Origin of the sequence: Pelagibius sp. (genome assembly GCF_965249265.1) — a bacterium.
Lineage (GTDB): Bacteria > Pseudomonadota > Alphaproteobacteria > Kiloniellales > Kiloniellaceae > Pelagibius.
Genome location: NZ_OZ252224.1, coordinates 669,886 through 896,442 on the forward strand (window position 1 = coordinate 669,886; position 226,557 = coordinate 896,442).

General features: G+C 64.1%; 204 protein-coding genes, 3 tRNA genes, 2 other RNA genes, 2 pseudogenes and 2 riboswitches (1 of these 213 only partly in view). Of the genes and pseudogenes, 111 read left to right on the plus strand and 100 right to left on the minus strand.

Translation table 11 applies throughout. The features are described from left to right. Both ACP146_RS03320 and ACP146_RS03325 read right to left on the minus strand, forming a co-directional pair. A protein-coding gene (locus tag ACP146_RS03320; protein ID WP_422365348.1) for an MlaA family lipoprotein crosses the window boundary here: on the minus strand, positions 1 to 289 show its start. It extends 665 nt beyond the left edge of the window; only the first 289 of its 954 coding nucleotides appear in the window; it begins with the start codon at positions 287 to 289; the stop codon falls past the left edge of the window. A 323-nt stretch (positions 290 to 612) separates the two neighbouring features. Further along, positions 613 to 1,587, minus strand: coding sequence for a hypothetical protein (locus ACP146_RS03325; protein ID WP_422365349.1), 975 nt, complete (start codon positions 1,585 to 1,587; stop codon positions 613 to 615). A 205-nt stretch (positions 1,588 to 1,792) separates the two neighbouring features. On the opposite strand from ACP146_RS03325, the gene ACP146_RS03330 reads away from it, so the two are divergent. Next, complete coding sequence (locus ACP146_RS03330) at positions 1,793 to 2,293, plus strand: thioesterase family protein (RefSeq protein ID WP_422365350.1); 501 nt, start codon at positions 1,793 to 1,795, stop codon at positions 2,291 to 2,293. A gap of 75 nt (positions 2,294 to 2,368) precedes the next feature. Further along, positions 2,369 to 2,872 carry a pentapeptide repeat-containing protein gene (locus tag ACP146_RS03335; protein ID WP_422365351.1) on the plus strand — a complete coding sequence of 168 codons (504 nt, stop codon included), beginning with the start codon at positions 2,369 to 2,371 and terminating at the stop codon, positions 2,870 to 2,872. 12 nt (positions 2,873 to 2,884) lie between these two features. Here the strand turns inward: ACP146_RS03335 and ACP146_RS03340 are convergent, their stop codons facing one another. Further along, entirely contained in the window at positions 2,885 to 3,550 is a 666-nt protein-coding gene (locus ACP146_RS03340; RefSeq protein WP_422365352.1) for a hypothetical protein, read from the minus strand. 311 nt (positions 3,551 to 3,861) lie between these two features. Between ACP146_RS03340 and ACP146_RS03345 the strand changes: the two genes are divergently transcribed. Then, positions 3,862 to 5,667, plus strand: coding sequence for a chloride channel protein (locus tag ACP146_RS03345; RefSeq protein ID WP_422365353.1), 1,806 nt, complete (start codon positions 3,862 to 3,864; stop codon positions 5,665 to 5,667). Positions 5,668 to 5,737: 70 nt separating this feature from the next. On the opposite strand, the gene ACP146_RS03350 is transcribed toward ACP146_RS03345, so the two are convergent. From ACP146_RS03350 to ACP146_RS03360, 3 genes are all read right to left on the minus strand, one after another. Beyond that, complete coding sequence (locus ACP146_RS03350) at positions 5,738 to 6,505, minus strand: hypothetical protein (protein WP_422365354.1); 768 nt, start codon at positions 6,503 to 6,505, stop codon at positions 5,738 to 5,740. Positions 6,506 to 6,758: 253 nt separating this feature from the next. Next, positions 6,759 to 7,528, minus strand: a protein-coding gene (locus ACP146_RS03355) for an IS5 family transposase (protein ID WP_422365355.1) whose coding sequence is annotated in 2 segments (ribosomal slippage) — positions 6,759 to 7,207 and positions 7,207 to 7,528 — 771 coding nt in all. Because the reading frame shifts where the segments join, the coding sequence is not laid out codon by codon here. 79 nt (positions 7,529 to 7,607) lie between these two features. Further along, positions 7,608 to 8,501 (minus strand): LysR family transcriptional regulator, encoded by an 894-nt coding sequence (locus tag ACP146_RS03360; RefSeq protein WP_422365356.1) that lies wholly within the window; start codon positions 8,499 to 8,501, stop codon positions 7,608 to 7,610. A gap of 225 nt (positions 8,502 to 8,726) precedes the next feature. On the opposite strand from ACP146_RS03360, the gene ACP146_RS03365 reads away from it, so the two are divergent. Then, positions 8,727 to 8,942, plus strand: a complete 216-nt coding sequence (locus ACP146_RS03365; protein WP_422365357.1) for a helix-turn-helix domain-containing protein — start codon at positions 8,727 to 8,729, stop codon at positions 8,940 to 8,942. A gap of 56 nt (positions 8,943 to 8,998) precedes the next feature. Here the strand turns inward: ACP146_RS03365 and ACP146_RS03370 are convergent, their stop codons facing one another. Continuing rightward, positions 8,999 to 9,697 carry a winged helix-turn-helix transcriptional regulator gene (locus ACP146_RS03370; RefSeq protein WP_422365358.1) on the minus strand — a complete coding sequence of 233 codons (699 nt, stop codon included), beginning with the start codon at positions 9,695 to 9,697 and terminating at the stop codon, positions 8,999 to 9,001. 184 nt (positions 9,698 to 9,881) lie between these two features. Between ACP146_RS03370 and ACP146_RS03375 the strand changes: the two genes are divergently transcribed. From ACP146_RS03375 to ACP146_RS03385, 3 genes are all read left to right on the plus strand, one after another. Beyond that, on the plus strand, positions 9,882 to 10,712 hold the full coding sequence (locus tag ACP146_RS03375; protein ID WP_422365359.1) for a class I SAM-dependent methyltransferase: 831 nt from the start codon (positions 9,882 to 9,884) through the stop codon (positions 10,710 to 10,712). A gap of 340 nt (positions 10,713 to 11,052) precedes the next feature. Further along, positions 11,053 to 11,937 (plus strand): helix-turn-helix domain-containing protein, encoded by an 885-nt coding sequence (locus ACP146_RS03380; protein WP_425032181.1) that lies wholly within the window; start codon positions 11,053 to 11,055, stop codon positions 11,935 to 11,937. Between the two features lie 54 nt (positions 11,938 to 11,991). Beyond that, positions 11,992 to 12,744, plus strand: a complete 753-nt coding sequence (locus ACP146_RS03385) for a hypothetical protein (protein ID WP_422365361.1) — start codon at positions 11,992 to 11,994, stop codon at positions 12,742 to 12,744. Between the two features lie 300 nt (positions 12,745 to 13,044). Here ACP146_RS03385 and ACP146_RS03390 read toward each other — a convergent pair whose 3' ends face one another. Together ACP146_RS03390 and ACP146_RS03395 are read right to left on the minus strand one after the other, a co-directional pair. After that, positions 13,045 to 14,058: a S1C family serine protease gene (locus ACP146_RS03390; RefSeq protein ID WP_422365362.1), complete on the minus strand. Its 1,014-nt coding sequence runs from the start codon at positions 14,056 to 14,058 to the stop codon at positions 13,045 to 13,047. A 129-nt stretch (positions 14,059 to 14,187) separates the two neighbouring features. Beyond that, positions 14,188 to 15,327, minus strand: a complete 1,140-nt coding sequence (locus tag ACP146_RS03395) for a succinylglutamate desuccinylase/aspartoacylase family protein (RefSeq protein WP_422365363.1) — start codon at positions 15,325 to 15,327, stop codon at positions 14,188 to 14,190. A gap of 175 nt (positions 15,328 to 15,502) precedes the next feature. Between ACP146_RS03395 and ACP146_RS03400 the strand changes: the two genes are divergently transcribed. Together ACP146_RS03400 and ACP146_RS03405 are read left to right on the plus strand one after the other, a co-directional pair. Continuing rightward, complete coding sequence (locus ACP146_RS03400) at positions 15,503 to 17,791, plus strand: ATP-dependent helicase (protein ID WP_422365364.1); 2,289 nt, start codon at positions 15,503 to 15,505, stop codon at positions 17,789 to 17,791. Between the two features lie 25 nt (positions 17,792 to 17,816). After that, on the plus strand, positions 17,817 to 18,686 hold the full coding sequence (locus tag ACP146_RS03405) for a 50S ribosomal protein L11 methyltransferase (protein ID WP_422365365.1): 870 nt from the start codon (positions 17,817 to 17,819) through the stop codon (positions 18,684 to 18,686). Positions 18,687 to 18,817: 131 nt separating this feature from the next. Here ACP146_RS03405 and ACP146_RS03410 read toward each other — a convergent pair whose 3' ends face one another. Then, positions 18,818 to 19,468 (minus strand): DUF1127 domain-containing protein, encoded by a 651-nt coding sequence (locus ACP146_RS03410; RefSeq protein ID WP_422365366.1) that lies wholly within the window; start codon positions 19,466 to 19,468, stop codon positions 18,818 to 18,820. A 206-nt stretch (positions 19,469 to 19,674) separates the two neighbouring features. Between ACP146_RS03410 and ACP146_RS03415 the strand changes: the two genes are divergently transcribed. Further along, positions 19,675 to 21,537 carry an aminopeptidase P family protein gene (locus ACP146_RS03415; RefSeq protein ID WP_422365367.1) on the plus strand — a complete coding sequence of 621 codons (1,863 nt, stop codon included), beginning with the start codon at positions 19,675 to 19,677 and terminating at the stop codon, positions 21,535 to 21,537. Between the two features lie 100 nt (positions 21,538 to 21,637). Here ACP146_RS03415 and ACP146_RS03420 read toward each other — a convergent pair whose 3' ends face one another. Further along, the gene (locus tag ACP146_RS03420; protein WP_422365368.1) at positions 21,638 to 21,904 is read right to left on the minus strand and encodes a hypothetical protein; all 267 of its coding nucleotides are present in this window, start codon (positions 21,902 to 21,904) and stop codon (positions 21,638 to 21,640) included. Between the two features lie 504 nt (positions 21,905 to 22,408). Between ACP146_RS03420 and ACP146_RS03425 the strand changes: the two genes are divergently transcribed. Both ACP146_RS03425 and ACP146_RS03430 read left to right on the plus strand, forming a co-directional pair. After that, the gene (locus ACP146_RS03425; RefSeq protein WP_422365369.1) at positions 22,409 to 22,867 is read left to right on the plus strand and encodes a (2Fe-2S)-binding protein; all 459 of its coding nucleotides are present in this window, start codon (positions 22,409 to 22,411) and stop codon (positions 22,865 to 22,867) included. 4 nt (positions 22,868 to 22,871) lie between these two features. Continuing rightward, complete coding sequence (locus tag ACP146_RS03430; RefSeq protein WP_422365370.1) at positions 22,872 to 25,106, plus strand: molybdopterin cofactor-binding domain-containing protein; 2,235 nt, start codon at positions 22,872 to 22,874, stop codon at positions 25,104 to 25,106. 93 nt (positions 25,107 to 25,199) lie between these two features. Here the strand turns inward: ACP146_RS03430 and ACP146_RS03435 are convergent, their stop codons facing one another. Further along, the gene (locus ACP146_RS03435; RefSeq protein ID WP_422365371.1) at positions 25,200 to 25,739 is read right to left on the minus strand and encodes a hypothetical protein; all 540 of its coding nucleotides are present in this window, start codon (positions 25,737 to 25,739) and stop codon (positions 25,200 to 25,202) included. Between the two features lie 203 nt (positions 25,740 to 25,942). Between ACP146_RS03435 and ACP146_RS03440 the strand changes: the two genes are divergently transcribed. From ACP146_RS03440 to ACP146_RS03455, 4 genes are all read left to right on the plus strand, one after another. Next, a complete protein-coding gene (locus ACP146_RS03440; protein WP_422365372.1) occupies positions 25,943 to 26,701 on the plus strand; it encodes an SDR family NAD(P)-dependent oxidoreductase in 759 nt (252 codons plus the stop codon). A gap of 66 nt (positions 26,702 to 26,767) precedes the next feature. After that, positions 26,768 to 27,397 (plus strand): VOC family protein, encoded by a 630-nt coding sequence (locus ACP146_RS03445; RefSeq protein WP_422365373.1) that lies wholly within the window; start codon positions 26,768 to 26,770, stop codon positions 27,395 to 27,397. A 119-nt stretch (positions 27,398 to 27,516) separates the two neighbouring features. Continuing rightward, complete coding sequence (locus tag ACP146_RS03450) at positions 27,517 to 28,113, plus strand: SRPBCC family protein (RefSeq protein WP_422365374.1); 597 nt, start codon at positions 27,517 to 27,519, stop codon at positions 28,111 to 28,113. Positions 28,114 to 28,267: 154 nt separating this feature from the next. Continuing rightward, positions 28,268 to 28,597 (plus strand): putative quinol monooxygenase, encoded by a 330-nt coding sequence (locus ACP146_RS03455; protein WP_422365375.1) that lies wholly within the window; start codon positions 28,268 to 28,270, stop codon positions 28,595 to 28,597. Between the two features lie 29 nt (positions 28,598 to 28,626). Here the strand turns inward: ACP146_RS03455 and ligA are convergent, their stop codons facing one another. From ligA to rnpB, 21 genes and pseudogenes are all read right to left on the minus strand, one after another. Next, positions 28,627 to 30,753 (minus strand): NAD-dependent DNA ligase LigA, encoded by a 2,127-nt coding sequence (ligA, locus tag ACP146_RS03460; protein WP_422365376.1) that lies wholly within the window; start codon positions 30,751 to 30,753, stop codon positions 28,627 to 28,629. A 15-nt stretch (positions 30,754 to 30,768) separates the two neighbouring features. Continuing rightward, positions 30,769 to 32,439 (minus strand): DNA repair protein RecN, encoded by a 1,671-nt coding sequence (gene recN / locus ACP146_RS03465; protein WP_422365377.1) that lies wholly within the window; start codon positions 32,437 to 32,439, stop codon positions 30,769 to 30,771. 65 nt (positions 32,440 to 32,504) lie between these two features. Beyond that, positions 32,505 to 33,332, minus strand: coding sequence for an outer membrane protein assembly factor BamD (locus ACP146_RS03470; protein WP_422365378.1), 828 nt, complete (start codon positions 33,330 to 33,332; stop codon positions 32,505 to 32,507). A 273-nt stretch (positions 33,333 to 33,605) separates the two neighbouring features. Continuing rightward, positions 33,606 to 34,525, minus strand: a pseudogene (gene lpxC / locus ACP146_RS03475) (UDP-3-O-acyl-N-acetylglucosamine deacetylase). Between the two features lie 385 nt (positions 34,526 to 34,910). Further along, complete coding sequence (gene ftsZ, locus ACP146_RS03480) at positions 34,911 to 36,839, minus strand: cell division protein FtsZ (RefSeq protein ID WP_422365379.1); 1,929 nt, start codon at positions 36,837 to 36,839, stop codon at positions 34,911 to 34,913. A 126-nt stretch (positions 36,840 to 36,965) separates the two neighbouring features. Beyond that, a complete protein-coding gene (gene ftsA, locus ACP146_RS03485; protein WP_422365380.1) occupies positions 36,966 to 38,231 on the minus strand; it encodes a cell division protein FtsA in 1,266 nt (421 codons plus the stop codon). A gap of 46 nt (positions 38,232 to 38,277) precedes the next feature. Next, positions 38,278 to 39,174: a cell division protein FtsQ/DivIB gene (locus ACP146_RS03490; RefSeq protein ID WP_422365381.1), complete on the minus strand. Its 897-nt coding sequence runs from the start codon at positions 39,172 to 39,174 to the stop codon at positions 38,278 to 38,280. Further along, positions 39,162 to 40,094, minus strand: a complete 933-nt coding sequence (locus ACP146_RS03495) for a D-alanine--D-alanine ligase (RefSeq protein WP_422365382.1) — start codon at positions 40,092 to 40,094, stop codon at positions 39,162 to 39,164. Before ACP146_RS03495 ends, ACP146_RS03490 begins: the two co-directional genes overlap by 13 nt. Beyond that, on the minus strand, positions 40,087 to 41,031 hold the full coding sequence (murB, locus tag ACP146_RS03500) for a UDP-N-acetylmuramate dehydrogenase (RefSeq protein ID WP_422365383.1): 945 nt from the start codon (positions 41,029 to 41,031) through the stop codon (positions 40,087 to 40,089). The genes ACP146_RS03495 and murB overlap by 8 nt, the downstream gene beginning before the upstream one ends. Next, positions 41,028 to 42,464 carry a UDP-N-acetylmuramate--L-alanine ligase gene (gene murC, locus ACP146_RS03505; RefSeq protein WP_422365384.1) on the minus strand — a complete coding sequence of 479 codons (1,437 nt, stop codon included), beginning with the start codon at positions 42,462 to 42,464 and terminating at the stop codon, positions 41,028 to 41,030. Before murC ends, murB begins: the two co-directional genes overlap by 4 nt. Next, entirely contained in the window at positions 42,461 to 43,624 is a 1,164-nt protein-coding gene (gene murG, locus ACP146_RS03510) for an undecaprenyldiphospho-muramoylpentapeptide beta-N-acetylglucosaminyltransferase (RefSeq protein ID WP_422365385.1), read from the minus strand. The genes murC and murG overlap by 4 nt, the downstream gene beginning before the upstream one ends. Continuing rightward, on the minus strand, positions 43,621 to 44,745 hold the full coding sequence (ftsW, locus tag ACP146_RS03515) for a putative lipid II flippase FtsW (RefSeq protein WP_422365386.1): 1,125 nt from the start codon (positions 44,743 to 44,745) through the stop codon (positions 43,621 to 43,623). The genes murG and ftsW overlap by 4 nt, the downstream gene beginning before the upstream one ends. Beyond that, entirely contained in the window at positions 44,742 to 46,160 is a 1,419-nt protein-coding gene (gene murD / locus ACP146_RS03520; RefSeq protein WP_422365387.1) for a UDP-N-acetylmuramoyl-L-alanine--D-glutamate ligase, read from the minus strand. The genes ftsW and murD overlap by 4 nt, the downstream gene beginning before the upstream one ends. A 13-nt stretch (positions 46,161 to 46,173) precedes the next feature. Next, entirely contained in the window at positions 46,174 to 47,262 is a 1,089-nt protein-coding gene (gene mraY, locus ACP146_RS03525) for a phospho-N-acetylmuramoyl-pentapeptide-transferase (protein ID WP_422365388.1), read from the minus strand. A gap of 13 nt (positions 47,263 to 47,275) precedes the next feature. Beyond that, positions 47,276 to 48,703: a UDP-N-acetylmuramoylalanyl-D-glutamyl-2,6-diaminopimelate--D-alanyl-D-alanine ligase gene (locus tag ACP146_RS03530; RefSeq protein WP_422365389.1), complete on the minus strand. Its 1,428-nt coding sequence runs from the start codon at positions 48,701 to 48,703 to the stop codon at positions 47,276 to 47,278. Continuing rightward, on the minus strand, positions 48,700 to 50,151 hold the full coding sequence (locus ACP146_RS03535) for a UDP-N-acetylmuramoyl-L-alanyl-D-glutamate--2,6-diaminopimelate ligase (RefSeq protein ID WP_422365390.1): 1,452 nt from the start codon (positions 50,149 to 50,151) through the stop codon (positions 48,700 to 48,702). The genes ACP146_RS03530 and ACP146_RS03535 overlap by 4 nt, the downstream gene beginning before the upstream one ends. Before the next feature lie 25 nt (positions 50,152 to 50,176). Beyond that, positions 50,177 to 51,958 carry a peptidoglycan D,D-transpeptidase FtsI family protein gene (locus ACP146_RS03540; protein WP_422365391.1) on the minus strand — a complete coding sequence of 594 codons (1,782 nt, stop codon included), beginning with the start codon at positions 51,956 to 51,958 and terminating at the stop codon, positions 50,177 to 50,179. Next, positions 51,955 to 52,341 (minus strand): cell division protein FtsL, encoded by a 387-nt coding sequence (gene ftsL, locus ACP146_RS03545; RefSeq protein WP_422365392.1) that lies wholly within the window; start codon positions 52,339 to 52,341, stop codon positions 51,955 to 51,957. Before ftsL ends, ACP146_RS03540 begins: the two co-directional genes overlap by 4 nt. Then, the gene (gene rsmH / locus ACP146_RS03550) at positions 52,338 to 53,390 is read right to left on the minus strand and encodes a 16S rRNA (cytosine(1402)-N(4))-methyltransferase RsmH (RefSeq protein ID WP_422365393.1); all 1,053 of its coding nucleotides are present in this window, start codon (positions 53,388 to 53,390) and stop codon (positions 52,338 to 52,340) included. Before rsmH ends, ftsL begins: the two co-directional genes overlap by 4 nt. After that, positions 53,387 to 53,848 carry a division/cell wall cluster transcriptional repressor MraZ gene (mraZ, locus tag ACP146_RS03555; RefSeq protein WP_422365394.1) on the minus strand — a complete coding sequence of 154 codons (462 nt, stop codon included), beginning with the start codon at positions 53,846 to 53,848 and terminating at the stop codon, positions 53,387 to 53,389. The genes rsmH and mraZ overlap by 4 nt, the downstream gene beginning before the upstream one ends. Positions 53,849 to 54,299: 451 nt before the next feature. Further along, an RNA gene (rnpB, locus tag ACP146_RS03560) (RNase P RNA component class A) lies at positions 54,300 to 54,695 on the minus strand. Positions 54,696 to 54,955: 260 nt separating this feature from the next. Here rnpB and ACP146_RS03565 point away from each other — a divergent pair. Continuing rightward, positions 54,956 to 57,049 (plus strand): family 16 glycosylhydrolase, encoded by a 2,094-nt coding sequence (locus ACP146_RS03565; RefSeq protein ID WP_422365395.1) that lies wholly within the window; start codon positions 54,956 to 54,958, stop codon positions 57,047 to 57,049. A gap of 257 nt (positions 57,050 to 57,306) precedes the next feature. After that, complete coding sequence (locus ACP146_RS03570) at positions 57,307 to 59,424, plus strand: family 16 glycosylhydrolase (RefSeq protein WP_422365396.1); 2,118 nt, start codon at positions 57,307 to 57,309, stop codon at positions 59,422 to 59,424. 1 nt (position 59,425) lies between these two features. Here the strand turns inward: ACP146_RS03570 and ACP146_RS03575 are convergent, their stop codons facing one another. The 6 genes from ACP146_RS03575 to ACP146_RS03600 all read right to left on the minus strand — a co-directional run bounded on the left by ACP146_RS03575 (position 59,426) and on the right by ACP146_RS03600 (position 65,138). After that, positions 59,426 to 60,139: an N-acetylmuramoyl-L-alanine amidase gene (locus ACP146_RS03575; protein WP_422365397.1), complete on the minus strand. Its 714-nt coding sequence runs from the start codon at positions 60,137 to 60,139 to the stop codon at positions 59,426 to 59,428. 48 nt (positions 60,140 to 60,187) lie between these two features. Further along, positions 60,188 to 60,751 carry a cysteine hydrolase family protein gene (locus tag ACP146_RS03580; RefSeq protein WP_422365398.1) on the minus strand — a complete coding sequence of 188 codons (564 nt, stop codon included), beginning with the start codon at positions 60,749 to 60,751 and terminating at the stop codon, positions 60,188 to 60,190. A gap of 34 nt (positions 60,752 to 60,785) precedes the next feature. Further along, positions 60,786 to 61,694: a DMT family transporter gene (locus ACP146_RS03585; RefSeq protein ID WP_422365399.1), complete on the minus strand. Its 909-nt coding sequence runs from the start codon at positions 61,692 to 61,694 to the stop codon at positions 60,786 to 60,788. Further along, positions 61,691 to 63,526 (minus strand): ATP-binding cassette domain-containing protein, encoded by a 1,836-nt coding sequence (locus ACP146_RS03590; protein WP_422365400.1) that lies wholly within the window; start codon positions 63,524 to 63,526, stop codon positions 61,691 to 61,693. The genes ACP146_RS03585 and ACP146_RS03590 overlap by 4 nt, the downstream gene beginning before the upstream one ends. A 2-nt stretch (positions 63,527 to 63,528) precedes the next feature. Further along, positions 63,529 to 64,263 (minus strand): TerB family tellurite resistance protein, encoded by a 735-nt coding sequence (locus tag ACP146_RS03595; protein ID WP_422365401.1) that lies wholly within the window; start codon positions 64,261 to 64,263, stop codon positions 63,529 to 63,531. A gap of 110 nt (positions 64,264 to 64,373) precedes the next feature. After that, positions 64,374 to 65,138, minus strand: coding sequence for a DUF3750 domain-containing protein (locus ACP146_RS03600; RefSeq protein WP_422365402.1), 765 nt, complete (start codon positions 65,136 to 65,138; stop codon positions 64,374 to 64,376). 216 nt (positions 65,139 to 65,354) lie between these two features. On the opposite strand from ACP146_RS03600, the gene ACP146_RS03605 reads away from it, so the two are divergent. Together ACP146_RS03605 and ACP146_RS03610 are read left to right on the plus strand one after the other, a co-directional pair. Then, positions 65,355 to 66,746, plus strand: coding sequence for a methyl-accepting chemotaxis protein (locus ACP146_RS03605; protein ID WP_422365403.1), 1,392 nt, complete (start codon positions 65,355 to 65,357; stop codon positions 66,744 to 66,746). A gap of 85 nt (positions 66,747 to 66,831) precedes the next feature. Continuing rightward, positions 66,832 to 67,431 (plus strand): glutathione S-transferase N-terminal domain-containing protein, encoded by a 600-nt coding sequence (locus ACP146_RS03610; protein ID WP_422365404.1) that lies wholly within the window; start codon positions 66,832 to 66,834, stop codon positions 67,429 to 67,431. 120 nt (positions 67,432 to 67,551) lie between these two features. Here the strand turns inward: ACP146_RS03610 and ACP146_RS03615 are convergent, their stop codons facing one another. Then, positions 67,552 to 68,469 carry a DMT family transporter gene (locus tag ACP146_RS03615; protein ID WP_422365405.1) on the minus strand — a complete coding sequence of 306 codons (918 nt, stop codon included), beginning with the start codon at positions 68,467 to 68,469 and terminating at the stop codon, positions 67,552 to 67,554. Between the two features lie 133 nt (positions 68,470 to 68,602). Between ACP146_RS03615 and ACP146_RS03620 the strand changes: the two genes are divergently transcribed. After that, the gene (locus tag ACP146_RS03620) at positions 68,603 to 69,070 is read left to right on the plus strand and encodes an Lrp/AsnC family transcriptional regulator (RefSeq protein WP_422365406.1); all 468 of its coding nucleotides are present in this window, start codon (positions 68,603 to 68,605) and stop codon (positions 69,068 to 69,070) included. A 36-nt stretch (positions 69,071 to 69,106) separates the two neighbouring features. After that, entirely contained in the window at positions 69,107 to 69,394 is a 288-nt protein-coding gene (locus ACP146_RS03625; RefSeq protein WP_422365407.1) for a hypothetical protein, read from the plus strand. A 22-nt stretch (positions 69,395 to 69,416) separates the two neighbouring features. On the opposite strand, the gene ACP146_RS03630 is transcribed toward ACP146_RS03625, so the two are convergent. The 3 genes from ACP146_RS03630 to ACP146_RS03640 all read right to left on the minus strand — a co-directional run bounded on the left by ACP146_RS03630 (position 69,417) and on the right by ACP146_RS03640 (position 70,897). Continuing rightward, positions 69,417 to 69,848, minus strand: a complete 432-nt coding sequence (locus tag ACP146_RS03630) for a hypothetical protein (protein ID WP_422365408.1) — start codon at positions 69,846 to 69,848, stop codon at positions 69,417 to 69,419. Between the two features lie 72 nt (positions 69,849 to 69,920). After that, positions 69,921 to 70,349 carry a hypothetical protein gene (locus tag ACP146_RS03635; protein WP_422365409.1) on the minus strand — a complete coding sequence of 143 codons (429 nt, stop codon included), beginning with the start codon at positions 70,347 to 70,349 and terminating at the stop codon, positions 69,921 to 69,923. Positions 70,350 to 70,468: 119 nt separating this feature from the next. Beyond that, the gene (locus ACP146_RS03640; RefSeq protein WP_422365410.1) at positions 70,469 to 70,897 is read right to left on the minus strand and encodes a hypothetical protein; all 429 of its coding nucleotides are present in this window, start codon (positions 70,895 to 70,897) and stop codon (positions 70,469 to 70,471) included. Between the two features lie 184 nt (positions 70,898 to 71,081). Here ACP146_RS03640 and ACP146_RS03645 point away from each other — a divergent pair, with 184 nt between their 5' ends. Further along, positions 71,082 to 74,738, plus strand: coding sequence for a hydantoinase B/oxoprolinase family protein (locus tag ACP146_RS03645; protein ID WP_422365411.1), 3,657 nt, complete (start codon positions 71,082 to 71,084; stop codon positions 74,736 to 74,738). Continuing rightward, positions 74,735 to 75,280 (plus strand): winged helix DNA-binding protein, encoded by a 546-nt coding sequence (locus ACP146_RS03650; protein WP_422365412.1) that lies wholly within the window; start codon positions 74,735 to 74,737, stop codon positions 75,278 to 75,280. Before ACP146_RS03645 ends, ACP146_RS03650 begins: the two co-directional genes overlap by 4 nt. On the opposite strand, the gene ACP146_RS03655 is transcribed toward ACP146_RS03650, so the two are convergent. Beyond that, positions 75,277 to 76,476 carry an MFS transporter gene (locus ACP146_RS03655; protein WP_422365413.1) on the minus strand — a complete coding sequence of 400 codons (1,200 nt, stop codon included), beginning with the start codon at positions 76,474 to 76,476 and terminating at the stop codon, positions 75,277 to 75,279. The genes ACP146_RS03650 and ACP146_RS03655 overlap by 4 nt on opposite strands. Positions 76,477 to 76,777: 301 nt before the next feature. Between ACP146_RS03655 and ACP146_RS03660 the strand changes: the two genes are divergently transcribed. Then, on the plus strand, positions 76,778 to 77,317 hold the full coding sequence (locus tag ACP146_RS03660; RefSeq protein WP_422365414.1) for a GNAT family N-acetyltransferase: 540 nt from the start codon (positions 76,778 to 76,780) through the stop codon (positions 77,315 to 77,317). 55 nt (positions 77,318 to 77,372) lie between these two features. Here the strand turns inward: ACP146_RS03660 and ACP146_RS03665 are convergent, their stop codons facing one another. Further along, on the minus strand, positions 77,373 to 78,557 hold the full coding sequence (locus tag ACP146_RS03665; RefSeq protein ID WP_422365415.1) for an MFS transporter: 1,185 nt from the start codon (positions 78,555 to 78,557) through the stop codon (positions 77,373 to 77,375). A gap of 198 nt (positions 78,558 to 78,755) precedes the next feature. On the opposite strand from ACP146_RS03665, the gene ACP146_RS03670 reads away from it, so the two are divergent. The 6 genes from ACP146_RS03670 (at position 78,756) to ACP146_RS03695 (ending at position 87,024) form a co-directional block, all read left to right on the plus strand. Next, positions 78,756 to 79,499, plus strand: a complete 744-nt coding sequence (locus tag ACP146_RS03670) for an aspartate/glutamate racemase family protein (RefSeq protein ID WP_422365416.1) — start codon at positions 78,756 to 78,758, stop codon at positions 79,497 to 79,499. Between the two features lie 154 nt (positions 79,500 to 79,653). After that, entirely contained in the window at positions 79,654 to 80,655 is a 1,002-nt protein-coding gene (locus ACP146_RS03675) for a TRAP transporter substrate-binding protein (RefSeq protein ID WP_422365417.1), read from the plus strand. A gap of 116 nt (positions 80,656 to 80,771) precedes the next feature. After that, positions 80,772 to 81,308 carry a TRAP transporter small permease gene (locus tag ACP146_RS03680; protein ID WP_422365418.1) on the plus strand — a complete coding sequence of 179 codons (537 nt, stop codon included), beginning with the start codon at positions 80,772 to 80,774 and terminating at the stop codon, positions 81,306 to 81,308. A 13-nt stretch (positions 81,309 to 81,321) separates the two neighbouring features. Then, complete coding sequence (locus tag ACP146_RS03685) at positions 81,322 to 82,629, plus strand: TRAP transporter large permease (protein WP_422365419.1); 1,308 nt, start codon at positions 81,322 to 81,324, stop codon at positions 82,627 to 82,629. 128 nt (positions 82,630 to 82,757) lie between these two features. After that, the gene (locus tag ACP146_RS03690) at positions 82,758 to 84,173 is read left to right on the plus strand and encodes an FAD-binding oxidoreductase (RefSeq protein ID WP_422365420.1); all 1,416 of its coding nucleotides are present in this window, start codon (positions 82,758 to 82,760) and stop codon (positions 84,171 to 84,173) included. 58 nt (positions 84,174 to 84,231) lie between these two features. Then, positions 84,232 to 87,024, plus strand: a complete 2,793-nt coding sequence (locus tag ACP146_RS03695) for a cation-translocating P-type ATPase (RefSeq protein ID WP_422365421.1) — start codon at positions 84,232 to 84,234, stop codon at positions 87,022 to 87,024. Positions 87,025 to 87,030: 6 nt separating this feature from the next. Here the strand turns inward: ACP146_RS03695 and ACP146_RS03700 are convergent, their stop codons facing one another. Further along, entirely contained in the window at positions 87,031 to 87,186 is a 156-nt protein-coding gene (locus ACP146_RS03700; protein ID WP_422365422.1) for a hypothetical protein, read from the minus strand. A 271-nt stretch (positions 87,187 to 87,457) separates the two neighbouring features. On the opposite strand from ACP146_RS03700, the gene ACP146_RS03705 reads away from it, so the two are divergent. Next, positions 87,458 to 90,937 (plus strand): AsmA family protein, encoded by a 3,480-nt coding sequence (locus ACP146_RS03705; protein WP_422365423.1) that lies wholly within the window; start codon positions 87,458 to 87,460, stop codon positions 90,935 to 90,937. 63 nt (positions 90,938 to 91,000) lie between these two features. Here ACP146_RS03705 and ACP146_RS03710 read toward each other — a convergent pair whose 3' ends face one another. Genes ACP146_RS03710 through fumC form a run of 3 tightly spaced genes read right to left on the minus strand, consistent with a single transcriptional unit; the run spans position 91,001 to position 93,261 of the window. Then, positions 91,001 to 91,510 (minus strand): DUF2867 domain-containing protein, encoded by a 510-nt coding sequence (locus tag ACP146_RS03710; protein WP_422365424.1) that lies wholly within the window; start codon positions 91,508 to 91,510, stop codon positions 91,001 to 91,003. Between the two features lie 25 nt (positions 91,511 to 91,535). Next, positions 91,536 to 91,814 carry a ribbon-helix-helix domain-containing protein gene (locus ACP146_RS03715; RefSeq protein WP_422365425.1) on the minus strand — a complete coding sequence of 93 codons (279 nt, stop codon included), beginning with the start codon at positions 91,812 to 91,814 and terminating at the stop codon, positions 91,536 to 91,538. Positions 91,815 to 91,860: 46 nt separating this feature from the next. Further along, complete coding sequence (gene fumC, locus ACP146_RS03720; RefSeq protein WP_422365426.1) at positions 91,861 to 93,261, minus strand: class II fumarate hydratase; 1,401 nt, start codon at positions 93,259 to 93,261, stop codon at positions 91,861 to 91,863. 367 nt (positions 93,262 to 93,628) lie between these two features. On the opposite strand from fumC, the gene ACP146_RS03725 reads away from it, so the two are divergent. Continuing rightward, entirely contained in the window at positions 93,629 to 95,128 is a 1,500-nt protein-coding gene (locus ACP146_RS03725) for a methyl-accepting chemotaxis protein (protein ID WP_422365427.1), read from the plus strand. 192 nt (positions 95,129 to 95,320) lie between these two features. On the opposite strand, the gene ACP146_RS03730 is transcribed toward ACP146_RS03725, so the two are convergent. Further along, the gene (locus ACP146_RS03730; protein ID WP_422365428.1) at positions 95,321 to 96,031 is read right to left on the minus strand and encodes a helix-turn-helix transcriptional regulator; all 711 of its coding nucleotides are present in this window, start codon (positions 96,029 to 96,031) and stop codon (positions 95,321 to 95,323) included. Between the two features lie 170 nt (positions 96,032 to 96,201). Here ACP146_RS03730 and ACP146_RS03735 point away from each other — a divergent pair, with 170 nt between their 5' ends. Next, positions 96,202 to 96,684 (plus strand): VOC family protein, encoded by a 483-nt coding sequence (locus tag ACP146_RS03735; protein ID WP_422365429.1) that lies wholly within the window; start codon positions 96,202 to 96,204, stop codon positions 96,682 to 96,684. Positions 96,685 to 96,689: 5 nt separating this feature from the next. Next, positions 96,690 to 97,133 (plus strand): VOC family protein, encoded by a 444-nt coding sequence (locus ACP146_RS03740; RefSeq protein WP_422365430.1) that lies wholly within the window; start codon positions 96,690 to 96,692, stop codon positions 97,131 to 97,133. Positions 97,134 to 97,178: 45 nt separating this feature from the next. Here ACP146_RS03740 and ACP146_RS03745 read toward each other — a convergent pair whose 3' ends face one another. Next, positions 97,179 to 97,832 (minus strand): alpha/beta fold hydrolase, encoded by a 654-nt coding sequence (locus ACP146_RS03745; RefSeq protein ID WP_422365431.1) that lies wholly within the window; start codon positions 97,830 to 97,832, stop codon positions 97,179 to 97,181. A gap of 97 nt (positions 97,833 to 97,929) precedes the next feature. After that, positions 97,930 to 98,466 (minus strand): winged helix-turn-helix transcriptional regulator, encoded by a 537-nt coding sequence (locus tag ACP146_RS03750; RefSeq protein WP_422365432.1) that lies wholly within the window; start codon positions 98,464 to 98,466, stop codon positions 97,930 to 97,932. Positions 98,467 to 98,506: 40 nt separating this feature from the next. Between ACP146_RS03750 and ACP146_RS03755 the strand changes: the two genes are divergently transcribed. After that, positions 98,507 to 98,878, plus strand: a complete 372-nt coding sequence (locus tag ACP146_RS03755) for a VOC family protein (RefSeq protein ID WP_422365433.1) — start codon at positions 98,507 to 98,509, stop codon at positions 98,876 to 98,878. Positions 98,879 to 99,112: 234 nt separating this feature from the next. Beyond that, positions 99,113 to 99,319 carry a hypothetical protein gene (locus tag ACP146_RS03760; protein WP_422365434.1) on the plus strand — a complete coding sequence of 69 codons (207 nt, stop codon included), beginning with the start codon at positions 99,113 to 99,115 and terminating at the stop codon, positions 99,317 to 99,319. Between the two features lie 62 nt (positions 99,320 to 99,381). On the opposite strand, the gene ACP146_RS03765 is transcribed toward ACP146_RS03760, so the two are convergent. Together ACP146_RS03765 and ssrA are read right to left on the minus strand one after the other, a co-directional pair. Next, a complete protein-coding gene (locus ACP146_RS03765) occupies positions 99,382 to 99,930 on the minus strand; it encodes an SspB family protein (RefSeq protein WP_422365435.1) in 549 nt (182 codons plus the stop codon). A 195-nt stretch (positions 99,931 to 100,125) separates the two neighbouring features. Continuing rightward, positions 100,126 to 100,501: a transfer-messenger RNA gene (gene ssrA, locus ACP146_RS03770) on the minus strand. A gap of 212 nt (positions 100,502 to 100,713) precedes the next feature. Here ssrA and ACP146_RS03775 point away from each other — a divergent pair. Both ACP146_RS03775 and ACP146_RS03780 read left to right on the plus strand, forming a co-directional pair. Further along, positions 100,714 to 101,508, plus strand: a complete 795-nt coding sequence (locus ACP146_RS03775; protein ID WP_422369614.1) for a thymidylate synthase — start codon at positions 100,714 to 100,716, stop codon at positions 101,506 to 101,508. Further along, positions 101,505 to 102,089: a dihydrofolate reductase gene (locus tag ACP146_RS03780; RefSeq protein ID WP_422365436.1), complete on the plus strand. Its 585-nt coding sequence runs from the start codon at positions 101,505 to 101,507 to the stop codon at positions 102,087 to 102,089. The genes ACP146_RS03775 and ACP146_RS03780 overlap by 4 nt, the downstream gene beginning before the upstream one ends. A gap of 34 nt (positions 102,090 to 102,123) precedes the next feature. Here ACP146_RS03780 and ACP146_RS03785 read toward each other — a convergent pair whose 3' ends face one another. Then, entirely contained in the window at positions 102,124 to 102,789 is a 666-nt protein-coding gene (locus ACP146_RS03785) for a class I SAM-dependent methyltransferase (RefSeq protein ID WP_422365437.1), read from the minus strand. A 173-nt stretch (positions 102,790 to 102,962) separates the two neighbouring features. On the opposite strand from ACP146_RS03785, the gene ACP146_RS03790 reads away from it, so the two are divergent. Then, complete coding sequence (locus tag ACP146_RS03790) at positions 102,963 to 103,382, plus strand: SRPBCC family protein (RefSeq protein ID WP_422365438.1); 420 nt, start codon at positions 102,963 to 102,965, stop codon at positions 103,380 to 103,382. Positions 103,383 to 103,520: 138 nt separating this feature from the next. On the opposite strand, the gene ACP146_RS03795 is transcribed toward ACP146_RS03790, so the two are convergent. Beyond that, positions 103,521 to 103,997: a YHS domain-containing (seleno)protein gene (locus ACP146_RS03795; RefSeq protein ID WP_422369615.1), complete on the minus strand. Its 477-nt coding sequence runs from the start codon at positions 103,995 to 103,997 to the stop codon at positions 103,521 to 103,523. Positions 103,998 to 104,164: 167 nt separating this feature from the next. Beyond that, positions 104,165 to 105,322, minus strand: coding sequence for an iron-sulfur cluster carrier protein ApbC (gene apbC / locus ACP146_RS03800; RefSeq protein WP_422365439.1), 1,158 nt, complete (start codon positions 105,320 to 105,322; stop codon positions 104,165 to 104,167). 195 nt (positions 105,323 to 105,517) lie between these two features. Here apbC and hflK point away from each other — a divergent pair, with 195 nt between their 5' ends. From hflK to ACP146_RS03820, 4 genes are all read left to right on the plus strand, one after another. Beyond that, a complete protein-coding gene (gene hflK, locus ACP146_RS03805; RefSeq protein ID WP_422365440.1) occupies positions 105,518 to 106,663 on the plus strand; it encodes an FtsH protease activity modulator HflK in 1,146 nt (381 codons plus the stop codon). An 11-nt stretch (positions 106,664 to 106,674) separates the two neighbouring features. Then, entirely contained in the window at positions 106,675 to 107,556 is an 882-nt protein-coding gene (gene hflC / locus ACP146_RS03810; RefSeq protein WP_422365441.1) for a protease modulator HflC, read from the plus strand. Between the two features lie 154 nt (positions 107,557 to 107,710). Beyond that, positions 107,711 to 107,896, plus strand: a complete 186-nt coding sequence (locus ACP146_RS03815) for a DUF2065 domain-containing protein (RefSeq protein ID WP_422365442.1) — start codon at positions 107,711 to 107,713, stop codon at positions 107,894 to 107,896. A 293-nt stretch (positions 107,897 to 108,189) separates the two neighbouring features. Continuing rightward, entirely contained in the window at positions 108,190 to 109,689 is a 1,500-nt protein-coding gene (locus ACP146_RS03820) for a DegQ family serine endoprotease (protein ID WP_422365443.1), read from the plus strand. A 59-nt stretch (positions 109,690 to 109,748) separates the two neighbouring features. On the opposite strand, the gene serB is transcribed toward ACP146_RS03820, so the two are convergent. Next, positions 109,749 to 110,669, minus strand: coding sequence for a phosphoserine phosphatase SerB (gene serB / locus ACP146_RS03825; RefSeq protein WP_422365444.1), 921 nt, complete (start codon positions 110,667 to 110,669; stop codon positions 109,749 to 109,751). A 65-nt stretch (positions 110,670 to 110,734) separates the two neighbouring features. Between serB and miaA the strand changes: the two genes are divergently transcribed. The 7 genes from miaA to ACP146_RS03860 all read left to right on the plus strand — a co-directional run bounded on the left by miaA (position 110,735) and on the right by ACP146_RS03860 (position 118,663). Then, positions 110,735 to 111,718, plus strand: a complete 984-nt coding sequence (gene miaA, locus ACP146_RS03830) for a tRNA (adenosine(37)-N6)-dimethylallyltransferase MiaA (protein ID WP_422365445.1) — start codon at positions 110,735 to 110,737, stop codon at positions 111,716 to 111,718. A 189-nt stretch (positions 111,719 to 111,907) separates the two neighbouring features. After that, entirely contained in the window at positions 111,908 to 113,689 is a 1,782-nt protein-coding gene (locus ACP146_RS03835) for an acetolactate synthase 3 large subunit (RefSeq protein WP_422365446.1), read from the plus strand. 71 nt (positions 113,690 to 113,760) lie between these two features. Beyond that, on the plus strand, positions 113,761 to 114,276 hold the full coding sequence (gene ilvN / locus ACP146_RS03840) for an acetolactate synthase small subunit (RefSeq protein WP_422365447.1): 516 nt from the start codon (positions 113,761 to 113,763) through the stop codon (positions 114,274 to 114,276). Between the two features lie 160 nt (positions 114,277 to 114,436). Beyond that, complete coding sequence (locus tag ACP146_RS03845) at positions 114,437 to 115,249, plus strand: class II glutamine amidotransferase (protein ID WP_422365448.1); 813 nt, start codon at positions 114,437 to 114,439, stop codon at positions 115,247 to 115,249. Positions 115,250 to 115,400: 151 nt separating this feature from the next. Continuing rightward, the gene (gene ilvC / locus ACP146_RS03850; RefSeq protein ID WP_422365449.1) at positions 115,401 to 116,420 is read left to right on the plus strand and encodes a ketol-acid reductoisomerase; all 1,020 of its coding nucleotides are present in this window, start codon (positions 115,401 to 115,403) and stop codon (positions 116,418 to 116,420) included. A gap of 326 nt (positions 116,421 to 116,746) precedes the next feature. Then, positions 116,747 to 117,340 carry a GNAT family N-acetyltransferase gene (locus tag ACP146_RS03855; RefSeq protein WP_422365450.1) on the plus strand — a complete coding sequence of 198 codons (594 nt, stop codon included), beginning with the start codon at positions 116,747 to 116,749 and terminating at the stop codon, positions 117,338 to 117,340. A gap of 186 nt (positions 117,341 to 117,526) precedes the next feature. Then, complete coding sequence (locus ACP146_RS03860) at positions 117,527 to 118,663, plus strand: alpha-D-ribose 1-methylphosphonate 5-triphosphate diphosphatase (RefSeq protein WP_422365451.1); 1,137 nt, start codon at positions 117,527 to 117,529, stop codon at positions 118,661 to 118,663. A 194-nt stretch (positions 118,664 to 118,857) separates the two neighbouring features. On the opposite strand, the gene ACP146_RS03865 is transcribed toward ACP146_RS03860, so the two are convergent. Then, positions 118,858 to 119,670: an aspartate dehydrogenase gene (locus ACP146_RS03865; RefSeq protein WP_422365452.1), complete on the minus strand. Its 813-nt coding sequence runs from the start codon at positions 119,668 to 119,670 to the stop codon at positions 118,858 to 118,860. Positions 119,671 to 119,933: 263 nt separating this feature from the next. Between ACP146_RS03865 and ACP146_RS03870 the strand changes: the two genes are divergently transcribed. The 10 genes from ACP146_RS03870 to ACP146_RS03915 all read left to right on the plus strand — a co-directional run bounded on the left by ACP146_RS03870 (position 119,934) and on the right by ACP146_RS03915 (position 132,758). After that, entirely contained in the window at positions 119,934 to 120,917 is a 984-nt protein-coding gene (locus tag ACP146_RS03870; protein ID WP_422365453.1) for a Bug family tripartite tricarboxylate transporter substrate binding protein, read from the plus strand. Positions 120,918 to 121,021: 104 nt separating this feature from the next. Continuing rightward, the gene (locus ACP146_RS03875) at positions 121,022 to 121,537 is read left to right on the plus strand and encodes a tripartite tricarboxylate transporter TctB family protein (protein WP_422365454.1); all 516 of its coding nucleotides are present in this window, start codon (positions 121,022 to 121,024) and stop codon (positions 121,535 to 121,537) included. Positions 121,538 to 121,598: 61 nt separating this feature from the next. Next, complete coding sequence (locus ACP146_RS03880; protein ID WP_422365455.1) at positions 121,599 to 123,254, plus strand: tripartite tricarboxylate transporter permease; 1,656 nt, start codon at positions 121,599 to 121,601, stop codon at positions 123,252 to 123,254. Between the two features lie 663 nt (positions 123,255 to 123,917). Further along, positions 123,918 to 124,958, plus strand: coding sequence for a rod shape-determining protein (locus ACP146_RS03885; protein ID WP_167223262.1), 1,041 nt, complete (start codon positions 123,918 to 123,920; stop codon positions 124,956 to 124,958). A 141-nt stretch (positions 124,959 to 125,099) separates the two neighbouring features. Further along, the gene (gene mreC / locus ACP146_RS03890; RefSeq protein WP_422365456.1) at positions 125,100 to 126,038 is read left to right on the plus strand and encodes a rod shape-determining protein MreC; all 939 of its coding nucleotides are present in this window, start codon (positions 125,100 to 125,102) and stop codon (positions 126,036 to 126,038) included. A gap of 8 nt (positions 126,039 to 126,046) precedes the next feature. Next, positions 126,047 to 126,544, plus strand: coding sequence for a rod shape-determining protein MreD (gene mreD, locus ACP146_RS03895; RefSeq protein ID WP_422365457.1), 498 nt, complete (start codon positions 126,047 to 126,049; stop codon positions 126,542 to 126,544). Between the two features lie 14 nt (positions 126,545 to 126,558). After that, positions 126,559 to 128,451 carry a penicillin-binding protein 2 gene (gene mrdA / locus ACP146_RS03900; protein ID WP_422365458.1) on the plus strand — a complete coding sequence of 631 codons (1,893 nt, stop codon included), beginning with the start codon at positions 126,559 to 126,561 and terminating at the stop codon, positions 128,449 to 128,451. A gap of 5 nt (positions 128,452 to 128,456) precedes the next feature. Beyond that, on the plus strand, positions 128,457 to 129,611 hold the full coding sequence (gene rodA / locus ACP146_RS03905) for a rod shape-determining protein RodA (RefSeq protein ID WP_422365459.1): 1,155 nt from the start codon (positions 128,457 to 128,459) through the stop codon (positions 129,609 to 129,611). Positions 129,612 to 129,935: 324 nt separating this feature from the next. After that, positions 129,936 to 130,011, plus strand: a tRNA-Lys gene (locus tag ACP146_RS03910). 122 nt (positions 130,012 to 130,133) lie between these two features. Further along, positions 130,134 to 132,758, plus strand: coding sequence for a cation:proton antiporter (locus tag ACP146_RS03915; protein WP_422365460.1), 2,625 nt, complete (start codon positions 130,134 to 130,136; stop codon positions 132,756 to 132,758). Positions 132,759 to 132,776: 18 nt separating this feature from the next. Here ACP146_RS03915 and ACP146_RS03920 read toward each other — a convergent pair whose 3' ends face one another. Next, on the minus strand, positions 132,777 to 133,787 hold the full coding sequence (locus tag ACP146_RS03920) for a hypothetical protein (protein WP_422365461.1): 1,011 nt from the start codon (positions 133,785 to 133,787) through the stop codon (positions 132,777 to 132,779). Positions 133,788 to 134,076: 289 nt separating this feature from the next. Here ACP146_RS03920 and ACP146_RS03925 point away from each other — a divergent pair, with 289 nt between their 5' ends. From ACP146_RS03925 to ACP146_RS03960, 8 genes are all read left to right on the plus strand, one after another. Then, positions 134,077 to 134,724 (plus strand): GNAT family N-acetyltransferase, encoded by a 648-nt coding sequence (locus tag ACP146_RS03925; RefSeq protein WP_422365462.1) that lies wholly within the window; start codon positions 134,077 to 134,079, stop codon positions 134,722 to 134,724. 17 nt (positions 134,725 to 134,741) lie between these two features. Then, a riboswitch (TPP riboswitch) is annotated at positions 134,742 to 134,847 on the plus strand. Positions 134,848 to 134,914: 67 nt separating this feature from the next. Beyond that, positions 134,915 to 135,598, plus strand: coding sequence for a thiamine phosphate synthase (gene thiE / locus ACP146_RS03930; protein WP_422365463.1), 684 nt, complete (start codon positions 134,915 to 134,917; stop codon positions 135,596 to 135,598). Then, a complete protein-coding gene (gene thiD / locus ACP146_RS03935) occupies positions 135,595 to 136,425 on the plus strand; it encodes a bifunctional hydroxymethylpyrimidine kinase/phosphomethylpyrimidine kinase (RefSeq protein ID WP_422365464.1) in 831 nt (276 codons plus the stop codon). Before thiE ends, thiD begins: the two co-directional genes overlap by 4 nt. Next, complete coding sequence (locus ACP146_RS03940; protein ID WP_422365465.1) at positions 136,412 to 137,497, plus strand: TRAP transporter substrate-binding protein; 1,086 nt, start codon at positions 136,412 to 136,414, stop codon at positions 137,495 to 137,497. The genes thiD and ACP146_RS03940 overlap by 14 nt, the downstream gene beginning before the upstream one ends. Before the next feature lie 10 nt (positions 137,498 to 137,507). Next, positions 137,508 to 138,266 carry an ABC transporter ATP-binding protein gene (locus ACP146_RS03945; RefSeq protein WP_422365466.1) on the plus strand — a complete coding sequence of 253 codons (759 nt, stop codon included), beginning with the start codon at positions 137,508 to 137,510 and terminating at the stop codon, positions 138,264 to 138,266. Beyond that, a complete protein-coding gene (locus ACP146_RS03950) occupies positions 138,263 to 139,054 on the plus strand; it encodes an ABC transporter permease (RefSeq protein WP_422365467.1) in 792 nt (263 codons plus the stop codon). Before ACP146_RS03945 ends, ACP146_RS03950 begins: the two co-directional genes overlap by 4 nt. Beyond that, the gene (locus ACP146_RS03955; protein WP_422365468.1) at positions 139,054 to 140,004 is read left to right on the plus strand and encodes an ABC transporter substrate-binding protein; all 951 of its coding nucleotides are present in this window, start codon (positions 139,054 to 139,056) and stop codon (positions 140,002 to 140,004) included. Before ACP146_RS03950 ends, ACP146_RS03955 begins: the two co-directional genes overlap by 1 nt. Before the next feature lie 144 nt (positions 140,005 to 140,148). Continuing rightward, a complete protein-coding gene (locus ACP146_RS03960; protein WP_422365469.1) occupies positions 140,149 to 140,670 on the plus strand; it encodes a hypothetical protein in 522 nt (173 codons plus the stop codon). A gap of 6 nt (positions 140,671 to 140,676) precedes the next feature. Here the strand turns inward: ACP146_RS03960 and ACP146_RS03965 are convergent, their stop codons facing one another. Continuing rightward, positions 140,677 to 141,414 carry a GntR family transcriptional regulator gene (locus tag ACP146_RS03965; protein ID WP_422365470.1) on the minus strand — a complete coding sequence of 246 codons (738 nt, stop codon included), beginning with the start codon at positions 141,412 to 141,414 and terminating at the stop codon, positions 140,677 to 140,679. 303 nt (positions 141,415 to 141,717) lie between these two features. Here ACP146_RS03965 and ACP146_RS03970 point away from each other — a divergent pair, with 303 nt between their 5' ends. The 6 genes from ACP146_RS03970 to araD1 all read left to right on the plus strand — a co-directional run bounded on the left by ACP146_RS03970 (position 141,718) and on the right by araD1 (position 147,847). After that, entirely contained in the window at positions 141,718 to 142,722 is a 1,005-nt protein-coding gene (locus ACP146_RS03970; protein WP_422365471.1) for a TRAP transporter substrate-binding protein, read from the plus strand. An 80-nt stretch (positions 142,723 to 142,802) separates the two neighbouring features. Further along, positions 142,803 to 143,360 carry a TRAP transporter small permease gene (locus tag ACP146_RS03975; protein ID WP_422365472.1) on the plus strand — a complete coding sequence of 186 codons (558 nt, stop codon included), beginning with the start codon at positions 142,803 to 142,805 and terminating at the stop codon, positions 143,358 to 143,360. Next, complete coding sequence (locus ACP146_RS03980) at positions 143,357 to 144,640, plus strand: TRAP transporter large permease (protein ID WP_422365473.1); 1,284 nt, start codon at positions 143,357 to 143,359, stop codon at positions 144,638 to 144,640. Before ACP146_RS03975 ends, ACP146_RS03980 begins: the two co-directional genes overlap by 4 nt. 8 nt (positions 144,641 to 144,648) lie before the next feature. Further along, on the plus strand, positions 144,649 to 145,656 hold the full coding sequence (locus ACP146_RS03985) for a PdxA family dehydrogenase (RefSeq protein ID WP_422365474.1): 1,008 nt from the start codon (positions 144,649 to 144,651) through the stop codon (positions 145,654 to 145,656). Between the two features lie 11 nt (positions 145,657 to 145,667). After that, positions 145,668 to 146,837: an L-rhamnonate dehydratase gene (locus ACP146_RS03990; protein ID WP_422365475.1), complete on the plus strand. Its 1,170-nt coding sequence runs from the start codon at positions 145,668 to 145,670 to the stop codon at positions 146,835 to 146,837. An 11-nt stretch (positions 146,838 to 146,848) separates the two neighbouring features. Further along, on the plus strand, positions 146,849 to 147,847 hold the full coding sequence (gene araD1, locus ACP146_RS03995; protein ID WP_422365476.1) for an AraD1 family protein: 999 nt from the start codon (positions 146,849 to 146,851) through the stop codon (positions 147,845 to 147,847). 125 nt (positions 147,848 to 147,972) lie between these two features. Here the strand turns inward: araD1 and ACP146_RS04000 are convergent, their stop codons facing one another. From ACP146_RS04000 to ACP146_RS04015, 4 genes are all read right to left on the minus strand, one after another. Next, positions 147,973 to 149,553: a trimethylamine methyltransferase family protein gene (locus ACP146_RS04000; protein ID WP_422365477.1), complete on the minus strand. Its 1,581-nt coding sequence runs from the start codon at positions 149,551 to 149,553 to the stop codon at positions 147,973 to 147,975. A 188-nt stretch (positions 149,554 to 149,741) separates the two neighbouring features. Further along, positions 149,742 to 150,152, minus strand: a complete 411-nt coding sequence (locus ACP146_RS04005) for a tetratricopeptide repeat protein (RefSeq protein WP_422365478.1) — start codon at positions 150,150 to 150,152, stop codon at positions 149,742 to 149,744. A gap of 115 nt (positions 150,153 to 150,267) precedes the next feature. After that, positions 150,268 to 151,752 carry an AMP nucleosidase gene (locus tag ACP146_RS04010; RefSeq protein WP_422365479.1) on the minus strand — a complete coding sequence of 495 codons (1,485 nt, stop codon included), beginning with the start codon at positions 151,750 to 151,752 and terminating at the stop codon, positions 150,268 to 150,270. A gap of 60 nt (positions 151,753 to 151,812) precedes the next feature. Continuing rightward, positions 151,813 to 152,721 carry a sulfotransferase domain-containing protein gene (locus ACP146_RS04015; RefSeq protein WP_422365480.1) on the minus strand — a complete coding sequence of 303 codons (909 nt, stop codon included), beginning with the start codon at positions 152,719 to 152,721 and terminating at the stop codon, positions 151,813 to 151,815. A gap of 319 nt (positions 152,722 to 153,040) precedes the next feature. On the opposite strand from ACP146_RS04015, the gene ACP146_RS04020 reads away from it, so the two are divergent. Beyond that, on the plus strand, positions 153,041 to 153,943 hold the full coding sequence (locus ACP146_RS04020) for an Fpg/Nei family DNA glycosylase (protein ID WP_422365481.1): 903 nt from the start codon (positions 153,041 to 153,043) through the stop codon (positions 153,941 to 153,943). Positions 153,944 to 154,061: 118 nt separating this feature from the next. Here ACP146_RS04020 and ACP146_RS04025 read toward each other — a convergent pair whose 3' ends face one another. The 3 genes from ACP146_RS04025 to ACP146_RS04035 form a co-directional block, all read right to left on the minus strand. Beyond that, entirely contained in the window at positions 154,062 to 155,174 is a 1,113-nt protein-coding gene (locus ACP146_RS04025) for a hypothetical protein (protein WP_422365482.1), read from the minus strand. Between the two features lie 32 nt (positions 155,175 to 155,206). Then, a complete protein-coding gene (locus ACP146_RS04030; protein WP_422365483.1) occupies positions 155,207 to 156,775 on the minus strand; it encodes an MBOAT family O-acyltransferase in 1,569 nt (522 codons plus the stop codon). 317 nt (positions 156,776 to 157,092) lie between these two features. After that, the gene (locus tag ACP146_RS04035) at positions 157,093 to 159,801 is read right to left on the minus strand and encodes a PAS-domain containing protein (RefSeq protein ID WP_422365484.1); all 2,709 of its coding nucleotides are present in this window, start codon (positions 159,799 to 159,801) and stop codon (positions 157,093 to 157,095) included. Positions 159,802 to 160,210: 409 nt separating this feature from the next. Between ACP146_RS04035 and ACP146_RS04040 the strand changes: the two genes are divergently transcribed. The 4 genes from ACP146_RS04040 to ACP146_RS04055 all read left to right on the plus strand — a co-directional run bounded on the left by ACP146_RS04040 (position 160,211) and on the right by ACP146_RS04055 (position 165,547). After that, a complete protein-coding gene (locus ACP146_RS04040) occupies positions 160,211 to 162,205 on the plus strand; it encodes a PhoX family protein (RefSeq protein ID WP_422365485.1) in 1,995 nt (664 codons plus the stop codon). A 97-nt stretch (positions 162,206 to 162,302) separates the two neighbouring features. Further along, positions 162,303 to 162,632, plus strand: a complete 330-nt coding sequence (locus ACP146_RS04045; RefSeq protein WP_422365486.1) for a cupin domain-containing protein — start codon at positions 162,303 to 162,305, stop codon at positions 162,630 to 162,632. Positions 162,633 to 162,782: 150 nt separating this feature from the next. Further along, the gene (locus ACP146_RS04050) at positions 162,783 to 164,435 is read left to right on the plus strand and encodes a tetratricopeptide repeat protein (RefSeq protein ID WP_422365487.1); all 1,653 of its coding nucleotides are present in this window, start codon (positions 162,783 to 162,785) and stop codon (positions 164,433 to 164,435) included. Between the two features lie 542 nt (positions 164,436 to 164,977). Continuing rightward, entirely contained in the window at positions 164,978 to 165,547 is a 570-nt protein-coding gene (locus tag ACP146_RS04055; protein ID WP_422365488.1) for a GNAT family N-acetyltransferase, read from the plus strand. 265 nt (positions 165,548 to 165,812) lie between these two features. On the opposite strand, the gene rpsU is transcribed toward ACP146_RS04055, so the two are convergent. After that, positions 165,813 to 166,016 carry a 30S ribosomal protein S21 gene (gene rpsU / locus ACP146_RS04060; protein WP_167223142.1) on the minus strand — a complete coding sequence of 68 codons (204 nt, stop codon included), beginning with the start codon at positions 166,014 to 166,016 and terminating at the stop codon, positions 165,813 to 165,815. Between the two features lie 397 nt (positions 166,017 to 166,413). Between rpsU and ACP146_RS04065 the strand changes: the two genes are divergently transcribed. From ACP146_RS04065 to ACP146_RS04095, 7 genes are all read left to right on the plus strand, one after another. Beyond that, positions 166,414 to 167,064, plus strand: a complete 651-nt coding sequence (locus tag ACP146_RS04065; protein WP_422365489.1) for a peptide deformylase — start codon at positions 166,414 to 166,416, stop codon at positions 167,062 to 167,064. Then, the gene (locus ACP146_RS04070; RefSeq protein ID WP_422365490.1) at positions 167,057 to 167,737 is read left to right on the plus strand and encodes a COQ9 family protein; all 681 of its coding nucleotides are present in this window, start codon (positions 167,057 to 167,059) and stop codon (positions 167,735 to 167,737) included. Before ACP146_RS04065 ends, ACP146_RS04070 begins: the two co-directional genes overlap by 8 nt. Positions 167,738 to 167,956: 219 nt before the next feature. After that, positions 167,957 to 168,787, plus strand: a complete 831-nt coding sequence (locus ACP146_RS04075) for a MurR/RpiR family transcriptional regulator (protein WP_422369616.1) — start codon at positions 167,957 to 167,959, stop codon at positions 168,785 to 168,787. Between the two features lie 23 nt (positions 168,788 to 168,810). Beyond that, positions 168,811 to 169,932 carry an ABC transporter substrate-binding protein gene (locus tag ACP146_RS04080; protein ID WP_422365491.1) on the plus strand — a complete coding sequence of 374 codons (1,122 nt, stop codon included), beginning with the start codon at positions 168,811 to 168,813 and terminating at the stop codon, positions 169,930 to 169,932. A gap of 132 nt (positions 169,933 to 170,064) precedes the next feature. Continuing rightward, positions 170,065 to 171,747: an ABC transporter permease gene (locus ACP146_RS04085; protein WP_422365492.1), complete on the plus strand. Its 1,683-nt coding sequence runs from the start codon at positions 170,065 to 170,067 to the stop codon at positions 171,745 to 171,747. 15 nt (positions 171,748 to 171,762) lie between these two features. Further along, complete coding sequence (locus ACP146_RS04090) at positions 171,763 to 172,884, plus strand: ABC transporter ATP-binding protein (RefSeq protein WP_422365493.1); 1,122 nt, start codon at positions 171,763 to 171,765, stop codon at positions 172,882 to 172,884. Further along, positions 172,881 to 173,492, plus strand: a complete 612-nt coding sequence (locus tag ACP146_RS04095) for a histidine phosphatase family protein (protein ID WP_422365494.1) — start codon at positions 172,881 to 172,883, stop codon at positions 173,490 to 173,492. Before ACP146_RS04090 ends, ACP146_RS04095 begins: the two co-directional genes overlap by 4 nt. Before the next feature lie 150 nt (positions 173,493 to 173,642). Here the strand turns inward: ACP146_RS04095 and ACP146_RS04100 are convergent, their stop codons facing one another. After that, complete coding sequence (locus tag ACP146_RS04100; protein WP_422365495.1) at positions 173,643 to 174,737, minus strand: 5-(carboxyamino)imidazole ribonucleotide synthase; 1,095 nt, start codon at positions 174,735 to 174,737, stop codon at positions 173,643 to 173,645. A gap of 22 nt (positions 174,738 to 174,759) precedes the next feature. Next, positions 174,760 to 175,257 (minus strand): 5-(carboxyamino)imidazole ribonucleotide mutase, encoded by a 498-nt coding sequence (gene purE, locus ACP146_RS04105; protein ID WP_422365496.1) that lies wholly within the window; start codon positions 175,255 to 175,257, stop codon positions 174,760 to 174,762. A gap of 267 nt (positions 175,258 to 175,524) precedes the next feature. Between purE and ACP146_RS04110 the strand changes: the two genes are divergently transcribed. Further along, positions 175,525 to 176,259 (plus strand): GGDEF domain-containing protein, encoded by a 735-nt coding sequence (locus tag ACP146_RS04110; protein ID WP_422365497.1) that lies wholly within the window; start codon positions 175,525 to 175,527, stop codon positions 176,257 to 176,259. 80 nt (positions 176,260 to 176,339) lie between these two features. Here the strand turns inward: ACP146_RS04110 and ACP146_RS04115 are convergent, their stop codons facing one another. Beyond that, positions 176,340 to 176,522, minus strand: a complete 183-nt coding sequence (locus ACP146_RS04115; RefSeq protein WP_422365498.1) for a YdcH family protein — start codon at positions 176,520 to 176,522, stop codon at positions 176,340 to 176,342. A gap of 234 nt (positions 176,523 to 176,756) precedes the next feature. Between ACP146_RS04115 and ACP146_RS04120 the strand changes: the two genes are divergently transcribed. The 3 genes from ACP146_RS04120 (at position 176,757) to ACP146_RS04130 (ending at position 179,045) form a co-directional block, all read left to right on the plus strand. Beyond that, on the plus strand, positions 176,757 to 177,851 hold the full coding sequence (locus ACP146_RS04120; protein ID WP_422365499.1) for an ATP-dependent 6-phosphofructokinase: 1,095 nt from the start codon (positions 176,757 to 176,759) through the stop codon (positions 177,849 to 177,851). Continuing rightward, complete coding sequence (locus ACP146_RS04125) at positions 177,848 to 178,417, plus strand: TIGR02444 family protein (RefSeq protein WP_422365500.1); 570 nt, start codon at positions 177,848 to 177,850, stop codon at positions 178,415 to 178,417. The genes ACP146_RS04120 and ACP146_RS04125 overlap by 4 nt, the downstream gene beginning before the upstream one ends. 76 nt (positions 178,418 to 178,493) lie before the next feature. Continuing rightward, positions 178,494 to 179,045 (plus strand): tetratricopeptide repeat protein, encoded by a 552-nt coding sequence (locus ACP146_RS04130; RefSeq protein WP_422365501.1) that lies wholly within the window; start codon positions 178,494 to 178,496, stop codon positions 179,043 to 179,045. A 29-nt stretch (positions 179,046 to 179,074) separates the two neighbouring features. Here ACP146_RS04130 and ACP146_RS04135 read toward each other — a convergent pair whose 3' ends face one another. From ACP146_RS04135 to ACP146_RS04145, 3 genes are all read right to left on the minus strand, one after another. Next, entirely contained in the window at positions 179,075 to 179,362 is a 288-nt protein-coding gene (locus tag ACP146_RS04135) for a YciI family protein (protein ID WP_422365502.1), read from the minus strand. A gap of 174 nt (positions 179,363 to 179,536) precedes the next feature. Continuing rightward, positions 179,537 to 179,926: a MarR family winged helix-turn-helix transcriptional regulator gene (locus tag ACP146_RS04140; RefSeq protein ID WP_422365503.1), complete on the minus strand. Its 390-nt coding sequence runs from the start codon at positions 179,924 to 179,926 to the stop codon at positions 179,537 to 179,539. A 165-nt stretch (positions 179,927 to 180,091) separates the two neighbouring features. After that, complete coding sequence (locus ACP146_RS04145) at positions 180,092 to 180,688, minus strand: UbiX family flavin prenyltransferase (RefSeq protein WP_422365504.1); 597 nt, start codon at positions 180,686 to 180,688, stop codon at positions 180,092 to 180,094. Positions 180,689 to 180,779: 91 nt separating this feature from the next. On the opposite strand from ACP146_RS04145, the gene ACP146_RS04150 reads away from it, so the two are divergent. After that, on the plus strand, positions 180,780 to 180,950 hold the full coding sequence (locus ACP146_RS04150; protein WP_422365505.1) for a YdcH family protein: 171 nt from the start codon (positions 180,780 to 180,782) through the stop codon (positions 180,948 to 180,950). Between the two features lie 253 nt (positions 180,951 to 181,203). On the opposite strand, the gene ACP146_RS04155 is transcribed toward ACP146_RS04150, so the two are convergent. From ACP146_RS04155 to ACP146_RS04190, 8 genes and pseudogenes are all read right to left on the minus strand, one after another. Next, on the minus strand, positions 181,204 to 181,578 hold the full coding sequence (locus ACP146_RS04155) for a GtrA family protein (protein ID WP_422365506.1): 375 nt from the start codon (positions 181,576 to 181,578) through the stop codon (positions 181,204 to 181,206). Positions 181,579 to 181,590: 12 nt separating this feature from the next. Further along, positions 181,591 to 181,782 (minus strand): hypothetical protein, encoded by a 192-nt coding sequence (locus ACP146_RS04160; protein ID WP_422365507.1) that lies wholly within the window; start codon positions 181,780 to 181,782, stop codon positions 181,591 to 181,593. A 10-nt stretch (positions 181,783 to 181,792) separates the two neighbouring features. Then, entirely contained in the window at positions 181,793 to 183,433 is a 1,641-nt protein-coding gene (locus tag ACP146_RS04165; protein WP_422365508.1) for a glycosyltransferase family 39 protein, read from the minus strand. Continuing rightward, entirely contained in the window at positions 183,433 to 184,485 is a 1,053-nt protein-coding gene (locus ACP146_RS04170; RefSeq protein ID WP_422365509.1) for a glycosyltransferase family 2 protein, read from the minus strand. Before ACP146_RS04170 ends, ACP146_RS04165 begins: the two co-directional genes overlap by 1 nt. A gap of 287 nt (positions 184,486 to 184,772) precedes the next feature. After that, positions 184,773 to 185,221: pseudogene (locus ACP146_RS04175) on the minus strand (AMP-binding enzyme); the annotation flags it as partial. Between the two features lie 144 nt (positions 185,222 to 185,365). Continuing rightward, on the minus strand, positions 185,366 to 185,758 hold the full coding sequence (locus tag ACP146_RS04180) for a hypothetical protein (RefSeq protein ID WP_425032219.1): 393 nt from the start codon (positions 185,756 to 185,758) through the stop codon (positions 185,366 to 185,368). A 29-nt stretch (positions 185,759 to 185,787) separates the two neighbouring features. Beyond that, on the minus strand, positions 185,788 to 186,027 hold the full coding sequence (locus ACP146_RS04185; protein WP_425032221.1) for a hypothetical protein: 240 nt from the start codon (positions 186,025 to 186,027) through the stop codon (positions 185,788 to 185,790). Positions 186,028 to 186,235: 208 nt separating this feature from the next. Further along, positions 186,236 to 187,882 carry an acyl-CoA synthetase gene (locus tag ACP146_RS04190; RefSeq protein ID WP_422365511.1) on the minus strand — a complete coding sequence of 549 codons (1,647 nt, stop codon included), beginning with the start codon at positions 187,880 to 187,882 and terminating at the stop codon, positions 186,236 to 186,238. 548 nt (positions 187,883 to 188,430) lie between these two features. Between ACP146_RS04190 and ACP146_RS04195 the strand changes: the two genes are divergently transcribed. Together ACP146_RS04195 and ACP146_RS04200 are read left to right on the plus strand one after the other, a co-directional pair. Next, positions 188,431 to 188,496, plus strand: a tRNA-Gln gene (locus ACP146_RS04195). After that, positions 188,497 to 188,571: transfer RNA gene (locus tag ACP146_RS04200), tRNA-OTHER, on the plus strand. Positions 188,572 to 188,576: 5 nt separating this feature from the next. Here ACP146_RS04200 and ACP146_RS04205 read toward each other — a convergent pair. Continuing rightward, the gene (locus ACP146_RS04205; protein WP_422365512.1) at positions 188,577 to 188,762 is read right to left on the minus strand and encodes a hypothetical protein; all 186 of its coding nucleotides are present in this window, start codon (positions 188,760 to 188,762) and stop codon (positions 188,577 to 188,579) included. A gap of 260 nt (positions 188,763 to 189,022) precedes the next feature. Between ACP146_RS04205 and ACP146_RS04210 the strand changes: the two genes are divergently transcribed. Then, positions 189,023 to 190,174 carry a slipin family protein gene (locus ACP146_RS04210; RefSeq protein ID WP_422365513.1) on the plus strand — a complete coding sequence of 384 codons (1,152 nt, stop codon included), beginning with the start codon at positions 189,023 to 189,025 and terminating at the stop codon, positions 190,172 to 190,174. 70 nt (positions 190,175 to 190,244) lie between these two features. Here ACP146_RS04210 and ACP146_RS04215 read toward each other — a convergent pair whose 3' ends face one another. From ACP146_RS04215 to ACP146_RS04225, 3 genes are all read right to left on the minus strand, one after another. Next, entirely contained in the window at positions 190,245 to 190,706 is a 462-nt protein-coding gene (locus ACP146_RS04215) for a GNAT family N-acetyltransferase (protein ID WP_422365514.1), read from the minus strand. A gap of 201 nt (positions 190,707 to 190,907) precedes the next feature. Next, positions 190,908 to 192,263, minus strand: coding sequence for an IS4 family transposase (locus ACP146_RS04220; RefSeq protein ID WP_422364713.1), 1,356 nt, complete (start codon positions 192,261 to 192,263; stop codon positions 190,908 to 190,910). 169 nt (positions 192,264 to 192,432) lie between these two features. Then, a complete protein-coding gene (locus ACP146_RS04225; protein WP_422365515.1) occupies positions 192,433 to 193,152 on the minus strand; it encodes a hypothetical protein in 720 nt (239 codons plus the stop codon). 262 nt (positions 193,153 to 193,414) lie between these two features. Here ACP146_RS04225 and ACP146_RS04230 point away from each other — a divergent pair, with 262 nt between their 5' ends. Both ACP146_RS04230 and ACP146_RS04235 read left to right on the plus strand, forming a co-directional pair. Continuing rightward, positions 193,415 to 195,307 (plus strand): propionyl-CoA synthetase, encoded by a 1,893-nt coding sequence (locus ACP146_RS04230; protein WP_422365516.1) that lies wholly within the window; start codon positions 193,415 to 193,417, stop codon positions 195,305 to 195,307. Positions 195,308 to 195,505: 198 nt separating this feature from the next. Continuing rightward, a complete protein-coding gene (locus tag ACP146_RS04235; RefSeq protein ID WP_422365517.1) occupies positions 195,506 to 196,297 on the plus strand; it encodes an SDR family NAD(P)-dependent oxidoreductase in 792 nt (263 codons plus the stop codon). A 309-nt stretch (positions 196,298 to 196,606) separates the two neighbouring features. Here ACP146_RS04235 and ACP146_RS04240 read toward each other — a convergent pair whose 3' ends face one another. Beyond that, positions 196,607 to 198,169: a peroxidase family protein gene (locus ACP146_RS04240; protein ID WP_422365518.1), complete on the minus strand. Its 1,563-nt coding sequence runs from the start codon at positions 198,167 to 198,169 to the stop codon at positions 196,607 to 196,609. Between the two features lie 188 nt (positions 198,170 to 198,357). Beyond that, on the minus strand, positions 198,358 to 199,254 hold the full coding sequence (locus tag ACP146_RS04245; protein ID WP_422365519.1) for a LysR family transcriptional regulator: 897 nt from the start codon (positions 199,252 to 199,254) through the stop codon (positions 198,358 to 198,360). 103 nt (positions 199,255 to 199,357) lie between these two features. Here ACP146_RS04245 and ACP146_RS04250 point away from each other — a divergent pair, with 103 nt between their 5' ends. Further along, positions 199,358 to 200,425 carry an alpha/beta fold hydrolase gene (locus tag ACP146_RS04250; RefSeq protein ID WP_422365520.1) on the plus strand — a complete coding sequence of 356 codons (1,068 nt, stop codon included), beginning with the start codon at positions 199,358 to 199,360 and terminating at the stop codon, positions 200,423 to 200,425. A 43-nt stretch (positions 200,426 to 200,468) separates the two neighbouring features. Here ACP146_RS04250 and ACP146_RS04255 read toward each other — a convergent pair whose 3' ends face one another. Next, entirely contained in the window at positions 200,469 to 201,314 is an 846-nt protein-coding gene (locus ACP146_RS04255) for a hydroxypyruvate isomerase family protein (RefSeq protein WP_422365521.1), read from the minus strand. Positions 201,315 to 201,356: 42 nt separating this feature from the next. Continuing rightward, complete coding sequence (locus ACP146_RS04260; protein ID WP_422365522.1) at positions 201,357 to 202,130, minus strand: aldo/keto reductase; 774 nt, start codon at positions 202,128 to 202,130, stop codon at positions 201,357 to 201,359. A gap of 111 nt (positions 202,131 to 202,241) precedes the next feature. Between ACP146_RS04260 and ACP146_RS04265 the strand changes: the two genes are divergently transcribed. Then, positions 202,242 to 203,156 carry a LysR family transcriptional regulator gene (locus tag ACP146_RS04265; RefSeq protein WP_422365523.1) on the plus strand — a complete coding sequence of 305 codons (915 nt, stop codon included), beginning with the start codon at positions 202,242 to 202,244 and terminating at the stop codon, positions 203,154 to 203,156. Between the two features lie 16 nt (positions 203,157 to 203,172). Here ACP146_RS04265 and ACP146_RS04270 read toward each other — a convergent pair whose 3' ends face one another. From ACP146_RS04270 to ACP146_RS04285, 4 genes are all read right to left on the minus strand, one after another. Next, positions 203,173 to 203,436 carry a hypothetical protein gene (locus ACP146_RS04270; protein ID WP_422365524.1) on the minus strand — a complete coding sequence of 88 codons (264 nt, stop codon included), beginning with the start codon at positions 203,434 to 203,436 and terminating at the stop codon, positions 203,173 to 203,175. A gap of 197 nt (positions 203,437 to 203,633) precedes the next feature. Then, positions 203,634 to 204,569 (minus strand): DUF5996 family protein, encoded by a 936-nt coding sequence (locus ACP146_RS04275; protein WP_422365525.1) that lies wholly within the window; start codon positions 204,567 to 204,569, stop codon positions 203,634 to 203,636. 136 nt (positions 204,570 to 204,705) lie between these two features. Beyond that, positions 204,706 to 205,350 (minus strand): DUF1013 domain-containing protein, encoded by a 645-nt coding sequence (locus ACP146_RS04280; RefSeq protein ID WP_422365526.1) that lies wholly within the window; start codon positions 205,348 to 205,350, stop codon positions 204,706 to 204,708. A 259-nt stretch (positions 205,351 to 205,609) separates the two neighbouring features. Then, on the minus strand, positions 205,610 to 206,623 hold the full coding sequence (locus ACP146_RS04285; protein WP_422365527.1) for an NAD(P)H-quinone oxidoreductase: 1,014 nt from the start codon (positions 206,621 to 206,623) through the stop codon (positions 205,610 to 205,612). Positions 206,624 to 206,821: 198 nt separating this feature from the next. On the opposite strand from ACP146_RS04285, the gene ACP146_RS04290 reads away from it, so the two are divergent. From ACP146_RS04290 to ACP146_RS04300, 3 genes are read left to right on the plus strand one after another with little or no spacing between them, the layout of a single operon-like run. Beyond that, positions 206,822 to 207,004: a DUF1192 domain-containing protein gene (locus tag ACP146_RS04290; RefSeq protein ID WP_422365528.1), complete on the plus strand. Its 183-nt coding sequence runs from the start codon at positions 206,822 to 206,824 to the stop codon at positions 207,002 to 207,004. 11 nt (positions 207,005 to 207,015) lie between these two features. Next, positions 207,016 to 208,893: a sensor histidine kinase gene (locus ACP146_RS04295; protein WP_422365529.1), complete on the plus strand. Its 1,878-nt coding sequence runs from the start codon at positions 207,016 to 207,018 to the stop codon at positions 208,891 to 208,893. Next, a complete protein-coding gene (locus ACP146_RS04300; protein ID WP_422365530.1) occupies positions 208,890 to 210,263 on the plus strand; it encodes a sigma-54-dependent transcriptional regulator in 1,374 nt (457 codons plus the stop codon). The genes ACP146_RS04295 and ACP146_RS04300 overlap by 4 nt, the downstream gene beginning before the upstream one ends. 6 nt (positions 210,264 to 210,269) lie before the next feature. On the opposite strand, the gene ACP146_RS04305 is transcribed toward ACP146_RS04300, so the two are convergent. Continuing rightward, the gene (locus ACP146_RS04305) at positions 210,270 to 210,731 is read right to left on the minus strand and encodes an Lrp/AsnC family transcriptional regulator (RefSeq protein ID WP_422365531.1); all 462 of its coding nucleotides are present in this window, start codon (positions 210,729 to 210,731) and stop codon (positions 210,270 to 210,272) included. 114 nt (positions 210,732 to 210,845) lie between these two features. Here ACP146_RS04305 and rocF point away from each other — a divergent pair, with 114 nt between their 5' ends. The 7 genes from rocF to ACP146_RS04340 all read left to right on the plus strand — a co-directional run bounded on the left by rocF (position 210,846) and on the right by ACP146_RS04340 (position 221,261). Continuing rightward, on the plus strand, positions 210,846 to 211,775 hold the full coding sequence (rocF, locus tag ACP146_RS04310) for an arginase (protein ID WP_422365532.1): 930 nt from the start codon (positions 210,846 to 210,848) through the stop codon (positions 211,773 to 211,775). 10 nt (positions 211,776 to 211,785) lie between these two features. Continuing rightward, entirely contained in the window at positions 211,786 to 212,841 is a 1,056-nt protein-coding gene (locus ACP146_RS04315; RefSeq protein WP_422365533.1) for an ornithine cyclodeaminase, read from the plus strand. A gap of 75 nt (positions 212,842 to 212,916) precedes the next feature. Continuing rightward, positions 212,917 to 214,350 carry a Na+/H+ antiporter NhaC gene (gene nhaC, locus ACP146_RS04320; protein WP_422365534.1) on the plus strand — a complete coding sequence of 478 codons (1,434 nt, stop codon included), beginning with the start codon at positions 212,917 to 212,919 and terminating at the stop codon, positions 214,348 to 214,350. Between the two features lie 161 nt (positions 214,351 to 214,511). Continuing rightward, the gene (locus ACP146_RS04325) at positions 214,512 to 215,918 is read left to right on the plus strand and encodes a phenylacetate--CoA ligase family protein (protein ID WP_422365535.1); all 1,407 of its coding nucleotides are present in this window, start codon (positions 214,512 to 214,514) and stop codon (positions 215,916 to 215,918) included. A 288-nt stretch (positions 215,919 to 216,206) separates the two neighbouring features. Further along, positions 216,207 to 217,298 carry a 3-deoxy-7-phosphoheptulonate synthase gene (locus ACP146_RS04330; RefSeq protein ID WP_422365536.1) on the plus strand — a complete coding sequence of 364 codons (1,092 nt, stop codon included), beginning with the start codon at positions 216,207 to 216,209 and terminating at the stop codon, positions 217,296 to 217,298. 601 nt (positions 217,299 to 217,899) lie between these two features. Continuing rightward, complete coding sequence (locus ACP146_RS04335; protein WP_422365537.1) at positions 217,900 to 218,880, plus strand: TAXI family TRAP transporter solute-binding subunit; 981 nt, start codon at positions 217,900 to 217,902, stop codon at positions 218,878 to 218,880. Between the two features lie 143 nt (positions 218,881 to 219,023). After that, positions 219,024 to 221,261: a TRAP transporter permease gene (locus ACP146_RS04340; RefSeq protein WP_422365538.1), complete on the plus strand. Its 2,238-nt coding sequence runs from the start codon at positions 219,024 to 219,026 to the stop codon at positions 221,259 to 221,261. 104 nt (positions 221,262 to 221,365) lie between these two features. Here the strand turns inward: ACP146_RS04340 and ACP146_RS04345 are convergent, their stop codons facing one another. Both ACP146_RS04345 and ACP146_RS04350 read right to left on the minus strand, forming a co-directional pair. Next, entirely contained in the window at positions 221,366 to 222,049 is a 684-nt protein-coding gene (locus ACP146_RS04345) for an energy-coupling factor ABC transporter permease (protein ID WP_422365539.1), read from the minus strand. Between the two features lie 49 nt (positions 222,050 to 222,098). Continuing rightward, positions 222,099 to 222,311, minus strand: a riboswitch (cobalamin riboswitch). Positions 222,312 to 222,390: 79 nt separating this feature from the next. Next, the gene (locus ACP146_RS04350; RefSeq protein WP_422365540.1) at positions 222,391 to 222,606 is read right to left on the minus strand and encodes a hypothetical protein; all 216 of its coding nucleotides are present in this window, start codon (positions 222,604 to 222,606) and stop codon (positions 222,391 to 222,393) included. Positions 222,607 to 222,695: 89 nt separating this feature from the next. On the opposite strand from ACP146_RS04350, the gene ACP146_RS04355 reads away from it, so the two are divergent. Together ACP146_RS04355 and ACP146_RS04360 are read left to right on the plus strand one after the other, a co-directional pair. Continuing rightward, positions 222,696 to 223,640, plus strand: a complete 945-nt coding sequence (locus tag ACP146_RS04355) for an AEC family transporter (protein WP_422365541.1) — start codon at positions 222,696 to 222,698, stop codon at positions 223,638 to 223,640. 217 nt (positions 223,641 to 223,857) lie between these two features. Next, positions 223,858 to 224,805 (plus strand): IS630 family transposase, encoded by a 948-nt coding sequence (locus ACP146_RS04360; RefSeq protein WP_422365542.1) that lies wholly within the window; start codon positions 223,858 to 223,860, stop codon positions 224,803 to 224,805. A 6-nt stretch (positions 224,806 to 224,811) separates the two neighbouring features. On the opposite strand, the gene ACP146_RS04365 is transcribed toward ACP146_RS04360, so the two are convergent. Together ACP146_RS04365 and ACP146_RS04370 are read right to left on the minus strand one after the other, a co-directional pair. Continuing rightward, positions 224,812 to 225,309, minus strand: coding sequence for a hypothetical protein (locus tag ACP146_RS04365; protein ID WP_422365543.1), 498 nt, complete (start codon positions 225,307 to 225,309; stop codon positions 224,812 to 224,814). A gap of 27 nt (positions 225,310 to 225,336) precedes the next feature. Continuing rightward, positions 225,337 to 225,735, minus strand: a complete 399-nt coding sequence (locus tag ACP146_RS04370) for a DUF6152 family protein (protein ID WP_422365544.1) — start codon at positions 225,733 to 225,735, stop codon at positions 225,337 to 225,339. Positions 225,736 to 226,557: the final 822 nt, after the last annotated feature.

Here is a 226,557-nt window from a genome sequence, read left to right on the forward strand (position 1 = left end):
AGGCGAAGAACATGCGGTTGGGAATTTCCAGGGGATCGTTGTCGCCCTCCTCGGCCCCGAAATCATCGCTCTCGCTCTGCGCCCATTCGTCTGAGCCGCTCTGCGCCAGCTGCTCCGCCCGGGGGTCGGCGCCGGTTTGAAGCGCGTCGGTGCTGGCAGACGCTGGCAGGGTTCCGGAGCCCGCCGTGGAATCCACCTCGACGGGGGCTGTTGCACAGGCCCCCAAGGCGATCGTAACGGCAAGACTGGCTAGAAAGGGTCGCAGACGCTGCGGAACAGAAGAAATCACCTTACCCCCGGCAAAAAACCAAACGCGAAAATGGAACTTTTCAAGCAGATACGAAGCGGCATCCTGTTGATCCCGTATCCAAGACCATTGGAACAACGCGATTCTATCAGGCCTCGAACGTATCCGGCTGCAAAATACGATTCCCGGCGAACGTGACAAATGTACGTTAACGAATCCTTATGGAACCGCGGCCCTGACCACCTTCAAAACCTTTGTTTCCCCTATCATAGAGTGGTGGCAATGACTAGGGGCCTGCGTCGGCGGTCTGTCGTCGCTTTGCATCACTGTTGCAGAAATGCCGCATCACCCCTAAGCGTTTCTGCCTAACCGCTTCTGATAGAGCGACTTTCCGGTTCTTCCGGCTGTCGGACCAGGCGGCGGTAGATCGGCAGCAGGACGGCCGGCAGCATGTACATCGGCAACTGCGCAACCGCAAAGTAGAGCACGACATCAAGGTCGGTTCCGGCCGGAAAAGCGGCGAGCAGCAAGCCCATGTTGCAATTGCCCGATACCAGACCAACCGTCAGGGCGCGACGGCGCCCGAGCCAGAAGAAGACCAGGGCGCCGGCAAGTTGCAGCGCCGGGTTGGCGATAAAAGCTGTCAACAGCCAAAGCCCGACCTTTGCGGGCTGGGTCAGCAGCGTCGCCGTCACCCCGTCCATGATGGCGACGGCGAAGATCAGCATGACCACCACCACGCTGCCGTCAATGTGCGCGGCCACCCTCGGCAGGCGTTCGCGGCCGATGATCCGTCTGATGACGAAGGCCAGCAGGAACGATGCAGCGACAATGACAGACAGCCGAAGCATGAAGTCGATGACTCCGATGTCCAGTTCCAGGCCTAAAAGGGCCAAAGCCAGCGGCGGCACGGTGAAGGGTGTCAGCAGGGTGGCCGCCAGGGCCACCACCAGGGCCAGGGCGCCGTCGAGCCCCAGGATGATCGCAATGGGGGCGGCGCTGAGGATCGGCGGGGCCGCCGCCATCAGGACCAGTGCCGTCATCAGACTGGTCGGAAGGGCATCGAAAACCGACAGTCCGGCCATTAGACCGGCCATCAACAGCGGCGAGCCGATCAGCAGCCAGGCGGTCACCAGGGTCGTCACCCATGGCCGCCGGGCGTGTGCCAGCAAGACCTGCCAGTCCACGCGGACCAGCGTGGCGGTCAGCAGTACCGCCACCGCCGGTGCCAGCAGGGGGCGGGCCAGCGAGGCCAGGTCGGGCAGGGCGAGACCCAGAAACACCCCGATGAAGAGGACCCAGGTTGCGTGTCCGCCCAGGAAAGCAAGCAGTCGGTTCATGTGGCCGGTTCGATCGCTGACAGAGCGGCCCGACGGGCCGCGGCAAGCGACGCTAGCCGCTTTGTGCCCCCGGGCCAATGCTCTATCTTGTGGCCGGCTGGCGGCCGGGAGGGTCGGCGGCACCGGCCAGTGGACGACATCTCCGGATGCTGGCAGCGCCGGAACTGGTATTGGTTTGGTCTTTGGGGCAGGGACAATCGAGACGATGGCCGAGACGATGATCGAGACGCCGTTCGACCGGCACCGTGCCGTGGTTTTGCCGGAATGGATCGACTACAACGGGCATATGAATGTCGCTTACTATCTGTTGGCCTTCGACAGGGCGACCGATGATTTCCTCAACTATCTGGGGCTTGACGATGCGCATCGCGAAGCCAGCGGCGGCTCCACCTTTGCCGGCGATATTCACCTGACCTATCAGCGTGAGGTCAGGGAAGGCGCTGCTTTGCGAATCACCACCCGGCTGCTTGGTTTTGACGACAAACGGATCAGGTTTTTCAACAGTATGTTTCATGCCGAAGAAGGCTTCCTGGCGGCGACCATGGAAAGCCTCAGTCTCTATGTCGACCTGAATCATCGCCGTGTGGCGATCATGCCTCAGCGAGTTCAGGAGAGGTTGGCAGCGGTGCTGGCCGCGCACTCTGTCCTGCCGCTGCCGTCGGAAGTCGGGCGGGTCATTGCAAAGCCGGCCCTGGCCAGCCAGTGAGGGACACGGGTGATTGATGAAAAGCAGGCAGATTTCCGTTGCCCTGAGGGGCCTGTGATGGTGATCCTATGGCCCATGAAATTCATTCGCACGACGATACTCACCTTCCTTTTCATTCTCCTCGGTCCGGTTTCCATGGCCCTGGCGGCCTGCACCGACCCGCCGTCGCCGGAGGTCAATTGGCGGCGTTGCGTGTTTGACCGGCTGAACTTTGATTCGGTCGATCTGACGGCAGCTCAACTGCGCGATGTCAGTTTCTTCAGGGCGTCCTTAAATAAGACGATCCTGGATGACGTCGACGCCTTTCGCGCCAAGTTCGTCAATGCTGAGCTTGTCGAGGCGAGCCTTGTCGGCGCCAATCTCCAGGAGGCCGACTTCACCAAGGCGGACCTTAGCAATGCGAACCTGACCGATGCCGACCTGCGCCGGGCGCGGCTTTTTCGCGTCAACCTGCGCGGTGCTGATCTTTCCGGCGCGAGGCTGCAAGGGGCGGACCTCACCCAGGCGGATCTCAGCGGTGCCACCTGGATCGACGGGGAAAGGGTTTGTGCCGAAGGCTCTGAAGGTCGCTGCAACTAGAGTGGATCTTGGTCAGTTGGCCGGCAGACTGCGCCCGAGCACCAGATCGAAGTGCCCCAAAGGCGGCCGGTCGTCCGCCTGCTGGACGAAGGCAACGGTTACGGAGCGGCGGGCCGCCGGATCCCGGATTGCGTTGTAGAGAAAGTCACGGGCGTTTTGTGGATGCTCGGCCAGATACATCTGGGTGGTCAGGCGTTCGACCCCCGGGCCGGAAACTGCAAAATGGATATGCGGCGCGCGGCCGGGATAGCTGACCGGCCGGATCGTCGTAAAGCGGTAGCGGCCATCTTCGCCGAGCAGCATGCGTCCATAGCCCTGAAAATTCGGATCGGCCCGGCCCCCGCGGTCCCGCGGGTGGTGGTAGTAGCCGAAGGCGTCGCACTGCCAGATTTCAACCCTGGCGCCGGCCAGCGCCCGGCCGCTGTCGTCGGTGACTCTGCCGGCGACTTGAACAATCCGCCCCGCCGCACGCTTTGCCCGACCCGCCACCCGGGTCAGATCCCGGTCGGCATCGGCGGGCAGCCGGCTTGGGTAGAATGGACCCGGTGTCTGTCGGGGGGTAAGGGGCGGCCCGTCGGCCGCGCGGCTTCCGGCGATCCCGAACCCAAGCGTTCCGATACCCAAAGCGAGCGAGGCATTCAGCAGACCGCGTCGTGAGATAGGGTGCTTCTGTCTCATCTGTTCTCTCCTGAGCTCGTTCCATGACCGTTCCCGCCGGGGGTTACGGCTCGCTTACGATCTGGGTATCCTGAATTCGGGTTGAAGGGAATTCAGGGCATGGCGGGGCCTCGAGGCATTCACGTCTTTGCGAGGCCTCCGGCTTCTGTGTCAGGTTAACACTCCTGATCCTTCCCGTCGGCCAAAGTGCGGCGATTGGTAGTCTTCATGCCGGCAATGGAATTGTTGAACAGACTGAAGAGCCCTTTGGCGCTGTTGGGCGCAGCGGACGGTGTTCATGGCGACCCAGACCGTCCGGCGGGGCCCCGGCGATGAAGCCGCGCCGCATTCTGCGTCGGCACATCGTCATTCCCCTGCGGCGCTTTGGGCGCAACGATCAGGTTGTGCTCTCGGTTCTTGCGGTGGTGATAGGGGCCGCCGCCGCCGGCGCAGCCATCGCTTTCCGCGATGCCATTGCAGGCGTCCAGTGGCTGTCTTACGGATTTTCCAGCGAGCAGGTGGCCACGGAGATCCGCGCGCTGGCGTGGTGGCATGTCGTCATCGTTCCCACTCTCGGCGGCCTGCTCATCGGGTTGTTCGTGCGCTTTGCCCTGCCGGGCGGAAAGCCGCAGGGCGTCCCCCATGTCATGGAGGCTTCCGCCCTGCGCGACGGGCGCATGTCCCTGACCATCGGTATTCGCGCCGCCATTGCCAGCGCGGCTTCGATCGGCTTCGGCGCCTCCGTCGGCCGTGAAGGTCCGGTGGTTCATCTCGGGGCCTCTCTCGGCTCCTGGGTTGCCAAGCGGTTGCATCTCGGCCGGGTGTTGGCGCGCACCCTGCTGGGCTGTGGTGTGGCGGCGGGGGTGGCGGCGTCTTTCAATGCGCCGATTGCCGGAACGTTTTTCGCGCTGGAGGTCGTGGTGGGGCATTACGCCCTTTCGGCCTTTGCCCCCATCGTTATCGCCTCCGTGACCGGCACCTTGATCAGCCGGGCGCACTATGGGGACTTCCCTGCCTTCATTCTGCCGGAGACCTGGTCGATCGTGTCGTTCTGGGAGTTTCCGGCCTTCGCCCTGCTGGGCCTGGTCTCGGCGGTTGCGGCGATCCTCTTCATGCGCTCGATCACCTTTACCGAGGATGTGGTCGGCAAGCTGCCGCTGCCCTCCTGGTCGACGCCGGCTTTTGGCGGACTGCTGCTCGGCTTGATTGCCCTGGCCTTCCCCGAGGTGCTGGGGGTCGGCTACGAGGCGACCGATGCGGCCCTCTCGGATCTCTATCCCCTCTGGCTGCTGCTCGCCCTCATCGTCGCCAAGACGGCGGCGACGGCGATCTGCCTGGGCAGCGGCTTTGCCGGTGGTGTCTTCTCGCCTTCCCTGTTCATCGGCGCGATGGTCGGCGGCGCCTTTGGCATCCTCGCGACCCAGACCTTTCCCGAGCTCTCCTCCGGGCATGGCGCCTATACCATTATCGGCATGGGCGCGGTAACGGGCGCCGTTCTGGGCGCGCCGATCTCGACCATTCTGATGATCTTCGAAATGACCAACGACTATGAGCTGACCATTGCGGTCATGCTGGCCACGGTGATCGCCTCGGTGGTCACCCAGCAGATCCACGGCCGCTCGTTTTTCCTGGCGCAGCTTGAGCGGCGCGGTGTTTCTCTGCGCGGCGGCCACCAGGCCGGCCTGATGCGACGCATTAAGATATCCTCGGTCATGGACGACCGCTTCTCTTCGGTCTCGCCGCTCACGCCCATCGCCGAAGTCCGTTTGAAGTTGCAGTCTGCGCCCTGGGGTGAGCTTTTCGTCCTCGACGCCGATAATGCGCTCTGCGGGATCATCACCTATGCAGACCTGCATGAAGCAGCCTTCGACACCAGCCATGATTCCGAAATAAACGCGGCCGATGTGGCCCGGGCGGTCCCGGCTGTCCTTCAGCTCAGTGACCATCTGGAGGCGGCGGTACAGGTCTACAACCTGACGGGTGAGCCCCATGTGCCCGTGGTCGCCGACAAGAAATCGATGGTGATGCGGGGGCTGGCCCATGAGCACTCGGTCATGCTCGCCTATCAGCGCGCCCTCGATACGGCGCGCGCTGAAGAGCGCGGCGAGGCGACCTCGCGGGGACAGCGTCGGCGCTGAGCCAAGGGCCCGGCCTGAACCCCCGCGGCCGGCAGGCGGGACCCTTCCGGTGCCCCTGTTCGGGGCACGATCAGGCGGCGACGGCCACCCGATCGCTGAGCGCTGCACGCGGGCTGCTTTTCTTCTCAAGCTTTTCGTAAAGCGACAGCGGTGAGAAGCGCATGACATGCTGTATGTCTTCACGGCTCATCCACACCAGCCACTCTTCGAAAGGCTCAGGGCTGTCCGCCTGGTGCCAGAGGATGCCGCCAGGCGCCAGATGCATGTAGCCTTCGCGGGCGGCCAGGCCTTTGCAGGCCGCCAGCGGATGCACCAGGCCGAACATGAAGTCCGGCGACCATTCCAGCAGGGCAAGCGCGAGCGCGAGGCGCGGCAGGGTCGAGGTCATGCCGCTCCCCCGCAGGCCGTTGTTCCCGCCCTTCAGCCAGAGTTCGCCGTGATAGCAGACATCACCGGTGATAAAGCGGGAAGCCGGCGCCATGCCAAAGCTTGACTGGTCGGCATCGACGCCGACGCCGGGCGGCATGTAGGCGACGCGCCGCTGGTGAAGGTGCTCGGCAAGGCTGCAACCGCTTAGATCGTTCAGGCGAACGGATTGTGTATGGACGACGTCACCTTTGCTGTTGCTGCCCTTTATCCAAAAGGCGTTCTTTTCACCGAGATCGGAAACCGCCGGATCGAAGATCGGCGACAACGGTGGCCTGTCCGTCTGTTTCTGGCGCAGATCGCGGAATTCATCGAAATCGCAACTGACTTCAAGCCGCACCGCATTGCGTTCTGCGACCTCATTGATGGCGCCGATGAACTGGACCTCGGAAAAAAGACGATCTGCCGGCATGACGGACACTCCTTTGCCTTCGTTTACGACTGGGGCAAAGGTAGCGGTATTTTCGGCCCTAGAGCAGTTCCGGGTTTGATGGAATCACGCGCGCGAACCATCCAGCCCGGCAAATCTGCTCTAACCATCTGATTTTCAGAAGATTCACATATTGTCCAAACCACGAGTGATTTCGACAAATATGATCCGCTCCAGGGTTGGAAGCCGGGCGATGACCCAGATCGTTTAACTGTATCGTTGTGCCCGGAGGGGACTAGGTAGCGGACTCATAAGCTTCGCACCAGATTCTGACAGCGGCGATTTTGATGAAGGCGAGGAAGGCATGTGATGTCTTGTCGTATCGGGTTGCGATGCGCCGGAAGGATTTCTTGATACGGCCGATGAAGCGCTCGACCTTGTTGCGTTGACGATAGAGTTCCCGGTCGAATGGGATCGGTATCTTGCGGTCGGATTTGGAGGGGATCACCGCTTCCGCTCCCTTCTCCCAGATCAGGTTTCGAATGTGGTTGGCGTCGTATGCCTTGTCGGCCAGAACAGCCTGTCCGGGTTGCAAGTCCCCCAGCAGAAGCGGCGCCACCGGCCCGTCATGGGCCTGTCCCGGCGTCAGGTGGACCTTCAACGGTAGCCCCCATTCATTGACCAGAACGTGGATTTTTGTGGTCAGACCGCCACGTGAACGACCCATGCATCGTCGGGGATCGTTTTTTTGAGCGTGGCCCCGGCGTGATGCACGCGCACCGACGTGCCGTCGATCATCACCACATCGCCGTTGTGAGCATCCACCACCGCGTCCATGACCCGGTCCCAGACGCCGGCCCGGGTCCAGCGGCGGAAGCGGTTGTACACAGTGGTATAGGGGCCGTAGCGCCCGGGCAGGTCGCGCCACGGACAGCCGGTGCGCAACACGTAGAAGATGCCATTCAGAACCTGCCGGTCATCGCGCCGCTGCACACCCCTCACCTTGTTCGGCAGAATCGGTTGGATGAACCGCCATTCCAGCTCCGTAAGATCATAGCGTGACATGCTCTCCTCCGAACGCCAAACCAGACCATCACAGAATCACAAACCGCTGATCTTGAAAATAGATTTATGAGTGCACTACCTAGATCTCGTATTCCATGAGAAGTTCGTCGTCCATGACCGGCAGCTTTTCGAGGTCGAGGCCCGAGATCGAGATACGGTTGGTGCGGGCCACAAAGAGACTGAGCGCCGGCTCGCCGTCTGGGAAAACACAGCCCAGCAACAGGCGCTGGAAGCGCACAGGAATTGCGGGGCCTTGGTGCGCGCGGGGTATCTGGCCGCAGATGTGATCGAGCCGGGCGCCGCCGTCCTCGAATACCTTCGGATAGGCTTGTGACATGAAGTTGTCGAAATCCGTGCCCACCGGATCCTCCTGGGAGAAACGGCCGATCGCGCTTTTGGCCCACTCCCAGCCAAGCCAGGTGGCATAGGACGACTTCTCGCCGATCTCGACGCAGAGCCAGCCGTCCTCGCGTTTGCGATAGACTAGGCGGTAGGGCTTTATCTCCGCCATGACCGGGTGTTCGAGCTGGAGTTCCGATCGGCTCCAGGCATCGAAACTGCGGCGCAGCAGCGCCGGCCCATCCACCCAGAGACGGCTCAGGTGATGCTGTTGTGCATGAAAGGAATAGCCGTCGGCCCCCTGATAGGCGATGCGGTCGAGGGCACTGTGGCTGCGCGTGCGGATGCTTCTGTTCGCCAGCCAGTTCTCGGCGAGGGCCAGAATCTGCTCTGCTTCCAGCCTGTGCTGCTCGCCGGCTTCGGTCAGGTAGTAACGCCGGTTGCGAAGTTCGAGAAGCCGGATGCCTCTCATCTCCTCCAGGCTCTTGATGTGCCGGCGGACGGTTTGGCGGGTAACGCCCAGCACTTCGACGGTCTCCGACAGGTTCAGAGTGCGCGCTAAAGTGGTAAAGGACTTGAGAATGTCGAACAGCGTCGACGGATGGCGATCATCGGTTGCGGGAGGATGAGACAAAGGATTCAATTTTTTGTTTTGTAGATCCAAAACGGATTCGAACTCGCCGTTGAGCGGCCCGGCGGCGCCGGCCTCTAGGGAACAAATATGTTCCATACTTGGTCAAGAATCAACGGATTAAGCAAATTAATGCTCCTCTATGGGTGTGTTGTTATCAAATTGATTCAGCCCAGAGTTTTATCAAACTGCGTCTCCTGACAAATCAAATCCTGGAATGGAGAGGGCGTGGGCTTGAGTCTGGATGGGCATGGTGTGGGAAAGCAGATCAGCGAAGCGCGCCTGGAAAGAAATCTAAGTCGGGACGAGGTGGGTATCATGCTCGGGATCAGCGCGGAGCAGGTGAAAATCTTCGAAGAAGATCAGGAAACCATGCCCGCCGGACTGCTGTACCGGCTGGCCGAGATCTTCGACCTCCCGGTTACCGCGTTTTTCAAGCACTAGACCGGAGGATGTTTTTGGTGGAACCACTGCGTGGTTGCGCTAAAGCATGACCCGCTCTAGGCGACCTGCTTTTTGACCCCGGCGATACTGCTGAGGCCCAGCCATTTCAACATATTCTTCTCCAGCACCCTGTCGCCGGTGACCGTCATGCGGTCCTCGCCAACGGCCTTGGCCGGCGTGTCGAGCCCCATCCAGATCGCTGTCATGGTGCGCAGGTCGGTGTGGATATAGAGATCGACGTTGAAGCCGGGTTCGACCATGCAGAGGTCGGCCCCCTCCTGCGGGTCCACGACCATCCACCAGTTACGCTCTGCGGGGCGGCACTCCGGGTAAATGAACTGGATGACATTGCGCCGCGCCGGCAGTTCCGATATCCGGATACTCCGGCGCATGTCCCACATCAGCAGGCCGGCGTCCAGCTTCTCCAACTGCGGCTGGGTTTCGGTCCAGCGCTGTCCCCAGACCCCCATGGCTTCCACGATCGGTCCCAGCTCTTTGCCGGCGGGGGTCAGGTGATACTCCATCACGCCGGGCTCGCCCGCGACGGGTACCCTCTTCACGACGCCGTTTTCTTCCAGCTCTTTCAGGCGTTTCGACAGCAGCGCCGGGGACATTCGCGGCATCCCGCGCCGTAGATCGTTGAAACGTGTCGTGCCGGCCACCAGCTCGCGCACCAGCACCATCGTCCAGCGCGTACAGAGAACTTCCGCAGCCATGGAAACCGGGCAGAATTGTTGATAGCTGCCGCTGGTCATTGGGCTCTCTCCCTATCTGCGGCTTATTCCGGCCCCGATCTTAGCCCCGTATCCAGTTCAGAATCTATACCGGGCCGATTCAGTTCCTGAACTAGTGCAGGCCCTGCGCCTTGTGTCATCACCCTGCCGCCGCGAGCGATCCCGGTTCGGCTTTGGCCACGGGATCCGGAAAAGGAACGGAAGTATGTCTACTGCCTTGAAACAGAATGAAACCCTGCCTGCCCTCCAAGCGATCAAGGAGAAGCAGCGGGCGACCTGGGCCTCCGGCGACTATGCCGTCGTGGGCACGACGTTGCAGATCGTCGGTGAGCAGCTCTGCGAGACCATCAACCTGCGTCCCGGCGCCAGAGTTCTGGATGTGGCCGCCGGAAACGGCAATGCCACCCTGGCCGCGGCGCGCCGATTCTGCCAGGTAACCTCCACCGACTATGTCGAAACCCTTCTGAACAAGGGGCGCGACCGGGCCGCGGCGGAGCATCTGGATATCACCTTTGAAGTTGCCGATGTCGAAGCTTTGCCCTTCGAGGATGCTGCCTTCGATGTGGTGCTCTCGACCTACGGCGTGATGTTCACGCCGGATCAGGCCAAGGCTGCCTCGGAGATGCTCCGTGTGTGCCGTTCCGGCGGCCAGATCGGCCTCGCCAACTGGACACCGGAGGGTTTCATCGGCCAGGTCTTCAAGACCATCGGCAAGCACCTGCCACCGCCTGCCGGTGTGAAGTCGCCGGCGCTCTGGGGAACCGAGGCCGCTCTGCGGGAACTGTTTGGTTCGGCGGCGGTTTCCATCGATCTGACGCCGCGTCTGTTTAACTTCCGCTATCTCTCACCGGATCACTTCATGGAGGTCTTCCGGACCTACTATGGGCCGATACACAAAGCCTTTCTGGCTCTGGGCGATGCCGGCGGTGCGCTCGACAGCGACCTGCGCGCTCTGCTGGACCGTTTTAATGTCGCCACAGACGGCACTCTGATCGTCCCATCGGAATATGCCGAGGTCGTTATTCGAAAAGCCTGAGGCAAGAAGCAAGAAATCGCTTCGATTGCACCCACCTGGACCGAATCGGTTTGCCCCGGTCCAGGTGGGCAAGCCCCCTTTGTCACCCGATTTCCGCTGTTTTTCGGGGTTTTCGGCAGATGGCATCTTCCTGCGGGGCCGCCCCCTGAGGCCCCGGCCCTTAAGGGAAGCTTCCTTACGCATAATGGCGAGAGTTCGCCTGATCGTTGCAGGCGGCGTCAAGCATCCGTAACATCCGCGGCTGAAACCGATTGATAAGAAACAACCGGTCGGACCGCCGGCTGCCGTAACGGGATTCGGCGGGCCAAACGGCCGGGTTTGCAGGGAAGACGCCAGTCCTATGTCCACGGTGCCAAGCCGAACCATCCTGTTTGAGATGCTTCGCTCCTACATCGCCTTGGCCCGAACCCTCAATATGTCGGAGGCGGTCGGCCTGCTGGGCAGCACGCGGCAGACCATCCGGCGGCATATCGACATCCTCGAAGAAACCAGGGGCGAGAAGCTTTTCGAGGTGAGAGACCGGCAATACCAGCTCACCAAAGCCGGGTCCCGATCACTCAGGGAGGCGGAAGCCATTATTGCCCGGGGCGAGTCGTGGCTCACCGGCAACGCAGAGGACTTTGACGGCCGGGTTCTGGTGAATGACGAAGGCGACCCGATTTTCTGTGCGCAGAAGCACCGTCTGAGCCGACTCTGGGTCGACCCGTCGCCGCTCCTGCAACACGGGTTCCAGTCCTGGGCGGATTCCAGCACCTTGCTCGAATCGCCGGCGCTGGCCTCGATCCGTCCTTATCTGGTCATCTATCGACGGCATGGGGATGCCTGGCTCTGCGTCGAAATCGGCGAAAAGTCGTCCTACAGTTCCTGGTTCGGTTGGACCTGGGCGAAAAGCAGCGTCGGCTGCTTCATGGTCGAGACGCCCGCCGGCACATCCTATGCCCGTTTCATCTCGCAGGCCTATGAGGAGGTCTATGAGGGCTACTCTGTCCGCCTCGACCATATCCACACGCAGATGCCGAGGGCCAAGGATGGACCGCTGCTGCCCGTCAGCTTTCAGAGACTGCTGCTTGGCTGCACCTTTCCCGACGGCGAGTTCGCTTTGACGGTTCTTGTCGACCGAACCTACAATCTAAGCATTTCGGGTATTGATGAGGCGCAGATCAGGACCATGCCGGAGGCCCTTTTGATGGCCTTTGATCCAGCGGACCTGGAAACGCAAGAATAACCAAACCTCTCCAGCTTATGCTCCTGCGCTTCTTTAGAAGCATAGGAGCAAAAAATGATCACCAAAGAGACCTTTCTGGGATGCTGTTTCGTCTCCACCATCGTGGAATTGGTGGCTTCGCGCGGTGTTGCCTTGGAAGTTGGCTCGGATTTCTCGGTTTTCGAGAAAGCCTTGAAAACGCAGCCGGAGCGTAACGTTCTTGCGCCGAAGTTCGATCCGCGGACAAACGATCTTGGTGAAGGAACGGCATTCTGGATTCTTGGCAGGGATCCTTACGGTGAAGTCGTCCATACCCAGGCCGTGCAGATGATCGACTTGGAAGGTTCGACCTTGGCATCGTATCTGGAAAAGCGATTCTGCGATTTCGTGCCGGCGGGCCATCGGATCGATGCGGAGCGATCCCGCTATTGTCCGGCACCGGGTTCGCGCGCCATTGCGGGCAGGGTTTGCTATCACGGTGAACTCTGGCTCAAGGGAGGCCCCGGCGGGTACCGGGGCGCGGGGATGACAGCCGTGCTGGCCCGCTTGGCGATGGTGCTGGCTCTCATGAGGTGGTCGCCGGACTATGTTTTTGGCTTCATGTTCCCGCTCGCCGCCTGTCGCGGGCTGGCGGCCCGCGAAGGTTACATGCACACCGAACCAGGCAGCATCTACTGGGCGGTGCCGCAGCGTGCGGAAGCCTTGGAAGAATGGGCTGTCTGGATGAGTCGGGAGGATATCCGCCACATTCTGCAGATCCCGCCGGACAACCTTTTTGCACTGCTGGAAGAAGGCCGGCTGCAAGCCAGAAGCGACAAGGCGGCCTGACCGCAAGAAGCCTGGGACCACTGGGGGTAACCGGATATCAGTCCGGTTTCTTCCCCCGGGATCTCCGGATGGCGGAAGCGATCTGCGGGGAGGGGCCGCTAAGGCGAAGCGGTCCCACTTGTTTCAGGCGCGGTACTTTGGTGCGCCCAGACAGCACTAGGCTCTAGATCGGATCATGTTTTGACGGAACCACTTTGTGGCTGCGCCAAAACATGTGAATCCGATCGCCATCAAAGAGTTAGAGTAGACTCACCGGGTTGGATGGATCGCTAACGCGATTCCATCAAACCCGGATCTGCTCTAGTAGGTCGGATTAAGCTTCAGATAGTCGTAGCGGTCGCCCGACTTCACCGAGACTTCGCGAAAGCCGTTGGCGCCCTTCAGCAAGGTCAGAGGTACCTCGATGCCGGCGTCGCCCAGCGCCCAGATCTTGCGATAGAACTCCGACAGGCTGGCGACCGGCTCGCCGCCGACGGCAACGACAATGTCGCCTTCCTGGATACCGGCGGAAGCGGCGGGCCCATCGGGGGATACGCGGTTGATGAAGACGTGGCCGCGCAGTTCCTGGGTGAAGAGGCCCAGCCAAGGCTTTGCCGGCCCGGCGGAGCGGCCCTGGCTTTTCAGGTCGGCGATGATCGGTTTCAGCAGGGAAATCGGCACGAACATGTTGCCGGGGAAGGTCTCGCCGGGCCCGCGCGCGTCGCCGACGATCAGGGAACCGATGCCGAGCAGGCGGCCGTCGGAGCCGATCAGGGCGGCGCCGCCGAAGCTGCGATAGGGTGGGGCGGTGAAGATCGCATTGGGCAGCAGGTATTCCCAATAGCCGGCAAACTCCCGCCTTGAGACGACCACGGCGCCGCTCGGCCCGTCCGGTCCGGCTACCAGCACCTGGGTTTCGGCCGGCAGGGTGTCGGAGTCGCCAAGCTCGATGGGGGCCACGTTCAAGGGCGTTGCCGGGCGCAGCAGGCCGAAGCCGGTGTCGTAGTCGTAGGCGACGATCTCCGCCGGCACCGTCTTGCCGTCCTGCAACTGAACCTCGGCCTGAACCGCTTCGAGGATCAGGTAGCCGATGGTGAGAACCAGGCCGTCGGCGCCGATAACAACCCCGCCGCCTTCACGTTCTGTGCCCAGGGTACCGGCGGTCCGCGCCGAAGGCGGCACCTCCGCCCTTACGCCGACGACCGCGCCCAGGGGATTACCCTGGGCAGTTGCCTCCTTTACCGGCAGCGCAATGACCGTAAGCAAACAAAGGAGACCAACCGTCAAGGCGGTGAGGGAGCGAGCCCTCACGGAATTCCGCATGCCTTCGATCATGCCACATTCCTTTCTCTTGCCGCGTTTCCCTTGTTTCACCAAGAGTAGCATTTTTTAGAAGCTAGCGCGCCGGTTGGTGTTGTCCAGCCGGGCCTGCCGACGCTTCTTCTCCTAGATAAGGCTCCGGTCCTAGTCCTCCAAGAGGTAGCCGTCCTGGCGGTGCGGCAGGGGCGTTTTGCCCACGACCTTGGCAATGGCCAGGCCCGGGCGCACGTAGCGGTGCAGACGGCGGGAAAGGACGATGCCGCTGGCCTGGCTGACAACCGCTGTGCGGGCCTTGTCCGGCTCCGCCGCGGGATCGACGATCCAGGCGAGGGTATCGCCGGCCTCGACCCGGTCGCCGAGCTGTACCGCATAGGCGAGAACCCCGCCGCAGGGCGCGCGTACCGAATCCGTCGCATCCAGACTGGTTGCTTCGCAGAGCGGTCTCGGCGGTGGCGGCGGATCGCCGGCGATCACGCCGAAGCGCTGGAGCGAGTGAAACAGCGCCTGGGCATCGCCCGATGCCAGCTTGTCGTTGACGTCTGAGGTGCCGCGCAGCTCGACCGTGGCCGCAAGACAGGCCGCCGGGATGGGATGCTGGGGGTAGCGTGCCGCCAGGCGGGTCCAGGGCGTCGAGAAGGTTTCGTCAAAGGAGTTGCCGCCGGAATCGTCGGCCAGCAGGACCGCGTGGCAGCCGAGGTCGGCGGCAAAGTCCGCCGCCTGGGGCCAGTGTGCGGGGATCAGGAAGAGATGCATCAAGGCTTCGTCATCGCAGTGCAGGTCCCAAACCAGATCCGCATCCACCGCCATGCCGGCGAGTGCCAGCCGCAGGGCATGCATTTCACTGGCCGGTTCCTGCGCCGCCAGATGGGCGACCAGGGCCTGACGAATCGCCGCGACGTTTGCGGCTTCGTCGTCGCCCAGCTTGTCGGCCAGCCTCTCGGCGATGGGCGTGAAGAGGTCCGGCCAGTTGCGGTTGAAGTTGCCGGCCCCGCCGGCTTCATAGCGGCCCAGGTGAATGCCGTTGCCGAACTGGGAAAGCCCGATCGGGTTGGCATAGGGCACCAGGATGATCTCGCCTTGAATGTCACCGCGGTCCTCCGCCGCCGCCAGCAGCCGGTGGAGATGATGCTGGACCAGCAGGCCCGGAGTCTCGTCGGCATGGAGGGAGGCCTGCAGATAGGCCTTGGGCCGCGCGCCGGGCGATCCGAAGCGGTGCACTGTCAGTTGCCGGCTGGTTCCGGGGGTGGCTGTCAGAAGGGGCAGGGTTTCGGTCCGCCGGGACATAAAGGGATTCCTTTTAAAGCTACGGCTTTTGGGCATGAAAGGCGGCGCGCGCCTGAGGGTCAAGGCTGTGCTGCCAAGGGGGGCTGCCAGGGGGCTGTCAGTTTGTCGGCAGTTTATCCCCAGTAGAAAGGCTTCCGGGCGTGAGCCCCGGGCTGGCTTGCGCTATAAATGGGCTATGTCAGATCTTTCCGCGGCCGCGACTCCGGCCCATGCCTATCCCTATCTCGATGCCCTGAACGAGGGCCAGCGCACGGCTGTCGAGGCGCTGGACGGCCCGGTGCTGGTGCTGGCCGGCGCCGGTACCGGCAAGACCCGCGTGCTCACCACCCGCCTGGGCCACCTGCTGATGACCGGGCGGGCGCGCTCGCCGGGTGAGTTGCTCGCCGTCACCTTCACCAACAAGGCGGCGCGGGAGATGAAGGACCGCGTGGCGGCCCTGCTGGATCGGCCCTCGGTGGAGGGCTGGTGGCTGGGCACCTTCCATGCCATCGCCGTGCGCATTCTGCGGCGTAATCCGGAGGCCGTGGGCCTGCGCAGCAACTTCACCATTCTCGACACCGACGATCAGATCCGTCTGGTGAAACAGATCCTGCAGTCGGAGCATGTCGATGAGAAAAAATGGCCGGCCCGGGCGCTGCTGTCGATTTTCGAGCGCTGGAAGGACCGCGGCCTGACGCCGGAGAAAGTCTCGGCGGGGGAGGCCGGCGACTTCGCCCGCGGCCGTGCGGTGGAACTCTATACGGCTTATCAGGAGCGCTTGCGGACTCTGAATGCCTGCGACTTCGGCGATCTGCTGCTGCACAACCTGACGCTCTTCCAGAACGAGCCCGAGGTCCTGGCCGACTACCACCGGCGCTTCCGCTATATCCTGGTGGACGAGTATCAGGACACCAACGTGGCGCAGTATCTCTGGCTGCGCCTACTGGCCCAGGGCCACAAGAACATCTGCTGCGTCGGCGATGACGACCAGTCGATCTACGGCTGGCGCGGCGCGGAGGTCGGCAACATTCTGCGTTTCGAGGAGGATTTCCCCGGCGCCAAGGTGATCCGGCTGGAGCGCAACTACCGCTCCACCGGCCGTATCCTGGCGGCTGCCTCCGGCCTTATTTCCCACAACGAAGGACGCCTCGGAAAAACGCTTTGGACCGAGGACGGCGAGGGCGAGAAGCTGCGCCTGCGCGGCCTCTGGGACGGCGAGGCCGAAGCCCGTTTCGTCGGCGAAGAGATCGAAGCGATGCAAGCGCGGGAGAAGGATCTCGATCTCAAGCAGATCGCCATATTGGTGCGCACCGGCGCCCAGACCCGCGAGTTCGAAGAACGCTTCATCACCCTCGGCCTGCCCTATCGGGTTGTCGGCGGGCCGCGTTTTTACGAGCGCATGGAGATCCGCGATGCCCTTGCCTATCTGCGGGTGATCCATTCGCCGGACGACGATCTTGCTTTCGAGCGGATCATGAACAAGCCCAAGCGCGGCCTGGGCAACGCCACCCTGCAACTGCTCTACCAGACCGCCCGCGCCGGCAACGTGCCCCTGACCCTGGCGGTGCGCCGTCTTGTCGAGACCGACGAACTGCGCCCCGCCGCGCGCCGCGCCCTGGGCAACCTGCTGCGCGACTTTGACCGCTGGCGCGATATGGTCGAGACCACGCCGCATCCCGAACTGGCCGAGATCGTGCTGGAGGAATCCGGCTACATCGAGATGTGGATGAACGACAAGTCGCTGGAAGCGCCGGGGCGGCTGGAAAACCTCAAGGAGTTCGTGAACGCCCTCGGCGAGTTCGAAAATCTCGCGGGTTTTCTCGAGCACGTCTCCCTGGTGATGGAGGCCTTGTCCCAGGAAGGCCAGGACGTGGTCACCATCATGACCCTCCATGCCGCCAAGGGTTTGGAGTTCGATACGGTCTTCCTGCCGGGCTGGGAGGAGGGGCTGTTCCCCAACCAGCGGGCCCTGGACGAGACCGGCCGGCGCGGCCTGGAAGAGGAGCGGCGACTGGCTTACGTCGGCCTGACGCGGGCACGCAAGCAGGTCATCATCTCCTTCGCCGCCAACCGGCGCATGCACGGCTCCTGGGCCGCGGCGATCCCCTCGCGCTTTGTCGACGAGTTGCCGCCGGAGCATGTCGCGCAGGAAAGCGATCATGGGGTCTACGGGGCGGCGGCTTCGGCTTTTGGCAACATGGGTGGCGGCATGAGCGAGTGGAGCGAAGCGCGGGTCAGCCCCGGCCTCGCCCGCGCCAAGGCGCGCCGCGAAAAGGAGTCCGCGCCCTTCATCGACGTCACCCCGACGCGGATCGAGACCATCGCCAGCGGCGCCTTTCAGCGCGGCGACCGGGTGTTTCATCAGAAGTTCGGCTACGGCTCCATTGCCTCGGTCGAGGGGGAACGCCTCAACATCCGCTTCGACAAGGCCGGCGACAAAAAGGTCATCGCCAGCTTCGTCGTCCCCGCCGATCAGGCCGGCTGAACAGTTCTTTCCTGGAGAAGCAGCTTTGACGGCAACCTATTGCCTCACCCTGGCCCTGCCGGAACCTGCGCTCGCGGCTTTCGAAGCGGTCTTCGAACCCCTGGGCGGTGCGCTGGTTACCGGCGGCAAGGATGCCGATGGGTTGATACCCTGGCAGCTCTATCTCGGCGAGGCACCGGAGGAGGCGGAGCTGGACCGCCTGCTGGCGCTGGCTGCCGAGGTTGCCGGGATCGAAACGCTGCGGCACGACCTGGAGCGCTTGCCTGAAGTCGACTGGGTGGCCGAGAGTCAGCGTTCCCTGCCGGCCATAACGGCGGGCCGTTTTCGCATCCGCGGTTCCCATATCGCGGAGCCGGCGCCCTGGAGCGCCATCGATCTGCTGATCGATGCCAATGCTGCCTTCGGCACGGGAAGGCATGAGACGACGCGGGGCTGTCTCCTGGCGATGCAGGACCTCGCCAAGCGCCGCGCCGTGACGGAGGTTCTGGATATGGGCTGTGGCTCCGGGGTTCTGGCCATGGCCGCGGCCCGGCTCTGGCCCTGCCGGGTGCTGGGGGTCGACAACGATGCCCCCTCCCTGGCGGTGACCCGTGAGAACCTCCGCAACAACGGGGTCGGCGACCGGGTGAAAGTCATGTTGAGCGATGGTTTTCGCCGCGCGGAAATCGCCGCCCAGGGCCCCTATGACCTGATCCTGGCGAACATCCTGGCCGAGCCGCTGTGCGGCATGGCGCGGGATCTGCGCCGCCATCTGGCGCCCGGCGGCACGGTCGTTCTTTCAGGCCTGCTGGTGAGCCAGGAGCGTTCGGTAATCGCCCGCTACCGCAGCGCCGGCCTGCCGCTCAGCCGGCGTTATCGTCTGGAGGATTGGTCGACCCTGGTGCTGGGCGGGTAGGATTTCTCGGTCCCGGCCTGCATCCTCAAAAAGCAAATGGCGGCGCCCACCGAGCCAAAGCCCGATAGAACGCCGCCATTTTTCGCCTTCCTGGCGAGTATTGCTTAGGGTCGCCCCGCAGCAGTCGCCAATCAGGCGGCCGAGGGATGCCCCAGGTTTTCGTTTGCGGCATAAGGCCGCTGGAACGCCGTCCGTCCGATGGTCGCGGGACGCAGGGCCTCATGGGAAGCCACAGGCGGTACGTCCACGGCCGCAGAGGCAGCCACCTCGGTGGCGGCCGCACGGGTGCTCGGCTGACCGTTGGTCAGGTCTGCGGCCACCCTGCGGATATCGGCACGCTCAAGGCCGATATCCTGCAGCATCCGGTCGCTGATGGCCGAAAGTGCGCGGATGGTCTTGCGGCGGCGGTATTCAAGGACCGTCCGCTCGGCCAGAACATGCCAAACCGAGCGGTGCGAGGCCTGCGGTGCAGTCGCCTGCGCTGCTGTCGCGACAAGCTGGCTGCGGTTGAGGCCGATATCGGCCAGCATGCCGTCGCTCAGGCGCGAGAGCTCATTCAGCGTCCGGCGGCGTTGCATGGCACGCCCGAGGGCGGAGAAAAGGGCGGTCAGCCCCGACCAGCGGGCCACGGCAGCAAAACCGCGGTTGAGATGATCGGCGACGAACTGGGCCCTCAGGCGGCGGGCGGTTTGAACGGCATTCAAAACGTCAACTGATTGAGGGTCCCACCGCACGCCGGCGCCGCTTCGAGCGGCATCGTGAAGATCGTTTAGGCGGGTCATTGTTTTCACTCCAGATTAACCAAAAACGCTTCTAAGGCCTTGCCAAGCGGCTCAGAAGCAATGACTTTTCATTGATAGAGATACGCGCTGAACGGCGAGATCGAAGCCGGTTTTTTTGCACTGCAGCATTGCATCGGCTGCATAAGCCGAAATGGAATAACCGGTCGCCCAGGCCGGTAAACTGGGACCGGGAAGGATAAGCATCGATGAGCAGCCCAAATTCCCTGCATACCTCAGGCACAGAGCATGTTGCGGCCGGGGCCGGAGCGGTGGCGCCGCATGCTGAACGGCTGGCGGCCCTGCGCGCGGCCCTCGCCGAGCGGGGGGTTGAAGGCTTCCTTGTTCCCCGGGCCGATGAGCATCAGGGGGAGTATGTGCCGGCCTCCGCCCAGCGTCTCGAATGGCTGACCGGCTTCAGCGGCTCGGCGGGTATGGCCGCTGTGCTGCCGGCTACGGCGGCGGTTTTCATCGACGGGCGCTATACGCTCCAGGTCCGCAACGAGGTCGATACGGATCTCTTCACCCCGCGCCACCTGAGCGAGGAACCGCTGTCGGACTGGCTGGCCGAGACGATGGAGTCAGGACAGCGCCTGGGCTACGACCCCTGGCTTCACACCGAGGACCAGGTGCGCCGCCTGGAGAAAACCCTGGCCGGTTTTGGCGGGGAACTGGTTGCCCTGGCTGACAATCCCCTGGATGCCGTCTGGCGCGATCGGCCGGCTGCACCCCAGGCAATCATCGAAGCCCACGACCTGCGCTACGCCGGCCAGGAAAGCGCCGAGAAGCGCGAGACCCTGGGCCGGGGATTGCAAAAAGACGGCGTGGCCGCGGCAGTGATCACCCTGCCGGACTCCATCGCCTGGCTGCTGAATGTGCGGGGCGGTGATGTCGAACGCTCGCCCCTGCCGCTGTCCTTTGCGGTGCTCCATGCAGACGGCGGTGTCGAGTGGTTTGTCGAGGCGGCAAAGCTGAGCGACGGCCTCAGCCGCCATCTCGGCAACGCGGTTTCCATCGAACAGCCGGGGCGTCTGGGTGATGCCCTCGACCGTCTCGGCCGGCAGGGTGTCAAGGTCCAGGCCGACCCGGCAACGGCGGCCCGTTGGGTCTTCGAGCGTCTGCGCGCCGCCGGGGCCGAGATCGTGCCGGGGGCAGACCCCTGCCAGTTGCCCAAGGCTTGCAAGAACGCGGTGGAGTTGGCCGGCACCCGCGCGGCCCACGGCCGCGACGGGGCCGCCCTGTCACGCTTTCTGCATTGGCTTGACCAACAGATGGCGCAGGGCGCTGTCGTGACCGAGCTGGCAGCGGCAGACCGCCTGCAGGATTTCCGTGCGGCGACGGGGGAACTGCGGGATCTTTCCTTCGATACCATCGCCGGCTCCGGCCCCAACGGGGCCATCGTGCATTACCGGGTGAGCGAGGAAAGCGACAGGACGCTTGAGCCCGGTGGGCTGTTTCTCTGCGATTCGGGCGGGCAGTATCCGGACGGCACCACTGACGTCACCCGTACCGTTGCCCTTGGCGAACCGAGCCAGGAGATGCGCCAGCGTTTCACCTTGGTTCTGAAGGGGCACATTGCCCTCGGCGCGGCGCGCTTTCCGCCCGGTACCTCCGGCAGTCAGCTCGACAGCCTGGCGCGCTATGCACTTTGGCAAAAGGGTCTCGACTACGACCACGGCACCGGCCACGGCGTGGGCAGCTACCTGAATGTTCACGAAGGTCCGCAGCGCATTTCCAAGCTGCCGAATTCGGTGGCACTGCGCCCGGGCATGATCGTTTCCAACGAGCCCGGCTACTACAAGACCGGTGCCTACGGCATCAGGATCGAGAATCTGGTTGCCGTTACCGAGTCGCCCCGCCAGGCAGGCGAGGAACGGGAGATGCTGGCCTTTGAGACCCTGACCCTGGCGCCCATCGACCGGCGTCTGGTCGATCCGCAACTCCTGACGGCCGAGGAGGCCGACTGGCTGGATCGCTATCATGCACGGGTCAGGGCGGAGATCGGGCCGCAACTGGAAGGGGAGTCCAAGGCCTGGCTGGAAGCGGCGACAGCGCCGCTTCAAAAAGGCTGAGCTCCAGAGCAGATCCGGATCTGCTCCAACTGTTTAATGGCGATCGGATTCACATGTTTTGTCGCAACCACGAAGCGGTTCCGTCAAAACATGATCCGATCTAGAGCTCCTCGCCGGCGGTCTCGAACAGGGCTTTCATATAGGAATGCTGAATGTCCTGGATGTGGCGGGCGATGTCGGCCAGATCCTGGCCGATCCGCTCGGCCATCTGCAGATCTTCGCTGATATAGAGGTCGGTGGGCTCGGCCCAGCGCTGGGTCATATGGATCAGCGCGCGGTAGGCGGCTTTTTCGTGCGCGTGATCCCCCCGGCCCAGTTCCTGAACCTGTTCGAGAATGAATTCGAGACTGTTATCGGCCGTCAGCATAGTTCTGCCTGCTCCCACGTTTCGTGAGGAGAAACTACGCGCTCCCGGTAAATAGACTGTTTAGGTTTCTGGAAAAATGTCGCCAATCCAGCGGGTTTCGGCGCAATGCCGATTTTTTTGAAAAAAACGCGATCCGGATGATCCGATCCGGATCCCGGGGCGTAAGAGCAAATACACCCATTTGATTGCTGTGACTTTAGCCCCGCCAAACTCTGGCGGGGCTTCTTTTTTGTGCCCTGAAGCCGTGTTGTCCGATGCCGCCCTGATTGATCAATCTGCCGCAGATTCGCTTTTTGCGCGGATTCTGGCGATTTGGAGTGCGAAATCCCAGAAAGCTTCACATCGGCCTGCCTTGCCCGGCGGATCAACGTTCCTAGATAGTAAACTATCAAGTCTACTACCGGGGGTTCAGGGCCCCCTTCGAAGCCGGCAGATCGACAAACACGTCCGGCAATCATCGGCGCTCAGGCAAGCGCCTCAACTCTCAGATCTGGAGCCGCAGGAATGGTGAAACTGCTGATCAATGGGGAGGAGCGCCAACTGGACGCTGCTCCCGATACCCCTTTGCTATGGGCTATTCGCGACGAGCTGGGCATGACCGGGACCAAGTTCGGTTGCGGCATGGCGCTTTGCGGCGCCTGCACGGTGCATGTCGACGGCATACCGACCCGGTCCTGTGTGACCGCAGTCGAGGACGTCGAAGGAAGCGCGGTGACGACGATTGAGGCTGTGTCCGGGAAAGCGGCAGAAGCCGTTCAGACCGCCTGGGAAAAGCTCGACGTGGTGCAGTGCGGTTACTGCCAGTCGGGACAGGTGATGTCGGCGGTGGCGCTGCTGAGCGAGAACAGCAAGCCCACGGATGAGGACATCGACGCGGCGATGAGCGGCAACGTGTGCCGCTGCGCCACCTATGTGCGCATCCGTGCCGCTATCCATGAAGCCGCCAAGATGATGGAGACCTGACATCATGCTCGCAGGACTCAAAGACAAGACAATGGTCGCAGCGGAGTCTCCGGCGGAAACCCCGCGCACCAACCGCCGTCAGTTTCTGAAGGCCAGCGCCGCCGTCGGCGCGGGCCTGGTGATCGGCGTGGTGTTGCCGCAGGCCGGTAGCAAGATCGCCAGGGCAGCCGCCCCCACGGGCGCTGCGGCGCCGGTAAATCCCAACGCCTTTGTGCGCATTGCGCCGGACAACAGTGTGACGGTGCTGATCAAGCACATCGAATTCGGCCAGGGCACCTATACCGGCCTCTCGACCCTGGTCGCCGAGGAACTGGATGCCGATTGGTCGCAGATGCGCGCCGAACATGCGCCGGCCGATGCCACGCTTTACAACAACCTTCACTGGGGCTCGGTTCAGGGCACCGGCGGCAGTTCCAGCATCGCGAATGCCTACACGCAGATGCGCCAGGCCGGCGCGGGCGCCCGCGCCCTGCTGGTCATGGCGGCCGCCGATCTCTGGGGCGTTCCGGCGGGCGAGATCACGGTCTCCAAGGGCATTGTTTCTCATGCCGGCTCAAACCGCAGCGCGCCCTTCGGTGAGTTGGCGGAACGGGCCGCGCAGATGGAGGCCCCGGCGGAGGTCGCTTTGAAGGACCCCGCCGACTTTATCTTGATCGGTAAAGACGTTCCCCGGCTGGATTCCCGCGCCAAGACCCGCGGCGAGGCGATCTATACGATCGATAAGACCCTGCCGGGCATGCTGACGGCAGTGATGGCCCGGCCGCCGGTTTTCGGCGCGACCCTGACGTCTTTCGACGACACGGCGGCAAGAGCCGTGCCCGGGGTGACAGACGTAGTTGCGGTGCCCCAGGGCGTCGCGGTTCTGGCTGAAGGCTATTGGGCCGCCAAGAACGGCCGGGATGCGCTGGAGATCGTCTGGGACGAAACCACCGGCGAGACCCGCGGCTCTGCGGAGATCATGGCCGAGTACAAGGCCCTTGCCGACCAGCCGGGCGATACGGCGCGCAATGACGGCGCTGTGGAAGAGGCGCTGGCGTCTGCCGACAAGGTTCTGGAAGCCGACTATGAGTTTCCCTTCCTCGCCCATGCGCCGATGGAGCCGCTCGATTGTGTCGTCCAGCTCGGCCCGGATTCCTGCGATGTCTGGACCGGATCGCAGATCCAAACGGTTGATCACGGCGCAGCCACGGCGATCAGCGGCTTGAAGCCGGAGCAGGTGCGCGTTCACACGCTCTTGGCCGGCGGCAGTTTCGGTCGCCGGGCGACGCCCAACGCCGACATGGTTTCCGAAGCGGTCAGCGTCGCCAAGGCGATCGATGGGCGCGCGCCTGTGAAGGTGATCTGGACCCGGGAGGACGACATTCAGGGCGGCAAGTACCGGCCGATGTATTTTCAGCGGCTGCGCGCCGGACTGGATGCCGAGGGCAATCTCGTCGCCTGGCATCATCGCATCGTTGGCCAGTCGATCGTCCGCAACACGCCCTTTGCCGGTGCCCTGATCCAGAACGGCATCGACAAGACCTCGGTGGAGGGGGCCGACAACCTGCCCTATGCGATCCCCAACATGGCGGTCGACCTGCACACCACGGATGTGAACGTGCCGGTGCTGTGGTGGCGTGCGGTGGGCAGCACCCACACCGCCTATTCGACCGAGGCCTTCATCGACGAACTGGCCGAGGCTGCCGGGCGTGATCCGGTGGAGTTCCGCATGGCCATGCTGAAGGACCATCCGCGTCATGCGGCGGTGCTGAAACTGGCGACGGAAAAGGCCGGCTGGGGCGGTCCGCTGCCCGAGGGCCGTTCGCGCGGCGTTGCCGTCCATGAATCCTTCAACTCCTATGTCGCCCAGGTGGCCGAGATTTCGATCACCGACAGCGGGGAGATCAAGGTCGAGAAGGTGGTCTGCGCCGTCGACTGCGGCCTGGCGGTGAATCCCGATGTGGTGAAGGCGCAGATGGAGGGCGGCATCGGCTACGGGCTGGGCGCCATCCTGCATGACGCCATCACCCTGGATGGCGGACGCGTGGAGCAGTCGAACTTCCACGACTACGTTCCGCTGCGCATCAACGAGATGCCGGAGGTGGAGGTGCACATCGTGCCTTCGGCCGAGGCGCCCACCGGTGTCGGCGAACCCGGCACGCCGCCGGTCGGCCCGGCGGTCGCCAACGCGGTCTATGCTGCAACCGGCCGGCGTATCCGTCAGTTGCCCATGGCATTGCATGGCCTGACCGGCGCCTGATCCAGGCACAGTAGAACAGCAAACCCCTCTCCGGCATCCAGCCGGGGAGGGGTTTTTCTTTGGCCCACTGCTGGCAGCAGACGCTGATTGCATTCAAGAAATGCAGTTCGAAACCGGCAGCACCGCCACCGCGTTGCGGTCGAACTGCGCCTGGATCGGCGGGAGCGCGGCGCCGTCGAAGGCAATAGCGACTGCCGCGCCCTTGATTTCCGATCCGGCGACCTGGGTCTGGCCCAGCGGGCTGAGTGTCAGGGTGTCGTCGACGTCGATGGTAAAGGCGACCCCTTCGCGCGGCAGAAGATCGCGCAGGATCAAGGCGATCGAGCGGCCACCATCCTGCACCGATGGCAGGTCGCGCAGAAGGGCCGCGCCCTGTACGACCTCCAAGGGCTGATAGACCTGGACCCCCGGGCCCTCAGCCGCCGTATCGAAGATCAGACCACCGGCAGAGGCGGTCAGATCCAGGGTCAGGGTCATCGGGCCCAGCGGGCAGCCGCCGGTGTTGCGGATTTCGAAGCGGTCTTTTGGCGCCCCTTCCTGAAAGAGTACCCGCACCTCCGCCCGGGCGGAGGTGGTAGCGATGGCGAAACCGGCAGCCGCCAGCATTGTCAGAAAGACCGAGGCTTTGACCACCGAACCTGCCCTCCCTTGTTGGCCTGAATGCCGACGGTACGATGACACCAACTGCGCGATTCACCAAGCGTGCGATCGCGCTGGCCATGCAACGCCCGCCGGCGCAGCCTGCCTTCCGGTTGCAGCGGCGGCAGCGCCTTTCTCCTATACCTTTCTCCGGTTATTGTGCATGGCCGCGCTTTGTTTCAGAACAGGATCGACCGATGACCGATAGCTTCGCCCGTTACCCCAGCCTTGCCGGAAAGACCGTCTTTGTGACCGGCGGCGCTTCGGGCATCGGCGCGGAGATCGTCAGCGCCTTTGCCGCCCAGGGGTCGCGGGTCGGCTTCATCGACCTGGACCAGAAGGGGTCGGCTGCCTTGACCGGGAAGCTCGGCGGCGAGGTGGCTTTTGAGATCTGCGACCTGCGCGACATCGATGCCCTGCGGGCCGCCTTTGGCAGGCTGAAGGCCAAGCTGGGGCCGGCGAATGTGTTGGTGAACAACGCCGCGCGCGACGACCGCCATGACTGGCGTGAAACCACGGCCGAATACTTCGACGACCGCATCGCCACCAACCTGCGCCACCAGTTCTTCGCCATCCAGGCGGTGGCGCCGGACATGATCGATGCCGGCGGCGGGTCCATCATCAACATGGGCTCCAATTCCTGGTGGGAGGCCGGGGGCGGTTTCCCGGCCTATGCCACCGCGAAGTCGGCAGTGCACGGTCTGACCCGCACCATGGCCCGCGATCTGGGCGACCACCGCATCCGTGTGAACACGGTGGTGCCCGGCTGGATCATGACCGAGCGCCAGAAGGACCTCTGGGTGACGCCGGAGGCCATCGAAAAACACCGCGACCGCCAATGCCTGCCCGATCTGATTGAGCCGGTCTACGTCGCCCGCATGGTGGTCTTCCTCGCTTCAGACGATGCCGCCATGTGTACCGCCAACAACTACATGGTGGAAGCAGGCTCGATCTGACGTCCGAACAGCCGTTTCTTTCGACGCCGTCATCAAAGTCATCGCTGATCCGACCGGGGAGATTCCATGCCGCCCAGGCTTGCTTTCGATCACATCGCCGTTTCCGCAGCGAGCCTGGAGGCGGGCGTTGCCCATGTCCGCGCGTGTCTTGGTGTCGAGGTGCCGCCGGGTGGGGCGCATCCGAAGATGGGCACCCACAATCATCTGATGCGCCTGGGCGAGAACGAGTTCCTGGAGATCATTGCCGTCGATCCCGCAGCAGCGGCGCCGAAGCACCCGCGGTGGTTTGCCTTGGACCGCAACCGCACAGCGCCGCCGCGGCTCGCCACCTGGGTGCTGCGCACAAATGACATCGATGCCGCGCTGGCGGCGGCGCAGCCGAGCCTCGGTCCGGCGACCGAGTTGACTCGGGGGAACCTGCACTGGCGAATCTCCGTGCCCGATGACGGCGCCATGCCCTTCGAGGGCGCACACCCGACCTTTCTGGAGTGGCCGCCGGGCCCGCTGCCCGGCGCCGCGATGCCTGACCTCGGTTGTCGTCTCGTGGGGATTAGCGTCCACCACCCCAATGCCGGTGAGATCGCCGAGCGTCTCGCCCCGTTCTTCGCCGACGACCGGGTCACCTTTGTGCCAGATGACGAGATCCGCCTCACTGCCGAATTCGAGACGCCAAACGGTCCTCGCCGTCTGAGCTGAGATTGAGGGCCTGCGAACGACCAGGCGCAATCATCAACCGGCTGCTTCAGGAAGACTTGTCCAGGCGAAAAGCGACGCAATATTAGTTGGTGCCGCGACGATGAGGAAGGAGTGGCACAATGGTCCCGGAAAGTTCGGAAAACCCGGAAAACCCGGAAAGCGCAGAAGGCTCGGCTGGTTGGGCGACGCAGGCACGCCAGCGTGTCACGGAGAATCCAAAGCTTGAGGTCATGGCACGGAAGTCATTTGTCCTGGACTACCCCGTGGAGGACGTCTGGCAGGTGATCGACGATCCGCTGCACTGGCAGGCGGACGCCTTCCACAATGAGATTGTCGACATGCACGACGCCGGCGGTGTCGGCACCTACTTCGAGATGCTGCACACCAACCACCCGATCATACCCTGGCCTATGCCCGATCAGCGTTTCGTCGGTGTGGTCATGGACTGGGAACCGCTCAGACGCCAATCCGTTGCGGAATTGAACATCGACAGCAGCGCCGGCTCGAAGCGCACGCCGGACCACAAGCAACTGATCGAGTTGGAGCCGATGGGCCCCGCGCGCACGCAGCTCACCTACACGGTCGCCACCATCCGGATGGAAGGCATCAGCGAGGTGACGCGGTTCTTCTTCCGCCCCTGGGCGCGGTTTCAGTTGCGCCGCGCGATCGGCAAGAAGCTCTCCCATATACGCAAGGACCTTGGCCGGTCCATCTGACCAGCATGCGCGCTCCGCTGAGATAAACCGAAGCCAGTCGGCCCCATTCCTTCCGTGGGCGGATTCCATACTTCGTCCATAAGCGAAGCGAAACTCGTCGTTTGATTGAGTTGCCCGAGCTAAACTGCCGGCTCAGGACTATGGAGAGATATCCGTGCGGGAAAGCAGCTTCACACCAAGTGATCTGAATGACGGTTTCGTTGTCGCCATCAATATCGAATCGGAAGAAGGCGAGGGAGAGGCCGTTGCCGCGATCCTGGAGGGTTTGATTGCGCCGACAATGGCCGAACCTGGGGTCAAACTCTTTCTGCCATATCGTTCGCCGACGAACCCTTTGCAGTTCTTTCTGTTTGAGCTCTACAGAAATGAGCAAGCTTGGGCAGATCACCAGGAGACAGATCATTTCAAGAAAGCCATCAAAGAACTGCTGCCGCGCTCCGCCAAACGCGAGCGGGTTCCCTTCGTGCCTTATACGTCCTTGTAGAAAATACACCAGCGCTAACCGAGCGGATTTCACCCGATCAGGTTCTGCCATTCCTCTTCGCTGAGCATGGTAAGGCCGAGCGCTTCGGCCTTTTTGGCTTTGGATCCGGCGTCGGCGCCGATCACGACGTAGTCGGTCTTCTTGGAGACCGAGCCCGCAACCTTGGCGCCGAGGGACTCGGCCTTCGCCTTGGCCTCGCTGCGGGTCATGGTCTGAAGGCTGCCCGTGAAGACGACGGTTTTGCCGGCGACCGGGGAGTCGCTGGTGGCCGGTGCCGCCACCGCCTCGATAGTGAGTTCGCCTGCAAGGTCGTTGAGAACCGCCAGATTGTGATCTTCGCCGAAGAAACCGACCAGATCGTCGGCCATGGACATGCCGATGCCCTCGATGTTGCAAAGCTCGGCATAGGTCTCGCCGACTTCCTCGGGCTTGCGCGCTTCCGCTGCGGCGGCGCGTTCCTTCTCTGCGGCGATCATAGCGGTGCGCAGCCCGGCGAAGTCGCCATAGCTGCGGGCGAGGAGCTTGGCCGTCGCCTCGCCGATCTGGCGGATGCCGAGAGCATAGACGAAGCGGTCGAGGCCGATGCGGCGCCTGTCCTCGATGGCCTGTAGCAGGTTGGCAACGGACTGCTCGGCCCAGCGCTCACGCTCCAGGATCGCTTCGCGGTGGTCCCTGAGGCGGAAGATGTCGGCTGGGGCCTTGATCAGTCCGGCATCCCAGAATTCCTGGATGTTCTCCACGCCCAGTCCTTCGATGTCGAAGGCGTTGCGGCTGACGAAGTGCATTAGCTGTCGTACTTGCTGGTGCGGACACTCCAGGCCGCCGCTGCAGCGCGCCACAACCTCGCCCTTGGGCCGCACCACCGGGGTTGCCAGCGGGCAGGGGCAGGTGGTCGGAAAGACATAGGGCTTGCTGTTCTTGGGCCGCTTGGCGAGCACCGCAGAGACCACCTGGGGGATGACATCACCGGCACGCTGGATGATCACGTGATCGCCTTCGCGCACGTCCTTGCGGGCGATTTCGTCCTCGTTGTGCAGCGTGGCCCGGGCGACGACCACGCCGCCGACGGAGATCGGCTCCAGGTTGGCGACCGGGGTGAGGGCGCCGGTACGCCCGACCTGGATGGTGATGGCATTCAGTTTGGTTTCGGCGCGCTCGGCAGGAAACTTGTGGGCGATGGCCCAGCGCGGCGCCCGGCTGACGAAGCCCAGGCGTTCCTGCAGGTCGAGGCGGTTCACCTTGTAGACGACGCCGTCGATTTCAAAGGGCAGCTCGGCCCGCTCGGCCATGATCTTTTCGTAGTAAGCCAACAGGTCGTCGCGCCCGCTGCAGAGGGCGGAAGGCTCGTTGAGGGAAAAGCCCCAGCTTTGCAGCCGGTCGCGGGCTTCCGTTACGGTTGCGCCCAAGGGGGCGGATACCTGGCCCCAGGCATAGCCGAAGAAATGCAGGGGCCGTTCAGCGGTGATCTTGGGGTCGAGCTGGCGCAGGGAACCGGCGGCGGCATTGCGGGGGTTGGCAAAAACCTTCGCGCCGGCCTCTTCCTGGCGCTTGTTCAAGGCGGCGAAGTCGTGGCGCGACATGTAAACCTCGCCACGCACCTCCAGCACTTCGGGCCAGCCTTTGCCTTTCAGCTTTTGCGGCAGGTCGGCGATGGTGCGCACGTTGGCGGTGATCTCCTCGCCCGTGGTGCCGTCACCGCGGGTCGCGCCCTGAACCAGCTCGCCGTCCTCGTAGCGCAGGGCGCAGGAGAGGCCGTCGATCTTCGGCTCCGCCATCACCTCCAGGGCTTCGCCGTCATCGAGGCCCAGGAAACGTCTGATCCGGGCCAGAAACTCTTCGACATCTTCCGGTGCAAAGGCGTTGCCCAGCGACAGCATGGGAATGCTGTGCTGGACCTTGCCGAAACCGGCCGCCGGTGCGGCGCCGACCTTCAGGCTGGGGCTGTCGGCGCGCTGCAGCTCGGGGAAGCGGGCCTCGATGGCCTCGTTACGTTGCCGCAAGGCGTCGTAGTCGGCGTCGCTGATCATCGGCGCATCCTGCTCGTGATAGAGCCGGTCGTGCTGAGCGATGAGGGCGGCGAGGCGGGCCAGTTCGGCGGCAGCCTCATCGGCGGAGAGGTTTTCGACGGCCTTGGCGGCGCGGGCGGCTTTGCTCATGGGGTCGCTTTGATCCTAGGCCGTGCCGATCAGGCGGTCGGCGGCGGCGCGGGCTTCATCGGTGATTTCGGCGCCGGAGAGCATGCGGGCGATCTCCTCGCGCCGGTCGCCTTCGCCCAGGTGATTAACGCGGGTGGCGATCTGCTTGCCGGCGGGCTCCTTGTGAACCTGCCAGTGCTGGGCGCCGCGGGCGGCGACCTGGGGGCTGTGGGTGACGACCAGGACCTGGCGGTCGCCGGCGAGACGCTCCAGCCGTTCGCCGACGGCATGGGCGGTCGCCCCGCCGACGCCGCTGTCGACCTCGTCAAAGACAAGGCTGCGCTCCGGATTGATGCTGGCCAGCACCACCTTCAAGGCCAGGAGAAAACGCGCCAGCTCGCCGCCTGAGGCGATCTTGCCCAGGGGCCCGGGCGCCGAGCCGGGGTTGGTGGCGACCTCAAAGGCGATGCGGTCGAGGCCCCGGGCCGACCAGTCGGCTTCCTCCAGCCGTTCGATGCGGCTGCGAAAGACGGCGCGCTCCAGCTTCAGCGGCGGCAGTTCGGCGGCCACGGCCTTGTCGAGCTTTCTTGCGGTCTTTTGCCGTGCCGCCGACAGCGCCTCGCCGGCTGCCAGATAATCGCGCCGCGCCTTGGCGGCCTGTTCCGCCAGAGCGGTGAGTTCGGCCTCGCCGCCGTCGATGGCGCCCAGGCGGGCCGCCAGGTCGTCGCGCAGCCCGGCCAGTTCGTCCGGCGCGCAGTGATGCTTGCGGGCCATGTCCTGCAGCGCGAAGTAACGGTCCTCTACCGCCTCCAGGCTATCGGCCTCAAGTTCTACGTCGCTGGCGAAGGCGTTCAACTGGGCCTGTGCCTCTTCGCATTCCAGTAAAGCGCGCTCCACCGCCTCAGTCGCCGGGTTCAAGGCGTCGCCGGCGGTTTCGGCGATGCGGGCGAGGGCGCGCTGACTGCGGGCCAGAGCCGCTGCGGCGCCACGCTCCTCGTCGCTCAGCTCCTGGCCGGCGGCGTTGATGCCTTCGATCAGTTTTTCACGGTGCATCAGCCGGTTGCGCTTCTCGGTCAGGGCCGCTTCTTCGCCCGGCTGCGGGTCGAGGTTGTCGAGCTCCTCCACCGCGTGACGCAGAAAGGCTTCGTCGCGCTGCGCCTCTTCCAGGCGTTTTGCCGCCGCCTCGCGGGCCGTCAGGGTGGCGCGCCAGTCCTGCCAGAGCGCGGCGACCTTCGCCGCCTTGTTCCCCGCTTTGCCATAGGCATCCAGCAGGCTTCGGTGGGTGGCGGGATCCATCAGCCCGCGCTGGTCGAACTGGCCCTGAATCTCCATCAGGCTGTCGGCGAGGCGGCGTAGCAGGCCGGCGGAGGCGGGCTGGTCGTTCACATAGGCGCGGCTGCGCCCGTCGGCGGCCAGCACCCGGCGCAGGATCAGGAAGGAGTCCTCGGCGTCCATGTCCTGCTCGCGCAGGATCGCCCAGGCCGGATGACCGGAGGCGACATCGAAACCGGCGGTGACGCTGGCCTGCTCGGCGCCCGGGCGCAGCAGGCGGGCATCGCCGCGATTGCCGAGGGCAAAGCCGAGGGAGTCGAGCAGGATCGACTTGCCCGCGCCGGTTTCGCCGGTCAGGACACCCAGGCCCCGGTCGAACTTAAGGTCCAGTTTTTCGATGAGGACGATGTTGCGGATCGACAGGCTGACCAGCATTCAGGCGTTCCGGAGCGCAGCCGGCTCCCCTCTCAGCCGTTCGATCTCCCGGGACGCCCGGAGCCTCAGAAGATGCTGGAGATCCAGGACTCCTCGCTTTCCTCCGGGCTCAGGTTTTCGCCGGTCAGCAGGGCGTAACTGTCGATGTACCAATCGCTGCCCGGAAAGTTGTGGCCCAGTACCGCCGCCGTCGCCTTTGCTTCTTCGAGAACGCCGATGGCCATATAGGATTCCACCAGGCGGTGCAGCGCTTCGGGGACATGCGTGGTGGTCTGATAGCGCGTGATCACCGTGCGAAAGCGGTTGATCGCCGCCAGGTATTCGCTGCGGTCCTGATAGAAGCGCCCGATCGTCATGTGCTTGCCGGCCAGATGATCCAGCGCCAGGTCGATTTTCAGCTCCGCATCGCGGGTATACTTGCTGTCCGGGAAGCGGCGGGCCAGTTCCTCCAGGGCGTTCAGCGCCTCTGTCGTCATCTTCTGGTCCCGGCCGACGTCGGAAATCTGTTCGTAGTAGGAAATGGCCTTCAGATAGTAGGCATAGCTGACATCGGGGCTGCCCGGGTGCAGCTCGATGAAACGGTCGAGGGCGTTGATCGCCTCGTCGTAGCGGTTCTCCTGATAGAAGGCGTAGGCGGCCATGAGCTGTGCCTTCGAGGCCCACTCGGAGTAAGGGTGCTGGCGCTCCACCTCGTCGAAGAGACGCGCGGCCTCCTCGTATTCTCCGATCTGCAGGGCATCAAGGGCGCCGTTATAGAGCTCCTCGACCGGGCGTTCGACATAAACCGGCGCTTCGTCCGAGCTGCAGGCGGCTGCCGCAAAGGCGATCAGAAAGACGGCGGCAAGACGGCCCAGCGGGTGAAAGGCTCGGGCACTGCTTTTTTCTGCGATCATGGCTCTCTGCGCGTCCTGCGCGCACCCCGAAGAAATCGACTTCGTCCCAAGCGATCCGGTCCGGCCGGACCATCTTCGGACATCAGCCAGACTATAGGTCCAAGAGCCGGTCGTCTCAAGCGGCCTCATGTTCGCGAGGCGGTGCAATTACGGGCCGAATTGAGGCCGGGGACCACCCCGGGAACGAAGACCGGCCCGGTATCAACGATACCGGGCCGGTCCCTGGCCCCTAGAGGCCCCTCTCCAAAAGGTTTTGTGCCGGTCAGGCCTTTATCAGGCTCGGGCGGCGACCGCCCGTTCCGGCTGAATCTGGGCTGCAACCGCAGCGTTGCCGAGCGTCAGATCGGTCCATTCCCAGGCGTCCGCATCGGCGAAGAGCGCGTTCAACAGGCGCAGGGTCAGGGCGTGGCCCGCCCGATCGCCCTGGAAGTGCCCGATGATCGGTCCGCCGGCGAGATAAAGATCGCCGATCGAATCCAGCACCTTGTGGCGCACGAACTCGTTGCTGTAGCGCAGACCCTCTTCGTTCATGATCTCCATGCCGTTGACACGATCGCGTTTTCGAGGGAACCGCCCCTGGCCAGGCCCATGGCGCGCATCTTTTCGACGTCCTGGACCAAGCCGAAGGTCCTGGCCCGCGAAACGTCGCGCTTGAAGGCACTTTCCGTTACCTCGGTGAACCATTCCTGATGCCCGATCAGGGTATCGCCGAAGTCGATCTCGAAGCCGACCGTGTAGCCGGCGCCCGGCGACAGGCTGGCCGTGCGATGCGGCTCAGAAACCGAGGTTTCGCTGAGGATTCGGATGGCCCGTCGCGGGCTGTCCTGAACCGTCACACCGGCGCATTCGATCAGGAAGACAAAGGGCGCGGCGCTGCCGTCCATGATCGGCACTTCCGGGCCGTTCACTTCGATGACCGCGTTGTCGATGCCGCAGCCGCTGAGGGCGGACATCAGATGTTCGATGGTGGCGATCTGATTGCCCCGGCCATCGACCAGGGTGGTGCAGAGCGGCGTCTCGATGGCGTTTTCCCACAGCGCCTGGATCTCGCTGCCGCCGTCCGCATCGGTGCGGCGGAAGACGATCCCGCTGTTCGCTTCCGCCGGGTGCAGGGCCATACTCACCTTGGCACCGGAATGCAGCGCCACGCCCGAGCAGTGGATGGAATTCTTCAACGTCTGCTGGCGGACGATATTTGCTGCCGAAGCGCGATCACTTGCCATATTGGTTATCTCAGTCCTCAGGTTCATCTACCTACTTGATCCCGATCCGCCGCTGTTTCTTCGAACCCGGGCCCGGCAAACGGGCAATTTTCTTTCCGGGCCGCGAGCGGTCAGCTCGGGCAAAGCCACGATTTTTGGCTGATTTCTGCGGTGTTGGGCCCTCTCGACCCGCTTCCGCGACAGCCTTTCCCTTTGTTTGGATTCCCCCAGGAATCGACCTATAGAAAAACAATTAGGGGGACTATAAGAAGTCCCCCTCAAGTGCTCAAATCACTCTTTGTTACAGTATGTTACCGCGTTGCACCTTACTTCGTGCCTTCTTCACGGGCGGTCTCTTGAAGTAATTCGCTCAGTTTCAGTTGGCCTGACGGCGCAGGAAAGCCGGGATATCCAGCAAATCCTCCTCCGCCTGGCTCTGTCCGATCCGCTCCGCCGGGTCGAGACCCGCAAGGTGCGGCTGCGCGGCTTCGGCGCCCGGTGCCGCTTGGGCTGCTGCCGGGATCTCACGCTGTGCCGGGGCCGTGGTGCTGGCCCGGGCCGGCATGGGCCGCGGCTGCGGCATCGGCTGCGGACTGGGCTGAGACACGGCCCCGGTCTCGCTGGCCCGGGTCTCGCTGGCCCGGGCCCCGCTGTCACCGCCCTGGGTGGCCGCCTGCAAGGCCCTGGCCGCGCCGCCGGTGACCTTGGCGAAGAGGCTCTGACCGCTGCGCTTGGGCGCCGCGGCTTCTGCCTTCTGTGCGGGAGCCGGTGCGGGGGTCGGGGTCGGCTGGTCCATCCGCGGATAGCGGGTGGTCTGCCGGGGTTCGGCCGGCTCGGCAACCGCGTTACTGCTGTTCGGAGTCTGTTCCGGAGCCGGATCAGGGGTCCGTACCGCATTGGCGATGGCGGCCTCCGCGAAGGGGTCGGGCTCGGCGTGGATGATCTGTTGATCGTCCGCCGCCGTCCCCGGCATCATCGGCGGCGGGGCGATGAAGCTGTCCGCCTCCGTCCGCGCGTGAACCTCGGCCTTCTCCTCTTCCACGGAAACCCTGGCGGGCAACGCAGAGGGTTCCGGCTCGGGCTGAGCCAGAGCGGTCTGACCCAGGGTCATTGGTGCCGAAGTCATGGGTGCCGTCTGCTCGACAGCGGCCGAACTGCCGCCCGCCTGAGCCGACGGGATGCCGGCAAAGAGGCCCGGATTCGGGTTGCTGACGGCCGCAGAGGCAACCGCCGGGGTCACGCCGCCCGCATCGCCACCGCCGGGCGCGTCCTGAACCGTCGCCGGCTTCTGACCGCCGACCACGCTGAGGGTGATGGGCTTGGGCCGGGTCTGGGCATCGACGTCGATGCCGGTTGCCACGACGGAAACCCGCATGCGCCCTTCCATCGACTGGTCGAAGGTGGAGCCGAAGATGATGTTGGCTTCCGGATCGACCTCGTCGCGGATGCGGTTGGCCGCCTCGTCGACCTCGAAGAGGGTGAGGTCCATGCCGCCGGTGATGTTGATGAGCACGCCGCGGGCGCCCTTCATCGACACATCGTCGAGCAGCGGGTTGGAGATCGCCGCCTCGGCCGCCCCGATGGCCCGGTTCTCGCCCTCGGCTTCGCCGGTGCCCATCATCGCCTTGCCCATCTCGGACATGACCGCGCGGATGTCGGCGAAGTCGAGGTTGATCATGCCCGGGTTGACCATCAGGTCGGTGACCCCGCGCACGCCGGAGTTCAACACATCGTCGGCCATCTTGAAGGCGTCTGCGAAGGTCGTCTTCTCGTTGGCGACGCGGAACAGGTTCTGGTTCGGGATGATGATCAGGGTATCGACGTACTGGGTCAGCTCGTTGATGCCGGATTCTGCGAGGCGCATGCGATGCACGCCCTCGAAGTGGAAAGGCTTGGTCACCACGCCGACCGTCAGGATGCCCGCCTCGCGGGCGGCCCTGGCGATCACCGGGCCGGCCCCGGTGCCGGTGCCACCGCCCATGCCGGCGGTGATAAAGCACATGTGCTGGCCTTCCAGGTCGGTCAAGATCTCATCCAGCGCTTCCTCGGCCGCGGCGCGGCCGATGTCCGGGCGCGAACCGGCGCCCAGGCCCTGGGTGATGTTGCGGCCAAGCTGGATACGCCTTTCGCAGAGCGACTGGCTGAGGGCCTGGGAGTCCGTGTTGCAAATCAGGAACTCGACACCCTCCAGATTGGTCTGGATCATGTTGTTGACGGCATTGCCGCCTGCTCCGCCCACGCCGATCACTGTGATCCGCGGAGACAGGTCTGGTGTGGTCGAAGGTACGTTCAGGTTAAGGGTCATGTCTGCCTCCAGTCGCCCTAGACTTCAGAATACTTCCGGGAAAAGTCCCCGGACATTCGTTGGCCGGCCTTGCCGGTAGTCATTGCTCCGATCCGGCCGGAACGTCCGCATTGCTGTGCTCTAAACTTAAAAATGTTCACGAAACCAATGCCCCAGGCGGCCGATCAGGCCGCCCATCTCCTGTGCCTCCAAGGAGGCTTCCGCCGGCATCGCGGCATCCGCGGTGACGGCGTAATTCAAAAGGCCCGCGCAGGTCGCATAGGCGGGGCCCGAGGTGGCTTCCGCCAGGCCCTGCACGGCGACCGGCCGGCCGATGCGTACCTGCTTGTCGAGCACCGTCGAGGCCAGCTCGCGGGTACCCGGCAGTTGGCAGGCGCCGCCGGTCAGGACGACGCGGCGTCCGGCGATTTTGTCGAAACCGCTCAGCTCCAGGCGTGAGCGCACCAGCTCCAGCGTCTCTTCGAGACGCGGCTGGATGATGCCGACCAGAAGCGAGCGCGGAATCTGCTGCGAATGGGCGCTGTCCTCCTCGCCCACCTGGGGCACGTCGATCAGCTCGTTCTCGTCGGTCGGCACGGCGATGACGTGGCCGTAGAGGGTTTTCATCCGTTCGGAATGGGCCAGCGGCGTCGAAAGGCCGCGGGCGATGTCGCTGGTGACATGGTTGCCGCCGACCGGGATGACGTCGGTGAAGATCACGTTGTTTTCGTAGAACACCGCGATGGTGGTGGTGCCGCCGCCCATATCGATCACGGTGACGCCCAGCTCGCGTTCGTCTTCGACCAGGCAGGCGAGACCGGCGGCGTAGGGGGAAACCGCGAAAGCCACCGGATCGAGGTGGCAGCGCTGGATGCAGGTGGCGACGTTGCGCACCGCGCCGGCGGCGGCGGTGATGATGTGCATGTGCACGCCGAGGTGTTCGCCGTACATGCCGCGCGGGTCGCGGATGCCGCGGCTGCCGTCGATGGAATAGCCGGTGGGAATGGAATGGATCATCTGCCGGCCCTGGTCGTCGCGCTGGCGGGCCACCTGGGTCTGGTGACCGTGCTCGACGGCGCGGCGCAGATCGGCTTCGCCGACCTCGTGACCGTGCAGCGCAACCTCGACCCCGACGGTGGTCGAGGCCGGATAGCCGCCGGAAAGATTGACCACCACGCGGTCGATGGTCTCGCCGGCCATCTGCTCGGCGGCATGGACGGCGTTCAGGACCGACGCCTCGGCCAAATCCATATCGACGATCGCACCGCTTTTGATACCGCGGCTGATCTGCTGTCCGATGCCGATCACCCGGGGGGCGCCCCCTTCGTCGGCGCGCGCGATGAAGCAGCAGACTTTGCTGCTGCCGATATCCAATGCCGCGACGATGCCGCCTTTCACCAAGCCCTTCCTCATGCTGCGCTCTGCGCTCCCTTGTCTGTCAGCAGTGGGATACGACTGCTCATGTGTTCTCACCGTCTTCATTGGCGCCGTTCGGCCCGATTTCGCGGTCGGTGCGCACCACCAGGCGATCCGGCAGGCGCAGGTCAATCACCACGACGTCGCGCGACAGCAGACCCTGCTGGCGTTCGATCTTGGCCAGTTGTGCCCAGGCTGCCTCGGCGTCATCGGCGGGCAGGCGCACGTCGATGCGCCCTTCGATCTCGATGTTCCAGCGGCGTCCGGCGACGCGCACCGCGGCGGTGACCCGTTCCTTCAATTCCGGTTCGCTGTTGACCACGGCGATCAGCCCGGCGGCATGGGCGGCGGCGTCAGGGCCGACGACCAGCGGCAGATGGGCGAAGCGGCGTGGCTCGATGTCAGGGATCACCTGGCCCAGGTGGTCGATGACGCGGACCGCGCCGTTTTGCTGCCAAAGGGCCAGGGGCGCACGCTCCTGCAGGCGGATATAGATGGTGTCCGGCAACTGCCGCTCGACGCTGGCCTGGCGCACCCAGGGCAGGGCCTCGAGTGTCTGTTTGGCCGCTTGGGGGTCGACGCCGAGGATCGGCAGGCCGCGGGCCAGGCCCAACTGGCTGAGGATCAAAGACCCCTCGGTGCGGTTGCGCCCCTCGACCAGAACCTCTTCGATCCGCAGGCCCATGTCGGCGGAACCGTTCAGGGCAGCGACCTGCAGCGCCTCCACCTGACGTCCGAACCAGCCGTCCTGCCACAGCCAGCCGACGCCGGCGACTGCGGCCAGACCGGCGGTAACCGGCACCGCGCGCCGGACCAGGCGCCAATTGATCCCGGCCGGCTTGCGCCGTGAACCGGTCTTCCGGCGCTTGGCCGTGCCGCGCTTGGCGCCGCTTTTCTTGCGGGTCTTGGTGGAGCGGCTAAAGGGGTTCAGGAATCGCATGCGGCGTTCTCCACCATCCAGGCACAGAGTTCTGAAAGAGACAGCCCGGCGTGGCGGGCCTGTTCGGGGACGAGGCTGTTCGAGGTCATGCCCGGCTGGGTATTGGTTTCCAGGTAATAGAGTGCGCCCGGTTGTTTCTCGGTATCGTCGTACCGGAAGTCGGAGCGGCTGACCCCGCGGCAACCGAGGGCCTGGTGCGCCGCGAGCGAGGCATCCAGGGCCTGCGCATAGATGCTTTCCGGCACCTCGGCAGGGATTACGTGGACGGCGGCCACCTGACTGTCGTCGGAGTACTTGGCGTCGTAGTCGTAGAAGCCGTCGCCGAGGGGCTTGATCTCGGTCACCGCCAGGGCGCGGTCGCCCATTACGCTGACCGTCAATTCGCGTCCGGGGATAAACGGTTCGACCAACAGTTCCTGGTCGGGCTGCCAGCCGATCACGGCGATGGGCGGCTGGTTGTCGCCTTCGCGGACGATCCGGACCCCGACGCTGGAGCCTTCGCGCGGCGGCTTCACCACATAGGGGCGCGGCATCGGATCGCCGCGCTCCAGCTCCTCGGCCTTGATGATAAGGCCGTTCGGGCTGGTGACGCCGGCCGCGGCCACCACGTTCTTGGCCATGACCTTGTCCATGGCGAGGGCGGAGGCCAGCACGCCGGAGTGGGTGTAGGGGATCTGCAGCAGTTCCAGCAGACCTTGAACGCAGCCGTCTTCGCCCCAGCGCCCATGCAGGGCGTTGAAGATCGCGTCGGGGGCGGGTTCCAGGGCGGCGACCAGGGCCGCCATGTCGCGGGAGACGTCGATTTCGCTGACACGGTACTTCGCCTCGCGCAGGGCAGCGGCGCAGGCGGCGCCGGAATTCAGCGACACTTCACGCTCCGCGGAAACCCCGCCCATCAGAACGGCGACGCTTTTAGCCATTGGCGCCTCCCGTTTCCGGGGTGACGCCGAGACGGCGGATTTCCCATTCCAGCATGACGCCGCTGTTGTCCTTCACCCGGCGGCGGACTTCTTCGCCGAGGGCTTCCAAATCGGCGGCGGTCGCGTTGCCGGTGTTGATCAGGAAGTTGCAGTGTTTTTCCGAGACCATGGCGCCGCCGACCTTCAGGCCGCGGCAGCCGGCCGCATCGATCAACTCCCAGGCCTTGTGCCCTTCGGGGTTCTTGAAGGTGCTGCCGCCGGTGCGGGTCTTCAGCGGCTGGCTGGCGGCGCGTTGATTCTGAATCTCGTGCATCCGCGCTTCGATAAGGGCCGCATCGCCGGGTTCGCCATGCAGGCGCGCGCCGAGACAGATCCAGTCCGCCGGCAGGGCTGAGCGGCGGTATTCGAAGCCCATGTCCTCCAGGCTCAGGCGATGCACCTTTCCGGCGGTGTCGGCGGCTTCGGCCCAGACCAGAACGTCCTTGATCTCCTTGCCGTAGGCGCCGGCGTTCATGCGCAGAGCGCCGCCGATGGTGCCCGGCACGCCGGAGAGAAATTCCAGTCCGGCAATGCCGAACAGCTTGGCGGAGGTGGCGACGTTGATGTCGAGGGCCGCCGCGCCGCAAAGCACATCGCCCTCCACCGCTTCGATGTCGGCGAAGCCGCGGCCGAGGCGGATGACAACGCCCGGCAGGCCGCCGTCGCGGATCAGAACGTTGGAAGCGACGCCGAGCACGGTGACCGGCACGTCGGCGGGTTTGCCGGCGAGGAAGGTCAGCAGGTCTTCGCGGTCGGCGGGGCGGAACATGACCTCCGCCGGGCCGCCGACGCGGAACCAGGTGATACCGCCCAGCGGCGCCTGCTCGGTGAGACGCCCGCGCACGGTCGGCAGGCGGGAAATGAGGGGATTGTCCTGCATCGCTGCCATGGCGGTCATCGTCCCCCTCCGGCTGGAGAAGACCCGTCCTGCAGGGCCTGCAGTTCCGCCGGCAGGGCGTTGGCCCAGGCGGTGATGTTGCCGGCGCCGAGGCAGACGACGAGGTCGCCGGGCGCAGCCAGCTCCTGGATCATGCTCGGCAGGGCCTCGGCGGATTCCAGCGCCAAAGGCTGGCGGTGGCCCCGGGCGCGCAGTCCCTCGACGAGGCCGTCGCGGTCGGCGCCCGGAATCGGCTGCTCGCCTGCCGCGTAAACGTCTGCGACGATCACCGTGTCGGCATCGTTGAAGCAGCTGCAGAACTGTTCGAAGAGGTCGGCCAGGCGGCTGTAGCGGTGCGGCTGCACCACGGCGATCACCTTGCCCTCGGCGGCCTGGCGCGCGGCGGCCAGAACGGCGGTGATCTCCACCGGGTGGTGGCCGTAGTCGTCGATCACGGTGATGCCGCCGGCCTCGCCCGTACGGGTGAAGCGCCGCTTCACGCCGCCGAAGCCCGACAGCGCCTGGCGGATGTTCGGCTCCTCCAAGCCCATCTCCCGCGCGACGGTGATGGCGGCGAGAGCGTTCATGGCATTGTGCTGACCCAGCATCGGCAGGTGCATGGCCTCGATGCGGGTTACGTCATCGCCGCCGCGGTCGGTGACCACGATGTCGAAGGTCAGACCGCCGTTCTCGACGCGGATCTCCTCGGCGCGGTAGTCGGCCTGTGGGCTCACGCCGTAGGTGATGATGCGGCGGTCCTCGATCCGCCCGATCAAGGACTGCACCGAAGGATGGTCGATGCAGAGCACGGCGAAGCCGTAGAACGGGATGTTCTCGACGAAGACCTCGAAGGCCTGATGCAGCGCTTCCTCGCTGCCGTAGAAATCCATGTGTTCCGGGTCGATGTTGGTGACCACGGCGATGGTCGCCGGCAGTTTTGTGAAGGACCCGTCGCTCTCGTCGGCTTCGACCACCATCCAGTCGCCGTCGCCCAGGCGCGCGTTGGTGCCGTAGGCGTTGATGATGCCGCCGTTGATCACCGTCGGGTCGAGGCCGGCGCCGTCGAGCAGCGTGGCGACCATGGAGGTGGTGGTGGTCTTGCCGTGGGTGCCGCCGACGGCGATCGACCACTTCAGGCGCATCAGTTCGCCCAGCATCTCGGCGCGGCGCACGATGGGAATGAAACGCTGGCGCGCGGCGTCGACCTCGGGGTTGCCGGTCTTGATGGCCGAGGAGATGACCACCACCTGGGCGTCGCCCAGGTTTTCGGCGCGGTGGCCGACGAAGATCTCGACCCCCATCTTGCGCAGGCGCTGGACATTGGCGTTGTCCGACATGTCGCTGCCCTGGACCTGATAGCCCAGGTTGGCCAGTACCTCGGCAATGCCGCTCATGCCGATGCCGCCGATGCCGACGAAGTGGATGGTGCCGAGGTTCAAGGGAAGGCCTCTCATGCCGCGGCCTCCTTCTTTGTATCCGGAGCACCGGTCAGGCGTTCGCCGTTGCCGTCGTCGAGACTGCAGACCAGATCGGCCAGATCGCTGGCGGCGTTCAGATGCGCGGCAGCGCGGGCGCAGGAGGCGGCGCGGGTGAGCAGGGCCGGTGAGGACAGCAGCGAGGCCAGGCGGTCGCAGAGGCTCTCGGCATCGAGGCCGGATTGAGGCATCAGCCAGCCGCCGCCGACCTCAACCAGGGCCTGGGCGTTGCCGGTCTGATGATCGTCGGTGGCCGAGGGGAGGGGGACCATGACCGCGGGCCGTCCGGCGGCCGCCAGCTCGGCGACAGTCGAGGCGCCGGCCCGGCTGATCACCAGATGGGCGGCGGCCAGTCGCTCCGGGACATCGTCGAAGAAGGGCGCCAGATCGTGGGTCACGCCGCAGCCGTCGTAGAGCGCTGCCACCGCGTCGACCGCCTGTCCGGGAACCTGCTGATTGACCACCAGGCGCCGCCGCAGGTCTTCCGGCAGCCGCGCAATCGCGGCCGGGACCACATCGTTGAACACCTTCGCGCCCTGGCTGCCGCCGACGACGAGCAAGCGCAGTTTGTCGTTCTCGCCGGGCACGGCGTAGGGACGGTTACCGCTGGCGGCAATGGCCGGGCGGACCGGGTTGCCGGTAATGCGCAGCTTCGCGCGGTCGCTATCGGAGATTCCCTCGACGCGGTCGAAGGAGGTGGCGATGACGGCAGCGCGCGACGCCAGCAGCCGGTTGGCGCGGCCGATGATGGAGTTCTGTTCATGCAGCACGACCCTGAGGCCGCGATGGGCGCCGGCAAGCACAGAGGGAACCGAGGGATAGCCGCCGAACCCGACGACGACCTCGGCGCCGGCGCGCTTCAGATGGCCGCGCGCCTGGAGATAGCCGAGCGCCAATTGCACGGCGGACTTAAGCTTCTTGCCGATGCCGGCGCCGGCCATGGCGCCGGCGGGAATGCGGTAGGTTTCGACCTGCGGCAGGTCGGGGCCGAAGCCGCCGCCGCGCCGATCGGTGATCAACATCACCTCGACGCCGCGCGCCAGCAGTTCGCGCGCCAGGGCCTGGGCCGGGAACATGTGGCCGCCGGTGCCGCCGGCCGCCAGGGCGACCTTGCGGGGAAATCTGGCTGCCGCGGTCATGTGCCGGCCTCCCCACCGACCCGCCGCCGGGTCAGCGCCAGAAGCATGCCCATACCCAGTGCCAGAGCCATCAGCGAAGAGCCGCCGTAGCTGAGGAAGGGCAGGGTCATGCCCTTGGTCGGCATGAGGTGCAGGGTGGAGGCCATGTTGATGAAGGCCTGCAGGCCGAACTGCACCAGCAGGCCGCTGGCCGCCAGCAGCACGAAGAGCGAGTTTTCCTGCAGCAGGCGGGCAAAGCCGCGCAAGACGACGAAGGCAAAGAGTGCGAGAATCAAAAGGCAGGCGATCAGGCCCATCTCCTCGCCGGCGACGGCGAAGATGAAATCGGAATGGGCATCGGGCAGTTGCGCTTTCACGGTGCCTTCGCCGGGGCCGCGGCCCAGCAGACCGCCGTTCATGAAGGCTTCGATGGAACGATTGATCTGATAGCGGTCGCCGGCGGCCGGATCGAAGAAACTGTCGACCCGGGCCGAGACATGGGGCAGGGCGAAGTAGGCGGTGACCAGTCCGGCGGCGCCGACCACGGCGAGCACGGCGATCCAGGCCAAGGGCAGCCCGGCGAGGAAGACCTGGGTGCCCCAGATCGCGGTCAGCAGCACGGCCTGGCCGACATCGGGCTGCAGCAGCAGCAAAGCGACCATCATCAGCCAAAGCGCGACGGCGATCTTGGCGCCCGGCACGCCGGTTTCTTCCTGGCGCAGAGAAAACATCCAGGCGGCCACCACGGCGAAGCAGGGCTTGGCGAATTCCGAGGGCTGGAGGGAGAAGCCGGCGAGATTGATCCAGCGCGTGGCGCCCTTGATTTCAGGCCCGAACAGCAACGTGAGAACCAAAAGGGCGATAGAGCCCAGCAGGCCGACACAGGCGATGCGGCGGACCCAGCGCGGCGTCGCCAGGGACATGGCGACCAACAGTGCCGCGGCAAAGGGCAGCAAGACGATCTGACGGCTGGCGAGCTGGAAGGACTTAAGGCCGATGCGCTCGGCGGCGGCGGGGGAGGCCGCCAGCATCAACACGGCGCCGAAGCCCATGAGGGCGATCAGCGACAGCAGGGTCCAGCGGTCCACGGTCCACCACCAGCGGCCCAGCAGGCTGGTATCGGTGCGCGCGAAACTCGTCATGACGCCCCCGCAGTGCTGAGCGCGCCGGCATCGATCTCGCCGCGCTCGCCGGGCAGGGCCGTGACGAGGTCGCGGAAGGCATCGCCGCGGATCTCGAAGTTGCGGTACTGATCGAAGGAGGCACAGGCCGGTGAGAGCAGGACGACGGCGCCGGGATGGCGCTTCGCCTCGGCCGCCGCGGCGGGTACCGCCTCTTCCAGGCGGCCGGACAGCGTTACCGGCATCTTGTCCTGCAGCACCGCCGCAAAGTCCGTGGCGGCCTCGCCGATCAGGAAAGCATGGACGATGCGGCCGAAGAAGGGCTCCAGTCCGCCAAGGCCGCCTTCCTTGGCCTGCCCCCCGGCGATCCAGATGATCTTGTCGTAGCAGGCCAGAGCTTTGGCGGCGGCATCGCCGTTGGTGGCTTTTGAGTCGTTTATGAAAGCAGTGTCGTCGATCACCGCCAGAATCTCCTGGCGGTGCGGCAACCCGGGGAAAGAGCGCAGGCAGGCGGCGATGACCGGGGCATCGACACCGATTGCCCGACAGGCGGCATAGGCCGCTGCGGCATTCTGCCAGTTGTGGGTGCCCGGCAGGCTGGCGACCTCTTTCAGGTCGAGCGCGGGTACCTGCTGGCCGTCCAGATCGTCGATCAGGACGCCGTTCTGTACATAGACGCCGCCGGGTACGATGCGCTCACCGGAAACCGGGATCACCTCCTGCTCGTCGGCGGCCTTCAACTCGTTGAAGATCGCGGCGCAGGTTTCGTCATCGACACCGATCACCGCAGAGCGCGGCTTGGTCTGGCGGTGAAAGATCGAACGCTTGGCGTTCACATAGCCTTCGAAGCCGCCGTGACGCTCCAAGTGATCGGGGCTGATGTTCAGCAGCACCGCAACGTCGAAGGTGATGGAGAGGGTCAGCTCCAACTGGTAGGACGACATCTCCAGGACGTAGACACCCTCCAGATCCAGCGCCTCCAGCGTCAGCACCGGTGTGCCCAGGTTGCCGCCGATGGCGACGGCGCGGCCGGCGAGTTCCAGGATGTGGCCGGTCAGCGCCGTGGTGGTGGATTTGCCGTTGGTGCCGGTGATGCCGAGGTAGCGGGCGTTGCGCTGGGCCCGGCCGAGCAGCTCGATATCGCCGATGATCTCGCAGCCGTGCCGGCGCGCCAGCTCGGCCACCGGGTGCGGTTCGGGATGCGTGTGGGGAATGCCGGGCGACAGCAACAGGCTGGTCAGTTCCTGCCAGTTGGCCTGGTGCAGATCGACCAGGGGAATCTCGGCCTCGCGCGCCTTGGCACGCTGGTCTTCGCTGTCGTCCCAGGCCCAAACCTCCGCACCGGCGGCCTGGAGCGCCTTGGCGGCAGCCAGGCCGGACTTGCCGAGGCCGAGTACGGCAACGGGCAAACCGGCGAAGAAGGAAAGGTCGATCATGATCGCAGCGGCCTCACCTCAGCTTCAGGGTGGAAAGGCCGATCAGCGCCAGGATGGAGGCAATGATCCAGAAACGGATGACGATGGTCGGCTCGGCCCAGCCCTTCTTTTCGAAGTGATGGTGCAGCGGGGCCATGCGGAAGACCCGCTTGCCGGTCAGCTTGAAGGAAGCGACCTGCACCATGACCGAAACCGTTTCCAAGACGAAAAGTCCGCCGATGATGGCCAGCACCAGTTCGTGCTTGGTGACCACGGCGATGGAGCCCAGTGCGCCGCCGCAGGAAAGCGACCCGGTGTCGCCCATGAAGACCATGGCCGGCGGAGCGTTGAACCAGAGGAAGCCCAGGCTGGCGCCGACCAGCGCGCCGCAGAAGACGGCCAACTCGCCGGTGCCGGGGACGTAGTGCACTTCCAGGTAATTAGCGAAGAAAGAGTTGCCGACGAGGTAGGCGATGAAGGCGAAGCAACCGGCGGCGATCATCACCGGCACGATGGCGAGGCCGTCCAGGCCGTCGGTCAGGTTCACGGCATTGGAGGCGCCGACCATGACCAGTACGGCAAAGGGAATGAAGAAGATCCAGAGATTGATCAGCAGATCCTTGAAGAACGGCACCGCGAGGTGGAGATCCATCTCCGGCGGTGCGATGTAGGAGATCCACATGGCGACCGCGGTGGCGATCACAAACTGGATCAGCAGTTTCAATCGGCCGGGCAGGCCGTCGCTCGACCGCTTGGTCAGCTTCATGTAGTCGTCGATGAAGCCGACGGCGCCGAAGCCGACGGTGACGATCAGAACGCACCAGACATAGCGGTTGGTCAGATCCGCCCAAAGCAGGGTGGAGATGGTGATGGCGATGAGAATCAGGAAGCCCCCCATGGTCGGGGTGCCCTTCTTGGTCAGCAAGTGCCCTTCCGGCCCGTCTTCGCGGATCGGCTGTCCTTCGCCCTGCTTCGAGCGCAGCCAGGCGATGACCCGCGGCCCCAAGAGGAAGCAGATGATCAGCGCCGTGATTACCGCACCGCCGCTGCGGAAGGTGAGGTAGCGGAACAGGTTGAAGACGATGTGTTCGTCGGCGAGGGGGACCAGAAGGTTATAGAGCACGCTATGCTGTCTCCTACTGCCCGTTCGCCGCGTGGGGCTGATCCTGATCGAGCGTCATCAGGGCGTCGATCACCAGGGCCATGCGCGAACCCAGCGAACCCTTCACCAAGACGCTGTCACCGGGCTTGACGGCTTGAACCACGGCGCCGGCAAGCGCCTTTGAATCTTCGGCATGCGCCCCGCGCAGCGCTTTCGGCAGGGCCTCGTGCAGGGCCGCCATGTCGGGGCCGCAGGTGAACACCAGATCGATGCCGTTTTCCTGCAGCGGGGCGGCAAGACTGGCGTGCATCTCCGCCGACTGGTCACCGAGTTCCAGCATGTCGCCGAGCACGGCGATGCGCCGCCCATTCTCGCCGAGGCTGGATCGGCCCAGCACTTCGAGAGAAGCGCGCATGGAGGTCGGATTGGCGTTGTAGCTGTCGTCGATCAGCTTGAAGCTGCCGCCTTGGGTTTCGATGCTGTGGCGCTCGCCGCGTCCCTTGAGAGGGCGCAGGTTGGCAAGCTGTGCCGCGGCGGCGGTCATGTCCGCACCGGCAGCGCCGATGGCGGCCAGGACCGCGAGAGAGTTCATGACCCAATGGGCGCCCGGCATGGCGATGCAGTAATCCAGCTCGACGCCGCGGATCACGGCTTTGACGCCGCTGCAGGTGGCATGGAGCGATTCCTCGATCAGCCGCGCATCGGCCTCCTCGTGGCGCCCGAAGGTGATGATCCGGCTGAGCCCGGCGGCCTCGGCCTTGTCGCGCAGGTGATGAAACAGCGCGTTGTCGCGATTGAGAACGGCGCAGCCGTTGGCGTCCATGCCTTCGAAGATCTCGGCCTTGGCGTCGGCGATGCCGGTGATCGAGTCGAAGTTGCCGAGGTGGGCCGGTTCGATGTTCGTGATGATCGATACATGGGGGCGCACCAGGGCGGTCAGCTCGCTGATTTCGCCGGCATGGTTCATGCCCAGCTCAAAGATGCCGTAGTCCGCGTCGCGCTGCATCCTTGCGAGGCTGAGCGGCACGCCCCAGTGGTTGTTGAAACTGCCGACGCTGGCGGAGGTGAGGCCTTGCGGCTCCAGGCAGAGGCGCAGAGCCTCTTTGGTGCCGGTCTTGCCGACCGAGCCGGTCACCGCGATCAGACGGGCATGGCTGCGTTCGCGCGCCGCGGTGCCGAGGCGCCAGAGCGCGGCGAAGCTGTCATCGACGATGATCAGCGGATCGCTCTCGTCGATGCCGTCGGCGCGGCGGTGAACCATGGCCGCAGCGGCCCCGGCTTTGATGGCTTTGCCGGCGTAGTCGTGGCCGTCGAAACTCGGGCCTTTCAGGGCGACGAAGAGATCGCCGGTCTCCAGCGTCCGGGAATCGATGGAGACTCCCGTCGCTGCCCAGTCTCCGGTCAGGCGGCCGCCGGTTGCTTGGGCGACTTCCTCGGCGGTCCAGAGGGCGGGGCCGGTCATGCGCGCTGCCCTCCAGCTTCCAGAATGGCGGTTCGGGCGACGTCCCTATCGTCGAACGGCAAGACTTGTCCCCCAACAATCTGGCCAGTCTCATGGCCCTTGCCGGCGATGACCAGGACATCGCCCGAACCCAGCGCGGCCACCGCGGTGGCAATGGCCGCCCCCCGATCGCCGATCTCTTCCGCGCCCGGCGCTGCCGCCAGCATCGCCTGGCGGATCGTCGCCGGGTTTTCGCTGCGCGGGTTGTCGTCGGTGATGAAGGCCTTGTCGGCCAGGCGCACGGAAATCTCACCCATCTGCGGCCGCTTGCCGCGGTCGCGGTCACCGCCGCAGCCGACCACGACGCTGAGCTGGCCTCGGGTGTGGGGGCGTACCGCCTTCAGCACCGTCTCCAGCGCATCCGGTGTATGGGCATAGTCGACGTAGACGTGTCCGCCGGCGGCGGTTTCGCCCACCAATTCCAAACGGCCCGGCACGCCGCCCAGCTTGTTCAGAGTCGCTGCGGCTTCTTCAGGCGCGACCCCACCGGCAATCACCAGGCCAAGGGCAGCCAGAACGTTTTCGGCCTGAAAGGCGCCGACGACACCCAGGGAAACCGAAATGTCTTTGCCGAGCAGACGCAGTTTCAGGTCTTGGCCGGTCGCCGTCGGCAGCTGCTCCAGCAGTTGCAGGTCGCTGGCGGCGCGGCCATAGGTGAGAAGCGTCACGCCGCGGGCGCGGCAGGCCTCGGCCACCTGAATCCCCGCCCGATCGTCGATGTTCACCACGGCGGTACCGTCGGCCTGCAGCAGCTCGGTGAAGAGCCGCAGCTTGGCGGCCAGGTAGGCCTCCATGGTGCCGTGGTAGTCGAGATGGTCGCGGGTGAGGTTGGTGAAGGCAGCGGCGCTGACCCGGATCCCGTCAAGCCGATACTGGTCCAGTCCATGGCTTGAGGCTTCCAGCACAACATGATCAACGCGATCACGGGCCAGCGACGCAAGGCAGCGGTGCAGTTCCACCGGATCGGGCGTTGTCAGCGAGGCCGGCGCGTCGGGACGCGGCGGCTGCAGGCCGAGGGTGCCCAGGCTGGCCGCGTCGCGGCCCAGGGCTTGCCAGATCTGAATGGTGAAGCTTGCGACCGAAGTCTTGCCATTGGTGCCGGTGACGGTGACGGCCGTCGCCGGCTGGCGTTCGAAAAAGCGGGCGGCGAGCAGCGCCAGGCGCCGCCGCGGGTTGGGGTCGGTGATCAGGGCGACGCTCTTTGCCGCCGCGGGCAGTTCGGTGCCCTCCGGCGCCAGGACCGCCGCCGCACCCTGGGCCAGGGCCTGAGGAATGAAGTCGCGGCCGTCGACGCGGCTGCCCGGCAAGGCGGCAAAGAGATAGCCCTCGGCGACCTGCCGGCTGTCCGCCGTCAGACCGCTGATCTCCATCTCTGCCAAGGCCTCTGCAGGTGCCGCTTGCGGCTGCATTCCATTCCCTTCCGTTGCGAGCAGATCAGTTAGACGCAAGCTGGCGTCCTTCCGCGCGCTCTTCGATATCGACCAGAAGCTGTTCGACCATCGCGTCGCCGTTGTCGCGCGGCGCGATGCCGACGAGGGGGGCGACGCGGGTAACGATGTTGTTGACCGCCGGCGCGGCAACCCAGCCGCCGGTGGCATAACCGAAGGTCTCCTTGGTCGGCTTCGGCTCGTCGATGGTGACGAAGACGACGTAGCGCGGCTTGTCCATCGGGAAGCCGGCCACGAAAGAGGAGATGCGGGCGTTGCGGGCATAGCGGCGCCCGGCAAGCTTGTCCGCGGTGCCGGTCTTGCCGCCGACGAGGTAACCCTCGGCATTGGCCTTGCGGCCGGAGCCCTTGATGACGACCAGGCGCATCAATTTGCGGATAGTCTCCGACGTCGCTTCAGAGATGATCCTCGGCCCCTTGGCCACCTTGGCCGGATCCCGCCGCAACAGGGTCGGGCGCACTTCCGTGCCGCCGTTCACCAGACCGGCGACGGCGCCGGTCAACTGCAGCGGCGAAACCGCCAGGCCGTAGCCATAGGAAATCGTCATGGTGTTGATCTCGCGCCAGGGCGAGGGGATCAACGGCTGGGCGACCTCCGCCAGCTCGACGCTGGCCGGCTGCAACAGTCCGAGACGCTTCAAAAAGGTCTTCTGCGCCGGGGTGCCGGCGTCCATGGCCATATGAACCGTGCCGATGTTGCTGGAGTAGATGAAGATCTCCGGAATCGTCAGCCAACGGTTCTTGGGCTTGAAGTCCCTGATGGTGAAGCGCGAGATACGGATCGGTTTGCGCGTATCGTAGCCGTCGCGCAGGGTGACGACGCCTTCGTTGAGCGCCATGGCCGTGGTGAAGATCTTGAAGATCGAGCCCATCTCGTAGGTGCCCAGGCTGGCGCGGTTGAAGCGTGCCTCGGTGGGAGCGGCGGCAGGCTTGGCCGGGTCGTAGCTGGGCAGGGAGGTCATGGCGACGATCTCGCCGGTGTTGGCATCCATCACCACGCCGGCGCCGCCGATGGCGCTGAAGGTCTCTATCGATTTCGCCAGCTCCTCGGCGAGGATGTGCTGGATGCGGATGTCGAGGCTGAGCTGCAGCGGCTTGGCCGAAGCGCGCAGCACGTCATCAAAGGACTGTTCGATGCCGGCCAGGCCCTGGTTGTCGACGCCGGTGAAGCCGACGACATGGGGCGTCAGGGCGCCGTGCGGATAAAAGCGCCGGTGCTCGCGCTGGAAATAGAGACCGGGGATACCCAGGCGGTTCACCGCATACTGCTGGCGCGGCGTCAGGTTGCGCTGCAGCCAGACAAAGGAGCGCTCGCTGCCCAGTTTGGCGCCGAGCTGGGCCGGGCTGACATCGGGCAGCACCTCGGAAAGACGCAGGGCGGCACCCTCGGGGTCGCGCACATGCCGTGGATTGGCGTAAAGCGAAGCCGTCGGCAGGGTGGTGGCCAGGACGATGCCGTTGCGGTCAACAATATCGGCGCGCCCGGTCTCCAGCCCGCCGGAGGAAAGGTTGCGCGCGATCGACGGTTCGTGCCGGTCGGTCATCAGGCCGAAGTCGACGAGGCGCCAGCCGATCAGGCTGAAAGCCAGGGCGAAACTGACGGCGGCAACCAGCAGACGGGTGCGGCCGGTCTCCAGAGTCTGTCGGGCGGTGCCTTCAAGACGCAGTTCCACCGGGCGGCCGCCCTGCAAATCGAAGCTGGGCAGCTCGGCGGCCGTCGCCGGCGGTAACGGCTTGGTCTGGGAGCGGACGAGATAGCGACGGATCATCGGTCGATGGCTCCCGTTGCGGCGGCGGGGGCCGCGACCAGGGTAGCCGGCCCCTTGGCAGCGCTGCCGTCGCCGTCTTCCTCACCCTCTTCACCCGGCAGTGTCTCACCGGGAAGGGGCAGCTCGGCAAAGTCGATGATCCGCTCGGCCGGGATCGGCGCCAGGTTCAGGTGCCGTTCGGCCAGGGCGGCGATGCGCGCCGGGTTGTTCAGGTAGCTCCATTCGGCTTCCAGCACGTGAATGGCCTCCTGATCGCGCAGGATCTCGCGGTGCACCGATTTGATGTCGTGCTCCAACTCCAACACTTCCTGTTTGATCTGAAACAGCGTCAGGGCGGTCGCAGAGCCGGCGAGGATCCAGCAGAAGATGACGAAGCGCCTCATGACCGACCTGCCTGGCTGGCACGCTTACCGGGTGCGGGGGTGTCGTTGCGCTCGGCGGCGCGCAGATGGGCGGAGCGCGCGCGCGGGTTGTCGCGGCATTCGGCTTCGCCGGCGCTTCGGCTGCCGCGAAACAACGGCCGGAAAGTTGCGGCGGCTGCGCCGTCATCCTGGACCGGCGGCAAGTGGCGGGAGCGCGCGGCCCCTTCGCCGCTGCGGGCGCGCAGAAACTGCTTTACCTGCCGGTCTTCCAGAGAGTGAAAGGAAACCACGGCGAGGCGTCCGCCGGGGCCCAGCAACTGCTCGGCCGCTTCCAGGCCGCGCTCCAGTTCGCCCAGCTCGTCATTTACATGAATGCGCAGGGCCTGAAAGGTGCGGGTTGCCGGATCGATGGCCTTGGCGCCACGCTTGGCCGTCTGTTTCACCGCGCCGCGCACCAGGTCCGCCAGTTCGCCGGTGCGGGTGATCGGCTTTTCGGCGCGCGCCGTCACGATGGCCCGGGCCACCTGGCGCGAGCGGCGCTCCTCGCCGTAGCGGTATATAATGTCGGCCAGCTCAGCTTCCGGCAGGTTGTTCACCACCTCGGCGGCGCTGGGCCGGCCGGCGGCTTTGTCGTCGTCCGGCCCCTCCATGCGCATGTCCAGGGGGCCGTCGAAACGGAAGGAGAAGCCGCGCTCGGCCTCGTCTATCTGCATCGAGGAGACGCCGAGATCCAGGGCGATGCCGTCCAGCGGGCTGTCCAGGCGATCGGCCAGCAGCGCCTTCATGTCGCCGAAACAGCCCTCGATCATGTGCAGGCGGCCGGGATAGTCCTCGGCCAGTTTGCGGCCGCGGGCCACGGCGCTGCGGTCCCGGTCGATGCCCCAGACCGTGCAGTCGGCGGCATCGAGGATGGCGCGGCTGTAGCCGCCGGCACCGAAGGTGCCGTCAACGTAAATGGCGCCGTCGCGCGGCGCCAGGGCTTCCAACACTTCGGCGAGCAGGACCGGCTTGTGCGCCCCGCCGCTTGCCCCGCCGGCTGCCCCACCCTTCATCGGGGTTTCCGCATTCATCGCCCACCTCCGCCGCCGGCCGGAATGGTCAGCCTTTGGGAGCGGGCGCGGCTGCGCGCTTCCGCCTTGTGACGCTCCAGGGCGTCGGGGTGCCAGATCTGAAAGAGTTGTCCCATGCCGACAAAAGCGGCCTTGTCGGTGATGCCGGCATGGTCGCGAAAGCCCTGGGGCAGCATGATGCGCCCGGTGCCGTCGAAGGGAAGCTGCTGGGAATCCGAGAAAATCGTGGTCGCCAGGTCGTCGTGGGTTTCGGAGAAGAGATCGATCTCTGACACCCGGGCGATCATCTGCTCCATGAAATCCATGCCGCAGCCTTCGATCGCATCGGCGCGATGCGAACGGAAAGCGACGATGCCGTTAAACGACAGGCCGGCGAGTGTCTGGCGGAACACAGCGGGGACGGAAACCCGGCCCTTCTGATCCACCTTGTTCTCGAAGGTGCCAATAAAGACTGCCACCTCGTTCCCCCGCGGCTCCTTTCCCGCCGTTGTTCAGGCCGCCCTGGCCGGATCGTTTCGCTCGTTTCGCAGGGGACCATCCGCTTCCGGAGGGTCCCGGCCCCACGATCTGGCAAAAATTGCCGTAGTTTATCCCCAATATGGGATCGTTTGGGATATCATGGGATTTTATGGGTGTCAATGCCAACACAAGTAATTCCCTGGGGTTAACAACAGCTTAAAGCCCATGAGTAAGGGCTTTTTTGTGTAGTTGTGGCAGCCCTTGTGGGTGTCGTCTGAAAAGCCACAAGTAAGAGTGACGAGAAATTGTGGCAGCACTTTGTTCGATCTTTGTTCTTATTGGGCTCTGTTCTCGGCTTTGGGACACTGTTTCAGAGCCCTGTCGCGCCTGTCCGGGCGACAGAAAGCGTCCAGGGTGCTTGGGATTTTTACTGTAAAAACAAAGAGATAATAAGCCAGACGGTCTGTAAGCCGGGTTCTGTCCCGCGGGTTGCCCCGCATGGATGGCCATTCATCTGGGGCCCTCGTTGCCGAAGGCCTCGCGCGATCGACCCGGACGGCGGCGCGAAAACCCGCCCGGCCCCACCCCGAAAGGCTGGCCCGGCCGTCCCTACTTGATCTTGCTCCGGGTGGGGTTTGCCCTGCCGCCCCCGTTGCCGGGGGCGCGGTGCGCTCTTACCGCACCCTTTCACCCTTACCTGTCCAAAGACCGGCGGTTTGCTTTCTGTGGCACTTTCCCTGGGGTCGCCCCCGCCGGGCGTTACCCGGCACCCTGTCTCCGTGGAGCCCGGACTTTCCTCCCCCGCCGCTGCGGAACAGCGGCAAAGGCGGCCATCCGACCGTCTGGCCCCCCACAGCTAGGCTTTGCCGACGCCTGGGTCAACCGCCGCGGTCTGCTGCCCGTGACAAAGTTGTGGGCTTAAGCGCTGGGTAAGCCTTCGCGGGAAAGATTGGCGAAACGGCAATCCCCGATTGCGGTGCCTGTCTTTCCAATGAAGCGGCAGGTATCGCAGGCCCCGTCGGCGGACATCAGGATGATGTGCGTCTCAGCCGGAGTGAAAGGGGAGGGCGCGTTGCGACACGAGACACGCAGGATAGCGAGATTCGATGAGCACCATCTTCAATGCCAGGGGCATTCCCCTTTCCTATAGCGCCAGTTCCATCAACCACCGCACGGCAAGCGCCGGGACACCCGAACTTCACGGTACGGCAACCCACGACAGCCTCTGGGGCCAGTCCGCGATGACGGTCGCCATGTACGGCGGCGCCGGCGACGACATCTATCATCTCTACTCCGGCCGGAACCGGGCCTTTGAGTCCGAAGACGAAGGTATCGATACGGTCGATACCTGGATGAGCTACCGGCTGTCCGAGGAAATCGAAAATCTCATCGTGACCGGCAACAACCGCTTTGCCTTCGGCAATGCCACGGACAACATCATCACCGGCGGCTCGGGCCGGCAGACCCTGGATGGGCGTGGCGGCGACGATGTGCTGAAGGGCGGTGGCGGTGCCGATGTCTTCGCCGTCACCCTGGGCAACGGCAGCGATCTGATCCTCGATTTCAGCGCCGATGATGTCCTGCGTCTCACCGGCTACGAGATCAATTCTTTTGATGCTTTGCTGGAAAGGACCAGCCAGTCCGATGGCGACGTTTGGATCGAACTCGGCGGTGGCGAGTTCCTCGTGCTCGCCGACACCAGCGTCGACCGGCTCAACGCCGAACAGTTTCAGCTCGGTCTCGATCTCTCGGACTTTGCGCTGAGCTTTGCCGATGAATTCGACAGCCTCGATCTTTGGGACGGGCAGAACGGCACCTGGGATACGAACTACTGGTGGGGCGCACCCAACGGCAGCACCCTGCCGAACAACAACGAATTGCAGTGGTACATCGACCATGACTACGGGCCGACCGCCTCCGTAAATCCCTTCAGCATTGCGGACGGCGTGCTGACCATCACTGCGGCGCAGACACCGCAGGCGATCAGGCCGGAGATCAACGACTTTCACTACAGCTCCGGCATGCTGACCAGCTATGAGAGCTTCGCCCAGACCTACGGCTACTTCGAGATCCGCGCCGACATGCCGGAGGGCCAGGGGCTCTGGCCGTCTTTCTGGCTGATCCCGGCCGACGGTTCCTGGCCGCCGGAGCTGGACGTCATCGAGCTGCGCGGCCAGAACCCCAACGACCTGATTCTCACCGCCCACAGCGAAGCCAGCGGCGATCACACCATCGACGACCGTGTCGCCCATGTTGCCGACGTCGGCGGCTTTCATACCTACGGTGTGCTCTGGGGGCCGGAGGAAATCGTCTGGTACTACGACGGCACCGAGGTCGGCCGCACGGCAACGCCCGCGGACATGCACGAACCGATGTATATGATCGCCAACCTTGCGGTCGGCGGCATCGCCGGTGCGCCAGCCGACAACCTGGCGACGCCCGGCGAAATGAAGATCGATTACATCCGGGCCTATGCCCTCGACGACGCCCCGCCGCCGGGTGACCGGATCGTGCTCGGCGGCAAGGGTGACGACAACCTGACCGGCGGTGCCGGCGACGATCATCTGCGCGGCAAGGGCGGTGACGATTTGCTGCGCGGCCTTGGCGGCGACGACCGGCTTGTCGGTGGCGCCGGTCTCGACACGCTGGACGGCGGCGCCGGCAACGACACGGTGGACTACGCCAACGCGCCGGTTGCCTGGCATATCGATCTGGCCGCCGGGACCGCCGTCTATGGCACGCGGGTCGAGACCCTCATTTCCATCGAGAACGCGGTCAGCGGTCATGGCAACGACACCCTGGCCGGCGACGGCGGTGACAACGCCCTCTTAGGCGGCAAGGGGCGCGACCGGCTTATGGGCCGCGCCGGTGACGACAGCCTGACCGGCGGCAGCGGCGCCGACACCTTCGTCTTCGGTGGGCTCGATCAAGCCGGCGGCGCAGGCCACGACCGCATTCTCGACTTCCAGAAAGGGTCGGACATCCTCTCGTTCCACGACCTGATCGATGCAGACGGCGACGGCGATATCGACCTGGATGACCTCGGCGCCGCGATCACCGATGTCACCGACGGCGGCGGCAAGGTCTTCGTCTCCTTCGACAACGGGTCCTCGCTGACTTTCCTCGGTGCGGGCACGGGCGCAATCGCCTCGATTAGCGATCTCGTCGAGGATGCGGCCAGCCAGATCCTCGTCTCCTGATGTCTCTGTGACACCAATGGGGCGGCGTTAAGGAAGCGGTAACCTTTAGGAGAAATTTGAGACAAGCGGCGCCCTTGGGTTGCTGTGTCAGGGCGTTCCAGGCAGAACGGGCGGCACAACAACGCCGCTGCTTGTTTTGGGAGAATCAGGCAGCAAGAAAGGCAGACAGGAGCAGTCGGAAATCTCGGCCCGAACAGCGGGCGGAAGAACTAGGGAAGACATGTTGCAACAGACGATACGCAGGATAGCGAAACGCGATGAGCACAGTCTTGAATGCCAGAGGCATCCCTCTTTCCTACAGTGCGGCAGCGACCGAGAACTTTACGGCGACGAGCGGCCAGCCTGAACTGCGCGGTACCACCGGCAACGACAACATGTGGGGCGAGGCGGATGTAAACGTCTCCCTCTACGGCGGCGCCGGTGACGACGTCTATTATCTCTACTCCGGGATCAACCGCGCTTTCGAGAGCGACAACCAGGGAATCGATTCCGTCGAAACCTGGATGAGTTACACCCTGCCGAAGAACATCGAGAATCTGGAAGTGACCGGTGCGGACCGCGCGGCTTTCGGCAACGCCCTCGACAACATCATCATCGGTGGTGACGGACAGCAGACTCTCGACGGCCGCGGCGGCGACGATGTCCTGCGCGGCGGGGACGGCGGCGATATCTTCGTCGTCGACCAGGGCAACGGCAGCGACCTTATCCTCGACTTCAGTTCTGAAGACACCTTGCGGCTGACCGGCTACGATTTCAGTTCCTTCAGCGAACTGCGCGGCAGGATGGTGCAGCGCGATGACGATCTTCAGATCAATCTCGGCGGCGGCGAGATCCTGGTGCTCGCCGACACCACCGCAGCCGATCTCAGCAGCGGCCAGTTTCAACTCGGCCTCAACTTTTCGGATCTCTCGCTGACCTTCAAGGACGACTTCGACAGCCTCGACCTCTGGGACGGCAGCAGCGGCACCTGGGATACGAACTATTGGTGGGGGGCTGAGAACGGCTCCACCCTGGAAGGCAACAACGAGCTGCAGTGGTACATCGACCGCGACTACGGGCCGACCCGGAGCGTCAATCCCTTCAGCATCGACGACGGCGTACTGACCATCACGGCGCGCCCGGCGCCGGCGGCCATCCGTCCGGAGATCGAGGGCTATCAATACACCTCCGGCATGCTCACCAGCTATGAGAGCTTTGCGCAGACCTACGGCTACTTCGAGATCCGGGCCGACATGCCCGAGGGGCAGGGGCTCTGGCCGACCTTCTGGCTGCTGCCGGCGGACGGTGCTTGGCCGCCGGAGCTGGATGTCATCGAAACGCGTGGGCAGAATCCCAACGACCTGATCCTGACCGCGCACAGCAACGCCACCGGCAGCCATGTTATCGACGACCGTGTGGCCAGGGTTGACGATACCAGCGGTTTTCATGACTACGGCGTACTCTGGGGCCCGGACGCGATCGTCTGGTACTTCGACGGTGTCGAGGTTGCCCGCACCCAGACGCCGGACGACATGCATCAGCCGATGTATATGCTGTTCAATCTGGCGGTCGGCGGCATTGCCGGGGCACCGGCGAACGGTCTGTCGACACCGGGCGAGATGAAGGTCGACCATGTCCGGGCCTATGCGCTGGACGACGTGGTGGCACCGCCGGTGCGCGATCTCTCCGGCAACGACACTTTGGTTGGCGGGCTGGAGGCGGACACCCTGGCCGGCGGCGCCGGTGACGACGCGCTGCACGGCCTGGCCGGCAACGACCGCCTGCTGGGCCAGGCCGGTGACGACCTGCTTTGCGGCGGCGCCGGGCGCGACACCCTGAACGGCGGCGGCGGCAACGACACGGCGGACTACAGCAACGCACCGGTCGATTGGCGGATCGACCTGACCGACGGCAAGGCGCATCAGGGTACCCAGAGCGAGGATCTGGTTTCCATCGAGAACGCGGTGGCCGGCAACGGCAATGACACGCTGGTCGGCGACGCCGGCGGCAACGTGCTCGTCGGAGGGCGCGGCAATGATCGCCTCGCCGGGCGGGACGGCGACGACAGCCTGACCGGTGGCAGCGGCCGCGACACCTTCGTGTTCCGGAAAATGGATCAGTCCGGCGGCGACGGCGACGACCGGATCACCGACTTTCAGAAGTGGGGGGACGTGCTGTCCTTCACCGATCTGATCGATTCTGATTCAGACTCGGATATCGACCTGAAGGATTTGAACGCGGCGATCAGCGATGTCACCGACAGCGGCAGCGGCGGCGATGTCGTCGTCGCTTTCGACAACGGCGCTTCGCTGACTCTCGTGGGCAGCGGTACGGGCAGAGTCGACTCGATTACCGATCTGGTGGACGACGCCGCCAGCCAGATCCAGGTTTCATGAGTCAGCCGGAGGCATTTTCTTTCAGCAGCGCCAAGAGTGCCGACAGCCGTTGCCGGGTTTCCGTGTCGGCCTCGCCGGTGATCGCTGCCGGGCGATAGCGGCGCTGGAAAGCACGGATCACCGCCGCCGGATCCTTATCGATAAAACCGTAACCGACTTCGGTGAGGGCGGCGCGGACCGCATCGGCTGGCAAGATGTCATCGGCGGGCGCGTCGGGCGCCGGCCAGAGTCCGATTCCCTCTGCCGCCAGCCCCGGCCAGTCGAAGAGTTCGCCGGGATCTTCCTTGCGCAGGGGGGCGACGTCGGAATGCCCAAGGACCCGCGCTGCCGGGATCGCATGGCGGGCAAGAATGCCCTGCGCCAGGGCGGTGACCGAGGCCATCTGTGCGGCGGGGAAGGGGCGGTAGCCGAACTCATGGCCCGGATTGACAATCTCGATGCCGAGGGAGCGGGCATTGATGTCCTGAGCGCCCTGCCAGGAGGCGACACCGGCGTGCCAGGCGCGGCGGTCTTCGCCGACAAGCCGGAAGACCCGCCCGTCCTCTTCAACGCAGTAATGGGCGCTGACCTTGGCCGCGGGGTCGCACATCCGCGCCAGCGCCGCCTCACCGCTCTCCATGCCCGTATAATGCAGCAGCAGGATATCCACGGCCTGCCCCGCCGGGCGGGCATCGTGATTGGGCGAGAGGCGTTTTTGAATTTGCAGGCCGGTCATGAGCGACTCTGATACAGGAAAGACCGGAGTCTAGCCCAGGACTCTGTATCAATCGAGGGCGGCAATCACCGCAGCACTGTTCACCACCCGGCCGAACTCGGTGTTGAGGGTGGTGAGGTGGGCCAGATGTATGTGCTCGGCGCTGACGGCCTCACCCTCGGGGCCTTTTTGGTCGAAGGCCACACAGGCATCGCCGACCACCAGGACGTCGAAACCCAGGTTGGCGCCGACCCTGGCGGTGGTGGAGACGCATTGATCGCTGGTGAGGCCGAAGAGGACGATCTGTTCAATGCCCTGGCCGCGGAGATCGGCTTCCAGGGTCGTGCCGATGAAGGCGGCATTCACGGTCTTCTCGATCAGGGCTTCCCCGTCCTGTGGTTCGAAGCCCGGCTTGAAGGCATTGCCCGGCCGATCCGGGCGCAGCGTGGAGTCGGGTTCGACGGAGTTGTGCTTCACGTTGATCACCGGGCGGCCTGCCGCGCGCCAGGCGGCCAGGAGGGCGAGGCCGCGCTGTTCCATATCCCGGTTGTTGCGCCGGCCCCAGACGGGATCGTCGAAGGCTTGTTGGACGTCGATGGGTATCAGGACGGACTTGCTTGAAAGCATAGACATCTTAGCTTTCTTCTCTGGTTGTCGTAATTCGAATTCAGACCCGTCCGGCCTCGGGCGCTGTTGCCTTCGGGCGGCGCAGGATGATGATGGCGACACCGCCGACCGTCAGCAGACCGCCCAGGATCAGATTGAGGGTCAGGCTCTCGCCCAGGAAGACGATGCCAGACAGCACCCCGAAGACCGGGATCAGCAGCATGGACGGCATGATCTGATTCATCTGATAGCGGCGCAGCAGCCAGTACCAGGCGCCGTAGCCGATGACCACCACCGCCACCGCCTGATAGACGATGGCGAAGTAGGCCCAGAAGCTTGCAGCCTGCAAGGTTGCCCATTGGCCGTCCTCCAGCAGCATCGAGGCCAGGGCGAGCTGCGGCGTGGCAAAAACGCCAATCCAGGCATTGAGGGTGAAGCCGTCGATGGGGCCGAGCCGTTTGATCTGCACATTGGCGACCGACCACATGCAGGCGGCGAAGATGACGAAGGCAAGGGCCAGGTACTGGCCGTTCAGGCGCGGTTCCCCGGCGATGATGGCGACCCCGGCAAAGGCCAGCAGCATGGCGAGGCCGCGCCGCCAGCCGAGTTTGTCATTGAAGAAAAATGCGGCAAGCAGCGCCGCAAAGGGCACCTGCAATTGGATGGCGATGGCCGCCGTTGCGGCATCCAGCGTTATCAGCCCGGTGAACATGAAGGAAAAGTGCAGGATACCCAGGGTGAAGGAGATACCGAGCAGCGGCAGCCACTGCCCCTTCGGCAGCTTGGCGAAAGGCAGCAGCAGCACCGCTACCAGCAGGAACCGCAGCGCCATGAAAAGCATGGGCGGCAGTTCTTCGAGACCGGTCTTGGCGACGGCGAAGTTGAGGCCCCAGATCGCCATGACGCCGATGATGACGAAAAGATCGAGCGGTTTGAGCGCGGACTCGGCGGTGGGGGCGTCGCTGCTCATTCGGCGAGCGCTTCGCGGGCCGACTCGAGATCCAGCCAGCGCTCTTCCGCCGCTGACAGAGCCTCGCGGGCCGTCGTCAGCTTCCCGGTCACCTTGGCAAAGCCGTCCGGGTCGCGGGTGAAGAGCGTCGGATCGGCCAAAGCGGATTCCAACTCGGCGACTTCGGCCGTCAGGGTGTCGATCTTGTCGGGCAGGGCGTCGAGTTCGCGCTGGTCCTTGTAGCTGAGCTTGCTGCGGCTGCGCGGTTTCTGGTCCTTCGCGGTCTTGCCGCCTGCGGCAGCTTGCGGGCCGCGCGCAGCTTCGCGCTGCTGCTTCAAGGCGGCCTGGTGATACTGCAGGTAGTCGCTGTAGCCGCCCGGCACCTCCAGGACCTTGCCGCCGCCTTCCATGGCAATGACGGCGGTCACCAGACGATCCAGGAAGTCGCGGTCGTGGCTCACCAGGATCAGGGTGCCTTCGTAGTCGTCCAGCACCTCCTGAAGTAGATCCAGGGTTTCCATGTCGAGATCGTTGGTGGGCTCGTCCAGCACCAGCAGGTTGCTCGGCTTGGCAAAGAGCCGTGCCAGCAGCAGCCGCGCCTTCTCGCCGCCGGACAGCGCCTTCACCGGCTGGCGGGCCTGGTTTTCCTCGAAGAGAAAGTCTTTGAGGTAGGACACCACATGGCGCTGGCGCCCGCGCACCAGCAGGGTGTCGCCGCCATCGGGAATCAGGCTGCGCCACAGAGTGGTTTCCGGGTCCAGGCTCTCGCGGCGCTGGTCGAAGTAGACCGGCGTTACCTGACTGCCGAGACGCAGCTTGCCATTGTCCGGCGCCATCTCGCCCATCAGGATTTTCACCAGGGTCGACTTGCCGGCGCCGTTGGGCCCGATGATACCCAGGCGGTCGCCGCGGCGGATGCGGGTCGAGAAGCCGGTGAGGATGGGCAGATTGCCTTCGGCGGTCTCGAAGGACTTGGTGAGTTCTTCGGCTTCGACCACCATGTTGCCGCTGCGCCCGCTGCTGGCGCTGTCCAGCTTGGCGGTGCCGACCTGGCGCAGCCATTCGGCCCGCTCGGCCCGCAAACCCTGCAACCGTGTCAGGCGGCCCTGGTTGCGCTTGCGCCGGGCGGTAACGCCGCGCTGCAGCCAGCGTTCCTCGCGGACGATCTGGCGATCCAGCTTGTGCTGCGCCTCGGCCTCCTGCTGCCGCAGGGTCTCGGCCCAGGTGTCATAAGCGGCGAAGGATTTGTCCAGGCGGTGCATGCGGCCGCGGTCGAGCCAGAGGGTCGTGTTGGTCAGGTTGGCGAGAAAGGTGCGGTCATGGCTGATGACCAGCAGGGCGCCGCGAAAGCGCTGCAACTCGCCTTCCAGCCAGGCGATGGTGGGCAGGTCGAGGTGGTTGGTGGGCTCATCCAGCAGCAGAATGGCGGGCTCCGACACCAGGCAGCGGGCCAGGGCGACGCGGCGGCCTTCACCGCCGGAAAGACCGCTCAGGTCGCGGGCGCCGTCGAGGCTGAGGCGTACCAAGGCGGCATCCACGGCGTGGCGTGGCGCGTCGGGGCCGCCGGCCGGGTCGCGGGCGACATAGTCGGCGATGCTGCCGCCGACGGAAAAGTCCGGGTCCTGCGGCAGGTAGGAAACGCTGGTGCCGGGCTGCAGGAACCGCTGGCCGCTGTCGAGGTCCTGAAAGCCGGCGATGACCTTCAGCAGGCTCGACTTGCCGCTGCCGTTGCGGCCCACCAGGCAGGCCCGTTCACCCTTTGACAGGGTAAGAGAGAGGCCCTCGAAGAGCGGGCGATCACCGAACCGCAGGCGCGCGTCGTTCAGGGCGATCAGGGGCGGACCGGCCGCCACGCTCAGGTGATCCCGCGCAGTTTGCGGATCTCGTCATAGGCGGCGTTGATGGTGGCGACTTTTTCGTTGGCCACCTCAACGAACTCCGGCGGCATGCCTTGGGCAACCAGACGATCGGGATGGTTCTCCACCACCAGTTTGCGATGGGCGGCTTTGATGGCCGCATCGTCGGCATCGCGGTCGACGCCCAGGATTCGAAAGGGATCGCTGTCCTCCAGGCGCACGTTGGCGGCGCGGATACGGTCCCAGCATTGCGCATCAAAACCGAAGAGAACCGCCAGGTTCTCCAGATAGGCCAGTTCGTCGTCGCTGACTGTGCCGTCGGCCCGGGCGATGTGAAACAGCCCGCCGAGCAGTTCCTCCAGCACCGCCGGATTGTCGGCGAACATCCGGGCGAGCTGCTTGGCATAGGGCTCGAACCCGCCGGCGTTCTTGCGCGCCTGGTCGAAGACCCGGCCGACATTCTTCATTTCTTCCGGCGGGATCCGGAAGACCTGCTTGAAGGCGTCGACCTCGTCGCGGGTCACCGTGCCGTCCGCCTTGGCCAGCTTGGCGCCGAGTACGATGACCCCGATGGTGAAAGCGATCTGCTTGGTGGCGTCCGCTGCTTCGGCGGCGGCCGGTGCGCCGCTCATCTTGTCAACGGCATGGCCGGCCACCGCGCCGATCAACGCGCCCAGCGGGCCGCCCAGGGCAAAGCCTGCGGCGCCTCCGAGAATTTTGCCCCAAACGCTCATTGTCTTACTGCGATGTGAAGAAGCTTACTTGTTGAAGAAGCTTGTGCCGGTTCGAAGCCTCAGCATGACGGGCCGAACCGTGTTGCGTCAAGCAAACAGGGCAAATCCGCCTAACTCCCCGTGGTGGCTGCGATACGCCCGAGGCCGGGCAGTTTGATCGCCAGGTCGAGCGGGTCGATCCCGAAGGTGAGGCCCAGGATGTTGACTTCCAGCCCCTCCTCGACGGCCAGCCCGGCCCCCAAAAGGCCGAACAATGAAAGCTGATATCCGGTGCCGCTGGGCGTGGCCGCCAGGAACCGGGTCTCGCCCAGGTAATCCTTGCCCACGGCGGTCGGCGGCAGGTCCAGGTTCAGGGCCGGCACCTGCCGGGCGATGCTGGCGGTGAAGGTATTGGAATTCGGCCCCGGCCAGGTCTTGTATTCACCGGCGAAGGGATAGTTGGCGATGGCGGCCTCGATCTGGGGAATGGCCGTCGCCGCTTCTTCGCCGCGTAGCTCGGCATAGAGTTCCGGGGCGGCGCCGAACCAGTAGCGGTCCGCCGTGCCCTGGCGTTGCCGCACCGCGTTGCCGCTTTGCCAGAAGCGCCAGCCGATGACCTCATGGATGGTGAAGCTCTGGGCGCCCTCGGGCTTCACCGCAATCCAGGTGTGCACGGCAAAGGCCCCGCGCCAGCGTACAGTGCGGGCGCCATAGACCTGCACCACGGCTTCCGGCGTCACTGCCGGGTCCGGCGCCAGGCCGGCGCTGTCGGACGAGGCGCTGCGCCAGGAGCGGTCAAGGGAAACATCGTCGGTCATGGTCGCCAGGGCCGGGCCCGCCAGCAGGAAGCCGAGGACCAGCAGCAGGCGCCGGAGGGTGAGAGCGAAGGTCTTCATGGTCGGCCGGTTTCTTGGTTCGCTTAGATCTGGGGAAGGGGACGGCTTTGTTACAATAGCTGTTCTTTCATCATCTTCCCTGGCCTTTGTGGCGATCTCATGACGCTCTCGACCAGCGGTTTCTTAAGGTCTAAAGAATTTTTAACCCTGTCCCCCGAATAATCGGCCTTTCATGGGGCAGAACAGCCCGAAAAAGACAGCGATCAAGGGCCGAAAATGTCGGGCGATGCCACCGGCGAAGCGCAGATAATCGACGGACTCGCGCGGGATGCCGCCGGTCTGGGGGTCGAGATTGTCGACGTGGCCGGCAACATAGACGCAGTTTCCGGCCAAGTCGCCCAACAGGCCGAGCGCTTTCGCGGCCTGGTCGAAAACGCCGGCCAGGTCAACGAGAGCAACAGGCGCATCGCCGAGGCGGCCTCCCAGGCGCGGGAGAAAGCGGCCCGGACGGCAGAGAGCGTACGGGGTTCGGAAGAGACCGTACGCAGCGCCGTGGACGATATCCATGCCCTGGTGGAGGCGGTCGCGGTCATCGAAGGACAGCTCGGCGGCCTGCAGCAGGCCCTGGACGAAGTTGCTCAGGTTGCCTCCGGTATCGAAGCGATTGCCAAGCAGACCAATCTGCTGGCGCTCAATGCCACCATCGAGGCCGCCCGTGCCGGCGATGCGGGCAAGGGCTTCGCCGTGGTGGCGGGTGAGGTAAAGGCCCTGGCCGCCCAAACCTCGACCGCCACGGCGCAGATCGACGAGACTTTGAAGCGGCTCACCGAACAGGCCGAGCAACTCGTCGATCAGGGCGGCGAGACGACTGGACGGGCGGAATCGGCGCGCCGCGGCACCCAGACCATCGGCGATGTGATGGGCAAGGTCGGCGCCGCCGTCACCGGGATCGAGTCGGACACGGCGGCGATCGCCGAGAGCGCCGAGAGCATCGACCGGCAGTGCGGCGGTTTCGTTTCCACCCTGGAAGCGATGAACGGCGAGGTCGAAGGGGCCAGCACGACACTGGGCGAGGCCCGGGACCGGATAAACCGCCTGATCGCCGCCAGCGAGCGGGTCATCACCCTGACCGCCCAGAGTGCTTTGAACACCATCGACGGGCCCTTCGTCGCCAAAGTGAAGGCGGTTGCGGCCGCGGTTTCCGGCGTCTTCGAAGCCGCGTTGCATGAGGGCCGGATCAGCGAGGCCGAACTCTTCGACCGCGATTACCAGCCGATCGCCGGCAGCGACCCGGAGCAGCTGATGGCCGGCTGTACAAAGCTTACCGACGATGTGCTGCCGCCGATCCAGGAACCGCTGCTGGACTTCAACGAGGCCGTGGTGTTCTGCGCCTGTGTCGATGTCAACGGCTACCTGCCGACCCACAATCTGAAATTCTCCCAGCCTCAGGGCGACGACCCGGTGTGGAACGCCGCCAACTGCCGCAACCGGCGCCTGTTTGACGACCGCGTCGGGCTGGCGGCCGGGCGCAATACCGAACCCTTCCTGCTGCAGAGTTACCGCCGCGACATGGGCGGCGGCAACTTCACCCTGATGAAGGATGTCTCGGCCCCCATCATGGTGAGGGGCAAGCATTGGGGCGCCGTGCGCCTGGCTTACAAGGTCTGATCTCGCCGGTTTCTCGGCGACCCCATGGCGGAGCCTGCCGACAGGCTCTAAACTCGCCGCCGTTCATCACGCAGCGGAGGCCGCCATGCAATTGTTCTACTCCCCGACATCCCCCTATGCCCGCAAGTGCCGGGTGATCGCGCGGGAGCGCGGCTTGATGGGGCAGTTCGAGGAGATCCCCTGCAATCCGATGGAGGACCCGCCGGAACTGCAGGCGAAGAACCCGCTGGGCAAGGTTCCGGCGCTTGTGCTCGACGACGGCACCGCCCTCTTCGACAGCCCGGTCATCGCCGAATACCTGGATGGCCTGGGCACTGCGGATCGCATGATCCCCGCCGAGGGTGCCGCACGCTTCAAGGTGCTGACCGCCGCCGCCCTGGGCCAGGGCATGACCGACGCAGCCTTCAACGTGACCATGGAAAGCCGCCGCCCGGAGGGCGAGCGTTCTCCGGCAGCGGTCGCCCGCTGGCGCGCGGCGATCCTGCGCGGCCTCGATCACATGACCAGCCATATTCAGGGACTGCCCGGCGATCTTACGATGGGGCATGTCGCCTGCGCCTGCGCCCTCGGTTACCTCGACCTGCGCCACGGCGATCTCGGCTGGCGGGACGGGCGCGGTGATCTGGCGGACTGGTTCGCCGCCTTCGACGCCCGCCCGGCCATGCGCGAGACCGATCCCAGTTAGCTTCTCTTTCGATTGTCACGGCGCCGGCCCGCTCCCCCTCCCGGCCACCCACTAGGATAATTTCATGGGTGGCCGGGAGGGGGAGCGGGCCGGAACCGCTTCGACGTTAGTCGAAATGCTCTAAGACCACCTTCCTGGCAGCAGACCGAGCGCCGTGATCATGCCGGCGGTGACCAGGGCGGCGCCGGCCAGATCGGTCGGGCTGGGCACCTCGCCCAGCAGCGGATAGGCGAGCAGCACCGCAATAGCGGGCACCAGGGTGACGAAGACCGCGCCGCGCCCGGCCCCCAGCAGCGCCACCGCCCGGCTGTAACAGACCAGCGCCAGGATCGCCGCGACGAGGCCTTGAAACACGGCTTGCCCGGCGATTTCGCCCAAGGGCGCGGTAAAGAGCTGCGGCTCTGCGGTGAGCAGATAGATCGGCCCGTAGATCAGCAACGACAATACCGAGACCAGCGCCGTTGCCTGCAGCGGCTCGGCGCCCCAGGCGCGCAGAGCGACGGTGTAGCTGGCCCAGAGCAGGCCGCCGCAGGCGAACATCAGGTGGCCCTTCCACTGTTCGGCCTGATAGTCCCCAAGGGCCTGCCCGCCGATCAGCAGCACGCCGGTCAGCATCAGGGCGATGCCGATCAGGCGTTGGCGCGGCGGACGGTCGCCGAGCAGCAGCCAGCCCCCCAGGGTCGCGAAGACCAGCATGAAACTCGGTCCGATGATGCCGCCCTGACCGGCCGGCGCATAGCTGAGGCCGCCGGCGGTCACCAGCACATAGGGCGCGCCGGCGCCGAAACTGAGGAACAGCGCCCGCCCCCAGCCGAGGCCGCCAGTTCCCAGATTGCCGGTGCCGTTGCGAATCACCAGAGGCAGCAGGATCAGCCCGGCGACCAGAAAGCGCAGGGCGGCGATGTCGGCGACGGCCAGGCTCTGGCGGATACCGAGGGCGGAGACCACCGGCCAGGCCCCCCAGATCAGGGATGCAGTCAGGCCGTAGACTACCGCCGCCGGCAGGGCAGAGGCTTGGTTTTCGGAAAGATCGGTCATGGCGGCGGCATCCCTTGTCTGCTTGATTTCAAGCGATAAACCTAGGGATTCGCTGTGCGGTCAGGCGGCAAATTTCGACGATTTCTGACGAAATTATGCGTTTGAAAAGGAAAATCGATGGTATTCTGCATGGATGGATGAATTAGATCAATTCGACGTCGCGCTGCTGGATCAGCTTCAGCGCGACAACCGCCAGACCTCGGAAGCCTTGGCCGCCGCCGTCGGTCTTTCCGCCACCGCCTGCCAGCGCCGCATGAAGCGATTGCGGGAGGCCGGTTACATCGCCGCCGACGTTTCGATTCTCGACCCGGCCAAGGTCGGGCGGCGCACCACCTTCATCGTGCAGGTGGATCTTGTCCGTGGCCGCGCCGATATCGTCGACGGCTTCAAGCGGGATATGCTGAAAGTCCCGGAGGTGCAGCAGTGCTACTACGTCACCGGCGAGGCCGATTTCGTCCTGATCGTCGTCGCCGAAGACCTTGCACACTATGAACAGCTCACCCGGCGGCTTTTTTACGGCAACAACGTTATCGGCAAGTTCCACACCCAGGTGGTGATGGACTCCGTGAAGCTGGGCCTTACAATTCCCCTAGAGGATTAGAATTAGGATTAAGCGCAGAAAACCGGAGGGAAGCCTTTGCCGACTGCGTTGCTCGTGCTCCTGGCGATGGTCCCGATTCTCTGGCTGGCCTTCTGTATTCTGAAGGCGCAGTTCGGCCTTGTCTGCGGCACCTACTGCAGCGCCACCCTGATCCTCACCGACATCGCCGCAATCACCTGGCTTATTCTCCAGGGGCAAACAGTGATGAACGGCACCCAGTTCGGCTTCGCCTGTCTCGTGCTGTTCACCGTGAACCTCGGCCTCTCGGTCGGCTGGCTGAGCGGGTACCTGAAGCGCAAAAGACGACGGGAAGGTTTTCGGTGATCGTCCGTCGCGGTCCGCTGGACTACTTCAAGGGTAAGTCCCTGACATTTCCCGGCTGAATGCTGATAATCTCGGCGCCGTACTTTCCATAACTTGGACCGCCTGTTCGAAACTCTATGTACTGGCCATCCTTGGTTACGACTTCCACACATCGGCGCTTCGGGGAATCCGCGTAGATGAAACAGAGCCAATCATCGTCGATCTCCCATGTGCCGTAGTAGGTGCGGCGGCTCGGTTCAATTGTGGTGAGGCGCCCGTCGGCTGAGCGGTACTCGACGAGATTCCCGCTGCCGTCGCCGTAGCGCCCTTCGACGGTCTGTCCTGAGAAGACACGGGTGATCTCCTCACCCGTCATAACCCGGTAGCCGTCTCGCAGGTATTCTTCTTTTGCAGTTGCGCAGCCGGTCAGCCCTATCGCGAGCATGGCAACAGCCCAATATTTGTTCATTCGCATGAAGACTGATCTCACAGATAATCCAGTAGCTGAAAGCATCGGCGTCACAACTCTGCGGCAGTGTCGGGTTGTTCACTTCAGCGGCAAGTTATTCACGTTGCCGGGCTGAATGCTGGTGATGTCTGTAAATTTCCCAAATTCCCGCCCGCCTGTTCGGATGTCGACGTAGCGTCCATCCTTGGTGAGGACTTCAACGCATTTCTTCACCGGAAAATCTGTATAGATGAAGCAGAGCCAGTCGCCGTCGACACTCCAGGTTCCGTGATAGGTGCGGCCATCCGATTCGATTGTTGTGAGGCGCCCATCGGCTGAACGGAATTCAACAAAGACGCCCCTGCCGTCGCTGTAGCGTCCTTCAACGGTTTGCCCTGAAAAGACGCTGACGATCTCTTCGCCCGTCATGACCCGAAAGCCGTCTTGCAGGTGTTGTTCCTTGGCCGTCGCGCAGGCCGCAAGACCTGCCACCAGGAGTGCGAAGATCAGGGTGTTTTTGAGCTTCATCGTTTGAGTGCTTCCCGCATTTCAGGTTGGCTTGGCGCTTCCACCGGCTGTGAAGGGCCCTCAGATCCGTTGCAAAATCCAGAACGAAGCGGTTGAACGGTTCATCAGACTTCGGCCGTTCAGTCCAAGGGAAGGCCCTGGGTGTTACCGAGGCTGATTGACAGGACTTTGGCACTCACGTTGCCGGATCGTCCGGAATACTCCTTGAACAGGATGTACTGGCCATTCCTTTCCGCGACCGTATGGCAGTTGTCTTTGGTGGCAGGAATGTCTGGATAGACGAAACAGATCCGTTCCCCCCGGACCTCCCATTTTCCTTGTTCAGCGACCCGATCGGACCGCTTGAACGTTGAACGGCCGTCTTCATGGAAAAAGGCAGTTGCAGTTCGGCCACTGGCCAGCTCAACCTGGTGGGTTTTGCCAGCATGCAGTTGACGAATCTCTTCGTTGGCCAGCAATTGGTAACCGTCGTCCAGATGGCGTTCTTTCGCGGTTACGCAGCCTGCAAGCGTCGCGCTCAAAAGAGCCGCCGCCACAATTCTTCCCATACTCATCGCTTCTGACCTCGAGTCTGCTGCCTGAAAGACAGAATATATCACTCCGTTGGCTCTTCGTCTTGCGGTTGATGATTTGCTCAAGAGATAACGTTGACAATTTATCGATAAAATGTCTTTGTAAGGATGCGCCGAAGCGGCGTTTCCAAATCAAAGAGCCAGACGAACGGGGATAACGATGGACGGCGACAGCAGGCAGGCGGCTTGGCAATTCTGGATCGACCGGGGGGGTACCTTCACCGATGTGGTGGCGCGCAAACCCGGCGGCGAACTGGTGTCTCACAAGCTGTTGTCGGAGAACCCGGAGCAGTACAAGGACGCCGCCGTCCAGGGCATCCGGGAGCTGCTGGGCCTCGCCAAGGACGCTGCCCTGCCGCCGGGCGCGGTGGAGGCGGTGAAGATGGGCACCACGGTGGCCACCAACGCCCTGCTGGAGCGCAAGGGCGACCGCACCCTCTTCGTGACATCAGAGGGCTTCGGCGATCTGCTGCGCATCGGCTATCAGAACCGGCCCCGTCTCTTCGACCGCCACATCGTACTGCCGGAAATGCTCTATGAGCAGGTGATTGAGGTGACCGAGCGCGTTTCCGCTCAGGGCGAGATCGTGACGGTGCTGGAGGAGGAGGCCGCGCGGGCGGCTTTGCGGGCGGCCTATAACGACGGTATCCGCGGGGTCGCCATCGCCTTCATGCATGGCTACCGCTACCCCGATCACGAGAACCGTGTCGCCGTGATCGCCGAAGAGATCGGTTTCACCCAGATTTCCACCAGCCACGGCGTCAGCCCGCTGATGAAACTGGTCAGTCGCGGCGACACCACGGTGGTCGACGCCTATCTCTCGCCGATCCTCAGGCGCTATGTCGATCAGGTGGCCGGACAACTGGATGCGGACGCGCAGAAGGGCCCGCGCCTGATGTTCATGCAGTCCAACGGCGGCCTTACCGACGCGCGGCTGTTCCAGGGCAAGGACGCTATCCTCTCCGGCCCCGCCGGCGGCGTCGTCGGCATGGTGCGCACCGCAGCCATGGGCGGCTTCGAAAAGCTCATCGGTTTCGACATGGGCGGCACCTCCACCGACGTTTCGCATTATGACGGGGAGTTCGAGCGCACCTTCGAAACCCAGGTGGCCGGCGTGCGCATGCGCGCGCCGATGATGCACATCCACACCGTGGCGGCGGGCGGCGGCTCCATCCTGCACTTCGACGGCGCGCGCTACCGTGTCGGCCCGGATTCCGCCGGCGCCGATCCGGGCCCGGCCTGTTACCGCCGCGGCGGGCCCCTGGCGGTGACCGACTGCAACGTCATGCTGGGCAAGATCCAGCCGGCGCAATTCCCCAAGGTCTTCGGGCCCGGAGCGGACGAGGCCCTGGATGCCGAGGTGGTGCGCGAGAAGTTCTCTGCCCTGGCCGCAGAGATCGCCCGGGCGACCGGCAAGCCGCAGACGTCGCCGGAATCCGTCGCCGAGGGTTTCCTGCGCATCGCCGTGGAGAACATGGCCAACGCCATCAAGAAGATCTCGGTACAGCGCGGCTATGACGTCACCGAGTACACCCTCAACTGCTTCGGCGGGGCCGGCGGACAGCACGCCTGCCTGGTCGCCGACGCGCTGGGCATGACCCGGGTTTTCCTGCATCCCTTCGCCGGGGTGCTTTCGGCCTACGGCATGGGCCTGGCCGATGTCAGGGCGATCCGCGAACGCCAGATCGAGGCTGCCTTCGCCGCCGGCGTCACCGACGACATCGAAACGGCTTTCGGCGCGCTGGCGGCGGATGCCAAGGAAGAAGTGCTGACCCAGGGTGTCGACCCGGCGCGCATCGCCCTGGTCCACAAAGTGCAGCTACGCTACGAGGGCACAGACAGCCCGTTGCAGATCGACTTCGCCGATCTCGACGCCATGAAGGCGGCCTTCGAGGTGGCGCACAAGCAGCGCTTCGGCTTCATCGCGCCGGACCGCAACCTGGTGGTGGAGGCGGTCTCCGTCGAAGCCGTCGGCTCGACCGAAGCGGTCGCCGATCCCGAGCGCGAAGCGGCTGCTGACGCGAAGCCCGCCGAGCCCCTGGACCGGGTCGCCATGTATTCCCATGGCGAAAGCCACGAGACGCCGCTCTACGACCGCGACGCCCTGCTGCCCGGCCAGAAGGTCGACGGCCCGGCGGTGATCTTCGAGGCGACCGGCACCACGGTGGTGGAGCCGGGCTGGCAGGCGGAGATGACCGCGCGCGGTCATCTGGTGCTGGTGCGCATCGTCGCCCGCCCCAAGACCGAAGCCGTCGGCACCGAGGCCGACCCGGTGATGCTGGAGGTCTTCAACAACCTCTTCATGTCCATCGCCGAGCAGATGGGCGCGACCCTTTCCAACACCGCCTATTCGGTGAACATCAAGGAGCGGCTGGATTTCTCCTGCGCCATCTTCGACCCCGTCGGCAATCTGGTGGCCAACGCGCCGCATATGCCGGTGCACCTGGGCTCCATGGGCGAGTCCATCAAGACGGTGATCCGCGAGAATGCCGGTAGCATGAAACCGGGCAACGTCTATGCGCTGAACGCGCCCTACAACGGCGGCACCCACCTGCCGGACGTGACGGTCATCACCCCGGTCTTCGACGATGCGGGTGAGGAGATCCTGTTCTACGTCGGCTCGCGCGGCCACCACGCCGACATCGGCGGGCGCACTCCGGGCTCGGCGCCGCCGGACTCCACCGTCATTGAGGAGGAGGGCGTGCTGATCGACAACTTCCTCTTGGTGGAGGAGGGCGTGCTGCGCGATGCCGAGACCCTGGCGCTCTTAAAGTCCGGCAAGTATCCCTGCCGCAATCCGCAGCAGAACATGGCCGACCTCGGCGCTCAGATCGCCGCCAACGAAACCGGCGTGCAGGAGGTGCGCAAGATGCTCGCCCACTTCGGCTTCGACGTGGTGCAGGCCTATATGCGCCATGTGCAGGACAACGCGGAGGAATCGGTGCGCCGGGTGCTCGACGTGCTGAAGGACGGGGAATTCACCTATCCGCTGGACAACGGCAGTCAGATCCAGGTGAAGATCACGGTGGACAAGCAGGCACGCGAAGCCCTGATCGATTTCACCGGCACCTCGCCCCAGGACAGCGGCAACTACAACGCGCCGACCGCCGTCTGCAAGGCAGCGGTGCTCTATGTCTTCCGCACCCTGGTGGAAGACGAAATCCCGCTGAACGAGGGCTGCCTGAAACCGCTGAAGCTGAAGATCCCTGAACGCTCCATGATCAGCCCGGAATATCCGGCGGCGGTCATCTCCGGCAATACAGAGGTCTCCCAGTGCATCACCGATGCGCTTTACGGCGCGCTCGGCGTGCTGGCCTCGGCCCAGGGCACCATGAACAACTTCGTCTACGGCAACGATCAGTATCAGAACTACGAGACCATCTGCGGCGGCACCGGCGCCGGGCCGGACCACGACGGCACCTCCGCCGTGCACTCCCACATGACCAACACCCGGATGACCGACCCGGAGGTGCTGGAGTGGCGCTTCCCTGTCAGGCTGGAGGCCTTCCGCATCCGCCACGGCTCCGGCGGCGCGGGCAAGCATCGCGGCGGCGACGGCGTCATCCGGCGCATGCGCTTCCTGGAACCCATGACCGCCACCATCCTGTCGCTGCACCGCGCCACCGACCCCTACGGCCTCGACGGCGGCGGGCCGGGTCAGCGCGGCCGCAACACGGTGCGCCGCGCCGACGGTTCGGAGGATCTGCTGAAAGGCAGCGACGAGACGGAGATGCAGGCTGGCGATGTCTTCGTCATCGAAACACCGGGCGGCGGCGGCTACGGTCTTGCCGCCGAGCGGGCGGAGGCAGCGGAATGAGTGAGGGAAAAACAAAAACAGCGAAGCGCCGCAACATCGTCTCCTCGGCCCATCTGGTCTCGGAAAGGGCGGCGGAGCTGAGTTCCTTCGAGTACGGCCTCTACATCGCCTCCAACGCTTTCGAGCGCTGGATCGTCAGATGCATGGCGGCGGCGGGCCTGCCGGAGCTGGGTTCCCTCGATGTTATGGTGCTGCACACCGTGAACCACCGCGCCCGCGACAAGCGCCTCGCCGACATCTGCTTCGTCCTCAACATCGAAGACAGCCACACGGTGAACTACGCGCTGAAAAAGCTCGCCCGCCTCGGCCTCGTCGCCGGCGACAAGCGCGGCAAGGAAATCTTCTACGCGACGACGGCGGAGGGCGCCGAGGTCTGCGCGAAGTACCGCGAGGTGCGGGAAGCCTGTCTGGTGAATTCCTTCAGCGCCTTCGCCGGCGAAAAAGGCGAAGACCTCAACGCCGAAATCGGCCAGGCCGCCGACCTGCTGCGGGCGTTGTCGGGGCTCTACGATCAGGCGGCAAGATCAGCGACGAGTCTTTAGGGATTCATTGTCTCCGCCGCTTCCGCTGCTTTGTACTCCCGCCGCGCCAGCGGAATGCGCAGCACCAGCAGGGCGAGCAGCAGGAAGACCAGGCCGAAGAGGGCCATCATGGCGTCGGGGCCGAAGCCGTCCAGCACCGTGCCGCCGAGCAGCGGGCCGAGGCCGCCGCCGATGCCGTAGATGAAGGCGAAGCTGGCCGAACCGGCAAGCAGGAGGGGACCGGAGAAACGCTCCCCCAGCACCGTCAGTGCACCGGTATAGAGCGCAAAGCTGACGCCGCCGAGGATCACCAGCAGGGGCCAGAACAGCCAGCCCTGGTGCAGGACGACGGGCAGCAGGGCGCAGGACACTGCCGCGACGAGGCCGCAGCCGGCGATGACCGCGGGGCGGGAGAAGCGGTCGAGCAGCCAGCCCACCGGGAACTGCGCGGCGACCATGCCGATCATCAGGGCCGAGAGGGCCGCGGCGGCGATCTCCGGCGAGAAGCCGGAGCGCAGCATATAGATCGGCAGCAGGGTCATGGCGGCGGCATCGAAGAAGGCGAAGACGAAGACCACGCCGGTCAAGAGCGCCGCCACCTTCATGAAGAGGCCGAGGGCGGCGAGGCGCATTTCGGTGAGGCCTTCGGCGGAGCGGCGGCGCAGCGGCAGCATGGCCAGAACCGAGCCGCCGACGATGGCCGCACCGACCATGAAGGGCAGGCTGCCGGTGCCGCCGAGGACCACCAGCAGCAGCGGGCCGGCGGCAAAGCCCGCCGCCATCACCGTGGCGTAGACCCCGATGACCCGGCCGCGGATGCGCTCCGCCGTTACCGTGTTCAGCCAGGCCTCCGAAACCACGAAGATCGCGTTCAGGCTGGCCCCGACGATGATGCGCAGCGGGAACCAGTGCACTTCCGGGTTGGTCACCGGAAACAACAGCATCCCGGCGGCGGCAATCAACAGGCTGAGGACGACGAGGCGAAAGCCGCCGAGCAGGCGGATCAGGCGCGGCAGGAAGAAGGTCGAGAGGACCAGGCCGACGCCGGTCATGGCGCCGTTCAGGCCGATGGCGAAATCGCTCATGCCCGCCTCCGCCATCATCAGCGACAGCAGCGGATAGGTCAGGCCGAGGGCGAGGCCGAAGACGCCGATGCAGGCGATCAGGGCGGCGACGCAGGGCCAGTCGGTCCGGGGTTCTTCGAAAGCGGCTTCCATGACCGGACGATGCCACGGATTGCCGCGCCGTGGATATCCGAATTCGCACTGGAATGCGCAAGGGCGTCAATTCGCCGCCCTCGGTTGTTGCAGGGGCCATAGGGGCGGTCATCGTGCCGGCGGCGCACCCCCACCCCAACCCTCCCCCCATCGAGGGGGGAGGGTTGGGGTGGGGGTGACAGCCGCGCCGAACCCTATTGTCAGCCACCTTTACCACCGCTGTCGCCAGCAGCCTGAAACCCGCCTGCTTCGAACCGCGTAAATGGGAACAGTCGCCGCATCCCCGCCAGCGGGAGATGTCATGTTCGCCGGAAAACCCGAGTTCACCCTGCGCCGCGCCGCGCCGTATGACGCCAAGGCTGTGCAGGATCTGATGTACGCCGCCTTCGCCCGCCACGTTCCCGCCCTGGGCCGTAAGCCGCGACCAATGCTGGCCAATTATGCCCTGGCAGTGCGCGCCCATCAGGTCTGGGTGGTGGCGGAAACGCCGCCCCCCGGAACAGATGGGCCGGAGGAAGAACCGGCAAATGACAACCGCTGCTCCCACGTCCTGATCCCCGATCCCCTTATCGCCGCTCTGGAACTGATCGAGGGGGAGCGGCATCTTATGATCCAGGCCATTGCCGTGCGGCCGGACCGCCAGCGCCGCGGTCTCGGCCGGGCGCTGATGCAACTCGCGGAAGCGGAGGCCAAACGCCAGGGCCGCGCATTGTTGAGACTGAACAGCCCAGATGTGATGACCGAGAGTCTCTCCCTCTGCGAAGCCCTCGGCTTCCGCGAAACCCATCGTCAGGCTTCCTGGGACAGCCAGATCGTTTTCCTGGAAAAGGTGCTGGCGTGACGGGATTGTCGACGTGATTGGGGGAAGCAGACTCTTTGCGCGGGTCCTGCTTGGTCTAGGCACCCTTGCCCCGGCGCAGGCAGAACAGGGTGGTGGCGCAGAACAGGGCGGCCAGCAGGTAGGGGACGGAATCCGGCCCCAGGCTGTAGAGCGCGGCGCCGCCGGCCAGGGGGCCGAGGGCGCTGCCGAGGCCGTAGACCACGGCGAGGCAGGTGGTGCCGGCGACCAGGGGCGCCCCGCTGTAGCCTTCGCCGAGCAGGGTGATGGCGCCGGTGTAGAGCCCGACGGCCAAGCCGCCGAGCAGCAGCAGCAGGGCGCCGAGCAGCCAGACGGTGTCCAGGCTCGACGGGATGGCAAAGCAGCAGAGCGCGGAAGCCAGCGTGCAGAGGGCCATGACCCGGCGGCGCGTGAAGCGGTCGAGCAGCCAGCCGATGAAGGGTTGTAGAATCACCATGCCGATCAGCAGGCAGGCCAGGGCGGCGCTCGCCTCCTCGCCGGTGAAACCGCCTTCGATGAAATAGATCGGCAGGATGACCAGGGCGGTGCCGTCGAAAAGTGAGTAGACCAGCACCAGCATGGCCAGCAGCGGTGCGAGGCGGAAGAAACCGACGACGGCCCCCAAGTCGAGGCCGTCGAAAGCGTTCATCGACTCCCGGCGGCCGGGCCTTCCCTGCAGCGGCAGAACCGTCAGGGCGGCCAGCAAAACGAGTCCGGCGCAGGCCAGAAAGGGCAGGGCCCCCTCGTCGCCGAGCAGCAGGATGAGCAGGGGCCCAAGGGCAAAACCCGCCGCCATGACGGCGGTGAAGGCGCCGACGATGCGGCCGCGCTGGGCCTCCAGCGAGGCGTTGTTCAGCCAGACCTCGGTGACGATGAAGGCGATGTTCATGAAGCAGCCCAGCGCAAAGCGCAGCAGATACCAGACGCTTTCCACATCGCTGTAGGGCGCGGCGGCGAGGCAGAGGCTGGCCCCGGCGATGCCGCCGGCCAGCAGCCGCAAGGGGCCGCAGCGGATCAGCAGCGCCGGCAGAACGAGGTTGGAGGCGAGCAGGCCGAAGCCGGTCATGGCGCCGCTGAGGCCGATGGTGAAATCGTCGGCGCCCTGGCGTTCCATCACCAGGGAGAACAGCGGATAGCTGAAGCCCAACCCCAGCCCGCAGATACCCATGGCGGCGGTGAGCAGGCTGACGGCGGTCCAGTCGGTAGCGGCCGGCGCACGCACCGAGACTTCAGCGGCTTGCATCCGGATGTTTTCCGTTTGGCCCGAGGTTCTTTGGGTAGGGGCTGTTTGGGCCGTGGCGGCGACCGTGTCCATGGCCGGCAGCATGCCCGCGGCAAGTCTTTTCCGGCAGAGGGGGATCGGGATGACGGCGGCCCCTACGGGAGTACTCCCTTGGACGCGGGATACTCTCTTTTGGCCGGCTTGGTTTAGAGTGCGGCCATGGCTTTGCTGAACCCGCCCGTATTGGGCGTCCTGATGCTGAAAACCGGCTTTCCGCGGCCGCCGGGCGATGTCGGCAATCCGGCGACCTGGCCCTGCCGCTGCTTCTATAAAGTGGTAGAGCCCGCCTCGGTGGCGGCGGTGGTGACCGACCAGACACTGCCCGACAGCCTTGTGGATGCCTTTGCCGAGGCCGGGATGGCGCTGGTGGCCGAGGGCGCGACGCTGCTCACCACCTCCTGCGGATTTCTGGTCACGGCCCAGGAAGATCTGCAGGCGCGGCTGCCGGTGCCGCTGGTCACCTCCAGCCTGCTGCAGATCCCGACGGTTGCCGCAAGTCTGCCGGCAGGCAGGCGGGTCGGCGTCATCACCTTTGATTCGCGCAGGCTTTCCCCGGCGCACCTGGCGGCTGCCGGGGCGCCGCCGGATACGCCGGTCGCCGGTCTGGAGGACGGACGGGAACTCCACCGTGTCATCGCCCAAGATCTTCCCGATCTGGACAGCGCCCTGGCGGAGGCCGATGTCCTGGCCGCCGGGCGGGCCTTGGCCCGGGATCATCCGGATCTGGGCGCCTTGGTGCTGGAATGCACCAACCTGCCGCCTTACCGGGCGGCGCTTTCGGCGGCGCTCGGCCTGCCGATCTATGACCTGCCCGGCCTGATCGGCGAAAAACACCTGGCTGCCGCTTACCAGCGGCGCGGTGAAAACCCGCCGCCACCGGGGGATTGGGCGGTTCAAAAATAAAACGTTTATATTTTATCGATAAAATGTAATTATAAGGGCGCTGGTTGCCTGACGGCCACGCGGATGGCTAAAGTCGGGGACCGGCCCCGGGAAAATCGGGAAGAGATCGCGGAGGCCTGAACCTCCGGGAAAAGGCCAGACAGGGAGAACAAGAATGAAAAGTTTCGTCAGAAATCCCGGCGGGAAATCCGTTGGGGCCATCGTTTCGGCTGCCGCTTTCGCGCTGGCGGCTTCGACCGCCCTGGCGGCGGAAAAGTGGGACATGCCGCTGGCCTATTCCGCCAGCAACTATCACTCCGAAAACGCGGCCAAGTTCGCCGAGGCGGTCACCAAGGCCTCCGGCGGCGAACTGGAGATCGTCGCCCATCCCGGCGGCTCGCTGTTCAAGGGGGGAGAGATCTACCGGGCGATCCGCACCGGACAGGCACCGATCGGTGAGAGGCTGATTTCGGCCCTGGGCAATGAGGACCCGCTGTTTGAGATCGATGCCCTGCCGTTCCTGGCCACCAGCTTCGATGATTCCTGGAACCTCTACCAGGCCTCGAAACCCAAGCTGGAAAAGACCTTGGACGAGGCCGGCCTGAAGCTGCTTTATGCCGTGCCCTGGCCGCCCCAGGGGCTCTACAACAAGACCGCCGTCGGCAGCACCGCCGATATGAAGGGTGTGAAGTTCCGCGCCTACAACGCTGCAACCTCGCGCCTTGCCGAACTGATGGGCGCGGTGCCGACCAAGATCGAGGCCGCGGAGTTGACCCAGGCCTTTGCCACCGGTGTCGCCCAGTCCATGATCTCCTCCGGGTCGACCGGCTATGACCGCAAGATCTGGGAGCATGTGAAGTACTGGTACGACGTCCAGGCCTGGCTGCCCAAGAACATGGTGATCGTCAATCAGGCGGCCTGGGACGGGCTCGACGAAGGCCTGCAGAAGATCGTGCTGGACGAGTCCGCCAAGGCCGAGCAGGCGGGCTGGGACAAGGCCCGCGAACTGGCCGACTGGTACAAGGAACAGCTCGCGGCCAACGGCATGGAAGTGGGCCCGCCGAGCGATACCCTGAAGGCGGACTTCGAGGCGATCGGCGCCACCATGACCAAGGAATGGTTGGAAAAAACCGGTGCCGACGGCCAAGCCGTGATCGACGCCTACAAGGCAATGTAACGCCGGAGAAGCAAGGGGCGGCGGTGGAAACCGCCGCCCTTTTTCCATCACCTACGCGAAACGCCGGCGGGCTGAGGCTGTTGCCCGGTTAAGCGGAAAGTTTGGGAGACCATCTCATGCAGGGGGGCCTCATGCAGGGGGGCATGTGGGGCGGGCTGCGCAAGGCGCTTGACCGTCTTTACCTCGCCGGCGGCATCCTCGCCGGCCTGTTTCTCATCGCCATTGCCGTGCTGGTGCTGCTCAGCATTGTCTCGCGGCTCCTGGGGATCTTCGTGCCCGGCCTGTCGGAATACGCCGGCTATGCCATGGCCGCCTCGTCTTTCTTTGCCCTGGCCTACACCTTCGGCAGGGGCGGGCACATCCGGGTGAATCTGGTGCTCACGAAGTTCTCCGGCACGCGGCGCCGGCTGGCGGAGCTCTGGTGTCTTGCCGCCGGCAGTTTCCTGGCCGGCTATCTCGCCTGGTACAGCGTGAAGATGGTGCGGGTCTCGCACATGCTCGGCGACATCAGCGAAGGCTCCGACGCCATTCACCTCTGGATCCCGCAGCTCAGCATGGCGGCGGGGGCGGTCCTGCTGGCCGTTGCCCTCGTCGACCGTCTGATCTCCGTTGCCGCCGGCGCGCCGCTGGTCGCCGAGCAGACCAGCAAATAGGGGGGCAACGATCATGGAACAACTCGTCCTCACCCTGGTCTTCCTGACCGTTCTCTTCTTCCTGCTGGGCAGCGGCGTCTGGGTCGGCCTGTCGCTGCTGGGCGTGGCGCTGACCGGCATGCTGCTGTTCACGACGCGGCCGGCAGGCGATGCCATGGCGACGACGATCTGGGCCGCCTCGTCGTCCTGGACTCTGACCGCCCTGCCGCTGTTCATCTGGATGGGCGAGATACTCTTTCGAACGCGCTTGAGCGAGGATCTCTTCAAGGGGCTTTCGCCCTGGCTCGGCCGGCTGCCGGGGCGACTGCTGCACGTCAATGTGGCGGGCTGTGCGCTCTTCGCGGCGATCTCCGGTTCCTCCGCCGCCACGGTCGCCACGGTCGGCAAGATGTCGATCCCCGAGCTGCGCCGCCGCGAGTATCCGGAGAGCATGATCATCGGCACCCTGGCCGGTGCCGGCACCTTGGGTCTGCTGATCCCGCCCTCGATCATTCTCATCGTCTATGGCGTCACGGTGAACGAGTCCATCGCCGGCCTGTTCATGGCCGGGGTCTTCCCCGGCATCATGCTGGCGCTGCTGTTCATGGGCTACATCATCGTCCGGGCGCTGATGGACCCGGCGTCCATGCCGCCGAAGGAGGCAGCAAGTAACCTCTTACAAAAGCTCCGCGCCTCGGTGTCCCTGATGCCGGTGGTTGCCTTGATCGTCGGTGTGCTGGGGTCGATCTACGCCGGGCTGGCGACGGCGACCGAGGCCGCCGTTCTGGGTGTGGTCGGGGCGCTGCTGCTGTCCTTCCTGCAGGGCTCGCTTACCTGGAAGAGTTTCACCGCAAGCCTGATGGGGGCGACCCGTACTTCCTCCATGATCGCGCTGATTCTCGGCGGGGCAGCTTTTTTGTCGCTGGCCATGGGCTTCACCGGTCTGCCGCGTAACCTGGCCAGTTGGATCGGCGCTTTGGAGCTTTCGCCCCTGGCCCTGATTGTCGCCCTGACGGTTTTCTACATCATTCTGGGCTGCTTCCTCGACGGCATTTCGGCGGTGGTGCTGACCATGGCGGTGGTCGAACCCATGGTCCGCCAGGCCGGTTTCGACATGCTCTGGTTCGGCATTTTTCTGGTCATCGTGGTGGAGATGGCGCAGATCACGCCGCCGGTCGGCTTCAACCTCTTTGTCCTTCAGGGCATGACCGACCACGAGATGCCCTACATCGCCAAGGCCGCCCTGCCGATGTTCGGTATCATGGTCTTGGCGGTGATTCTGGTGGTGGCCTTTCCGGAGATCGCCACCTGGCTGCCGGCGCAGATGCGGACCGGTCCCTAGATTTGTTCAACAAGGGATTGGTTTATTAAGAGGACCAATGCCCTGCAGCGATCTGTTCCTCAAAGCGTGATTTGCACTGTATGCGGGTCCTGCTGCTATAGTGCGGCCGCTCTAAAGGAACCGAAGCCATGGCAGAAGCAGCGCATAAACAAGGCGATCAAGAAGACGCCGCCGTACCCGACGATCCGCTTATAGAAGCCCTGCGGGGTCTTCTCGGCGACCGGCTCTCCACCGCCAAGGCGGTGCGCGAACATCACGGCGATGATCTTTCCTTTCATCCCATGTCGGCGCCCGATGCGGTGGCCTTTGCAAAGTCCACCGAAGAAGTCTCAGAGATTGTGAAGCTCTGCGCAGCGCACAACCGGCCGGTCGTCGCTTTCGGCGCCGGCACCTCCCTGGAGGGGCAGGTTCAGGCACCGCCCGGCGGCATCTGCATCGACCTCGGCGGCATGGACGAGATCCTGGAGGTCAACCAGGCGGACCTGGATTGCCGGGTGCAGGCCGGGGTGACCCGCAAGACCCTGAACACCCATCTGCGCGACACCGGCCTGTTCTTTCCCATCGACCCCGGTGCCGACGCCTCGCTCGGCGGCATGGCGGCGACCTCGGCCTCCGGCACCAACGCGGTGCGCTACGGCACCATGCGCGACAACGTGATGGGCTTGACCGTCGTGCTGGCCGACGGGCGGATCATCCGCACCGGCGGGCGGTCGCGCAAGTCGTCCTCCGGCTACGACCTGACCCGTCTTTTTGTCGGCTCGGAAGGCACCTTGGGGATCATCACAGAGGTGCAGTTGCGTCTCTACGGTATTCCCGAGGCGATGACCGCCGCCGTCTGTTCCTTCGACAGTCTGGCCGGCGCGGTTGATACCGTGATCCTGACCATCCAGTCCGGCATACCGGTGGCGCGGATCGAACTGCTCGACGAGCATCAGGTCGACGCGGTGAACCGTTATTCCAAGCTCGAGCTGCCCTTGAAGCCGACCCTGTTCTTCGAGTTCCACGGCACCGAGGCCTGGGCCAAGGAACAGGCGGAGTTGGCCGGGGAGATCGCCGAGGGTTTCGGCGGTTCCAACTTCGAATGGGCGGCCAAACAGGAAGACCGCAACAAGCTGTGGCAGGCGCGCCATGACGTCTGGTTCGCCAACCTCGCCCTGAAGCCCGGCGCCAAGGGTTGGGCGACCGATGTCTGCGTGCCGATCTCCAGACTTGCCGAGTGCATTCTCGAGACCCGCAAGGATATCGACGAGACCGGCGTGGTGGCGCCCATCGTCGGCCATGTCGGCGACGGCAACTTCCACCTGACCTTTCTTCTCGATCCCGGCGATGCCGAAGGCCTTGCAAAGGCCGAGGCGGTGAACGAGCGCATGGTCATGCGGGCCCTGTCCATGGGCGGCACCTGCACCGGCGAACACGGTGTCGGCAGCAGCAAGAAGAAGTTCCTCCAGGCCGAGCATGGCGAGGCTGTATCGGTTATGCGCCAACTGAAAGTCGCCCTGGACCCTCAGAACCTGATGAATCCGGGCAAGATCCTGACGATCTGAAGCGGATGACCACAGAGGCTTGCGGGCGGCTTCTGCCGCGCGCATCCTCTGCGCTGCCATGACAGCTTCGTCAGAGTCGCCCCGTTCTGAACTTAGCGATGCCGAGCGCCGGTCCCGCAAGCGGCCGGCACCCGCCGCGACGGCTTGGCACACGCTCAGCCCGGCCGAGGCGCTGGCCGCCCAAAAAGTGGATGCCGAGGGTCTGTCGGAGGACGAGGCTGCACGACGGCTTGCCAGCCAAGGCCCCAATCGCTTGCCGCGCCCGGCCCGGGCCGGCCCCTTCGTTCTCTATGTCAGGCAGTTCAGGAGTCCGCTGGTCTACCTGCTGCTGGCGGCGACCGTGGTATCGCTTTTCGTTGGGGAATGGAGCGACGCCGTCTTCATTTTCGCCGTTCTGCAGCTCAACGCGGTGATCGGTGCCTTGCAGGAGTGGCGGGCGGAAAACGCCGCCGCGGCGCTCGACGCCATGATGCGAAACCGTGTCGTGGTCCTGCGCGCCGGATCGTCCCGGGAAGTCGATGCGGCCGAACTCGTTTGCGGCGACGTCGTGCGCCTTGAATCCGGCGGGCGGGTTCCGGCGGATCTTCGGCTGCTCTCTCAGCAGGAGCTGGCGGTCGACGAATCCCTTCTGACCGGCGAGTCTCTGCCGGTGGATAAGGATGCCGAGACCTTGGCTCCGGCGGCAGCCCCCCTGCCGCAGCGTTGCAACCAGCTTTTTGCCGGTACCACGGTGTTGACCGGCCGGGCGCTCGCCCTGGTCGTCGCCTGCGGCAGCAACACCCAGATCGGCTTGATCGCCAAGGTCCTGGCGCAGCCGGATCAGGCTCCGCCGCCCTTGATCGCCCGTCTGGAATCCGTCAGCCGCCTGATCGGCTTCGCCACGCTGGCGGCGATCGCCATTCTCGCCGCCGTGCAGTTGGCTCAGGGTGTTTCCCTGCTCACCGTGTTCCTGGTGGCCGTCGCGCTGGCGGTCGCGGCGATTCCCGAAGGGCTGCCGGTTGCCATAACCGTGGCCCTGTCGATCGCGACCGCCCGTATGGCCCGCCGCAATGTCATCGTCCGTGCCCTGCCGGCGGTCGAGGGTCTCGGCGCCTGCACCCTGATTGCCAGCGACAAGACCGGCACGCTGACCTGCAACGAACTGACGGTGAAGCAGATCCTTCTCTTCGACGACGCCGGTCCGGCGGTCTCGGCCTCGGTCGGCGGGGAAGGGTACCACCGCGAGGGAGGCCTCGATGTCGATGGCCGTGCACCCTCGCAGCAGGAGCTCGCGGGCTTTTCGGATCTGGCCCGCAGCGCCGCCATCTGCAACGAAGCTGAAGTTGTCTTTGAGGAAGACAGCGTCGAGGTGCTTGGCGACACGGTCGACGTCGCGTTTCTCGTCCTTGCGGCCAAGCTGGATGTCGATCCGCGCGGAACCAGGAGCGATCAGCAGCTCGGCATGATTCCCTATGAACCGCAACGCCGTTTCGCCGCCACCTTTGTGGCCGGCACCGAGGACCAGCCCGGGGAGGCCGACGGCGGCGCCACGGTCTATGTGAAGGGCGCATTGGAAGCCCTGCTGCCGATGTGCGACGGACTGGATGGAGAGCGGGCCCTGGCGGCGGCGGCGGCCATGGCGGGCCGGGGCTATCGGGTGCTGGCGGTGGCGCGGGGCGCGGTGTCGCGCGATTCGGCGCAGCGGGCCGACCCGGCAGCGCTGCGCTATCTGAGGCTTCTGGGCCTGGTCGGGCTGATGGATCCGCTGCGCCCGGAGGTGCCGGCGGCCCTGCGGCGTTGCGGGCAGGCAGGGGTCTCCGTCGTCATGGTGACCGGCGATCATCCGGAAACCGCACGGGCCATCGGCCGCGAGCTCGGCCTGGGTCTGGGTGAGGGCGCGCGAAATGCGGGGACTGGCGGCGAACCGGCGGTGGTCACCGGCGGCATGTTGAGCCGCGCCGGTGCAGGAAGCGAAGAATTCGATGCCCTGGTGCAGGGCGCCGATGTCTTCGCCAGGGTCGAGCCGGTTCAGAAGCTGCAGATCGTCCAGGCGCTGCAGCGTGCCGGCCATCTGGTCGCGGTCACCGGTGACGGCGTGAACGATGCGCCGGCCCTGGCCACCGCGGACATCGGGGTTGCCATGGGCGCGGGCGGGACCGACGTCGCCAGAGGTGCCGCCGATCTGATTCTGACCGATGACAACTTCACCTCCATCGTCGGCGGTATCGAAGAAGGCCGGATCGCCTACGACAACATCCGCAAGCTGATCTACCTGCTGATTTCAACCGGCTTGGGGGAGATCGTTCTGTTTCTTCTGGCAATTCTGGCGGGCCTGCCGCTGCCGCTCTTTGCCGTGCAACTGTTGTGGCTCAACCTGGTCACCAACGGCATCCAGCATGTGGCCCTGGCGCTGGAGAAGGGCGAACCGGGTGTCTTGCGGCGCCAGCCGCGGCCGCCGGATGAGCAGTTGTTTGACCGGCGGATGGTCGGTCAGGTGATGGCTGCCGGCAGCTACATGGGTGGCTGCGCCTTTGTCTTCTACTATTGGTGTCTGGCCAGCGGCCTGGCGGAGGAGGAGGCCCGCAACCTGGTGCTGCTGTTGATGGTGTTGTTCGAGAACGTCCATGCCATCAATGCCCGCTCCGAACGCTTGTCGGCCTTTGCCGTGCCGCTTATGGCCAATCCGTTTCTGATTTTGGCGGTTCTGGCCGCCCAGGCGCTGCATATGGCGGCTCTCTACATGCCGGGGCTCAGCACCGTCCTGGTGGTGCAGCCGGTCAGCTTCGGCGACTGGCTGCTGGTCGCCGGCTTGGCGCTTTCACTCCTGGGCGTGATGGAACTCTGGAAGTGGCTGGTGGTGCGGCGCGGTTAAGGCAGGCTAGACCGGCTCGTCCTTTGCGGGATCGGTCTCGCCGGCCGCTTCGTCCTGGTTCTCGGATTCCTTGCGGCGTTGCCGCTCCTCCTGCTGTTCGCGCAGCCGGCGCTCGCGCTCGGCACGGTAGGAATCCAGGTCGACGATCTTTCCCATTGGCATTACCACTTATCCGCCGGTCTCGTCCGCGGCCCCGCGGTCGCCGCAGCCTGCATCTCTATGGGCTGCGATCTTTACTGGACGACCAGAATCAGTCTTCGGCTTTGCCGAAGCAACCTGATAAAAGTAACTTAGCGCAATTGGGCAGCCTTGCAATGCCCACTCGGCGAAAGCCAAGACCGTCCGGTCTTATAGCCGCACCCTATTGATTGGCCCCATTGATTGGTTCGGCGGGCTGGACCATCTAGTTGATGTGGACGAGTGAGGAAGTCTGGTGAAGAAGCTTGCCCTTTCGGTCGTTGCGGTCCTGATCCTGCTGATCGGCGGCCTGCTTGTCCTGCCGAGTTTCTGGGACTGGAACGGGGAAAAAGGGCGGATCGCCGCTGAGGTCCGCAAGCTCACCGGGCGCGACCTGAAAATTGTCGGCGACGTTAACCTTCAACTGCTGCCCGCCCCCGCCTTTGCGGCCAGCGAGGTCAGCCTCGCCAACATCGACGGTGCCGATAACGCAGAAATGATCCGGATCGAGGAACTGCGCATCGAAGTGGCGCTGTTCCCGCTGCTGCGCCAGCAGGTTGTGGTTGAGACGGTGACCCTTGTGAAGCCTGAGGTCGTTCTGGAAGTGCTGCCGGACGGGCGCCGCAACTGGGCCTTCGACAGCCTGGCGCAGGCGTCTGCGGATGCAGCCGATCAGCCGCCGGGCGGTGAAACAGCCGGGGCCGATGGGAATGCCGGGTCGGGCGCCGCGGCCGACGACGCGGTGAGGGTCGACAGTTTCGTTATTGAAGACGGCACGCTGTTCTATCGCGATGCCGTCGAGGGTATCGAGGAGCGGCTGACGCAGGTTAATGCCGAGTTGGCGGCGGAAGGCCTGCTCGGTCCCTTTGTCGCCAGCGGTTCAGCGGCTTACGAAGGCATTCGCGGAGACTTCGATCTCAGCCTGGACCGGCTGCGGGACAGGGGCGCCACGGGCTTTACCCTTGGCTTGCGTTTGCCGGATGCCGAGGCCGGCGCGCAGTTCACCGGTGCGCTGTCCCGCCATGAGGACCTGCAAACCCTGCGTGGCCGCTTGCGGCTTGAAGGTGAGGACCTTGGCAGGCTCGTTGCCCTCTTGGCCCCGGGCGGCGGCGCCGTGGAGCCGGATGGCCCCCTGGCGCAGTCCTTCGGATTTGAAACCGAGGTGACCGCGGGCCCGGAAACCGCCGAAGCGGCGGCGACCACGATACGCCTGGGCGAGACCAGTTTTGAAGGCGAGGCGCAGGTTGCCCTCGGCACGGTGCCCGAGATCACGGCCCGCCTTTCGACAACCCGTCTGGATCTGGACAGCCTGCTGCCCTCGGCAGAGGGCAGGCGCGCGCCGGGCAATCAGGGTGTGCGGGGCGGTAGTGGCGCTGTCGGCCCCGGCACCGCCGAAGCGCCGCCGGCGCGGCCGTCAGGCGATGGCGCGGCAGAGACCGTTGCTTTCGACTTGCCCGGCGGGATCGCGGCAAATCTGGATCTTTCCGTGGATACCCTGGTTTACCGGGGGCAGTTTGCCCGTGACCTGCGCGCCAAAGCGCAACTGCGCGATGCCGCGCTGTCGATCGAGACTCTGACCGCCGCCCTGCCCGGCGGCTCGGACATCGCACTCGACGGCAACCTCCGGAGCGTCGAGCAGGAACCGGCCTTTTCGGGCCGGCTGGAGGCAACGTCGGACAACCTGCGCGCCCTGCTCAGTTGGCTGGAGGTGGACATCGCTGAGGTCCCGGCTGATCGCCTGCGCAAGATGGCGCTGAAGACGGCCGTCGATGCCGGCCCGCGGCAGGTCACGCTCAGCGACCTTGATCTGCGTCTCGATGTCAGCCGGATGACGGGCGGCATCGCGGTTGCCCTGCGCGACCGGCCCGGCCTCGGCATCGGACTTGCGGTCGATCGCATCAATCTGGATGCCTACCTGCCGGCGGCAAAACGGTCTGCAGCGCCGGACGGGTCCGCTGGCGAAGCCGCGGCTCCGGCGACCGACGGTGCGGCCGGAAGCAACGATCAAGCCGCGGACGCCGAGTCGGCGGCGCCGAAAGAGTTGGCGTTTCTCGCCGACTTCGATGCCAACCTCGACCTGAAGGTCGGCGCGCTCACTTATCAGGGTATTCCTTTCAACGGCTTGCGGCTCGATGCAACCCTGCAGCAGGGCGGCTTGATCGTGCGTGAAGCATCGCTGGCCGATCTCGCCGGCTCCGGCGGCCGTTTCGCCGGCAGCCTGGCGAACGTTTCCCGCAGTCCCTCCTTTGATGGCTCCCTGGATCTTTCCGTTTCCTCGTTGTCGCGTCTGATCAAGGCCCTGGGCCTGCCGTCACAGGGGCAACTGCCGCTGGAGGCCTTCACCCTGACCGGTGCCGTCAACGGCACGCCGCAGCTCATTCGCTTCGACCAGAACCTTTCCACGCTCGGCGGCCGCCTGAAGGCGGCGGGCAAGGCCGACCTTTCGCAAGGCCTGCCTATCCTGCAGGCGGCCCTGGCGCTCACCCACGGCGACCTCTCCACCCTTTTGCGCGAGCTGTTGCCGGGCGAGGAGGTTCCGGGCGGTCTGGGCGGCGTCGATCTGAAAGGCGAACTGACCGCGGACCCGGCTTCGCTGCGGCTCACGGCGCTGGAGGGCAAGGCCGCCGGTGTCGATCTGGCCGGTGCGCTCGGTCTCAACCTTGCGGGCGCAAGGCCCATGATCACGGCCGATCTGCAAACCGGCCCTCTGCCTCTTGCCGCTTTGGCGGCCCCGGCCGCTGCCGCCGGGGGCGGCAAGAAGGCCGCCAGTGCGCCTTCGAGCAGCCGCTCTGCGGTGCGCAGGGAAGAACGCTGGTCGAGCAAGCCGATCGACCTGGATGCGCTGCGCAGCTTCGATGCCCAGGTGACACTGCAATCCTCGGCGGTTCTCTTGGAAAAAGCGCGTCTGGAGAAGGCGCGGGTGGAGGCGGTTTTGCAGGACGGCCTGCTCGATCTGAAGCGCTTCACCGCAACCGCCTATGGCGGTGCGCTGTCGGTGATCGGCAAGGCGGATGCGCGCGAGACCGCGGCCGGCGGGCTGGAGGTCGCCGCGGCGGTGACGGCGATCGAGGTGAACCTGAAAGACCTGCTGCGTGACCTGGGCGATACCGACCGTTTTTCGGGTCCCATCAGTCTGGAAAGCAGCCTGAACGCCCAAGGCACCAGCGAGGCCGCGCTGGTCGGGAGTCTGAACGGAGAGGGCAAGATCGACGGATCGGTGACCGTCGCCGCCAAGGTCGAGGAACAGGCCGGCGCCGTTCTGCTGGGCATCCTCGGTCAGAAGGTGAAGGAGGTGCGCGGCATCACCGATAGTACCTCCCTGCTGTTCAGCGCCTTTGCCGGAACCCCGGCAAAGATCGACGGTACATTTGTCGTCGAACAGGGGATTCTCACCACCGAGGATACGCGTGTCAGGGGCCGTTCGGCGGAGGCGCTGACGGCCGCCACGATCAACCTGCCGGCTTGGCAGATGAACAGCCAGACGGATGTGTTCCGCGACAGCGATCCGGAGAACGCCTACCTGACCGCGAAGCTGCGCGGCAGCCTGGACGGTCCGGACGTCAACATCAATGGCCAGCCCTTCCAACGCCGGCAGGAGCCGCCTGCCGCAGATCCGGCGAGTCCGGTGGCTCCCCAGGGCAGCAGTGAAACGCCGGCGGAGCGGCCGAAGACGGTGAAGCCGGAAGATCTTCTGAAAGAAGGGCTGAAAGGCCTGTTGAAAGGTTTGGGCGGCTAGGGTCTTTCACGTTTTGACGGCCGGAACCGCTTCGACTTGAGTCGAAAACGCTCTAACCGTTTCTCAAGCGAGTTTTCGTGCCAGGGCCGCGAGCCGCGCGCTGACGATCAGGACATGGAAAGACGAGATGAGGCGGAGGTAGGTTCTGCCGAGGCAGTTGTGGGTGTGGACCAGAGTGGCGAGGGAGATCCGCCCGGGTTTCTCGCGATCGCGGTAAACCGCAATCTTGAAATCCAGATGCCGGTCGTCTTCGCCGAGAATGATTTCGTTCTCTGCAACACTCTGCACGGGGAAGAAGTTTATTGCCTCTCCGGCCTTCACCTTCTCGCGCATCGCGGTATCCCGGGGCAGGTCCGCGGTCTTTTTCAATCCGAAGGGGCCGACCGCGGCATCACGCAGGAACAGCAAGGTGTCGATCCAGGCGGGCAGGCCAATGAAGATGTGCTGGGCGACTTCTTCGATCGGCAGGTTTTCACGGCCAAGCTGCACGGAATAACAGTCCAGAAAGTCGCCCTTTTTGAAGAAGCCGTGCAGCCGGCTGTCTTTCGGTAGCTCCGTCTTCTCGACCGCCATCACCCCAGACCCCCTGGCTCTATGGTTACGGTTCGGCTCCGGCGGGTGGTGTCGCGGGAAGCCGCGCAGCCCCGCCTTGTGCAGCCTGTTGGCGATAGTATTGGAAAAGAAAGACCCGAACGGCAGAGGACAAATTGCCGCTGCGCTCCTTGTCGATCCGCTCGATCAGGCCGTTCATCGACAGGTCCATCTCGCCGGCCACCTCTTTCAGGGCATCCCAGTACACCCCCTCGAGCGACAGAGAGGTGCTGTGCCCGGAGAGCTTTACCGAGTGTTTGCGAAGCTTTGCCGCCGGTTCCGGCATGGGATCAGCTTGTCAGCTTCTGAGGTTCCTTAACTCTTTGCGCCCTTTAACTCTTGGCCCGGGGCCCCAGCATATTGTCCGGCTTAACCCAGGCATCGAAGTCCTCGGCGCTCAGCAGGCCCAGGGCGATTGCGGATTCCTTGAGTGTGGAATTCTCGGCATAGGCCTTCTTCGCCACCTTGGCCGCGTTGTCGTAGCCGATGTGCGGGTTGAGGGCGGTGACCAGCATCAGGGACTGCTGCATCAGTGTCGAGATGCGCTCCTCGTCGGCCTCGATGCCCTCGATGCAGTTGCTGCGGAAGCTGTCGCAGGCGTCGCCGATCAACTGGGCCGACTGCAGCAGGGAATAGATCAGCACCGGCTTGAACACATTCAGCTCGAAATGGCCGTTGGAGCCTGCAACGCTGCAGGTGGTGTGGTTGCCCATCACCTGGGCGCAGACCATGGTCATGGCCTCGGCCTGGGTCGGGTTCACCTTGCCGGGCATGATCGAGGAGCCGGGTTCGTTGGCCGGCAGACGCAGTTCACCGAGGCCGCAGCGCGGGCCGGAGCCAAGCAGGCGGATATCGTTGGCGATCTTCATCAGCGAGCAGGCGATGGTGTTGAGCGCGCCCGAGGCCTCGACCACCGCGTCGTGGGCGGCGAGCGCCTCGAACTTGTTCTCCGCTGTGGCGAAGGGCAACTGAGTGATCTTGGCGACCTCGGCGGCAAAGGCCTCGGCGAAACCTTCCATGGCATTCAGGCCGGTGCCGACGGCGGTACCGCCCTGGGCAAGTTGCATCAGGCGTTCGATGGAGCCTTCCAGGCGCTTGATGCCATAGGCGACCTGAGTGGCGTAGCCGGAGAACTCCTGGCCCAGGGTCAGCGGCGTGGCGTCCATCAGATGGGTGCGGCCGATCTTGATGATCTTGTCGAAGGCCTTGGCCTTGGCGTCGAGGGCGGCATGGAGGCGGCCCAGGGAGGGGATCGTCTCGCCGACGATTTTCTGCACGGCGGCGATGTGCATCACCGTCGGGAAGGTGTCGTTGGACGACTGGCCCATGTTGCAGTGGTCGTTCGGGTGGACCGGCTCCTTGCCGCCTTTGTTCCCGGTGAGGATTTCATTGGCGCGGCCGGCGATCACCTCGTTGGCGTTCATGTTGGATTGGGTGCCGGAGCCGGTCTGCCAGACCACCAGCGGGAAGTGCTCCATCAGCTTGCCGTTGGCAACCTCCTGCGCCGCCTGGCAGATCGCCTCGGCCAGTTTGCCGTCGAGCGCGCCCAGGGCCTGGTTGGTGCGGGCTGCCGCCAGTTTTTGAATGCCCAGCGCCTGCACCAGGGCCGGCGGCATCTTCTCCCCGCCGATCTTGAAGTTGGTCAGCGATCGCTGCGTCTGTGCGCCCCAGTAACGGTCGGCGGGCACGGCGATTTCGCCCATGGAGTCGGTTTCGGTGCGGGTCTCGGTCATGGCGGAGGTTCCTGTGGTAGCGGCGGGCGACTGCGGCATCGGCCGCAGTGGACGGCGCGAGTTTAGGCGGATGATCCTCTCCCGCCAAGATCTTGGCAGGGGGAGCTGCTGGAAAAGCCACTACCCGGAATGGTGGTGACAGTGCGGCGGCGCTGGTGGTTGCGCGGGCCGGCTGAGTCCCTGTCGGCGCCTTTTGTCCCAGGGATAGCGGCTGACTGTCGGTTGCTTCCAGCTGAAGTTAATCCTACCCAATCTATTTCAACCATCCGTAATGTTCATAGTTTTCCGGATACATTTATGAATTAGAAATAATTGCATTGTTTATTTCATCGAAACCGCTTGGAAATATCAGAACAATGGGTGCTTCATGACAATGAAATGGCTGAAGGAAAAGGCTGGCGGCCGTCCCCTTAGTGGCGATGTCCACAAGCAGATGGTCGATAACATGCCGGTCTGCGTGTTGCTCTGCGACCTTGATAACTTCGCGGTCACTTATGCCAACAGCTCCTCGATCGAGGCGCTGAAGGGCATTCAGCACGCTCTGCCGTTGCCGGCTGAGGAGATTGTCGGGCAATCGATCGACATCTTTCACAAGAATCCGGCACATCAGCGCAAGCTGCTGTCCGATCCGAAGAACCTGCCCTACGCCACCAAGATCACGATCGGTGGGGAGTGGCTGGATCTTCTCGTGACGGCACTCTTCGACGACAAGGGCACATACATCGGCCCGATGTTGACCTGGAGCGTGGTTACCGCCCAGGTGAAGAAGGAACAGGAGACCGAACAGCTCCTCAGCATGCTCGACAAAATGCCGGTCAACGTCATGCTGGCCGACAAGGACACGCTGGAAATCACCTATGCGAACAAGACCAGCATCGAGACGCTGAAGCCTTTGAGGCACCTGCTGCCGGTCGCACCGGAAGACATGAAGGGCACCTGCATCGACGTGTTCCACAAGAATCCGGCGCATCAGCGCGCCCTGCTTGCGGACTCGAGCCGTCTTCCCTTCCAATCCAATATCGGCTTGGGTGATGAGAAGCTCTCGCTCGAGGTGACCGCCTTGAACGATGCCGACGGCAACTATCTGGCGCCGATGCTGACCTGGAGCATCATTACCCAGAACATGAATTTGGCGGAAAACGTGTCTTCGGTCGTCACGGCCGTGTCCGCTGCTTCGACCGAAATGCAGAGCTCCGCCGATTCACTGACCAACACGGCTGAAGAGACCAACCAGCGGGCGGCAACCGTGGCCTCTGCCTCGGAGCAGCTCAACGCTTCGATCTCCGAGATTTCCCGTCAGATCACGCATTCGACCGAGATCGCCAGTTCTGCGGTTGAGGCGGCGCAGGAAGCGACCGGTATGATCAACAGCCTGGCCTCTTCGGCCGACAGCATCGGCGAGGTCGTCAGCATGATCCAGGACATTGCCGAGCAGACCAACCTGCTGGCCCTCAATGCGACGATCGAGGCGGCCCGTGCCGGTGAAGCGGGCAAAGGCTTCGCGGTGGTCGCCAGTGAAGTGAAGGCCCTGGCCAATCAGACGGCGAAGGCCACTGAACAGATCGCTCAGCAGATCGGCGAGGTTCAGGGCGCTACCGGCTCTGCGGTCTCCGGGATCTCCACGATCACCAAGACCATCGAGGAGATCAGCAGCGTGACGACGGCCATTGCCTCGGCGGTCGAAGAACAGGGCGCCGCAACCCAGGAAGTCAACCAGAACATCTCCAGCGTTTCCCAGGCTTCCGGCGAAACCGGACGGATGTCCAAGGATGTGTTGCAGGCGGCTGGGGAACTCTCCTCTCAGGCTGAGAAGCTGGAAGGCCATGTCGCAGAGTTCCTCGCCACCATGAATGTGAAATCAGCCTGATCGGCACACCTGCCTTTAGCTGATTCAGGCTGGACTGTTGTTCTTGGCTGCCACACCTGAGAACGACTTTTCCAAGCGGGGGCGGCAAGACCTAAATGGTCTTGCCGCTCTTTCTTTGTTCCGCCGTGTTGCGGATGAAATTCTGCCTATGCGCGTTGTGCCGCAATGCACCCGAGGCCCCGGCGCCTCGCCTCAGGCGTCCGCCCGGCTGCGCCGTTCCCTCTGCCGCGCCCGGTCGGCGGCGACGAAGTCGTGCAGCGTCTTGCCGCGTTCCTCGGCAAAGCGGTCCTCCAGAACCGTCATGTCGCGCATGCGGTCGAGGCGGAAGGCACGGAAATCGATGCGCAGTTCGCACCAGGCGATGAGCAGCCAGACGGGACCGTAAAAGGCCAGCGCCAGCGGACGGACCGCGCGCTCGCTGGCCCGCCCTTCGGCATTGCAATAGTAGAAGTGCAGCTTGCGGCGGTTGCGCAGAGCCGCGCGAATGGCGGCGGCATCGACACTTAGCGGCACCGTCATGTGATCCGCCGGGGCGGCGAGGGGAGTGCGTTCGACCTGTTCGCGCAGCCCCTCCGGGAGAACGGCCTCGACCTTGGCGACGACATTGGTGGCCGCCTTGGCGAGCGCCGGGTCGGCCCAGGACTCGATGATCCGGGCCCCCAGTACCAGGGCCTCGATCTCCTCCTCGGTGAACATCAGCGGCGGCAGATCGAACCCGCGCTGCAGGACATATCCCACCCCCGCTTCGCCCTCGATCGGGACGCCGCTGGCTGCGAGGTCCCGGATGTCTCGGTAAATGGTCCTTTCCGAAACCTCCAGGGCTTCCGCCAGGCGCCGCGCCGTCACCAGTTTGTGGCGGCGAAGCTCCTGGACGATCTGAAACAATCGATCTGCTCGGCGCATGCTGTCTCCTCCTGACAGGCAAGATAACAAAAGCATGCTGACAGCATGTTGTCAGGAGGGATTTGCTACACCTCCGGCCAGAGAACAAAACCCGAAAACATCCCCGGTTCTGACGCCCTGATTTCCGAAGCCCCCACGTCGAATCCCCCAAGTCAAGGAGACCCGCCGCCATGCGGATGAGCAGCCTGCATCCCATCGTCACCACCGACCGCTTCGCCGAGACAAAGACCTTCTATCGCGCCCTGCAGTTTACCTATGCCTTTGAAGGGGAATGGTATTTCCATCTGGTCTGGCCCGGTAATCCGACCCTGCAGTTGGCCTTTATGCGGCCCGGTCAGGCCGACCAACACCCGCTGTTCCAAACTCGCTTTTCCGGCAGGGGCCTGTTCCTCGGCCTGGAAGTCGACGAGGTCGACAGGGTTCACGATGATCTGCTGCGCCGCGGTTTCGAGATCGAGGTCAGCCTGCGCGACGAACCCTGGGGCCAGCGCCACTTTGCGATCCAGGACCCCAACGGCATCGTCCTGGACTTCTACGCCATGACCGAACCGACGGCAGACTACGCCGATCAGTATAAGAAGCCCGGTCAGGAAGAGCGCGGCAGCCTGCGCCAGATGGCCCGCCTGGCGCTGATCGAGCCGGCCCTGGGGTGAGCGATATGACAAGCGATATGCCCCTGCTGGGCACCATGAACCATGTCGCCATCACGGTCAGCGATCTGGCGGAATCCACCGCGCGCTTCTATGGCCCGCTGCTGCGGTTCCTCGGCTATGAGCCGACCGTGGAGGAAGCGGAGATGTCGGTCTGGCTCTCGGCCAGCGGCTGCGCGGTCAACCTGTGGCAAGCCAAGCCGCAGCATGCCGGGCGAAGGCCGGAACGCTATGCACCGGGTTTTCACCACTTCGCCTTTAACGCGGACAGCCGGGCGAGCGTTGACCGCTGCCATACCTATCTGCGCGAGGCGGGGATCGAAATCCTCGATCCGCCGGCCGAGTACGACTATGAGCCGGGCTACTACGCCCTGTTCTTCGCCGATCCCGACGGCATGAAGTTTGAGCTGGTGCACCTGCCGCCGCAGTCCAACGCCTCTGTGGTGGCGTAGCGCGTTAACGCGCTCTTGTGGTTCCCGGCGCCGGCCGAAAAGGGCCTAAGCGAGGCTGCGCAGGAAGCCGTCCAGGGCGGTGATGGCTTCCTGCCAGTTCTGATCCCGGCTGCGGCCGCTGGCCTTGCGGGGTTTCAGGTCATGATCGCCGTCTTCGGCCCAATGCAGGCGGATGCTGTCGGAAAGGGAATAGCCGGCAACCTCCGCCTGATTGCCCAGGCTGTCGCGGGTGCCCTGCAGGATGAGGGCGGGGGTGCGCAGGTCCGCCAGGTGTTCGGTGCGCAGACGCTCCGGCTTTCCGGCGGGGTGGAAGGGGTAGCCCAGGCAAACCAAGCCGCGGACCGCTGTCTTGGCCGCGTTTTCGGCGGCGATCAGGCTGGCCATGCGCCCGCCCATCGACTTGCCGCCGATCACCAGCCTCTCGGCACCCAGGGTTTCGATGACGCTGCGCCAGCTTTCGAGCAGGACCGGCGCCCGGTCCGGCGGCCGCCGTTTGCCGTCGTCGCGGCGTTTGGCCATGTAGGGAAATTCGAAGCGAACGACGCGCCAGCCCCGTTCGGCCAGTCCTTCGGCAAAGGCGTCCATGAAGGGTGTGTCCATCGGTGCTCCGGCGCCATGGGCCAAGGCCAGGGTGAGGGGCGCGTCTTCCGGGCCGTCGAACAGGAAAACGGGTCTTAAATCACTGGATAAGTCAGGCACATCAAACGCCTCATTTTCGGTTCAACAACATCTGGTCATGCAGAGAGGGCGGCGGCAGGTCCCGGATCCGGTAAACCCCTTTTGACCGCCTTGCCGCCTAGATGCTCAGGCCAATCGCCTGGTTGATTTTCATACCTGCATTTACGGCATGATATGTCGGAAAGGGGGAGCGCCGGGAAACATCTATCTCACGTTTGAGCCATTCCCGTTCCTCCAGAACGCATAGTGATTTGGACAGGGCCCGATCCGTGATCGTTCCCAGTCCGGATTTGATGATCGAAAAGCGCTTCGGCGACTCCGTCACCGCCAGAATGGGCACGGCCCAACTCCGCCTGATGATGGCGAAGCCGTCGTCATCGGGCACAGTCTCGACAATCCTGCTTGCCGTCGCCGCAGCCACCACGCCTGTGGGGGTCAAGCGGAATTCCGGCCGCAAGGGATGGCCGTGACCCGGGTTTCTTTCGAGCAACCCAAGCTGGACCAGATGATTCAGGCTCGATGCAAACGCGGTACGGCTCGCTTTGGTGGCCGCCAGCAAAGGGGCCTGCCGGCCCGCGACGCCGGAATGCAAAAGGGCAAGGATTTTCAATGACCAGGCTTTGGATGTGAGGTTGACAAGGAGCGTTATATCCATAAAGTATATTTACTATACTTTTGATACATTGGGAAGCATCATGCCGGTCGTTTCTTTGGACAACACAATCACTTTGGCTCTTTCGGTTCGCGACAGGCACGCAAGTGCGGATTGGTACGAAAGAAATCTCGGTTTCCAACTGCTCGCCCATATCGACGAAGCCGGGTGGAGCGAGATGCGGACCAAGACCGAGGGCGTCACCCTGGGGTTGGGCGAACAATCGGAGCCCGCACCCGGCAACACCGTTCCCGTGTTCGGCGTGGCGGACATCGCGGCGGCGCGCGCAGCCTTGGAAAAGGTCGATGTGAAGTTCGATGGAGAGACTGAAATCATCGAGGGAATGGTCAGCACCGCGACATTCTATGATCCGGACGGCAATGCCCTCATGCTGGCCCAAGACCTTTCAAAATAAGCAGGATTTCAAAGAAGAGTGGTAGCGGCAGGTGGGCCATCACCATTCGGTCTTCGGCGGCGGCCGTCGGTTGCCGGTCATGGGCCGCTATTGGCCATAAGTCCGGATACTAACACTCCTTTAACCAAGCCCCGCGATGATAGGTCTGCCTGAAAGTCCAGGCGCCCTGCTGTTTTCTGCGCCAAGCCGCGCGGGGGCGGACGGCGACCGGGACCGCACCCAAAGGAGCAGGCCATGGAAGATATTCGCCACCGCGACCTCAGCCAGATTCCTGAGGACGAGATGAGCCCGGAGGAACGCCGCGAGCTGAAGCGGCGCTTCGAGGAATTCGTCGGCCTGATGCGCCGCCCCTCGGTTGCCAACAAGATCGGCGCCAAACCCTCGGAGAAAAAGCTTCAACGCTGGGACCCTGCGAGCATGGGCAGACGCCGCTCGCGCTGATCGGACATGTTTTCGATAATCGCACCGCCGCGATCCGGCTGAGGCCGGATCTTTAGGCCGTTCTACTTTTTCCGGAAAGCATCCAGGGTAACGACCTTCTCGGCGCTTTCGCCCGCGCCGCTTTCCTCCGCACCATCTTTCCCTGGTGACTTGCCGCCTTCTTCAGACGCCTCCTGCGTCTCATCGTCCCCGGTTCCCGACGGCGGCTTGCCGACTTCGGCGAGCCCCGGTCTGGGGGCATCCGATGCCGCTGCACTATCGTCTTCCGATTTTGTGCCCTCCGGCGATTCGACGTCGAACTGCAGTCCGAAGCGCACTGAAGGATCGGCGAAAGCGGTGACGGACGGGAAAGGAACCACAAGCCGATGCGGCACATCGGCGAAGCTGAGGGTAACGGCAAACTCGCTGTCGGAGATCTCCAAACCCCAAAACTGGTGCTGCAGAACGATCGTCATCTCGCCGGGATAGCGCTCTTTCAGCGATGCGGGGATCTCGACCCCCGGATGCTCGGTGCGAAAGGTGATGTAGAAATGATGGTTGCCGGGCAATCCCTGTTCAGAGGCATACACCAAGGCCCTGCGCACCACACTGCGCAGAGCGTCTTCAACCATGCGATCGTATCGCAATTCCTCTTTGCCCATAACCTCCACCACGCTCCTGCGCACCCTGTATGCGGTCCCGCGTCACCTTATTTTATTGTCCGCGCTCCGCCGCCGCCATGACCGCGGAGAGCGCTGCGGGTTGGGGGACCCGATCTTCCTGTCTTTAACCCCCCGGTGGGGCGCTTCTGTTGCCGTCTGCGCCCCGGTGGGGCGCTTCTGTTGCCAGGTGCGCCCCGAACCCCGCCTAGGCTTGTGAGAGCCTAGGGCTTAATTTGGCTAACCCGACCGCATTAAGCGGCGAGGCGTGCCTCACTGTAGTTGTCGTTCGCAACTAAAGTATGGCCCGATAACGGCGGTACCATGCCGGGAACCAAACTCATCTTTACCACGCACGTCGATCCTATTTCGCCCCCATAGCCCCCTGTTCGAGCACCCATCCGTCCGGTGATCTGAGAGGAAATGGTGGAGGCGCCGGGTACTGCCCCCGGGTCCGTAGCGCTTATTCCACAAGCCTGTTTAGCGCCATAGCCGGTAAACCGGCATAGTCAATATAAGCCTTTTCCGGTTCCGTTGAAAGGTCTCCTGCGGTGGCTCCCGGCCTCCTTGCCGCCTGATGATTAACCTTTTTGGATGCGGCTTAGGGCTGCCCCGTGCCGGGCAAAGCGGTTAGAATTGCGGCCGGCGACTCGGTCTGCGCCACAAGACCCGTCCGGGACCGGCAAGATGCCGGCGGACGGGCCGGCGTCGGCGGCGTCGAACCTGAAGCCCGGAACCAAGACGAATAGGCCCACAGTGAAGCAATACCTCGATCTTCTGCGCCTGGTGCGAGAGCAGGGCAGTTATAAAGGCGACCGGACGGGAACCGGCACCCAGAGCATCTTCGGTCACCAGATGCGCTTCGATCTCGGCGCCGGATTTCCCATGCTGACCACCAAGAAGCTGCACCTGAAGTCGATCATCCACGAACTTCTCTGGTTTCTTCAGGGCGACACCAACATCGCCTATCTGAAGGCCAATGGCGTGCGGATCTGGGATGAGTGGGCCGACGAGAACGGCGACCTGGGGCCGGTCTACGGGGCCCAATGGCGCTCCTGGCCGGCACCGGACGGTCGCCATATCGATCAGATCAGCCAGATCCTCGATCAACTGAAACGCAATCCCAATTCCCGGCGGCTCGTGGTGTCGGCCTGGAACGTGGCGGAGATTGAGCGCATGGCCCTGCCGCCCTGCCACTGCCTGTTCCAGTTCTATGTGGCCGAAGGCCGGCTTTCCTGCCAGCTCTACCAGCGCAGCGCCGATATCTTTTTGGGGGTGCCCTTCAACATCGCTTCCTATGCGTTGCTGACGATGATGATGGCCCAGGCCAGCGGTCTCGAGCCCGGCGACTTCGTTCACACCCTGGGCGATGCGCACCTCTATGTGAACCATCAGCAGCAGGCGGACCTGCAGCTCCAGCGGACGCCCCTTGCGCTGCCCACGATCCGGATCAATCCCGCGGTGCGTGATCTTTTCGCCTTCCGCTTCGAGGACTTCGAGCTGTTGAACTACGAAGCCCATCCCCACATCTCGGCACCGGTTGCGGTGTGATTCAGGCAGAAGTTCCGAACGCGCTGCCCTTGGCGCTGATCCTGGCGCGCGGCGAGAACGGAGTGATCGGCCGTGCGGGCGGTCTGCCCTGGCATCTCTCCGGCGACCTCAAGTTCTTCAAGGCCCAGACCCTCGGCAAGCCCGTCGTCATGGGACGCAAGACCTTTCAATCCATCGGCAAGGCCCTGCCGGGCCGGCCCAACCTGGTGATCACCCGCGACCCGGAATTTCGTGCCGAGGGGGCGGAGGTCTTTGCGGATCTGGAGGCTGCTCTGGCCCGGGCGCGGGCGCTGGCCGCGAGCCTGCCGGAGGAGGGGCCGGAGGAGGGGCCGGAGGAGGGAGCGCTACGCGAAATCATGGTCATCGGCGGCGGCCAAATCTATGCCCTGGCTCTGCCGCTGGCGCAGCGTCTCTACATCACAGAGGTTCATGCCGCGCCGGAGGGCGACACCTTCTTTCCCGACCCCGATCCCCGGGAGTGGCGGGAGGTCAGGCGCGATCCACCGGTTTCCGGCGGCGAGGGTCAACCGGACTACAGCATCGTTGTTCTTGAACGGACCGCTAGAGCAGATCCGATCTAGCGCAGGCTGACGAAAAGGCCGGGCGACCGGCCGCTCAGGCCTTGCGCCAGGCGGAAATCCGAAACAGTGGAAAGAGCGGCAGGAACAGCGGGTGATAGAGCCCGAAGACCTTGCGGAAGCCATGTTCGCCGAGGAATTTCTCGACCTGCCAGGCGGCGTGATAATGGTCGTGCGGCTTCTTCTTGCCGAACACCACGCGCAGCAGGCGGTAGGCGAGATTTTCCGACGGTAGCGAGGTGAACAGCGTTCCCTCCGCGTCGAGCCAGTGCCTGATCCGCTCGACCGGGAAGCTCAGATCCTCGAAATGTTCCAGGACATCCGCGGCGACGATGGCGTTGAAGGCGCCCGGACCGAAGTCGAAGTCCTTGATGTTGGCATTGGTGATCTGAACGTTGTCGAGCTGATAGCGTTCGCGCATCTGTTCGGCCTGGCTGGTGTTCAGGTCGATCAGATCGACACGCTGGAAGCCGCTGGACAGCGACGGCATGAAGATGCCGCTGCCGCCGCCGAAGTCGAGGCAGCGTCCATCCCGGCGCGCGAGGCGGCGCATCAGCAGCGTCAGCATCCACAACCTTGCCCAGAAGAACTCGCGCAGAAACGGGTTCGGCGCGCAGTAGACATCCAGAGCGATGTCTGCGGATTGGGTGTTCCGGTCGATCAGGCCGCGCAGCAAGGCGAGCGGCGGCTTCACATAACGCATGAAATCCTTCCAGGCCGGCGCGAAACGGGGAAAAGCGCAGCGTGGCAGGGCCGATTTAACAAAAGGTGAAGGCGGGCCTTGAGGCCGGAACGGCTGCGGAATTGACTTCATTTGACGTGAACATGCTCTAGACTGTCGGATCGATGAAACCCAACAGGGGAGGCGCTGCGATCATGCCAAAGGTGAGCTCTACCACGGAACTTCCGGTTCCGGCCCAGGCGGTCTGGTCGGTGATCGGCAACTTCAACGGACTGCCGGACTGGCATCCGGCCGTGCAGAAAAGCGAAAGCAAGAAGGACGGCGGCACCACCCTGCGCACGCTTTCATTGATGGGCGGCGGCACGATCGAAGAGAAACTGGAACAGATCGACGAGAGAGAGCGGCTCTATACCTATTCCATCGTCTCCAGCCCGCTGCCGGTGGCCAACTACACCGCGACCCTGCGGGTGCGCGAATCAGACAGCGGTGGCTGCACTGTCGCCTGGTCCAGCGAGTTCGACGCCTCGGGCGCGACCGAGAATGTCGCGATCGAACAGATCAGCCAGATCTACGAGGCCGGTTTCGAAAATCTAAAACGCATGTTCGGCGGCTGAACCGCGCCGGATGGGGTGGGCCGGGCCGACGCGGACTGTGCCGCCGTCACCCCGCAGGAAACCGACCGCGAGAGGTTGAGAGATTCGGGGGGGGACCGTTCGCAACGGCCCCCCCGATTTGCGATGAAGCCCTGTCGGTTACCCGCCGGCTTTGATTTGCGGCCAGTTGGTGTCGGCCTTGGCGATACGGCCGGGAATGTCGCGTTCCCAGCGGCGCTGAACCGACTTGGAGTAATTCAGGTAGAGTTTGTCGTCGACGATCTTCCAGGCGTCCGGATCGATGGAAGCGGTATAGCCCTCGGAAACTGCCCAGGCGCAGTAGCCGCCGTATTGCGGCGCATAGCGCAGCGGATCGGCGGCAAAGGCATCACGATTGGCCGCGGAGGCGAAGCGCCAGACTGCCCCCTCGTATTCGGTGGTGAACTGGGCCTTTCCTTCAACCGGTTTGCCGTCGGTGAAGTAGGCCACCGGATCGTATCCCCGGATCGCCAGGCCGCGCTTGGTGAAGACCGGATCGATAGCCAATGCCGGGCGAGCGGCAATCAGGGCTGCGGCCGTCAGGCCCCCTGTCATAACCAGGCCGGCAAACTGCCGGCGGGACAAAGCCTTTTGCATCATGGTCGTTCCCTTCTCAGGGCGCCGAAACTTGGCGCAGTTCCATTCTTCCCAAATCGGGTCTGGCTGAGAGAATGGTGGCGCCCTTCAGCCCGCACAATTCAACGCCCCCTCACTTTTCTGCGAGTCTTCCGGGAGGTCGTAGGCCGGGACCGGTGGCCGGCGGTCTACTGCATCACGATCTTGGGCGCCTGACGCGCGCCCCCGGCATCGATCTGCGTCGAAACCTTGTCCCAGACCCTCTGGGCAATCGCGCTGTAGGCCTTGGCGTGGGGCGCATCGGGATTGGACACGACGATCGGCCGGCCCTCGTCGGAGGTTTCGCGGATCTCGATGTCGAGCGGCACTTCCCCGAGGAACTCCATGCCCAGCTTATCCGCCTCCCGCTTGGCGCCGCCATGACTGAAGATATGGGATTCGTGGCCGCAGTTGGGGCAGACGAACATGCTCATGTTCTCGACGATGCCCAGCACCGGCACATCCACCTTGCGGAACATGTTGAGCCCCTTGCGGGCATCCAGCAGGGCAATGTCCTGCGGTGTCGAGACGATCACCGCGCCGGTCAAAGGCACCTGTTGGGCCATGGTCAACTGGGCGTCGCCGGTGCCCGGCGGCATGTCGACCACCAGGATATCCAGTTCGCCCCATTCGACGTCGCGCAGCATCTGCTGCAGGGCGCTCTGAACCATGGGGCCGCGCCAGATCATCGGGGTGTCTTCGGCCACCAGGAAACCCATGGACATGCATTTGATGCCGTAGTTTTCCATCGGGTTGAGGATTTTGCCGTCGGGCGAGGTCGGCCGCCCGCTGATGCCCAGCATGCGCGGCTGGGAGGGGCCGTAGATGTCGGCGTCCAGCACCCCGACCTTGAGGCCGAGCTGGGCCAGGCCCAGAGCCAGGTTGGTAGTGGTGGTCGATTTGCCGACGCCGCCCTTGCCGCTGGCCACCGCGACGATGGCCCGTACACCGGGCACCATGGCCCGCTGGCCGCCGGCCTGTCCCTGCGCCTGACTGCCTTGCGCCTGATTAGGGGCCGGGGCCGCCCCGCCGCCGCCCTGTCCGGCGTTCTGGCCGGCCCGTTCGGCCGTCAGGACCGCGGTGACCGAGATCACCCCGTCAAGCGCGTGAACCGCCTGTTCCGCAGCTTTGCGCAGCGGTTCCATCGCCGCGCCCTCCTTGGGATCGACCTCGATGGCAAATCCGACATTGCCGTCTTTGACGATCAAACCGGAAATCATGCCTAGGGTTACGACGTCCTGTTGGCTTTTCGGCTCCACAATTCCCTTCAAGGCCGCGAAAATGCTTGCCTCGGTAACTCCACTCATCCTTGAAAACTCCCCAATCCGGCCGATATTCAGGCAGGCGGTTCCTGCCAGACTCGTCTAGTACAATGGCCCAAGCGTGATATAAGTCCGGCGCGCGGCGATTGCAGCCTCGAATCCGTATGTTTCGGGTCAGTTTAGTCGTTTCGGCGGGATAGCCAATTCGGGCAATGAATTCAGGTAACGGGATGATGTGTTATGCCTTGGGAAAATAAAGGTGGCGGCGGCGGCCCTTGGGGCAGCGGCGGCGGTGGTGGATCCGGCGGATCCGGTGGCGGCGGTCCCTGGGGCCGCGGCGGTGGCTCCGGCGGCGGACAGCGCCCGCCCGATATCGAGGACATCATCAAAAAGGGCCAGGACCGGGTTCGCAACCTCATCCCCGGCGGCGGCGGTCTTGGACTGTCCGCCTATCTGATGATCGGCCTTCTGCTGATCGTCATTTGGGGCCTGACCGGCATTTACCGTGTCCAGACCAATGAGCAGGGCGTGGTGATGCGCTTCGGCCAATGGATCGCGACCACCGAGCCGGGCCTGAACTGGCATCTTCCCTGGCCCATTGAATCGGTTGAAACGCCCAGCGTGACCTCCGTGCAGCAGATCGACGTCGGCTTCAGCGCCGCTGGCAATACGCGCACCGCCACACGCCGTGACACCGAAAAAGAAAGCCTGATGCTGACCGGCGATCAGAACATCATCGACATCGATTTCTCGGTACAGTGGAAGATCGCAGATGCCGGCCAGTATCTCTTCAACATCCGCGAGCCCGAGGCGACGGTGAAGATCGCCGCCGAGTCCGCGATGCGCGAGATCATCGGCCGTACCGACATTCAGCCGGCGCTGACCGAAGCGCGCGGCACCGTCGAGGCGGAGGCCCGCAGCCTTCTGCAGGCCACCCTCAACGAGTACGAGGCCGGGATCGAGATCACCGAACTGGTGCTGCAGGACGTGCAGCCGCCCGAAGCGGTCATCGATGCCTTCAACGATGTGTTGCGCGCCCAGCAGGACCGTGACCGTCTGCGCAACGAGGCCGACAGATACCGCAACGACATCCTGCCGCGTGCCCGCGGTGACGCGCAGCGCGTGGTTCAGGGCGCCGAAGCCTACAAGGAGCGGCTTGAGAACGAGGCCGAAGGTGAGGCCGAGCGTTTCCTCTCGGTTTTCCGCGCCTATCAGCAGAACCCGGACGTCACGCGCCGGCGGATGTATCTGGAAACCCTTCAGGGCGTGTTGAGCGACACCGACAAGGTGATCATGGACAGCGGGTCCCAGGGCTCCGGCGCCATTCCCTACCTGCCCCTGAATGAACTGCGTGGCCGTGTCGGTGTGACCGGCAGCGGCAGCTGAGGAGAGCGATCATGGGAAATTTCGTGAAACCGGCCATTATCGTCGCCATCTTTGTGCTCGGCCTTGTCGCCTATGGCTCTCTGTTCACCGTCGACGAACGCCAGCAGGCGATCGTCATGCAGTTCGGTGAGCCCAAGCGGGTGATTTCCGAACCGGGTCTTTCGTGGAAAGTGCCTCTGCTTCAGAACGTGCAGTATTATGAGAAGCGGGTTCTGAATCTCGATCCGCCGGAAGAGAACATCCTGCTGTCGGATCAGAAGCGCCTGATCGTGGATGTCTTCGCGCGCTATAAGATCGACGATCCGCTGCTGTTCTTTCAGACCGTGCGGACTGAGAGTGTGGCCCGTCAACGTCTTGGCGGCATCATCAATGGCCGCCTGCGCCAAGTCCTGGGTAACGAGACCCTGACGGCGGTTCTCTCCGACGAGCGTGTTCGCATCCTGGCCAGCATTCGTGAGAATGTGGACCGGGAGACGCGGCGTTTCGGTATCGCGCTGGTGGACGTGCGTATCCGCCGGGCCGATCTGCCGGACGAGACTCGTGAGTCAGTCTACGACCGCATGCGCTCTGAGCGCGAACGCGAAGCGGCCGAGTTCCGTGCCCAGGGCTTCGAGCAGTCCGAGCGCATCAAGTCGGCGGCGGATCGTGAGGCCACGGTCATCGCCGCCGAGGCCAAGCGGGAATCGGAAATCCTGCGCGGTCAGGGTGAGGGCCTGCGGACCGAAATCCTGAACAATGCCTACGGCCAGGATCCGGAGTTCTTCAATTTCTACCGCTCCATGCAGGCCTACAGCGAAGCGCTGGACAGCCAGAGCACCTTCATGGTGCTGTCGCCGGACAGCGAATTCTTCAGCTTCTTCGACCAGACCGAGCGGGCTGCCGGTCAGCAATGACCGCGCCGGCCCGGTGCCTTCGGCGCCGTGAAAAGAACTGTAAACTGGTGACGGGGCCGGCCCTTCGGGTCGGCCCCTTCCTTGTCGGCGCCTCTTTCGAAGGCCCTGGGGTCTTGGTCTTGGGCGGATGTCTCGTCTTGAATCCGGGTAGGATATGACCGATTTCCTGACCGCTCTGGCGCTTGTTCTTGTAATCGAAGGGCTGTTTCTGGCGGTTTTCCCGCATCGATTGCGCCAGATACTGCAGATGCTGGAAGAAATGACGCCGGAGCGCCTTCGCTTCGGCGGCCTCTGCGCCGCCGCCCTCGGGGTCTTCGGGGTATGGTTGCTGCGCGGCTGAAACCCAACAAACCTCTGGGTTTGAGTGAGGGCGTCATAAATTCGCCCACTTCGTATCCCAGGCTTCAGATGCTACACTTTTTTTTGAGAGGACCTACAAACCGGCTGCGAAAAGGTCCAAGTTGGCATTCTAGAGGGAACAAGCGAAGCCAGAAGGGGCGGTCGGAGGCGCCGAAGAGCGGTGTCTGCCCAGCGGTGGCTTCAGCCAGGGAACCCTTGCCGGCGCCTGCTTTTGCTTGAAAGAGGGGCCGGCCATTTATGGAGCAGCGCTCCAAGCGAGGGAGAAAATCTAAAGTGACGCGAATTTCCACAACGCGACGGCGCAAGGCGATTGCTCTTGCGGCAGAACAGTCGGCCGGGACGCGGCGCTGGCTGGTGGGGGCTGCGCTCCTGCTCTGCGCCTTCATTATGCTGGCTTGGTCGTCTGCCGTGCAGGCGCGCTCGGCGCCGGACTCCTTCGCTGACATGGTCGAACGGCTGCTGCCGGCGGTGGTCAACATCCAGACCCGGCAGACCATCGAAGGCGGTCAGGCCGAACAGTTCGAGGAGTTCTTCAAGGAGTTCTTCGAGCGCCGCGGCGAGGGCGGCGAACCGCCGCCGCAGCAGCAGCGTCGCGGCTCTTCCCTCGGCTCCGGCTTCGTTATCGACCCCAGCGGCTTTATCGTCACCAACCATCACGTCATCGCCGATGCCGATGAAGTGGAGGTTGTGCTATCCGACGGCACGAAGCTGGATGCGACCGTGGTCGGCAGCGACAAGGACACCGACCTCGCCCTCCTGAAAGTGGAAACCGATGCGCCTCTGCCCTCCACCGAGTGGGGCGACTCGAGCGAAACCCGCATCGGCGACTGGGTGGTCGCTATCGGCAACCCCTTCGGCCTCGGCGGTACGGTGACGGCCGGAATCGTCTCGGCCCGCCAGCGCGACATCAATGCCGGACGCTACGACAACTTCCTCCAGACCGACGCTGCCATCAACAAAGGCAACTCGGGCGGGCCGATGTTCAATCTCGAAGGACAGGTCATCGGCGTGAACACGGCGATCTTCTCGCCCTCGGGCGGCTCGGTGGGCATCGGCTTCGCCACGCCTTCCTCGATGGCCAAGAACATCATCGCGCAGCTGCGTGATTCCGGTGAAGTGCGGCGCGGCTGGCTGGGTGTGCGCATCCAGAACGTGACCGACGAGCTGGCCGAAGGCCTGCGGCTCGAGCGTCCCCGCGGCGCCCTGGTGGCGGCGGTGACCGAGGGTGGCCCGGCGGAAGAAGCCGGCATCAAGCAGGGCGACGTGATTCTGGAATTCAATGGCCGTGAGGTGTCGGAGATGCGCCGCCTGCCGGCCATGGTTGCCGAAACCGCGGTGAACTCCACGGTGGACGTGACGATCTGGCGCCGCTCGAAGGAGGAGAAGGTCCGGGTGACGATCGGCGAGTTGGAGGCCGATCAAGTGGCCACCGCGCCGGCCGATCAGAAGCCGGAAGCGCTCTCCCCCAGCGAGATGGAGTCCCTCGGCCTGGCGCTCGGCAAGATCACGCCGGAACTGCGGGCCCGCTTTGAACTGGACGAGGGCACCAAGGGCGTTGTCATCACCGAGGTCGAAGAAGGCGGCTCCGGCGCCGAGAAGGGACTGCGTCCCGGCGACGTCATCGTCGAGGTCGATCAGGAGGAGGTGCTGCAGCCCTCCGACGTCGTCGAGAAGGTGGAGAAGGCCAAATCCGAGGGCTACCGCGTGGTGACCCTCCTGGTCTTCCGCCAGGGCGACTTCCAGTGGGTCGCGGTGCGGATCGACCAGAGCTAGTAAAGAGTCTGTCTAAGAATGCGGCGGCGTGCTTCGGTGCGCCGCCGCTTTCATTTCCGCTAGCTGGCTTCGGCGGTAGCGTCGTCCTCGCGGAACTCGCTGCGCCGGAAACCCTGCATGTAGAGCAGAGCGGTAAGGTCGCCGTGATCGATGCGGAACTGCGCGGCGGCCCGCACCTTGGGCTTGCCGTGATAGGCGACTCCAAGGCCGGCGGCGCCGATCATCGCCAGGTCGTTGGCCCCGTCGCCGACCGCGCAGCTGTCCTGCAGGGTCAGCCCCAGGCTTTTGGTCAGTTCTTCAAGCGCCACCAGCTTTGCGGCGCGGCCGAGGATGGGATCCAGTACCCGCCCGGTGAGATGTCCGTTTTCGATCTCCAGCCGGTTGGCGCGGTCCTCGCTGAAGCCGCAGGCCGCGCGGACCTTTTCCGTGAAGAAGGTGAAACCGCCGGAGACGAGGGCACAGTAGGCGCCGGCCGCATGCATGGTCGCCACCAGGGTCTTTGCACCGGGATTCAGGGTCATGGCCGCCGCTGCGGATTCCAGGGTTTCCCTCTTCATCCCCGTCAGCAGGCCGACGCGCTCGCGCAAGGCGGCCTCGAAGTCCAGCTCCCCCGCCATGGCCAGCGCAGTGATCTCCTCCACCTCCGGCCCGATCCCGGCGACACCGGCCAGTTCGTCCAGCATCTCCTCGGCGATGATGGTCGATTCCATGTCGGCGATCAGCAGGCGCTTGCGGCGTCCGCTGCTCGGCTGGATCACGAGGTCCAGCGGCGCCGGCCCCAGGGCTTCGCGCACCAGGGCCTGGGTGATGGTCGGCTCGCTGCCGTCGAAGGGAATGTCGCAGGCGATGCCCTCCGCCAGCCAGTCGGCTTCGCCGGGCGTGCTGCGGCTTGCTGCGACGGCGCCGCGCGCGGCCTCCACCAAGGCGGCGTTCAACGGCCTTGAGCGCGGGTCCCCGATCACGGTAAGCACATATTCCATCGGCGGCTTATACAGAGGCCGCCCTCTATCCCGCAAGGCGCGCTGACGGGTTACGACTGCCACCAATGACGCATCGCAATGAAGAGTTTTCGGAGAAACAACCTCCGGACGTGGTGATGATCGCCGGACCGACAGCCTCCGGGAAGTCGGGGCTTGCGGCCGCGTTGGCCCAGGCCCTCGACGGTGTCGTGATCAACGCCGATTCGATGCAAGTCTATCGCGAACTCAGCGTTCTCACCGCCCGGCCCTCACCGGCAGAGGTGGAGAAGGTGCCGCATCGCCTCTACGGCACTCTGAGCGGCGCCGAATCCTGTTCTGCCGGGGCCTGGCGGGACTTGGCCATGAAGGAGGTGGCGGCGGCGCTGGATGCCGGAAAACTGCCGATCCTGGTCGGCGGCACCGGCCTCTACCTGCAGGGGTTCGAGCAGGGCCTGAACGCGGTGCCGGCGATTCCCGAAAATATTCGCCGGGCAACCCGCGCCGAACTGGCGGAAGGCGGTGCCGCTGCCCTGCATGGGAAGCTGGCGGAAAGGGATCCGGTCATGGCCGCCCGGCTTTCACCGAACGATGGCCAGCGCCTGGCCCGCGCCTGGGAGGTGCTGGCGGCCACCGGGCGCTCGCTGGCCGCGTGGCAGGCCGAGGAGCCGGAACCGGCGCCCTTTCATTTCATCAAGCTCTGCCTGCTGCCGCCGCGCGAGGCGCTTTATGCCGACTGCGACGCGCGTCTGGCGGCGATGCTGGATCAGGGCGCCCTGGCCGAGGTGGAAAGTCTTATGGCCCTCGATCTGGATCCCGGCCTGCCGGTGATGAAGGCCCTGGGGGTGCCGGAACTGGCTGCCCATCTGGCCGGTGCGGAAAGTCTGGAGTCGGCCCTGGCCCGGGCGCAGCAGGCCACGCGGCGCTACGCCAAACGCCAGATGACCTGGCTGCGCCATCAATTCTTGAGTAATGATACGAAAATTATGGTTATAGAGGCGCAATATTCCGAAAGCTTATTGCCCGAAATATTAGCGAAAATTCGTCAAATCCTGTTGACCAAGCCCTGTTAAGGGGATAGGGTCGCGCTCCTTCGGCCCCGAAAACGGGCCGAACAGCGGCCTTTAGCCGCATACCGCAGGGGCATTTCTGCTGCGGAGAAGGATTTCTTGGCCGGTTCAGCCGGCCTATTTTGTGACTGATGACGATTGGTGTGGCCTCCCCAGGGGTCTTAATCTGCGGGGGCCGAAGGGAGAACTGTGATGGCCGGTAGAAAGTGGACCGACGTGCCGACGATGTCTGGAGCCGACATGCTGATCAAAGCGCTGAAGGACCAGGGCGTCGAGGTCGTATTCGGCTATCCCGGCGGCGCCGTCCTGCCGATCTATGATGCGCTCTTCCAGCAGAATGAGATCCAGCACATTCTGGTGCGCCAGGAAGGCGGCGCGGTTCACGCAGCCGAAGGCTATGCGCGCTCCACCGGCAAGGTGGGCGTGGTCCTGGTGACCTCCGGTCCCGGCGCCACCAACGCGGTGACCGGGTTGACCGACGCGCTGATGGATTCGATCCCGATTGTCTGCCTGACCGGCCAGGTGCCGACCCATCTGATCGGCAACGACGCCTTTCAGGAGGCCGACACCACCGGCATTACCCGGCCCTGCACCAAGCATAACTACCTGGTGAAGGAAGTCGCCGACCTGCCGCGCACCCTGCACGAGGCTTTCTTCGTGGCGCAGAACGGCCGCCCCGGCCCGGTGGTGATCGACCTCCCCAAGGACGTGATGCAGGCGAAGAGCGATTGCTACATCCCGCCGGAAGAGGTGAAGCACCGCAGCTATCGCCCGCAGGTAAAGGCCGAGGACGACAAGATCGCAGAGGCGGTGGCGATGATCGCCAAGGCCAAGCGGCCGATCGTCTATGCCGGCGGCGGCGTCATCAATTCGGGGCCCAAGGCCTCCGAGCTGCTGACCCGCTTCGTGAAGCTGCTGGGCGTGCCCTGCACCAACACCCTGATGGGCCTCGGCGCCTATCCCGGCAGCGATCCGCAGTTCGTCGGCATGCTGGGGATGCACGGCACCTACGAAGCCAACCTCGCGATGTACAACTGTGATGTGATGATCAACATCGGCGCGCGTTTCGACGACCGGGTGACCGGGCGCCTCGACGAGTTCTCGCCCAGCTCCAAGAAGATCCACGTCGACATCGATGCTTCTTCCATCAACAAGAACGTGATGGTCGACCTGCCCATCGTCGGTGACGCGGGCTCGGTTCTGGAAGACCTGCTGGCCGCCTGGAAAGCCGGCGGTCATGAACTCGACCAGAAGGCTTTAAAGGCCTGGTGGGAAAAGATCGACGAGTGGCGCGCCCGCGACTGCCTGAAGTTCGAGCAGAAGGGCCAGATCATCAAGCCGCAGCACGCCATCAAGCGCCTTTACGAGCTGACCAAGGACCGCAGTCCCTTCATCACGACGGAAGTGGGCCAGCACCAGATGTGGGCGGCGCAGTACTTCAAGTTCGAAAAGCCGAACCACTGGATGACCTCCGGCGGGCTCGGCACCATGGGCTACGGCATGCCCGCGGCGCTGGGCGTGCAGCGCGCCCATCCCGAGGCCCTGGTGATCGACATCGCCGGCGAGGCCTCCATCCTGATGAACATTCAGGAGCTTTCCTGCATCGCGCAGTACGATCTGCCGGTGAAGGTCTTCATCGTCAACAATCAGTGGATGGGCATGGTGCGCCAGTGGCAGGAACTGCTGCATGGCGGGCGCTATTCGGAAAGCTACTCGGCTTCCCTGCCGGACTTCGTGAAGCTGGCGGAGTCCTTCCACGCCGTCGGCATCCGCTGCGAGAAGGCCGATGATCTGGACGACAAGATCATGGAGATGATCGAGACGCCCAAGCCGGTGATCTTCGACTGTCTCGTGGCCCAGGACGAAAACTGCTTCCCGATGATCCCCTCCGGCGCTGCGCACTACGAGATGCTGCTCGGTCCGGACGACAAGGCCGCCAAGCCGATTTCCGAGGAGGGCATGGTGCTCGTCTAGAAAGGACGGCGCCCGCAACTTCCTTTCACGACTGCAGAAGACGAAAGCGGCCGAACGGCCGGCGACAGACCATGGCGAACAAAAGCATAGAGATCGAGAAACGCACCATCGCGGTGCTGGTGGACAACGAACCCGGCGTGCTGGCCCGGGTCATCGGCCTGTTCTCCGGGCGCGGCTACAACATCGAAAGCCTGACGGTGACCGAGGTCGATCCGCTGGAGAAGCGCTCGCGGATCACGGTCGTCACTTCCGGCACGCCGCAGATCCTGGAACAGATCAAGGCCCAGCTCGACCGCTTGGTGCCGATCCAGCGGGTCAGCGACCTCTCGCTGGAAGGCCCCTCGGTCGAGCGCGAGCTGGCCCTGGTGAAGGTTGCCGGCGCCGGGGAGAAGCGCGTCGAATCCCTGCGCATCGCCGACATCTTCCGGGCCAGCGTGGTGGACTCCAGCCACGACCACTTCGTTTTCGAGATGACCGGCAAGAGCGAGAAGCTGGACGTCTTCATCGACCTGATGCAGCCCCTCGGCCTGGTCGACGTCAGCCGCACCGGTGTGGTCGCCATCTCCCGCGGACCCCAGGGACTTTAGAAGCGGTTCTGCCGTTGGCGGGCCGATAGGGTAATTTTTCCCAAGAAAGCTCAAAAACTCGAATAATTTTGCCGTTCCGCCGTCGGCTGGGCGGCGCATTGCAAGCCTTTCTCCATTCTCTTCGGGTATTCTGTCCGGGGACTGAGAACGAGAGAAAGCCATGTGCCGCTGGCTGGCCTATACCGGGGAACCGGTCTTTCTGGATGAACTGATCTGCAAGCCGGACCACTCCCTGGTGGCCCAGAGCCTCTGTGCGAACGAGGCCAAGACGCCGACCAACGGCGACGGCTTCGGCATCGGCTGGTACGGCGAGCGGGCGGAGCCGGGGCTTTACCGCGAGGTGCTGCCGGCCTGGAACGACCCGAACCTCGCCAGCCTGGCTCATCAACTGCGCGCCGGGTTGTTCTTCGCCCATGTCCGCGCCTCCACCGGCACCTCTTCGTCGCGACCCAACTGCCATCCCTTCGCCAAGGATCAATGGCTGTTCATGCACAACGGCCAGATCGGCGGCTATCTGGAACTGCGCCGGCGGCTGGAGGCCTTGATCCCCGATCCGCTCTATGACCACCGCGAAGGCACCACGGACAGCGAGATCCTGTTCCTGCTGCTCTTCGCCAACGGCCTGGAGGACGACCCCCTGGGCGCCCTCTCGCGCACCCTGGCCCAGGTGATCGGGGTTATGGACTCTGCCGGCGTGGCGGCGCCGCTGCGCTTCACCTCGGCGCTCACCGACGGACGGTCGATCTATGCCCTTCGCTATGCCAGCGACGACCGCCCGCCGAGCCTCTACTGGCGTACGGGCGATCCGGCCGGGGCGTGGGGGGGTGCAGGCAGCGCCGTTTCCATCGTCTCCGAACCCCTGGAGCAGCCCGATACCTGGCAGGCTCTGCCGGCCAACCAGGTGCTGGTGGTCGGCCCGGATCGCTCGGTCAGCTTCGAAGCCCTCGAATTCCTGCAGACAGCGGCAGAATAGTCCCCACCTGAGCGCTCGAAACCCGCTGAAACCCTGCTATGCGGCAGATGCAGGCGGCCATGCCGGGAATCCCGTTGCGCTTTGCCGTCCGGCGCATTAGAACCCCGGCGAGCCAATTCGAACAACAAAAGTACAAAGGGAGACGGCCGCCATGCGCGTCTATTACGATCGTGACGCCGACGTCAATCTGATCAAGGGCAAGAAAGTCGCCATCGTCGGCTACGGCAGCCAGGGCCATGCCCATGCCAACAACCTGAAGGACAGCGGCGTTGCCGACGTCCGCGTCGCCCTGCGCGCCGGTTCGGCGACCGCCAAGAAGGCCGAGAACGCCGGCCTTCAGGTGATGACCCCGGAGGAAGCCGCCAAGTGGGCCGACGTGGTCATGATGCTGACCCCCGACGAGCTGCAGGCCGACATCTACCGCGACTCCCTGGAGCCGAACCTGAAAGAGGGCGCGGCCCTGGCCTTCGCCCACGGCCTGAACGTCCACTTCAGCCTGATTGAGCCGCGCAAGGACCTCGACGTCTTCATGATCGCGCCCAAGGGCCCGGGCCACACCGTGCGGTCGGAATATGTGCGCGGCGGCGGCGTGCCCTGCCTCATCGCGGTGGCGCAGAATGCTTCGGGCAACGCCCAGGAGATCGCGCTGTCTTACGCCTCTGCCATCGGCGGCGGGCGCTCCGGCGTTATCGAGACCACTTTCAAGGAAGAGTGCGAGACCGATCTTTTCGGCGAGCAGGTGGTGCTCTGCGGCGGTCTGACGGCGCTCATCCAGGCCGGCTACGAGACGCTTTGCGAGGCCGGCTACGCGCCGGAGATGGCCTACTTCGAGTGCCTGCACGAAGTGAAGCTGATCGTCGATCTGATGTACGAGGGCGGCATGGCCAACATGCGCTACTCGATCTCCAACACCGCTGAGTTCGGCGACTACGTCACCGGCCCGCGCATCGTCACCGACGAGACCAAGGCGGAGATGAAGCGGGTGCTGGACGACATTCAGTCCGGCCGTTTCGCCCGCGACTGGGTGACCGAGTGCAAGGCCGGCCAGCCCTCCTTCAAGGCGCTGCGCCGCCGCTCGGCCGAGCACAACATCGAGGAAGTCGGCGCCAAGCTGCGCGCCATGATGCCCTGGATCGCGGCCAACCAGCTGGTCGACAAGGAAAAGAACTAAAAGCCTTTCCTTCGAACGCCAATCGTCGAACTTGGGTGTTCACCTTCGGGCCTCGCGCGGGAATGTGCGGGGCCCGAAGTGTTTTTGCTTGAGTGACAGTTTCCTTCCGCTTCGCGGAAGGCCCCCTCACCCTCCCACTGCGTGGGCCCCTCCCTCTCCCACAAGGGGAGAGGGATTCACAGCCGCGCACTTTTTTGGTTCTCCCTCTCCCCTGGTGGGAGAGGGTCGGGGTGAGGGGGCGTTCCGCGAAGCGGAGGGCGAAGAAGGTGGCACCACGCAACATCTTCGGTTAGCTTGCGCGCCGCCGTGCCGACCGGAAGAGAGCGATGCAGAGCGAAACCTTCACCCCCCTCAAGACCGAACGCCTGATTCTCCGCCCCTGGCGCGACGCGGATGTCGAGCCCTTCGCGGCGCTGAATGCCGATCCGGTGGTGATGGAACACTTCCCGGCAATTCAGACCCGCGCCGAGACCGAGGCCGTGATGGCGCGCATCGGTCAGGAGATGGCTAAACACGGATTCAGTTGGTTTGCGGTAGAGGTGCCGGGCGTCGCCCCCTTCATCGGCTTCATCGGCCTCTGGGCGCCGAGTTTCGACGCCCCCTTCACCTCGATCCAGAACCCCATCGTCGAGGTCGGCTGGCGTCTCGCCAAGGAGTTTTGGGGCAAGGGTTATGCAACCGAAGGCGCCCGCGAATGCCTGCGCTTCGGTTTCGACGACCTCGGCCTGAAGGAAATCGTTTCCTTCACCACGACGACCAACACACCGTCCCAGAAGGTCATGCAACGCCTCGGCATGACCCACGACCCGGCAGATGATTTCGACCATCCCAAGGTGGCGAAAGGCCACCGGCTGGAACGGCACGTGCTGTATCGGATGAGGAAGGAAGGCTGGCAGGAGGGTGAGGACCTTCCAATTTGAAGCCATGTTCCTGTCGTCACCCTCGGATTTGTTCCGAGGGTCCATTGGTCCGTTCGCTGGAACCTCTGCGAGAAGGGTTCGGTTCTGCCACTGCAATGGATGCTCGGAACAAGTCCGAGCATGACGGTTGGAATGAGTGGCGAGGGCTAACGCAGCCTTCACGCCATCTAACACAGGGGAAGTAACATGACGACGTCTGTGAGCCTGACCGGCGGTCAGGTGCTGACGCCCCAGGGCGATCTTGAAGCCGCCGACCTGCACATCGCCGACGGACGTGTTGTCGATAGGCCGGCCGCCGATGCCTTGCACATCGACTGCCGCGGATACCATGTGCTGCCCGGCATCGTCGACGTTCACGGCGATGCCTTCGAACTCGAACTGCATCCGCGTCCCGGCGTCGACATCGCCTTTCCCATCGCCATGGCCTCGGTCGACCGGCAGTTGCTGGCGAACGGCATCACCACCGCTTTTCACGGGCTGACAGTTTCCTGGGAGCCAGGCGCGCGCAGCCTTGCCGCCGGACGCCGCTTCATGGCGGAGCTGCAGGCCCTGGCGCCGCGTTTCATGGCCGATCACCGCGTGCAGCTGCGCTGGGAGACCTTTGCCCATGACGCCATCGACGACATCGCCGATTGGCTGACCCTTCATCCGACACCGGCGCTGGCCTTCAACGATCACACCACCTCGACACTCGAAACCGTGAAAGCCGGCGATCATCACAAGCTCAACAAGTGGGCGCAGCGCGCCGGTGTCACGCTGGAGCAGTATCTGGCCCAGGTCGAGGCGGTGGGCCAACGCGCGCCGGAGGTTCCGGCAAAGATCCGTGAAGTCGCAGCGCTGGCCGGACGGCAGGGCGTCGTCATGCTGGCCCACGACGAATGGACCGGCGCCGAGCGGACGCGCCACCGCGATCTGGGGATGCGCGTCAGCGAATTCCCCCTCGCGCGCGAGGTGGCGGCGGATGCGATGGCCGGCGGCGAACATGTCGTCATGGGCGGCCCCAACGTCATCCGCGGCGGCAGCCACACCGGCGCCCTCTCGGCCGAGGAAGCGATCGGCGAAGGCCTCTGTTCTGTGCTGGCCTCCGACTACTACTATCCCAGCCTGCTGCACGCCGCCGAACGTCTCGTCGAGAGCGGGCTGCGATCCCTCGACGAAGCCTGGGACCTGGTTTCCCGGAACCCGGCGGCGGCGATGGGCCTGGACGACCGCGGGACGCTGGAGACCGGCCGCCGCGCTGATGTCGCCGTCGTCGACTGCACAGGCCCCTGGCGGCTGGTTCATACAGTGGCTGGTGGGAAGATCGTGAGCTTCGGCGGCTGAGATGATGTGTGGCGCTCCGCGCCTCCCCCTCACCCCGACCTTCTCCCACGGAGGGGAGAGGGAGAAACAAAAGAGGGTCGCTGTAGTCCCCTCTCCCCTCCGTGGGAGAGGGAGGGCCCCGCGTAGCGGGAGGGTGAGGGGGAATTCAGCTTCCAGCGTTATCGGGAGCGTAAGCGGCAGGCGCGGAACGCCGCCTAAGTCCCTACCCTCAGCGGTCCCGTCATCCGCCGCAGCGTCGCCAGGACGGAGAGCGCGGTGATCTTGCCGGTCTTGGGGTTTTCCTCCGTCGGCACGTTTTCGATGGTCATGGTCAGGCGGGCGGCGTCGGCCTCCACCTGCACGGTGTGGGTGTTGCGGGTGACCGTGGGGTCGGCCCAGATCTGCAGGGCGGTCTTGTCGGGGCCGATACCGGCGAGGCTCAAGGCCGCGGCGACGTTCACGTTGGCGGGAAAGCCCCTGGCGCCGTCGCGGGCGCTGCCTTCGAAGACCAGCTTGGGTTCGGTCAGGCCCTCCACCGAGATGTCGTTTTCAACGAGGTGCGGCGCGCCGGCGAGGCCGCCGGGCGGCTTGCGGGTCACCAGGGTGACATGCTCCACCGGGCCCTCGGCGCAGGCCCGCACTGCATCCAGACCCAGCAGGGCGCCGGTCGGCACTACGATGGCGCCGCCCTTGTCTCTCGCCAGGTCGATCAGCGCCGGGCGCGGCAGCAGGGCGCCGACGGAAAGCGGGATCAGAGTCTTGCCGCGGCCCAGCACACTCTCCGCCAATTCACCGAAATGGGCGGCGGGCAGGCACTCGACCACCACATCCGCCCGTTCTGCCAGTTCGGTGAAGGGCAGCACCGGAACCGTGTTTTCGAAGCCGGACATGCGGGCCTCGGCCTTTACCGTGTCGCGGGCTGAGACCGCGGCCAGTTCCAGGCCCTCAATGCCCTGATTCAGTGCCTTGGCGACGGCATGGCCGATGGCCCCGAAACCGGCGATTGCCACTCTGATTTGTGCTGACAATATTGTTACTCCTGATAGGCGAGATCCGGCCTTTTTGGCGGCCTGGGCTGTTGTTTCCGGGCCCTGGCGGGTTACAGTAACAGGGAGACGACCGCAGGCCATCCCCGCTCTCGCCGGAGAGTGGAGAGGGCAGGGCGGTTGATTTGCTTTGAGTCTGTTGGATCTGCGTGTCCGTTGGATCTGCCTCTGGAAGGGACCGGGCAGGCTCCGGCGAACCGATAATGAATATCGAACCCGATATAAGGGAAGGGAGAACCAAGAACATGTTGAGAGGCAAACTTCTACTGGGAGCGGCGGCCCTGACGGCGGCTCTGGTAACCGGCGGTCTGTCGACGGCGCCGGCCGTGGCGGCGCCGGAGATTTCCTGCCGCACCGCCAAGCTGATCGTGCCCTGGGGCGCCGGCGGCGGCACCGACGTTATTTTCCGCACCTTCGTTGAGGCGGTAAACAACAAGGGTGCCGAGCCACAGCTTCAGGTCGTGAACATCGGCGGCCAGGGCGGCAACAAAGGCGCCAAGGAAGCGGTGAAGGCCGCGCCCGACGGCTGTACGCTCTTCGCCATCCACCAGAGCGCCCTGACGTCATATCTGAACGGTCGCGTGGACTTCACCTGGGATGCCTTCGAACCGGTCGCCATGCTGACCCGCACGCCGGCCATCTTCGGCGCCAATCCGGACGTGCCCTACAACAACATCACGGAACTGGTCGCTGCGGCCAAGGAGAAGCCGGGCGAGATCGTTGCCGGCGGCACCCTGGGGTCGACCAGCCACTTCGTCTTCCTGCTGCTGGAAGACGCGGCCGGCGTCAAGTTCAAGCACGTTTCCTATGACGGCACCCGCCAGCGCATGACCGCGCTGCTGGCCAAGAACATCGAGCTGGGTGAAATCAACCTGGCTTCGGCCAAGCAGTACATCGCCACCGGCGAGCTGAAGGCGCTGGGCATCACCACACCGGAGCGCAACAGCGAGATCGGCGAGGTCATGACCCTGAAGGAACAGGGCTATGATCTGGTCTACGGCACCGACCGCGGTGTCATGCTGCCCAAGGGCACGCCGCAGGAGATCATCGATCACTACGGCGCACTTTTCCAGCAGGCGGCAACCGATCCGGCGGTGATCGCCGAGATGAATGCCAAGGGGACCGAGGTCGTCTACTACGATCCGGCCGAGTATACGGCTTACTTCGAGGAAACCTTCACCAACTGGAAGCGGATCGCCAAGGAAGTCGGGCTCTATAAGGGCGAGTAACGCCTGAAAGCCCGTATCGGCAGAGTTCGGGCCCCGATGGTTTGCGCTATCGGGGCCGCTTTGCCACCAACAAGAAAACAGGGACGTTTTGAGGGGGATTGCCGGTGACGCGCGTGAACCGGGACGTGGTGGTGGCCCTGGTGCTGCTGCTTTTTTGCGGGGTCTTCTTCTGGGAATCCTTCAACATCAGGCTGACCGACTTCGGCCAGATGAACTCGGCCGTCTGGCCGCGCGCCGTGCTGGCGGCTTTGACTCTGGCCAGCCTGATCTATCTGGCCCAGGCCCTGCGGGGTGACTTCCGGAGGGAAGCGGAAGATGCGGAGAGTGCGGAGGGCGCGCCGAAGGAGCCGGGCCTCATCGCCTGGCTCGCCAGTTACCGCAACGCCTTCTACTGTTACGGCCTGTTCCTCTTGTTTCTGCTGACCCTGCCGTTCTTCGGCATGTTGATCGGCGGAATCCTTTTTGTCTTTTGCGCGCTCACGCTTCTCGGATCCATGGAACTGAGGCTGGTGCCGATTCATGCCGCCGTCGCGGCGGGCACGGTTGGGGCCATGTGGGCCATCTTCACCTTCGGTCTGCGGGTCTTCCTGCCCGAAGGCGTGCTGATCTCGTTTAACTGACACAGGTAGCTGAGGCGGGATCTGATGAAGCAAGAGAACATGAAAGTGATCGGTCGTTCCCATGGGGTTTGAAACGCTCATCGGCGCCTTCGGCGAGGTCTTCGCGCCGGGCAATCTGATTTTGATGTTTGTCGGCGTCACCGCCGGCCTGATCGCCGGTTCGATCCCCGGTTTCACCATCACCATGGCGGTGGTGCTGACGTTGCCCTTTACCTTCGGCCTCTCGCCCGTCGAGGGCCTTTCGACCATGATCGGTGTCTTCGTCGGCGGCCTGTCCGGTGGCCTGATGTCCGGCATGCTGACCGGCATTCCCGGCACGCCCTCGTCGGTGGCGACGGTTTTCGACGGCTTTCCCCTGGTCCGCAAGGGCAGGCCCGGTCTCGCCCTGGGGCTGGGCGTCTGGTCCTCCTTCCTGGGCGGAATCATCTCCGCCGTCATCCTGGTCATGCTGGCCCCGCAGCTCGCCCGCATCGGGCTGGAATTCGGGCCCTGGGACTTCTTCTCCCTTGTGCTCTTCGCCCTCACCATCACCGCCAGCCTCTCGGGCGAGAACCTGACCAAGGGCATCATCGCGGGCCTTTTGGGGCTGACGATCGCCACCATCGGCTCCGACGAGGTGAACGGCGTCGCCCGCTTCAATTTCGGCACCGACATCCTGCAGAACGAGTTGAAGTTCCTGCCGGTGCTGGTGGGCCTCTTTGCCTTCTCCCAGTTGCTGAGCGACGTGCGCAGCCGCGACAAGGCCCGGCGGCCGCTGATGGAAAGCTCGGCCAAGGCGGTGCGGGTCGAGCACTTCGCCGCGGTCAAGATCATCCTGCGCCACTGGATCAATCTCGTGCGCTCCGCCTGCATCGGCGTCTTCACCGGCATTCTGCCGGCGGCGGGCGGCTCGATCTCCAACATCCTCGCCTATGACCAGGCCAAGAAGGCCTCCAAGGCGCCGGAAGAGTTCGGCAAAGGCTCGCCTGAGGGCATTATCGCGCCGGAAGCCTCCAACAACGCCACGGCCGGCGGCGCGCTGATCACCATGATGGCGCTGGGCATTCCCGGCGATATCGTCACCGCGGTGATGCTGGGGGCGCTGCTGATCCACAACGTGCAGCCCAGCCCGACCTTCATCACCGACAATCCGCAATTGGCCTACGGCATCTTCGTGGCCTTCTTCCTGGCGCATTTCATCATGATCGTCATGCAGGCCTTCTGCCTGCGCGCCTTTTTGATGATCGTGCGGATGCCCATGTACTTCCTCGCCTCGGTCATCCTGCTGTACTGCGCCATCGGGGTCTTTGCCCTGGACAACTCGGTCTTCAACATCTGGGTGCTCTTCGTCTTCGGAATCCTGGGTTACATCATGAAAACCCTGGGTTTTCCGCTTGCGCCGATCATTCTGGGGGTGGTCCTGGGCCACATTGCCGAGGTCAATCTGTCGCGTGCCGTGGGGACCAGCGACGACCTGACGCTCTTCCTCACGCGGCCCTGGTCGCTGTTCTTCCTGATCGTGGCGTTGTTCTCCGCCGCCTTCCCCTGGTACCAGCGCAATGTCGGCAAAAAACAGTGGACCCTGTTCTACGTTCCGCTGGCCAGTCTCGCACTCTCGCTGCCGTTGATCATGATGGGCGGCGTCGTGCGGCCGGGGATCGGCTGTCTGCTGATCGCTTATGCACTCTACAAGCTCTACCGCCGCCATCAGTCCGGCTGGGCCCTGGAAGAGCGTTGACGCGTCTGTAAGCCGATCGCATGCCTCTTTCATGGTGAATGCGGCTGTGGAGTCGGGGCCGTCCGGGCGCTGGCCAGGGTTTCTTCTGCGTGGAAAAAGCGTAGGAAGGCCCTGGACTTCAGCAATTCTTAACGCTTTCAAAATAGATATTGTTAACCTCAAGAGTGGCGTTTAGAAAAGTAGGCGTTAACCACGCTTCTGAACGATAGGGCCGACCCATGGTCCGCACGCGCCGAGACGGGAGATGGCGCGGAACGACAGGGTCAGAACCGCCGCGAAGGATCGCATCCTTCCAAAGGCGGGGCCGATAGAAGCGGTGAACCTTTCCCGTGGCCTTCGGGTCGGCCGTGCGCTTCTGCTTTTCGTTCGCCGCTCCACGCTGCCGCGGTTGACGGGGTGAGCGGGTTGTTGAGGGGAAGAAGGTTCACGGGATGTGACGCCGGTACGGCGCCGCAGGGGCCGGAAGGTCCGAGACGAAGGTGTAACAGGCAGTGTCATTTGCGATTTCAGCGAGAAATTTGCCCAAGGCCTCGGCGCCGGCGGCTTCTGCTGCTGTTTCCCGGTCCGGTCTTGCCGCCGCACCCGTTCTTTCGGTGATCTCGTGTTTCGAACAGCCGCAGGCTCTGCGGCCCCATAGGGTTTGACAAAAAGGCGATTGGATCGATGTTTTCTGGTTTGCTCGGCATGCTTTCCGCCGATATGGCGATCGACCTCGGTACAGCGAACACGCTGGTCTACGTAAAGGGGCGCGGTATCGTCTTGAACGAGCCCTCGGTGGTTGCGATCGCCGAGGTGAAAGGCAAGAAGCAGGTTCTGGCCGTCGGCGACGAAGCCAAGATGATGCTGGGCCGCACGCCGGGCAATATCCAGGCCATCCGTCCGCTGCGTGACGGCGTGATCGCCGACTTCGAGGTGGCGGAGGAAATGATCAAGCATTTCATCCGCAAAGTGCATAATCGCCGCTCTTTTGCTTCTCCCCAGGTCATCGTCTGCGTGCCCTCCGGTTCCACCGCCGTTGAGCGCCGCGCCATCCAGGAATCGGCGGAAAGTGCCGGTGCGCGCCGGGTTTTCCTGATCGAAGAGCCCATGGCCGCTGCGATCGGCGCCGGTCTGCCGGTGACCGAGCCCACCGGCTCCATGGTGGTCGACATCGGCGGCGGCACCACCGAGGTGGCGGTTCTCTCGCTCGGCGGTATCGTTTACTCCCGTTCGGTTCGCGTCGGCGGCGATAAGCTGGACGAGGCGATCATCGCCTACATCCGCCGCAATCATAACCTGCTGGTCGGCGAAGGCTCCGCCGAGCGGATCAAAAAGGAAATCGGCTCCGCCTGCCCGCCGGAAGACGGCGAGGGCGGCACCATGGAAATCAAGGGTCGGGATCTGATGAACGGCGTGCCGAAGGAACTGATCATCTCCGAACGGCAGATCTCCGAATCCCTGGCCGAGCCGGTCGGCGCAATCGTCGAAGCGGTGAAGGTCGCCCTGGAGCACACGGCGCCCGAACTGGCCGCCGACATCGTCGACAAAGGCATTGTCCTGACCGGCGGCGGCGCGCTGCTGGGCAATATGGACTATGTCCTCAGGGCCTCCACCGGGCTGCCGGTTTCCATTGCCGACGATCCGCTGTCCTGCGTCGCCCTCGGCACCGGGCGCTGCCTTGAAGAAATGAAGGTCCTGAAGAACGTCCTGATCTCCATGTATTGACCCCGTTATTGATCGGGCGTCGATTGGGCGTTACTTGGCGATCAAGGGTTTCTTCATTTGTATTTGTTTTGATGTTTCGGTAACTTAGCCCGAATCGGTCGCTCGTAGGCCCATGGTGGGATGGCTGCGACTGGAGGACCTGTGAACAAACCGACCGGATCAGAGATTCGCGTTGCTTCGCCGTTGAAAGCCTGGGCGAGCCGTTTTGCTCTGTTGATTTTGGTTGGCGCGGCCTTCGGTCTGATGCTCATCGGCCGTACCAATACCTTCCTTGTCGAAGAAACCCGCACCGCCGTCACCGATATGGTGACGCCGATCCTGGATGCGGTTTCCCAGCCGGTCGATACGTTCAGCGGCGTCATCGACCAGGCCGAGACCCTGGCCAACCTGCAAAGCGAGAACGTGGCGCTCAAAGAGCAGAACGCCCGGCTGCTGCACTGGCAGGCCGTGGCCCGCCGCCTGGAGGCGGAAAACGCGGCGCTGCGCGATCTCAACCAGATGGTGCCGGACCCCGGCATGCGCTACGTCACTGCAAGGGTGGTGGGCGACCCCGGCGGCGCCTTCGTCCGTTCCGTACTGATCAACGCGGGTGAACGCGACGGCATCGAGAAGGGCCAGGCCGCGACGACCGGCGCCGGTCTTGCGGGCCGGGTTGCCGAGGTCGGCCTGCGCTCAGCGCGGGTGCTGTTGGTGACCGACATCAACAGCCGTATTCCGGTGATTGTCGGCGATGGCCGCGAACGCGCGGTTCTGGCCGGCGACAATACCAACGCGCCGCTGCTGCTCTATCTCGGCCCCACGGTCGAACTGACGCCGGGCGATCAGGTCACCACCTCCGGGCACGGTGGCGTGTTCCCACCGGGTCTGGCCATCGGTGTGGTCTCCGCCGTCAGCGAAAATGCGATCCGGGTCGAACCCTTTGTCGACTGGGATCACATGGAAATCCTGCGCATTGTCGATTACGAGATGAGCGGAATCCTCGATTTCAAGACGGTTGAAGCCGCCCGGGCAGAGCGCGCGGCGGCCGCCAGCCGCGCCGCGGCCACCGAGGACTCGGTAACAGGGGGTGCGGTCCGGTGAGCCAGGGCGTGCTACATCGCCTGGACGGCGTGGCCCGCAACATCTCGCCGTTCTTCGTGACTCTGCTGCTAGTGCTGCTGTCCCTGCTGCCGCTCAGGATTACCGGCTTTGCTTCCATTGTCCCGGAGGTCGCGCTGATCGGCGTGTTCTTCTGGTCGGTCCACCGGCCCGACCTGATGCCGATCTGGGCCGTTTTCATCATCGGTTTCGTTCACGACCTCCTGGCCGGCGGTGCCTGGGGGCCCGGCATCGTTGGGCTGCTGATCGCCCATGCCCTGGTGGTCTGGCAGCATCGCTTCTTTCTGGCCGCCTCTTTCGTCCTGATCTGGTGCGTCTTCATGCTTGTCGCCGCGGTGTCCATGGCGCTGACCTGGCTGCTCACCTGCCTGGCGATGATGGCTTACATCGATCCCGAGCCGGTGTTCTTCCAGTTTCTCATGACCGTCGCCGTCTACCCGGTGCTCGCTTGGTTCTTTCTGCGCGGTCAGCGCCTGTTCCAGCGTTAGACGGGGCAGGGACGATGCTGCAGAAAAACGAAGACAACGAACGCCACCGCGCTTTTTCGCGCCGTGCACTGCTGTTGGGCGGAGCCCAGGCGCTCTTGCTGACGGGTCTGGCGGGCCGCATGTACTATCTGCAGGTGGTCGAAGCGGACCGCTACAAGACCCTGGCGGAGGACAACCGGATCAATCTGCGCCTGCTGCCGCCGCCGCGCGGGCGCATTCTCGACCGTTTCGGCTATGCCCTGGCGAGCAACCGCCAGAACTTTCGCGTCGTCCTGGTGCGCGAACAGGCCGGTGATGTCAAACAGGTGCTGGACGCGCTCTCTCAGTTGATGAAACTGGACGAGCACGATTACAAGCGGGTGCTGCGCGAAGCGTCGCGCAAACGCGGCTTCGTGCCGGTGACGGTGCGGGAGAATTTGAGCTGGGACGAGGTCAGCCGGGTCGAGGTGAACGGGCCGGAGCTGCCTGGTGTTTCCATCGAGATGGGGCAGATCCGCGACTATCCCTTTGCCGCCAGCATGTCCCATGTGCTGGGTTACGTCGCGGCGGTGGCTGAGCGCGACCTGACCGGCGACCCGCTGCTGGAACTGCCGGGCTTTCGCATCGGCAAGAACGGCATCGAACAGAAATACGATCTGCCGCTGCGCGGGGCCGCCGGCAACAGCCAGATCGAGGTGAACGCCTATGGCCGTGTCATCCGCGAACTGAAGCGCGAGGAGGGCAAGCCGGGCGACGAACTGGTTCTGACCCTGGACGGCGGTCTGCAGACCTTCACGCACCAGCGCCTGTTGGGCGAGAAAAGCGCCTCCGCCATCGTCATGGATATCGAGAACGGCGACGTTCTCTCCCTGGCCTCCACCCCGAGCTACGACCCCAATGCCTTCAACATCGGGCTGACAGTGAAGCAGTGGAACGACCTGATCAACGATCCGCTGAAGCCCCTGAACAACAAGGCCACCACAGGTCTCTATGCGCCGGGTTCGACCTTCAAGATGATCGTCGCCCTGGCCGCGCTGAAGGCCGGCATCAGCACCGATTACCGGGTCTTCTGCCCCGGCCACATGACCCTCGGCCGGGCCCGCTTCCACTGCTGGAAGCGGCACGGTCACGGCTGGGTCGACATGGTCCGCGCCATTCAGCATTCCTGCGATGTCTATTTCTACGATATCTCGCGCAAGATCGGTGTCGACAACATCGCCGCCATGGCGCGCAAGTTCGGTCTCGGCGAGCCCTCGGGCATTGATCTCAAAGGCGAAAGGGGCGGGGTGATCCCGACCCGCGACTGGAAGCTGGCCAACATCGGCGAGCCCTGGCAGGGCGGCGAGACGCTGATCGCCTCCATCGGCCAGGGCTTCGTGCTGACCACCCCGCTGCAGCTGGTGGTGATGACCGCGCGGCTGGCGACCGGCAAGGCGGTAGTCCCGCGCCTGACCCGCGGTGTGCGCGCCGACGACGATGTGCCCCAGGGCGACCCGCCAACCCCGGATTTCCCCGACATCGATGTGCCGAAGGCCCATCTGGACATCGTCCGTGAGGCGATGGACGCGGTGAGCAACCATCCGCGCGGCACCGCCTACCGCGCCCGCATCGAGGATGAAGGCTGGGAACTGGCGGGCAAGACCGGCACCTCCCAGGTGCGCCGTATCACCATGGCCGAGCGCGCCGCCGGCGTCACCAAGAACGAGCAGCTGCCCTGGCGGCGCCGCGACCATGCGCTCTTCGTCGCCTACGCCCCGGTGCACAAGCCGCGCTACGCCTGTGCCGTGGTGGTGGAGCACGGCGGCGGCGGCTCCAAGGTGGCCGCGCCCATCGCCCGCGACATCCTGCTGGAAACCCAGCGCCGCGACCCCGCCGGGCGCCGTTCCCTGCCCATCGTGGCCCTCGATCAGCCGGTCAAGCAGGGCTGACGGCGATGCCGGCGGATATCTTCCTCTCCAACCGCAACCCGGAAATGACGCTGCGCCAGAAGATCTGGCAGCTCAACTGGGGCCTGGTGTTCCTGCTCTGTGTGATTGCCGGGGTCGGCTTCGCCATGCTCTATTCGGCGGCCAACGGATCGATGTCGCCCTGGGCCTCGCGTCAGTTGATCCGCTTCGGCCTCGGCATCGTTATCATGTTCACCGTCGCGCTCATCGATGTGCGCTTCTGGTTCCGCTACGCCTATCTGATCTACCTGGGCAGCCTGGCCTTGCTCTGCGCGGTGGAGTTCATGGGCACCATCGGCATGGGCGCGCAGCGCTGGATCGACCTCGGTTTCATCCGCCTACAGCCCTCGGAAATCATGAAGGTGTCGCTGATCCTGGCCCTGGCCCGCTATTTCCACGGCATCTCGACGGAGGACATCGGCCGTCCGACGTTGCTGCTGCTGCCTCTGGCCCTGGTCCTGGCGCCGGCGGCCCTGGTGCTGCGGCAGCCGGATCTCGGCACCTCCGGCATGCTGCTGCTGGCGGCCTCCGCCGTTTTCCTCTGCGCCGGGGTGCGTTGGTGGAAATTCGCGCTGGTCGCGGTCGCCGGCCTCGCCGCCGTGCCCATCGCCTGGCAGTTCCTCCATGCCTATCAGAAGGCGCGGGTGATGACCTTCCTGAACCCGGAGAACGATCCCCTGGGCGCCGGCTATCACGCCCTGCAGGCGATGATCGCCTTCGGCTCCGGTTCCGTTACCGGCAAGGGCTTCATGCAGGGCACCCAGAGCCATCTGAACTTCCTGCCGGAAAAGCAGACCGACTTCATCTTCACCATGCTGGCCGAGGAATTCGGCCTGGTCGGCAGCCTCGGCCTGCTGGCGCTCTACTTCCTGGTGCTGGCCTACGGCTTCGCCATCGCCTTTCGCGCGCGCAACCAGTTCGCCCGCCTGCTGGCCATCGGCCTGACCACCAATCTCTTCCTCTACGTCTTCATCAACATGGCCATGGTGATGGGGGTCTTCCCGGTGGTCGGCGTGCCCCTGCCGCTGGTCTCTTACGGCGGTACGGCCCTGCTGACGGTGATGATCGCCATGGGCCTCATTATCTCCTGCTACATCCACCGCGACATCCGCATCTCCCGCCGCGGCACGGCGGAGGTTTAGCGGGCCGTGTAAGGGGCCCCTTCGAGACGGGCTTTCAGCCCTCCTCAGGGTGAGGTGGAACGCTCGTCAACCATGCCCTCATGCTGAGGCGCGAAGCGTCTCGAAGCATGCGACCCAGCCCGAGACCGGCGCCTTGAAGCGCCCCAAAACCGGGGGACTCCCTCGAATCTTCCCCGAAAACCCGCTTTCGCCCGATTTCCTGCCTCAGCCCCCTCGACAAAGCCCGGCGGACTTGCTATCACCCCGCATCCCGGCGGCCGGAGCCTTCTTCCGGCCCTTGCCAGGTGCCCGCTTCGAGGCGGGCCAAAGCCGGGACCTCTTTGGGGGCGCATAGCTCAGTTGGCAGAGCAGCTGACTCTTAATCAGCGGGTCCAAGGTTCGAGTCCTTGTGCGCCCACCAAACCTTTCAGAGATTTCAGAACGGATCGCCGCTTCCTGTTCTCGATGCCGGGATGCCTGCTGATCCTTATTTGCCCCGCCGCCAGCCCCTAATCCGCCGCAATTCGGTGTAAGCTTCTTCTCATGGGCATAACGGAGATCACCCTTACCACGGCACTGTTGCTGATCGTGGTGGCCAGTGTGCAGCCTTTGGCGAAGCGCAGCGGGCTGCCGTTTACGGTGGTGCTGGCGCTGGCCGGAGTGGGCATCGGCCTCGCGGCGGCCTGGCTGCAGCGTCACCGGGTCGCCGATCAGGTGAGCCAGGTGGCCGAGGCGGTGATCGACATTCCCGTGTCGTCCTCGCTGTTCCTCACGGTGTTCCTGCCGATCCTGCTGTTCCAGGGCGCCGTCACTATCGATGCGCGGCGGCTGATGCAGGATATCGCGCCGGTAATCCTGCTGGCGGTCCTCGCGGTCATCGTCGCCCTGGGCATGATCGGCGGGGCGGTCTGGCTGGTGGCGCCCATGCCGCTGGCGGTCTGTCTGCTGTTCGGCGCCATCGTCGCCACCACCGATCCCTCGGCGGTGATCGCCCTGTTCCGCGACCTCGGCGCGCCGGCGCGGCTGACGCGCTTGGTCGAGGGCGAGTCGCTGCTGAACGACGCCACCGCCATCGCCGCCTTCAGTGCCTTTCTGGCGGTCATCCTGACCGGGCGGGACCTCGATTTCTGGATGGTCACAGAGTCCATCGTCGTCGGCCTGCTGGGCGGCGCCCTGGCGGGCTTCCTCGCCGGGCGCGCCGCCGCCTGGATGCTGGAGCGGCTGCGCTTCTACCGCGCCGCCCAGCTTACCATAGCGGTGGCGCTGCCCTATGCCGTCTATGTGATCTGCGACAACTACCTGGGCATCTCCGGCGTCACTGCCGTGGTCATCAGCGGGCTGGTACTGAGCGCCGTCGGCCGCTCGCGTTTTCAGGCCGAGACCTTCCGCTTTTTCGAGGAAACCCTGGCCCAGATCGCTTTCTGGGCGACCTCGCTGATCTTTCTGCTGGCCGCCCTGCTGGCGCCGCGCCTGCTGGCCGACGCGACGCTGCTTGATTTCGTCTACCTGCCGGTGGCGGTGATCGCCGCCCTGGCCGCCCGCGCGGTGATCCTCTTCGGCATCTTCCCGCTGCTGTCGTTCGTGCGGGTCACGCAAAAGGTCACCACCCAGACCAAGACGGTGATCATCTGGGGCGGCCTGCGCGGCTCGGTCACCCTGGCGCTGGTGCTGGCGGTCAGCGAGAACTTCTTCATTGATCCGGAGGTGAAACGCTTCATCGCCATCCAGGCGACCGGCTTCGCGCTCTTCACCCTGCTGGTGCAGGGCACGACCCTGAGCTGGCTGATGCGCCGCCTCGGTCTCGACCAGCTTTCGCCCATCGACCGCGCCTTCCGCAGCCAGGTGCTGACCCAGTCGCTGTCCAGCGTCGGCAGCAGCCTGCGCAGCTTCGCCGGGCGTTACGAGCTTGACGACGAACTGGTGAGCCGGGCGATACGGCCTTACAACGAGCGCCTGTCGCGGGTCGCCGAGGACGATTCCTTCGCCGCCGCCATCTCCGACCGCGACCGTCTGACGGTCGGTCTCATCGCGCTGGCCAATCAGGAAAAATCACTGTTGCTGCAACAGGGCTGGAGCGGCGGCCTGCGCTCCTCCCTGGTCGACCGCTACCTGCTGTCGGTGGAGTCGATGATCGACGCGGTGCGCGCCGACGGTCGCCTCGGCTACCTCCGTGCGGCGCGGCGCCCCTTCCGCCAGAGCCGCTGGTTCCGCTTCATCGCCTGGCTGCATTTCCGCCTCGGTATTGCCCGCCCGCTGGCGCTCTATCTCGGCCAGCGCTTCCAGTTCCTGCTGATCAACCGCATCATCATTCTGGAGCTCATCTACTTCCTGGAGTTCCGCCTTGCCGGCCTGCTCGGCGACCGCCTGACCGAGGTACTGGGGGAGATCGTCAACCTGCGCCTTGCGGAGGTCGAACGGCACCTGGCCGCCCTGCGCCTGCAGTACCCCAACTACGCAAGGGAGCTCGATCACGAGGTGCTCGAACGCTTTGCCTATCGCGAGGAGATCGAGCAGATCGAACAACTGCGGGGGGCCGGGATCATCAGCGAGGATCTGGCCCGCGACCTCAGGACCGAGGCCGGCAGCGTACATGCCAGCAGCCGGCGCCGGGCCCGGGTCGACATCAAGGCGACGACGCCGGAGCTGCTCTATGCCTTTCCGGTTTTCGCCGCGATGCCGGCGGCGGAACTGGCCGAGGTGGCGCGCAAGCTGCAGACCCGCGTCATTGCCGACGACGCCCATGTCTTCCGCCGCGGCGATCCGGGCGACGGCATGTACTTCATCGCCTCCGGTGCGGTGGAAATCCGCATCGACGAAGAGCAGCACCGGCTCGGGCGCGGCGATTTCTTCGGTGAGATGGCGCTGCTGGATCAGCGCCGGCGCTCCGCCGATGCCCGCTCCATCAGCTACTCGCATCTGTTGTTCCTGCCGCGCGCCGCCTTCGACGAGATCAGCATCATGCTGCCGGAATGGCGCGAGCAGTTGGCCGAGGTCGCCGCCGCCCGCCGCGCCGTGAACGAAGGACGGCAGGCGGAACGCGAGGAAACGGACTCGGACGGGCCGGAAGACAAACCTGAAGACGATTCAGAAGACAGGCCGGGCCCGCCGGGCGCCGAGGTGGTGACGCTTCAGGACGCCAAGAAGAACCGCGACGCCGAGGGTGGCTGACGGGGCAAAGAACGCCAATCAGATATAGCTGTCCTTTGGATGGATCAGGATCTCGATGGACGCGGTCGCGCCGACGAAGTAGCGCAAGCTCAGGCGAAGGGTGCCGTGGTCGATCGTCATATGCTCGGCGCCGTCGTCCGCCTCCATGGCAACCTTGTCGATGGTGGCGTTCATCCAGGCATCGGCCCCCGCCCAGTCGGGAAAGACGTTGCGCACCAGGGTGAGGGCATAGCGGCGGTTGTCCGCCGTCGCCTCGGGGTGGTCGTCCTCGCGCAGGGCATAGAGGTAGCGCAGGCCGACCAGGCCGTCGACCGGTCCCAGGGTTTCCAGTTCCGCGTGCGCGTTGTCGGAGAAGAAGCGGTCGCTGATCCAGCCGTTGTCGCCGCCATAGAGGCTGCCCATACCTTCGTCGCGCTGCGGGAAGGCATCCTGTAATCCGGTCAGAAGTTGCGACAGGCTGACGCCGAGGCTTTCCGGGTCGGTGTCTGTGAAGGCAGCGGGGCGCACAGTGATCGTCACCCGGCCTTCGGCGTTGTTGACGGCGATCCGGTAACCTTCGGCGATTTCACTGACCTCGGGCCCGTCGGGGGTCTTTTCAACCTGCTTTGTGGCGCGATGCGTCCATCGTTTACCCTCGCGCCATTCCGGCAGGGCGTTGCGGATAATTTTCCCGGCCCAGTGCCGGTTATTGCGGAGTTTCCGCTCCTCGCTTGGATCGTAGGAAAAGACGAAGCTGCGTAGCGCTTCCGGCGGGCCCAGCGTTTCCAGCGCAGTGTTCGGGTTGGTGGAGGGCAGCAGGTCGCTTTGCAGATTGTCGCTCGACTGCAGAGAGCCTTCGCCGCTGCGGATTACGGGAAAGTGTTTCTCCAGCGTTTTGATCAACTGGGGAATCGTGAAGCCGGGGGCTGGGTTGGCCGGCTCGGCCACCGCCTGGATCGATCCCAGAAGCGCGATTAGAAGAACCAGGATGGGGGAGAGGTTTTTGATCAGATCGGACATGGCGTTCTCGGACAGTAGGGGCTCAGACATCAGGGGTGCCCAGACAGCAGGGGCTCAGACAGAGGGGACGGTTGTGGCCAAGCAGAGCCGGAGTCTCTCTTTTGTCGCGCCCAGATGGGCTCCGGTTCAACGGATTTTGCTGTTTCGCCGCCAAAACTCAGCTGAAACTCCGCTGAAACCTAAAACCCTGACACCATCTGCAGCCCATCCGCATCGAACCGCGTAGATGCCTATAATAGATCCGGGCTGGATGGATTGTTCTCGCGATTCCATCCAACGTGGATCTGCTCTAACCATTTGATGCTGATCGGATTCTGACGTGAAACCCGCTGACCTGACCCCCGCTTTGCCCCGCTTTCGCGACGCCCGCAAAACCGATGCGCGCGCCGTTGCCCAGCTCATTGAGATTGCCGGTGAAGGCATTGCCTGGTTTTTCTGGTCTCAGGAAGCCGAACCCGGCCAGGACCCTCTGGAAGTCGGCGCCGCGCGGGCGGCCCGCGACAATGCCAATTTCTCCTATCGCAACGCGGTCCTCGCCGAGCGCGGCGATGCCGTCGCCGGGATGCTCCTGGGATATCGCCTGCCGACACCCAGCGCCGGAGACCTGGCGGCGTTGGCGGAACTGCCGGCCCTGCTGCGGCCCCTGCTGGAGCTTGAGTACCAGGTTCCCGGCAGCTTCTACATCAACGCCCTGGCGGTTTTTCCTCAGTTCCGGGGGCATGGGCTCGGCGGCGCGCTCCTGAGCATCGCGCAAGAGCGGGCGCGGGCGGCGGGCTGCGACAGCCTGAGCCTTCAGGTCTTCGCGGAGAACGAACGCGCCTTTCGGTTCTATCAGCGTCACGGTTACGAGGTGGTCGACCGCCGCCCTATCTTCGCCCATCCCTGTTACCCCTACAGCACCGAGGTGCTGCTGGTGACGCGTTCGCTTGCCGATGTCGAGGGGCGCGACTTGACAGCCTGGGCCTAAAGCGCCCATTCTTTTCAGACATCTCAACGGGGTGCCCGAAAGGGGCTGAGAGGCGGTCGCACCGCTAACCCGCGGAACCTGATCCGGTTTGTACCGGCGTAGGGATTTGAGAAGCCTTCCGCGACAAGCGCCAAAAGCTTCCCAACCTTCGCCGCAGCAAGACAGCGGAGACGAGGAAGGCTATGACGGCGTGAACAGCAGCGAGAAACTGAAGCCCGATCTGCGGGTTTACTTCGTGATCGGGCCGGATCATGCCGGCGACCGCTCCTTTGTCGAGGTGGCGGAGGCGGCGGCGCGCGGCGGGGTGACGGCCCTGCAGCTGCGCGACAAGACCGGCGATACGGCGACGCTTATTGCAGAGGCAAGAAAGCTGAAGCTGGCTCTGGCCCCCTTCGGTGTGCCGCTGATCGTCAACGACCGGGTCGATGTCGCTTTGGCGGCCGGGGCCGAGGGCGTTCACATCGGCCAGCAGGACATGGCCCCCGCCGATGCCCGCAAGCTCCTGGGGCCGGACCGGATACTCGGCCTTACCGTGCAGAACGCCGAAGAGATCGCGGCGATGGAGCCGGGGCTGTTGGACTATGTCTCCATCGGCGGGGTCTTTGACACCGCCAGCAAGCAGAACCCTCATCCGCCGATCGGCCTCGACGGTCTGGCGGATCTTGCCGAGGCGGCTGCGCTGCGCGCACCCGGCCTGCCGATCTGCGCCATTGCCGGAATTACGGTGGAGACTGCCGCCGCGGTGATTGCGGCGGGCTGTGACGGGATCTCTGTGGTTTCCGCCATTGCCGCGGCATCCGATCCCAGGGTGGCGGCGGGCGAGCTGCGCAATGTCGTCGATTGGGCGCTGGATGCACGGGCGGAAAGCGCATGAGCGTTCCCATCGCCCTTACGGTCGCCGGTTCGGATTCCGGCGGCGGCGCCGGCATTCAGGCGGACCTGAAGACCTTCTCGGCACTCGGTGTCTACGGGGCCTCGGTGATCACCGCGTTGACGGCACAGAACACGCGGGCGGTGACGGCCATTCATGCGGCGCCGCCGGACTTCGTGACAGCGCAGCTCGATGCGGTTTTTGACGATCTTGCCATCGGTGCCGTGAAGATCGGCATGCTCGGCGAAGCCCCGACCATCGAGGCCGTGGCGGCAGGCCTGCAGCAGCGTGCGGTCGCCCGGCTGGTGGTCGATCCGGTGATGGTGGCCAAGAGCGGTGATGCCCTGCTGGCGCCCGCCGCAGTGGCGCGCCTGCGCCACGACCTGCTGCCCCTGGCCGGGGTAATCACACCCAATCTGCCGGAAGCGGCGGCCCTGCTCGACGGTCCGGTACCGGCGGACGAGGTCGCCATGGCGGAAGCGGCGCGGGCGCTTCATGTCCTGGGGCCAAAGGCGGTTCTGCTGAAGGGCGGGCATCTTGCCGACGCGGAGAGCGTCGACCTGCTGTTCGACGGGGAACGCCTGCACCGCTTTTCGGCGCCGCGGATTGCGACCGCCAACAGCCACGGCACCGGCTGCACGCTCTCGGCCGCCATTGCAGCCGGTCTTGCCAAGGGCCTGCCGCTGCCCGGCGCGGTGGCGGAGGCCAAGGACTACCTGAACCGTGCCCTGGCCGCCGCCGACTCACTGGGGGTCGGCAGCGGTCATGGGCCGGTCCACCACTTCCATGCGTTCTGGCAGGGAAAGGAGCAGGAACGTGAAACCCGATAGACCTGCCCGGCGCCGGGTACTGACCGGCGGGCTCGCCGCCCTTGGTACGGCCGGTCTGGCGGCGCCGGCCGTTGCCCGTTCGGCCCGGCTCTGGCGCATGGCAACCTCCTGGCCGAAGAACAGCCCCGGTCCGGGAATGACCGCTGAACGACTGGCCGAGCGCATCACCACGATGAGCGGCGGCGCGCTTCGGGTCGAGGTCTTCGGCGCCGGTGACCTGCTGCCGCCGCTGGAAGTTCTCGACGGGGTTTCCGGCGGTACGGTGGAGATGGGGCACAGTGCTTCGTTCTTCTGGCGTGGCAAGATGCCGGCGGCGGCTTTCTTTACCGCCGTGCCGTTCGGTCTGACGCCGGGCGAACATGCCGCCTGGATCACCCAGGGCGGCGGCCAAGAGCTGTGGGACGAACTCTATGCCCCTCTTGGCGTGAAGCCTCTGATGGGCGGCAACAGCGGCATGCAGATGGGCGGCTGGTTCACGCGGGAGATCACTTCCCTGGACGATCTGCAGGGCCTGAAGTTCCGCATCCCCGGCCTTGGCGGTGAAGTCTACCGCCGCCTCGGCGCGACGGCGGTGGTGGTGCCGCCCGGCGAGATCTTTGCCGCCCTGCAGTCCGGTCTCATCGACGGTGCGGAATTCCTCGGGCCCTGGAGTGACGCCGCTTTCGGCTTCTACAAGGTCGCGCCCTACTACTACTGGCCCGGCTTTCACGAGCCCAATGGGACTGGTGAATGCCTGATCAACCAGGCGGCCTTTGACGCGCTGACGCCCGAACTGCAGGCGATTGTGACCGCGGCCTGCGAAGCGGAGAACGCTTACGCGCTGGCTGAAGCGGACTGGCAGAACGCCGCGCGCCTGAAGTGGCTGGTGGCGGAAAAGGGCGTGCAGCTTCGTGCCTTCCCATCTGACGTGATGGCCGGGGCGCGGCAGGAGGCCGTGGCTGTGCTGGATGATCTCGCCGCGCGCGATCCCATGTCGGCCAAGATTCTGCCGTCCTACCGCACGGCGCTTGAGCGGGCGCGGGACTGGAGCCGGGTTGGGCAGGGTGCCTTCCTGGCCGCACGGGATGGATGATCAGCCCGGCATGACGCAAGAGGCGCCGTCGGTTTTCCTGCGCAGGGCCGCCGTCCGTTTTGACGGCCGGCCGGTTTTCGAAGGCCTCGATCTGGATCTGCCGGCTGGACGCTGGATCTGCCTGCTGGGCGAAAGCGGTGTCGGCAAGTCGAGCCTGCTGCGCCTGATTGCCGGCTTGTGCGCGCCGCAAGAGGCGCAGGGGGCGCTGTCTTGCAGCGACGGCTTGCCGCTCGCCGGGCGGGTCGCCTACATGGGCCAGGGCGATCTTCTGGCGCCCTGGGCCACGGTGCTGCAGAACGTCCTGCTTGGTGCGCGCCTGCGGGGCGGACGGTCCGCGGAACGCGCCGGGCAGGCACGGGCCAGAGAGGTGCTGGCCCGGGTCGGCCTCGCCGGCCGCGAAGACGCACTACCGGCGCAGCTCTCCGGCGGGATGCGCCAGCGCGTCGCCCTCGCCAGGACGCTTTTCGAGGACCGCCCGGTTGTTCTGATGGATGAGCCGTTTTCCGCCCTTGATGCCGTGACCCGGCATCGGCTGCAGGGACTGGCGGTGGAACTGCTCCACGGCCGCACGGTGCTGATGGTCACCCATGACCCCCTGGAGGCTTTGCGCCTGGCGGATCGCATCGAAGTTCTGGCCGGCTCGCCGCCGCGGCTTCGCCCGCTCATGCCGCCGGTGGGGCGGGCACCGCGCCCGCTCGACGATCCTGCCCTTGCCAAGCAGGTGGAGGCCTTGTTGTCGGCTCTCGGCGCGCCTGCGGCAGCCGCATGAAGGGCGCTCGGGTTCTCGTTGTTGCGCTGGGCCTGCTTTTGGCGTGGGAAGCGCTTGTGCGTGTCACCGCCGTGCCGCCTTTCATTCTGCCGGCTCCCTTGGCCGTCACCATACAGATAGTCTCGCAGGCCGAGCTGCTTCTGCATCATGGCTGGATCACCGCCGTCGAGATTCTGCTCGGCCTGTTTTTCGGCACGCTGGTGGGCATGGCCTCGGCTTTACTGATCGTTGCCTCCCGCCCGGCCCGGGCCTGGCTGATGCCGCTGCTGGTGATCAGCCAGGCCCTGCCGGTTTTCGCCTTGGCGCCGCTGCTCACCCTCTGGTTCGGTTACGGGCTTGCCTCCAAGGTCGTGATGGCGGGCCTCATCATCTACTTCCCAGTCGCCGCCGCCTTCGCCGATGGTCTGCGCCGTTGCGATCCCGGCCTCATCGACCTGGCAAGGGTAATGGGCGCAAGCCGGCGGACCATCCTGCTTCATCTGCGGATACCGGCGGCGCTGCCGGCGCTGGCCTCCGGTCTGCGGGTTGCCGCTGCGACCGCGCCTATCGGTGCGGTGGTGGGAGAGTGGGTGGGGTCCAGCCGCGGCCTCGGCTACCTCATGCTTCATGCCAATGCGCGGCTGCAGGTCGACTTGATGTTCGCCGCCCTGGCCCTGCTCGCAACCTTCTCTCTCATTCTTTACTTCACGCTCGATGCGGTCCTGCGCCGCCTGACCGCCTGGCAGCCGGAAAGCGATTCGGATTCCGCCGCCGGCTTTTCCCTGTCGTCTCGAAAGGAGTCTCTCTGATGGTCCAACGACTGCTTGCCGCCTTGCTGTTTCTTCTGATCGCCGTTCGCGCCGACACGGGCGAGGCGGCGGAGCGGATGACCGTGTTGCTGGACTGGTTCGTCAATCCCGACCATGCCGCCCTGATCGTCGCCCGCGACGCCGGTTTCTTCGAGCGTCACGGTCTGGAGGTCGAGTTGATCGCCCCCGCCGATCCCAACGATCCGCCCAAGCTGGTCGCCGCCGGCAAGGCCGACCTCGCCGTTTCCTATCAGCCGCAGCTTCACATGCAGGTCGCTGCCGGCCTGCCGCTCGTCAGGGTCGGCACCCTGGTGGCGACACCGCTCAACAGCCTGGTCGTGCTGGATGACGGGCCGATCGAAACTCTGGCCGATCTCAAAGGGCGCAAGATCGGTTTTTCCATCGGCGGCTTTGAGGAAACGCTGCTGCGGACCATGCTGGGCCGGGCCGGAGTTGCCTTGGAGGAGGTCGAACTGGTGAACGTTAACTTCTCCCTCTCGCCGGCGCTTATTGCCGGGCAGGTGGATGCGGTGATCGGCGCCTTTCGTAACTTCGAGCTGAACCAGATGGATATCGTCGGCCGCCCGGGCCGCGCCTTTTATCCGGAGGAGGAAGGGGTGCCGCCTTACGACGAACTGGTGCTGGTCGCCAAGACCGATACCCTCGACAGGGAAAAGCTGGCGCGGTTTCTCCTGGCCCTGGAAGAGGCGACAACCTTTCTCATGAATCACCCGCAGTCGGGTTGGGCACTTTTCGTCGCCAGCGACAAGGCGTTGGACGACGAACTGAACCGGCGGGCCTGGACCGACACCCTGCCGCGTCTCGCGTTGCGGCCTGCAGCACTGGACCAGGGCCGCTATGCCCGCTTCGCCGCCTTCATGGTGGAAAGCGGCATGATCCCGGCGACCGGCCCCGTTGCGGACTATGCGATCGATGTGAATGCGAAATAAGGCACGTTGGACATAATTCAGGTGTTTTCATAGGAATTTCCTATCAAAGCATCTGCTCAGGATGCGTTGCAAAGCCGCCGCCGCTGGCCATTTGATGAACGCAGGGGTCGTATCCGGCGACCCGGGATGAGCGGAGACTACGCAATGAAGAAGATGGTTATCGCGGCCTTGGTAACGGGCATGACGGCAACGGCTGCCCAGGCGGCGACGATCACCGAAGAAGAGGTCCTGGCGGCGCAACAGAGCTGGGCCGAGGGTATTGTCGGGATCGGGCAGACCTACCTCGACAAAGGCGATTACACGGCTGCCGCTTCGCAGCACATCAGGGAACTTTATGCCTATGAACAAGGCGGCGTACTCTTCAAGCCGACCCTGGCCTCCGACGATCAGTTCCGCGAGACTTTCGACGAGGCGCTGTCCTACTTCGTGGGCGGCGACATTTCGGAAGACAGCGGTTTTGCGATCAAGCCCTGGCGGCAGGTGCGTTTCGGCGAGCAGCAGATCATTCTGAACGGCGAGACGGCTTTTGCGATGGGCAACTACTACTTCACGCCCACCGATTCCGATGCGGAGACAAAGGTGGAGTACACCTTTGGCTACATAAAGGACGATGACGGTCGGCTGCGTATCAGCGTCCACCACTCCTCTGTGCCGTTTCAGAACTAGAGCGGCTTAGGCTTCCTCGCCGCTGCCTTCGAAAGTTTCGCTGACATTGGCCCAGGTGCTGCCCAGGTGACTGCGCAGGATCTTTGACAGCGCCGCGCCGTCGCGCGCCCGCAGGGCGGCAAGGATCGCCTCATGCTCCTCGATCGCCACGTCCCACTTGGTGTTGCGGCTGTTGGAGCGGTAACGTACCCGGTAAAGCCGGGCGTTTATGCGGGCGTGGGTTTCGATCAGGCTGGCATTGCCGCTGATGGCGACGATGGCCTTGTGGATCTGCTGATTGGCCTTGAAGTAGGCGAGGCGGTCTTTGCGCGCGTAGGCCGCCAGCATCTCGTAGTGCAATGCCTGCACTTCGTCCAGGTCTGCGGCGTTGGCGCGCGCGCAGGCCAGCTCCCCGCCCAGGGCTTCCAGCACACCCAGCACCTGCAGCAGGTCCTGTACCTCCGTCGGATCGGGATTGGAGACCACGGCACCGCGGTTGGGGAACAGTTCCACGAGCCCTTCGGTGGCCAAAACCTTCAAGGCTTCGCGCAGCGGGGTGCGGGAGACCTGCAGCCGTTCCGCCAGGGCACGCTCACGAATGCGCTCCCCCGCGGGCAGGGCGTCCTGCGCGATCAAATCGCGCAGGCGGTTGGCGACGCTCTTGGTCAGGGGTTCGCCGGGCTCCGCCGCGCTCGCGCGCGCCTCCTGCGGCATCTCCTGCTGTGCCTCAAGCGCCGCCGAATCGGCTGTGTCGTCCTGGCTCATCTTCCTCGGATCGTCCGGAATTCCTGCTGTCCGTTCTAGAGGTTGGAAGCGATGGCGTCCACGGCCTTTCAAAATGGTATGCCATTTTGAGCGATCTGTCTTTGGCTACTTTTCAATCTGGAGGATGTTATCTGACCTGTACCGAGTGGATACAGTAAAATATTGAAAAACAACAATTTGTAGAATGTGTCGATGCTTGATCCTCCGGATTATTGCCGGGAGAGTTGACAGCGATGCCCAGATCATTTTGTATACCATTCATAAATCAATAATCCGATCACTCGGAATTACGGGAGGAAGGCTATGAAGCCGCTCAAGCTATTCGGTGCCAAGTCACTGTTTTGGGGCGCTGCCGCCCTGGCGCTGGTCGCCGCCATCAACACCGCGCCGGTCCAGGCCGAAGAGGAAATCATCTTCGGCATTTCCGCGCCTGCGGGTTCCCTGCAGCAGTTGACCTCGGCGGAATTCACCCGCCTTGCCAACAAGCGTCTTGCCGGCAAGGCGACGGTGAAGCTGTTCGATTCCGCCCAGCTCGGCAAAGACAAGGAGCTGATGCAGAAGCTGAAGCTCGGCTCGGTGCACATCGCCCTGCCGTCGTCGATCATGTCATCCGTGGCCGATGAATTCGCGCTCTTCGACATGCCGTTCCTGGTGAAGGACCGGGCCCATCTGGCGCGTATCGAGAACGAAGTCTTCTGGAGCGATGTGGCGCCCACGGCGGAAGCCAAAGGCTACAAGGTGCTGGCGCTTTGGGAGAACGGCATCCGCCACATCAGCAACAATCTGCGTCCGATCAACACCCCGGCCGATTTGGAGGGCGCCAAGATCCGCACGCCGAAGTCCAAGTGGCGGGTGAAGATGTTCACCGAGTGGGGCGCCAACCCGACGCCGATGTCCTTCTCCGAGGTCTTCGTTGCTTTGCAGACCGGTGTGATCGAGGGGCAGGAAAACCCCTATACCAACATCTGGTCGGCCAAGTTGTCGGAGGTGCAGAAGTACCTCTCGGTCACCGGCCACGTCTATTCGCCGGCTTACCCGACCATGGGCAAGGCCGTTTACGACAAGATGGACCCGGCAATCCGCGCGGTGCTGGAGCAGACCGCCAGGGATGTCGCCGTCTGGGCCCGCTTCACCGGCGCCGCCGGCGATGCCGACTTTCAGAACAAGCTCGTTACCGCCGGCATGACCTTGAATGTCGCCGATCGCGAGTCCTTCGTTTCCGCGTCGAAGCCGATCTATGCAGAGTTCGCTTCGGAAGTACCTGCCGGCCAGGGTCTGATCGACGCAGCCCTGGCGCTTGCCGAATAACTGAACCTTTTCCCTGAGGTTGCCCCCGGCCCGGTGAAACGGGCCGGGGTTTTTCCTCCCGACGTTCTCTAGAGATGGGCATGATGTCTCTGGCCGGCCGCGTATTGCATCGTCTTCTTGAAGTCGTCACCATCGGTTTGCTGGTTCTCCTGGCGCTGCTGGTGGTCGCGGCGGTCACCTTCCGCTATGGCCTGAACTCCTCGCTGCCGTGGTACGACGAGGTGGCTTCGGTCCTGCTGGCCTGGATCACCTACTACGGCGCCGCCCTCGCGGCCCTGCGCCGCGGGCATCTGGGTTTCTCCGGCCTGGTGCTGAGCCTGCCCCTGCTGCCGCGCAAACTGCTTTTCATCCTCGCCGAACTGATCGTCTACGCGGTCTTTATCGCCATGGCCTGGGCCGGCTGGGTGGTCTTGGGTGTGATGGCGGGGGAGACCCTGGTGTCCCTCGACTGGATCCCTTTGCAGTTCACCCAGTCCGTCGTGCCAATCGGCTGTGCGCTCTTTGTTTTGGCACAGATGCTCTCCACGCCGGAGGCCTGGGCCCGTAACCTGGCCGGCTACGATGCCGAGGCAGAAGAGATTGAAGCGGAGATCGCCAAGGCCGAAAGCGCCATTGCGGAGAGGGAGTCCGGGCGATGACGGCACCGTTTATCCTGATGGGCCTTCTGGCCCTGATCCTCATCAACGTGCCGATTGCCGTGGCCATCTGCGCGGTGGCGCTGATCGGCATGGTGGCCGCTAGCGGCGAACTGGGCCTCTACAACGCCGCCCTCACGCTGTTCGACGGTGCGACCTCCTTTCCGCTGATCGCCATTCCGCTTTTCATCCTGGCCGGGGCATTGATGAACACCGGCGGCATCTCGCGGCGGCTCATCGCCTTCGTCTCGGCGCTGATCGGCTTTGCCCGCGGCGGCCTCGCCATGGTGAACGTCGGGGTCTCGCTGTTCTTTGCCGAGATTTCCGGTTCCGCCGTTGCCGATGTGGCGGCGATCGGCTCGGTCCTCATTCCGGCGATGAAGGAGCGGCGATACAAGCCGGCTTTCGCCGCCGCCGTTACCTCTTCCTCGGCTTCCCTGGCGATCATCATCCCGCCGTCGATTCCGATGATCCTCTACGGCGCCATGGCGGACACCTCCATCGTCCAGCTTTTCGTGGCCGGGGTCATCCCCGGCCTGCTGGGCGGCTTTGCCATGCTCTGCCTCTGCTACTGGTTTGCCCGGCGCTACAACCTGCCGCGCGAGGAAGCCTTTTCCTTGCCGCGCCTGGGCAAGGCGGCGCGCGAGGCCTTCTGGGCGCTGCTGCTGCCGGTGATCATCCTGGGCGGTATCTTCGGCGGCATCGTGACGGCGACCGAGGGCGCGGGCCTGGCGGTGGTGGCCGCACTCCTCATCGGCGGCCTGATCTATCGCGAACTGAAGCTGAAGGAACTCTACGGCGCCCTCATCGAAGGCGTCACCCAGACCTCTGTGGTGATGCTGCTGGTCGCCACCTCCGCCGTGCTGGGCCTGCATCTGACGGAGATCGAGCTGCCGCAGAATCTGGCCCGCGCCATCACCGAGGCGACGGACAACAAGTATGTCGTCCTGATCCTGCTGAACATCCTGTTGCTGGTGATGGGCATGTTCCTGCATGGGGCGGCGGCGATCATTCTGGTGGTGCCCATCGTGCTGCCACTGATCCATGCCGTCGGCATCGACCCGGTGCACTTCGGAATCATCCTGACCCTGAACCTCGCCATCGGGCAGCAGACGCCGCCGGTCGCCAGCGTGCTGGTCACCGCCTGTTCCATCGCCAAGACCGACATCTGGACGACCACCCGGACCAACCTGCCCTTTATCGCCGTGCTGGCGGTGATGGTGCTGCTGGTCACCTACGTGCCCGCCATTCCCATGACCCTTGTTGAAATCTTTTATCGTTAGGACCCGAGATGAAACCCAAGATCGCCTTGGTGCAGGGAGACGCAACGGGTATCGGCCCGGAGCTGATGGCCAAACTGCTGGTGCAGCCCGAGGTTCGCAAAGCCGCCGATATCCTCGTGCTTTCCGACATCGGCGTCTTTGCCGCCGGTTGCGCCGTTGCCGGAGAGGACATCGTCTTCCGCCGGATCGCGGCGGCGGATGAGGCGGACTGGTCCGAGGGCGAGATAAATCTTCTCGATCTGCCGGACGAGGCTTTGCAGGCGGTCACGCCGGGCAAGGTCTCGACCGTTGCCGGTCAGGCGGTGCTGAACGGTTTCGGCCGGGCACTGGATCTCTGCAAGGCGGGCGGGGCTGACGGGCTCTGTTTCATGCCCTTCAACAAGGAGGCCATGCACCTGGCCGGCCTGGGCGAGGAAGATGAGACTCAGTGGGCCCGTACGCGCATCGGCCATCGTGGCCGGGTCAGCGAGTTCAACGTCATCGATGGCATGTGGAATGCCCGGGTGACGTCTCATGTGCCTTTGGGCGAAGTGTCCGGGCGCTTGTCGGAGGATGAAATCGTCGCCTCGGTGAAGCTGGCCGACCAGACGCTGAAGGAAGCCGGTTTTGCCCGTCCGAAGATCGCCGTGGCCGCGCTCAACCCCCATGCCGGCGACGGCGGCAAGATCGGCCGCGAGGAGATCGAGATCATCGCGCCGGCGGTTGAGCGGGCGAAGGCGCTGCAGATCTACTGCGACGGTCCCTTTCCCTCCGACACCCTCTATCTGAAGGTGCGCGACGGCGCTTACGACTGTGCGGTCAGCATGTATCACGACCAGGGGCAGATTGCGATCAAGCTGCTTGGTTTTGACAAAGGCGTCTCGGTGCTGAGCGGCCTGCCTTTCCCCATGACGACGCCGGCCCACGGCACCGCTTTCGATATCGTCGGGCAGAACAAAGCCAATGTCGAACCGGCGCGGCGCGCCTTCATGATGTGCGCCGAAATGGCCGCCAACCGCCGCGAAGACGCAGCCTGAGAGCCCCTGGCATGAAAATCACAAAGATCCGTACCCGTGTCTTGCAGTGGAACGGCAAGACCGTGCCGCCGCAGCCCAACTTCTGCACCAATGCTTCCGATGCGCTTTACGAGCGCGGCGACGCCATGGGTTCCTTCCGTTTTCACGAGTGGTTGGTCTGCGAAGTCGAGACCGATGAGGGGCTGGTCGGCATCGGCAATGCCGCCCTGGCGCCGCAACTGGTGAAGCAGTGCATCGATCTCTACCTGGCGCCCCTGGTGACCGGCGAGGACCCTTTCGACTACGCCTATCTCTGGGAGAAGATGTACCGCCGCACTCTTGCCTGGGGCCGCAAGGGCGTCGGCATGACGGCGATCTCCGCCGTCGACATCGCGATCTGGGACCTGATGGGCAAAGCCACCGGCAAGCCGGTTTTCAAGCTGCTCGGCGGGCGCACCAAGGAGCAGATCCCGGTCTATGCCTCCAAGCTCTACGCCGACAAGATCGAGGTGATGCAGGCCGAGGCCCAGAGCTATGTCGACCAGGGCTTCACCATGATGAAGATGCGCTTCGGCTGGGGACCCAAGGATGGCCCGGCGGGCATGCGTGAGAACGTGAAGCGCGTCGAGGCCCTGCGTGAGGTCATCGGCTACGACCGCGACCTCATGCTGGAATGCTACATGGGCTGGAACCTGGATTACGCCAAGCGCATGATCCCGCGCCTTGCGCCCTTTGATCCGCGCTGGCTGGAGGAACCGGTGATCGCCGATGACCTGCACGGCTATGCCGAACTGAACGCCATGGGCATCCCGATTTCCGGCGGTGAGCACGAATACACGCTCTTCGGGTTCCGCCAGTTGCTCGACCTCGGCGCTGTCAGCGTCATCCAGTACGACACCAACCGGGTCGGCGGCATCACCGCGGCGCAGAAGATCAATGCCCTGGCGGAGGCCTATCAGGTGCCGGTGGTGCCCCACGCCGGGCAGATGCACAACTACCACCTGACCATGGCCAATCTGAACTGCCCGATTTCCGAGTTCTTCCCGGTCCACGATGTCGAGATTGGCAACGAACTGTTCTACTATGTCTTCCGCGGCGACCCGGAGCCCTCGAACGGCTTCATCGATCTTGCCGACGACAAACCGGGTCTGGGTCTGGAGATTGCCGAGGATGCCCTCGATGATTTCGCCGTGATCGAATAGGGGGAGCAGTTATGCGGTTGGTTCAGTTTGTTTCACAGAACGGTGCGCGCGCGGTGGCGGTCGCCGGGGAAGACGGTGCGACGCTGCGGCTGCTCGATGGTGTCGAGCGGGTCTACGACTTGGCAAACCAGGCCATCGACAAGGACGTGAGCCTGGCGGCGCTGGCCCAGGAACTGGCCGGTGATAAGACGGAAGACTATGACGCCGTGGTGGCGGAACGCCGTCTCCTGGCGCCCCTGGATCATCCCGACGATGCCCATTGCCTGATCACCGGTACGGGTCTGACGCACCTGGGCAGCGCCGATGCCCGCGATTCCATGCACAAGAAGGTGGCTGAAGCGGGGGAGGCGGCGCTTTCCGACTCCATGAAGATGTTCAAATGGGGCATAGACGGCGGCAAGCCCGCTGAGGGCGCTGTCGGCGTGCCGCCGGAATGGTTCTTCAAGGGCGACGGCGGCATCGTCGCGCCGCCGGAACAGGCCTTCGGCATGGTCGACTTCGCCGAGGACGGCGGCGACGAGGCCGAACTGGTCGGACTCTATGTCATCGCCCCGGACGGCAGCCCGCGGCGCATCGGTTTTGCCCTGGGCAACGAATTCTCCGACCACGTGATCGAACAGCAGAACTATCTCTATCTCGCCCACTCGAAGCTCAGGCCCTGTTCCTTCGGGCCGGAACTGCTGCTCGGCGAAGCGCCGGACGATATCCAGGGCAAAGCCCGCATCCGGCGCGGTGCAGAGGTGATCTGGGAAAAGCCCTTCGGCACCGGCGAGGCCAACATGAGCCACACCATCGCCAACCTGGAACACCATCACTTCAAGTATGCCCAGCACCGCCGGCCCGGCGACGTGCATGTGCATTTCTTCGGCGCGGCTGTCCTCAGCTTCCCCGACGGCATCAAGCCGCAGGAAGGCGACGTCTTCGAAATCGAGGCCCCACTCTTCGGCCGCCCCCTGCGCAACCCCCTGATGATGACGGGCAGCGGCTCTGCCGCCGTGACGGCGCTTTAGCCGGGCAAGGTTGCACGACACCCTTCGAGACGGCCCTTTAGGCCTCCTCAGGGTGAGGCGAGGTGTTGGAACATCGACCTCATGCTGAGGAGCGAAGCGTCTCGAAGCATGCGGTCGAAGCCGCCCTACCCGCCCATCTTTTCCTTCGGCAGCATGATGTTGAAGGCGTCGCGCACGGCTTTGTCGATGTCTTCCGGCACATGGCGCGGGAAGACTTCGGCGAGGATGCGCTTCCTTTCTTGGATGGCCCGCAGGACTAGGTCGGGGCGGCCGTTCTCGTCCCACTCCTTGGGGGAGGAGCGGTCGCCGAGGGCGGGATAGACATACTCGCTCTGCATCAGCCCCAGGGTCTGGCTGTGACCGAGGTAGTGTCCCGGTCCCTCAAGGCAGACCTGGCGCATGGCCTCGATAGAGACGGAATCCTCGGTCACCTCGATGCCGCGCACGCAGCGCAGGCACTGGCCGATCATGTCGTTGTCGATAATCAGACTCTCGAAGCAGAAGCCCAGCAATGACCCGTGCATGCCGACGGATTCATAGACCATGTTGAGCCCGGCGAGGCCCGCCATGACATCGGTGATCCCTTTCTCGTAGCCGGATTGGGCATCGGGCAGTTTGGCGTCGGCCATGCCGGCGGCGGAACCGCCGGGCAGATCGTAGAACTGCGCCATCTGGGCACAGGCCGCGGTCAGCAGGCCCTGCTCGCCGGAGCCGCCGGACATGGCGCCGGTACGCAGGTCGGAAACGAAGGGCCAGGTACCGAAGATCGCCGGATGTCCCGGTGCCAGGGCGTTCACGTAAACCAGCCCCGCCAGGCACTCGGCCACCGCCTGGGTGACCGCCCCGGCGATGGCGGCGGGGGCGGTCGCCCCGGCCTGCCCGGCGGAGAGCAGCAGCACCGGCATGCCGCCGCGGATGCAGGCCTCCATGATCTCGCAGGACTCGGTGGCGAACTTCAGCGGCGGCACCACGAAGCAGTTGGAGTTGGAGACGAAGGGCCGTTCGCGCCAGGCCTCTTCGCCGCCGGCAAAGAGGTGCAGCATTTCCAGCGCTTTTTCCACCCTTGCGACCGAGGTGAAGGAGGTGCCGATGTGTTTGGTCGTGCCCTGCACACAGGCATAGACGGTGTTGATGTCCAGGTCCGTCGGGTCGGGCAGGTCGCGGGCGACCATGGGCCGCTGGAAGAAATGGATGTTGTCCAGGGTACCGGCGATGCGCGCGGCGTCATACACATCCTGCAGGGTCGATTCGCGGTAAACCCGGTTTTCGGTATCGACCAGATGCACGGCGGCACCGGCGGTGCCGTAATAGACCCGCCGTCCGCCGGGCTGGATGTCGTACTTCGGGTCCTGGGCATGGAGGGTGACGCTGCGGTTGGCCTGGGCCAAGGTGTCTTCGACGAGGGCGGCGGGAAAGCGCAGCCGCCCGTCGTCGCCCAGGCTGGCGCCGGCCAGGGTCATCACCTCGATGCCCGAGGGCGGGGCATCGGCCAGGCCGATTTCCGCCAGAACCTGAAGGGCCGCCTTGTGGATGCGCTGCATGGCGGCATCGTCGAGCGGTTTGAAGCGGCCCCCTTCCATACCGCCGCGGATCGGCTGGATATCGTCGGCCAGGGGCGCGGCACGCAGGGCCTTGCGGGCCTCGCGCCCACCGGCGCGGCGGCTGCGCCGCGGGCTTTTCGGAGTCTCGGCGGCAGGTCCGCTCATGGCCCTTGATTCCTTCCGGGTTGGTTTCCTCTGCTCGGCTGCCGTTCTGGCGACGACATCCCTTTAGTTCTTGGCTGAAATTTTAGCCCGATTTTTCACCGGAACGGAAGGCTTGAACCCGCCGAAGGCTGTCGCTTTTGGACGTTTATCGGTTTCGGCGGGGCTGCGGGCCCAAGTAGCCGTCTGCGTCAGCCGCCCTCTTGCAGGGGCGGCGGAACGGAGTCGCAGGCCAGCGCGAGGCCGCCCTCGCAGGCCTGGCGGAGGAGCTGATCGGCGCGCGCCTGATCCCGTTCGACGCCCTCGCCAAGCTGGTACTTGCTGGCGAGACCGTAGCAGCCCGCGGCCGAGCCGCCGTCGCAGGCGCGCCGATAGTAGGCAGCCGCCTGCACGAGATCCTCGTCGACCCCGTAGCCCTCGTCGTAGCGCGCGCCGAGGCGGAAGCAGGCCTGCATGTCACCGGCCTCGCAGTCCTCAAAGAGTTGCGCGATGGCGGCGTCTTCGGCGTCCTCCGGCTCCGATCCGCCAGCAGCGGCGACCTGCGGTCCTGCGAAAAGGCAGAAGAGGGTAAGACCGAGGATTGGCAAAGCGGGCAGTTTCACGGGTCTTCCAATCAGTCGCTGCGGCAGCGCTTACCCAGTGGGTCGCAGAATGCCGCCTTCGGGTTCATCACCCCCAAGGGTACGGCGCGCCAGGAATTGGTGCCGCGCCAAACCGTTACTGAAAGGCCGTCTCGGTGAAGGAGCGCAGTTTGCGCGAATGCAGGCGCTCCGGCGCCATGGCGCGCAGTTTCTCCATGGCCCTGAGGCCGATCTGCAGATGCTGGTCGACCTGGCGCTTGTAGAAGGCGGTGGCCATGCCGGGCAGCTTCAGCTCGCCGTGCAGCGGCTTGTCGGAGACGCAGAGCAGGGTGCCGTAGGGCACGCGGAAGCGGAAGCCGTTGGCGGCGATGGTGGCGCTTTCCATGTCCAGCGCGATGGCGCGGGACTGGGAGAAACGCTGCACCGGCTCGCGGTGGTCGCGCAGTTCCCAGTTGCGGTTGTCGATGGTGGCCACCGTGCCGGTGCGCATGATCGACTTCAGCTCATAGCCTTCCAGGCCGGTGATCTCCTCCACCGCGTCCTCCAGAGCGACCTGGACTTCGGCCAGCGGCGGGATCGGCACCCAGCTCGGCAGGTCGGCATCCAGCACGTGGTCCTCGCGGACATAGCCGTGGGCCAGCACATAGTCGCCCAGCGCCTGGGTGTTCCTGAGGCCGGCGCAGTGGCCGAGCATCAGCCAGGCATGGGGCCGCAGCACCGCCACGTGGTCGGTGATGGTCTTGGCGTTGGAGGGGCCGACGCCGATGTTCACCATGGTGATGCCGCTGTGGTCGTCGATCTTCAGGTGATAGGCCGGCATTTGCGGCAGGCGTTCCAGCGGTATGCCGCTCTCCGGCGCCTTCTGGCCGCGCCGGGTGATGACGTTGCCGGGTTCGACGAAGGCCTGATAGTCGCCCTTGCTCTCGGCCATGGCTTCGCGCCCCAGGGTGCAGAAGGCATCGACGTAGAACTGGTAGTTGGTGAAGATCACGAAGTTCTGGAAATGCTCCGCCGCCGTCGCGGTGTAGTGCGACAGGCGGTGCAGGGAGTAGTCGACCCGCGGCGCGGTAAAGGGCGCCAGCGGCATCGGGCTGCCCGGCGACGGCTCGAAGGTGCCGTTGACGATGGCATCGTCGGTGACCGAGAGGTCGGGCACGTCGAAAAGGTCGCGCAGCGGATAGCCCAGCCGATCGACCAGCGCCCCTTCCACATGCATCCCGTCGGGAAAGGCGAAGTGCAGCGGGATCGGCGTATGGGACGGCCCGATGGTGACCGGCACGCCGTGGTTCTTCATCAGCAGGCCGAGCTGCTGGATGAGATAGTCGCGGAACAGGTCGGGCCGGGTAATGGTGGCGGCGAAATGGCCGGGCGAGGGCAGGTGTCCGTAAGAAAGGCGCGAATCGATCTGCGCGAAGCTGGAGGTGGTGATCGCCACCTGGGGATAGAAGGCCCGCAGCCGCTTGCTCGGCTTGGCCCCGCCCAGCAGTGCCTCGAACTGGGTGCAGAGGAAGCTGGTGGCCTCGTCATAGAGCATGGACAGCCGGGCGAAGGCGGCTTCGGGTTCGGTGAAGCTCTCCGGGGCAGCGGGCGCCAGAGTCTGGATACTGTGCAATTCGGTCATGATGGGGGCAGACCCTAGAGCATGGCCCAGGGTTTTGAAATCCCTTTGATCAGGGTGCGTTCAGGACTGCCGGCCGCCCTGCAGCCAGGCGGCACAGTCCGCCCCAAGCTCAGCAACGGCTTTCTGCTCATAGGCGGCGGACACTTCGGTGCTCAGCACGTCGTGCCAGCGGCCGTTGGCGCCGCTGTGCAGAAACGTCTGGGCGCCACCCTCCCAGAGCGCACCGCGCATGGGCACGCAGGCCTCGGCATGGGCCTTCATGTAGTCGAAGCTGCAGTGTTCCAGGATGTCGTCCCACGGGGCCGTCTCGATGGGGATCTCCAGGAAATCCGCGATGCGCCGGATCTCATCGGACATGTCCGCCTTCAGGTCCGCGAAATGGACGAAGAGCACGTTGGGCAGATCACGGATCGCCCACCAGGTCCGGACATTCTCCCAAAACGACCAGAAGGGAAAGCCGTCCTTCTCTAGCCAGTCGTGGAAGTACTGCTGGACCGAGTCCGGCGGCGGTTCGATCGGCGGGCCGACCCGCCCAGGCGTGTCGTTCAGCGCGCCGTACCAGCGTTCGTTGGCATGGGCATGGTGGTTATAGAGACTCCACACCACATCGCGCCCGTCCCGCCCAATATAGAGGTACTTGGCCTGGGGCGAGAAAACGAGCGCGTCGAGCGGCAGGTGGGTTTTCAGGAAGCGCCGGTGGGTCTGCTGCTCGACCGCAGCCAGTTGCACCTCCTTGGGCGGTACCCTGAGGTCGAGCCAGGGCGACATCTCCGCAATGGGAACATTGCCGCGCCCGTTGAAGATCAGTTGTCCGACGATCTGCTGCAGCCACGTGGTCCCGGACTTGGCGTAGGTCGCGATGACGATGTCGTCGTCGCGAAATGTCAGATCGTTCCAGACGGTCGAATCAAAGTGATGGTTGTGAAGTTCCCGCGTTTTCTGCGGCAGCGCGGTTTCCCGGTCATTCATGGTGCATCTCCCCTCTGCATCCCTGACCTTTGGTGAAAGAAGTGTGGGCCAACAAACCCGCCGAGTCACGGCCCGCGCCATTCTCTTCTCGGCGCGCTAGCGATCGTGATTAGCTTTGCCAAGCCGACTTAATGAAGATCTGCTGTGATTTTCTCGGCGATTCAGTCCTCTGGTCCAAGGGACCGTTCTGTCCGAGTGAAAACCGCCGGTAAGGATCGACGTCCTGATCCCGTTGCAGAGCGAAGCGTGTGCGGGTGCTCTCCGGGACATTTCCGACGGTGGTTGTCGCCCTGACCACCTTCATGCCAAGCTTAGCCCCATGCCTGAACTGCCCGACATCGCGGTCTATATCGAGGCGCTGGAAAGCCGTGTGCTGGGCCAGCGGCTGGAGAAGGTGCGCCTCGCCAGTCCGTTTCTGCTGCGCACGGCGGTGCCGCCGATCAAGTCGGTGGAGGGGCTGATGGTGACGGCGCTGCGGCGGCTCGGCAAGCGCATCGTCTTCGGGTTGCAAGATGATCTCTGGCTGGTGTTGCATCTGATGATCGCCGGGCGGCTGCACTGGAAACCGCCGGGCGCGGCGCTGCAGGGCAAGGTGGGGCTGGCCGCTTTCGATTTCGCTGAAGGCAGCCTGACTTTGACCGAGGCGGGTTCGAAGAAGCGCGCCTCCCTGCATCTGGTCGAAGGGGAAGCCGGGCTGGCAGCCCTCGACCCCGGCGGGCTGGAAGTGCTGGAGACTGATCTTTCGGCCTTCGCGGCGGCGCTAACCGCCAAGAACCACACGGTGAAGCGCGCGCTCACCGATCCGCGCATCTTCAGCGGCATCGGCAATGCCTATTCCGATGAGATCCTGCACCGCGCCCGTCTGTCGCCGGTGGCGATGACCGCCAAGCTGACGGCAGCGGAGATCGAGACGCTGTTCACGGCGACCCGCGAAGCGCTGGAGGACTGGACCCGGCTGCTGCGCGAGGACGCCGCGGGCAAGTTCCCGGAGAAGGTCACCGCCTTTCGCAAGGAGATGGCGGTGCATGGGCGCTACGGCAAGCCCTGCCCTGTCTGCGATACGGCGGTGCAGCGCATCCGCCACGCCAGCAACGAGACCAACTACTGCCCGCGCTGCCAGACCGGCGGCAAGGTGCTGGCCGACCGCTCGCTCTCCGCGCTCCTGAAAAAGGACTGGCCGCGCAACATCGAAGAGCTGGAACAGCTGCGCGGCAAGGGGTGATCTGTCTTCGTCATCCTTCGAGACAGCCCCTCGCGGGGCTTCCTCAGGATGAGGTTTGGCCTGTTTCCAAGAGTTCTCTCCTCATGCTGAGGAGCGGCGAAGCCGCGTCTCGAAGCATTCAGCGTTGCGCGACCTCGGCTTGCTTCAAATCGGGAAACTCGGCGGCGAGGAAGCGGTTCAGGGCGGCTTTGAAGGCGCCCTCGTATTGACCGAGGGTCATGGCGTGGACCGGCAGGCCGAAGCTGTCGGCGGGCACCTGCGGGGAGGCCGTCTGCAGCCGCTCGGAAATCACCTTGTGCACAGCCGGATAGTAATGAGAGCCGTCATAGGTGTTGTCGTGCCGCCGGGTGACGGCGGAGGGCACCGAGAAATCGTAGAGCACCTCGAAGTGCTCCGCCGTGTTGGCGATCGCCTGGAGATAGCCGTCGAGAATCTTTCCGAGATGGCGGGTCTCCGTCACCTTCCAGGCCGCCACCGGCGGCACGAAACCCCAAAAGCGTGCCTCCGGAAAAGTATCGCGGAGCTGGCGGTAGAGATCGGCGCGTTGCGGGTCGAGACGGCCCTTGAAGACCGCGGCTTTCAGCTTCTTCGGCGGCTTGAAAGCTGCTGTATCCTTAAGCACACCACCGACGAAGCCGTCGTTGTAGAAGCGCGGCATGGGCGAGACCTCCCGCAAGGTGCGTTGTGAGAAGTCCAGGGCGGTCAGCGAAAGGTAGCTCTCCAGCCAGCCCGGCGGCGCTTCGCCCTTGCGGACGAAATCGGGAATCTCCGGTTGCCGCGTCGTCTTGGTGAGGAAGTTGAAATCGTCGACCCCGACGATGACCAGCCGCGGGCGGATGCCCCGGTCGGCCAGATAGCGCGCATAGGCCAGGAACTCCACCGCCTTGCCGGCGGAGAAGGCGAGGTTGGCGCAGCGGTGGCCGGCGATGTCGGTCTGATCGAAGAGGGTCACGCGTGAACTGCCGAAGATCAGGCAGTCGTATTTCTCCGGCGCCTGAAGGATGAGGTTCACCTTGGCCACGCGCTCGTTGAAGATGTAGTTCTGCCCGGTGATCAGGTTGCCGCGCCAGAACCACAGGGGATCAATGACGCTGTTGAGGACCACTGCGCCGGCGCTCAGCAGGCCGGTGGCCAGGAAGACACCGGCAAGGTACCGGTTGAACAGCCGGCGCCGCAGAGGCGCCATTGCCTTCCTTCCGTCGAGGCTGCGGGGTTCCGAAAGGCTGGTCATGCTGCTTTGATTCTCTCCGTTAGGACTGGCCGCTAGAACTGGAAATAGAGGAATTCGGAAACCCGGGTCAGGCCCATTACCGCAACCGCGGCAATGACTGCCGTCGTGCCGGCCCAAACCAGGCTCGGCCGCCAGGCCAAAGCCGCCTGGAACCGGATGACGCCGGGGAAGCCCGCAACGGGTGCATAGTCAGCGCTGCGGAACCCGAAGGCCGGGCTGAAGTTGCGCATCAGCCACTGGGTCGTCGGCATGAACCAGAGAAAGGCGATCCAGAAGGCCAGCCAGGCGACGGAGAGCTTGTGATCCAGGGTGATGTAGGGGCCGTCGAAACGGAAACCGAGCATTACCAGGACATCGCTGATCGGGCCCAGCCGCGCCGCCAGGGTATAGGGCAGGTTCCGCATGCCGTCGAAGACCGCCAGGGCGCCGCTGAAGCTCTCGGCGCGGAAGAAAACCCAGGCCAGGGTCACGGCGAAGAAGGTGATCAGGCGGGCCAGGGCGATCGACCACCAGCGCGTTGCCCTGGTGGGAAAGAGGTGCCGCCAGAGGTGGTTGATCACCAGCATCGCGCCGTGCAGTCCGCCCCAGACGACGAAAGTCCAGCCGGCGCCGTGCCAGAGGCCGCCGAGCAGCATGGTGATCATCAGGTTCACATGACGGCGCAGCGGGCCCCGGCGTCCGCCGCCCAGGGGGATGTAGAGATAGTCGCGCAGGAAGCGGGACAGGGTCATGTGCCAGCGCCGCCAGAAGTCGATGATCGAGGTGGCGCGGTAGGGCGCGTTGAAGTTCAGCGGCAGCTTGATGCCGAACATGCGGGCGATGCCGATGGCCATGTCGGAGTAGCCGGAGAAGTCGAAGTAGAGCTGCAGACTGTAGGCGAAGGCGGCGCTCCAGGCCTGGAAGAAATGAAGCTCCGCACCCGCTTCGGCGGCGGCGAAGGTGGGGCTCGCCACCGTGGCCAGGCTGTCGGCGATCACCACCTTTTTGAACAGGCCGATGGCGAAGATGGTGGTGCCGATGGCCAGGTTCTCCGCACGTGGCGCGAAGGTGCGGTCTTCGGCAAACTGCGGCAGCATCTCGCGGTGATGAACGATGGGTCCGGCGATCAACTGAGGAAAGAAGACGACGAAGAGGCAGTAGCGCGGGAAGTCCGTCTCCGGCGCCTGGCCCTGGCGGACGTCCACCAGATAGGCGATCTGCTGAAAGGTGAAAAAGGAAATCGCGAGGGGCAGGACGATGCTGCCGGGGTCGATCAGGCTGCCGGTCAGCGCGTTCAGGCTGCCGGCCAGGAAGCCGGCATACTTGAAGTAGCCGATGAGCCCCAGGTTGACCGCCACCCCGGCGCAGAGCAGGGCCCTGGCGGCGGTCTCGCCGCGGCGTTCGGCAACCTGCGCCAGGGCGATGCCGCTGGTGAAATTGAAGGCCACCGAGAGGGCCAGCAGTAGCAGAAAGGCCGGGTTCCACCAGCCGTAGAAGAACAGCGAGGCGGCGATCAGAAGGATGATGGCCGGCCGCCGGCCGCCGTAGTGGGCTGCCAGAAAGAAGCCGGCGAGCGTCAGCGGCAGGAAGACGAAGATGAAGATGTGAGAATTAAACAGCATTGGCGGCCGCGCGCGATGCTCCCCCTTGCGCTCTTCCCCCAGGCTGTTTGTTGGTTTTGTCGGGCAAGAATGATTGAAGTTCCTGCCGTCTTTGCCAGGGGGACGCTAGCGCGGCGGCGGTGCCGCTGTCCTATGACAAATAGGGGGCAGAAGCCAGACGTTGCCTAGAGCAGATCCGGGCTTGATGGAATCGCTTTAGCGATCCATCAATTCGGTGAATCTGCTCTAACTGTTTGATGGTGATCGGATTCACATGTTTTGGCGCAACCACGAAGTGGTTCCGTCTAAACATGATCCGATCTAGACGCTGCTTCGCCTCAATCCTGCTGACGTGCCGCGATCTCCTCGACCAGACCGCGGATCTGATTGGGCATGAAGGGCTTTTCGATACAGGGACGGCCGGACTTTTTCAGGAAGCGGTCGGTGCGCTCGTTCAAGAGATCGCCGGTGATGAAGATGAAGCGGTCCAGCAGGTGCGGTTTGGTTTCGCTGAGAGCGCCATAGAGCCCGGGGCCGTCCAGGTGCGGCATGCGCAGATCGCAGATGATGGCGGCGTAGTCCCGGGTGGCCAGGTTCGACAGAGCCGTCTGGCCGCTGGAGGCGACATCCACGCTGTGTCCGGCGGCTTCCAGGATCTCGACCAGGAAGCTGGTGATATCCGGTTCGTCGTCGACCACCAGGATCTGGCGTTCTTCGCTGTGATGGGGCAGCAGGACCTCTTCGGGCAGCTCCGGCCGGGTCATGCCGCCGGCCGGCAGCAGGACCGTGAAAACGGCGCCGCCACTGGCCGCGTTCTCGACCGAGATACTGCCGCCGTGGGCCGTCACCATACCATGGCAAACCGAGAGCCCGACGCCGGTGCCATGGCCGGCCGGCTTGGTGGTGAAAAAGGGATCGAAAATACGCGAGCGTATTTCCTCGGGAATGCCCGGCCCGGTATCACGGACGACGATCCGCACCTGACGGCTGGTTGCCAGATAGGATGTGGAGATCATCAGGCGGTGGGGCCGCGGGCTGTTGATCATCGCCTGCTGGGCATTGATGAAGAGGTTCACCAGGATATGGCTTAGCTGGTCGGAGTCGCCGGCGACCGACGGCAGGTCCGGGGCGAGGTCGCGGCTGATGCTGACGTCGGTCGTGTTGAGCTGATAGGTCACCAGGTCCAGCACGTCCTCAATCAGATGATTGATCTGGATGGCGCTGCGCGCGGCGGGGCGCTGACGGGCCATGGAAAGGAAGGTCTTCACGATCTTGGCGCAGCGGTCGGCGGCAATTCTGACCTTCATGGCACGTTCGGCCATGGCGCTGTCCGTCGACATGCTTTCCAGAAGGGCCGCCTGGCCGATCACCACAGAAAGCGGATTGTTCAACTCGTGAGAGACCCCCGCCAGGAGTCCGCCGAGGGCCGTCAATTTTTCGTTCTGGTAGCTCTTTTCGCGTTGGCGCTGCAGTTCGCGTTCGGCGTGGACCCGGTCGGTGATGTTGTTGTAGGTCGAAACGATGCAGCCGTCGGGCAGACGCTGCTGACGCACCTCGATGACACGGCCGTCAGCCAGGGTGCGCTGGTCGACGCTGCGGGTCACCCGTGCAATGGCGGCCAGGCGCTGGTCGACGAAAGCGTCCTCGCCTCCGGCGGCCTCGACCTCGGCGCGGGGGTAGTGCTCGTTGCGCAGGCCCTGGCGCACGAACTCGGAAACATGGACGCCGGGCCTGCCGAGTTCCTCGGGAATATCGAAGATATCGAGGAAGCCCTGGTTGACCAGCAGGACCCGCATATCGGGTGCGGTAACGGTCACGCCCTGGGCGATGTTGGCCAGGATGCCTTTCAGTTGCGCCGAGCGCTCCGCCAGAGCCTGTTCCAGACGGCTTTCCTGATCGCGAAGCGCAAACTCGGCCCGCTTGCGCTGGGTGATGTCGGTACGTACCGAGACGAAGCCGCCGGAACGGGTGTGCTGTTCCTTCACCATGTCCCAGCGGCCGTCGGGCCAGGCATCCTCGCTGATGCAGGCTTCGTTGCTCAGCCGGTCGGCGATGAAGTCGGCGATGAACTGCTCGCGGTCCCGCCAGACGCGGGGATCCGTCACCACGTTGTTGGCGACACTGGCTTCCACCAGTTCCTGCATCGGCCTGCCGATGATCGCATGCTGCGCCGGCAGGAAAGGGAACAGTTCGTGGAAGCGTTGATTTGTCAGCACGACCTGCAGGTCGGCGTCATAGAGCACGAAGCTGTCCGACAGATTGTCGATCGCTTCGCGCAGCATCAGCTCGGTTCGGCGCATCTGCACCTGACGGGTCACGTCGCTGAGGGAAACCAGGACCGCCGGGCTGCCTTGCCAGAGGATACGTGTTTCCGTTGCTTCGACCCAGAAGGGCTCGCCGCTGCGCGTCAGGCACCGCAGGACCCGGGCGGGGCCGGGATCGCCCTCCGCAAGAATCCGCCGATGCCGTCTGAGCGCGACGCTGTGCAGTTCGATGGGCAGAAAGGGCAGCAGCGTCGGTTCGGCGGTAAGCGCGTCACCGCTGTCGAATCCTATACGGCGGGCGCAGGCCATGTTGGCATAGAGCGGCTTGAAATCGCGGTGAACCAGCACGCCGTTTGGAATGCCTTCGACCAGCGCTCTGAAGCCGTCGCCGCCGCCGGTCGGCTTCTTTTTGCCCCGGCCGCCCGCCGCCGCAGCGCTGTTGCGCTTCTTCGGTTTGTCCGCGGCCGCGGCTTCCGAGATTGCCGGGCCGTCGCCGTTCGGCGAAGGCGCATGATGGAACACCAACCAATTCCGGCGTCTGCCATCGCGGTCGAAGAGCGGCCGCAGATCGATCAGGCTGCCGTCGCAGTCCGCCAGCGAGCGACCTCTCAGGCTCTCCCGATTCAGGCCGCTGACCTGAAAGAAGGCCTGATTGGCGCTGAGCAGGGTGGATTCGGCCGTGTCGCTGGCTGCGCTGGCCACGGCCAGGGGCCTTCGCAGGGTCTCCAGAGAGGCATTGAGGCTGCGTGTGATGCGGGCGGCGGAGGGGTGTGGACTGGACATTACGGCGATTTGCTTGAACCAATCGGTAGCATGGCCTGGGCCCCTGTGTCGGCGCAAGTCCGGACGCGAGCCCTCCGGCACGGAGGTTTTTCCTTGCTGGACCCTGCTACGGGAATGTTTCAGTCGCATGTGGCGCGCCGGGGAAATTCGTTTCGATTGTTCACACAGCGCATCTACGCAGAAATTCCGTCGCGAGTTGCGGTCTACCCCTTAATTATTGATTGCAAACCAGAATCCGGCCTTTGAGGGGCGCTGTGACACGGCGGATCGACCTCTGTCCAGTCTGTCATATATTTGTAATAATTACGTCATAGGTCCAGCATCTAGCTGCTGTAGGGTCCCGCGGACTTTTCAGCCAAGAACCAGCCGCGAAAGCGGTGTCCCACCCGTATTAGGAGAGGCACCTGACATGCAGAGAAACGAAGACTACGCTTCAAAGGGCGCAGCCTTTGAGGCTTCCGAAGATGTTCCGACAAATACCAATCTTGCCAACACCTTCGGCAAGATCGCCCAGCGCCGCTATGGGCGCCGGGACATAATGCGCGGTGCCTTGGGGCTGGCCGCGACGACGGCGCTGAGCGGTACTCTGGGGGCCTTGGGCGGCGCCAAGACCGCGCAAGCGGCCGAGGAACGCTACGTCTGGACGGAAATCGAGCATGGGGTCGATGAGACCCATCACGTCGCGGCGGGCCACAGCGCCGACATCCTGATCCGCTGGGGTGATCCGATTCTGGCCGACGCCCCGGAATTCGACCCGATGAACCAGACCGCGGCGGCCCAGGCCCAGCAGTTCGGTTACAACAACGATTTCATCGGCTATGTCGGTTTGCCCTTCGGGTCGGACAATCCGGACAACGGCCTGCTTTGCGTGAATCACGAGTATACCAGTGAAGAGGTCATGTTCCCCGGCATCGGGCGCCAGGACAGAAAGGGCTTCCCCGACATGACAGCCGATCTGGTCGACATCGAAATGGCGGCTCATGGCGGCTCCGTCGTCGAGGTGAAGCGTGAAGGCGACAAGTGGTCGGTGGTGCAGGACAGCCAGTACAACCGCCGCATCACGGCCAATACCACCTACATGGAAATGACGGGTCCGGCGGCCGGCCACGACCGGCTGAAGACCTCCGTCGATCAGTCGGGCAAGACCTGTATCGGCACCATCAACAACTGTGCCGGCGGCATCACGCCCTGGGGCACCTATCTGATGGCCGAGGAGAATTTCCACGGCTATTTCGGCGGTGCCGTGGATGGCCATCCTGAAGAGCGCAATTACAAGCGCTATGGCGTGCCCGGCGGCTGGTACGCCTGGTCGAAGTACCAAAAGCGTTTCGATATCAATGCCGAGCCGAACGAAGCCAACCGTTTCGGCTGGGTGGTTGAGGTTGACGTCCTCGACCCCACCTCGACGCCGAAGAAGCGCACCGCCCTGGGCCGCTTCAAGCACGAGGGTGCCGAGCCGATCGTGAACAGCGACGGCCGGGTGGTGGTCTATATGGGCGACGACCAGCGTTTCGACTACGTCTACAAGTTCGTATCGGAGCGCCGCTACAATCCGGATGATCGTGCCGCCAACATGGATATCCTCGATGACGGCACCCTGTTCGTTGCGCGTTTCAACGAGGACGGCAAGCTCGATTGGCTGCCGCTGATCTACGGCAGTGGCCCCCTGACGGAGGAGAATGGCTTCCACAGCCAGGCTGACGTCGTGATCGAGGCACGGATTGCCGCGGACCTCTTGGGTGCGACCCCGATGGACCGGCCGGAGGATATCGATCCCAATCCGCAGACCAACAAGGTCTATGTGATGCTGACCAATAACTCCAAGCGCAAGGCCGATGCGGTTGATGCGGCCAACCCGCGCGGCCCCAACGACTTCGGCCAGATCGTGGAGATGGTTCCGCCCAATGGGGACCACGACGCCCTGCAATACGACTGGAACCTCTTGGTGGTCGCGGGCGATCCCAGCAAGCCGGACGTCGGTGCGAAGTATCATGAAGCCACGTCGGAGAACGGTTGGTTCGGCTCACCGGACAACTGCACGGTCGATGCCGCTGGCCGGCTTTGGATTTCCACGGACCAGGGCTCAGGCTGGTCAAAGACCGGCACGGCGGACGGCCTCTACGGTCTGGAGACCGAAGGCGATATGCGTGGCTACAGCAAGATGTTCTTCCGGACCCCCATCGGTGCGGAACTCTGCGGTCCGCGATTCACGCCCGATGTGAAATCGCTGTTTCTCGCGGTGCAGCACCCGGCAACCGACGGGACGAAGGACTATCCCGGCTTCGAGCGCAATTCGACCTTCGAAGACCCGGCCACCCGCTGGCCGGACTTCACCGAAGGCATGCCGCCGCGTCCCTCGGTCGTGGTGGTTCGAAAGGACGACGGCGGCGAGATCGGCACCTGACGGTCCTCGACACGGTCCTCGACCGACTGCCTTCCGGCATTCGACTGACGAAAGGGGCGGCCTTGTGCCGTCCCTTTTTCTTGCAGGGGCCCGCTGTTTGTCCGACCCTTGCGGCATGACGACGGCCGCAGAAATCACGCCAGGATACTTCGCTGCCCCGGTGGATGCCGCCACGGTGGCCGCGGACTGGAAGGCCCGCGGCTACTCCTGCCATGTTTTCGACGATCCGCCGGGCCAGTCCTGGGACGACTTCGTCCACGACACCAACGAGGTGGTCACCGTCGCCGAAGGGCGTCTGGCGCTGGTTGTCGAAGCGCGGCGTTTCGTGATGGAGGCGGGTGACGAGGCCTTCATCCCCCGTGGCGCCCGCCATTCGGTGATCAATATTGCCGGCGGGCGGACCCGCTGGCTCTTCGGCTACGACTGAAAAAGCCGATCTGGAGAGCTCTTGAGGCTCTTGGCTACCCTGGGTTACCCCGGAATCGCCGTCTTTTTCCCTTGGTGTGATTTTCCCCACAGAGCCGGAGCCGGCGGACGGGCATCTTCCAGCCATGTAACGTCCAGTGAGGGGAGCACAATGGCTGGCCAGCATGAAAGTGCGAAAGCGGAAAATGGGGCGAAAGCGGAGAACGGGCCGCAGCTTTCGAAGCGCTTTCCGTGTGATCTTTTTCCTACAGACTTGCCGCTGGACGGCCGTTCGCGGCGCCTGGTCGGTCTTGAGGGTTTCACGCTGCTGGACTCCATGAATCTCCAAGCCTCGAATGACCGGGCGGATGAGACGGCGTCCCAGGAGGCGGGCGATCCCGCGGCCGAGCCGCTGATGCGCGCGCTGGGCCCCCGCGACTCCGCGCAGCCCACGGCAGATCGCGCTATTCAGGACCGTCAGCTCGCCGCCGATCTCGGGTCTCTCGACACGCAGCCGAAGCCCGACACCCGGCAACGGGATGCCGAAGACTGTTTTCAGCGCGGCCTGGAGCGGGCCGAGGGCGGCGATCATCAGGGTGCGGTGGTCGAGTTTTCCGCCGCTTTGGCCTGCGATCCCCGCAATGGCCGTTTTTTGATGGAGCGCGCCTACAGCTACCGCAAGCTGGGTTACACCTATCTGGCCATCGACGATTTCGAACAGGCGGGTATCCATGGCGCCGGCTGGGCCGCAGCCCACAACGGCAAGGGCATGGTGCGCCGGGAAAAAGGCGACCTGACCGGGGCGCTTTGCGACTTCGATGCTGCCATCCGCGTTGATCCCTGCTTCGCAGCGGCCTACTCCAACCGTGGGCTCTGCCATCTGGAACGGCATGACTATCTGAAGGCTGTCGCGGATCTCACCATGGCCATCGACCTCGCCGGGGAGCAGGTGGTGACGCTTTTTCATCGCGCTGCCGCCCTCAGCCGCCTGAAGCGCCATGCGGAGGCGGAAGCGGACCTTGACGGTGCTTCCCTGATTGCGCCGGAGGAGGCCAGCATCTTCAACCGCCGTGGCGTTGCCCGGGAAGCCCAGGGCAAGCTGGCCGAAGCGGCGGAAGACTACGATAGCTCCATCGCACTCGATCCGACCTTTGCGCCGGGCTATGCCAATCGCGCCCGCCTGCGTCAGCGTCGCGAGGATTATCGCGGCGCCATTGAAGACTACACGCGCGAGCTCGAGTTCGAGCCCGGTTCCTGGCAGGCCCATGCCCGCCGTGGTCAGTGCTACAGCCGCCTCGGCGAGATGCGCCTTGCGATTCTGGATCTCAACGCCGCGCTGGCGCGCGAGGACGGCAAGGCGTTTCTCTTCATGGAGCGTGCGCAGTGTTTCGGCGCCCTGAAGAATTTCTCCCGTGCCATCGCGGACTGCGATGAGGCCTTGTACCGCGCGCCGAACTGTGTGTCGGCGCTGCTGGAGCGGTCGAAGTGGCACGAGCGTCTGCGCAACACCAAGGGTGCGTTGGAAGATCTTGACCGGGCGATCACGCTTAAGGGAGATCACGCCAAGTCCTATCACCTTCGGGGGCGGTTTCTGCTCCGTCAGGGCTCCTTCGAGGATGCCCTCGGCGATTTCGAACAGGACATCGCCCTGAACCCGGTGGAGCCCTGGGCCTATATGGGCCGTGGCGACTGCCGGGCGCGCCTGGGTGACGTCATGTCGGCGGCGGAGGATTATCGCCGGGCGGCAGAGCTGTTTGCCGAAACGGGACGCGAGAACGAGCGGGCCGCGGCCTTGCAGCGCATGCACCAGGTCCTGGTCGCCTAGATCGGATCACGTTTTGTCGGAACCACTTCGTGTTTTCGACAAAACGTGTGAATCCGATCGATCTCAACATGTTAGAGCAGATTCACCGGGTTTGATGGATCGCTAAAGCGATTCCATCAAACCCGGATCTGCTCCAGCGCCGGAAGAGGCGTTTTTCAAGGTTTTTCATGGCATTAGGGTAGCAGCCTGCTTCCCGTCTTCGGCATCCGGCGGATGGTCCGGACGGCGAGCGGGCTGATGCCGCTTTGCCTCAAGCCCGGATCTTTCCAGAAACAATCAATACAATTTGCGCTTTACCGCGAAAACGGCCTGAAACAATCGCCTGTCATGGTTTCTCTGCGTGCGGTGCTGGGAACCGGGCCATTGGCGGGTTTCACGCTCCTGAGGCGGTTCATGCGGCGACTCCGTCGCAGGGACGTGGTAAGGACCTTTCGTGATCTTGTGTCCTGCATCGCACGCGCAACGCTTTTTGCCCGGGATTCGAGACCAAGAGTTCGAGCCTGACAACTCCAGTCCAAGAAACCAACCGTGACAGCCTTGATATGACAAACGACGGCCTGTCTATCCGCCTTGCCCAGCCGGATGACAAACCGGCAATCGAGGCCATGCACTTTCTGTCGGTTCATGGGTTGAATTCCGCCGACTACACAGCCCGCCAGATCGAAGCCTTTATCGGCTATTTCGGCACTTACGATCCCACCCTGATCGACGACGGAACCTATTTCGTGGCCGAGTTGGAGGGGCGGATCATCGCGAGTGGCGGTTGGTCCCGGCGTATGCCCATCTTTGAGACCGAAGAAGGTGAGCAAAGCGTTGTCTGTGAGGGTATCTCCGCGGATTCGGCCAAGATCCGCTCGGTTTTCGTTCATCCCAAGCATACGCGCAGGGGACTGGGTTCTCAGCTCGTGCGCCTCTCCGAAGAACGGGCGGTGGCGGCGGGCTGCCGGCTCCTGGAACTCTGGGCGACGCTGACTGGGGTGCCGCTTTATCGCAAGCTCGGCTACGAAGAGGTCGGACGGCTGCCCTTTACGGCACCGGATGTCGACCCGCTGATGTCCGTGCATATGGCCAAGGTGATACCGGCCGAAGCCGACAGCGCCTCGGCCGCCTAGCGCGGCGCGGTCCAGGCGTAACGACGGCATCCGACCAGGCGCAGCGGCGCCATCCGACCAGGCGCAGCGGCGCCATCCGACCAGGCGCAGCGGCGCCATCCGAGAAATCTTTTGAGAAATGCAAAAAGCGGGCGAAACACCCGCTTTTTCTTTGTGTGACGACAGAGGTTTCCGCCCGTCACAACCGGCCATCACAACCGGCGCCGTAAGCAGTCCGCAAGCGCGCCGATATCGGTCAACGCGCCGCGGTCCGCACAGATTCTTTCTAGAAGCCTTCGCGCTCCATGCGCTTGCGCAGCAGCTTGCGATAGCGGCGCACGGCTTCGGCGCGCTCACGCTTCTTGCGGGCAGAGGGCTTTTCAAAGTTGCGGCGGAGTTTCATCTCACGGAAGACGCCTTCACGCTGCAGCTTTTTCTTCAGCGCACGAAGGGCTTGATCGACGTTATTGTCTCGAACCTGAACTTGCACAGACGCTCAGTGCTCCTCTCTGGAGCCACGAAAAACACGCATCCCGGCGGGTTTTCGGGGCCGAATTACTCTGATGTTGAGGCAAAATAACCTTGCCCGCAGCCTTTATGCTGCGAGGGATGGCCGGTTGGTATCATAGGGTGCCGGGAAAAGGAAGGCTTTTCTCGCAGAAAAAGGCAGCCCAAATCGCCGGAATCCCGCCAATTTCCGACTTATTTTCCCGATCTGCGCTGGAGAATCGGGCCTTCTGCCGCCCTGTACCGGCCCCCCGCCCGGTATTGCGGGCCAGGGCCCTGGCTGACGCGCGGCAGCGCCCCGGTCTCAGGCGGCCGGATTTTGGCCGATTCGCCGGCTGCGGCGCCTTTACCCACTGGAGGCGCGCCGCCATATTAATCCCATGGCGATCTTGAAAATTGCCCGTATGGGCCATCCGATTCTGCGCCGGAAGGCCGATCCCGTGGCCGACCCCCGGGCGCCGGAGATCCACCGTCTGGTGCGCGATATGCTGGAAACCATGGACGACGCCGGTGGTACCGGCCTGGCGGCCCCACAGGTCCATGTTCCTTTGCGGGTCGTGGTGTTCTTTGTCGCAGGGGCCCGCGCCGCTGCCGAAGACGCGGGCAACGGCGCCGAGCTTCGCGAGACGGCGGACAGCCGCGCGGTGCCGCTGACGATCCTGATCAACCCTGAGATCGAAGTCCTGGACGACGCGGTCGCGCTGGGGCCGGAGGCCTGCCTCTCCGTACCCGGCCTGGTCGGCCAGGTGCCACGCCCGCAGCGGATCCGATATCGGGGCCAAACCCTGGAAGGCGACGTCATTGAACGCGAGGCCGGCGGTTTCCATGCCCGGGTGGTTCAGCATGAGTGCGACCATTTGGACGGTATTCTCTATCCGCAGCGCATGACAGACTTGTCGATGCTGGCTTTCGCCGAGGAGGCCATGCGGGCCCAGACGGCGGAGGAGGCGCCGCCATCCGAGCCGGCCGGAGGCGAATTCTCCGGTGAAACGCCCTTGGGCGAAGACGAGGTTCTGCAAGATCATGGCTGACGACAAGAAAAGACTGGCCCTGCTGGATGCGGCTCTGCGGCATGTGCCTTTCGACGGCTGGACCTGGCGGGCGATCGATGCGGCGGCGAAAGACCTTGAGATCGATCCCGTCGAAGCGCGGCGCCTCTACCCCGGCGGCCCGGAGGAGATGATCCGCGCTTTCAGCAGTGAGGCCGACCGTCAGATGCTGGCCGGCCTGGAGCGCCTGGATCTGGAGTCGATGAAGGTGCGGGACAAGGTGACGGCGGGCGTGCGTTTGCGCCTGGAAGCGGTCGCCGCCCATCGCGAGGCGGCAAGGCGGGCCCTGGCCTTCTTTGCGATGCCTCAGTACGCCGCCAGCGGGCTGCGTTGTCTTTACCGCACGGTGGATGCCATCTGGTATGCCGCCGGTGACACCGCGACCGACTATAACTTCTATACCAAGCGCGGCCTGCTCGCCGGTGTCTACTCCTCTACGCTGTTGTACTGGCTGAACGACAAGTCCGACGACTATGCCGCCACCTGGGCCTTCCTGGACCGCCGGATTGCCGAGGTGCTGAAGGTCGCCGGCCGCCTGGGCAAGGGCGTCTCTGCGGCGATGAACCTGCCGGACCGTCTCTTCGGGCGCTTCGCCGAGGCAGGAAAGGGGCTGGCGCGAAACCGCGGCAGCCGTCTTCGCGGCGCCCGCCGCTAGACGCCTCACTTACTGAAAAGTCCAGCTAAAACAATCCTTTCGGATTCCTAGAGCGCTGTCTTCCTCACCCCGCCGGGTGCCAAACCACGGGTCCGGAGGGGTTGGCCTCTTGCTGTTTCTGCAAGTTTGCTTGCATCGGTGTCATCATTGTGCAATATTACTGGCATAAGATGTTCCCGTGCAAAGCGGGACTGGGGAGGAGCCGTCAAATTGTCCATTGTGGTTCGCATGAAAGATGCGGCCGACCGGCTGACGCCGTCGGAACGCAGGATGGTGCAGGAGATCGTCGCCAAGCCGCGCGATGCCGCGCTGGGAACCGCCGCCGATCTGGCGCAGTCCATCGGCGTCCATGAAGCCACCGCCTCGCGCCTAGCCCGCAAGCTGGGTTTCCAGAGTTACGCCGGTTTTCGCGATGCGTTGCGGGAGGAGTTCATCGCCCGCACCGACCCGGCGGTGCGGGTGCGCACCACTCTTGAGGACACGCGCGGCGCCAACCTGATCGCCGAACTGGTGGTGCAGGAAGCCGCCGCCCTTGAGGCTTTGCAGGAATACCTTTCGATCGAGCAGATCGAAGCGATCGCCGGCGAGCTTTACAACGCCAGAAAAATTTTCGTCTTCGCACGCGGCAATGCAGAGGCCCTGGCCGTGATGATGGAACGCCGCCTGCGGCGTTTCGGAATGAGCGTCGTGCGTCTGCGCGGCGACGGCCGTGACCTCGCCGAACAGATGGTCGAGTTGACGCCGGAGGATGCGGTTCTTGCCTTCGCGTTCCGGCGCCAGCCGCGTCACTACGGCGCAGTGGTTGAACTGGCCAAGACCCGTGGGGCATCGAGCATCGCGATCACCGGCGCCGTGGGACCGACTCTCAGCCCGGCGGCGGATCATCTGGTTTCCGCACCGCGCAGCGGGCGCCGTGAAGGCTTCCAGTCGCTGATCGTGCCGATGACGATTTGTAACGCCCTCATCCTGCAATTGGCGCGGCGCGACGAAGACCGTTCGCTGCGCACCCTGGAAGCTCTCGGAGAGCTGATCAAACGCTTTGAATCCTGACATCCAATAGGGGAGACCGGATCATGAAGAGACTGTTTCAAGCAGCGGCCTTTCTCGCCGCAGGCACGCTGGTTCTGCCGGCGCAGGCCGACGACATGAACATGAAGTCGCCGGAGGAGCTGCTGGCCGGCGCCAAGGCTGAAGGCCAGGTGGTGGTCTATTCCTTCACCAGCCGGATCAAGAAGGTCGAGGCAGCCTTCGAAGAAGCCTATCCGGGCATCGATCTCGTCGGCTACGACATTTCCTCCACCGAGCAGATCACCCGCTTGCAGGCCGAATATCAGGCCGGCGTGGTGAACGCGGATGTGATCTACATCTCCGATGCACCGGTGGTCTACGACAAGCTTCTCGGCGCCGGCATCGTCACGCCCTATGTGCCGCCGCGTGTCGCCGACCGGGTGCCGGCGGCCTTCAAGGCGCCGCTGCTGGCCCAGCGCCTCTCCACCAAAGTGCTCATGTACAACGAGGAGGCCAACCCGAACGGACCGCCCATCGACAACCTCTGGGCACTGACGACCGAAGCCTGGAAGGGACGGGTGGTGATGGTCGATCCGCTGCAGCGCGGCGACTACCTCGATCTCATGACCGAGATTGTGCTGCAATCCGATGCGATGGCCGAAGCCTATGAGGCACAGTTCGGCAAGAAGATCGCCCTGTCCTCGGGCGCCCGCAACGCCGGCGAACAGTTCATCGCCGACCTCTTTGCCAACGATCTTATTCTTGTCGGCTCGACCGACGACGTGAACGCCGCCGTCGGCAAGCTGGGTCAGAGCAATCCGCCGCTCGGTTTCACCAGCTATTCCGACCGCCGCGACAATGCGGAAGAAGGCTGGGCCCTGCAGCTTGCCAATTCGGTGCAGCCTTCGCCGGGGATCGTCTTCCCGGCGGTGATCGGCATTGCCGAGGGCGCCAAAAATCCTGCCGCCGCGCGGCTGGTTATCGACTTCCTGATGGGGGACGAGTCTGCCACCGGCGGCGCGGGCTTCAAGCCCTTCTATGTGCCGGGCGACTATGCGACGCGAACCGACATCACGCCGCATCCCGATGCCGTGCCGCTCTCGGAATTCGCGGCCTGGCGGGTGGATCCGGCAAAGACGGCCGAGATTCGCGCCGATATCGCAGACCTCGTTCTGACTTTGCAGTAGTCTGGGCAGCAGTCCGGGCGGTCGTCCGGGCAGCAGTCCTACTGGGCATCGGAGAAAGACTGAAGATCCATGGCTGATTTCGCCATCGGTCGGTCGGGGCGGCGCTTCTTCGCCTCCCCGGGACGGCCCCTCATGCTCATCGTCCTTGTGATTGCGGTGGTTCTTATTGCCGCCCCGCTGTTCAAGATCACGCTGGTGACCTTGGCGCCGGACACCATCAAGGCCTGGGGCGACGTGTTGTGGAGCCGGCTCTCGCCGAACCTCTTCTACAAGCCGCTGACAAACACCCTGACCATCGGCGCCAGCGTGGCCGGCGGCTGTGTGCTGATCGGCGGCTTTCTGGCCTGGCTGGTGGTGATGACGGATGTCCCGTTCCGCCGCACCATCGCCGTGCTCTCGACCCTGCCGTTCATGATCCCGAGCTTTGCCGCGGCGCTGGCCTGGGGCGTGCTTTTCCGAAACGACCGTATCGGCGGTCAGGTCGGCTTTCTCGAGGGTCTCGGCTTCGACATTCCGAACTGGCTGGCCTGGGGCATGGTGCCGTCGTTGATCGTGCTCATCACCCACTACTACTCCCTTACCTTCACGGTGATTGCCGCTGCTCTGGCGACGGTGAATTCCGATCTCGTCGAGGCTGCACAGATGGCCGGCGCCAAGCGCCGCAAGATCTTCTTCGGCATCATTCTGCCGGTCACTCTGCCGGCGGTGATCGCCGGCGGTTCGCTGTCCTTTGCCGGCGGGGTATCGAACTTCGCGGTGCCCGCGCTGCTCGGCCTGCCGGTACGCATGCAGACCCTCTCGACCCGCATCTACGGGATGATGGAGGTCGGCCAGACCGCCCGCGGCTACGTCATCGCTATTCTTCTGGTATTGATCTCGGCCTTCTTCCTTTGGCTCGGCAATCGCCTGATCACCGGCCGGCGCTCCTACGCGACCATCACCGGCAAGGGCGGGCGGGCCAAGCGCTTCGATCTCGGCGGGCTGCGCTGGCCGCTCTGTGCCCTGGCCATCGGCGTCAGCGTGTTCTCAACCATCGTGCCGGTCCTGGTGCTGATCGCCTCCAGCTTTGCGCCGTCCTCGGCGGCGCTGTTCTCCAACTGGACGCTGCACTACTGGATGGGTGAGTCGACGCCGGCCATTGCCCAGGGTCTCGCGGGCATTGCCTACAATCCGGACATTCTCTCCGCCATCGTGATCACCATCGGTCTCGGTCTCTGCGTCGCGGCCTGCGGCACCGTTCTTGGCCTGCTGGTGTCCTACAGTCTGGTGCGCGCGAAGCGCGGTGTCGTCCCCACCGTTGTCAGCCAGCTTTGTTTCCTGCCGCTTTTCGTACCCGGCATCGCCTTCGGCGCCGCCTATATCGCGCTCTACGGCGCACCGATCGGTCCTTTCCCGGCACTCTACGGCACCTTCGGCCTGCTCGTGCTGGCGGCCACCGCCTTTCTGATTCCCTTTGCCGTGCAGACCGGCCGCGCCGTGATCCAGCAGGTAAGCGGCGATCTGGAAGAAAGTGCAAAGCTGACCGGGGCCGGTTTCCTGCGCCGCCTGACGGCGATCACCGTGCCGCTGTCGATCCGCGGCCTCACCGCGGGGGCCTTGCTGGTCTTCGTGAAAATCGTGCGCGACCTCTCGCTGGTGGTGCTGCTGTTTACCCCGACCATGCCGGTCTTGAGCGTGGTCGCCTTTCGCTACGCCTCGGAGGGATTTGCCCAGTTCGCCAACGCGATTACGGTGGTGATCCTGACGATCTCGATCACCGTTTCGCTGCTGGCCAACAAGCTGCAGGCGAAGTCCCAACCCTGGCTGAAGAATTAGGAGCCTTTGCCAAAGATGATCAGAATCTCCGATCTCACAAAGCGCTTCGGCGCCGTGGAAGCGGTGCGCGGCGTCAGCCTGGAGGTTCCGCAGGGGGCCTTCCTGGTGCTCGTTGGCCCCTCGGGCTGTGGCAAGTCCACCATGCTGCGGATGCTCGCCGGGCTTGAAGCGCCGAGCGGCGGCACCATCGAGTTCGGCGGCAAGGTCGTTTCCGACGGTGCGCGTCATTGGACGGTGGAGGCATCGAAGCGCAACGCCGGCCTGGTGTTCCAATCCTATGCCCTCTGGCCGCATATGACCGTGGCCGGCAACGTCGAGTGGCCCCTGAAGGTGGCGAACTGGACGGCAGAGGAACGTGCGGCACGGGTGGCGGAGGTGTTGTCGCTGCTGGCCATCGACGATCTGGCAATGCGCTATCCCAACGAGATTTCCGGCGGTCAGCAGCAGCGGGTCGCCATCGCCCGCATGATCGCGCCCAAGCCGGGTATCCTGTTGTTCGACGAGCCGCTTTCGAACCTCGATGCCAAACTGCGGGTGGAGATGCGCACGGAGCTGCTGAAGATCCACCGCGCGACCGCGGCCACGTCGGTCTATGTCACCCACGATCAGGTGGAGGCAATGACCATGGCCAGTCATGTCGCAGTGATGAACCACGGTCTGGTCGAGCAGTTCGGGGCGCCGGATGCCCTGGTGGCCGATCCGGAAACCGCTTTCGTCGCCACCTTCCTCGGCACCCCGCCCAACAACATGATCGCCGTCGAACCGGGCGGGGAGGGCGCGCTCTTTGCCGGCCGCGCCCTGCCGACGGAGATGACGGTGGAGCAGCCGGTCGACTTCATGTACCGGGCCGAGGACCTGGACCTTGCCGAGGCCGCCAACGGCCGCACCCTGGCGATGGAGTTTGCCGAGGCCAGCCCCATTGCCGGGCGCTACATGGTGACCGGCATCTCCGGCGACCTGCGTCTCACCGCCATTGTCGACCGGGCGCCGCGTCTGTTGCCGGGCGACACCGTACACTTCAGAATTCCGGAGAGACCGGCCGCAATCTTCGCCAAGAGCGGGCACCGCATCGCGGGGGAAAACCCGGGCGGGGAGCCAAAGGTCCAGCAGCGACTGGCTGAGGGAGCTGGGGCATGATGCGTCTGTTTCTCGTCCGCCACGGCCAGTCGGAATGGAACGCCGGGCGCCGCCTTCAGGGGCAGGCCGATACGGCCCTCTCGGACCATGGCCGCAATCAGGCCCGCGCCCTGGCGGCGACGGTCCAGGCGTTGCAGCCCGAACGGATCATCGCTTCGGATCTCACCCGCACCCGGGAAACCGCTAATCTGCTCGGCTATGGCGAGCATGAAACCGATTCAAACCTGCGGGAGATCGATGTCGGCGCCTGGAGCGGCCGCGCCATCGAGGATCTGATGGCCGAAGACGAGGCGGCCTTTCTCGGCTGGCGCGCCGGCACCTATACGCCGCCGGAGGGCGAATCCTGGCGGCGTTTCAAGGCCCGCAGTCTCGTTGCGCTCGCCGATGCGCGGGAGACGGCGGCCCGCAGCGTTCTGCTGGTGATCCACGGTGGCGTCATCCGGGCCTTGCTGGAGGGTCTGCTCGACCTCAGTCCGGCGCGCATCGTCCCCGTCGGACCGGCCAGCCTGACGGTCCTGCGCTTGGACGAGCCCAACGGGACAGCCAGTGCCCGCTTGGAAGTCTTCAACTACACGCCGGACGCCCCGGTCTTCAACGCCCCGGACTAGATCGGATCATGTTTTGACGGAACCACTTCGTGGTTGCGTCAAAACATGTGAATCCGATCGACATCAAACAGTTAGAGCAGGTCCGGGTTGGATAAACTCGCGTTAGCGATCCGTCCAACCCAGACCTGCTCTAGTTCGCGGGAGAGCCGCTTAGCGCCGGATCAGGCGGGTAACGTGGCCCATCTTGCGGCCCGGGCGGTGGGCGGCCTTGCCGTAGAGGTGCAGCTTGTTGCCGGGATCGGTGAGGATCTTGCGCCAGTCCTCCACCTCTTCGCCCAACAGGTTTTTCATCACCGCATCGCAGAGCCGCTCGGTCGAGCCCAGCGGCAGGCCGGCGACGGCGCGGATGAACTGTTCGAACTGCGAGGTGATGCAGGCGTCGATGCTCCAGTGGCCGGAGTTGTGGGGCCGCGGCGCCATCTCGTTGACCAGCACCTTGCCGTCGTGGGTGACGAACATCTCCACCGCAAGCAGGCCGACCAGGTTCATCTCCTGCGCCAGATGGCGGGCGATGGCCTCGGCGCGGTCGGCGACTTCCTGGGACAGGTTCGCCGGCACGATGGTTTCGTCGAGGATGTGATTGCGGTGCCGGTTTTCCACCGGCACGTAGGTCCGCATTGCACCGTCACTGCCGCGGGCGACGATCACGGATATCTCCATGCGGAATTCGACCACCGCCTCGACGATGCCGGCGGCTTCGGCGGCATGGCCGCGCATGGCGGACCAGGCGGCCTCCAGATCGCCGGCGGCTGTGATACGCACCTGGCCTTTGCCGTCGTAGCCCAGTTCGGCTGATTTCAAAATGCAGGGGGTGCCGATCTCCTCCACCGCCTGCCGCAGTTCGGCGAGATCGTGGGCCGGCCGATAGTCGGCGGTGGGCACCGAAACGCTGCGGCAGAAGTCCTTCTCGCGCAGGCGGTGCTGGCAGATGCTGAGGACGTTGGTGCCCGGGCGCAGCGGCACGAGGCTTTCCAGTAGTTCGACCGTCGCGAGGGGAATGTTCTCGAACTCGAAGGTGACGACGTCGACGGCGCCGGCGAAGCGGGTGAGGGCCTCGGCATCGTCATAGGCGGCGACGGTAAAGGCGTCGCTGACCTGATTGGCCGGGGCGTTCTCTTCCGGCCCGTAGGCATGGCAGCGGTAACCGAGCCGCGCGGCCGCCAGCGCCGCCATGCGGCCGAGCTGGCCGTTGCCGAGAATTCCGACACTGCCGCCGGGGGCGAGCGGTCCGTCTAGGTCTGCCAAGGTCGCTTCCTTCGCCTGTTGGTCAACTCTCGTCCTGGGGGGCTTCGGCAACCGCAGCCGTCTGCTTGGCGCGCCAATCGTCCAGGGCTGCGGCCAGAGCCGGGTTCGACAGCGCCAGCACGGCGGCGGCGAGCAGCCCGGCGTTGATTGCGCCGGCCTTTCCGATGGCCAGGGTGCCGACGGGAACGCCGCCGGGCATCTGGACGATCGACAGCAGCGAATCCTGACCGCTCAGCGCCTTGCTCTCGACCGGTACGCCGAAGACCGGCAGCGGTGTCATGGCGGCGGCCATGCCCGGCAGGTGCGCCGCACCGCCGGCCCCGGCGATGATTACCTTCAGGCCGCGCTCCCTTGCGCCGCCGGCATAGTCATAGAGCCGCTTTGGGGTCCGATGGGCGGAGACGATTCGGGTCTCGTAGCCGACGCCCAGGGCGTCCAGAACCTCTGCGGCGTGCTTCATGGTGGGCCAGTCCGACTGGCTGCCCATGATAATGCCGACTTCCGGTGAGCCGTCGTTCATCCTGTCCTCTGTCCCCCGCCTGCTGATGCGCCGCAAATCCGGACGCCGCCTGGGATACGGCCCGCTTTATGGCGCCGGTTCCCGAAAGGCCGGGCATTATCCGGGCTCGCCTCCGGCGAGGCAAGCGATCCCGGCGGCGGAAAAGGCCGGGAATCCGCCAAAACCCGGTTATGAAGGAAGCGTTTACAATCACAGGCTAAGCTTCGTGCTAGATTTGGGGGCTCCGGCAGCTTTGACGGTCCCGGCCAGGACGTATTGGAAGGCTTGATGAAGGTCCGTAACACAGGCTCTACGGCGCCCATTACCGGCGCTTCCGCCGTGCAGGTGGGCAACGCCTACCGCAAGGCGGATGCGGCGGCGACCCGCCCGGTAGCGGAGCCGGAAGACGTGGCGACGGTGATGGGTATCCCCGAATCCGAGCTCACGCCCAAGGTCCGTCAGGCGATTCAGCAACTGATGGTGGAAGTCTACGAGCTGCGCCAGGAGCTGGATGCGGCCAAACAGCGCGTCGGCTACCTGGAACAGCTTGCCGATCAGGACACCCTGGCGCCGGTCCTGAACCGCCGTGCCTTTATCCGGGAGCTGTCGAGAATGTCGGCCTTCGCCGAACGCTACGGCGCGGCCGGCAGTGTCCTCTACTTCGATGTCAACGGCATGAAGCAGATCAACGACGGTCACGGCCATGCCGCCGGCGACGCGGCCCTGAAACGGGTGGCGGAGGTGCTGCTGAAGCACACCCGTGCCTCCGACATCGTGGGGCGTCTGGGCGGTGATGAGTTCGGCGTTATTCTCGCCCAGTCGGATGAGGCCAGCGCCAGCGCCAAGGCCGAGAAGCTGGCCCAGGCGATAGCTGTCCAGCAGATCGACTGGAACGGTACCAGCCTCAGCCTTTCGGCCGCCTACGGGGTTCATCCGCTGTCGGCCGATCAAAAGGTCGACGAGGCCCTGGATGCCGCCGACCGGGCCATGTATGCCAACAAGCGCGAAACCGCGCGGGACTGACCGCCCCACCTTCTGCGCCATCTGCGGGTACCGCCGTCAGGCCTCCTTGCGGATCGAACTGCCCAAAGCGTGAATCCGCTCTAGGCGATAATGTCGGGCAGCAGGGCGTCTTCCAGTTTCAGGATCTGGTCTTTCAGGGACAGCTTGCGCTTTTTCAGCCGCTGCAGCTGCAGCTGGTCGAAAGGCAGGGTTTCCGAAAGGTGGGCGATCACGTCGTCAAGGTCGCGATGCTCAGACTTGAGCTCCGCAAGCTTGCGGCGCATTTGTTCGAAATCCGGTTGATCCATGGCGCTCTGGGGCGTTTTGACGGAGGGTGATTATAACGCTTTGGCCGGCTTTGGGGGAGTCCCCAGGGCAGCGGTCCGAACGGCCTTTTGCCACCCCCGGATTGCCTTCCGGCACCGGCGGCGCAAGCTGCTATAGTCTGTCCGGAAAGGCAAGCGCCCCCTCGACAGGCAGATATCGGGCGTACTTAGGGGCTGACAGGGGAATCGTAGATGGCCAAGCCGAAGCGTATCGGGGTTCTGACCAGCGGCGGCGACTGCGCCGGGCTCAATGCGGTGCTGCGGGCCGTGGTCCACCGCGCCACGGAGGGGTTCGGATGGCAGGTGATCGGTATTCACAACGGCACCGCCGGCCTGCTGGCCCGCCCGGTGGAGTACGAAACCCTGGAGCTGAACATCTTCGACGGCAACCTGCTGCGCCGTGGCGGCACCGTTCTGGGCACCACCAACAAGGGCAACCCCTTCGACTTCCCCCTGGCGGACGGCACGCGGGTCGACCGCTCGGAGGAGGTGATCGAGGGCTACCGCCAGCTCGGCCTTGATGCACTGATCGGTATCGGCGGCGACGGCAGCCAGGACATTCTCCGCCGCCTCGCCCAGCAGGGCGGCATCAACCTGATCACCATTCCCAAGACCATCGACAACGACCTCGGCCATACCGAGGTCTCGGTCGGCTACGACACCGCCGTGAAGGTGGCCACCGACGCCATGGACCAGTTGCAGCCCACGGCGGCGAGCCACCAGCGCGTCATGGTGCTGGAGGTAATGGGCCGTGATGCCGGTCATATCGCCATCGCCGCCGGGATCGCCGGGGGTGCCGATGTCATCCTGATCCCGGAGATCGGCTACAGCCTGGAAGGCATCGCCGCCAAGATCGAGAGCCTGCGGGCGCGGGGGCGCAACTTCGCCCTGGTCATCGTCGCCGAGGCGGTGAAGACCGAGACCGGCGAGGCGGTGCGCCAGCGCCAGGGCGACGGCAGCTTCACTTACGGCGGGATCGGTCATTACCTGGCCGAGCGCATCGCCGAGGTCACCGGCTCGGAGACCCGCATCACCGTGCTGGGCCACCTCCAGCGCGGCGGTCCGCCCACCGACTGCGACCGCCTGATGGGGTCGGTCTTCGGGGTTTACGCCGTGGACCTGATCGCCGCCGGGCGCTTCGACCGCATGGTCGCCTGGCGCAACCGTCAGGTGGTCGATATCCCCATCAGCGACGCTATCGCCGGCTATCAGGCCGTCGACGTCGACGGCCCTCTGGTGAAGACCGCGCGCGGCCTCGGCACCTATCTGGGGGAATTGCCGGAATGAACCCCACGCCGACTATGGATGCCTTGGCGGCTGGCAACGCGCCGGAGAATCCCTTCTGGGATTTCTCGCTCGCCGCCTATGAGCGCAGCGGTGTGGCGGAAGCCTGTCTCGACCTGCAGGAGCGTTACGGCATCGACGTGAACCTGCTGCTCTTTTCCGCCTGGGCCGGGCACTGCGGGCACAGTCTCGGCGCCAACGAAATGGCCGGGCTGATCGCCGCGGCGGCGGCTTGGCAGGTGGAGGTGGTGCGCCCTCTGCGCAGCGTCCGGACCTGGCTGAAACGGCAGGACCACCTGCCCGAGGATTTCGGGCTGCGCGAACAGACGAAGGCGCTGGAGCTGCAGGCCGAGATGCTGGAACAGCTTCTGCTGCATCGGCATCTGACCCTGGAGACCGGTGACGCCATGCCGCCGGACCCGCGTCGCGTCGCCGCCAACATGCGGCTCTACCTCGCCAGCTTCGCGCCCAAGCCCAGCGATGCCGACATGGCCGATCTTGCCGTGATCCTGCGCGGCGCCTGTCCCGAGACGACACCCCTGGAGGCGATCTGGTCTTTGGGGAATTAGCGCAACACTGATAGATGGATCTGGGTGGTGGATTGTGAGCAGGGCAGTCAGATACTATCTTCTTTGCGCAGTGGTCGTGGTCGCCGCCGTGATTGGCGCGGATTGGTTTCTCGTTCGCTATCCCGGCGGTCATGTCTGGCTGATTCTTATCGGATTGTTGTTCTTCCTGCCCGGCCGGATCTCCGCTTTCTGGCTCAAAGATCTGTATCGCTGCCGGCGCTTCTATGATCTGGAGCGCTATCCCGAAGCGATTGACAGTGGCAACCGATTCCTGAAAACGCTGGAATCGGAGCCCTGGCGCCGAAAGCTCATCTACCTCACCTGGTCGTTGTACACCTGGAACGTCGAAGCGATGACGCGCAATAACCTTGGTGCCTCGTTCATGATGTCAGGGAAGTTTGATCCGGCTCGCCAAGAGTTGGCGGCGGCGATTGCTCTTGATCCGGGTTATGCCTTGCCCTTTGCCAACCTCGCGGCAATCGAAGCGGCAGTGGGCAATCACTCCGAGAGTAAGCGTCTTACCCTGATTGCCGAGAAGAACGGCTACTCCGGCACAAAGGCGGAAAAACTCGCGGACAGAGTAAGTGCGGTCTATGCGCAGATTCAGACCGCTTCCCTGAATCCCTAGGATAGCGGCGTCCAGCGCGCCGTCTTTGCTCAGCCAGTCAGGAAACTCAGCCTCGCATCCGTTCTTGATGGGGAGATCTCCAGTATCTCCGCTTCCACCACCTTCTCTGCGACAAAAGGATCAGCCGCCACTCTGTCTTGCAGATCCGATTGCGATGTGTTGTGAGCCAGGATGCCGCCGCCAAGACTGGGCTGAAGGCTGCCGGTCAGCAGGAAAACGCCGTCGTCAAACCCGCGCTGGATCCAGTCTTTATGGCCTTCCATGAATCGGCCGGCGTCACCCTTATTCTCCGAGAATTTCAGCATTACGATGAACATCAGATCAGGTCTCCCGTTGAGGAATGTTTGCCTGAAATGGCGGATGGCAATCGCAGGCGGCCGGAGCGGCGATGCGGCGGCGCCACGCGGACTTCAATGCAGGGGTTCGATTTTGAGGGCTCAACATTCTCAACTGTATTTTTCATATATGTAGTATCCAGCTAAAAGAACCGGCTACTTGACCGCCGAGAGTGCAGTCTGAAGCGCCGCAGGATCCATGCCGCTCAAGGTCTTTGCCAGTGCGGCCTGGACCTTCGTGACCTCTTTCGCCCCCGCTGCCTGGCGCTCGGCCCCAAGCGGCGTCACCGCCGCCCGGATCGCCCGGCGGTCCTGCGGATCTTCTACCCGCTGCACCAGGCCATCGGCCTCGAGCCGGTCCATGAGCTGTGTGATGTTGGAGCGCACGCAGCTCATTTTCTGTGCACATTCGCTGAGGCTGAGCGGCTCTCCCGCCTCGACCAGATGTAACAGCATCCCGAACTTCGTGAGCGTCAGGCCGACCGGTGCCAAGGCCTCCTCCAGGCGCTGCTCGACGGCGCGTCCGGCGTTGACAATGGAAAACATGAGCTGGCGATCCCGATCCTTCCGGCCGCCGCGCCTGGTTCGATTTTGCTTCATATATGAATTATATAGACATGATATAAAATTCAGTCAATCCGCAGCTTCAGTCGTTGACCTTGCTAGCCGTCGCAGGCGCTTGCCGCCCCGAATAGAGCTTGGAGGCGCTGCTCAGCCGCGCAGCGGCCGTACCTTGCCGGTCTCTTCGCCCCAGCGCTGCACCTTGCCGCTGTCGAGGCCGAAGAGGTCCAGCACCCGCCCCACGGTGTGGTCGACCATCTCGTCGATGGTTTCGGGGTTGGCATAAAAGCCGGGCACCGGCGGTGCGATGACCGCACCCATTTCCGAAAGTGAGAGCATGGAGCGCAGGTGGCCGGTGTGCAGCGGCGTCTCGCGCAGCATCAGCACCAGGCGGCGGCGTTCCTTCAGCACCACATCGGCGGCGCGGGTCAGCAGATTGGAGGTGACGCCGGAGGCGATCTCCGACATCGAGCGTACGGAGCAGGGGGCCACCACCATGCCCAGGGTCTGGAAGGAACCGCTTGAAATCGCTGCGCCGACGTCGCCGACGGGGTAGCTGACATCCGCCAGGGCGGTGACCTCGGCCACCTTCAGATTGGTCTCATAGGCGATTGTCAGCTCCGCGGCCTTGGAAAGCACCAGGTGGCTTTCCACCGGCAGATCGCGCAGGGTTTCCAGCATCCGCACGCCATAGCGAACACCGCTTGCACCGGAAATACCGACAATCAACCTGGAGGTGCTATGCATAAGTCTACTAACCCTTTGGGTTGCGATTATTTGCAAAATGACGAAATTACGTCTATTCTGGAGTCGTACCTATGGCTCATTGGAGGTCCGAATGACAGCGGATGAGCGTGTTTCGTCATTGCTTTCCAAGCACGCGGCTATCGACCATGCAATTGACGAGGAAAACCAACGGCCGCATCCCGACGACCTGCGTATTCATGAACTTAAACGCGAGAAGCTCCGGATCAAGGACGAAATCGCAGGTCACGACAGCCATGCCTAGCAAGACTCCCTTACGAAGCCTCAGCCGCAGGTCCTGATACCGGGGCGCCGATCAAACGGCCGCCAGGCAGGCGCGTGTCAGGGGCAGGTACGACCAGACCTGATTTGCCCAGGCATGACTAACGGAAAATGATTTGGGACAGGCAGGCTGACTCGGGATTGACCGCGTCCCCCGCCCTCATAATGAGGCATCGGGGGGCGCGGTTTTTTTGATGCAGGGCGCCCCTCCCTGGGCTGCGATGCAAGATGATGGATTAGAATATCCATATCTTGCTGATGGCGAAGGATACGGATGGAATGACGATGACTGCCAAGGCCAGTTTTAACGTGTCGTGCCAGGGTGTGTAAGCATCCAGTGTTAACGCGAGGCACGTGCTGACGGCGGTTGCGATCATGGCGACCGCAAAAAATCGCACAGCCGTTGGCAGGACTCGCTTTGCACTCCGGAATGTCCAAAAGTAGTGACCGCTGAACGAGACAAAGAAGGCGGCGAGAAAGGCCATCGCATTGGCGAGAGGTACCGAAAGGTCAAGTGTTCGCATCAAGGTGAGGGCCACAATGAAGTGCCCGGCGGTTGCTGATGCGCCGACGATGCCAAAGCGTAGTAGCTGGAAGAGCCCGGTCTGCAAAGGCTGCACTTCTCAATAGCGGTGGCAGACGCAGAAGACCGACCGGCCCGCCAAACGGCTGAAGAAGCCGGACCCGGCGCCGGCATCGAGCACCTTGTGTCCACCAGGCTCAGGCATCCACGCGGAGAGCGCCTCAGCCTTGGCGCGGTAGTACCAGTGCTTGTGGAATGCCTCGCCGAGGATCGCTTCTTCTTTCAGGTCCATTGTCTTTCCTCTATTGACAGATCTCGGACCTTGAGCCGTCCGTGAAGCGGTCGAAGCGCGTTACGGTGATGAACCCAGGTCCGGAACCTGTCGAACACGAGAACTCACGAGACAGGGACCTACGAACAAGCTGCTCTGGGTCGAAGAGGCGCTCGAAGCGTGTCACCAGCCAGACGGTGTCTGTGTTTCGAGTGACTTCTGCGAGGGCGGCCAGGGCGCGGTCGTCCATTCCGGGCTCTCCAGCGCCTCCGGCCGGATAGTGATATCCGGGGCCGCGGACCGGATAACGGCCGGGCAAGGCATGTGTATCCAGGTTCAAGTCCAACTGTATGTCGTAATACTCAATCGCATTGCCGACGCTGTTCGGCAGGATGATCACCGGTGCATCAGGGGCAGAGCTGTTTGCGATCTGTTCGGCTACCTTCCGCCAGGGCCGTTGTTGGTCTCGCCGCTCCTGGGTCGCATTCTGGAAGGAGAAACTCGCGATACTTATGAGGCCGATCGCAAGCAGCATCCGCCACACAGTCGGTGACCTTTTTGGCGGTACGGCAAATGGCGCCGCTGCGCAGATGATCATCCAAGGAACTTGGACGGGAATGAGCGTGCGCAGCATGAAGACAGGCTGAACAGTGAAGGTCAGCGCCAGCATCAGCAGTACCGGACCGACTGCGGTTGCCAGCAAGAGGCAGAACGCCCAGCGTAGATCGCGTGATTGAGCGCAAAACCGCCAAGTTGCGGCAAGGCCCAAAACCGCCAAAGGAATCCCGATCATGAGCTGTATCATGTACTGAACGAGATGGGTCCCGACGGCGAGCTGCCATTGCCCATAAAGTTGGAGAGCCACCTGAAGCGTCTGCGTGAACGAGGGCGCCTCCAGCCAAAAGTTCTCGGACACCGACTGCGTCTGCAGCAGCAGCGTCGGAATGTTCACCGCATAGAGCGCAAGCACCAAGATGGCCGCACTTGAGAGGTTCGCGAACAGTGGTAAGCGATGGCCGGCCTGCGATATCCACCAGGCAATCAGAACAACGCCGATGACGCCCGTGAAGACCACACCAAGGTTGTGCATCCACATCAGCATCGCCATGCCGGTTCCGAGACCGGCGTAGGCAAATACCGCTGTGCGGTCCCAGTCGGCCAACCGGAAAAGTGAACGGCGAGACCTTGCCGGGTGAACGAGGATCCACAATGCGGAGGTCAGTGTCAGGCTCATGCCAAACACCAGGAACGCATAGGGCCGCGCTTGCTGCGCATATTCCTGCTGCACGGAAGAGACGGCAAACAGAAAACCGGCTGTGGCGGCCAGAGGCAGCTTGTGCCTTGAAGGTGCTGCAATGTAGCTGGCAAGGGCGACCATCGGAACCGTCGCAAGGCTCACCAAGGCCGACAGAAGCCTTAAGGTAAACTCGTCGGAACCCAGGCTGCGCCATAGCTTGAGCAGCGAATAATAAAGAGGCGGATGCGTTTCGAACTGCGGCACCTCACGCCAGAGATAATGCCAGGTTCGATCGGAGAACCAGACACTGTAGGCCTCATCGAGCCAAAGTGCCCTGTCGCCAAGGAACATAAGACGGATGCCCAGGCCGACGATGATGATTGCAGCGAATATCAGCAGCCAGCGCTGGTCTCTTGCCCCGCGTAGCGCAAGCATCACCGGGCCTCTTCGGAGAGGCTCTTTTCCGGTCGCTCTTCAATCCCGAAGGTATCGCGCACGATGTAAAGCGGTCGTTGGCGGACCTCAATAGCGATACGGCCAATGTACTCGCCGAGGATGCCGATCGAGATTAGGTTCAACGCGCCAAGGATCAGGATCAGCGTGATGAGTGAGGCATAGCCCGGCACATCCACGCCCGACACCAATGTGCGCCCGACGATGAAAACTGCATAGCTGATGGCGCAGAGGGCAACACACAGCCCGATGTATGACCAAATGCGCAAAGGCGCCGTTGTTGAGGCGGTGAACCCGTCTATGGCAAAATTCCAGAGTTGCCAGTATTTCCATTTCGTGGTGCCGGCTGAGCGGGCAGCGCGCTCGTAACTGACTGTCGATTGGCGAAAGCCGACCCAGGAGAACATCCCTTTCATGAAGCGGCTTCGCTCGGTGAAGTCGTTCAGTACATCGATGACCTTACGGTCAAGCAGACGGAAGTCACCAACGTTGCCCGGGATCTGGTCGGCCGCGAAGCTGTTGTAGATTCGGTAGAAAGCCTCCGCACTCCAGCGCTTGAACCGGCTGTCCGCTTCCCGACTGCTGCGGACGGCGTTCACGACCTCCGCTCCGGATACCCAGGCGGCGACCATCTTGCGGATGACCTCTGGCGGATCTTGCAGATCGACATCAATCGGGATCACGGCGTCGCCTGAGACGAACCGCAAGCCCGCTGCAATGGCTGCATCTTTTCCGAAGTTTCGGGAAAGCCTTATCAGTTTGACGTGAGGCTCGATCTTGGCGTGCGCCAAAATGCGGCCAATCGTCTCGTCCGTACTGCCATCATCGACAAACACGATTTCGTGGTCGGCATTGGGTGCCATCAGCAAGAGCGCATCCGCCAGTGCCGGCTGAACGCGCTCCATGAACAGATCGATCGCGTCCTGCTCGTTGTATACGGGAACGAGAAGGGAAAGTGTTTTCCGTCCGGTGCGACGCTCCGCCCCTTTCAGAGGCGTGGAAAGCGACCTTAAGGGTTGATGGTGCATCTGCATCACAGAGCCTCGGATTAAGGCACAATTCTATGGATTGATATTGCATCGCGACTTCGAACAATTGATTAACATCACCGTGGCAGCTTCCATCTCCGGTGGTTGTGGAATTTGCTGGAAAGTCAAACAAGGGGCGCGGGGAGGAACGGGAAAGGAATAAATACCCTTTCCTTGCTGCCTTTCGTGGCCAGCTGGCGAGCAACTGCAGGGCCTGTAAATCGGGAGGACCTGTAGGCCGGGTTTACTCTTTTGGGGGCTCGTGACAGCCCCCCCGAGCCGGATTTGTGACCCTATAAGGCCTTGGCCTGATCGCGCAGCACGAACTTCTGGATCTTGCCGGTGGATGTTTTGGGCAGGGGGCCGAAGATCACCGTCTTGGGCACCTTGAAGCCGGCCATGTTGTCGCGGCAAAAGGCGATGATCGCGCTTTCCGCCGCCGTCTCTCCGGGTTTCAGTTCCACGAAGGCGCAGGGCGTCTCGCCCCATTTCTCGTCGGGGCGGGCCACCACCGCGGCGGCTGCCACCGCCGGGTGGCGGTAGAGCGTGTTCTCGATCTCGATGGAGGAGATGTTCTCGCCGCCGGAGATGATGATGTCCTTGGAGCGGTCCTTCAGCTCGATATAGCCGTCGGGATGCCAGACCGCCAGGTCGCCGGAATGAAACCAGCCGCCGCCGAAGGCCTGCTCCGTGGCGCTGGGTTTTTCAGATAGCCCTTCATCACGATGTTGCCGAAGCCAAAAGCTACAAACAGGCCCGAGTTGAGAGTTGGAGCGTCAACAAGAGGTGCAGTGTCTACCTCTTCTGAGGCGGCGGCGGCGGCGGTGGAGGTTTTACCTGTGTCGGTGGGGGCGGGTTTATGTTTGCCCCCTCATTTACCCCTTTCTCAGACGGGGTTGGTCTCGGTGGTGGGCTCGAGGGTTTCCTTGCCATGTGACATGCTCCTTGTTTCAGCGGTTAGTTCCTCTTCCAGAAACTCAACCCATTTAACATCTTCGACATTTATCAACACCGACTCAACGCCCGTTATAGGGTGGTCTTCGCCATCTACGATCCAAGAAGGCAGCAGCAGAACGAAGTGGCCTTGATTCGGTGTCGATGGCCATTCCTTGGGCCAGCCATACAACCGTCTTTCGTCTTCTAGATGGAGGACGACAAATGTCACCTTCTTAAAGAATGCGCCGAACCACTCGGAAGGAAATGAAGTTTCACGAGTTACGCCTAGCTTCCTAGCCAATTTATGAAACGTCTCGTGGTTGGCTGCAAATGAGAAAACCAAGCCTACAGCTATTGCAGTGATTGTTGCCGCTATGAGTTCCGTGTTGTCTGACCATAGCCCAACTTCAAAATGGACTCCGATTCTTCAGCAACCCATTTCTCCAACGAGACGATTGCTTGAACTATCAATGTGAATATGAGCGCTTGAATTACGCGCTCAAACTGAGATGGTTTTTGATGGGCTGTCAGTCCATAGAAGACCCAAGCAGCAAGGAAGCCTGGCAACAGGTACTGTAGCAAACCAACGATGTCTTCGTTGATGCTATCCACCTATTCCTCCTACCGACATGGATTACTGAATGCAGGCTTTCACGCTACCAATGCGCGATCTATTAAAATAATATTTTATCAGAAATTGAGGTTGATCGCTATAGCTTACAAGATTCAAGACTGAAGTGATCCGATGCCAGTAACTCGCGCACAAGAAGGCATAGGGCCGCCCAAAATGCCAACTGTTCACTAGGTCATATTTTGGCTGTCACAGCGCCTTGGCCTGATCGCGCAGCACGAACTTCTGGATCTTGCCGGTGGATGTTTTGGGCAGGGGGCCGAAGATCACCGTCTTGGGCACCTTGAAGCCGGCCATGTTGTCGCGGCAAAAGGCGATGATCGCGCTTTCCGCCGCCGTCTCTCCGGGTTTCAGTTCCACGAAGGCGCAGGGCGTCTCGCCCCATTTCTCGTCGGGGCGGGCCACCACCGCGGCGGCTGCCACCGCCGGGTGGCGGTAGAGCGTGTTCTCGATCTCGATGGAGGAGATGTTCTCGCCGCCGGAGATGATGATGTCCTTGGAGCGGTCCTTCAGCTCGATGTAGCCGTCGGGATGCCAGACCGCCAGGTCGCCGGAATGAAACCAGCCGCCGCCGAAAGCCTGTTCCGTGGCGCTGGGGTTTTTCAGATAGCCCTTCATCACGATGTTGCCGCGCATGAAGACCTCGCCCAGGGTCTGGCCGTCCCGTGGTACCGGCTCCAGGGTCTCGGCATCGGCGACCATCAGGCCCTCCAGCACCGGGTAGTTCACGCCCTGGCGCGATTTCAGCGCCGCCTGCTTTTCCATCGCCAGCCCGTCCCACTCCGGATGCCAGGCACAGACCACGGCGGGGCCGTAGACCTCGGTCAGGCCGTAGACATGGGTGACCTCGATGCCTTCCCCGGCCATGGCGGCCAGCACCGCGGCCGGCGGCGGTGCGGCGGCGGTCATGAAATTCACCTGCTGATCGAAAGCGCGGCGCTCGTCCTCCGTTGCGTTCAACAAAAGCTGCATGACGATGGGTGCGCCGCAGAGGTGGGTGACGCCGTGGTCGGCGATGGCGTTATAGATCGCATCGGCGCGCACCTGGCGCAGGCAGACATGGGTGCCGCCCAGCGCGGTGATGGTCCAGGGGAAGCACCAGCCGTTGCAGTGGAACATCGGCAGGGTCCAGAGGTAGACCGGCTGCGGGCCCATGCCCCAGACCTGGATGTTGCCCAGCGCGTTCAGATAGGCGCCGCGGTGGTGATAGACCACGCCCTTGGGATTGCCGGTGGTGCCGGAGGTATAGAGCAGGGAGAGCGAATCCCATTCATCTGCGGGCAGGCGCCAGGGAAAGTCGGGATCGCCGGACGCGAGGAAAGATTCGTAGTCGGTCTCGCCCAGCAACTCGCCGCCGTCGCCTAATGGGTCGTCAATGTCGATGACCAGGATGTCGCGCTCAACCTGGGCCAGCGCCGTCTTGATGGTCGGTGAGAACTCCCGGTCGGTGATCAGCACCTTGGCTTCGCCGTGGTTCAGGATAAAGGCGATGGTCGCCGCGTCGAGACGCACGTTGAGCGCATTCAGCACCGCGCCTGCGGCAGGCACGCCGAAGTGCGCCTCCAGAACCGGCGGGGTGTTGGGCGCCATCACCGCCACGCAGTCACCCTTGCCGATGCCGCGCTTCGTCAGCGCGGCGGCGAGGCGGCGGCAGCGTGCGTAAACCTCTTTCCAGGTGTAGCGGGTCGCGCCGTGGATCACCCCGATCCGTTCGGGATAGACGGCGGCGGCGCGCGGCAGAAAGCTCAGCGGCGAAAGCGCCTCGTAGTTCGGCGGTCCCTGATCGAGGCCCGCTTCGAAGGGATTCCCGGCGTTGTCGGTGATGCGGCTGGTCATAGGTTGCGGCCCTGTCCCCAAGCCGCAGTTCACCCTGCGGCTTTTCTTGTCCCAGGTAACAAGAGGTAGCTTGTCGCCCTGCGGCGCGCAACTTTCTTGGCAGTGATGTGCGGGCCGCTTGCCGGATCGACCTATTTGTCTCTCAACCGAAAGTTTCGGTTGATTTCGGAATCGCTTCCGGCTTATACCCCGTCCCCCGGTCGCAAGCCCGCGGCCGGACAACGCGCAAGAGGAAACCCGATGATCCAACGGGACCTACTCAGAAGCCCGGAATACAGGGCAAACACCACCGGGGTTTAGACCCGCGACTTTGCGCGCGCGTCCTTCCCCGGCCGACACGACAAAGGGGAACAGGACGATGATGAAATCAAGAGACACATAAGACGACAAGGCATCCCTCGCGAGAGATCGGGGCTTTATTCGTTAGGTACTTTTGACTGCTCTGTGGTTCGGGTTCCGTAGGCCCGGCCGGCGCGCTCGGCATTGGTAATCTGCCCTGCGTGTATCGAGCAGCACGTTTCGAATTTGTTCGGAACGGTACCGCCAAGGGGTCTAGCTCAGTGGAGAGCGCCGGGCATTGCACCCGGAGGTACAGGTTCGACTCCTGTGGCTCAGGCACGATGTAGCTCAGTAGGAAGAGCACTAGACTTGGATCTAGCTGTCGTGGGTTCGATTCCCACCATCATCCTCAGCCTTAAAAGCTGATCTGAAACGAAGGATGCCGGAAGAGGGCCAGGTCGAGCCGGGCCGGCTGCCGGTGGCGCAAGCTGCCGACAGTCGCCGGGTGCAGGCCGGGCGGAGGGCGGTTTCGCACCGCCGCGGTCCGCCGTCCCCAGCGCGTCGAAAGGCTTTGCGGCATGCCGTCCCGTACCAGTGCCAAGGTCCTCCTCCCGAGGCTTTGGCCTAGGGACGGAACCCCGCAGAGCCGCTCGCCGCGCCAGGGCCGGCGCCAAGGCGGTCCAGCCCCCGATGTCGGCGCTCTTCCGGTTATCCGAGATATTTTTTGGAATTATTCCGGCCTCCGAAGGGGGCGAAACAAAGCCTCCGCCATGTGGGGCGACGTATTGGAACGGTTCCGGTCCTCCGCGAGGGCAAACAGTTGGTGAAGAAGAAAGAGAAGAAAGAAGAAGGAGCAGATCAATGGTTATCAAGACCGAGAAGATTGCTGATTACGAGCTCGGTCTCCTCTATCGGGACCGGGCTTTCGACAAGGTTCTGGCGCCAGGCGTGTACCGCTTCCTGCGGGGCAACGGCAAGGTTGAGGTCGTGAAGATCGACCTGCGGGCCACGCTGGCCAAGGAGCCGGCGCTGCAGGCGCTTTACCTGACCCACCGGGCGGTGGTCGAGGCGCACTTCCTCGTCGCCGACATGGGCGACAGCGAGCTGGGCGTGGTTTACGCCGACGGCAAGCTGGCCGGCCTGGTCGCGCCGCGAAGCGTTGCCTTCTACGGCAAGCGGCTGCGGTCGATGAGCCTGGAGGTGATCGACGCCGCCAAGGACATCGCGGTGCCCGAGCGGCTGGTCGCCCCCCTGGCGCGGCTGGCGGCGCAGGATCTGGTGTCCCGCAACCTGGTGGCGGTGGCCGAGGTGGTCTCCGACCATGTTGGTCTGCTCTATGTCGACGGCGTCCTGGAAAAGACGCTGACGCCGGGCCGCTACGCCTTCGTGAAGGCGCTGCGGAAGATCCAGGTGGTCACCTTCGATCTGCGTCTGCAGACGCTGGAGGTCACCGGTCAGGAAGTTCTGACCAAGGATCGCATCGGCCTGCGGGCCAACGTCACCGCCGTCTACTGGGTCGCCGACCCGCTGAAGGCGGTGGCCCTGACCGCGGACCTGAAGGACTTCCTCTACAAGGAGCTTCAGTTCGCTCTGCGGCAGGTGATCGGCACGCGCAGCCTGGAAGAGGTGCTGGGCGACAAGCTGGGCATCAACCAGGCGGTGGCCGATCTGCTGCTGCCCAAGCTGGGTGACGCGGGGCTGGCGGTGCCCTCCGTCGGTGTGAAGGACATCATTCTGCCGGGCGACGTCCGGGAGCTGATGAACCGGGTCATCGAGGCGGAGAAGACCGCTCAGGCCAACGTCATCAAGCGGCGGGAGGAGACGGCGGCGACGCGTTCGCTGCTGAACACCGCCAAGCTGATGGAGGACAACCCCATCCTCCTGCGGCTGAAGGAGCTCGAGGCGCTTGAGAAGGTGTCCGAGAAGGTTGGCAACGTCATTGTCGGCAACGGCATGGACGGTGTGCTGGAGGATCTGGTGCGGATCCGCCCACATGAGGCGCGCAAGCGCTGACCGCGGGGGCTCCCCACCGGGCTGCCGGCGGGGCCGGAACTGTGAAAGGTTCCGGCCCTCTTTTTTTGACCTAAAGCCCTTGCCGATAGACCAGGAAGCCCGATTTCTCGGCCACCTGGTCGTAGAGTTTCATCGCCGTTTCGTTGGTCTCGTGGGTCATCCAGTAGACCCGCGTGGCGCCGTCCGCCTTCGCGCGTTCGTACACACCTTCGATGAGGGCGCGGCCGACGCCCTGGCCGCGCGCCGCCTCCACGGTGAAGAGATCCTGCAGATAACAGTTCGCCTCGATCATCGTCGTACTGCGGTGATAGAGGTAGTGGGTGAGGCCGAGAAGCCGACCGTCCCGCTCGGCGACCAGCGCGTGGACCGGTTCGTAGGGATCGAAGAAACGCACCCAGGTCGTGGCGGTGATCTCGGGCTGTAGTGCCGTCGTGCCGCTGCGTCCGTAAAAAGCGTTGTAGCCGTCCCACAGCGGCAGCCACTGCGTGTGGTCTTCATGTGCGATCGGACGCACGACGAGATTTCCGGACATGCCGCCTCCCTTTGTTGAAGGCGGGAGTCTAGGAAAGCGACCGGGCGATCACAAGCGGGCTTCCGCTTCTTTTGTCTTCCCGCTTGCGCGGGACGCCCCCTCACCCTCCCACTTCGTGGGCCCCTCCCTCTCCCACAAGGGGAGAGGGTTTCAAGACCGACCTTCCTGTGGTTCCCCCTCTCCCCTCGTGGGCTATGGGATTCACACATTTTCGATGTTTGTTGCGAGTGCGAATCCGGTGAGTTGTGCTGCGAGGGTTTGCCAACCGGTTTTCATGGTCTTTGGTCCGGGCGGTTTGTAGTAGCAGTTCCATCCGCCGAGGCGGGCGCAGACCCAGGCGAGGAACGCGAGGCTGTCGGCTGGATGCGGATTTTTCTGGCGCTCGGTGTTGCCTTCGAGCGTCTTGGAGATCGCCTGGAGTGCGGGCAGAAAGCCGGCGTCGAGGGCGTCCGTCGCCGGTCGGCGCGAGCCGTCGCGGGCATCGACCAGTTGCATGATGCGGGCCGCGGCGCCGAGCGCCATGGCGGCGAACTTCATCAGCCGCCCGGCATCGTGCATCTGGGTTTCGTCGAAGCGCAGGCCGTCGCTCTTGCAGGTTCGGAACAGCTGCTCGATGCGCCAGCGCAGGCGGTAGAGCTGAACCGCACGCTGCGGCGCGATGTCCGCCGACGACAGCAGACGCCAGTGCAGCGCCGCCTTGCCCGCCGGCGGATCGGGCTCGCGCGCTTCGACGACGGTCATCTCGACCATCTCTGCGGCATGCGCCTTCTTCAGCCTCGAGGGGCGGACGATCCGCACACGGCGTGCCCGCAGTTCCACCGTGGCCTCGCGGCCCTTGTCGCCCGGCCCACGCGGGCCGACCTTCACGACAGACCGGCCTTGCGCAGGTTCCGCCGCCAGTGCCTCGAACAGGCGGCGGCCATCCGCCCCGTCTGCTTCGTTCTCCCCGTCCGCCAAGCCACGGTCGTGGCGCGCCCGCACCACAAGCTCCACGCCCTCGGGCTTGCCGGCAAACAGCGTGTAGACGTCGCTTTCCCGGTCGGCCACCACGGTTACGCTGGCGGCGCCGGCCAAACCCTCGCCGGCGCAGCGCGCCCCGGACAGCCAGCGACCGCTCTCCTTGTCCGAAGGCGCACGCCGCCGACGATCGCCCGCCTTGACCGGCGGCCGGGTCCAGATCTCGGCCCCCACAAGGCCAAGCACCGCCTCGTCCTCGGCGTCCACCGCAAGCAGCGGGTGCAGGAAAAAGGCCGGGCTCGTGCCATCCGCCCCGCATCCAAAACCCCGGCGGTTGGCCGCGCGGTTCTTGAAGTTGATCTCGCTCGTATCCTGGATGCAGATCACATGCCGACCCGCGCACACCGCCGCCGTCCGGGCCGCAAGGCCGGACAGGATCGCCGCAACGCTGGAATGCGGCGAAGACAAAAACCGGTGGCACGCCATCTCACCAGCCCGGTCACCACCAACCTTGCGCAATACGCAACTGCCGCTCGACACCAACTGGTCCATCATCCATTCCGACCGACCCGCAACACGCACGTCTCCAAACCCAGCCATCCAGATCCCCCAAAAAAACCTGGATTGCTTGAATCACATCATCGCCTCAAAGAGAAGCAATTCCGTGAATGCCGTAGCCCCTCGTGGGAGAGGGCCGGGGTGAGGGGGCTTTGTTTCGACAGCTCGCTGGACTTTGCCCATGCATCCGCGCCAGCGGTTTCCTCTTTTCCTAAGCCCGCGTCGTCCAGAAGATGCCGGCGAAGACGACGGGCACCATGACCAGAGCGAAGACGATGAGCGCCGGATAGCCGAAGAAGGCGATGGCGGCGAGAAGCGCGAAGAGGCAGTTGAGGGCGAAGAACAGCTTGGCGCTTTCGCGGCCTTTCACTGCGTCCTCGATCATCCAGCCCAGCAGAGGCACGGCGTAGAGCAACCGCAAGGCAAAGCCCCCGATCCGGTGCCCAAGGCCCGGCGCGTTGCTTGTGCTGAGGGGCGCGATGGCCTGCGCGGGCTGGGCCGGCGTGCGCTGTTGAGAGCGGGCGCGGTCGTCGCCGCGGGCGCGCTCGCCGTAGCGGATGGCGAAGAAGATGGCGACCCCGGTGGCCAGCGGCAGGCCCAGCAGGGCGGTCGGCTGGCCCTGGAGAAAGAGAACCGGCAGGCTGATCAGGCCGATGATCAGGGCCGAGGACGGCAGCAGCGCAACGATGCCCCGCACCAGTCCTTGGCTCGGCTTCTCGTACTCGTTGGTGCCGCCGATGGAATTGGCGAGGAAGCCCAGGTTGGCCAGGAAGAACCACAGCACCAGGGGCATGGAGGTGGCCAGCATGGCCGCTGTCAGCGGCACGTCCAGTCCGTGATTGGGTCCGGGGAAGAACACCGACCAGAGCACCAGCCAGATCAGCAGCGGCAGCAGCATGAAGCCGCCCACGTAGTAGGGGAGATGACGCAAGAGACGATCCCTTTTTCTCTTTCGTTGGCCCAGGTTTATCAACTTTTTGCCGACGTTTTTCCGACATACCTGACTTAGGAGGTCAGGATTGGGGATGCGAGCAAAACCGCCGCCCCCGGTCGTTTTGTCGCAGGCGTGGGCGGTCGCCCGGCCGCTTCGGACGGGCTTTCGTTTCCACGGTTTGGCGCTTATGCTTGGGCCAAAGCAGAACAACAAAAGCTGGGCGTCACTGGCGTTTTTTCATCCGGGGAGCGGAAGCATCATGGGGCGTTACGACGAGGTTTATCAGGCGGCGCAGGCCGATCCGGAAGGCTTCTGGGCCGCGGCGGCCGAGGAGATCGACTGGGTCAAGAAGTGGGACAAGGTCCTCGACGATTCCGACCCGCCCTATTACCGCTGGTTTGCCGGGGGCAAGCTGAACACCTGCTACAACGCCGTCGACCGCCATGTGAAGAACGGGCGCGGCAGCCAGGCGGCGATCATCTACGACAGCCCCGTCACCGACACCGTCCGCACCATCACCTACACCGAGTTGCAGGACCAGGTGGCGCGCTTCGCCGGCGCCCTGGCCACCCGCGGCGTCGAAAAGGGCGACCGGGTTATCATCTACATGCCCATGGTGCCGGAGGCGGCGGTGGCCATGCTGGCCTGTGCCCGCCTGGGCGCCGTGCATTCCGTGGTCTTCGGCGGTTTCGCCGCCAACGAGCTGGCGACGCGGATCGACGATGCCCAGCCCAAGGCCATCGTCTCCGCCTCCTGCGGCATCGAAGTCGCCAAGGTCATTGCCTACAAGCCGCTGCTCGACGCGGCCATCGAGATGGCCCAGCACAAGCCGGACTTCTGCCTGATCCTGCAAAGGCCCCAGGCGACAGCCGACCTGCAGGACGGCCGCGACGAGGATTGGGAGGCCGCCGCGACGGCCGCCGAGCCGCACGGACCGGTGCCGGTGGCCGCGACCGATCCGCTCTACATCCTCTACACCTCGGGCACCACCGGCCAGCCCAAGGGCATCGTGCGCGACAACGGCGGCCACGCGGTGGCGCTGAAGTGGACGATGAAGAACATCTACAACATCGATCCGGGGGAGGTGTACTGGTCGGCCTCCGACGTCGGTTGGGTGGTCGGGCATTCCTACATCGTCTACGCCCCGCTGCTGCACGGCGCGACCACGCTGTTCTACGAGGGCAAGCCGGTGGGCACGCCCGATGCCGGTGCCTTCTGGCGGGTGATCAGCCAGCACAAGGCGGTCAGCCTGTTCACCGCGCCGACGGCCTTTCGCGCGATCCGCCAGCAGGACCCGGAAGGCGAGCACATCGGCAAGTACGACCTCAGCCATTTCCGCGCGCTCTTCCTGGCCGGGGAGCGCTGCGATCCCGACACCCTGACCTGGGCCGAGGAAAAGCTCGGCGTGCCGGTGATCGATCACTGGTGGCAGACCGAGACCGGCTGGGCCATCGCCTCCAACTGCCTGGGCATCGAACTGCTGCCGGTGAAGGCGGGCTCGCCGACGCGGCCGACGCCGGGCTGGGACCTGCAGGTGCTGGATGCGGAGGGGCATCCGGTCCCGCCGGGCACCATCGGCGCCTTGGCCGGCAAGCTGCCGATGCCGCCGGGCACCTTCCCGACGCTGTGGAACGCCAAGCAGCGCTACTACGACTCCTACCTCGCCAACTATCCCGGCTACTACGAGACCGGCGATGCCGGGATCATCGACGAGGACGGCTATATCCACGTTATGGCGCGCACCGACGACATCATCAACGTCGCCGGCCACCGGCTTTCCACCGGCGCGATGGAGGAGGTGCTGGCCGCCCATCCCGATGTTGCCGAGTGTGCGGTGATCGGCGTGGCCGATCAGTTGAAGGGCCAGTTGCCGGTCGGCTTCGTGGTGCTGAAAGCCGGGGCCGGTGACGGCGCCGTGACCCAGGAGGTGGTGCAGATGGTGCGCGAGCGCATCGGCCCTGTCGCCGCCTTCAAGTCCGCCGCCGTGGTGCAGCGCCTGCCCAAGACCCGTTCCGGCAAGATCCTGCGCGCCACCATGCGCAAGATCGCCGACGGCGAGGACTTCAAGCCGCCGGCGACCATCGACGACCCGGCCATTCTCGACGAAATCAAGGAAACCCTCGCCGGCATCGGCTATCCCAAGGCCGGGTGAGACAGAAGTATCATCAGATGCGCTGCTGAAGGCGGCGGTTGCTTCATCCTTCGAGACGGGCGCTTGCCCTCCTCAGGATGAGGCTGAATTGGAAGCCTCACCCTGAGGAGCGATCCGCAGGATCGCGTCTCGAAGGGCGGGGCGGGTAACACGAAGGATTTTGGTGGCGAGCCGAAATCAGCAAGGGGGTCTTTAGTAATGCGTGTAAAGGATCAGGTCGTCATCGTGACCGGTGCGGCTTCGGGGATTGGCCTGGGCTGTGCCAAACAGTTCGCGGCCGAGGGGGCCAAGGTGGTGCTCTCCGACATCGACCAGACGGCGGGTGAGGAAGCCGCGGAGCAGCTTCAGGCAAGCGGCGCCGAGGCCGTCTTCGTAGCCTGCGACGTCGGCGACAAGGCGGCGGTGGATGCCCTGGTGGACTCCGCCGTGGCCGCCTTCGGGCGACTCGACTGCATGGTCGCCAACGCCGGGATCGTGAGGGGCGGCGACTTCCTCGACTTCACCGAGGAAGACTTCGACGCGGTGATCCGGGTGAACCTGAAGGGTGTCTTCCTCTGCGGCCAGGCCGCCGCCCGCCAGATGGTGAAGCAAGGGCCGCGACCGGACGGTACCGCGGGCTCCATCGTCAACATGTCGTCGATCAATGCCGTGGTGGCGATCCCCTCCATCACGCCCTACTGCGTTGCCAAGGGTGGGGTGAACCAGCTCACCAAGGTGATGTCCTTGGGTCTTGCGGATTACGGCATCCGGGTGAACGGTGTCGGGCCGGGCTCCATCAACACGCCGATGGTGAGTGCGGTGAACAGCGACCCCGCCGCCTGGAAGCGGCTGATGTCGCGCACCCCCATGAGACGCCTCGGCGAGCCGGAGGAGATGGGCAGTGTCGCGGTCTTCCTGGCCTCGGCGGACTCCAGCTACATCACCGGCCAGACCATCTATGCCGACGGCGGTCGTCTGGGCCTGAACTACACCGTGCCGGTGGAGGACTAAGGCGGCCCATCGGCAAGGCTGTCGCTTCATCGCATCACATCAGGACTTGTTCTGAGGGTCGACGGGACCGTTCGCTGTGATTCCGGCGGCGAGACTTACGCACTTCGCCGCCATGGATGCTCGGGACAAGCCCGAGCATGACGGTTGTGTTTTGTGACGCCAATACTGCTAAGATCGTCACCCTCGGACTTGTTCCGAGGGTCCATTGGGCCGCCCGCTGGATTTCGCGCGAGAAATCTATACCTGCCACCATGATAGTCGGAACGGGCCCGCGTATGACGGCTATTTTTCCAGATCTACTCCCACCAACTACTTGCGGATCATGAAGCCGACGCTCATCGGGTCCTGCAGGCTGGTGTTGCGCTGAATGACCTCGGCGAGGCGGCTGGTGGACTCGATGATCGCAAGGCCCTCGGCGCCGAAGGTCTCTGCGTTGTAGACAGCCTCGGCCAGCAGCGGGTTGGTCAGCGCCTGGGTGAAGGCGTCGTTGGCGACCATGGTTTTCAGCAGCTCGCCCATCATCTCGCGCTTGCCGTAGCCCTCGGCGAAGATGCCGACGAACCATTCCAGCCTGTCGATGGAGCCGTAGAGGTCTTCCAGTTTCCTGGCCGAGACCGGGTCGCCTGTCAGCTCTTCGAAAGACCGGACCGGGTCCTTGCCGTAGTGGCGGCGGTAGTCGTTGAAGGGCGGCAGAGCGCAGGTGCGCGCCATGTCGATGCTGTGTTTCTTCACGCCCATGTCCAAGAGGAAGTCCGCGGTGTTGGCGAGGCCGATCCTGCCGGCCAGCTGGCGGGAGGCGTCGCGGCAGACCTTCTCCACACCGAGCTTCATGACCAGGGCATTGTTGTGCCTCAGCGCCGCTGAATTGCTGGTTTCGCCGTTGAAGGTGACGCTGGCGGGGATCAGGTCGTGCCAGCGGTAGAGCAGGGCGAACTCCACCGCGATCCAGTTGGTGCGGTACCAGTGTTCCTTCTCCGCCATGCCCGGCACCACCATCAGCGGGAAGTCGGCCGGGGCGATGTGCACGATGTAGTCGCCGATCACGATCTTCAACAGGATGACGATGCAGACGTTGCGCGCGGTCTGGAACAGGCGTTCGTCGTCCCAATCGGGATGCGCCTTGGCGAGGATTCCGGCGATGCGGTTGTGCTCGCGCAGGAAAAGGGTGTTCATCACCGTGTTGCCGATGGTCGAATTGCCGTGCTCCAGGCCGACGGCAAAAGCGCTGCGCTTGTGGTCGTCGGAAGCGTTAGCAAAGACACGCATGAAATTATCGGGCGTGTAGAGGCCGTCGAACTCCGGCTTCGGCTTCAGGCCTTCCGGGGTTTCCTCAAACAGGAAGACCGGGAATTCCTCGTCCTCGATGATCTGGCTCTTCAGCCGCCCGCCCTCCATGGCGCGCAGCATGCGGGTCTGCTCTTCGCCGACGCCGTAGATCTGGCAGAGATCGATCTCGTGGTTGCTCTCGTTCTCGGCGAAATCCTGCTTCTCCGGTTCTTTCCACTTGGTGCGCAGGAAGCTGTCGGTGAACCACTGGGCGAAAAAGGGAAACAGCAGGCTGGTGTCGGTCGCCCGCCGGTCTTCGGTTTTCTTGAAGAGGGCGTTCACGTCGTCCAAGGGCGGCAGGGTGGCGTTGTAGTCCCGGGCCTCCGGCAGATGCCGTCCGGAATAGCGCCGGTCGGTCAGGCCGCGCCAGGTGGTGTAGCCGGCGGCCATGGAAAAGGGCCGCGGTCGGACCTTTGTCGCCGAGGCGTAGGAATTGATCAGTTTGCGGTTCAGGCGGCGGTGCAGCGGCGGTATCGCGACCACGGCCTTCAGCCCCTTTTTCACCAGCCAGTTTTTCACGCCGGCGCCAAACGACTCCTCGGCCATGCTGCTCTCCCCTGTTGCCGATGTCCGCAGCCTTCCGGCTGCGCCCTCCGATACAGCGGCCGCAAGGCACCCCAGCCCTTGCCGCCACGGGATAAAGCATTAGCCCCGTCGGACTAAGCCGGATGTGGTGATTCTCACTCTCGCGGAATGGACGACGGGTGAGGTCTGCAGGGCTTCCGAAACCGGATTTACCTTTTGCGGCTTGTCTTGGTGCCGCCAAAAAGGTGTGACAATGCCTGCAGTTTATCCGGCTCCGCCAAAAGCTGAAGCTCCAGGAAGAGACGGTCTTGCGTATCTTTCAACGGAATGGCGGTGACGCCATGGAAAGACAGCCGCTGCGCTGTGGAGCGGGTGATGAGACCAACGCCGAGGCCGCCCGCAATGAGGGCCAAATGGCTGTGCACACGGCTGGCCTCGGCCGCGACCTGAAGTTTGCCCGCCGCCTCCGTCGCCAGGGTCTCGATCGTCTCGAACAGCACCGGGCCCTGGGACCGGGGGAAGAGAACGAAGGGTTCGCCGGCGATTTCGGCGAAACGGATCGACCGGCGGCGCGCCAAGCGGTGATCGGCGGGAAGTGCAGCCCAAAAAGGGTCGCGGCCCAGTCGCCGGCCCTGGAAGTCAGGCAGCGCAGGCACCGGCGGGTGAAGCAGAGCGACATCTATCTGCCCGGCAATCAGGGCGTCCAACTGTTCAGGCGTCGTCATTTCCCGCAGCTCCGGCGTCGGCGTCCGGTTCTGTCTCAGTCCAAGCAGCAGGTCCGGCAAGGTGGCGCTCAAAGCCGCGGAAACGAAACCGATGCGCAGAGGTTTGGGCCGTCCCCCTAAGGCACGCACGCGCGCCTCGGCCCGTTCCAGGCGCCCGAGCAGGATTCGTGCTTCCTGGGCCAGAGCCTCGCCGGCCTCGGTCAATGTCATTCCCCTGACGCTGCGTTCGAAGAGCCGGGTATCCAGACGGTCTTCCAACTGTCGTATTTTTGCCGTCAAGGGTGGCTGGCTCATATTCAGTTGACGCGCTGCGGCACGAACGGCTCCGGCTTTGGCCACGGCAAGAAATTGACGCAGGGTCGGGTGATCGAGTTTCGGCATTCGATATGAATATCATATCGTTTGAATTAAAAACGGTATTTTCTACAGATCGTCTTGGCGGCTATTGGGGTGTTCCCGATGACATCAGAAGGAGGCGGTCGAGATGATACGGACGTTGTTTGCCCTTGGGGTCCCAGCCTTGTTTTCCGCCACAGCGCTTGCCGATATTGAACGGACCGATTTCTCAGTGATGTCGGAGCCGGGAGTCGAGATCGGTATTCGGGAAATTGTCGACGGCGATCAGATGCGCCTTGGGGCGCCCGTCGTGCTGCTCCACGGCGCCCGCGTTCCGGGCATCGCGTCGTTCGACCTCAGTGTCGAAGGAGGCAGCCTGGCAGAGGACCTCGCGCGTAACGGGCTTGCGGTCTACATCGTCGATCTTCGGGGATACGGGGCTTCCAGCCGCCCGGCGGAGATGGAAAAGCCGCCCGCGGTGAGCGCACCGCTGGTTCGCTCCGGCGACGCGGTCCGCGACCTTTCGGCTGCCGTCGATGCCATTCTTGAGCGCGCAGGCGTCGCCCAGGTCGCGATTCTCGGTTGGGCGACGGGTGGCCATTGGGCGGGATACTATGCTGCCCTGAATCCGCGAAAGGTCGCCAAGCTCGTCTTCTACAACACGCTCTATGGATACACTGCGGACCATCCCCGGATCGGCCGTGGGTCGCGCCTCGCGATGGCGCAGGCACCCGATCAGTTCGATCTTGAACGTTTCCGGAATTACCGGCTGAACCCTGGCGATAGCCTGCTCCCGGGCTGGGACAGGTCGATTCCGCTGGAAGACAAGGCCCTTTGGCGTGATCCGCAAGTTGCCGAGGCCTATGTGGAGACCGCCCTGGCCAGCGACCCGACGGCTTTCGACCGAAATCCGCCCAGCTTTCGGGCGCCTTCCGGGGCCCTGGCGGACAGCTTTCTGGTGGCGACCGGCGCGGCCCTCTGGGATGCCAGACTGATCACGGCCGATGTGCTGATTGTCCGTTCCGAGAATGATTTCTGGTCTCGGCCCGAAGATGCCGCCCTGCTTCGCAAGCACCTAAGCGGGCGGGAGGTAGGGCGCGTGGAGGTAGTCCAGATTCCCCAGGCGACCCACTTTGTTCATCTCGACCGCGCGGCCTGGGGGCGCAGCACCTTCCTCGATGCCGTGACGGGTTTTCTAGCGGGGCCGTCAGAATGATGCAGCATTACCTTTTTTGTGGCGCTTGACGAACCGTTGCGGGTCATCGCGGGTCGATAACGCGCACTGCTTCTATGACAGCCCGTTCGCCGGCCTTGCCCGGCGCCGGGTTCTCAAACTCCAGCCCGACGATGCCATCGAAACCGCGTTCGGCGAGCCGCCGCAGAATCGGGGCATAGTTGATCTCGCCGGAGCCCGGGACACTGCGCCCGGGGTTGTCGGCGATCTGGACATAGCCGATCTGATCCCAAGCGAGGTCCAGATTTGTGATCAGATCGCCGCCGTGGATCTGCTGATGCCAGAAGTCGTAGAGCAGCTTCACTGACGGCATGTCGACAGCCTTGGCGATCAAGTGGGCGTGCCCCACCTCGGTCATGAAGGTCCCCGGCCAGCCTTTGTGATTGATCGGCTCCAGGGCCAGCACAAGGCTTTCTTCCGCAGCCGCTGCGCCGGCCCACTTCAGGTTCTCGATCATGTTGGCGGTCTGATAGTCGCGTGGCAGGGAAGGATGCACAGTGCCGGAGAGCGTGGTGACATAGGTCGCCCCGACCCGGCGCGCCACCTCCGCGGTCTCCCGCACCTCCTGTACAAGACGGTCGCGTTCGTTGCGGTCGTTCAGGACGAAGCTCGGGCGCTCATAGACAAGGGTGTTCACAATAACCCCCATGGTCATGTTCTGGCGCTCCAGTTCCCGGCCGATGCGGTTTTGGGTCTCGATGTCGCGGGCCTTCATCCAGTTGTCTTCCAGGGCGGTGAATCCCTGCTCGGCCATAAACCGGATCTGATCCACCGGGTCGCCGCCGGCGTGGTGTTGGAACATGCCGCTGTCAGGGCTGTTGAGCCCGAGATGCGGAGCGTAGTTCAGTGCAAACGTTGGAGTTTGTGACACGGTGGTGTTCCCTTCTTTCTTGCTTGGCCAGCGCCGGAGCCGTCACACCAGATCCCAGGCACCCAGGTTTTCTTCCAGGTGGTTGATGGACGTCGTGCCGGGGATGACGACGATGTTGGGGGAGCGTTGCAGCAACCAGGCAAGGGCCTGACGCGCTTCCAGCTTGGCGCCCTGCTGCATCGGGTTGGCGCCGAGCGGCCCATAGGGAATGAAGGCGATACCCTTTTCCGCCGTGTAGTCGACCAGATCGTTTTGACCGGTCTCGGCCATGTTGAAGCGGTTCTGAACGCTGGCGATGGGTGCGACGGTGAGGGCGCGATCCAGGCCTTCGCGCGTGACATTGGAGAGGCCGATGTGACGGATGCGCCCGTCGGCCTGCGCTTCTGCTAGGGCCGCGACCGATGCCTCGATCGGCGTGTTCGGATCGACCCGGTGAAGCTGGAACAGATCGATCCGGTCGCGGCGCAGGTTGACCAACGCCCTGTCGATCTGGCGCAGCAGCGTATCGCGCGACCCGTCGACGACGATGTTGCCCGGCGCCGGCTTATCGACCCCGCCCTTGGTGGCCAGCACGACGTCCCGGCCTTCGAGGGCTTCGCCGACGATGCGGTCCGCCGTTTCCGGCCCATAGGCCCAGGCGCTGTCGAAGAAGGTCACGCCCAGATCGGCGGCGCGGCGCAGCAGGGCGAGGCCGCCCTCCCAGTCCGGATAAGGTCCGAAGTTGCCGGGCTGGCCGGTGAGGCGCATGGCGCCGTAGCCAAGCCGGTTGACCGTGGTTTCACCGCTCAGTGCGAAGGTCTTTGATTGTGCGGTCATCTCTGGAACTCCTCTGTTTCTGCGGTCTGCGTTGTGGTCTGAAGAGAAGATGCCTGCGAGATTGCTTTTCCTGTAGACGGCTTAAAGGAGTATTAGATATACGTATTGCGTATGAGCAAGGCACTGGACCGGCTGGGACTGCTGACCACCTTCGCGAGGATCGCCGAGCGCGGCTCGATCTCCGCGGCGGCGCGCGATCTGGGCCTTTCCCAGGCTTCTGCGAGCCGTCAGTTGAAGGCATTGGAGGAAGCTCTGGGGGTGCAACTGATCCAGCGCAGCACCCATTCCCTTTCACTGAGTGAGGCCGGTCGGGACTGCCTTGCCGATGCCCGCGCCCTGATCGACGGCTGGGACACTATGGTTGAACGCTATGCCGGGGAGGAGAGCGAGGTTCGCGGCAAGCTGAAGGTGGTCGCCCCGGTGGCCCTGGGTCAGCTTCACCTGGCCGAAGCGGTGTTGCGGTTTCAACAGAACCACCCCGGCGTTTCCGTCACCTGGCTGCTGGAGGACGAGGCCATACGCTTTGCCGAGATTGGCTGCGATCTCTGGATCAAGATCGGCCCGTTGCCGGATGAAACGTTGGTGGTCCGCCCCCTGGGTCGGGTCGAGCGGCTCGTCGTGGCTGCGCCGCAACTGATCGGTGACCGTCGCATTGCAGCGCCGGGGGAACTTGCCGAGCTGCCTTGTGCTGCACTGGAGCCTTTCGAGGCCGCCAGCATTCCTTTGTCGCAAGCCGATGGGACCGTTGAGACGGTCAATGCAAGCGTCGCACTGGCAACCAACAACATCTTCGCGGCCCATAAGGCAGCGCGGCTTGGAATCGGTTATGCCGTCATGCCGCGCTGGTTTGTCGAAAGAGAACTGAAGGCGGGGGACCTTGTCGACGTTCTGCCTGGTTGGCGGGCGAAACCCCTGACCATCAATGCCGCCTACCTGCCGTCGCGCCGGCAGACCCGCCGGCTGAGGCGGCTCATCGATCACATCGCGGCGGCGGTGCCCGCGATACCGGGTGTAAGCCGCCCGTGAGGGAGCCGTCCCCGGTTTATTCGGAGGTGCCGCTGCCCGGCCACCGCTTAAGGGCCAGTACGGCCAGCACCGCGCCTGCCGCCCAGAGGCCTTGAATACCGTCTGCCGGAGCCCGTTCCCCGGCGAGGGAGGCGATCAGGGAAAAAATCGCAATGACAAACGGCAGCGCGCTGAGGCCCTGAGCGACCGGGCTGTGCCCGCTGCGCCGGAAAAGCACAACGGCGCTGGCCGCGATTACCAACAGCGGCAGATACGAAAACACGATCTGTATTGCGGTCATTGTGCCGAGCCCCGTGAGCAGCGGATTGCCATAGGGTCGGTTGAAGATCTAAATATTTCCTCAACGCCAAGGGCTGGTGCCCTGGCCCTTGTTCGGGGGGCGGATTAACGGCAGACAATGACTTCGCGCCGCTCAGGGCCGGCTTTTCTCAGATCGCCCGAAATGCCATCGCAATCGATGGCAAGCTCCTGAACCTATTAGTCGATGCGGCGCGGGACCCGCGGCACGCCGAGTTCGCATTCCAGCGTCTCCCATTCCCACTGCGCCAGATCGGCCGCGGTTCGATAGGTCGACTGCAGGAAGGACAGCAGCGCCGCCTCGGGATCGGCGGCCTTGCGCACGGCGTCATAGGGCAGCACGTACTCGCCGAGATCTTTCTGGAAAAACGCCTCCGCCGGTTCCGCCGCCCTTTCGCCGAAGCCTTCGGGCATGGGATAGGCGTAGGAATAGAAGGCCGGGTAGTCGATACCGCCGCCGCCGGGCCAGAAACCGGCGGAGCTGACTTCATGGGAATAGGCCTCTCGCGTCACGCTGTCGGGCAGCGCCGGAAAGCCGCCGGGGTGCAGCGGCGCAGGGCGGCCCGAGAAGCGGGTGACTGCGAGATCGAAGCTGCCCCAGAAAAGGTGCACTGGGCTTACCTTGCCGAGAAAGCCGGTGCGGAAATGTTTGAAGACCGCGTCGATGGACACCAGCGCCTGCCAGAAATCCCGCACCGCTTCCGGATCGTAGGCGCCCGGCGCGGTCTGTTCGCGGAATGGCACCGGGCTGGGGACTTCGTTGGGGGCGTGATGAATGTCGCTTGGCGCGCCGAGCTTGTCGAGCGTGGCCAGGAAGCGTCGGTGAAACTCGGCGACGGACATTGGCTCCAGCGCAATTGTCTCTTGGCGTCCGTCCGTCGTGTCGATCTTCAGGCGGTGATCGACGAAATCGAAGGTGATGTCGTAGCTGCAGTCGGCACCGGGAATGAGTGAGGAGTTCAGCCCTCGTCCGCTGACGTAGAAGGCCGCCTGCCAGGAGTGGTTGATCCAGGGCGTCTGCGCCAGGCGGAACTTGCCGACGATCTGCGTCCACATATGCAGGCTGGCGCCGCTGTCTTTCCAACGCGTGTAGGGGATATCCGGCCAGTTTGTCATGGCCGTAGATATAGGAAAGTCGACCTGTGCTTGCGAGTCCGCTGCATGAAAAACACCGGCATTTTCGCAAAACGGTCATGAAGCTGCGGGCCCTGCCCGCAGCTTTCACAGGGCTGAGACCTGAGGTCCGCCGGGTCTAGTTGCCGCCCTTGGGCAGGCCGAAGTTCTCCAGCGAGAAGGGGTTGTCCGGATCACTGGCCACAGGCGGCGGCGCTTCCGGTTCGATCTCCGGCTTCGGCAGGGTGATGCCGGCCTTCTCCGCTGCCTTGCGGGCTTTTTCGACCGCGGCGTTGAGGTCGACCTGGCCGCAGAGGCCAAGCAGCACCGGATCGCGGGGCCGGATGTTCGGCGAATTCCAGTGGGTGCGCTCGCGCACCGCCTGGATCGTCGTCTTGGTGGTCCCGATCAGCCGGGCGATCTGGGAATCCTTCAACTCCGGATGATGGCGCACCAGCCAGGCGATGCCGTCGGGCTTGTCCTGGCGCTTGGCGACCGGGGTGTAGCGCGGCCCCTTGGTGCGCTTGACCGGCTGGGGCAGGTCGCTCTTGGCGGCCTTCAGCTTGGCCTTGGGGTCGGCTTCGCAGCGGACGATCTCGTCGCGCGTCAGCTCTCCGGAGGTTACCGGGTCCATGCCCTGGATCCCCATGGCCACCTCGCCATCGGCGATGCCTTGGATTTCCAGCATGTGAAGACCGCAGAAATCGGCGATTTGCTCGAAGCTCAGGCCGGTATTGTCGATCAGCCAGACGGCGGTCGCTTTCGGCATCAGCGGTAAAGACATCAATCCTCCTCTCTTCCGACCGGCGCGGTTCCCCGCGCCCCGGCCGGCGGCATAGATTTGCCGTCGTGGGAATAGACCGAATATAGGGTCCCGCCAAGCGCGAATAAAGCGATGTCTGCTGAAAATCCGCCCGCTGGCCGGTTTTCAAGGCTGTCGGCGCCGGCCCGCTCCCCCTCCCGGCCACCCAACACCAGTGTCCTATGGGTGGCCGGGAGGGGGAGCGGGCCGGAACCGCTTCGACGTCAGTCGAACAGACTGCTCAAGTCTTCAGCACGATTTTCCCGATATGGCTGCTGGATTCCATCAGGGCATGGGCCTTTGCCGCCTCTTCCAGGGGGAAGCTGGCGGCCATGACCGGGGCGATCCGGCCGGAGTCCAACAGGGGCCAGGCCTTTTCCCGCAGTTCGGCGGCCACCTGGGCCTTGAAGTCGACGGAACGGGCACGGAGCGTTGACCCGGTGATGGTTAGGCGCTTCAGCATGACCGAGGTGAAATCGACCTCGGCCTTGGCGCCGCCGAGAAAGGCGATGAAGCTGAGCCGACCCTCCGGGGCCATGGCCTTGATGTTGCGCTGGATGTAGTCGCCGCCGACCATATCCAGGACCACATTGACGCCCTTGCCGCCGGTTGCCTCTTTCACCACGGCGACGAAATCCTCATCGCGGTAGTTGATGCCCCGCTCGGCCCCCAGGTCCTCGCAGGCCTTCACTTTCTCCGGCGAGCCGGCGGTGGCGAAAACCCGGCTGCCCAGAGCCTTGGCGAGCTGTATCGCCGTGGTGCCAATGCCGGAGGTGCCGCCGTGGACCAGGAAACTCTCGCCGGGCTGCAGGGCCGAGCGCTGGAAGACATTCACCCAGACGGTGAAAAAGGTCTCGGGCAGGGCCGCCGCCTGGGTCAGATCGAACCCTTTGGGGATCGGCAGGCACTGGACCGCCGGGGCGGCGCAGTACTGGGCATAACCGCCGCCGGTCACCAGGGCCGTCACCTGGTCGCCCAGGGAAAGGCCGGGGGAAAGGCTGGCGGCCCCTTCGCCCAGGGCCACCACTTCGCCGGCGATTTCCAGCCCGGGGATGTCAGAGGCACCGGGCGGCGGCGGATAACCGCCGAGGCGTTGCAGTACGTCCGGCCGGTTGACCCCGGCGGCGGCCACCTTAACCAAAACCTCGCCCGCCGCGGGCTGCGGGACAGGGCGGATCCCCGGCACCAGAACCTCCGGGCCGCCGGGTTCGCTGATTTCGATGGCGGTCATGCTTTCGGGCAGGGTCTGGCTCATCTTGAGGGCTCCATTGGCTTATCGGGGTTTTGGTGCAGGGGCTTTGCGGGGAATCGCATTCGCCGGGGGGAGTTAGTATAATGAGCGGGCAAAAATCAAGCGATCGCCCGGTGGTCTCTGCGGGGGCTGCCGAAGGCAGGCCGCCGCAGCCGAACCGCAGAGAAAGCCGCGAAAGAGCGGCAGGGGAGTATGAGGGCCATGGATATCGAAGATCTGGAACCGCGGAACAAGAAACCCAAGCCCCGGGATCTGGACAGCCTCGGCATCGATGAGCTTGAAGAATACCTGGCCGAGCTGCAGGCAGAGGCGGCGCGGGTGGAAGAGAAGATCGCCGCCAAGAAGAGCTATCTGTCCGGCGCCGACTCCTTCTTCAAAAGCTGACGTCGTCTTCGGTGAACAATCCTTCCGGCCATAGGCTGAGCCGCCCGCGCCGGCGCGCTGCGGTACTGGGTATCGTTGCGGCGCTGGCTGCCAGTGTTCTGGTGCTGGCGCTGACCTGGTATTGGTCATCAGGCCTCTTCCTGGACCAGACCCGTGCCGGTGCCATGGCCAAGCTCGACCTCTACAACAGCAATCTGGACGGCGCCCTTGGCAAGTACCAGTCGGTGCCAAAGTTGCTGGCGTTGCACGAAGGCGTGGCCGCGTTCTTTCAGGCGCCGCTCGATGCAGAGACGCTGCAGCGTGCCAACGCGCTGACCGAGACGGTCAATTCGCTGACTGGTGCCGAAGACACTTACTTCATGGATGCCGAGGGCCTGACCTTCGCCGCCAGCAACTGGGACAGCGAGCGGCCCTTCGTCGGCCATAACTTCAGCTACAGGCCTTACTTCCAGGAGGCCATGCAGGGCCAGCTTGGGCGCTTTTTCGCCCTGGGCACCACCTCGGGCCGGCGCGGATACTACTTTGCGTCGCCGGTGTTCCAGAACCACGAGATCCTGGGCGCCGTGGTGGTCAAGGTCAGTCTCACCGATATCGAGGCCGCTTGGACCGCCGATGAAGAAAAGGTCATCGTCACCGACCCGCACGGCGTCATCTTCGTTTCCAGTCATGCCGCTTGGCGCTTCCGCAGTCTGGCCCCCTTGAGCGATGAGGCCCTGCAGGAGATTGCCGAGAACCGCCGCTATCAATCCGTCGACCTGCGTCCTCTGGAGGTGGTCGAGCAACAAACGATCGGCGAAGGGCCGCGGCTGATACGGATTGCGGATGAGCCGGGCGCCCAGAAAGCCGAGTACCTGATGGTATCGCGGGCGATGCCGGAGGCCGGATGGACGGTTTCCGTGCTTGCCTCGACCCATCTGGCCCGCTCCCAGAGCATCACGGCGACGCTGGTGGCGGCGCTGGCCTGTCTCATCACCTTTCTGATCGCCACCCTGGTCTGGCAGCGCCGCAGCCGTCTCGTCGAGCGCATCGACTATCAGCGCCGTGCCTCGGAAGAACTGGAGCAAAGGGTGGAAGAGCGCACGGCGGATCTGACTAGTGCCAATGCCCAGTTGGAGCGCGAGATCGGCGAGCGCGAGGCAGCGGAGGCCGAACTCCGCCAAGCCCAGGACGACCTGATCCAGGCCGGCAAGCTGGCGGCCCTGGGGCAGATGTCGGCGGCCCTCAGCCACGAATTTAACCAGCCCCTGGCGGCGATCCGTTCCTATGCCGACAACGCCCGGCTGTTGATCGAGCGCAACCGCGACCGCGAAGCCGGCGAGAACCTGCAGCGCATTCGCGACCTGACGGCCCGCATGGCCGAGATCAGCAAACACCTGATGACCTTTGCCCGCAAACCGCGCCGCGAGCTGCGCCCTCTCGTGCTGGCGGAGGTGCTGGATGACACGCTGGATTTTCTGCGTATCCGCCTTGAGCGTGCGGGGGCAACCGTCTCCCTGGAGCAGCCCGACCGCAGCCTGCGGGTGCGGGCCGGCCGGGTGCGGCTGCAGCATGTCATCCTGAATCTCGTGTCCAACGCCCTGGATGCCATGGAGGGTGCCGAGGAGCCGAAGATCGAAATCGCTGTCCGTGAAACCGCGGGGCGGGTCGTCGTTTCGGTGCGCGATCACGGCCCGGGAATCGAGTCGGCGCAGATCGGCAGCATCTTCGACCCCTTCTTCACCACCAAGGATGTCGGCAAGGGGCTCGGTCTGGGTCTGTCGATCTCCTACAACATCGTGAAGGACTTCGAGGGATCGATCCGGGTCGAGAACCATCCCGGCGGCGGTGCTGTTTTCATCGTCGAACTTCCCCTGCTGGCGCAGCCCGAAGCGGTGCTTGAGCCGGCATGACCGAGGGACAGGTCTTTTTCGTCGACGATGAAGAACCGCTGCGCCATGCGGTGAAGCAGGGGCTTGAGCTCTGCGGTCATCCGGTGACCTGCTTTGCCGCCGCGCGCCAGGCCGAAGCGCAGCTCAACCGGAACCTCTACGGCGTGCTGGTCACCGATATCACCATGCCGGACATGGACGGTCTGGCGCTGCTGCGCCGCGCCCTGGAAATCGACCCGGCCCTGCCGGTGGTGCTGGTCACCGGCCACGGCGACGTGCCTCTGGCGGTCGAGGCGATGCGGGCCGGGGCTTACGACTTCATTGAAAAGCCTTTCGACACTTCGCACCTCGCCAGTGTGGTGGCGCGGGCGCTGGACAAGCGGCGTCTGGTGCTGGAGAACCGCGCCTTGCGCGAGGAGCTGGAAACCGGCGGCGGCCTGGATGCCCGTCTCGTCGGCCGCACCCCGGCCATGGAGCATCTGCGCGTGCAACTGCAGGCCCTGGCGGAGACCGATGCGGATGTGTTGGTCACCGGTGAAACCGGCAGCGGCAAGGAGGTCGTGGCCCGCGCCCTGCACGACTTCGGCCCACGCGCCAAGGGGCCCTTCGTCGCCATCAACTGCGGCGCGCTGCCCGCCGAGATGATCGAAAGCGAACTCTTCGGTCACGAAGCCGGCGCTTTCACCTCGGCCCAGAAACAACGTATCGGCAAGCTGGAGTTCGCCAACGGCGGTACCGTGCTGCTGGACGAAATCGAATCCATGCCGCTGGACCTGCAGGTGAAGCTGCTGCGCGCCATCGAACAGCGCAGCATCGAACGTCTCGGTTCCAACAAGTCTGTTGCGCTCGACCTTCGTTTCGTCGCGGCAAGCAAGGAGGATCTGCTGACGGCCTGCCGCGAAGGCCGTTTCCGCGAGGATCTCTACTACCGCCTCAACGTCGTTACTCTGCAGGTGCCGCCGCTGCGTGAGCGCCGCGAAGACATCCCTTTGCTGTTCCATCATCTGGCCCGCGAGGCCCGCGCCCGTTACCGCCGCGAGATCCCCGATCCCGACGACCGTCACCTTTCCGATTTACTGAGCTACGACTGGCCCGGCAACGTGCGCGAACTGCGCAATGCCGCCGACCGCTTCGTTCTGGGGCTGGGGGCGGTGGTGCCCGGCGCCGTCGTGACGGGAGATGCCGTTTCTCCGGCGGCGGAAGGGTCAACGGGAGAGGGACCCTTGGCCGGCCGTCTCGAAGCGGTGGAGAAGGCGATCCTGGAAGCCGAACTGCGGCGCCAGGGCGGCAGCCTGAAGGCCACCTACGAAGCCCTCGGCCTCTCGCGCAAAACCCTCTATGACAAGCTGCAGCGCCACGGCCTCAAGCGTGAGGACTTCGTGCCCGGCTGAGAGCCTTCACTGCCGCGGCGGTTGCGTGGTCATGCGGGTGGCGAGCAGCAGGTTGGTCTCGCTTGTCGCAACCCCTTCCAGGCGGCGGATCTTGGCGAGTACGCCGTCGAGCACTTCCAGTGTTTCGGTGCCCAGTTCGACAATCAGATCCCACTTGCCGTTGGTGGTGTGGATCGCCTGCACGGCCGAAATACCGCTCAGGCTGCGCAGAATGCGGTCGGTGCCGCGCCCCTCGATCCCCAGCATCATCAGGCCGCGCACAGGATGGTCCCGGACATCGTCATTCAAGATGGCGGTAAAGCCGACAATGGTGCCCTCCGCGACGAGGCGGTTGAGCCGCGACCGGACGGTCACCCGCGACAGCCCCACGGCGGCGGCCAGGGTCGACAGCGACATGCGGGCATCGCGGCGCAGCTCCGCGATAATCTTCGTGTCGTGACTATCCATATTGTATAGAATAGACTTCATTATGAAGGAAAGCTTTGCATTATATGCAAAAAATAGGCTGTTTTCCTACCCTTTTTGGTCAGATCTTGTCGGGCCAGACGATTTGACCAGATGACTTGAGAGGAAAGCACAGACGTGGACAGGCGAAACTGCATTCTGGTCGGCGTGCCGGTCGATAGCGGGAAAAAGCGGAAGGGCTGCCTGATGGGGCCCGATGCCTACCGCACCGCGCGCCTGGCCGAGACCGTTGCGGAACTGGGACACACCGCCGACGACTGGGGCAACGTGACGCCGCAGGACGAAGGCGACCATGGCTGTGCCAACGAGCTCGTCCATTCTTTGTCGGAGACGGTTGCCTGGGCTAAGGCGGTGAGCGGCGTTGCAAAGCGGGCGGCGGCGAAAGGTTTCCCGATTTTTCTCGGCGGCGACCATGCGCTTTCCATGGGCACGGTCCACGGCATCGCCGCCCATGCGCTGGAACAGGACCGCCCGCTGTTCATCCTCTGGCTCGACGCTCATACCGACCTGCATACGCCGATGACGACGGACTCCGGCAACCTGCACGGCACGCCGATGGGCTATATCTCCGGCCTGAACGGCTTCGATGCCTTTCCGCCGATGCCCAAGGCGGTGCCAGAGGAAAACATCTGCATGATCGGTCTGCGCTCCGTCGATGCCGTGGAGAAAGAGACACTGAGGGACAGCGCGATTTCCGCCATCGACATGCGCATGATCGACGATCACGGCATCGCCAAGCCGCTTTCGGTTTTTCTGGAGAAGGTCGCCGCGGCCAACGGCCTGCTGCACGTCTCCTTGGACGTCGATTTTCTCGACCCGACCATCGCGCCGGCGGTGGGCACCACGGTGCCCGGCGGCGCCACCTTCCGCGAGGCTCATCATGTGATGGAGATGGTCTATGAATCCAACCTTGCGGCCTCCCTGGACCTTGCCGAGTTGAATCCCTTTCTGGATGAGCGCGGCCGTACCGCTTCTCTCATGGTCGATCTGACTGCCTCGCTGCTCGGGCGCCGGGTGTTCGACCGCCACACGCCCGATTTCTCCTGAAGGGCCAACCATGACCGCCCCCCAACCTTCGCACCTGGCCTTCGTGCCCTTCGTCAGTGTCGAGAACATGATGAAGCTGGTCCATCACATCGGTGTCGAGTCGATGCTGCGCGATCTTGGCGACTACATCGAAGAAGACTTCCGGCGCTGGGAACTCTTCGACAAGACGCCGCGCGTTGCCTGCCATTCTGATGAGGGTGTGATCGAACTGATGCCGACCTCGGATGGTGAAGTCTATGGCTTCAAGTACGTCAACGGTCACCCGAAGAACATCCACGACGGCCTGCAGACGGTCACCGCTTTCGGACTGCTTGCCAGGGTCGGGACCGGTTATCCGGTATTGCTCAGTGAAATGACGGTACTGACCGCGCTGCGCACCGCGGCGACCTCGGCGATGGTGGCCAAGCATCTGGCGCCCAAGGGCGCGCGCTGCATGGCGATGATCGGCAACGGTGCACAGTCGGAGTTTCAGGCGCTGGCGATGAAGGCGATCTGCGGCATCGACAACGTCCGGCTTTACGATATCGACAGCCGGGCGACGGAAAAGGCGATGCGGAACCTTGACGGGTTTGGCATCGGCATGACCGCCTGCAGGACGCCGGAAGAGGCGATGGAGGGCGCGCAGATCATCACCACCTGCACGGCCGACAAACAGTTCGCGACCATCCTGACCGATAACATGATCGGTGCCGGGGTTCACATCAACGCCATCGGCGGTGACTGTCCCGGCAAGACCGAACTGCATCGGGACATCCTGTCGCGCTCCACGGTCTTCGTGGAATACCCGCCGCAGACCCGCATCGAAGGCGAGATTCAGCAGATGCCGGCTGACTTTCCGGTCACCGAGATGTGGCAGGTGATCAACGGCACCGCGCCCGGCCGGGTGAGCGACAACCAGATCACGCTGTTCGACGGCGTCGGTTTTGCCATCGAGGACTTCTCGGCCCTGCGCTACGTCTGGGGGCGGATCAAGGGTACCGGTTTCTATCAGGATCTCGACATGGTCGCCGATCCCGACGACCCGCGCGATCTCTTCGGCATGCTCTTGCGGTCGAAGACGCAATAAAGACTTCACTAATATAAAAGAACGGAGTCACACTCGCCGGCAGCGAGAGACGACTCCAAAAAAAGGGGGGAAACTATGAAAACGGATGTTCCGCAGGGGGCACGGCTGCCGCACCTCTGGGAGGCGATCATTTCGCTTTTCTCGCTGGTCGTCGGGATCAGCATTTCCATCGTGGTCTACGGTCTGGATCCGCAGATCCCAATGCTGCTCGGCGTTATCGTGTCCAGCGTTGTGGCGCTGCGCTGCGGCTTTTCCTGGCAGAACATCCAGAACGGTATGGTCCGCGGTATTACAAATGCCCTGCCGGCGATGATCATCCTGCTGGTGGTCGGTATTCTGATCGGCGTTTGGATTCTGGCCGGCGTGGTGCCGACCTTGATCTACTACGGCCTGCAGTTCATGTCGCCGTCGATCTTCCTACCGGCGACGCTTCTGATCTGCGCCATCACCTCCCTGGCCACCGGCACTTCCTGGGGCACGGCGGGGACCATCGGCGTCGCTTTGATGGGGATCGGTGCAGGTCTTGGTTTCCCGCTGCCTATCGTCGCAGGTGCGGTGCTTTCCGGCGCGTACTTCGGTGACAAGATGTCGCCGCTGTCCGACACCACCAATCTGGCCCCGGCCATGGCCGGTACCGATCTGTTCACGCATATTAAGCACATGTCCTACACCACCGGCGTGACCTTCGCGCTGACGCTGGTGATCGAGATTGTGCTGGGTCTGAACTATGGCGGCAGCGGCGGTGACTTGGCGCGCATTCAGACCGTGCTGGCCACTCTCGACGCCAACTTCACCATCAACCCTGTGCTGCTGTTGCCGCCGCTGGTGGTGCTCTTCGTTTCCTATAAGAAAATGCCGGCCATTCCCGGCATTACCCTTGGTGTGCTGGCCGGTGCGGTCTGTGCCATCGGCCTGCAGGGCGCTGACTATGAAGCTCTGGCGAACGCCGCCTATGGTGGTTTCGCCTCCGAGACCGGGATCGAGGATGTCGACTCCCTGCTCAGCCGCGGCGGACTGTCGTCCATGTTTTTCACCATCAGCCTGATCATCGTGGCGATGATGTTCGGCGGGGTGATGGAGCGCACCAGCCAGTTGAAGGTGATCGCCGACACAATCCTGCAGTACGCTAAGTCGACGGGGTCGTTGATCACCTCCACGGTGTTGACCTGCATCGCCGCCAACCTGATCCTCTGCGATCAGTACATGGCCATCGTCATGGGCGCGCGGACCTACGCCCCGGCTTATCGCGAGCGCGACCTTGCCCCGGAGAACCTGTCTCGCGCAGTGGAGGATTCGGCGACGGTGACAGCCAACCTGGTGCCATGGAATTCCGGCGGTGCCTTCCAGGCCGCCACCCTGGGCGTCGCCACCATCGCCTACCTGCCGTTCAACTTCTTCTGCTGGATGTCGCCCATCGTGACTATCATCTTCGGCGTCATGGGCTGGACTATCAAGAAACGCGCACCGGAGGAGGGCGAGGCCGCCCCGGCGACGAGCGCTGCGGAGTAGGGCAGTCGAGGTTTCCTGACGGACAGCAAGTGCCTCAACGGCGAGTTGCGATGCCGACGCCGGAAATGAGGGGACTATGTAGCGGGGAAGATCGAATAGGTTTTATATTCCTAAGGCCTATGCAGTAAGGGCTCTGTTCTTGGCCGGGAGGGGGCGGCGTCTTGGCGACGACTAAAGAAATTGAACAGGAAGAACAGCGGCGCTGGAAACCCCTGCCCGAGTGGTCAGCAGTGAAATGGCACGATGGCTTGGTGACGCGCGAGTTTGTCACGCAGGAACAAGAGGAAGCTCTAGAGGCCAACGCCATACACGCAGTCGCCAGGTTTGTTGCTGAGCAGGTGCCCTACTATCAGGACTTGTTCAAACGGCTTGGGATAAGCGCCGACGATATTCGTCGGCCTGAGGACCTCTTGAAGCTGCCGGTTCTGACTCGATCGGATGTTCAAGAGCACAAGGCATCTTTATGCGCGCGAGCCCTTCCAGAAGGGCAGCGCGTTGCCTCAATGGTCAAGACTTCGGGCAGCACCGGCCAACCGGTCGAGGTCTACCATTCCTCCCGCAGCGCGATGATGTTCCCCATACTGAAGCAGCGCCAAATGCGTTGGGCGCGGATCGACCCGATGGGGCGGATTGGCATGATCCGGCCGCCCAAGGACCTGCCGAGGGGCCCTGAGGGAGGTCTTCTCGAAGAAGGTGAAACCTGTGAACGCGACACCTGGTCTGTGCAGGTTGGACCGTACTTTCAGACCGGGCGCCTGGTCGGCTTTTCGAACAGAAATGACGTCGACCGGCAGGTGGACTGGGTGGAAGAACAGCGGCTCGACTATCTTCTTGGACATGCGGCGGAACTGGAACACCTGGCTTTCGGTTTTCAGGACCGTCAGCCTCCGGAGGGGCTTCGGGGAATTTTCGCTATCGCCCAGCAGCTTGCGCCGGAGATGCGGCAGCGGATCGAGAGGACCTTCTCGCTTGATGTGCAGGAGAATTATGGCTTCAACGAGATTGGGATCGTTGCGACCCGTTGCGTGGAAGGCGGGCGTTATCATGTGAATGCGGAACACTGTCTGGTCGAGATTGTCGATGATGACGGTTATCCCTGCGCGCCGGGTGAACGAGGACATGTCGTGACGACTACCCTGGTCAACGCGGCGATGCCGCTGATCCGCTATGATTCCGGCGATTTGGCCGAAGCGGTTGGCGGGCCCTGTCCCTGCGGGCGCAGTCTTCCTGCCTTTGGTGACATCCACGGGCGCTATCGGCGCCTGCTAGACCTGCCGTCCGATACCTTCAGATATTGGAACGCGCTGAGGACAGCCTTGGGAGATCTGCCCGAGAATCTCTCGAAACCGTTGCGCCAGTACCAGTTACACCAGTATCGGGACGGCAGCTACGAACTGCGTATTGTGACCGCCGGTGCCCTCCCGGCCGCCTTCTCAGAGCGTGTTCAAGCCGTTTGGGCCGCCGCTGCAAGCGATCCACCGTCATTGGCAATACGGGTTGTTGATGAGATCCCGCGGCCTCGCGGCGGCAAGTTTCAGGATTTTACCTCCGATTTCTCGCCAACTTGAAAACACGCTGGGCTAAGCGAAACGGCTCCTTGCTTAGCCGCCGCAACCTGGAATCCATGTTCTTCACCGCAAAAAAAAGCAGGTGACAGGGCAGGCGAGGCCGTGTATTCGAAAAGGCATGACTAACCCGTTCGCCACGTTTTGGTACTTTTTTAGCTATCCGGGCCTTCAGGCGGACGGAGGGGAACGTATGGTCTGAATTCAGCAGATCGACCAAGAACCGAAGCAACCGCCAGCGCTCTGGCGGTTTTTTTGTGGCCGCCGGGGGCGAAACAAAGGAACCCGACGATGCCAAATCTGGCCCCAAGACTGACAGATGACCTTAGAATTCGCGAGATACGCGAGCTGGTTTCACCAGAGACCCTCCTGAGCGAAACCCCCCTGACCAAGACTGCCGCCGGGACGGCGCGTTCCGCCCGTGCCGCGATCCACCGGATCCTTAAGGGCGATGACGACCGCCTGCTGGTGGTTGTGGGCCCCTGTTCGATCCATGACCCGGTGGCGGCAATGGACTACGCACGCCGCCTGGCTGGCCTGCGCCATGCCCTGGCCGACCGGCTGGAAGTGGTGATGCGTGTCTACTTCGCCAAACCGCGCACCACCGTCGGCTGGAAGGGCCTGATCAACGATCCGCACCTCGACGGTTCTTTCGACATCAATACCGGCCTGCGGCGGGCGCGAAAGCTGCTGGCGGAAATCAACGAACTGGGCGTTCCGGTCGGTTGCGAATTCCTGGATGCCACGGTGCCGCAGTACATTGCCGATCTGGTCGGCTGGGCCGCCATCGGCGCCCGCACGACGGAAAGCCAGGTTCACCGGGAACTGGCCTCTGGCCTTTCCTGCCCGGTCGGTTTCAAGAACAGCACCTCGGGCGATGTGCAGATCGCCATCGATGCCGTCCACTCAGCCGCCCATCCGCATCATTTCATGGCGGTCACCAAGAACGGCCGTGCGGCGATTGCGGCGACGCAGGGCAACCCCGATTGCCACATCATCCTGCGCGGCGGCGTCCGACCGAACTACGACGCCGCCTCCGTCGAGGCCGCCTGCCGCGCGGCCGAAGCCTCCGGCCTGCGGGGCCACGTTATGATCGATACCAGCCACGCCAACAGCGGCAAGAAGCCGGAAAACCAGCCGCTGGTGGCGGCCGATGTCGCTGCCCAGATTGCCGCTGGCGACGGGCGCATCACCGGGCTTTTGATCGAAAGCAATCTGGTCGCCGGGCGCCAGGACCTGAATGCAAGGCCGCTGACCTATGGTCAATCGGTTACGGACGGCTGTATCGACTGGGATACCTCGGTCAGGGTTCTTGAGAATCTAGCCGATGCAGTGGGGGCCCGTCGCCGGACCGTTGCCGGGCGGCTCGCGCTTGCTGTGTAGGGTTCTACCCATGTTTTCCTGGCGCTGGGTAGCGCTCGACACAGGCGGCAAGGTCTCGCATTGACCTCGGCACGCTACCGAGCCAGTCTAATCAATAGCTTAGTCTACAACGGCCGAAAGTCAGGAGAATTGGCATGGCTGTTGCTAAACGATCAGCAGCGTAGCCATGCCGGAGCGCAGAATTCTGGTGTGCGCACGATAAAAAAACGGGAGGAAACCAGTGAAGACATGTTTGATTGCCATGGCGGGCGCCGTGGCTTCCCACTTGATCGTGTGTGCCGGGCCGATCCCATCCTAGAGCGCAAAGATGAGCCTTGCAGGGCGATCATCGCAAGTTCGGGGAAGAGAGGCGAGGCAACTGCGCCGCCGCGGGCAGAACACTGTCATGGGATGATGGCTGTGCGGCCTTCTTCAAAACACCTTGAATGAAAAGGTCTCCGGAGGCTTGCCGAGTTCTGGCATCTTCTCCACTTGGGGGAGAACGTCGGCTGCAAACGCAGTTCGTCTTGAATTCTGAAGCCGGAAACCTAAAACATAAGCCGATTGTATCAATCACAACGCTCAGCTTACAGGCCGAGCAAACCAGTACAGGGAGTTGAAAATGAAATTCACGGTAATCACCGGCGCTGCCGTCGCCATGGCCCTCACTGCAACGACGGCCTTTGCCCAGGACCGTGCAGGCTGGCCAGAGAGCTTTACCGTTGGTACGGCCTCGCAAGGCGGGACGTACTTCGCCTACGGTTCGGGCTGGGCCAACCTCGTCGCGGAAGAGCTGGGCATTTCCGGCGGTGGCGAGGTCACGGGCGGCCCCATGCAGAACATGGCCTTGGTTCACACCGGCGACGCGGCCTTCGGCATGACGACAATGGGTCCTGCGGCGGAGTCGATCCAGGGTACGAACCCGATCGCCCCGGGCCTGCAGATGACCAACGCCTGTGCCATGTTCCCGATGTATCAGACACCGTTTTCGATCACCGCTCTGTCGTCGTCCGGCATCTCCTCCGTCGAGGACATTCCCGACGGCGCGCGCATTGGTTTCGGCCCCGCGGGTTCGACGTCTGACACTTACTTCCCGCGTATGATGGAGACCCTCGGCGTCAACTTCGACCGTCGCAACGGCGGCTGGTCGGATCTGGGCGGCCAGCTTCAGGACGGCCTGCTTGATGTGATTGCCTTTGCCGCCGGCGTGCCGGTACCGGCGGTCAGCCAGCTTGAAGTGCAGACCGACGTGAACATCATCGAGTTTACGGCGGAGGAACAGTCAAAAATCCTTGAGACCTTCCCCGTGTCCTCCTTTGACATTGCGGCCGACACCTACACCACCTTGAACAAGGACGCACGGTCGGTCTCCATGTGGAACTTCGCGATTGCCAACTGCGACCTGCCGGAAGACTTTGTCTATGCCGTGGTCGATGTGGTGATGTCCGACAACGACAGGATGGTCACCATCCACCGTGCCGCCCGCTCCACCCTGCCCGAGAACTGGGACAAGAACGAGGTCATGAAATGGCACCCGGGTGCGGCCAAGTGGTTCAACGAGAATGGCGCCTCAATCGCCGGTGAAATGGTCCATGGCGGCTAAGCCGGCTGCCTGGTAGCGGAAAATGGGCCGCCTCGCTCTGAGCGAGGCGGCCCTCTTCTTTAGCCGTGACCTTATGCGGGCAATAAACGTTAGTATGCTGGAATCGTGCTGGCAGACTAACGATAAGAAAAGGGGAGGGTGCCGTGACGAATCAAACTGAAACTGAGAGCCCAATCACTGTCGAAGGGGTCGACGAGGAGCCGGTCGAGAGTAACCGGCGACTGTTTGAGGGGCGAGCACATCTCATCGTCGCTGCTTTGGCTGCCGTTTATGCAGGCTTCCACATGGCCGCTTTGAACGGTTTGTCTCTCAGCGCCATGACCGGTGGTTTGGTGGATTTGCCCTTCCTTCCCGTCTTCCCTATGGAAACCTGGAACTTCCGCATTGTGCATATCGCCGGGGCGCTGGGTCTTGGTTTCATACTCTTTTCGTCGCGGAACTTCGCCAGCGGCCCTGCGAACGAAACCCGGTTGCTGGACTACCTGTCTTATGTGCTGATTCTTCCGGCGCTCTTCGCGCTTGCCATGGCGCTGTCCTTCGCTGTCGATATCGCCGGCGGCGTCATGTGGAACGGCATTGATGAAGGGATAAAGTTCAAAGAGATCTGGCTCTTCGGCCTACCGCTTTTGCTGTCGACGGTTGGGGCCGTGCTGCTCTCCTGGGCCGACCGGCGCGAGCGCAGCCACTTTGCCTTTCCGGATATCGTTCTGGCGGTCTGCGGGGTGGCCGTGGCGACCTACCTGATTGCGATCTACGGCACCTTGATGCGCAATTCCACGGGAACGCCCTTTGCACCCATCGGCATCTCTATTGCGGCGGTTGCGGGCACGATCCTGATCATGGAACTGACCCGCCGTGTCGCCGGACTGGCGCTTGTCATCATCGCCGGCATCTTTCTGGTTTACGTCTTTACCGGACAGTACCTGCCCGGCTTTCTCAGTGCGCCGGCGATCACCTGGCAGCGGTTCTTCAGCCAGGTTTACACCGACGCCGGCATTCTTGGACCGACGACCGCCGTCTCTTCGACTTACATCATTCTGTTCATCATCTTCGCCGCATTTCTCCAGGCCTCCAAGGTCGGCGCCTATTTCGTCAACTTTGCCTTTGCGGCGGCTGGCCGGGCGCGTGGCGGTCCGGCCAAGGTGGCGATCTTTGCCAGCGGCCTGATGGGTATGATCAACGGCACGTCGGCCGGCAACGTGGTCGCCACCGGCTCCCTTACCATCCCGCTGATGAAGAAGGTCGGCTATCACCGCAAAACCGCCGGCGCCATCGAGGCTGCGGCCTCCACCGGCGGACAGATCATGCCCCCCATCATGGGTGCCGGCGCCTTCATCATGGCGGAGATCACCGGTATTCCTTACACCGACATCGCGGTCGCGGCGATCATTCCGGCGATCCTCTACTTCGTGTCGATCTACTTCATGGTTGATTTCGAGGCGGCGAAGCTCGGTATGCGGGGGATGCGCGACGACGAGCTGCCGAAGCTGCGCGAGATGATGCGGCGTGTCTTCCTTTTCCTGCCGATCATCATCCTGATCGCAGCGCTGTTCATGGGCTATTCGGTTATCCGCGCCGGTACCCTGGCAACGGCTGCCGCCGCAGTGGTGAGCTGGCTTACCCCCTATCGCATGGGGCCGCGTTCCATCGCCAAGGCGTTCGAGATTGCCGGTATCATGTCGGTGCAGATCATCGCCGTCTGCGCCTGCGCCGGTATTATCGTCGGGGTTATCTCTCTGACCGGCGTCGGTGCGCGCTTCTCAAACCTGCTGCTGGGGCTTGCCGAGGCATCGCAGCTCCTGGCGTTGTTCTTCGCCATGTGCATAGCTATCCTGCTCGGCATGGGCATGCCGACAACCGCTGCTTACGCGGTGGCCGCATCGGTTGTGGCACCCGGACTGATCGAACTGGGCATCCCGGCCCTGACGGCCCACTTCTTCGTCTTCTACTTCGCGGTCGTTTCCGCGATAACGCCGCCGGTCGCCCTGGCATCCTATGCCGCCGCCGGTATCTCCGGCGCCAACCCGATGGAGACCTCGGTCGCCTCGTTTAAGATCGGCATTGCCGCTTTTATCGTACCCTTCATGTTCTTCTACAACTCGGCGATCCTGATGGAGGGGGGTACCTTTGAAATCGGGCGGGCGCTGATAACGGCGGTGTTCGGCGTTTTCCTGCTGTCGGCCGGAGTACAGGGGTGGTTTCTGGGTGCGCGCGCCGTCTGGTTCCTGCGCCTCGCCCTGCTCCTTGCGGCGCTCTTCATGATCGAGGGCGGGATTCTGTCCGACATAATCGGCGTCGGCCTGGCCGCCGCGGCCCTGTTTATTCAGCGGGTCATCAAACCGACGCCGGGCGCTGTGCTGCCCGTTCGCGGTCCGGATTGACGGGAGGACCGTTCGACCGCTCTGCTCTGGCCCGCTGCCGGGCCCCAGCGCTGGGGCCCGGCGTCGCCGGCTGCGGCGCGATGGTCGGCGTCAGGTCGCCCCGATCAGGTTGCTGGGTGATGCAGTCGGTTGTAGAGCAGACGGTTCTGGCTGAAAGGCGCCAGCGTCTTGGCGGCCGCCAGTACGGCAAGATCGGCCAGTGGTTCCAGCACGACCACCAGCATGTAGGCGCCGCTGAAAGAGGCAACCGCGGTGAGGTTCGCCGCGCCGAAGCCGCTGCCGTAGAAGGCCCAGAAGGCGACCCAGGCGACGATGCCGCCCTGATAGGCGGTGGAAAGCGCCAGCGCCTGCCAGTACTTCACCTCGACGTAGGGCGTCTGCGACGGAATGATCTTCTTGGCCAGAAGGCTCACTGCCCAGAGCGGGACGATCAGCGTGGTGATGTTGACGAAGTATTGCGGCAGATCCGCAGGGGCGAAAAGCACGCCCTGAAGCAGCAGGCCCGCCGCCAGGCCGATCGCTGCGGGACCGGCGCCGAAAATGAGATAGAGGGTCGAACCGAGAATGAAATGGACCTCTGACACGCCGACCGGATAATGCGGCAGCAGCTCGAAGAAACAGAAGACCAAGGCCGTCGTGAAGACGGAACGCAGTGCCAGCGCGGCGACGCCGCCGTCGCGGCGGATGGTATCCATGGCTAGCTTGGCGGCCAGCCCGAAGGAGGCCGCGGCGGTTGCGTAGCTGAGGACGATCTTGGCGCCGTCCACGACGCCGGGTTCGATGTGCATGATTGCTCCTTTCCGCACCCACCGTGCGGTTTGTTTTGATTTGGCGCGGAAGCGCCGGATTTTGATGGCAGGTCTCCTGGCTTGCGGTTGATCGCTTCACCCGCCTTCCCGGCCGCTATGGCCAGTGGCATTCCGGGTTTCGCTCGCCGCTCACAGTTGCGGGGGCAGCCACGGTCTTGGTCCCTGATGGGTACGCCTCACCGTGTTCCCTTTTCATCCGCCTTACGCTCGTATCGGCAGAACCATCGGGGAAAGATTCCGCCAAAAAAGGAATCACTGCAAGGTTTGTGTCGCTGCCCGGTTCACCTCAGGCCCCGGTTCACCTCAGGCCCCGGTCCGCCTCAGGCGCCGATGCGCCGGCGGCTGCGCCAGAACAGCAGCCAGCCGATTGGGCCCAGCAGCAGGACGAGGACCAGCCAGCCGACCCGCGGACCGAGGGGGCAACCGCTGCCCGGTGGTGGGCGCCAGCTGCCGGCGCGGCGCGACAGCACCACATGGGCGAGGGGCAGCAGATAGCCGAAACCGAGAATAAGCCAAGCCGTGAGTTTTGGATCCATGACTGCTATCTTGACCCATCGCGGGTCCCGGCTCCAGCCGGATCGGGCCGGACCGCGGGCGTTTCTGCAAGGATAGTTACCCTCCCGTCATGCAAAGCATTCTCGAAACGGTATTGCCGATCTTCGGCCTGATCCTCTGCGGCTACGTGGTCGGCCGCCGGGGCTGGATGAGCGAGGAGGCGATCAAGGGCCTCAACACCTTCGTTTTTTATCTGGCCATTCCGGCGCTGCTGTTCCGAGCCATGGCGCGCGGCCCCGGCCTGATCGAGATTTCCATCGTCGGCGCCTACATGAGCGCGATTTTGGTGACTTTCGTGCTGGCGCTTCTCGTCTCCGGCCTGCTGTTCCGCACCAACTTGGCGGAGCGGGCGCTTTTCGGCATGGGATCGACCTTCTCGAACACCGTGCTGCTCGGCATTCCGCTGATCTTCACCGCTCTCGGCGACGCCGGCGGGGTGCAGTTGATGCTGATCATCACCTTTCACTCCATCGTCATTTTCCCGGTCATCACGGTGCTGATCGAACTGGGCCTCGGCGCCGGCCAGGGCTGGCGCAGTCTGGCGGTCAACACGGTGAAGGCGCTGGCGGTGAACCCCATCATCCTGGCGCTGGTGGCGGGCATCGCCTACGGCGCTTCCGGCCTTGCGCTGCCGGGGCCGGTCGATCGTTTCGCGGTGCTGCTCGGCGCGGCGGCGGCGCCCTGCGCGCTCTTTGCCCTGGGGGCCACGCTCACCGCCTTTACCATTGCAGGCGACCTGAAGGAAACCCTGGCCATCGTCTTCATGAAGCTCTTCATCCATCCGGCGATCATGGCGGTCATGGCCTTCTACGTCTTCGACCTGACGCCGCTGGCTGCTGCGGTCGCCATCCTGACCGCGGCCATTCCCTCCGGCGCCAACGTCTTCATCATGGCCCGGCAGTACAACATCTATCTCGCCCGCTCGGCCTCCGCCGTGCTGATCTCCACGGCCCTGGCGGTGGTGACACTCTCGATCCTGTTGGCGGTTCTGAAGGCAGATCTTTTAGCCGTCTGATATCTTTCACGGTTTAACGGCACCGGTCCGCTCCCCCTCCCGACCACCCATAGGATACTGATGTTGGGTGGCCGGGAGGGGGAGCGGGCTGGAACCGCTTCGACGTAAGTCGAAAATGCGCCTAGAGCGTTTCACGCATTGATTGAATCGGAATGTGGGTTCCCAGGGGCGCGGATTTGTGATTCAAGCTTTCTACTGGAGTAGGAGGCCAGCATGCATGACGCGACCCTATTCGAATGACCTTCGTGAGCGCGCGATAGCGGCCCTGCAAGCAGGCGAGAGCTGTCGTGTGGTTGCCAAGAGGTTCGGTGTGGCAGTGTCTTCAGTGGTGAAGTGGCATCAGCGCTATCGGGCGACGGGTAGCGTTGCGCCAGGCAAGGTTGGCGGTCACCGTCGTCGGCTTCTGGAGCCGCATCGGGCGTTCATCGTGGAACGGATCGAGCAGACCCCGCACCTGACCCTGCACGGCTTGAAGGACGAGTTGGCCGCGCGCGGGGTCAAGGTCTCCCACAATGCGGTCTGGCTGTTCCTGCGCCGCGAGGGATTGCGCTTCAAAAAAACGCTGTTCGCTCTTGAGCAGACGCGCGTCGACATCGCCCGGCGGCGATGGCGCTGGAAGTCCTGGCAGAGCCGGCTCGATCCCCAGCGCCTCGTCTTCATCGATGAGACCTGGATCAAGACCAATATGGCGCCGCTGCGCGGTTGGGGACCAAAGGGCAAGCGCCTGCGCGGCTTTGCCCCGCAAGGCCGTTGGCGCACCATGACCTTCCTGGCGGCCCTCAGGTGCGATGGCCTGACCGCTCCTTGCGTCTTCGACGGCCCGATCAACGGCCAGGCATTTCGCGCCTACGTCGACCAGCTACTCCTGCCCACCTTGAGGCCCGGCGACATCGTCGTGATGGACAACCTCGGCAGCCACAAATCCAAGGCCGTCCGAGCCGCCATAAAGGCCGCCGGCGCACGGCTCTGGTTCCTGCCACCCTACTCGCCCGACCTCAACCCCATCGAGCAGGCCTTCGCCAAAATCAAACACTGGATGCGCCTTGCCCAACGCCGAAGCACCGATGACACCTGGCGCCACCTCGGCCAGCTCCTCGCAACCATCCAGGCACAGGAATGCGCCAACTACTTCCAAAACGCTGGATATGCTTCCGTCAAAACGTGAAACGCTCTAGATGTAAGCGAGGAAACGGCCGCAGAGGATGACGGCCAGCCAAAGCAGCAGAGAGAGGCCGCCGGCGAGCCTCAGCCGCGCGCTGTTCATGGCCATCTCCGGCACCTGGGCCAGGGTCCAGTCGGCGGCGCGGCGCAGCAACAGGGCGTTGGCGACAGCCGCCAGAATCAACAGCAGCTTCACCTGGAACAGCGGCGTGGCGGCATACTTGGCGGCACTGACCGAGAACAGCAGCAGCCCGGTGAAGAGGGAGAGACTCAGTCCCGAAACCGCCACCGGCAGCAGAATCCGGGCCAGCGGCCTGATCGGCTCGTCCCGCCACAAGCCGAGCAGGCGCAGGTCAAACGACAGGATCGCGCCGAACAGCAGCGCAAGGCCCAGGATGTGTCCGGCGTTGACCAGCGGATAGACCCAGCGCGAGGTCCGCAGTGCGGTCGGCAAGGCCATGTTCTGCAGCGCCGTCAGCGCTTCCGTGAGCGTTACCCCGAGTTCCATCCGGAGCCGGCCTTAACGGGCGTGGGCTCAGTCGCGGTCCGGGTAGAGGTCGTAGGTTTCGCCATCGATGATGACGCGCTCGGCCTTCACCCGCTTGTCTGCCGGATCGGCGGCGCGCTCGCCGGAGATCGTGACTTCGGTGCCGACCGCCAGCATCTCGTCCTTCAGACCGGCACGCTCGTTGCGCCAGGGCTGGCCGACCTCCACCGTCCAGATCTCGCCTTCCGCATCGACGGTCAGCACGCCGTGGGGGTTGCCGAGCTGTACGGTCTTTATGTAGCCGACCAGTTCGAAGTTTCCGCCCTCGGTCCAGCGCCAGCCGTGATGGGCGAGGGCTGCCGGTGCGCCCAGGATGGTGCTGCCCAAGGCAGCCGCAGCCAGGACCAGGCTGCTGTGGCTCAAAAACTTCCGCCGCGTCGTCATCATGTTCGTGCCTCCGTTCGGGTGTTGAGCCTCTGCGGCGGGTCCCGCCATGGCCTGTCTTTGGTTAACAGTTAGGGCTCACGCAGGCCCGGAACCAGCGCAAATTAACGCTCTTGGGTCGATTCGTTTTCTCTGCCGAGCGATGGCGATCTGGCCTAAAGGATTGATTTTCCGCCACTTTAAGTCTCTCTGAGGCCGATTGTTCAACCGGCAATGATATCGTTAACGCTTTTTTAGGAATTCGAGACTAATTTTAGACACAGACGGCCTGGCAAGCCCTCCCCGGGTCCTCCTGGGTCGTCTTTCGGATGTTTATCCGTTCCTTGTAACGCCTCCCTGTTAAACTTGCCGCCGGGTTCGCCCCGGCGGTTTTTCTTTGTGCCCGCTTTGGCCGGCATCAAGTGGCGTTGCGCGGCCCAGCCCACTCTCTGAAGCTTCGACGCTTAAGCTGTATTCAAGCGCCATCTTCTTCCATTAATTGTAGCTGGCATGAGCCGGTTCCCTGAAGTCGGATTCTGCCCGTCTCGACAGCAAACAAGCACCATCGATTGCGGACAGCCGAAGTATCGCGCAAGTCACGATTTGAGGGACTTTGCATCGGCGAAAGGGCTTTCTTTCAACGCGTTAATGATTCTCCGCTTGACCGTCAGGTGGACCCTGGTAGTGTTTGCGACGGCAAGTTGACAGGGTAGAACATAAACAAGGGGAGGGGCCACGATCCGTCTGGATCGAAGGCCCTCCTTCAATTTTGGGCCCTGGTTTTCGCCCCGCCGAATCTTCCACAAAACCAGTTTTTGAACGTCGCTTTCAGCGACGTTTTGCTGT

Excerpts from the sequence above, each read along its gene's own strand:
- ACP146_RS03325 (WP_422365349.1), bottom strand. The coding sequence starts at position 1,587 with ATGAACCGACTGCTTGCTTTCCTGGGCGGACACGCAACCTGGGTCCTC.
- ACP146_RS03330 (WP_422365350.1), top strand. The coding sequence starts at position 1,793 with ATGGCCGAGACGATGATCGAGACGCCGTTCGACCGGCACCGTGCCGTG.
- ACP146_RS03335 (WP_422365351.1), top strand. The coding sequence starts at position 2,369 with ATGAAATTCATTCGCACGACGATACTCACCTTCCTTTTCATTCTCCTC.
- ACP146_RS03340 (WP_422365352.1), bottom strand. The coding sequence starts at position 3,550 with ATGAGACAGAAGCACCCTATCTCACGACGCGGTCTGCTGAATGCCTCG.
- ACP146_RS03345 (WP_422365353.1), top strand. The coding sequence starts at position 3,862 with ATGAAGCCGCGCCGCATTCTGCGTCGGCACATCGTCATTCCCCTGCGG.
- ACP146_RS03350 (WP_422365354.1), bottom strand. The coding sequence starts at position 6,505 with ATGCCGGCAGATCGTCTTTTTTCCGAGGTCCAGTTCATCGGCGCCATC.
- ACP146_RS03370 (WP_422365358.1), bottom strand. The coding sequence starts at position 9,697 with ATGACCAGCGGCAGCTATCAACAATTCTGCCCGGTTTCCATGGCTGCG.
- ACP146_RS03375 (WP_422365359.1), top strand. The coding sequence starts at position 9,882 with ATGTCTACTGCCTTGAAACAGAATGAAACCCTGCCTGCCCTCCAAGCG.
- ACP146_RS03380 (WP_425032181.1), top strand. The coding sequence starts at position 11,053 with ATGTCCACGGTGCCAAGCCGAACCATCCTGTTTGAGATGCTTCGCTCC.
- ACP146_RS03385 (WP_422365361.1), top strand. The coding sequence starts at position 11,992 with ATGATCACCAAAGAGACCTTTCTGGGATGCTGTTTCGTCTCCACCATC.
- ACP146_RS03390 (WP_422365362.1), bottom strand. The coding sequence starts at position 14,058 with ATGATCGAAGGCATGCGGAATTCCGTGAGGGCTCGCTCCCTCACCGCC.
- ACP146_RS03395 (WP_422365363.1), bottom strand. The coding sequence starts at position 15,327 with ATGTCCCGGCGGACCGAAACCCTGCCCCTTCTGACAGCCACCCCCGGA.
- ACP146_RS03400 (WP_422365364.1), top strand. The coding sequence starts at position 15,503 with ATGTCAGATCTTTCCGCGGCCGCGACTCCGGCCCATGCCTATCCCTAT.
- ACP146_RS03410 (WP_422365366.1), bottom strand. The coding sequence starts at position 19,468 with ATGACCCGCCTAAACGATCTTCACGATGCCGCTCGAAGCGGCGCCGGC.
- ACP146_RS03415 (WP_422365367.1), top strand. The coding sequence starts at position 19,675 with ATGAGCAGCCCAAATTCCCTGCATACCTCAGGCACAGAGCATGTTGCG.
- ACP146_RS03420 (WP_422365368.1), bottom strand. The coding sequence starts at position 21,904 with ATGCTGACGGCCGATAACAGTCTCGAATTCATTCTCGAACAGGTTCAG.
- ACP146_RS03425 (WP_422365369.1), top strand. The coding sequence starts at position 22,409 with ATGGTGAAACTGCTGATCAATGGGGAGGAGCGCCAACTGGACGCTGCT.
- ACP146_RS03430 (WP_422365370.1), top strand. The coding sequence starts at position 22,872 with ATGCTCGCAGGACTCAAAGACAAGACAATGGTCGCAGCGGAGTCTCCG.
- ACP146_RS03440 (WP_422365372.1), top strand. The coding sequence starts at position 25,943 with ATGACCGATAGCTTCGCCCGTTACCCCAGCCTTGCCGGAAAGACCGTC.
- ACP146_RS03445 (WP_422365373.1), top strand. The coding sequence starts at position 26,768 with ATGCCGCCCAGGCTTGCTTTCGATCACATCGCCGTTTCCGCAGCGAGC.
- ACP146_RS03450 (WP_422365374.1), top strand. The coding sequence starts at position 27,517 with ATGGTCCCGGAAAGTTCGGAAAACCCGGAAAACCCGGAAAGCGCAGAA.
- ligA (WP_422365376.1), bottom strand. The coding sequence starts at position 30,753 with ATGAGCAAAGCCGCCCGCGCCGCCAAGGCCGTCGAAAACCTCTCCGCC.
- recN (WP_422365377.1), bottom strand. The coding sequence starts at position 32,439 with ATGCTGGTCAGCCTGTCGATCCGCAACATCGTCCTCATCGAAAAACTG.
- ACP146_RS03470 (WP_422365378.1), bottom strand. The coding sequence starts at position 33,332 with ATGATCGCAGAAAAAAGCAGTGCCCGAGCCTTTCACCCGCTGGGCCGT.
- ftsZ (WP_422365379.1), bottom strand. The coding sequence starts at position 36,839 with ATGACCCTTAACCTGAACGTACCTTCGACCACACCAGACCTGTCTCCG.
- ftsA (WP_422365380.1), bottom strand. The coding sequence starts at position 38,231 with ATGAGGAAGGGCTTGGTGAAAGGCGGCATCGTCGCGGCATTGGATATC.
- ACP146_RS03490 (WP_422365381.1), bottom strand. The coding sequence starts at position 39,174 with ATGCGATTCCTGAACCCCTTTAGCCGCTCCACCAAGACCCGCAAGAAA.
- ACP146_RS03495 (WP_422365382.1), bottom strand. The coding sequence starts at position 40,094 with ATGGCTAAAAGCGTCGCCGTTCTGATGGGCGGGGTTTCCGCGGAGCGT.
- murB (WP_422365383.1), bottom strand. The coding sequence starts at position 41,031 with ATGACCGCCATGGCAGCGATGCAGGACAATCCCCTCATTTCCCGCCTG.
- murC (WP_422365384.1), bottom strand. The coding sequence starts at position 42,464 with ATGAGAGGCCTTCCCTTGAACCTCGGCACCATCCACTTCGTCGGCATC.
- murG (WP_422365385.1), bottom strand. The coding sequence starts at position 43,624 with ATGACCGCGGCAGCCAGATTTCCCCGCAAGGTCGCCCTGGCGGCCGGC.
- ftsW (WP_422365386.1), bottom strand. The coding sequence starts at position 44,745 with ATGACGAGTTTCGCGCGCACCGATACCAGCCTGCTGGGCCGCTGGTGG.
- murD (WP_422365387.1), bottom strand. The coding sequence starts at position 46,160 with ATGATCGACCTTTCCTTCTTCGCCGGTTTGCCCGTTGCCGTACTCGGC.
- ACP146_RS03530 (WP_422365389.1), bottom strand. The coding sequence starts at position 48,703 with ATGACCGGCCCCGCCCTCTGGACCGCCGAGGAAGTCGCCCAAGCAACC.
- ACP146_RS03535 (WP_422365390.1), bottom strand. The coding sequence starts at position 50,151 with ATGCAGCCGCAAGCGGCACCTGCAGAGGCCTTGGCAGAGATGGAGATC.
- ACP146_RS03540 (WP_422365391.1), bottom strand. The coding sequence starts at position 51,958 with ATGATCCGTCGCTATCTCGTCCGCTCCCAGACCAAGCCGTTACCGCCG.
- ftsL (WP_422365392.1), bottom strand. The coding sequence starts at position 52,341 with ATGAGGCGCTTCGTCATCTTCTGCTGGATCCTCGCCGGCTCTGCGACC.
- rsmH (WP_422365393.1), bottom strand. The coding sequence starts at position 53,390 with ATGAATGCGGAAACCCCGATGAAGGGTGGGGCAGCCGGCGGGGCAAGC.
- ACP146_RS03565 (WP_422365395.1), top strand. The coding sequence starts at position 54,956 with ATGAGCACCATCTTCAATGCCAGGGGCATTCCCCTTTCCTATAGCGCC.
- ACP146_RS03570 (WP_422365396.1), top strand. The coding sequence starts at position 57,307 with ATGAGCACAGTCTTGAATGCCAGAGGCATCCCTCTTTCCTACAGTGCG.
- ACP146_RS03575 (WP_422365397.1), bottom strand. The coding sequence starts at position 60,139 with ATGACCGGCCTGCAAATTCAAAAACGCCTCTCGCCCAATCACGATGCC.
- ACP146_RS03580 (WP_422365398.1), bottom strand. The coding sequence starts at position 60,751 with ATGTCTATGCTTTCAAGCAAGTCCGTCCTGATACCCATCGACGTCCAA.
- ACP146_RS03585 (WP_422365399.1), bottom strand. The coding sequence starts at position 61,694 with ATGAGCAGCGACGCCCCCACCGCCGAGTCCGCGCTCAAACCGCTCGAT.
- ACP146_RS03595 (WP_422365401.1), bottom strand. The coding sequence starts at position 64,263 with ATGAGCGTTTGGGGCAAAATTCTCGGAGGCGCCGCAGGCTTTGCCCTG.
- ACP146_RS03600 (WP_422365402.1), bottom strand. The coding sequence starts at position 65,138 with ATGAAGACCTTCGCTCTCACCCTCCGGCGCCTGCTGCTGGTCCTCGGC.
- ACP146_RS03605 (WP_422365403.1), top strand. The coding sequence starts at position 65,355 with ATGTCGGGCGATGCCACCGGCGAAGCGCAGATAATCGACGGACTCGCG.
- ACP146_RS03610 (WP_422365404.1), top strand. The coding sequence starts at position 66,832 with ATGCAATTGTTCTACTCCCCGACATCCCCCTATGCCCGCAAGTGCCGG.
- ACP146_RS03615 (WP_422365405.1), bottom strand. The coding sequence starts at position 68,469 with ATGACCGATCTTTCCGAAAACCAAGCCTCTGCCCTGCCGGCGGCGGTA.
- ACP146_RS03620 (WP_422365406.1), top strand. The coding sequence starts at position 68,603 with ATGGATGAATTAGATCAATTCGACGTCGCGCTGCTGGATCAGCTTCAG.
- ACP146_RS03630 (WP_422365408.1), bottom strand. The coding sequence starts at position 69,848 with ATGCGAATGAACAAATATTGGGCTGTTGCCATGCTCGCGATAGGGCTG.
- ACP146_RS03635 (WP_422365409.1), bottom strand. The coding sequence starts at position 70,349 with ATGAAGCTCAAAAACACCCTGATCTTCGCACTCCTGGTGGCAGGTCTT.
- ACP146_RS03640 (WP_422365410.1), bottom strand. The coding sequence starts at position 70,897 with ATGGGAAGAATTGTGGCGGCGGCTCTTTTGAGCGCGACGCTTGCAGGC.
- ACP146_RS03645 (WP_422365411.1), top strand. The coding sequence starts at position 71,082 with ATGGACGGCGACAGCAGGCAGGCGGCTTGGCAATTCTGGATCGACCGG.
- ACP146_RS03650 (WP_422365412.1), top strand. The coding sequence starts at position 74,735 with ATGAGTGAGGGAAAAACAAAAACAGCGAAGCGCCGCAACATCGTCTCC.
- ACP146_RS03655 (WP_422365413.1), bottom strand. The coding sequence starts at position 76,476 with ATGGAAGCCGCTTTCGAAGAACCCCGGACCGACTGGCCCTGCGTCGCC.
- ACP146_RS03660 (WP_422365414.1), top strand. The coding sequence starts at position 76,778 with ATGTTCGCCGGAAAACCCGAGTTCACCCTGCGCCGCGCCGCGCCGTAT.
- ACP146_RS03665 (WP_422365415.1), bottom strand. The coding sequence starts at position 78,557 with ATGCAAGCCGCTGAAGTCTCGGTGCGTGCGCCGGCCGCTACCGACTGG.
- ACP146_RS03670 (WP_422365416.1), top strand. The coding sequence starts at position 78,756 with ATGGCTTTGCTGAACCCGCCCGTATTGGGCGTCCTGATGCTGAAAACC.
- ACP146_RS03675 (WP_422365417.1), top strand. The coding sequence starts at position 79,654 with ATGAAAAGTTTCGTCAGAAATCCCGGCGGGAAATCCGTTGGGGCCATC.
- ACP146_RS03680 (WP_422365418.1), top strand. The coding sequence starts at position 80,772 with ATGCAGGGGGGCCTCATGCAGGGGGGCATGTGGGGCGGGCTGCGCAAG.
- ACP146_RS03685 (WP_422365419.1), top strand. The coding sequence starts at position 81,322 with ATGGAACAACTCGTCCTCACCCTGGTCTTCCTGACCGTTCTCTTCTTC.
- ACP146_RS03690 (WP_422365420.1), top strand. The coding sequence starts at position 82,758 with ATGGCAGAAGCAGCGCATAAACAAGGCGATCAAGAAGACGCCGCCGTA.
- ACP146_RS03695 (WP_422365421.1), top strand. The coding sequence starts at position 84,232 with ATGACAGCTTCGTCAGAGTCGCCCCGTTCTGAACTTAGCGATGCCGAG.
- ACP146_RS03700 (WP_422365422.1), bottom strand. The coding sequence starts at position 87,186 with ATGCCAATGGGAAAGATCGTCGACCTGGATTCCTACCGTGCCGAGCGC.
- ACP146_RS03710 (WP_422365424.1), bottom strand. The coding sequence starts at position 91,510 with ATGGCGGTCGAGAAGACGGAGCTACCGAAAGACAGCCGGCTGCACGGC.
- ACP146_RS03715 (WP_422365425.1), bottom strand. The coding sequence starts at position 91,814 with ATGCCGGAACCGGCGGCAAAGCTTCGCAAACACTCGGTAAAGCTCTCC.
- fumC (WP_422365426.1), bottom strand. The coding sequence starts at position 93,261 with ATGACCGAGACCCGCACCGAAACCGACTCCATGGGCGAAATCGCCGTG.
- ACP146_RS03725 (WP_422365427.1), top strand. The coding sequence starts at position 93,629 with ATGACAATGAAATGGCTGAAGGAAAAGGCTGGCGGCCGTCCCCTTAGT.
- ACP146_RS03730 (WP_422365428.1), bottom strand. The coding sequence starts at position 96,031 with ATGCGCCGAGCAGATCGATTGTTTCAGATCGTCCAGGAGCTTCGCCGC.
- ACP146_RS03735 (WP_422365429.1), top strand. The coding sequence starts at position 96,202 with ATGCGGATGAGCAGCCTGCATCCCATCGTCACCACCGACCGCTTCGCC.
- ACP146_RS03740 (WP_422365430.1), top strand. The coding sequence starts at position 96,690 with ATGACAAGCGATATGCCCCTGCTGGGCACCATGAACCATGTCGCCATC.
- ACP146_RS03750 (WP_422365432.1), bottom strand. The coding sequence starts at position 98,466 with ATGGATATAACGCTCCTTGTCAACCTCACATCCAAAGCCTGGTCATTG.
- ACP146_RS03755 (WP_422365433.1), top strand. The coding sequence starts at position 98,507 with ATGCCGGTCGTTTCTTTGGACAACACAATCACTTTGGCTCTTTCGGTT.
- ACP146_RS03760 (WP_422365434.1), top strand. The coding sequence starts at position 99,113 with ATGGAAGATATTCGCCACCGCGACCTCAGCCAGATTCCTGAGGACGAG.
- ACP146_RS03765 (WP_422365435.1), bottom strand. The coding sequence starts at position 99,930 with ATGGTTGAAGACGCTCTGCGCAGTGTGGTGCGCAGGGCCTTGGTGTAT.
- ACP146_RS03785 (WP_422365437.1), bottom strand. The coding sequence starts at position 102,789 with ATGCGTTATGTGAAGCCGCCGCTCGCCTTGCTGCGCGGCCTGATCGAC.
- ACP146_RS03790 (WP_422365438.1), top strand. The coding sequence starts at position 102,963 with ATGCCAAAGGTGAGCTCTACCACGGAACTTCCGGTTCCGGCCCAGGCG.
- ACP146_RS03795 (WP_422369615.1), bottom strand. The coding sequence starts at position 103,997 with ATGCAAAAGGCTTTGTCCCGCCGGCAGTTTGCCGGCCTGGTTATGACA.
- apbC (WP_422365439.1), bottom strand. The coding sequence starts at position 105,322 with ATGAGTGGAGTTACCGAGGCAAGCATTTTCGCGGCCTTGAAGGGAATT.
- hflK (WP_422365440.1), top strand. The coding sequence starts at position 105,518 with ATGCCTTGGGAAAATAAAGGTGGCGGCGGCGGCCCTTGGGGCAGCGGC.
- hflC (WP_422365441.1), top strand. The coding sequence starts at position 106,675 with ATGGGAAATTTCGTGAAACCGGCCATTATCGTCGCCATCTTTGTGCTC.
- ACP146_RS03815 (WP_422365442.1), top strand. The coding sequence starts at position 107,711 with ATGACCGATTTCCTGACCGCTCTGGCGCTTGTTCTTGTAATCGAAGGG.
- serB (WP_422365444.1), bottom strand. The coding sequence starts at position 110,669 with ATGGAATATGTGCTTACCGTGATCGGGGACCCGCGCTCAAGGCCGTTG.
- miaA (WP_422365445.1), top strand. The coding sequence starts at position 110,735 with ATGACGCATCGCAATGAAGAGTTTTCGGAGAAACAACCTCCGGACGTG.
- ACP146_RS03835 (WP_422365446.1), top strand. The coding sequence starts at position 111,908 with ATGGCCGGTAGAAAGTGGACCGACGTGCCGACGATGTCTGGAGCCGAC.
- ilvN (WP_422365447.1), top strand. The coding sequence starts at position 113,761 with ATGGCGAACAAAAGCATAGAGATCGAGAAACGCACCATCGCGGTGCTG.
- ACP146_RS03845 (WP_422365448.1), top strand. The coding sequence starts at position 114,437 with ATGTGCCGCTGGCTGGCCTATACCGGGGAACCGGTCTTTCTGGATGAA.
- ilvC (WP_422365449.1), top strand. The coding sequence starts at position 115,401 with ATGCGCGTCTATTACGATCGTGACGCCGACGTCAATCTGATCAAGGGC.
- ACP146_RS03855 (WP_422365450.1), top strand. The coding sequence starts at position 116,747 with ATGCAGAGCGAAACCTTCACCCCCCTCAAGACCGAACGCCTGATTCTC.
- ACP146_RS03860 (WP_422365451.1), top strand. The coding sequence starts at position 117,527 with ATGACGACGTCTGTGAGCCTGACCGGCGGTCAGGTGCTGACGCCCCAG.
- ACP146_RS03870 (WP_422365453.1), top strand. The coding sequence starts at position 119,934 with ATGTTGAGAGGCAAACTTCTACTGGGAGCGGCGGCCCTGACGGCGGCT.
- ACP146_RS03880 (WP_422365455.1), top strand. The coding sequence starts at position 121,599 with ATGGGGTTTGAAACGCTCATCGGCGCCTTCGGCGAGGTCTTCGCGCCG.
- ACP146_RS03885 (WP_167223262.1), top strand. The coding sequence starts at position 123,918 with ATGTTTTCTGGTTTGCTCGGCATGCTTTCCGCCGATATGGCGATCGAC.
- mrdA (WP_422365458.1), top strand. The coding sequence starts at position 126,559 with ATGCTGCAGAAAAACGAAGACAACGAACGCCACCGCGCTTTTTCGCGC.
- rodA (WP_422365459.1), top strand. The coding sequence starts at position 128,457 with ATGCCGGCGGATATCTTCCTCTCCAACCGCAACCCGGAAATGACGCTG.
- ACP146_RS03915 (WP_422365460.1), top strand. The coding sequence starts at position 130,134 with ATGGGCATAACGGAGATCACCCTTACCACGGCACTGTTGCTGATCGTG.
- ACP146_RS03920 (WP_422365461.1), bottom strand. The coding sequence starts at position 133,787 with ATGTCTGAGCCCCTACTGTCCGAGAACGCCATGTCCGATCTGATCAAA.
- thiD (WP_422365464.1), top strand. The coding sequence starts at position 135,595 with ATGAGCGTTCCCATCGCCCTTACGGTCGCCGGTTCGGATTCCGGCGGC.
- ACP146_RS03945 (WP_422365466.1), top strand. The coding sequence starts at position 137,508 with ATGACGCAAGAGGCGCCGTCGGTTTTCCTGCGCAGGGCCGCCGTCCGT.
- ACP146_RS03950 (WP_422365467.1), top strand. The coding sequence starts at position 138,263 with ATGAAGGGCGCTCGGGTTCTCGTTGTTGCGCTGGGCCTGCTTTTGGCG.
- ACP146_RS03955 (WP_422365468.1), top strand. The coding sequence starts at position 139,054 with ATGGTCCAACGACTGCTTGCCGCCTTGCTGTTTCTTCTGATCGCCGTT.
- ACP146_RS03960 (WP_422365469.1), top strand. The coding sequence starts at position 140,149 with ATGAAGAAGATGGTTATCGCGGCCTTGGTAACGGGCATGACGGCAACG.
- ACP146_RS03965 (WP_422365470.1), bottom strand. The coding sequence starts at position 141,414 with ATGAGCCAGGACGACACAGCCGATTCGGCGGCGCTTGAGGCACAGCAG.
- ACP146_RS03970 (WP_422365471.1), top strand. The coding sequence starts at position 141,718 with ATGAAGCCGCTCAAGCTATTCGGTGCCAAGTCACTGTTTTGGGGCGCT.
- ACP146_RS03975 (WP_422365472.1), top strand. The coding sequence starts at position 142,803 with ATGATGTCTCTGGCCGGCCGCGTATTGCATCGTCTTCTTGAAGTCGTC.
- ACP146_RS03980 (WP_422365473.1), top strand. The coding sequence starts at position 143,357 with ATGACGGCACCGTTTATCCTGATGGGCCTTCTGGCCCTGATCCTCATC.
- ACP146_RS03985 (WP_422365474.1), top strand. The coding sequence starts at position 144,649 with ATGAAACCCAAGATCGCCTTGGTGCAGGGAGACGCAACGGGTATCGGC.
- ACP146_RS03990 (WP_422365475.1), top strand. The coding sequence starts at position 145,668 with ATGAAAATCACAAAGATCCGTACCCGTGTCTTGCAGTGGAACGGCAAG.
- araD1 (WP_422365476.1), top strand. The coding sequence starts at position 146,849 with ATGCGGTTGGTTCAGTTTGTTTCACAGAACGGTGCGCGCGCGGTGGCG.
- ACP146_RS04000 (WP_422365477.1), bottom strand. The coding sequence starts at position 149,553 with ATGAGCGGACCTGCCGCCGAGACTCCGAAAAGCCCGCGGCGCAGCCGC.
- ACP146_RS04010 (WP_422365479.1), bottom strand. The coding sequence starts at position 151,752 with ATGACCGAATTGCACAGTATCCAGACTCTGGCGCCCGCTGCCCCGGAG.
- ACP146_RS04015 (WP_422365480.1), bottom strand. The coding sequence starts at position 152,721 with ATGAATGACCGGGAAACCGCGCTGCCGCAGAAAACGCGGGAACTTCAC.
- ACP146_RS04020 (WP_422365481.1), top strand. The coding sequence starts at position 153,041 with ATGCCTGAACTGCCCGACATCGCGGTCTATATCGAGGCGCTGGAAAGC.
- ACP146_RS04025 (WP_422365482.1), bottom strand. The coding sequence starts at position 155,174 with ATGACCAGCCTTTCGGAACCCCGCAGCCTCGACGGAAGGAAGGCAATG.
- ACP146_RS04030 (WP_422365483.1), bottom strand. The coding sequence starts at position 156,775 with ATGCTGTTTAATTCTCACATCTTCATCTTCGTCTTCCTGCCGCTGACG.
- ACP146_RS04035 (WP_422365484.1), bottom strand. The coding sequence starts at position 159,801 with ATGTCCAGTCCACACCCCTCCGCCGCCCGCATCACACGCAGCCTCAAT.
- ACP146_RS04040 (WP_422365485.1), top strand. The coding sequence starts at position 160,211 with ATGCAGAGAAACGAAGACTACGCTTCAAAGGGCGCAGCCTTTGAGGCT.
- ACP146_RS04050 (WP_422365487.1), top strand. The coding sequence starts at position 162,783 with ATGGCTGGCCAGCATGAAAGTGCGAAAGCGGAAAATGGGGCGAAAGCG.
- ACP146_RS04055 (WP_422365488.1), top strand. The coding sequence starts at position 164,978 with ATGACAAACGACGGCCTGTCTATCCGCCTTGCCCAGCCGGATGACAAA.
- ACP146_RS04065 (WP_422365489.1), top strand. The coding sequence starts at position 166,414 with ATGGCGATCTTGAAAATTGCCCGTATGGGCCATCCGATTCTGCGCCGG.
- ACP146_RS04070 (WP_422365490.1), top strand. The coding sequence starts at position 167,057 with ATGGCTGACGACAAGAAAAGACTGGCCCTGCTGGATGCGGCTCTGCGG.
- ACP146_RS04080 (WP_422365491.1), top strand. The coding sequence starts at position 168,811 with ATGAAGAGACTGTTTCAAGCAGCGGCCTTTCTCGCCGCAGGCACGCTG.
- ACP146_RS04085 (WP_422365492.1), top strand. The coding sequence starts at position 170,065 with ATGCTCATCGTCCTTGTGATTGCGGTGGTTCTTATTGCCGCCCCGCTG.
- ACP146_RS04090 (WP_422365493.1), top strand. The coding sequence starts at position 171,763 with ATGATCAGAATCTCCGATCTCACAAAGCGCTTCGGCGCCGTGGAAGCG.
- ACP146_RS04095 (WP_422365494.1), top strand. The coding sequence starts at position 172,881 with ATGATGCGTCTGTTTCTCGTCCGCCACGGCCAGTCGGAATGGAACGCC.
- purE (WP_422365496.1), bottom strand. The coding sequence starts at position 175,257 with ATGAACGACGGCTCACCGGAAGTCGGCATTATCATGGGCAGCCAGTCG.
- ACP146_RS04110 (WP_422365497.1), top strand. The coding sequence starts at position 175,525 with ATGAAGGTCCGTAACACAGGCTCTACGGCGCCCATTACCGGCGCTTCC.
- ACP146_RS04115 (WP_422365498.1), bottom strand. The coding sequence starts at position 176,522 with ATGCGCCGCAAGCTTGCGGAGCTCAAGTCTGAGCATCGCGACCTTGAC.
- ACP146_RS04120 (WP_422365499.1), top strand. The coding sequence starts at position 176,757 with ATGGCCAAGCCGAAGCGTATCGGGGTTCTGACCAGCGGCGGCGACTGC.
- ACP146_RS04125 (WP_422365500.1), top strand. The coding sequence starts at position 177,848 with ATGAACCCCACGCCGACTATGGATGCCTTGGCGGCTGGCAACGCGCCG.
- ACP146_RS04135 (WP_422365502.1), bottom strand. The coding sequence starts at position 179,362 with ATGTTCATCGTAATGCTGAAATTCTCGGAGAATAAGGGTGACGCCGGC.
- ACP146_RS04140 (WP_422365503.1), bottom strand. The coding sequence starts at position 179,926 with ATGTTTTCCATTGTCAACGCCGGACGCGCCGTCGAGCAGCGCCTGGAG.
- ACP146_RS04145 (WP_422365504.1), bottom strand. The coding sequence starts at position 180,688 with ATGCATAGCACCTCCAGGTTGATTGTCGGTATTTCCGGTGCAAGCGGT.
- ACP146_RS04150 (WP_422365505.1), top strand. The coding sequence starts at position 180,780 with ATGACAGCGGATGAGCGTGTTTCGTCATTGCTTTCCAAGCACGCGGCT.
- ACP146_RS04160 (WP_422365507.1), bottom strand. The coding sequence starts at position 181,782 with ATGGACCTGAAAGAAGAAGCGATCCTCGGCGAGGCATTCCACAAGCAC.
- ACP146_RS04165 (WP_422365508.1), bottom strand. The coding sequence starts at position 183,433 with ATGCTTGCGCTACGCGGGGCAAGAGACCAGCGCTGGCTGCTGATATTC.
- ACP146_RS04170 (WP_422365509.1), bottom strand. The coding sequence starts at position 184,485 with ATGCAGATGCACCATCAACCCTTAAGGTCGCTTTCCACGCCTCTGAAA.
- ACP146_RS04190 (WP_422365511.1), bottom strand. The coding sequence starts at position 187,882 with ATGACCAGCCGCATCACCGACAACGCCGGGAATCCCTTCGAAGCGGGC.
- ACP146_RS04210 (WP_422365513.1), top strand. The coding sequence starts at position 189,023 with ATGGTTATCAAGACCGAGAAGATTGCTGATTACGAGCTCGGTCTCCTC.
- ACP146_RS04215 (WP_422365514.1), bottom strand. The coding sequence starts at position 190,706 with ATGTCCGGAAATCTCGTCGTGCGTCCGATCGCACATGAAGACCACACG.
- ACP146_RS04220 (WP_422364713.1), bottom strand. The coding sequence starts at position 192,263 with ATGGCTGGGTTTGGAGACGTGCGTGTTGCGGGTCGGTCGGAATGGATG.
- ACP146_RS04230 (WP_422365516.1), top strand. The coding sequence starts at position 193,415 with ATGGGGCGTTACGACGAGGTTTATCAGGCGGCGCAGGCCGATCCGGAA.
- ACP146_RS04235 (WP_422365517.1), top strand. The coding sequence starts at position 195,506 with ATGCGTGTAAAGGATCAGGTCGTCATCGTGACCGGTGCGGCTTCGGGG.
- ACP146_RS04240 (WP_422365518.1), bottom strand. The coding sequence starts at position 198,169 with ATGGCCGAGGAGTCGTTTGGCGCCGGCGTGAAAAACTGGCTGGTGAAA.
- ACP146_RS04245 (WP_422365519.1), bottom strand. The coding sequence starts at position 199,254 with ATGCCGAAACTCGATCACCCGACCCTGCGTCAATTTCTTGCCGTGGCC.
- ACP146_RS04250 (WP_422365520.1), top strand. The coding sequence starts at position 199,358 with ATGATACGGACGTTGTTTGCCCTTGGGGTCCCAGCCTTGTTTTCCGCC.
- ACP146_RS04260 (WP_422365522.1), bottom strand. The coding sequence starts at position 202,130 with ATGACCGCACAATCAAAGACCTTCGCACTGAGCGGTGAAACCACGGTC.
- ACP146_RS04265 (WP_422365523.1), top strand. The coding sequence starts at position 202,242 with ATGAGCAAGGCACTGGACCGGCTGGGACTGCTGACCACCTTCGCGAGG.
- ACP146_RS04270 (WP_422365524.1), bottom strand. The coding sequence starts at position 203,436 with ATGACCGCAATACAGATCGTGTTTTCGTATCTGCCGCTGTTGGTAATC.
- ACP146_RS04275 (WP_422365525.1), bottom strand. The coding sequence starts at position 204,569 with ATGACAAACTGGCCGGATATCCCCTACACGCGTTGGAAAGACAGCGGC.
- ACP146_RS04280 (WP_422365526.1), bottom strand. The coding sequence starts at position 205,350 with ATGTCTTTACCGCTGATGCCGAAAGCGACCGCCGTCTGGCTGATCGAC.
- ACP146_RS04285 (WP_422365527.1), bottom strand. The coding sequence starts at position 206,623 with ATGAGCCAGACCCTGCCCGAAAGCATGACCGCCATCGAAATCAGCGAA.
- ACP146_RS04290 (WP_422365528.1), top strand. The coding sequence starts at position 206,822 with ATGGATATCGAAGATCTGGAACCGCGGAACAAGAAACCCAAGCCCCGG.
- ACP146_RS04300 (WP_422365530.1), top strand. The coding sequence starts at position 208,890 with ATGACCGAGGGACAGGTCTTTTTCGTCGACGATGAAGAACCGCTGCGC.
- ACP146_RS04305 (WP_422365531.1), bottom strand. The coding sequence starts at position 210,731 with ATGAAGTCTATTCTATACAATATGGATAGTCACGACACGAAGATTATC.
- ACP146_RS04315 (WP_422365533.1), top strand. The coding sequence starts at position 211,786 with ATGACCGCCCCCCAACCTTCGCACCTGGCCTTCGTGCCCTTCGTCAGT.
- nhaC (WP_422365534.1), top strand. The coding sequence starts at position 212,917 with ATGAAAACGGATGTTCCGCAGGGGGCACGGCTGCCGCACCTCTGGGAG.
- ACP146_RS04330 (WP_422365536.1), top strand. The coding sequence starts at position 216,207 with ATGCCAAATCTGGCCCCAAGACTGACAGATGACCTTAGAATTCGCGAG.
- ACP146_RS04335 (WP_422365537.1), top strand. The coding sequence starts at position 217,900 with ATGAAATTCACGGTAATCACCGGCGCTGCCGTCGCCATGGCCCTCACT.
- ACP146_RS04345 (WP_422365539.1), bottom strand. The coding sequence starts at position 222,049 with ATGCACATCGAACCCGGCGTCGTGGACGGCGCCAAGATCGTCCTCAGC.
- ACP146_RS04350 (WP_422365540.1), bottom strand. The coding sequence starts at position 222,606 with ATGGATCCAAAACTCACGGCTTGGCTTATTCTCGGTTTCGGCTATCTG.
- ACP146_RS04355 (WP_422365541.1), top strand. The coding sequence starts at position 222,696 with ATGCAAAGCATTCTCGAAACGGTATTGCCGATCTTCGGCCTGATCCTC.
- ACP146_RS04360 (WP_422365542.1), top strand. The coding sequence starts at position 223,858 with ATGACGCGACCCTATTCGAATGACCTTCGTGAGCGCGCGATAGCGGCC.
- ACP146_RS04365 (WP_422365543.1), bottom strand. The coding sequence starts at position 225,309 with ATGGAACTCGGGGTAACGCTCACGGAAGCGCTGACGGCGCTGCAGAAC.
- ACP146_RS04370 (WP_422365544.1), bottom strand. The coding sequence starts at position 225,735 with ATGATGACGACGCGGCGGAAGTTTTTGAGCCACAGCAGCCTGGTCCTG.